This is a genomic window from Paucibacter sp. Y2R2-4, assembly GCF_025717535.1.
Lineage (GTDB): Bacteria > Pseudomonadota > Gammaproteobacteria > Burkholderiales > Burkholderiaceae_C > Paucibacter_A.
Genome location: NZ_JAJIRO010000001.1, coordinates 1,312,255 through 1,533,893, shown reverse-complemented (window position 1 = coordinate 1,533,893; position 221,639 = coordinate 1,312,255). Strand labels below are relative to the sequence as shown.

At 61.2% G+C, this 221,639-nt stretch carries 218 protein-coding genes and 3 tRNA genes (2 of these 221 only partly in view); 137 read left to right on the top strand and 84 right to left on the bottom strand.

The annotated features are described in order from the left end of the window. From LNV06_RS06755 to LNV06_RS06745, 3 genes are all read right to left on the bottom strand, one after another. Positions 1-537, bottom strand: partial view of a hypothetical protein gene (locus tag LNV06_RS06755; RefSeq protein ID WP_263537436.1) — the start only. 564 nt of this gene lie to the left of the window's left edge; only the first 537 of its 1,101 coding nucleotides appear in the window; its start codon is at positions 535-537; its stop codon lies beyond the left edge, outside the window. Positions 538-711: 174 nt separating this feature from the next. Continuing rightward, positions 712-2,490, bottom strand: coding sequence for an ABC transporter ATP-binding protein (locus LNV06_RS06750; protein ID WP_263537435.1), 1,779 nt, complete (start codon positions 2,488-2,490; stop codon positions 712-714). Continuing rightward, a complete protein-coding gene (locus tag LNV06_RS06745) occupies positions 2,477-4,234 on the bottom strand; it encodes an ABC transporter ATP-binding protein (protein ID WP_263537434.1) in 1,758 nt (585 codons plus the stop codon). Before LNV06_RS06745 ends, LNV06_RS06750 begins: the two co-directional genes overlap by 14 nt. Before the next feature lie 496 nt (positions 4,235-4,730). Between LNV06_RS06745 and LNV06_RS06740 the strand changes: the two genes are divergently transcribed. Next, positions 4,731-7,754, top strand: coding sequence for an ExeM/NucH family extracellular endonuclease (locus LNV06_RS06740; RefSeq protein ID WP_263537433.1), 3,024 nt, complete (start codon positions 4,731-4,733; stop codon positions 7,752-7,754). A gap of 17 nt (positions 7,755-7,771) precedes the next feature. Beyond that, positions 7,772-8,269 carry a PEP-CTERM sorting domain-containing protein gene (locus tag LNV06_RS06735; protein WP_263537432.1) on the top strand — a complete coding sequence of 166 codons (498 nt, stop codon included), beginning with the start codon at positions 7,772-7,774 and terminating at the stop codon, positions 8,267-8,269. A gap of 106 nt (positions 8,270-8,375) precedes the next feature. Here the strand turns inward: LNV06_RS06735 and LNV06_RS06730 are convergent, their stop codons facing one another. The 5 genes from LNV06_RS06730 to LNV06_RS06710 form a co-directional block, all read right to left on the bottom strand. Further along, positions 8,376-8,702 carry a DnaJ family domain-containing protein gene (locus LNV06_RS06730; protein ID WP_263537431.1) on the bottom strand — a complete coding sequence of 109 codons (327 nt, stop codon included), beginning with the start codon at positions 8,700-8,702 and terminating at the stop codon, positions 8,376-8,378. Between the two features lie 22 nt (positions 8,703-8,724). Continuing rightward, positions 8,725-9,273, bottom strand: coding sequence for a crossover junction endodeoxyribonuclease RuvC (gene ruvC, locus LNV06_RS06725; RefSeq protein WP_263537430.1), 549 nt, complete (start codon positions 9,271-9,273; stop codon positions 8,725-8,727). 174 nt (positions 9,274-9,447) lie between these two features. Beyond that, the gene (locus LNV06_RS06720) at positions 9,448-10,497 is read right to left on the bottom strand and encodes a phosphatidate cytidylyltransferase (RefSeq protein WP_411970065.1); all 1,050 of its coding nucleotides are present in this window, start codon (positions 10,495-10,497) and stop codon (positions 9,448-9,450) included. Continuing rightward, the gene (locus LNV06_RS06715) at positions 10,497-11,126 is read right to left on the bottom strand and encodes a lysophospholipid acyltransferase family protein (protein ID WP_263537429.1); all 630 of its coding nucleotides are present in this window, start codon (positions 11,124-11,126) and stop codon (positions 10,497-10,499) included. The genes LNV06_RS06720 and LNV06_RS06715 overlap by 1 nt, the downstream gene beginning before the upstream one ends. Positions 11,127-11,195: 69 nt before the next feature. Further along, entirely contained in the window at positions 11,196-12,857 is a 1,662-nt protein-coding gene (locus tag LNV06_RS06710) for a M28 family peptidase (protein ID WP_411970064.1), read from the bottom strand. Between the two features lie 734 nt (positions 12,858-13,591). On the opposite strand from LNV06_RS06710, the gene LNV06_RS06705 reads away from it, so the two are divergent. Next, the gene (locus LNV06_RS06705) at positions 13,592-13,870 is read left to right on the top strand and encodes a hypothetical protein (protein WP_263537428.1); all 279 of its coding nucleotides are present in this window, start codon (positions 13,592-13,594) and stop codon (positions 13,868-13,870) included. A gap of 51 nt (positions 13,871-13,921) precedes the next feature. Here LNV06_RS06705 and LNV06_RS06700 read toward each other — a convergent pair whose 3' ends face one another. After that, on the bottom strand, positions 13,922-14,743 hold the full coding sequence (locus LNV06_RS06700) for a substrate-binding periplasmic protein (RefSeq protein WP_263537427.1): 822 nt from the start codon (positions 14,741-14,743) through the stop codon (positions 13,922-13,924). 118 nt (positions 14,744-14,861) lie between these two features. Then, entirely contained in the window at positions 14,862-15,440 is a 579-nt protein-coding gene (locus LNV06_RS06695) for a TetR/AcrR family transcriptional regulator (protein ID WP_263537426.1), read from the bottom strand. 98 nt (positions 15,441-15,538) lie between these two features. Between LNV06_RS06695 and LNV06_RS06690 the strand changes: the two genes are divergently transcribed. After that, positions 15,539-16,288, top strand: coding sequence for an SDR family oxidoreductase (locus LNV06_RS06690; RefSeq protein WP_263537425.1), 750 nt, complete (start codon positions 15,539-15,541; stop codon positions 16,286-16,288). Positions 16,289-16,759: 471 nt separating this feature from the next. Here LNV06_RS06690 and LNV06_RS06685 read toward each other — a convergent pair whose 3' ends face one another. After that, positions 16,760-17,641: a LysR family transcriptional regulator gene (locus tag LNV06_RS06685; RefSeq protein WP_263537424.1), complete on the bottom strand. Its 882-nt coding sequence runs from the start codon at positions 17,639-17,641 to the stop codon at positions 16,760-16,762. A gap of 103 nt (positions 17,642-17,744) precedes the next feature. Here LNV06_RS06685 and LNV06_RS06680 point away from each other — a divergent pair, with 103 nt between their 5' ends. Continuing rightward, complete coding sequence (locus LNV06_RS06680) at positions 17,745-18,446, top strand: class I SAM-dependent methyltransferase (RefSeq protein WP_263537423.1); 702 nt, start codon at positions 17,745-17,747, stop codon at positions 18,444-18,446. A gap of 149 nt (positions 18,447-18,595) precedes the next feature. On the opposite strand, the gene LNV06_RS06675 is transcribed toward LNV06_RS06680, so the two are convergent. Together LNV06_RS06675 and LNV06_RS06670 are read right to left on the bottom strand one after the other, a co-directional pair. Then, a complete protein-coding gene (locus LNV06_RS06675) occupies positions 18,596-19,708 on the bottom strand; it encodes a serine hydrolase domain-containing protein (RefSeq protein WP_263537422.1) in 1,113 nt (370 codons plus the stop codon). A 160-nt stretch (positions 19,709-19,868) separates the two neighbouring features. Next, complete coding sequence (locus tag LNV06_RS06670; protein WP_263537421.1) at positions 19,869-22,085, bottom strand: prolyl oligopeptidase family serine peptidase; 2,217 nt, start codon at positions 22,083-22,085, stop codon at positions 19,869-19,871. A 523-nt stretch (positions 22,086-22,608) separates the two neighbouring features. Between LNV06_RS06670 and LNV06_RS06665 the strand changes: the two genes are divergently transcribed. The 5 genes from LNV06_RS06665 (at position 22,609) to LNV06_RS06650 (ending at position 28,500) form a co-directional block, all read left to right on the top strand. Beyond that, positions 22,609-23,397 carry a DNA adenine methylase gene (locus tag LNV06_RS06665; RefSeq protein ID WP_263537420.1) on the top strand — a complete coding sequence of 263 codons (789 nt, stop codon included), beginning with the start codon at positions 22,609-22,611 and terminating at the stop codon, positions 23,395-23,397. 6 nt (positions 23,398-23,403) lie between these two features. Beyond that, positions 23,404-24,597 carry a metallophosphoesterase family protein gene (locus LNV06_RS22640; RefSeq protein ID WP_411970063.1) on the top strand — a complete coding sequence of 398 codons (1,194 nt, stop codon included), beginning with the start codon at positions 23,404-23,406 and terminating at the stop codon, positions 24,595-24,597. Continuing rightward, positions 24,594-26,438 carry an ORC-CDC6 family AAA ATPase gene (locus tag LNV06_RS06660; protein WP_263537419.1) on the top strand — a complete coding sequence of 615 codons (1,845 nt, stop codon included), beginning with the start codon at positions 24,594-24,596 and terminating at the stop codon, positions 26,436-26,438. The genes LNV06_RS22640 and LNV06_RS06660 overlap by 4 nt, the downstream gene beginning before the upstream one ends. Before the next feature lie 4 nt (positions 26,439-26,442). Next, complete coding sequence (locus LNV06_RS06655; protein ID WP_263537418.1) at positions 26,443-27,414, top strand: hypothetical protein; 972 nt, start codon at positions 26,443-26,445, stop codon at positions 27,412-27,414. Positions 27,415-27,813: 399 nt separating this feature from the next. Next, positions 27,814-28,500 carry a DUF502 domain-containing protein gene (locus LNV06_RS06650; RefSeq protein ID WP_263537417.1) on the top strand — a complete coding sequence of 229 codons (687 nt, stop codon included), beginning with the start codon at positions 27,814-27,816 and terminating at the stop codon, positions 28,498-28,500. 24 nt (positions 28,501-28,524) lie between these two features. Here the strand turns inward: LNV06_RS06650 and LNV06_RS06645 are convergent, their stop codons facing one another. From LNV06_RS06645 to LNV06_RS06630, 4 genes are all read right to left on the bottom strand, one after another. Then, positions 28,525-29,007, bottom strand: coding sequence for a low molecular weight protein-tyrosine-phosphatase (locus tag LNV06_RS06645; protein ID WP_263537416.1), 483 nt, complete (start codon positions 29,005-29,007; stop codon positions 28,525-28,527). Positions 29,008-29,075: 68 nt separating this feature from the next. Beyond that, entirely contained in the window at positions 29,076-30,695 is a 1,620-nt protein-coding gene (locus tag LNV06_RS06640) for a GMC family oxidoreductase (RefSeq protein WP_263537415.1), read from the bottom strand. After that, entirely contained in the window at positions 30,692-31,210 is a 519-nt protein-coding gene (locus tag LNV06_RS06635) for a hypothetical protein (RefSeq protein WP_263537414.1), read from the bottom strand. Before LNV06_RS06635 ends, LNV06_RS06640 begins: the two co-directional genes overlap by 4 nt. Position 31,211: 1 nt before the next feature. Next, entirely contained in the window at positions 31,212-32,621 is a 1,410-nt protein-coding gene (locus LNV06_RS06630; protein ID WP_263537413.1) for a coniferyl aldehyde dehydrogenase, read from the bottom strand. Between the two features lie 231 nt (positions 32,622-32,852). On the opposite strand from LNV06_RS06630, the gene LNV06_RS06625 reads away from it, so the two are divergent. Further along, entirely contained in the window at positions 32,853-33,452 is a 600-nt protein-coding gene (locus LNV06_RS06625; RefSeq protein ID WP_263537412.1) for a superoxide dismutase family protein, read from the top strand. An 89-nt stretch (positions 33,453-33,541) separates the two neighbouring features. Here the strand turns inward: LNV06_RS06625 and purH are convergent, their stop codons facing one another. Genes purH through dusB form a run of 3 tightly spaced genes read right to left on the bottom strand, consistent with a single transcriptional unit; the run spans position 33,542 to position 36,498 of the window. After that, positions 33,542-35,122, bottom strand: coding sequence for a bifunctional phosphoribosylaminoimidazolecarboxamide formyltransferase/IMP cyclohydrolase (gene purH / locus LNV06_RS06620; RefSeq protein WP_263537411.1), 1,581 nt, complete (start codon positions 35,120-35,122; stop codon positions 33,542-33,544). 57 nt (positions 35,123-35,179) lie between these two features. Next, a complete protein-coding gene (locus LNV06_RS06615) occupies positions 35,180-35,413 on the bottom strand; it encodes a Fis family transcriptional regulator (protein ID WP_263537410.1) in 234 nt (77 codons plus the stop codon). Next, entirely contained in the window at positions 35,410-36,498 is a 1,089-nt protein-coding gene (dusB, locus tag LNV06_RS06610) for a tRNA dihydrouridine synthase DusB (protein WP_263537409.1), read from the bottom strand. The genes LNV06_RS06615 and dusB overlap by 4 nt, the downstream gene beginning before the upstream one ends. Positions 36,499-36,643: 145 nt before the next feature. Here dusB and LNV06_RS06605 point away from each other — a divergent pair, with 145 nt between their 5' ends. Next, positions 36,644-37,135, top strand: coding sequence for a YqaA family protein (locus tag LNV06_RS06605; protein ID WP_263537408.1), 492 nt, complete (start codon positions 36,644-36,646; stop codon positions 37,133-37,135). A 72-nt stretch (positions 37,136-37,207) separates the two neighbouring features. Next, positions 37,208-38,695, top strand: coding sequence for a carboxypeptidase M32 (locus tag LNV06_RS06600; protein ID WP_263537407.1), 1,488 nt, complete (start codon positions 37,208-37,210; stop codon positions 38,693-38,695). 137 nt (positions 38,696-38,832) lie between these two features. Here LNV06_RS06600 and LNV06_RS06595 read toward each other — a convergent pair whose 3' ends face one another. The 3 genes from LNV06_RS06595 to LNV06_RS06585 all read right to left on the bottom strand — a co-directional run bounded on the left by LNV06_RS06595 (position 38,833) and on the right by LNV06_RS06585 (position 41,759). After that, a complete protein-coding gene (locus LNV06_RS06595; protein ID WP_263537406.1) occupies positions 38,833-39,441 on the bottom strand; it encodes a DUF642 domain-containing protein in 609 nt (202 codons plus the stop codon). A 228-nt stretch (positions 39,442-39,669) separates the two neighbouring features. Next, the gene (locus tag LNV06_RS06590) at positions 39,670-40,923 is read right to left on the bottom strand and encodes a patatin-like phospholipase family protein (RefSeq protein WP_318013445.1); all 1,254 of its coding nucleotides are present in this window, start codon (positions 40,921-40,923) and stop codon (positions 39,670-39,672) included. Positions 40,924-40,940: 17 nt separating this feature from the next. Then, positions 40,941-41,759 carry a phasin family protein gene (locus LNV06_RS06585; protein ID WP_318013444.1) on the bottom strand — a complete coding sequence of 273 codons (819 nt, stop codon included), beginning with the start codon at positions 41,757-41,759 and terminating at the stop codon, positions 40,941-40,943. A 260-nt stretch (positions 41,760-42,019) separates the two neighbouring features. Here LNV06_RS06585 and LNV06_RS06580 point away from each other — a divergent pair, with 260 nt between their 5' ends. Continuing rightward, positions 42,020-44,017: an SDR family oxidoreductase gene (locus LNV06_RS06580; RefSeq protein WP_263537405.1), complete on the top strand. Its 1,998-nt coding sequence runs from the start codon at positions 42,020-42,022 to the stop codon at positions 44,015-44,017. Positions 44,018-44,025: 8 nt separating this feature from the next. Then, positions 44,026-44,541 (top strand): hypothetical protein, encoded by a 516-nt coding sequence (locus tag LNV06_RS06575; protein WP_263537404.1) that lies wholly within the window; start codon positions 44,026-44,028, stop codon positions 44,539-44,541. A gap of 39 nt (positions 44,542-44,580) precedes the next feature. Here LNV06_RS06575 and LNV06_RS06570 read toward each other — a convergent pair whose 3' ends face one another. Then, positions 44,581-45,057 (bottom strand): hypothetical protein, encoded by a 477-nt coding sequence (locus LNV06_RS06570; protein ID WP_263537403.1) that lies wholly within the window; start codon positions 45,055-45,057, stop codon positions 44,581-44,583. Between the two features lie 207 nt (positions 45,058-45,264). Beyond that, positions 45,265-45,792 carry a cysteine hydrolase family protein gene (locus LNV06_RS06565; protein ID WP_263537402.1) on the bottom strand — a complete coding sequence of 176 codons (528 nt, stop codon included), beginning with the start codon at positions 45,790-45,792 and terminating at the stop codon, positions 45,265-45,267. Positions 45,793-45,939: 147 nt separating this feature from the next. Here LNV06_RS06565 and LNV06_RS06560 point away from each other — a divergent pair, with 147 nt between their 5' ends. From LNV06_RS06560 to LNV06_RS06550, 3 genes are all read left to right on the top strand, one after another. Continuing rightward, on the top strand, positions 45,940-46,908 hold the full coding sequence (locus LNV06_RS06560) for a helix-turn-helix domain-containing protein (protein WP_263537401.1): 969 nt from the start codon (positions 45,940-45,942) through the stop codon (positions 46,906-46,908). Positions 46,909-47,058: 150 nt separating this feature from the next. Further along, the gene (locus LNV06_RS06555; RefSeq protein ID WP_263537400.1) at positions 47,059-48,099 is read left to right on the top strand and encodes an extracellular catalytic domain type 1 short-chain-length polyhydroxyalkanoate depolymerase; all 1,041 of its coding nucleotides are present in this window, start codon (positions 47,059-47,061) and stop codon (positions 48,097-48,099) included. Positions 48,100-48,214: 115 nt separating this feature from the next. After that, positions 48,215-48,871, top strand: coding sequence for a PEP-CTERM sorting domain-containing protein (locus tag LNV06_RS06550; RefSeq protein ID WP_263537399.1), 657 nt, complete (start codon positions 48,215-48,217; stop codon positions 48,869-48,871). On the opposite strand, the gene LNV06_RS06545 is transcribed toward LNV06_RS06550, so the two are convergent. Genes LNV06_RS06545 through LNV06_RS06535 form a run of 3 tightly spaced genes read right to left on the bottom strand, consistent with a single transcriptional unit; the run spans position 48,872 to position 54,322 of the window. Next, complete coding sequence (locus LNV06_RS06545) at positions 48,872-52,048, bottom strand: error-prone DNA polymerase (RefSeq protein ID WP_263537398.1); 3,177 nt, start codon at positions 52,046-52,048, stop codon at positions 48,872-48,874. It abuts the gene before it with no gap. Next, positions 52,045-53,421, bottom strand: coding sequence for a Y-family DNA polymerase (locus tag LNV06_RS06540; RefSeq protein WP_263537397.1), 1,377 nt, complete (start codon positions 53,419-53,421; stop codon positions 52,045-52,047). The genes LNV06_RS06545 and LNV06_RS06540 overlap by 4 nt, the downstream gene beginning before the upstream one ends. Continuing rightward, positions 53,378-54,322, bottom strand: coding sequence for an ImuA family protein (locus LNV06_RS06535; protein WP_263537396.1), 945 nt, complete (start codon positions 54,320-54,322; stop codon positions 53,378-53,380). Before LNV06_RS06535 ends, LNV06_RS06540 begins: the two co-directional genes overlap by 44 nt. Positions 54,323-54,566: 244 nt before the next feature. Between LNV06_RS06535 and LNV06_RS06530 the strand changes: the two genes are divergently transcribed. Then, positions 54,567-55,523 (top strand): hypothetical protein, encoded by a 957-nt coding sequence (locus tag LNV06_RS06530; RefSeq protein WP_263537395.1) that lies wholly within the window; start codon positions 54,567-54,569, stop codon positions 55,521-55,523. 25 nt (positions 55,524-55,548) lie between these two features. On the opposite strand, the gene LNV06_RS06525 is transcribed toward LNV06_RS06530, so the two are convergent. Then, the gene (locus tag LNV06_RS06525; protein WP_263537394.1) at positions 55,549-56,580 is read right to left on the bottom strand and encodes a PEP-CTERM sorting domain-containing protein; all 1,032 of its coding nucleotides are present in this window, start codon (positions 56,578-56,580) and stop codon (positions 55,549-55,551) included. Between the two features lie 213 nt (positions 56,581-56,793). On the opposite strand from LNV06_RS06525, the gene LNV06_RS06520 reads away from it, so the two are divergent. Then, a complete protein-coding gene (locus LNV06_RS06520) occupies positions 56,794-57,777 on the top strand; it encodes an aldo/keto reductase (protein WP_263537393.1) in 984 nt (327 codons plus the stop codon). A gap of 6 nt (positions 57,778-57,783) precedes the next feature. On the opposite strand, the gene LNV06_RS06515 is transcribed toward LNV06_RS06520, so the two are convergent. The 3 genes from LNV06_RS06515 to LNV06_RS06505 form a co-directional block, all read right to left on the bottom strand. Further along, positions 57,784-59,799 (bottom strand): sensor histidine kinase, encoded by a 2,016-nt coding sequence (locus LNV06_RS06515; RefSeq protein WP_263537392.1) that lies wholly within the window; start codon positions 59,797-59,799, stop codon positions 57,784-57,786. A gap of 197 nt (positions 59,800-59,996) precedes the next feature. Then, complete coding sequence (gene pepF / locus LNV06_RS06510; protein ID WP_263537391.1) at positions 59,997-61,895, bottom strand: oligoendopeptidase F; 1,899 nt, start codon at positions 61,893-61,895, stop codon at positions 59,997-59,999. 142 nt (positions 61,896-62,037) lie between these two features. Next, positions 62,038-64,989 (bottom strand): M16 family metallopeptidase, encoded by a 2,952-nt coding sequence (locus LNV06_RS06505; RefSeq protein WP_263537390.1) that lies wholly within the window; start codon positions 64,987-64,989, stop codon positions 62,038-62,040. Between the two features lie 139 nt (positions 64,990-65,128). On the opposite strand from LNV06_RS06505, the gene LNV06_RS06500 reads away from it, so the two are divergent. Beyond that, the gene (locus tag LNV06_RS06500; RefSeq protein ID WP_263537389.1) at positions 65,129-65,728 is read left to right on the top strand and encodes a GNAT family N-acetyltransferase; all 600 of its coding nucleotides are present in this window, start codon (positions 65,129-65,131) and stop codon (positions 65,726-65,728) included. A gap of 9 nt (positions 65,729-65,737) precedes the next feature. Here the strand turns inward: LNV06_RS06500 and LNV06_RS06495 are convergent, their stop codons facing one another. From LNV06_RS06495 to LNV06_RS06480, 4 genes are all read right to left on the bottom strand, one after another. After that, positions 65,738-67,261, bottom strand: a complete 1,524-nt coding sequence (locus LNV06_RS06495) for a DUF3999 family protein (RefSeq protein ID WP_263537388.1) — start codon at positions 67,259-67,261, stop codon at positions 65,738-65,740. Beyond that, positions 67,258-70,134, bottom strand: coding sequence for a DUF2339 domain-containing protein (locus tag LNV06_RS06490; RefSeq protein ID WP_263537387.1), 2,877 nt, complete (start codon positions 70,132-70,134; stop codon positions 67,258-67,260). Before LNV06_RS06490 ends, LNV06_RS06495 begins: the two co-directional genes overlap by 4 nt. A 115-nt stretch (positions 70,135-70,249) precedes the next feature. After that, on the bottom strand, positions 70,250-71,269 hold the full coding sequence (locus LNV06_RS06485) for an SGNH/GDSL hydrolase family protein (protein ID WP_263537386.1): 1,020 nt from the start codon (positions 71,267-71,269) through the stop codon (positions 70,250-70,252). Positions 71,270-71,373: 104 nt separating this feature from the next. Next, on the bottom strand, positions 71,374-72,129 hold the full coding sequence (locus LNV06_RS06480; RefSeq protein ID WP_263537385.1) for a Crp/Fnr family transcriptional regulator: 756 nt from the start codon (positions 72,127-72,129) through the stop codon (positions 71,374-71,376). A 228-nt stretch (positions 72,130-72,357) separates the two neighbouring features. Between LNV06_RS06480 and LNV06_RS06475 the strand changes: the two genes are divergently transcribed. The 9 genes from LNV06_RS06475 to LNV06_RS06435 all read left to right on the top strand — a co-directional run bounded on the left by LNV06_RS06475 (position 72,358) and on the right by LNV06_RS06435 (position 82,149). Continuing rightward, entirely contained in the window at positions 72,358-74,304 is a 1,947-nt protein-coding gene (locus tag LNV06_RS06475) for an AMP-dependent synthetase/ligase (RefSeq protein ID WP_263537384.1), read from the top strand. Continuing rightward, positions 74,304-75,101: an ABC transporter ATP-binding protein gene (locus tag LNV06_RS06470; protein WP_263537383.1), complete on the top strand. Its 798-nt coding sequence runs from the start codon at positions 74,304-74,306 to the stop codon at positions 75,099-75,101. Before LNV06_RS06475 ends, LNV06_RS06470 begins: the two co-directional genes overlap by 1 nt. Before the next feature lie 20 nt (positions 75,102-75,121). Further along, on the top strand, positions 75,122-76,051 hold the full coding sequence (locus tag LNV06_RS06465; RefSeq protein ID WP_263537382.1) for a branched-chain amino acid ABC transporter permease: 930 nt from the start codon (positions 75,122-75,124) through the stop codon (positions 76,049-76,051). Between the two features lie 20 nt (positions 76,052-76,071). Next, positions 76,072-77,136 (top strand): branched-chain amino acid ABC transporter permease, encoded by a 1,065-nt coding sequence (locus tag LNV06_RS06460; protein WP_263537381.1) that lies wholly within the window; start codon positions 76,072-76,074, stop codon positions 77,134-77,136. Positions 77,137-77,186: 50 nt separating this feature from the next. Further along, on the top strand, positions 77,187-78,512 hold the full coding sequence (locus LNV06_RS06455; protein WP_263537380.1) for an ABC transporter substrate-binding protein: 1,326 nt from the start codon (positions 77,187-77,189) through the stop codon (positions 78,510-78,512). 172 nt (positions 78,513-78,684) lie between these two features. Further along, positions 78,685-79,497 carry an ABC transporter ATP-binding protein gene (locus LNV06_RS06450; RefSeq protein WP_263537379.1) on the top strand — a complete coding sequence of 271 codons (813 nt, stop codon included), beginning with the start codon at positions 78,685-78,687 and terminating at the stop codon, positions 79,495-79,497. Positions 79,498-79,526: 29 nt separating this feature from the next. Then, entirely contained in the window at positions 79,527-79,823 is a 297-nt protein-coding gene (locus LNV06_RS06445) for a hypothetical protein (RefSeq protein WP_263537378.1), read from the top strand. Then, the gene (locus LNV06_RS06440) at positions 79,820-81,100 is read left to right on the top strand and encodes a phenylacetate--CoA ligase family protein (protein WP_263537377.1); all 1,281 of its coding nucleotides are present in this window, start codon (positions 79,820-79,822) and stop codon (positions 81,098-81,100) included. Before LNV06_RS06445 ends, LNV06_RS06440 begins: the two co-directional genes overlap by 4 nt. Before the next feature lie 80 nt (positions 81,101-81,180). Then, positions 81,181-82,149, top strand: a complete 969-nt coding sequence (locus tag LNV06_RS06435; protein ID WP_263537376.1) for a tripartite tricarboxylate transporter substrate-binding protein — start codon at positions 81,181-81,183, stop codon at positions 82,147-82,149. Positions 82,150-82,406: 257 nt separating this feature from the next. Here LNV06_RS06435 and LNV06_RS06430 read toward each other — a convergent pair whose 3' ends face one another. Genes LNV06_RS06430 through LNV06_RS06420 form a run of 3 tightly spaced genes read right to left on the bottom strand, consistent with a single transcriptional unit; the run spans position 82,407 to position 86,475 of the window. Beyond that, on the bottom strand, positions 82,407-84,686 hold the full coding sequence (locus LNV06_RS06430; RefSeq protein ID WP_263537375.1) for a xanthine dehydrogenase family protein molybdopterin-binding subunit: 2,280 nt from the start codon (positions 84,684-84,686) through the stop codon (positions 82,407-82,409). After that, the gene (locus LNV06_RS06425) at positions 84,683-85,150 is read right to left on the bottom strand and encodes a (2Fe-2S)-binding protein (protein WP_263537374.1); all 468 of its coding nucleotides are present in this window, start codon (positions 85,148-85,150) and stop codon (positions 84,683-84,685) included. The genes LNV06_RS06430 and LNV06_RS06425 overlap by 4 nt, the downstream gene beginning before the upstream one ends. Before the next feature lie 50 nt (positions 85,151-85,200). Next, entirely contained in the window at positions 85,201-86,475 is a 1,275-nt protein-coding gene (locus tag LNV06_RS06420) for an NADH:flavin oxidoreductase/NADH oxidase family protein (protein WP_411970061.1), read from the bottom strand. A 76-nt stretch (positions 86,476-86,551) separates the two neighbouring features. Here LNV06_RS06420 and LNV06_RS06415 point away from each other — a divergent pair, with 76 nt between their 5' ends. Next, entirely contained in the window at positions 86,552-86,977 is a 426-nt protein-coding gene (locus LNV06_RS06415) for a MerR family transcriptional regulator (RefSeq protein WP_263537373.1), read from the top strand. A gap of 110 nt (positions 86,978-87,087) precedes the next feature. Continuing rightward, on the top strand, positions 87,088-87,963 hold the full coding sequence (gene htpX / locus LNV06_RS06410; RefSeq protein WP_263537372.1) for a protease HtpX: 876 nt from the start codon (positions 87,088-87,090) through the stop codon (positions 87,961-87,963). A gap of 23 nt (positions 87,964-87,986) precedes the next feature. Here htpX and dtd read toward each other — a convergent pair whose 3' ends face one another. Further along, positions 87,987-88,427, bottom strand: a complete 441-nt coding sequence (dtd, locus tag LNV06_RS06405) for a D-aminoacyl-tRNA deacylase (RefSeq protein WP_263537371.1) — start codon at positions 88,425-88,427, stop codon at positions 87,987-87,989. Further along, on the bottom strand, positions 88,424-89,314 hold the full coding sequence (locus LNV06_RS06400) for a cation diffusion facilitator family transporter (protein WP_263537370.1): 891 nt from the start codon (positions 89,312-89,314) through the stop codon (positions 88,424-88,426). Before LNV06_RS06400 ends, dtd begins: the two co-directional genes overlap by 4 nt. A gap of 76 nt (positions 89,315-89,390) precedes the next feature. Here LNV06_RS06400 and argB point away from each other — a divergent pair, with 76 nt between their 5' ends. The 3 genes from argB to slmA all read left to right on the top strand — a co-directional run bounded on the left by argB (position 89,391) and on the right by slmA (position 91,809). Further along, complete coding sequence (gene argB, locus LNV06_RS06395) at positions 89,391-90,311, top strand: acetylglutamate kinase (RefSeq protein ID WP_263537369.1); 921 nt, start codon at positions 89,391-89,393, stop codon at positions 90,309-90,311. A 24-nt stretch (positions 90,312-90,335) separates the two neighbouring features. Then, a complete protein-coding gene (locus tag LNV06_RS06390; RefSeq protein ID WP_263537368.1) occupies positions 90,336-91,031 on the top strand; it encodes a pyrimidine 5'-nucleotidase in 696 nt (231 codons plus the stop codon). A gap of 115 nt (positions 91,032-91,146) precedes the next feature. Beyond that, positions 91,147-91,809, top strand: a complete 663-nt coding sequence (gene slmA / locus LNV06_RS06385) for a nucleoid occlusion factor SlmA (RefSeq protein ID WP_263537367.1) — start codon at positions 91,147-91,149, stop codon at positions 91,807-91,809. 6 nt (positions 91,810-91,815) lie between these two features. Here slmA and LNV06_RS06380 read toward each other — a convergent pair whose 3' ends face one another. The 3 genes from LNV06_RS06380 to LNV06_RS06370 are packed head-to-tail and all read right to left on the bottom strand — an operon-like array spanning position 91,816 to position 95,615. Then, a complete protein-coding gene (locus LNV06_RS06380) occupies positions 91,816-93,090 on the bottom strand; it encodes a hypothetical protein (RefSeq protein WP_263537366.1) in 1,275 nt (424 codons plus the stop codon). Further along, positions 93,090-95,009 (bottom strand): bifunctional metallophosphatase/5'-nucleotidase, encoded by a 1,920-nt coding sequence (locus tag LNV06_RS06375; protein ID WP_263537365.1) that lies wholly within the window; start codon positions 95,007-95,009, stop codon positions 93,090-93,092. The genes LNV06_RS06380 and LNV06_RS06375 overlap by 1 nt, the downstream gene beginning before the upstream one ends. A gap of 30 nt (positions 95,010-95,039) precedes the next feature. Further along, the gene (locus LNV06_RS06370; protein WP_263537364.1) at positions 95,040-95,615 is read right to left on the bottom strand and encodes a PEP-CTERM sorting domain-containing protein; all 576 of its coding nucleotides are present in this window, start codon (positions 95,613-95,615) and stop codon (positions 95,040-95,042) included. Between the two features lie 206 nt (positions 95,616-95,821). Between LNV06_RS06370 and LNV06_RS06365 the strand changes: the two genes are divergently transcribed. The 9 genes from LNV06_RS06365 to tatC all read left to right on the top strand — a co-directional run bounded on the left by LNV06_RS06365 (position 95,822) and on the right by tatC (position 100,405). Then, positions 95,822-96,748: an ATP-binding protein gene (locus LNV06_RS06365; RefSeq protein WP_263537530.1), complete on the top strand. Its 927-nt coding sequence runs from the start codon at positions 95,822-95,824 to the stop codon at positions 96,746-96,748. Beyond that, positions 96,741-97,193 (top strand): NUDIX domain-containing protein, encoded by a 453-nt coding sequence (locus LNV06_RS06360; RefSeq protein ID WP_263537363.1) that lies wholly within the window; start codon positions 96,741-96,743, stop codon positions 97,191-97,193. Before LNV06_RS06365 ends, LNV06_RS06360 begins: the two co-directional genes overlap by 8 nt. Before the next feature lie 19 nt (positions 97,194-97,212). After that, positions 97,213-97,602 carry a phosphoribosyl-AMP cyclohydrolase gene (hisI, locus tag LNV06_RS06355; RefSeq protein ID WP_411970060.1) on the top strand — a complete coding sequence of 130 codons (390 nt, stop codon included), beginning with the start codon at positions 97,213-97,215 and terminating at the stop codon, positions 97,600-97,602. Positions 97,603-97,623: 21 nt separating this feature from the next. After that, positions 97,624-97,983: a phosphoribosyl-ATP diphosphatase gene (locus LNV06_RS06350; protein WP_263537362.1), complete on the top strand. Its 360-nt coding sequence runs from the start codon at positions 97,624-97,626 to the stop codon at positions 97,981-97,983. 16 nt (positions 97,984-97,999) lie between these two features. Then, complete coding sequence (locus LNV06_RS06345; RefSeq protein WP_263537528.1) at positions 98,000-98,383, top strand: DUF4870 family protein; 384 nt, start codon at positions 98,000-98,002, stop codon at positions 98,381-98,383. A 30-nt stretch (positions 98,384-98,413) separates the two neighbouring features. After that, complete coding sequence (locus LNV06_RS06340) at positions 98,414-98,761, top strand: histidine triad nucleotide-binding protein (RefSeq protein ID WP_263537361.1); 348 nt, start codon at positions 98,414-98,416, stop codon at positions 98,759-98,761. An 89-nt stretch (positions 98,762-98,850) separates the two neighbouring features. After that, positions 98,851-99,081: a Sec-independent protein translocase subunit TatA gene (tatA, locus tag LNV06_RS06335; RefSeq protein WP_263537360.1), complete on the top strand. Its 231-nt coding sequence runs from the start codon at positions 98,851-98,853 to the stop codon at positions 99,079-99,081. A gap of 22 nt (positions 99,082-99,103) precedes the next feature. Further along, entirely contained in the window at positions 99,104-99,613 is a 510-nt protein-coding gene (tatB, locus tag LNV06_RS06330) for a Sec-independent protein translocase protein TatB (RefSeq protein ID WP_263537359.1), read from the top strand. Positions 99,614-99,619: 6 nt separating this feature from the next. Next, entirely contained in the window at positions 99,620-100,405 is a 786-nt protein-coding gene (tatC, locus tag LNV06_RS06325; RefSeq protein WP_263537358.1) for a twin-arginine translocase subunit TatC, read from the top strand. 85 nt (positions 100,406-100,490) lie between these two features. Here the strand turns inward: tatC and LNV06_RS06320 are convergent, their stop codons facing one another. Continuing rightward, the gene (locus LNV06_RS06320) at positions 100,491-101,672 is read right to left on the bottom strand and encodes a S1C family serine protease (RefSeq protein ID WP_263537527.1); all 1,182 of its coding nucleotides are present in this window, start codon (positions 101,670-101,672) and stop codon (positions 100,491-100,493) included. 40 nt (positions 101,673-101,712) lie between these two features. On the opposite strand from LNV06_RS06320, the gene LNV06_RS06315 reads away from it, so the two are divergent. After that, positions 101,713-102,462, top strand: a complete 750-nt coding sequence (locus LNV06_RS06315; RefSeq protein ID WP_263537357.1) for a Nif3-like dinuclear metal center hexameric protein — start codon at positions 101,713-101,715, stop codon at positions 102,460-102,462. Further along, positions 102,459-103,493, top strand: a complete 1,035-nt coding sequence (gene pdxA, locus LNV06_RS06310; protein ID WP_263537356.1) for a 4-hydroxythreonine-4-phosphate dehydrogenase PdxA — start codon at positions 102,459-102,461, stop codon at positions 103,491-103,493. Before LNV06_RS06315 ends, pdxA begins: the two co-directional genes overlap by 4 nt. On the opposite strand, the gene LNV06_RS06305 is transcribed toward pdxA, so the two are convergent. Both LNV06_RS06305 and mscL read right to left on the bottom strand, forming a co-directional pair. After that, a complete protein-coding gene (locus LNV06_RS06305; RefSeq protein ID WP_263537355.1) occupies positions 103,494-106,088 on the bottom strand; it encodes a DUF1631 family protein in 2,595 nt (864 codons plus the stop codon). Positions 106,089-106,291: 203 nt separating this feature from the next. Then, entirely contained in the window at positions 106,292-106,726 is a 435-nt protein-coding gene (gene mscL / locus LNV06_RS06300) for a large conductance mechanosensitive channel protein MscL (RefSeq protein WP_263537354.1), read from the bottom strand. A 213-nt stretch (positions 106,727-106,939) separates the two neighbouring features. Here mscL and petA point away from each other — a divergent pair, with 213 nt between their 5' ends. From petA to LNV06_RS06270, 6 genes are all read left to right on the top strand, one after another. Continuing rightward, a complete protein-coding gene (petA, locus tag LNV06_RS06295; protein ID WP_263537353.1) occupies positions 106,940-107,536 on the top strand; it encodes a ubiquinol-cytochrome c reductase iron-sulfur subunit in 597 nt (198 codons plus the stop codon). Positions 107,537-107,580: 44 nt separating this feature from the next. After that, positions 107,581-108,993 carry a cytochrome b gene (locus tag LNV06_RS06290; protein WP_263537352.1) on the top strand — a complete coding sequence of 471 codons (1,413 nt, stop codon included), beginning with the start codon at positions 107,581-107,583 and terminating at the stop codon, positions 108,991-108,993. 17 nt (positions 108,994-109,010) lie between these two features. Then, entirely contained in the window at positions 109,011-109,793 is a 783-nt protein-coding gene (locus tag LNV06_RS06285; RefSeq protein WP_263537351.1) for a cytochrome c1, read from the top strand. A gap of 138 nt (positions 109,794-109,931) precedes the next feature. Next, positions 109,932-110,549 carry a glutathione S-transferase N-terminal domain-containing protein gene (locus tag LNV06_RS06280; RefSeq protein ID WP_263537350.1) on the top strand — a complete coding sequence of 206 codons (618 nt, stop codon included), beginning with the start codon at positions 109,932-109,934 and terminating at the stop codon, positions 110,547-110,549. Between the two features lie 36 nt (positions 110,550-110,585). Next, positions 110,586-111,197, top strand: a complete 612-nt coding sequence (locus LNV06_RS06275; RefSeq protein WP_263537349.1) for a ClpXP protease specificity-enhancing factor — start codon at positions 110,586-110,588, stop codon at positions 111,195-111,197. Between the two features lie 43 nt (positions 111,198-111,240). Next, positions 111,241-111,316: transfer RNA gene (locus LNV06_RS06270), tRNA-Thr, on the top strand. Positions 111,317-111,431: 115 nt separating this feature from the next. Here LNV06_RS06270 and LNV06_RS06265 read toward each other — a convergent pair. Continuing rightward, the gene (locus LNV06_RS06265; RefSeq protein WP_263537348.1) at positions 111,432-111,773 is read right to left on the bottom strand and encodes a hypothetical protein; all 342 of its coding nucleotides are present in this window, start codon (positions 111,771-111,773) and stop codon (positions 111,432-111,434) included. A 304-nt stretch (positions 111,774-112,077) separates the two neighbouring features. Between LNV06_RS06265 and secA the strand changes: the two genes are divergently transcribed. The 3 genes from secA (at position 112,078) to LNV06_RS06250 (ending at position 116,445) form a co-directional block, all read left to right on the top strand. Next, positions 112,078-114,813 (top strand): preprotein translocase subunit SecA, encoded by a 2,736-nt coding sequence (gene secA, locus LNV06_RS06260; RefSeq protein WP_263537347.1) that lies wholly within the window; start codon positions 112,078-112,080, stop codon positions 114,811-114,813. A 325-nt stretch (positions 114,814-115,138) separates the two neighbouring features. Continuing rightward, the gene (locus LNV06_RS06255; RefSeq protein ID WP_263537346.1) at positions 115,139-115,708 is read left to right on the top strand and encodes an FxDxF family PEP-CTERM protein; all 570 of its coding nucleotides are present in this window, start codon (positions 115,139-115,141) and stop codon (positions 115,706-115,708) included. A gap of 65 nt (positions 115,709-115,773) precedes the next feature. Continuing rightward, entirely contained in the window at positions 115,774-116,445 is a 672-nt protein-coding gene (locus LNV06_RS06250; RefSeq protein WP_263537345.1) for a PEP-CTERM sorting domain-containing protein, read from the top strand. Between the two features lie 356 nt (positions 116,446-116,801). Here LNV06_RS06250 and LNV06_RS06245 read toward each other — a convergent pair whose 3' ends face one another. The 3 genes from LNV06_RS06245 to hemP form a co-directional block, all read right to left on the bottom strand. Continuing rightward, positions 116,802-117,758 carry a collagen-binding domain-containing protein gene (locus LNV06_RS06245; RefSeq protein WP_263537344.1) on the bottom strand — a complete coding sequence of 319 codons (957 nt, stop codon included), beginning with the start codon at positions 117,756-117,758 and terminating at the stop codon, positions 116,802-116,804. A gap of 254 nt (positions 117,759-118,012) precedes the next feature. Continuing rightward, a complete protein-coding gene (locus LNV06_RS06240; protein WP_263537343.1) occupies positions 118,013-119,251 on the bottom strand; it encodes a DUF2325 domain-containing protein in 1,239 nt (412 codons plus the stop codon). Positions 119,252-119,365: 114 nt separating this feature from the next. After that, positions 119,366-119,572 (bottom strand): hemin uptake protein HemP, encoded by a 207-nt coding sequence (hemP, locus tag LNV06_RS06235; protein ID WP_263537342.1) that lies wholly within the window; start codon positions 119,570-119,572, stop codon positions 119,366-119,368. Positions 119,573-119,737: 165 nt separating this feature from the next. On the opposite strand from hemP, the gene bfr reads away from it, so the two are divergent. Then, positions 119,738-120,217 (top strand): bacterioferritin, encoded by a 480-nt coding sequence (gene bfr / locus LNV06_RS06230; protein ID WP_263537526.1) that lies wholly within the window; start codon positions 119,738-119,740, stop codon positions 120,215-120,217. Between the two features lie 139 nt (positions 120,218-120,356). Next, positions 120,357-120,596: a (2Fe-2S)-binding protein gene (locus LNV06_RS06225; RefSeq protein ID WP_263537341.1), complete on the top strand. Its 240-nt coding sequence runs from the start codon at positions 120,357-120,359 to the stop codon at positions 120,594-120,596. Between the two features lie 128 nt (positions 120,597-120,724). Here LNV06_RS06225 and LNV06_RS06220 read toward each other — a convergent pair whose 3' ends face one another. Beyond that, a complete protein-coding gene (locus LNV06_RS06220; RefSeq protein ID WP_263537340.1) occupies positions 120,725-121,114 on the bottom strand; it encodes a glutaredoxin family protein in 390 nt (129 codons plus the stop codon). A 326-nt stretch (positions 121,115-121,440) separates the two neighbouring features. Here LNV06_RS06220 and LNV06_RS06215 point away from each other — a divergent pair, with 326 nt between their 5' ends. The 27 genes from LNV06_RS06215 to LNV06_RS06085 all read left to right on the top strand — a co-directional run bounded on the left by LNV06_RS06215 (position 121,441) and on the right by LNV06_RS06085 (position 145,176). After that, complete coding sequence (locus tag LNV06_RS06215) at positions 121,441-123,381, top strand: hypothetical protein (RefSeq protein WP_263537339.1); 1,941 nt, start codon at positions 121,441-121,443, stop codon at positions 123,379-123,381. 22 nt (positions 123,382-123,403) lie between these two features. Then, entirely contained in the window at positions 123,404-123,628 is a 225-nt protein-coding gene (locus LNV06_RS06210; protein ID WP_263537338.1) for a hypothetical protein, read from the top strand. 137 nt (positions 123,629-123,765) lie between these two features. Further along, positions 123,766-123,978, top strand: a complete 213-nt coding sequence (locus tag LNV06_RS06205) for a hypothetical protein (RefSeq protein WP_263537337.1) — start codon at positions 123,766-123,768, stop codon at positions 123,976-123,978. A 33-nt stretch (positions 123,979-124,011) separates the two neighbouring features. Continuing rightward, complete coding sequence (locus tag LNV06_RS06200; protein ID WP_263537336.1) at positions 124,012-124,323, top strand: hypothetical protein; 312 nt, start codon at positions 124,012-124,014, stop codon at positions 124,321-124,323. 5 nt (positions 124,324-124,328) lie between these two features. Then, on the top strand, positions 124,329-125,615 hold the full coding sequence (locus LNV06_RS06195; protein WP_263537335.1) for a glycoside hydrolase family 19 protein: 1,287 nt from the start codon (positions 124,329-124,331) through the stop codon (positions 125,613-125,615). A gap of 55 nt (positions 125,616-125,670) precedes the next feature. Continuing rightward, on the top strand, positions 125,671-128,301 hold the full coding sequence (locus tag LNV06_RS06190; protein ID WP_263537334.1) for a phage protease: 2,631 nt from the start codon (positions 125,671-125,673) through the stop codon (positions 128,299-128,301). A gap of 87 nt (positions 128,302-128,388) precedes the next feature. Beyond that, entirely contained in the window at positions 128,389-128,787 is a 399-nt protein-coding gene (locus LNV06_RS06185) for a hypothetical protein (RefSeq protein WP_263537333.1), read from the top strand. A gap of 18 nt (positions 128,788-128,805) precedes the next feature. After that, a complete protein-coding gene (locus LNV06_RS06180; RefSeq protein ID WP_263537332.1) occupies positions 128,806-129,405 on the top strand; it encodes a hypothetical protein in 600 nt (199 codons plus the stop codon). After that, entirely contained in the window at positions 129,405-129,965 is a 561-nt protein-coding gene (locus tag LNV06_RS06175) for a hypothetical protein (protein WP_263537331.1), read from the top strand. Before LNV06_RS06180 ends, LNV06_RS06175 begins: the two co-directional genes overlap by 1 nt. Further along, entirely contained in the window at positions 129,962-130,399 is a 438-nt protein-coding gene (locus tag LNV06_RS06170; protein ID WP_263537330.1) for a hypothetical protein, read from the top strand. Before LNV06_RS06175 ends, LNV06_RS06170 begins: the two co-directional genes overlap by 4 nt. Beyond that, a complete protein-coding gene (locus tag LNV06_RS06165; RefSeq protein ID WP_263537329.1) occupies positions 130,392-130,772 on the top strand; it encodes a hypothetical protein in 381 nt (126 codons plus the stop codon). Before LNV06_RS06170 ends, LNV06_RS06165 begins: the two co-directional genes overlap by 8 nt. Positions 130,773-130,775: 3 nt before the next feature. Beyond that, positions 130,776-130,988 carry a hypothetical protein gene (locus LNV06_RS06160; protein WP_263537328.1) on the top strand — a complete coding sequence of 71 codons (213 nt, stop codon included), beginning with the start codon at positions 130,776-130,778 and terminating at the stop codon, positions 130,986-130,988. A gap of 6 nt (positions 130,989-130,994) precedes the next feature. Then, entirely contained in the window at positions 130,995-131,924 is a 930-nt protein-coding gene (locus LNV06_RS06155; protein ID WP_263537327.1) for a phage tail tube protein, read from the top strand. A gap of 35 nt (positions 131,925-131,959) precedes the next feature. After that, a complete protein-coding gene (locus tag LNV06_RS06150; protein ID WP_263537326.1) occupies positions 131,960-132,343 on the top strand; it encodes a phage tail assembly chaperone in 384 nt (127 codons plus the stop codon). Positions 132,344-132,360: 17 nt separating this feature from the next. Then, entirely contained in the window at positions 132,361-132,759 is a 399-nt protein-coding gene (locus LNV06_RS06145) for a DUF1799 domain-containing protein (protein WP_263537325.1), read from the top strand. Beyond that, positions 132,740-135,718 carry a phage tail length tape measure family protein gene (locus LNV06_RS06140; protein ID WP_263537324.1) on the top strand — a complete coding sequence of 993 codons (2,979 nt, stop codon included), beginning with the start codon at positions 132,740-132,742 and terminating at the stop codon, positions 135,716-135,718. The genes LNV06_RS06145 and LNV06_RS06140 overlap by 20 nt, the downstream gene beginning before the upstream one ends. A gap of 42 nt (positions 135,719-135,760) precedes the next feature. Beyond that, entirely contained in the window at positions 135,761-136,552 is a 792-nt protein-coding gene (locus LNV06_RS06135; protein WP_263537323.1) for a hypothetical protein, read from the top strand. A gap of 289 nt (positions 136,553-136,841) precedes the next feature. Then, entirely contained in the window at positions 136,842-137,429 is a 588-nt protein-coding gene (locus LNV06_RS06130; protein ID WP_263537322.1) for a BRO-N domain-containing protein, read from the top strand. After that, positions 137,426-137,665 (top strand): hypothetical protein, encoded by a 240-nt coding sequence (locus LNV06_RS06125; protein ID WP_263537321.1) that lies wholly within the window; start codon positions 137,426-137,428, stop codon positions 137,663-137,665. Before LNV06_RS06130 ends, LNV06_RS06125 begins: the two co-directional genes overlap by 4 nt. Next, on the top strand, positions 137,665-138,021 hold the full coding sequence (locus tag LNV06_RS06120) for a hypothetical protein (protein ID WP_263537320.1): 357 nt from the start codon (positions 137,665-137,667) through the stop codon (positions 138,019-138,021). Before LNV06_RS06125 ends, LNV06_RS06120 begins: the two co-directional genes overlap by 1 nt. A gap of 97 nt (positions 138,022-138,118) precedes the next feature. Continuing rightward, positions 138,119-138,727, top strand: a complete 609-nt coding sequence (locus tag LNV06_RS06115; RefSeq protein WP_263537319.1) for a hypothetical protein — start codon at positions 138,119-138,121, stop codon at positions 138,725-138,727. Next, positions 138,724-139,299, top strand: a complete 576-nt coding sequence (locus LNV06_RS06110) for a hypothetical protein (RefSeq protein WP_263537318.1) — start codon at positions 138,724-138,726, stop codon at positions 139,297-139,299. The genes LNV06_RS06115 and LNV06_RS06110 overlap by 4 nt, the downstream gene beginning before the upstream one ends. 5 nt (positions 139,300-139,304) lie before the next feature. Then, positions 139,305-139,721: a DUF6950 family protein gene (locus tag LNV06_RS06105; RefSeq protein ID WP_263537317.1), complete on the top strand. Its 417-nt coding sequence runs from the start codon at positions 139,305-139,307 to the stop codon at positions 139,719-139,721. Then, the gene (locus LNV06_RS06100) at positions 139,709-144,097 is read left to right on the top strand and encodes a phage tail protein (protein ID WP_263537316.1); all 4,389 of its coding nucleotides are present in this window, start codon (positions 139,709-139,711) and stop codon (positions 144,095-144,097) included. The genes LNV06_RS06105 and LNV06_RS06100 overlap by 13 nt, the downstream gene beginning before the upstream one ends. Positions 144,098-144,102: 5 nt before the next feature. Then, on the top strand, positions 144,103-144,441 hold the full coding sequence (locus tag LNV06_RS06095; RefSeq protein ID WP_263537315.1) for a hypothetical protein: 339 nt from the start codon (positions 144,103-144,105) through the stop codon (positions 144,439-144,441). Between the two features lie 14 nt (positions 144,442-144,455). Continuing rightward, the gene (locus LNV06_RS06090) at positions 144,456-145,001 is read left to right on the top strand and encodes a hypothetical protein (RefSeq protein WP_263537314.1); all 546 of its coding nucleotides are present in this window, start codon (positions 144,456-144,458) and stop codon (positions 144,999-145,001) included. 13 nt (positions 145,002-145,014) lie between these two features. Then, positions 145,015-145,176, top strand: a complete 162-nt coding sequence (locus tag LNV06_RS06085; RefSeq protein WP_263537313.1) for a hypothetical protein — start codon at positions 145,015-145,017, stop codon at positions 145,174-145,176. An 87-nt stretch (positions 145,177-145,263) separates the two neighbouring features. On the opposite strand, the gene LNV06_RS06080 is transcribed toward LNV06_RS06085, so the two are convergent. Then, positions 145,264-145,605, bottom strand: a complete 342-nt coding sequence (locus tag LNV06_RS06080; protein WP_263537312.1) for an Arc family DNA-binding protein — start codon at positions 145,603-145,605, stop codon at positions 145,264-145,266. A gap of 89 nt (positions 145,606-145,694) precedes the next feature. Between LNV06_RS06080 and LNV06_RS06075 the strand changes: the two genes are divergently transcribed. The 19 genes from LNV06_RS06075 to LNV06_RS05985 all read left to right on the top strand — a co-directional run bounded on the left by LNV06_RS06075 (position 145,695) and on the right by LNV06_RS05985 (position 156,332). Then, positions 145,695-145,886: a TraY domain-containing protein gene (locus LNV06_RS06075; RefSeq protein WP_263537311.1), complete on the top strand. Its 192-nt coding sequence runs from the start codon at positions 145,695-145,697 to the stop codon at positions 145,884-145,886. An 88-nt stretch (positions 145,887-145,974) separates the two neighbouring features. Continuing rightward, positions 145,975-146,469 (top strand): phage regulatory CII family protein, encoded by a 495-nt coding sequence (locus LNV06_RS06070; protein ID WP_263537310.1) that lies wholly within the window; start codon positions 145,975-145,977, stop codon positions 146,467-146,469. A 128-nt stretch (positions 146,470-146,597) separates the two neighbouring features. Next, positions 146,598-146,843, top strand: coding sequence for a hypothetical protein (locus LNV06_RS06065; RefSeq protein WP_263537309.1), 246 nt, complete (start codon positions 146,598-146,600; stop codon positions 146,841-146,843). A gap of 113 nt (positions 146,844-146,956) precedes the next feature. Further along, a complete protein-coding gene (locus LNV06_RS06060; RefSeq protein WP_263537308.1) occupies positions 146,957-147,616 on the top strand; it encodes a tyrosine-type recombinase/integrase in 660 nt (219 codons plus the stop codon). Beyond that, positions 147,613-148,176 (top strand): hypothetical protein, encoded by a 564-nt coding sequence (locus LNV06_RS06055; RefSeq protein ID WP_263537307.1) that lies wholly within the window; start codon positions 147,613-147,615, stop codon positions 148,174-148,176. The genes LNV06_RS06060 and LNV06_RS06055 overlap by 4 nt, the downstream gene beginning before the upstream one ends. Further along, positions 148,173-148,328 carry a hypothetical protein gene (locus LNV06_RS06050; RefSeq protein WP_263537306.1) on the top strand — a complete coding sequence of 52 codons (156 nt, stop codon included), beginning with the start codon at positions 148,173-148,175 and terminating at the stop codon, positions 148,326-148,328. Before LNV06_RS06055 ends, LNV06_RS06050 begins: the two co-directional genes overlap by 4 nt. Positions 148,329-148,330: 2 nt before the next feature. Next, complete coding sequence (locus LNV06_RS06045; protein ID WP_263537305.1) at positions 148,331-148,630, top strand: hypothetical protein; 300 nt, start codon at positions 148,331-148,333, stop codon at positions 148,628-148,630. A gap of 65 nt (positions 148,631-148,695) precedes the next feature. After that, entirely contained in the window at positions 148,696-151,512 is a 2,817-nt protein-coding gene (locus LNV06_RS06040; protein WP_263537304.1) for a toprim domain-containing protein, read from the top strand. A 12-nt stretch (positions 151,513-151,524) separates the two neighbouring features. After that, positions 151,525-151,761: a hypothetical protein gene (locus tag LNV06_RS06035; RefSeq protein ID WP_263537303.1), complete on the top strand. Its 237-nt coding sequence runs from the start codon at positions 151,525-151,527 to the stop codon at positions 151,759-151,761. Between the two features lies 1 nt (position 151,762). Beyond that, a complete protein-coding gene (locus tag LNV06_RS06030) occupies positions 151,763-152,017 on the top strand; it encodes a hypothetical protein (protein ID WP_263537302.1) in 255 nt (84 codons plus the stop codon). Beyond that, the gene (locus LNV06_RS06025) at positions 152,014-152,643 is read left to right on the top strand and encodes a hypothetical protein (RefSeq protein ID WP_263537301.1); all 630 of its coding nucleotides are present in this window, start codon (positions 152,014-152,016) and stop codon (positions 152,641-152,643) included. The genes LNV06_RS06030 and LNV06_RS06025 overlap by 4 nt, the downstream gene beginning before the upstream one ends. Continuing rightward, positions 152,640-152,858, top strand: coding sequence for a hypothetical protein (locus LNV06_RS06020; RefSeq protein WP_263537300.1), 219 nt, complete (start codon positions 152,640-152,642; stop codon positions 152,856-152,858). The genes LNV06_RS06025 and LNV06_RS06020 overlap by 4 nt, the downstream gene beginning before the upstream one ends. Further along, positions 152,855-154,033: a hypothetical protein gene (locus LNV06_RS06015; RefSeq protein ID WP_263537299.1), complete on the top strand. Its 1,179-nt coding sequence runs from the start codon at positions 152,855-152,857 to the stop codon at positions 154,031-154,033. The genes LNV06_RS06020 and LNV06_RS06015 overlap by 4 nt, the downstream gene beginning before the upstream one ends. Before the next feature lie 4 nt (positions 154,034-154,037). Then, positions 154,038-154,412, top strand: coding sequence for a VVA0879 family protein (locus LNV06_RS06010; protein ID WP_263537298.1), 375 nt, complete (start codon positions 154,038-154,040; stop codon positions 154,410-154,412). Then, entirely contained in the window at positions 154,409-155,041 is a 633-nt protein-coding gene (locus tag LNV06_RS06005; protein ID WP_263537297.1) for an ASCH domain-containing protein, read from the top strand. The genes LNV06_RS06010 and LNV06_RS06005 overlap by 4 nt, the downstream gene beginning before the upstream one ends. Next, complete coding sequence (locus LNV06_RS06000) at positions 155,038-155,550, top strand: class I SAM-dependent methyltransferase (protein ID WP_263537296.1); 513 nt, start codon at positions 155,038-155,040, stop codon at positions 155,548-155,550. The genes LNV06_RS06005 and LNV06_RS06000 overlap by 4 nt, the downstream gene beginning before the upstream one ends. After that, positions 155,547-155,771, top strand: coding sequence for a hypothetical protein (locus LNV06_RS05995; protein WP_263537295.1), 225 nt, complete (start codon positions 155,547-155,549; stop codon positions 155,769-155,771). The genes LNV06_RS06000 and LNV06_RS05995 overlap by 4 nt, the downstream gene beginning before the upstream one ends. Before the next feature lie 24 nt (positions 155,772-155,795). Then, positions 155,796-156,122 (top strand): hypothetical protein, encoded by a 327-nt coding sequence (locus tag LNV06_RS05990; protein WP_263537294.1) that lies wholly within the window; start codon positions 155,796-155,798, stop codon positions 156,120-156,122. Positions 156,123-156,125: 3 nt separating this feature from the next. Next, complete coding sequence (locus tag LNV06_RS05985; RefSeq protein WP_263537293.1) at positions 156,126-156,332, top strand: DUF7696 family protein; 207 nt, start codon at positions 156,126-156,128, stop codon at positions 156,330-156,332. A gap of 245 nt (positions 156,333-156,577) precedes the next feature. Here LNV06_RS05985 and LNV06_RS05980 read toward each other — a convergent pair whose 3' ends face one another. Continuing rightward, a complete protein-coding gene (locus LNV06_RS05980; protein ID WP_263537292.1) occupies positions 156,578-156,778 on the bottom strand; it encodes an Arc family DNA-binding protein in 201 nt (66 codons plus the stop codon). Between the two features lie 394 nt (positions 156,779-157,172). Between LNV06_RS05980 and LNV06_RS05975 the strand changes: the two genes are divergently transcribed. From LNV06_RS05975 to LNV06_RS05955, 5 genes are all read left to right on the top strand, one after another. Continuing rightward, positions 157,173-157,553 (top strand): hypothetical protein, encoded by a 381-nt coding sequence (locus tag LNV06_RS05975; RefSeq protein WP_263537291.1) that lies wholly within the window; start codon positions 157,173-157,175, stop codon positions 157,551-157,553. A 107-nt stretch (positions 157,554-157,660) separates the two neighbouring features. Continuing rightward, positions 157,661-158,602, top strand: coding sequence for a hypothetical protein (locus LNV06_RS05970; protein WP_263537290.1), 942 nt, complete (start codon positions 157,661-157,663; stop codon positions 158,600-158,602). Further along, the gene (locus LNV06_RS05965; RefSeq protein ID WP_263537289.1) at positions 158,599-160,200 is read left to right on the top strand and encodes a hypothetical protein; all 1,602 of its coding nucleotides are present in this window, start codon (positions 158,599-158,601) and stop codon (positions 160,198-160,200) included. The genes LNV06_RS05970 and LNV06_RS05965 overlap by 4 nt, the downstream gene beginning before the upstream one ends. Positions 160,201-160,217: 17 nt before the next feature. Continuing rightward, positions 160,218-161,678, top strand: a complete 1,461-nt coding sequence (locus LNV06_RS05960; RefSeq protein WP_263537288.1) for a hypothetical protein — start codon at positions 160,218-160,220, stop codon at positions 161,676-161,678. 26 nt (positions 161,679-161,704) lie between these two features. Next, positions 161,705-162,811 carry a hypothetical protein gene (locus LNV06_RS05955; RefSeq protein WP_263537287.1) on the top strand — a complete coding sequence of 369 codons (1,107 nt, stop codon included), beginning with the start codon at positions 161,705-161,707 and terminating at the stop codon, positions 162,809-162,811. On the opposite strand, the gene LNV06_RS05950 is transcribed toward LNV06_RS05955, so the two are convergent. The 5 genes from LNV06_RS05950 to LNV06_RS05930 form a co-directional block, all read right to left on the bottom strand. Beyond that, on the bottom strand, positions 162,808-163,131 hold the full coding sequence (locus LNV06_RS05950; RefSeq protein ID WP_263537286.1) for a zinc ribbon domain-containing protein: 324 nt from the start codon (positions 163,129-163,131) through the stop codon (positions 162,808-162,810). The genes LNV06_RS05955 and LNV06_RS05950 overlap by 4 nt on opposite strands. 172 nt (positions 163,132-163,303) lie before the next feature. Beyond that, the gene (locus tag LNV06_RS05945; RefSeq protein ID WP_263537285.1) at positions 163,304-163,570 is read right to left on the bottom strand and encodes a hypothetical protein; all 267 of its coding nucleotides are present in this window, start codon (positions 163,568-163,570) and stop codon (positions 163,304-163,306) included. Continuing rightward, entirely contained in the window at positions 163,557-163,820 is a 264-nt protein-coding gene (locus LNV06_RS05940) for a hypothetical protein (protein WP_263537284.1), read from the bottom strand. Before LNV06_RS05940 ends, LNV06_RS05945 begins: the two co-directional genes overlap by 14 nt. Positions 163,821-163,916: 96 nt before the next feature. Beyond that, on the bottom strand, positions 163,917-164,162 hold the full coding sequence (locus LNV06_RS05935) for a hypothetical protein (protein WP_263537283.1): 246 nt from the start codon (positions 164,160-164,162) through the stop codon (positions 163,917-163,919). Between the two features lie 148 nt (positions 164,163-164,310). After that, positions 164,311-165,177, bottom strand: a complete 867-nt coding sequence (locus LNV06_RS05930; RefSeq protein ID WP_263537282.1) for a DUF932 domain-containing protein — start codon at positions 165,175-165,177, stop codon at positions 164,311-164,313. A gap of 814 nt (positions 165,178-165,991) precedes the next feature. Here LNV06_RS05930 and LNV06_RS05925 point away from each other — a divergent pair. From LNV06_RS05925 to LNV06_RS22635, 3 genes are all read left to right on the top strand, one after another. Beyond that, entirely contained in the window at positions 165,992-167,005 is a 1,014-nt protein-coding gene (locus LNV06_RS05925) for a tyrosine-type recombinase/integrase (protein ID WP_263537281.1), read from the top strand. Between the two features lie 478 nt (positions 167,006-167,483). Beyond that, on the top strand, positions 167,484-168,272 hold the full coding sequence (locus tag LNV06_RS05920) for a hypothetical protein (protein WP_263537280.1): 789 nt from the start codon (positions 167,484-167,486) through the stop codon (positions 168,270-168,272). Next, positions 168,269-169,846, top strand: a complete 1,578-nt coding sequence (locus tag LNV06_RS22635) for a recombinase family protein (RefSeq protein ID WP_411970076.1) — start codon at positions 168,269-168,271, stop codon at positions 169,844-169,846. Before LNV06_RS05920 ends, LNV06_RS22635 begins: the two co-directional genes overlap by 4 nt. Here LNV06_RS22635 and LNV06_RS05910 read toward each other — a convergent pair. The 12 genes from LNV06_RS05910 to LNV06_RS05855 form a co-directional block, all read right to left on the bottom strand. Further along, positions 169,805-169,880: transfer RNA gene (locus LNV06_RS05910), tRNA-Asn, on the bottom strand. The two genes, LNV06_RS22635 and LNV06_RS05910, sit on opposite strands and share 42 nt — an antisense overlap. Positions 169,881-169,976: 96 nt before the next feature. Next, positions 169,977-170,052 (bottom strand) — tRNA-Asn (locus tag LNV06_RS05905). A gap of 36 nt (positions 170,053-170,088) precedes the next feature. After that, positions 170,089-172,233 (bottom strand): TonB-dependent siderophore receptor, encoded by a 2,145-nt coding sequence (locus tag LNV06_RS05900; RefSeq protein ID WP_263537278.1) that lies wholly within the window; start codon positions 172,231-172,233, stop codon positions 170,089-170,091. Positions 172,234-172,581: 348 nt separating this feature from the next. Continuing rightward, on the bottom strand, positions 172,582-173,706 hold the full coding sequence (locus tag LNV06_RS05895; RefSeq protein ID WP_411970058.1) for an NAD(P)/FAD-dependent oxidoreductase: 1,125 nt from the start codon (positions 173,704-173,706) through the stop codon (positions 172,582-172,584). Between the two features lie 56 nt (positions 173,707-173,762). After that, the gene (gene fdxA / locus LNV06_RS05890) at positions 173,763-174,086 is read right to left on the bottom strand and encodes a ferredoxin FdxA (RefSeq protein WP_263537276.1); all 324 of its coding nucleotides are present in this window, start codon (positions 174,084-174,086) and stop codon (positions 173,763-173,765) included. A 77-nt stretch (positions 174,087-174,163) separates the two neighbouring features. Further along, the gene (cobA, locus tag LNV06_RS05885) at positions 174,164-174,952 is read right to left on the bottom strand and encodes a uroporphyrinogen-III C-methyltransferase (protein WP_263537275.1); all 789 of its coding nucleotides are present in this window, start codon (positions 174,950-174,952) and stop codon (positions 174,164-174,166) included. A gap of 2 nt (positions 174,953-174,954) precedes the next feature. Then, positions 174,955-176,307, bottom strand: a complete 1,353-nt coding sequence (locus LNV06_RS05880; RefSeq protein WP_263537274.1) for a sulfate adenylyltransferase subunit 1 — start codon at positions 176,305-176,307, stop codon at positions 174,955-174,957. Beyond that, a complete protein-coding gene (cysD, locus tag LNV06_RS05875; protein ID WP_263537273.1) occupies positions 176,307-177,266 on the bottom strand; it encodes a sulfate adenylyltransferase subunit CysD in 960 nt (319 codons plus the stop codon). The genes LNV06_RS05880 and cysD overlap by 1 nt, the downstream gene beginning before the upstream one ends. Further along, positions 177,263-178,075 (bottom strand): phosphoadenylyl-sulfate reductase, encoded by an 813-nt coding sequence (locus LNV06_RS05870; protein WP_263537272.1) that lies wholly within the window; start codon positions 178,073-178,075, stop codon positions 177,263-177,265. The genes cysD and LNV06_RS05870 overlap by 4 nt, the downstream gene beginning before the upstream one ends. Next, entirely contained in the window at positions 178,072-178,560 is a 489-nt protein-coding gene (locus tag LNV06_RS05865; RefSeq protein WP_263537271.1) for a DUF934 domain-containing protein, read from the bottom strand. The genes LNV06_RS05870 and LNV06_RS05865 overlap by 4 nt, the downstream gene beginning before the upstream one ends. A gap of 17 nt (positions 178,561-178,577) precedes the next feature. Further along, the gene (locus LNV06_RS05860) at positions 178,578-180,287 is read right to left on the bottom strand and encodes a nitrite/sulfite reductase (RefSeq protein WP_263537270.1); all 1,710 of its coding nucleotides are present in this window, start codon (positions 180,285-180,287) and stop codon (positions 178,578-178,580) included. 18 nt (positions 180,288-180,305) lie between these two features. Continuing rightward, entirely contained in the window at positions 180,306-181,073 is a 768-nt protein-coding gene (locus tag LNV06_RS05855) for a sulfite exporter TauE/SafE family protein (protein WP_263537269.1), read from the bottom strand. Between the two features lie 297 nt (positions 181,074-181,370). On the opposite strand from LNV06_RS05855, the gene LNV06_RS05850 reads away from it, so the two are divergent. Further along, a complete protein-coding gene (locus LNV06_RS05850) occupies positions 181,371-182,249 on the top strand; it encodes an NYN domain-containing protein (protein WP_263537268.1) in 879 nt (292 codons plus the stop codon). A gap of 23 nt (positions 182,250-182,272) precedes the next feature. Here LNV06_RS05850 and ybiB read toward each other — a convergent pair whose 3' ends face one another. Continuing rightward, positions 182,273-183,193, bottom strand: a complete 921-nt coding sequence (gene ybiB / locus LNV06_RS05845; protein WP_263537267.1) for a DNA-binding protein YbiB — start codon at positions 183,191-183,193, stop codon at positions 182,273-182,275. 120 nt (positions 183,194-183,313) lie between these two features. Here ybiB and LNV06_RS05840 point away from each other — a divergent pair, with 120 nt between their 5' ends. Together LNV06_RS05840 and LNV06_RS05835 are read left to right on the top strand one after the other, a co-directional pair. After that, complete coding sequence (locus LNV06_RS05840) at positions 183,314-183,823, top strand: DUF1993 domain-containing protein (protein ID WP_263537266.1); 510 nt, start codon at positions 183,314-183,316, stop codon at positions 183,821-183,823. Between the two features lie 102 nt (positions 183,824-183,925). Next, the gene (locus tag LNV06_RS05835; protein WP_263537265.1) at positions 183,926-184,066 is read left to right on the top strand and encodes a hypothetical protein; all 141 of its coding nucleotides are present in this window, start codon (positions 183,926-183,928) and stop codon (positions 184,064-184,066) included. 83 nt (positions 184,067-184,149) lie between these two features. Here LNV06_RS05835 and LNV06_RS05830 read toward each other — a convergent pair whose 3' ends face one another. Together LNV06_RS05830 and LNV06_RS22550 are read right to left on the bottom strand one after the other, a co-directional pair. Further along, the gene (locus LNV06_RS05830) at positions 184,150-184,830 is read right to left on the bottom strand and encodes a PEP-CTERM sorting domain-containing protein (protein ID WP_263537264.1); all 681 of its coding nucleotides are present in this window, start codon (positions 184,828-184,830) and stop codon (positions 184,150-184,152) included. Positions 184,831-185,071: 241 nt separating this feature from the next. Further along, entirely contained in the window at positions 185,072-186,616 is a 1,545-nt protein-coding gene (locus LNV06_RS22550) for a methyl-accepting chemotaxis protein (protein ID WP_318013441.1), read from the bottom strand. Positions 186,617-186,828: 212 nt separating this feature from the next. Between LNV06_RS22550 and LNV06_RS05815 the strand changes: the two genes are divergently transcribed. The 18 genes from LNV06_RS05815 to LNV06_RS05730 all read left to right on the top strand — a co-directional run bounded on the left by LNV06_RS05815 (position 186,829) and on the right by LNV06_RS05730 (position 207,349). Further along, positions 186,829-187,245: a gamma-butyrobetaine hydroxylase family protein gene (locus tag LNV06_RS05815; protein ID WP_263537263.1), complete on the top strand. Its 417-nt coding sequence runs from the start codon at positions 186,829-186,831 to the stop codon at positions 187,243-187,245. A gap of 51 nt (positions 187,246-187,296) precedes the next feature. Further along, the gene (ubiE, locus tag LNV06_RS05810) at positions 187,297-188,028 is read left to right on the top strand and encodes a bifunctional demethylmenaquinone methyltransferase/2-methoxy-6-polyprenyl-1,4-benzoquinol methylase UbiE (protein WP_263537262.1); all 732 of its coding nucleotides are present in this window, start codon (positions 187,297-187,299) and stop codon (positions 188,026-188,028) included. 435 nt (positions 188,029-188,463) lie between these two features. After that, complete coding sequence (locus LNV06_RS05805; RefSeq protein ID WP_263537261.1) at positions 188,464-189,486, top strand: EpsD family peptidyl-prolyl cis-trans isomerase; 1,023 nt, start codon at positions 188,464-188,466, stop codon at positions 189,484-189,486. A 29-nt stretch (positions 189,487-189,515) separates the two neighbouring features. Beyond that, the gene (gene epsE / locus LNV06_RS05800) at positions 189,516-190,370 is read left to right on the top strand and encodes a polysaccharide export protein EpsE (RefSeq protein ID WP_263537260.1); all 855 of its coding nucleotides are present in this window, start codon (positions 189,516-189,518) and stop codon (positions 190,368-190,370) included. 18 nt (positions 190,371-190,388) lie between these two features. Beyond that, positions 190,389-191,819, top strand: coding sequence for a chain length determinant protein EpsF (epsF, locus tag LNV06_RS05795; protein ID WP_263537259.1), 1,431 nt, complete (start codon positions 190,389-190,391; stop codon positions 191,817-191,819). 3 nt (positions 191,820-191,822) lie between these two features. Next, the gene (locus LNV06_RS05790; protein WP_263537258.1) at positions 191,823-192,722 is read left to right on the top strand and encodes a polysaccharide biosynthesis tyrosine autokinase; all 900 of its coding nucleotides are present in this window, start codon (positions 191,823-191,825) and stop codon (positions 192,720-192,722) included. Between the two features lie 10 nt (positions 192,723-192,732). After that, entirely contained in the window at positions 192,733-193,614 is an 882-nt protein-coding gene (xrtB, locus tag LNV06_RS05785) for an exosortase B (RefSeq protein WP_263537257.1), read from the top strand. After that, positions 193,611-194,321, top strand: a complete 711-nt coding sequence (gene epsI / locus LNV06_RS05780; RefSeq protein WP_263537256.1) for an exosortase-associated protein EpsI, B-type — start codon at positions 193,611-193,613, stop codon at positions 194,319-194,321. Before xrtB ends, epsI begins: the two co-directional genes overlap by 4 nt. Continuing rightward, positions 194,318-195,865 (top strand): hypothetical protein, encoded by a 1,548-nt coding sequence (locus LNV06_RS05775; protein ID WP_263537255.1) that lies wholly within the window; start codon positions 194,318-194,320, stop codon positions 195,863-195,865. Before epsI ends, LNV06_RS05775 begins: the two co-directional genes overlap by 4 nt. 10 nt (positions 195,866-195,875) lie before the next feature. Then, the gene (locus LNV06_RS05770; protein WP_263537254.1) at positions 195,876-196,547 is read left to right on the top strand and encodes a glycosyltransferase family 32 protein; all 672 of its coding nucleotides are present in this window, start codon (positions 195,876-195,878) and stop codon (positions 196,545-196,547) included. After that, positions 196,547-197,596, top strand: a complete 1,050-nt coding sequence (locus LNV06_RS05765) for a glycosyltransferase family 2 protein (RefSeq protein ID WP_318013450.1) — start codon at positions 196,547-196,549, stop codon at positions 197,594-197,596. Before LNV06_RS05770 ends, LNV06_RS05765 begins: the two co-directional genes overlap by 1 nt. Beyond that, complete coding sequence (locus tag LNV06_RS05760) at positions 197,593-198,915, top strand: flippase (RefSeq protein WP_263537253.1); 1,323 nt, start codon at positions 197,593-197,595, stop codon at positions 198,913-198,915. Before LNV06_RS05765 ends, LNV06_RS05760 begins: the two co-directional genes overlap by 4 nt. Positions 198,916-198,961: 46 nt before the next feature. Further along, a complete protein-coding gene (locus tag LNV06_RS05755; protein WP_263537252.1) occupies positions 198,962-199,978 on the top strand; it encodes an acyltransferase family protein in 1,017 nt (338 codons plus the stop codon). A 499-nt stretch (positions 199,979-200,477) separates the two neighbouring features. Then, entirely contained in the window at positions 200,478-200,912 is a 435-nt protein-coding gene (locus LNV06_RS05750; RefSeq protein WP_263537251.1) for a serine O-acetyltransferase, read from the top strand. 11 nt (positions 200,913-200,923) lie between these two features. Continuing rightward, positions 200,924-202,132, top strand: a complete 1,209-nt coding sequence (locus LNV06_RS05745) for a glycosyltransferase family 4 protein (RefSeq protein ID WP_263537250.1) — start codon at positions 200,924-200,926, stop codon at positions 202,130-202,132. A 75-nt stretch (positions 202,133-202,207) separates the two neighbouring features. Next, on the top strand, positions 202,208-204,073 hold the full coding sequence (gene asnB / locus LNV06_RS05740) for an asparagine synthase (glutamine-hydrolyzing) (protein WP_263537249.1): 1,866 nt from the start codon (positions 202,208-202,210) through the stop codon (positions 204,071-204,073). Between the two features lie 89 nt (positions 204,074-204,162). After that, positions 204,163-205,287, top strand: a complete 1,125-nt coding sequence (locus tag LNV06_RS05735) for a glycosyltransferase family 4 protein (protein WP_263537248.1) — start codon at positions 204,163-204,165, stop codon at positions 205,285-205,287. 37 nt (positions 205,288-205,324) lie between these two features. Next, on the top strand, positions 205,325-207,349 hold the full coding sequence (locus LNV06_RS05730; protein ID WP_263537247.1) for a heparinase II/III family protein: 2,025 nt from the start codon (positions 205,325-205,327) through the stop codon (positions 207,347-207,349). A 50-nt stretch (positions 207,350-207,399) separates the two neighbouring features. On the opposite strand, the gene LNV06_RS05725 is transcribed toward LNV06_RS05730, so the two are convergent. Next, on the bottom strand, positions 207,400-209,310 hold the full coding sequence (locus tag LNV06_RS05725; RefSeq protein ID WP_505190982.1) for a heparinase II/III domain-containing protein: 1,911 nt from the start codon (positions 209,308-209,310) through the stop codon (positions 207,400-207,402). 433 nt (positions 209,311-209,743) lie between these two features. On the opposite strand from LNV06_RS05725, the gene LNV06_RS05720 reads away from it, so the two are divergent. Further along, positions 209,744-210,625, top strand: a complete 882-nt coding sequence (locus tag LNV06_RS05720; RefSeq protein WP_263537245.1) for a hypothetical protein — start codon at positions 209,744-209,746, stop codon at positions 210,623-210,625. A gap of 44 nt (positions 210,626-210,669) precedes the next feature. Here the strand turns inward: LNV06_RS05720 and LNV06_RS05715 are convergent, their stop codons facing one another. Then, entirely contained in the window at positions 210,670-211,413 is a 744-nt protein-coding gene (locus tag LNV06_RS05715; protein ID WP_263537244.1) for a WecB/TagA/CpsF family glycosyltransferase, read from the bottom strand. Continuing rightward, positions 211,410-212,516 (bottom strand): non-hydrolyzing UDP-N-acetylglucosamine 2-epimerase, encoded by a 1,107-nt coding sequence (gene wecB / locus LNV06_RS05710; protein ID WP_263537243.1) that lies wholly within the window; start codon positions 212,514-212,516, stop codon positions 211,410-211,412. The genes LNV06_RS05715 and wecB overlap by 4 nt, the downstream gene beginning before the upstream one ends. 281 nt (positions 212,517-212,797) lie before the next feature. On the opposite strand from wecB, the gene LNV06_RS05705 reads away from it, so the two are divergent. After that, the gene (locus LNV06_RS05705) at positions 212,798-213,805 is read left to right on the top strand and encodes an NAD-dependent epimerase (protein ID WP_263537242.1); all 1,008 of its coding nucleotides are present in this window, start codon (positions 212,798-212,800) and stop codon (positions 213,803-213,805) included. A gap of 50 nt (positions 213,806-213,855) precedes the next feature. Here the strand turns inward: LNV06_RS05705 and LNV06_RS05700 are convergent, their stop codons facing one another. Then, positions 213,856-214,827: an MBL fold metallo-hydrolase gene (locus LNV06_RS05700; protein WP_263537241.1), complete on the bottom strand. Its 972-nt coding sequence runs from the start codon at positions 214,825-214,827 to the stop codon at positions 213,856-213,858. Between the two features lie 47 nt (positions 214,828-214,874). Between LNV06_RS05700 and def the strand changes: the two genes are divergently transcribed. Both def and LNV06_RS05690 read left to right on the top strand, forming a co-directional pair. Further along, positions 214,875-215,411, top strand: coding sequence for a peptide deformylase (def, locus tag LNV06_RS05695; RefSeq protein ID WP_263537524.1), 537 nt, complete (start codon positions 214,875-214,877; stop codon positions 215,409-215,411). Positions 215,412-215,513: 102 nt separating this feature from the next. Then, positions 215,514-217,451 carry a DUF6600 domain-containing protein gene (locus tag LNV06_RS05690; protein ID WP_263537240.1) on the top strand — a complete coding sequence of 646 codons (1,938 nt, stop codon included), beginning with the start codon at positions 215,514-215,516 and terminating at the stop codon, positions 217,449-217,451. Positions 217,452-217,460: 9 nt separating this feature from the next. Here the strand turns inward: LNV06_RS05690 and LNV06_RS05685 are convergent, their stop codons facing one another. Continuing rightward, positions 217,461-218,087 carry an arylesterase gene (locus LNV06_RS05685; RefSeq protein WP_263537239.1) on the bottom strand — a complete coding sequence of 209 codons (627 nt, stop codon included), beginning with the start codon at positions 218,085-218,087 and terminating at the stop codon, positions 217,461-217,463. Positions 218,088-218,147: 60 nt separating this feature from the next. On the opposite strand from LNV06_RS05685, the gene LNV06_RS05680 reads away from it, so the two are divergent. Continuing rightward, the gene (locus tag LNV06_RS05680; RefSeq protein ID WP_263537238.1) at positions 218,148-218,843 is read left to right on the top strand and encodes an ABC transporter ATP-binding protein; all 696 of its coding nucleotides are present in this window, start codon (positions 218,148-218,150) and stop codon (positions 218,841-218,843) included. A gap of 26 nt (positions 218,844-218,869) precedes the next feature. Here LNV06_RS05680 and LNV06_RS05675 read toward each other — a convergent pair whose 3' ends face one another. From LNV06_RS05675 to msrB, 5 genes are all read right to left on the bottom strand, one after another. Further along, positions 218,870-219,421, bottom strand: coding sequence for a DUF2062 domain-containing protein (locus LNV06_RS05675; RefSeq protein WP_263537237.1), 552 nt, complete (start codon positions 219,419-219,421; stop codon positions 218,870-218,872). A gap of 185 nt (positions 219,422-219,606) precedes the next feature. After that, the gene (locus LNV06_RS05670; RefSeq protein ID WP_263537236.1) at positions 219,607-220,404 is read right to left on the bottom strand and encodes a peptidylprolyl isomerase; all 798 of its coding nucleotides are present in this window, start codon (positions 220,402-220,404) and stop codon (positions 219,607-219,609) included. Between the two features lie 81 nt (positions 220,405-220,485). Then, positions 220,486-220,788: a BolA family protein gene (locus LNV06_RS05665; protein ID WP_263537235.1), complete on the bottom strand. Its 303-nt coding sequence runs from the start codon at positions 220,786-220,788 to the stop codon at positions 220,486-220,488. Beyond that, the gene (locus LNV06_RS05660; RefSeq protein WP_263537234.1) at positions 220,785-221,447 is read right to left on the bottom strand and encodes a septation protein A; all 663 of its coding nucleotides are present in this window, start codon (positions 221,445-221,447) and stop codon (positions 220,785-220,787) included. The genes LNV06_RS05665 and LNV06_RS05660 overlap by 4 nt, the downstream gene beginning before the upstream one ends. A gap of 82 nt (positions 221,448-221,529) precedes the next feature. Next, positions 221,530-221,639 carry the 3' portion of a peptide-methionine (R)-S-oxide reductase MsrB gene (gene msrB / locus LNV06_RS05655; protein ID WP_263537233.1) on the bottom strand. It continues 307 nt past the right edge of the window, so the window shows 110 of its 417 coding nt (coding positions 308-417); its start codon lies beyond the right edge, outside the window; the stop codon is at positions 221,530-221,532.

The following is a 221,639-nucleotide window of genomic DNA, read 5'->3' as shown; positions in this document are numbered from 1 at the left end:
CACGCCACCCTTTTGAGCGTCCACCAGCAGCTTCGCGACCTGCTCGGAGCTGAGCTGGTTGCCGCCATAGCCGTTCAGGGTGTGGAAGGCCCAAATCATTTGTCCCAGCGGATCCTTCAGTTTGGCCGCTTGCTCGGCATGCTTGGCGCTGACCATTTGTTCGCTATTGGCGCGGCCCTCACGCAGCATGCTGGCGACGGCCATGCTGGCATAGGCCTTGGCGGCGAGGCTCTCCACTTGCGTGAAGGTCTGGCACAACTCGAGGGCCTGCTCAAAACGACGTTCACGAACCGCCTTCTCGCACACATTGGCATAACGCTGCAGCGCTTCTTCGGGGCTTTCTGCGCGCGTGGCGCTGGCGGATGCTGGGGGTGCCAGCAGAGCCGTGCTGCTGGGCGAAGGCGTGGAAGAAGGCGTCGACGAGGCCTTGGCTTGCTTGACCCAAATCACCGCAGCCGCGATGCAAATCACGGTGCCGGTAGCGATTGCAATGGGCAAGGCCAACTTGCCGAATTGATGCCTTTGCTCTGGTCTCATGGCGCGATCCGTTCGAGTTTTGTCAGAGCCCGGACTTTCGCAGCGCATGGTGACGCAGCCATGAAGCGTGTCACTCTGACTCAGGCCATATGGACTATCGCGGGCATGAACCTCGCCGCCGCCTGGTCATGAGTGAGGGTTTCCTGCAGGGTCTTTGGGCGGTTCAACGCCGGCTCAAGCTTCCAGCGCCTGCAAGGCCACCAAGCGTTGATAGATGCCATGTTCCAAGGCCATCAGCTCCTCATGGCGGCCGCGCTCACTCAGATGACCGTGGTTCAAGACAATGATCTGATCGGCTTCGCGGATGGTGGAGAGTCGGTGCGCAATCGCCACCACCGTCACCTGGCCGTGCAGCGCTTGCAAGGCCTCGCTGACCAGTTGCTCGGTGGCGCTGTCGATATTGGCGGTGGCCTCGTCAAGGAACAAGATGCGCGGCGAACCGGCCAGTGCTCGGGCCATGGCGATCAGTTGCTTCTGACCGGTGGAGACGCGGGCGCCGCCTTCGCCCAGCAAGGTCTCATAGGCTTGCGGCAAGGCGGACAAGAAGTCATCGATGCGGGCCGCGCGTGCGGCTGCACGGATTTGCTCCATGCTGATCTTGCGGCCCATGGCGATGTTCTCGGCGGCGCTGGCCGCCATCAGATAGGGCTCTTGCGGCACCAGGCCGACGGCGGCGCGAAATGCCTCGTCTGGCAGGCTCGCCAGCGCATGGCCGTCCATGCGGATGCTGCCTTGCTGCGCGGAATAGAAGCGCAGCAAGAGCGAGAGCAGGGTGGACTTGCCGCTGCCGGTATGGCCGACGATGCCGACGAATTGGCCGGCCGGAATGTCCAGGCTCAGGTCTTTCAGCACCGGCTTGCCGGCGTCATAGGCAAAGTTCAGCGACTCGATCTGGATATGCCCGGCCGTCACGGCCAGGCCGGCCTCCGTCGAACTCACCGGCGCGGTCTCTTGCAAGAGGCTGCGCACGCGTGAGGCCGCCACCATCGATTGCTGCAATTGCCCGAACTGCATGGTGATCTGAATCAGCGGCTCCACCACGCGTGAGATATAGCTGAGGAAGGCGAACAGCAGCCCTACTTCCAGGCCCGACATTTCACGGCGTCCAAAGCCGTAAATCACCGTCACCAGCAGCAGCACATTGAGCAGGTCCAGCGCTGGCCGCAAGAGCCAGGCATTGGCGCTGAGCTCGGCCACGCGTGCCTTCAAGTGATCGCCATTGGTGCGCCCAAAGCGCTGAGCAAAACGAGGCGCCGCGCCGGCCGCTTGCAGCATCGCCATGCCGGCCATGCTCTCGGCCATCTGGGCATTGATCTCGCTGCGCAGCTGGCGGGCGCGGGCCACGGCGGGCGCGCTCAGGCGTTGATAGAGCGCAATGATCAAAAGCATGGCCGGCACCAACATCGCCACGATCAGCATCAAGCGCCAGTCCAGCCAAGCCATTGCGATCAGAGAGCCGATGACGACGATGCTGGAGTCCAGCATCACATACAGCACCTGGCGGTACAAGGTGTTCACCGCTTCGCTGTCATTGGTGACGCGGCTGACCAATTGGCCGGTGATGGCTTTGTCAAAAAAGGCCATGGGCAGGGCCAGCACATGGGCATAGACCTGCTCGCGCAGGCGCAGCACCGAGCGACGCGCCACGCCGGCCATGCGCGAGAGCTGCGCAAAGCGAATCCAGCTGGCGCTCCAGCCGCACAGCAGCAGGCCCAGCAAGAGTGCGCCCATGGCTTGCACATCAAACTGGCGTGGCTGCAAATAGGTGTCGATGAAGTGCTTGCTGATGATGGGCCCCAGCGCTTCAATGCCAGCGGCCAGCAGCAGCCAAAACACGCCGCGCAAGAGCGTAGGTTTCTCAGGCGCTGCCGCCGTCATCAAAAGGCCGACCGAGGCCCAGGGCCGCTCCACTGCTTGGGGCTGCGCTTGCGCCTTGTGTTCAGAGCTCGGCATCGATGCTGGCCTCCAGTTGTTGATAACGCCATTGGCTGGCGTACCAGCCGCCTTCCAGGGCCAGCAGCTCCGCGTGGCTGCCTTGCTCGGTGATGCGGCCGTTCTGCAAAACGATGATGTGATCGGCCTCCATCACCGCGCTGAGCCGGTGGCTGACGATCAGGCTGCTGCGCTCCGGTCGGCTGCGGCGCAGCTCGCGCAGGTGTTCAAGAATCTGCGTCTCGGTGCCGGTGTCCACGGCCGACAGCGCATCGTCCAGCAAGAGCAAAGGCGCATCAGACAAGAGCGCTCGAGCAATCGCCACACGCTGTCTTTGCCCGCCCGACAAGGTGACGCCGCGCTCGCCAATCTCGGTGGCGTAGCCCTGCGGCAGGCGCTCAATGTCCTCATGCACCGCGGCCATTTGGGCAGCGGCTTGAATTTCGGCTGCGCTGGCGTCGGGCTTGGCCAGCGCAATGTTCTCGGCGATCGAGGCGGAGAATAAGAAGGGCTCTTGGGGCACCCAGGCCAGGCCCAGGCGCAGCGCTTGCAGGCTCAGGTTGGGCAAGGCCTGCCCACCAATGGACACCTGCCCACTCAAGGGTTCGAACTGGCGCAACAAAAGCCGCAACACGGTCGACTTGCCTGCACCGGTTGGCCCCACCAGGCCCAGGGTCTGGCCGGGTGGCAGCTGCAGGCTGATCTCGTCCAGCGCTGGGCGCTCGGCCTCTGGGTACAGAAAGCTGACCTGCTCAAAGGCCACCCGCGCCTGATCCGGCAATGCTTGCTGACCGCTGTCCAGCAGCGTCAGCGGCGCATCCAGCACGGGCGCCAGCCGGTCCCAGGCCGCCCGGCCGCGCTCCAACAGCGAGAGCACCCAGCCGGCCGCAAACATCGGCCAAATCAACTGGCCCAGGTACATGGTGAAGGCGGTCAGTTGGCCGATGCTGAGTTCTTGGCGCGCCACCAGCCAGCCGCCCAGGCCCAAGGCAATCGTCATCGCCGCGCTCAGCGTCATGCCAACGGCGGGCTCAAAGGCCGCCTCCCAGCGCTGGGCGCGATAGCTGGCTTCGCCGGCGCTGTCCGCTAACTCGCTGAACTGACGGGTATTGCGTGGCACCAGACCCAAAGCGCGCAAGGTGCGCACGCCGGCCAAGCCTTCTTGCACATGCTGGTTCAGTGTGGAAAACCGCGACAGCGAACTCTGCCAAGCCAGGTGCACCTGATTGGAAATGCGCCAAAAAGCGAAGGCCATGAAGGGGAAGGGGATCAGCGCGGCCAGGCCGAGCCGCCAGTCGATGCCCAGCGTCATCATGCTGAGCACCAGGATCAGCGTGAGTGAGCCATCAAAAGCGGCCAGCAAGGCCTCGCCGGCCGCCATTTCCACCGCGTCAATGTCATTGGTGGCCAGCGCCATCAGGTCGCCGGTGCGCTTGCTTTGAAAGAACACCGGGCCTTGCAGGGTCAGGCCTTGATAGAGCCGGGTGCGCAGCTCTTGGCCCAGGCGATAAGCCGCGGCAAACAGCGCCAGTCGCCAGCCCACGCGCAGCAGGTAAATCGCCAGACCGCAGGCGACCAAGAGGCCCAGCTCTTTCAGCAAGGCGGGGCCGCGCAGCGAGCCGGCCACCAAACCGTCCACCACATGGCCCACTTGGCGCGGAATCCAGACGGTCAGCAGTGCAATGCTGGCCAACATGACGGCGGCGGAGGCATAGGCCGTCCAATGCCGGCGCACGAAGCCGACAAGCATTTGTTTCAGGGTCATGGGGGCAAGTCTCGAGGGCTGCGCAGGGCGAACCGGCCTAGGAATGGCGCTGATTCTATGTGGGGGCCAGTATTTGGCTCGGGCTCGAGTTGCCGTGGTGCGAGGGCCGAACTCACGCCGATCCGGTGTGCATTTTCGCGCTAGGTGTTTGCCCGTGGGCGGTGCCTGTTAGCGCGAGGGGGCGATGTCACTCGAAGCGGCTTTTGTTTCAGATTGAATCATTTGTTTGACATTGATCTGAAGGGATCATGGGTAAACCCCTTGAATATCGGTGACCGCAGGAGGTGGGTCTGCTAACCCCCCGCAAATGCGGTGGCTCAAGCTGTCACATTTTCTCGCTAGCATTCGTCGCAACGGGTCGCAGAGCAAGGCGATAGTGGGGAGGTGCAAACGTTTGCCACCCGCCAAACGCAGCTTGCTGAAAAGGTCCGGTATTTCGTGGAGCCCGTCCTGTTTCAGGATCTCAACAAACCCTTCCTTTCCTTTTGGAATCAGCATGAAATTGAAAACTCTCGCCGCCCTCGTGGCCGCGGCTTTTGCAGTCCCTGCGGTCATGGCTTCTGCCAGCGGCATCGTCATCAGCCAGGTTTATGGCGGTGGCGGCAATACCGGCGCCACGATCAAGAACGATTTCATTGAGATCTTCAATGCGGGTCAGAGCGCCGTGAACATCGGCGGCTGGTCGGTGCAATATGGCGCCAAGGCCGGCACCAGCTGGCAGGTCACCGCGATTCCTGCCAACACCGTGTTGGAGCCGGGCCGTTATTTCCTGATCGCCCAAGGCGCAGGCACGGGCGGCACGCTGCTGACCGGTGACGTGAACGCCGGCATCCTCATGTCCGGCACCGACGGCAAGGTCGCCCTGGCGTCTTCCATCACCCCCTTGAACGGTGCCAACCCCAGCGGTGGCAGCTTGGTGGATTTGGTGGGCTATGGCGCCGTCAATGGCAGCGAAGCCAGCGCGACGCCGGCACTGAGCAACACCACCGCCGCCCAGCGCAAGAACGCGGGTTGCCTGGATACCGACAACAACAGCGGCGACTTCAATGTCGCCGCCCCCACACCGCGCAGCCTGGCCACGCCGGCCAATGTCTGCGGCGGCGTGGTTCCGCCGTTGGACAAGCCCATCGTGCCGGTCTGCCCCGACACCAATGTCACCGCTGGCACCGCCACCCGCTTCAGCGTCAGCGCCAGCGATGCCGACAGCATCGTCAACTCGGCGGCCATCAGCGGCAGCTGGCCCGCAGCTTTCACTTTGGGCCGTTTCACGCCTGCCACCGCCGATGGCGGCACGGCCACTCAAGAAATTGAAGTCGCCAGCAGCGTGGCTGGTGGCAGCTACAGCCTGAACCTGAACTGGGCCAATAACGAAGCGCAAACCGCCAGCTGCGCCATCAAGGTGACGGCCGCCGGCTTCACACCCATCTACAGCATCCAAGGCAGCGGCGACAAGAGCCCGATGGACGGCGCGACCGTCAGCACCGGCGGCATCGTCACCTACCTCACCTCGACCGGCTTCTACATGCAAGACCGCCTCGGTGATGGTGACCCTGCCACTTCGGACGGCATCTTTGTCTACACCGTCAGCGCGCCCTCCGTCAGCGTCGGCCAAGAAGTTCGCTTGAGCGGCTTGGTGACCGAGTTCACTTCGGGCAAGAGCTCCATCACTCAGCTGAAAAACATCACCGGCTTGTCCGTGGCCAGCAGCGGCAATGCCGTGGCACCCATCGCCGTCAATTTGGCCACGCTGCCCAGCGGCGGCCTGGAAGCCTATGAAGGCATGCTGGTCAATCTGACCGGCCCGGTGATGGTTCAGCAGAACTACTTCCTGGGTCGCTATGGTCAGCTGACCTTGGCCGCCGGTGGTCGCTTGTTGAACCCCACCAATGTGATGCGCCCCGGACCGGATGCGCAGGCCCTGGCCAAGGCCAATCTGGACCGCGCCATCATCTTGGACGATAACAACGGCGCTCAGAACCCGAACCCGGTGCCTTTCATCGGCGAGGACATGACGGTGCGCGCTGGCGACACCATCGAGTCGCTGACCGGTGTGATCGACTACGGCCCAGCCACCAGCAACACCAGCACTGGCGCGTATATGTACCGCCTGCAGCCGGTCGGCAAGCCAGTGTTCGCACGCAGCAACCCGCGCTCGGCCACAGCCCCTGCGGTCGGCGGCAATGTGCGCATCGCCAGTGCCAATGTCTTGAACTACTTCACCACCTTCACCAACGGCCAAACTGCTGACGGCAAGACCGGCCAAGGTTGCAGCCTGGGCGGTGCGGTGTCGGCCGCCAACTGCCGCGGTGCCGACAACCTGAATGAGTTCAACCGTCAGCGCAACAAGCTGGTGGCTTCGATCAGCACCATGAACGCCGATGTGGTGGGTCTGATGGAGATCCAAAACAATGGCAATGTGGCGCTGCAGAACCTGGTCGATGGCCTGAACACGGCCATGGGTGCAGGCACTTACGCCGCAGCCCCATTGCCTGCAGACACCGGTGACGACGCCATCCGCGTGGCCATGATCTACAAGCCCGCCAAGCTCAAGCTGATTGGCTCGACCTTGTCGGACACCGACCCGGTCAACAACCGCCCGACCTATGCCCAAGGCTTCCAGGCGCCGAACGGTGAGCGCTTCGCGGTGGTGGTCAATCACCTCAAGTCCAAGAGCTGCAGCGGCGCTGCCGGCGTGGACGCTGACCAGGGCGATCTGCAAGGCTGCTACAACGCCCACCGCGTCGAGCAAGCCAAGCGCCTGCGGACCTTTGTGTCTCAAGTGCAAGTCACGGCTGGCACGCAAGACGTGGTCTTGCTGGGTGACTTCAATGCTTATGCGCAAGAAGATCCTATCCATCAACTGACCAGCGATGGCGCCATCGTCGATCTGGTCGGCCAGTTTGACCCGGCCGATTACTCCTATGTGTTCGACGGCTTCGCTGGCCGCTTGGACCACGGTTTCGGCACGCCGTCCATCGTCTCCAAGGTCAGCTACGCCACTTCTTGGCACATCAATGCGGATGAGCCGACGGTGATTGACTACAACACCGAGTTCAACCCCGCCGGCTACTACCAGCCGACAGCGTTCAAGTCCTCTGACCATGATCCGATGGTGCTGGGCTTGAATCTGGTCAAGAACATCAAGGGCACGAATGCCAATGATGTGATCGTCGGCACGCCCGGTGATGATGTGATCGAAGGCGGTCTGGGTCGTGACACCCTGACGGGCAACGGCGGTCGTGATCAGTTCGTCTACAACACCGGCGCCGATGGCCTAGACACCATTACTGACTTCAAACCGGGCGTCGATCTGCTGGTCTTCACGGGCTTGTTGCGCAACGTCGGCATCAACAGCAACGATCCATTGGCCCAGGGCTTTGTGACCTGCTCGACATCCGCCGGTGGCGCGCTGATCGGTTATGACCCCGATGGCTCGGCTGGATTTGCCAAGTCGCGTCCGGTGGTTACGCTCAAGGGTGTGGCATGCGCTGCCGTGCAAGCCAATAGCTTCAAGTTCTAATTCGAGGAGAACCCATCATGATGTTCCGCAAATCCACCATCGCCCTGGCCTTGGGCCTGGCCAGCCTGGCAAGCCACGCCGCCAGCTTCAACTTCAATGTCTCGCTTGACTCTGGACCCTTGCTGGGACAGAGCTTCAGCGGCGAGTACAGCTACGCCGAAGCCGCGCCAAGCGGCACAGGCTTTCAGAGCCTGCTGCTCACCAGCTTCAGCCTGAACTTTCTGGGCCACAACTATGGCTTGGCTGACGCCACTGCGGCGCCGACGGCTGACTTCCAGAATGGCGTGTTCCTGGGTCTGAGCTATCAGTACGATACGCCCGCTGCGGTGCTGACCTTGAACTCGGGCAGTGAAGACGTTAGCGATGCGTACTTCTTCTACAAGCCCGCACTTGGCGATGCGAGCGGAGGTAGCTTCGCCATCAGCGCCGTGCCCGAGCCCTCGACCTGGGCTCTGGGCCTGGCTGGTTTGGCCGTGGTGGGCAGCATCGCTCGCCGTCGTCGCCAGCAAGCCTGATGTGAGCGCCCGAGAGGGCGCTTTGCTGAACCACCGAACTAACGATCGGTCACGGCCGGAACGCTCTTGCAGCGCTCCGGCCGTTTTACTTTTCGCTGGGCCGAGTTCAGAGTCTGCTGCTGCTGCGCAAGGCATCCAGGCGCAAGGCGATGCGCTGCTGCAAATCGCTCAATTCGCGCATCAGCAGCTGTCGCTCGGCTTCGTCGCTGCACTGCGTGATCGAGTCTTGCAAGGCCGCACGGCGATGAAAGAGTTCGACCTCGGGCGGCGCCATGCCGGCGTTCTTCAAGACCTTGAAGGGCATGCGCAGGCCATCCGGCGTGGCCTCCCAGCCGGCGTCTTCCTGCAGCGGCTTGCCGAAACTCTCGGCCAGTTTCAACTCCCCAGACTTCAGCGCTTCTTGGAGATGGCGGGCAATCTCATCGTCTTGCATGGCGGGCTTTTGCGGTGACTCATCAATAGGTGCGTCCGCCCTTGAACTGCGCGTGCTGGCGGCGCTGCAAGGTGGTGCTGCGGCTCATGGCCGCGAAGCTGACGCTAGCGTGGGCGTGCATGATGGCCAGACCCAGGGCGTCGGCCGCGTCCTTGCCGGGCTCAGACGGCAAGTTCAAGAGCCTTTGCACCATGTGCTGCACCTGTTCTTTCTTGGCATGGCCGTTGCCGACGATGGCCTTCTTCATCTGCAAGGCGGTGTACTCCGACACCGGCAGATCCTTGGACACCAAGGCGGTGATCGCCGCGCCGCGCGCTTGGCCCAGCAATAGCGTCGACTGCGGGTTGACGTTGACGAAGACGATCTCCACCGCCGCGCACTGCGCCTGGTAGCGTTCGGTGACTTCCCGGACGCCGTCAAAAATGATCTTCAAACGGCCCGGCAGATCGCCAGTCGCCACCGCGCTGGTCTTGATGGTGCCACTGGCCACATAGCTCAGCCTCGGCCCATCAGCGTCGATGACGCCAAAACCCGTTGTTTGTAAGCCGGGGTCAATGCCGAGGATGCGCAAGGGAGTGAGTCCGAAAAAGGGTGAGACAGTGAAAGGGTTTCAGTGGCGGCTCATGTCCGCGCAGCGGACGTGAAGGCGCGCCAGCGCCGGGCCAAAGCTAAAACCCGTTGTTTGTAAGCCGGGGTCAATGCCAAGAATTCTCATGCCGCAAGTGTCGCAGGCTGCGGCCGTGAATCAGAGCGAGAGCTTGAAATACCAGCGCACCGAATGGAAGAACACCGGGGCGGCGAAGCAGAGCACGGCGATGCGGTCCAAGAGCCCCACGGCGCCGGTGATGGAGCTGAGGTTGCCCCAGCTGCGCACGCCCGCGTCGCGCTTCAGCGCCAGCATCACCAGGCCGCCAAAGCTGCCGGCGCCGGCGGCAATGAAGGCCATGGCCATGGCTTGCAGCGCGTCAAAAGGCGTGATCCAAAACAGCGCCGAGCCCATCAAGGCCGCACCCAGGCTGCCCAGCCACCAGGCTCGCATGGAGAACTCTCGGCTGATGTGCCGGGCCACTGGGCGGCGGCGCAGGCGCCGGCTCGCCGCCAACTGCACAAACTGGCCAAAGGCCACCACCGCCACCAAGAAGAACAGCAAAAAGGCGCCGCGCCCCAAATAGCCCGGAAACTCCAGCAACAAGAGCGCCGGCGCATGCGAAAGCCCGTAGACGCAGACCATGATGCCCCACTGGATCTTGGCGTTACGTTCCAGATAACGTGCTGGGTCACCGGCCAGCGCGCTGGCCACCGGAATCGCCAGAAAGCTGTAGACCGGAATCAGCACCGAGAACAAATCAAAGTGCCGCCCGCCGGTCAGCGCGTACTGCAGCGGCAAGATGAAGAAAAAAGCCAAGATCAGGCTGCGGTGGTCGCCGCGCCGGGTGTGCAGCAAAGTGATGAACTCGCGCAGCGCCAAAAAACTCAAGATGCCGAAGAGCAGCGTGGCACCCAGCGGCCCCGACACCCAGGCACCCCAGAACACCGTGGCGCCAAACCACACCAGCTTCAACTCGCGCGCAAAGCGTTGGCGGCGTAAGTGCCTGGCTTGGCTTGCGGCGTCATCATCGTCAAGCTCGGCCTGCGTTTGCTCGCGCAAGCCGTTGATGAAGCTGCCGATGCTGGTCAAGAGCAAGAGGCCGAACAGGGTCACAAAGAGCAGGCCGATTTGCTCGGTGGCCGTCCAGCGGCTCAAGGGGTTAGGGGCGGTCAGCCAGCCGGGCATGGTGAGCGAGGTAAACAACATCAGTCCCAGCCTCCGCCCGGTTGCTGGGCCAGCACGGCGGCGCGGGCGCGTTCCAGAAAGGCGCGCTTGTCTTCGCCGGGCTGCAAGTGCAGCGGCGCGCCGAAAGTGACGGTGCACAAAATCGGCACCGGCACCACCTCGCCCTTGGGCATGACGCGCTGCACATTGTCGATCCAGGTGGGGATCAGCTTGACCTGCGGGAACTGCTCGGCCAAGTGATAAAGCCCCGCTTTGAAGACCTGCGGCTCACCTTTGCTGGAGCGCGTGCCCTCGGGGAAGATCACCAGCGAGTCCCCCTGGCGCAAGGCCTCGACCAGCGGCTCCAGCGGGTCTTCATCGGGCGTGGAGCGGGTGCGCGACACATAAATGGCATTGAACACCGCCGAGGTGATCCAGGCTTTGAGTGGGCTGCTGGTCCAGTAGTCGCGGGCGGCGATGGGGCGGGTTTGCGCCCTCAGCTCGCTGGGCAAGGCGGCCCAGATCAGCACCCAGTCAAAGTGGCTTTGATGGTTGGCAAAGTAAATGCGCTGCTCCGCCATCGGCGGGCAGCCTTTCCAATGGCCTTGTGCGCCAGTGATCAGGCGGGCCAGGGCGGCCAGCAATTGGCCGGTGGCAGAGGCGAGTGACATGGCCCCATATTAGTCGAGTCCATGTGACCGTTGCCACCGACTTGCAGCATTAGGGCCAAGCCCCAAAGCTCAGCGCTTGACCGCGCCAAACGGGTCGCCTGGCTTCCAAGCCGGCAGGGCCTCGGTGTCCGCGATAGCGCGGCCCAGATTGAGGGTGTATTGGGCTTGCTCGCGCATACCTGAGAGGTCCCAAGTCGGGTCGTAGGTGTCGCTGGCCTGGTGGTAGCGCGCGCCATAAGCGCGGCGCTTGGCGGCCAGGCTCTCGGCGTCGCCGATGTACTGGCTGCCGCTGCTGACCGAGAAGGCCGGCACGCCGGCCTTGGCGAAGCTGAAATGGTCGCTGCGGAAGTAGTAGCCGCCGGTGTCGATGCGTGGCGGCGCCACACTCAAGCCCATGTCGCTCGCAACGCGGCGGGCCACATCGATCAGATCGCTGCGCTCGCTGCCGCTGGCACCGATGTCGCGGGTGCGGCCGACGAAGTTGAGCGTGTCCAGGTTCAGCGCCGCCGCGGTCTTGGCCAGCGGCCAAAGCGGGTGCGCCGCATACCAGGCGCTGCCCAGCAGGCCTTGCTCCTCGGCGGCCACCCACAAAAACAACTGGCTGCGCCGCGCCGGCTGGCGCACCGCCGCCTGGGCCATGGCCAAGAGTGCTGCGCTGCCTGAGGCGTTGTCCACAGCACCATTGAAGATCACGGTCTTGTCGCCCTGCACCTGCTTGCCCAAATGGTCCCAATGGGCGCTGTAGATCAGCAACTCGTCTTTCAGCTGCGGGTCGGTGCCGGGCACGAGGGCGGCGATATTGTCTTGCTGCAGCGTGCGGCTGCGGGCCGCCAGCTTGCCGCTGAGTTTGAGTGCTAGGACCTGGGGCTTGAAGTCGCGGCCTTCGGCGGCGGCGCGTTGCTGGGCCAGGTCCAGGCCAGCGGCGGCAAACAGCTTTTGTGCGGCGCCTTCGCTCAGCCAGCCTTGCAAGGCCAGGCCCGGTTCTTTGCCGGCCAGCTGGAACTGCTCGGCCAAAGCGCCCTGGCTCACCACCGGCCAGCTGGTTTGGGTGGAGGCTTCGCTGTGGATGACCAGCACACCCTTGGCGCCACGCCGCAGTGCTTCCTCATACTTGTAGCCGCGCCGGCCATAGATGGTCATGGCCTTGCCGCCAAAGCGGTTCGGCTCGGCCTCGGTGGGGTAGGGGTCGTTGGCCAGCACGATCAGAATCTTGCCGCGCACATCCAGGCCCTTGAAGTCGTCCCAATTGCCTTCTTCCGGCGCGCTGATGCCGTAGCCGGCGAAGACCAACTCCGCATCTTCAAACACATTCAGCGCCTGCCCATTGCCGGTGGAAAACACCCAGTCCGTACCAAAGCTCAGGGGAAGGGCCGGCTTTTGATGAGCTGTTCTGACGCTCAGCTGGCTCTGCTCCAACAAGGTGCTGACCCCGATCAGCTGCACCGGCTGGCGGTAGCTCTTGCTTTGGCGGTTGCCCGGCTGCAGGCCCAGCGCTTGCACCTGAGTTTCCAGATACGCCACGGTCAGATCGCCGCCGCGTTGCCCGGTGCCTCGGCCCTCGAACAGGTCCGAGGCCAGCAGCGCCAGATGCGCGCGCAGCGGAGCTTCCTCCACTTGTGGCTGCGGGGTTTGACTTTGCGCCCAGCTCGGCGCCAGGCTCATGCCGAGGCAAGAAGCCAGGCTCAGTGCCAGCGGCCATGAGCCAGAAAAGAAGCGAGAGGTGTGGTGCATGATCCGTGCAAGTTAGCCGCTAGGGATTTGAAACATATCAGCTTGGCATTAGAGCCTGTGAAGTTCTGCTGGGTCTTGCGGGCTATCCCCAGTTCTGGCTTTGAGCGCTGGCCCTGCATTCCTGCACCTGTTTGTGACGCCTTCAATGCCTGCGCAAGGGCAAGTTGTGCGCAACTGCCCACAAAAATGCCAGAAACGCAAGGACAGTGGTGTGATTGGCACGCATCGAGGCTTTCACTCGCGCGATCCAAATGACACCATGGTTTCCACCAGGTGCTCGGAGTGCGCGACGCGTCAAGCAGTTTCGACGGGCCTCCATGCCCTGGCTTTGGGTGTCTCGCTTTTGGCGGCTTCGGTCGCCCAGGCGGGCTAGGCCTAGCCCTGGATACGTCCTCCCGGCGACCTTTGTAGATGGCAGATCGTGGCCCACAAGGGCGTTAATCTGCAGTACCGGGGCACTCTGGGTGGCGTGTCGGTCTCGGCAAATGCCTGGGCTGGCACCGAGACCGACAAAGACAATTGCATGCCCGACCAGGTCTATTGCGGCGACAAGACCGAAGTGACCTGGCAAGGCATCATGGGTGCTTACCTTGAATTCTGCACCGACTGGGGCTCGCTGCGCCTGGTGGCCTTGTCGAACTTGCTGGCTTGCGCGGCACAGGCCGAGCCCGTGGTCGTTGTCAAACCGCAGTTGAACAACAAGGCCAAGGCGGAAGAGGCCAAAGCCTTGTTTCTTGGCCAGACCATTTCTTTGCTCGGAGGGGGCGGTCCAGGTCGGGCTGCCAAGAGAGGGCAAGCTGCGCGAGGATTTTGTGGCCGGCTATGTGGGCAAGAACGAAAAGCAATACAAGGCCATCTGGACTCAGCTGATCTTCACGGGCAGGGCTCAAGCCCCCCAGCAATTTGACAATGAAGACGAGCTGAAGAAATGGGGGGCCAGCACGCCCAATGGCATGGGCATCCTGGACAGCAGCAAGGTCGACTCGACGGTCAAGGTTATCGACACCCAATAGTCCGGGCTGATCGGCCCCGGTGTTCGAGAGAGGTGAGGCCTTGTCGTGGCCTCAGTACTGCACGTTGTAACGCGCCCGTATGGCGCGCAACGCGCCCCGTGTTTCCAGCCGCTCTTGCGCAGCGTTGAGGCGCTGCACGTCCTCTTCGCTGACAGTTTTTTTGCTGAACATCAGATGGACGGGCGCGTTGGATGGGTGATAGGGCAGAGGCGCTAACTCCATCTTCAAGCGGCTGGCTTCCAAGAGCAAGGTTGCGTGGTCGGCCATGATCAGCTCGCCGCGCTCGCGCATCAGCATCAACAGGCCTTTTTCAAAAGTTTCGAAAGTTGAACTCAGCCGGGCCTCTTGCAGCCGGCCGATGTACTGCTCGTACTCGGGGCCAAACCAGCCGGCGTTGAGGCTCAGCAGGGCGATGCGCCGGCTCAGCAGGTCTTGAAATCCTGTGATGTCGCGGTAGAGCGCGAGCTTGGCGGGCAGTGTGAAGAAGCTCACCGTTTCCATGCGATAGGCGCGGCCGAACCAGGCAAACTCGCGCCGCTCCGGCGTGTCTGAGGCGCCGGGAATGATGTCGAGTTCGCCCGCTTTGAACATGGCATAGCGGCGATTGCGCGGCACGATTTCTGCCAGTTCCAGGCTGCAGCCGGCCTCCTTGAACACGGCGCGTATCAGCTCGATATCGGCGCCAACCGCCTCGCCTTTTTCATTGGGGTAAAAGTAGGGCGGCCATTCCATCATGGCCATACGCAGCGGTCGCGCGCAGGGCGCGGCTTGCGCCGCCAACGCCCACTGACACAGCAGCAAGGTCATCACCCCAAGCCGCCGCCATTGCCCAGAGATGCTTCGCGGAATGCAGTTGCTCGTGAACCCTGGCATGTGCCGGCTCCTGAAAGGGTAGAGATCGACGGTCCGCCCTATTTTGCATGGCCGACCCACCGGGGTCCACGGCCTTTGGCGCTATGCCTTGAAGCTGCGGGTTTCTTGGCCCTGGGGTTCAGCGGTGAGCGTCAAGCAATTGCGCAGCGGCCCAGCGTGCGTCGCTGGCCCGCTCAGGGCCGTCTTGCTCTGCCGCGGCGAGAGCCCCGTCAAACAAAACGGCCAGGGCTCGGGCGGTTTGCTTCGCGTCGCTAAGCGCGGCTGCTCCGCACCAGAGTTCCAACTGCCCTTGCAGCCACTGGCGCTGCAGGTTTGCCTGCTGGCGGGCCGGATGCCCGGCCTCCGGGAACTCCGCGACCAGATGTTGCACCGGGCAGCCGCGAAAGGTGTCTTGATTGACCCAATCCACCAGAAAGTCAAACAGGCGCATTGGCCGTTGCTCGGGCTCAACCGCCTCGACATAGGCCAGGATTTGCGCTTTGGCGTCCAAAGTTCGCCGCTCTATGCAGGCGGCCACCAACTCATCTTTGCTGCCGAAATGGGCGTACAGCGAAGCCTTGGCGGCGCCGGCCTCGGCCAGCACACGGTCGATGCCAACCGCCCGGAAACCCTCTTGGTAGAAGAGCCGGTCGGCACTGTCGATCAGTCGCTGGCGAACGCTGGCGGCATCTTTGTCTGTAGTGTTTTTTGAAGCCATGTGTTGACAATACAGACAAGTCTGTCTAAAGTCAAAACCAGAAATAGACAGACCGGTCTGTTTTGAATTGAACTTGATCGTGACAGAGGACTGAAAACATGGGATTCCAAATTGAAGGGGCCGTGGCCCTGGTGACGGGTGCCAACCGCGGTATTGGCGAGGCCTTGGTGGACGCTTTGTTCGCCAAAGGCGCGGCCAAGGTTTACGCCGGCGCAAGGCAGGTGTCTGAATTGGCGGCCTTGCAAGCCCGGCATGGAGACAAGCTGGTGCCTCTGCGTCTGGATGTGACGCAAGCAGCCGAGATCCAGGCTGCCGCCGAGCGCGCGCAAGATGTGACGCTGCTGATCAACAACGCCGGAGTTGCTGCGCATATGAGCCAGGACTTCGCGGACCCCAGTTGGCTGAGCGCCGGCCGGGTCGAGATGGACGTCAACTACTTCGGCACTTTGCAGATGATGCAAGCCTTTGCTCCTATCCTGGGGCGCAATGGTGGGGGCGGCATTGCCAATGTGAGCTCGGTCGCGTCCTTGGTGAGCTTTCCGCCCTTCATGTCTTACAGCGCGTCCAAGTCGGCCACCCACTCGGTCACCCAGGCTACACGCCTGGTGTTGGCCGCCCAGCGGACCCAAGTGTTCGGCATCTACCCAGGCCCTGTGGATACCCGCATGGCTGAGCATGTGCCATTTGAAAAAGCAAGCCCAGCCCTCGTTGCACAAACCATGGTGCGCGAGATCGAAGCGGGCGTGCAAGACATCTTCCCGGACCCGATAGCTCAAGAGTTCGGCCGCATTTGGCGTGGCGAGCCCAAAGCCTTGGAAGCCCATGTGGCTCAAATGATGGCGGCTTGAGATTCGAGCTTTGAACTGGAGTCTGCAAGCGTAGCTGGCCCAAGCTTATTGAGTTTTGCATGCTTGCTGAACTCGGCGGGGTCCGAAGCGGCTTGGCTAAGCGCTGGCAGCTGAGGCTGTGAGGGGTCAGGTCTTGCCTTGAGATTTAAGGCCTGACCCCGGCTGTGTTTTTAAGGCCTGACCCCGGCTGTGTTTTCACCCCGGCTGTGTTTATGCGGGCGACCTTGGAATCGAAAAGGGCCGATGTTGGCCCCCGAATAGGTTAAAGCTGCTGCACTGTAGGCAAGGCGCGTTCCTTCCTCAAGCCACCGAAGACAGACTGCATTTGGGTGTGACAGGCTGCGCCAAAGACGGCGCAGAGGCGATGGCGAGGGAATTCAGGGACAGGTCTTGTTTTTGGATTTAAGACTTGCTCCCGAGTTCATAGCAATGGGGTTTGCGCCTTGACTGCCGAGACTTGGCCAGCCCGGTTCAGCGCGCCTCTGCCAAGCCTTCCGCCAGCGCCTCAAACACCGCCCGAATCCGCCGCGAGGTGCGCAACTCGCGGTGCGTCACCAGCCAGACGGGGAAGCGCACCGGCGGCACTTCATCCAACACGCGAACCAAGCCCGGCGTGCTTTGGGCAATCTCGTCCATCATGACGCCGATGCCCATGCCCTGCTGCACCAGGGCTAGGTGGGGGATGGAGTGATCGCAGTAGCAGCTGAAGTTGGCCTCGGTGAGCGGCAGGCCGTGCTGGCGCAGATAGCCCAAGAACTGGCCGCTGCGATCGGAGCCCACAAAGGGCAGGCGGGCGGCCTCTTCGGTGCTGCGCGGATGGCCGTTTGCCTGGACCCAGTCTTCGGAGGCGTAGAAACCGGCCGTCGCCTCGCGGATCAGGCGCGCGATCAGGTCGGGCTGATCGGGCTTGACGTGGCGAATCGCGATATCGGCCTCGCGGCGCAAGAGGTCGCTCAGCGCATTGGATGAGATCACCTCAATGGCAATGCCGGGCACCTGCTTGCGCAACTGCCGCACCAGTGGCGGCAGCAGGTGCGCGGCCACCGCGTCGCTGGCCGAGACTGACACCACGCCCTCAATGGCCTGAGCGCGGCCGGTGGCCGCCAAGCCCATGGCCTCGGCCGCAGCGCCCATGGCGCGGGCATGTTCGAGCAGTTCCATGCCGGTGGTGGAGAGCACCATGGCCTTGCCCACCCGTTCGAACAAGGTCACGCCCATGCGCTGCTCAATGGCCGCCACCTGGCGGCTCAGCGTCGGCTGGGTCAGGCCCAGCTTGCGCGCCGCTGCCGACAGCGAGCCGGTCTCCGCCGTCTCCAAAAAGGCCCTGAGCTGGTTCCAATCCAGTTTGTCCATACGCCAATGTATATGTCCTGTGCAGATTTCGGCGTTTTCAGCGAACTGATGCATAGATAGTATGCAGCGGTCTTCTCCATCCCGGATTCCGTCCGCAGCCTCTATGTCGTCTCCCACCCTTGCCCCGCGCGCCGAAACGGGTGCGACAGCGCCCGCCAATCCCGCCGCTGTCGCCCGCAAAGCGCGCTTTTGGGACCGCATCGCCCGCAAGTACGCGACCGACCCGATTGCCGATATGGCCGGCTACGAGGCCACGCTGGCCCGTGTTCAGGGCTTGCTCTCGGCCGAGCAAACGGTCTTGGAACTGGGCTGCGGCACCGGCAGCACCGCGCTGCGTTTGGCGCCCGGCACGCGGCACTTCCTGGCGACCGATGTGTCGAGCCGCATGATTGAGATTGCGCGAGAGAAGCTGGCCTCCAATCCTGTGCCGCAGCTGAACTTCGCGCTGGCCGATGCCGACGCGCCCGAGTTCGCGCCCGGCGCTTATGACGCGGTGCTGGCCTTCAATCTGCTGCACCTGGTGAGCGACCTCGACCAGGCGCTGAGCGTCGCGGTGCAAGCCCTGCGGCCGGGCGGCCTCTTGATCTCCAAGACGGCCTGCATCGGCGAGATGAACCCGCTCATCCCCTACCTTGCGTTGCCGCTGATGCGCGCCATCGGCAAAGCGCCGCATGTGCTGTGCTTCAAACAGCCACAGCTGCTGGCGGCCTTTGCGCGCCAGGGCTTGGAGGTCTTGAGTGTTGAGCGGCACGGCACGCGGGGCAAAGACATCCGCGCCTTCATCGTGGCGCGCAAGCCGAGCTGATACCGCCGGCGTGTTGCGGGCTTCAGCCCGCCTGTCTATCGGGGCAATGGCATGTCGAGCTGGTCCCAGCCGTAGGCCGCAGCCACTCGGCTGCGGATCTCACCGATCGCCGCGCCGCCTTGGTCGCCGTTGGTCATGATGACCACGCCTTAGCCCTTGAGCACATGGCCGGTCAGGTCGCACTGAAAGCCCCAGTTGGAGCCGCCGTGCATGAAGTACCAGCCCTGGCCGCGCATCTCCAGCTGCAATCCCACGGCAAACGGGCCGCTGCCCACGGGGCTGCTCATCTCGAGCGCGCCATGTTGCGTCAACACCTTGCCCTTGGGTCCGCGCCGCGCCTGCTGCACTTCGATCATGTAGCGCGCCAGATCCGAAGGCGTGGTCCACAGCCCCGCCGCCGCTTGCTCCGGGTAGACATGCCAGGGCGCACCCATGCGCTCACCTTTGTGGTTATGTGCATAGGCCAGGCGCGGCGCCCAATCGGCGCGCGGCGGCTGCTGAAAGCTGCTGCCCGTCATCCCCAAGGGCGCAAGCACCGTGCTTTGCATCAGCTCGGCAAAAGGCTGGCCCGACAAATCGGTGAGGGCCTGCTGCATGATGAGCGAGCCGCCGCCGGAATACTTCGCCGCTTGGTAGGGTGGGCGGCTGAAGCGCACACCGCTCACATTGGCGAGCTTGTTGTCCCCTTGAATGATTTGCACCACGCTGGGCAGGGGCGCATCGGGCGCATAGCCGGGGAAGCCAAAGCCATCGTCCGAGCCTGAGGTGTGGCTCAAGAGCGCGCGCGGCGTGACCGGCTGCGTGCGGGTCAGCTCTGTTTGCGGCACCTTCCAGGCGCGCAGCATCGTGTTGACATCGGCATCCAGCGATAAGCGGCCGTCTTGCGCCAGCTTCACTGCTGCCATGGCCATCACCGGTTTAGAGATCGACGCGGCCTGGAAGGCCGTGTTCACATCCACCGCCCGCCCCGTTTCCACATCGGCCACGCCATAAGCCTTGGCCCAGTGGATTTTGAAGTCCTTCACCACTGCGATGCTCAGGCCCGGCACGCCAAACTTCTTCATGACCTCTTGCAGCGTCAAGCCATCAAGCTTGCCGCGGTTCGAGGCTTGTGCGGATTCGATTTGGGCGATCAGCGGGGCGGCGGCAGCAGCAGTTGCTGATGCTTCTGACGCTTCAATAGCTGGCGCGGCCTGGGCTGTGGAAAGTGTTGCCGTCGCGGCCAGTGCGAGCAGAAGAGCCAGGGGCTTGTGTTGAGGCATGAAGGGCACTCCGAGTGATGGCGAAGTTAGATCGAAAGCAGCTCAAAAGGGCAGGGGCTGCGGCCCAGCGCGAGTCTATCGATTGAAGGGCTGGCCCGCGCCGAGCCTTGCCCCCCCTCAACAACAAATGAACGCTCGCAGCCAGGCACTCAGCGCGGCTTCACTTCGGCTGAAAGCCCGGCAGGCCTGCTTGCCAAAGGAAGAAGGCCCAACGGTCGGCCGTGCGTTGCTGGCCTTGGATGCGCGTGGAGCCCACGCCGTGGCCGGCGTCGTATTCCAGGCGCATCAGCACCGGCTTGCCTTCGGGGTTGGCGGCCGCAAAACGGCTGCCCACCTTGGTGCTCATCCACACATCCACGCGGGTGTCGTTCACTCCATGCTCAAACAACAGCGCCGGGTACTTGGCGCCTGGCTGGATGTGCTCATAGGTGCTGTTGTTGCGAAGGGCGTGGAACTCCTCTTCGATCTTCACCGTGCCGTATTCGGGGATGTTGCCCGCGCCATTGGCGCGTGTCTCGCTGCGAATCTGGTCGAGATTGCCCACGCCCAGGGCGGCGGATGCAAACAAATCGGGCCGTTCGGTGACGATGCGGCCCACAAAGATGCCGCCCGCGCTGCCGCCATACACCGACAGCCGCGCCGCCGAGGTGTAGCCCTGCTGAATCAGCCATTCCGCGGTGGCAATGCCATCGCGCCAGGTGTTGAACTTGCTGGTTTTGTGGCCGGCCTTGTGCCACTCATCGCCCAGGATGCCGCCGCCTCGCGCATGGCAGATCACCATCACCCCGCCTTGCTCCAGCCAAGCCAGGGTGCGCAGGTTGAAGCTCGGCTCTTCCACGGTGCCATAGGCGGCGTAGCCATAGAGCAGGGTGGGGTTGCGGCCGTCGAGCTTGATGTCGCTGCGCGAAATGATGGACACCGGCACTTCCACGCCATCGTGGCTCTTCACTTTGACCTCGCGCGCCATCACGCCGGGCGGCACGTCAAACTTGCCTTGGGGCGCCAGGCTCAGCGCTTTGGGCGCGCTGTCTTTGGCGGCTAGGAAGTAGTGCTGGGCGGTGCGCGTCCAACTGGAGAGTTGCAGCACCACGCCGGGCAGGTCGGCGTCGCCGTTGGTGTCGGTGTTGGCCAGGGTCACATTGCCTTCAAAGGGCAGCTTGATGGCTTGCGCTGCAGCAGCCGCGGCACCCACTTTCCCGCCGTGCGGCAGGCGGTACAGCTTCTTGGCCGCGCCATCACGGCGGGTGAAGTACAGGCCTTCTGGGGCCGAGGCCATGCTTGTGATCACTGCCGCGCCACCGGGCACCAGCAGCTCGGCACGGGCCATGTCCGCCTGCGGCAGCGCCAGGCGCAGCAGCTTGTAGCGCGGCGCCTCCTTGGCCGAGCGCAGGTACAGCCAACCCTGATGGGCGCTGACCTGGCCCACCTGCGCGGACTGGTCAAACACCTTGCGCCATTGCGGCTTGCCGGCCAGCAGCGCCGCAGTGTCCGTCATGTACAGCGATTGGTAGCGGCTCACGCCGTGTTGCACCACGGCCAGGGCCACGCCTTGCCCGCGCAGCAATTGAATGCTGGCGTTGTCGGAACGGTCCAGGCCCAACTCCGGGTGCACCGTGGGGCCAAACACCGCCACATCTTGGCCCGGCTCGGCCAAACGCCGCAGGTAGACCGTGTTGTCCATGAAGCGCTCGGCCCGCGGGCGCTTCTCCCAGTCTTGCGCCAAGCGGGAGTAGAAGAAGCCCGAGCCGTCATCCAGCCAGCTCGCAGCACCGCCGCGAATGCGGTCAATCGCAGGCATCACCTCTTGGCCGGTTTCGGTGTTGATCACATGCAGGGTGCCGATCTCGGCACCGCCGGCCGAGACGCTGTAGGCCACCAAGGCGCCATCGCGGCTGTTGCTATAGCCGCCAATGGCATGCGGCTTGCCCGTGGCCTTGGCTAGTGCTTCAGGGTCCACCAGCAGCTTCTCGGCGCCGTCAAAGCCTCGGCGCTTATAGAGCTTGAACTGGTTGTCGCTGGCCAAGCGCTTTTCGTAGAACAAATTGCCCTTGGCATCGCGGTTCACCTCGCTCACATTGGCCGGCACCTCGGCATCCAACTCCTGAATGCGCTTGAGCAGCTGCTCCCGGCCCGGCAGGCGCGCGAGCACCTTCTCTGTGGCCTCGGCCTGCGCCTTCATATAGGCCTGCACGCCGGGCTCGCCCAGGTTTTCCAGGCAGCGGTAGGGGTCTTCAATCTTCACGCCCCAGTAAGTGTCGGTCACAGGGCATGGGGCATGCACAGCGGGCATCTCCACGCCAGCCACCGTGGCTGCTTGAACAGCAGCAGGGAGTTGCGCGGCGCTCAGCGCCATGGCAAGGGCAAGGGTTCTATTCAAAAGGCTTCTCCAGCGAGGGGGCGTGGAATGTAAAGAAGGGCTGAAGCGTAACCCAGCGGTGGATTGGCGGTTGGTGTGGCTGGAGCCTAGGACGAGTAGGGCGCTTGCTTGCGCATACAACAACGGTCAGAGCGCGCCTGCCGTTGAGGTGCGGAGGAATGCCAGGTGGCAATACATCAGGGTCAGGTTTTGACTACAGATTAGAGACCTGACCCCGTCTGCTAACCTGACGTTGTAGAGATTGCAAATGGAAGGAGAACTCTGGTTACCAATTGTGCAAGTACTGACAAAGGACTGCGAGTACAAAGCCCACATCCCTTAAGTTCATAATTGCCAGACTTTACGGCTGCCCGCCAGTGAGGGCCCGAAGACAGATCGTATGCTCCAGAGTTGTACGTCACAGACACTCTGCGTCTTGTGTTTCCGTCCGATTGCAAAGTGTGCCGAATTTGAGAAGAGCTTATGGCGCGCTTTCCAATTTCGATTCGGTGCGAGCAGAGCACTTGACAAAAAATAACTATTTATGAATCCATTGTTGCGCTGGGCCGGAAGCAAGCGAAAGTTGCTCCATGAATTACGCGAGTTAGCTCCGCATTCATACAAACGATACATAGAACCCTTCGCCGGTTCAGCTGTACTTTTCTTCGACCTTCTTCCTTCAAAGGCTGTGCTTGGCGACCTAAATGCTGAAGTAATCGCCACATACCTAAGCGTACGCGATGACCCACTAGATGTAGCTCGGCATCTCTACTCGATCCCGCAAACAAGAGATGCGTACTACTTAATGCGTCAACTAGATCCAACTGGATTGAGTAACTCGCAGCGAGCGGCGCGCCTTATTTTTCTCATGAAAAGCTGCTTTAATGGCGTCTATCGCACTAATAGAAGCGGTGTATTCAATGTGCCTTTGGGGAATCGATTTTTTACCCTGCCATCAGTGAGCGCTCTTGAATCAGCATCCGAGGCTTTACAAAAAGTTGAATTGATCACTGGTGACTTTTCAGCATCAATAGCCACTGCATCAGACGGAGATTTCGTTTATCTCGATCCGCCATACAGTGACAGTACTCGGTTTCGCGGAGAGTACAGCTATCAAGGAGCATTCCAGTGCGCTGATTTAGAAAGATTGATAGACACATGCAAAATAATATCGGGAAAAGGTGCAAAAGTGCTCCTTTCTTTCAAGGAGTGCGATAGCGTATGTGATTCACTGCCCGACTGGAAAATAAAACGTCTAGATGTCAGTCGTAGTGTTGCAGGTTTCGCAGGCTCGCGCCGTAGCGCGCGGGAAGTTTTGGTATATAACTACTAATTGCGCATGGCCGAACGAAGAATTCGAATTGCCCTTCTAAGTGATTTGCATGCATTTCAGAAAGGGCACGGCAGTGCAATGGGCAGCTCGTACTTACCAGCGAGCCCTCGGCCTAGTGATCCAGATCCGTTCGGTGATCTTGATCAACTAATTTCACGTGAAAAGCTGACTTGCGACTTGGTTATGTGCCCGGGGGATATTTGCGACAAAGCTGATGTTGGAGGCTTTCAGTATGCATGGACAAAGTTGCATGCACTGAAGGAGGCACTAGCTGCGAGGCAACTTATTGCTACGTGCGGCAACCATGATCTCAATTCAAGGCTGCTCGAATCGGACGAGGACCCGGACCCTAAGGGCGCCCTACAAACCGTCCATCCTCAGTTTCCATTCGAGGACACCGAGTTAACTGACCATTTTTGGTCGAGAAATTTCGCACTATTCAAGCCAATGGATGGAATAGTGACGCTTGTTTTGAACACTAGCGCATACCATGGCGGAAATTCTGATGAAATTCACCATGGACGAATATCCCAGCGAACGATTTCTGCAATTGAAAAGAAGCTGGAGAGTTTTGGTGATGGGAATATAAACATACTCCTCTGTCACCACCACTTGCGCCCACTTCAAGGGCTATGGGGAAAAGCACCCGATGGGGAGTACATACGAAAAGGGCCTGAGCTTCTAAAGACTCTGACGAAATGCACTGCTTCGCCCTGGCTTATCTTGCACGGACACCGACATATACCTAACCTCGAACATTCTTATGACCCATCCTGCATTATTGTTGGGGCATCGAGTTTTTCTGCTCAAGTTCAAGGGAAGCACAATCAATTTCACATACTTGACCTCACCCAGGATGAAAGTCGTGCACAACCAGTAAAGGGGGTCATTGATACCTGGAGTTGGAGCGTCACGGGCGGCTGGCAACGGAGGCATATAGGGCAAGGCGAAGATGGATTTCCTCCGGAGTGCGGTTTTGGATCCGACTCCCACCCTCGACTAATGGCCAATGAGATATCCAAGTCTTTCGAGGGGGATCCAAAATACCTAGATTGGTCCGCTGTAATATCGCAAAATCCGGAGGTTCGATTTCTGACGCCTGAACATTTCAGTCAAGTCGAAGATCTATTATTAAAGCGTGGCATAAGCCTAAATCGAAGCCGTGATGGCCGAGTATCACAAGTCGGAAAATCAAAATGACTACCTCGCCCCCGGCATCTCCGTTTTTTGGAGCCTACAACGCTCGCCACATTAATTCAGAGGAAGTGGCTAGGCAGTTTGTCCCCTCTAGAAAATTTTGGGAATTAATTGCACTTAGAAACTCCTTGCTCATTGGGCCAAGAGGCAGTGGAAAAACTCATCTGTTGAAGATGCTTCAACCTAAGGCATTGGCTGCGTGGTCGGGGCCGGATGCATCGACAGCTCGTTCGAAGATCTCATTTTGGGCAGTATTCACCCCAGCCGATATCAATTGGAAAACACAAGTAGACCAGCGGGCGCGCTCATTAGACCCCGAGGTTAGAAAAGGTTTTGTTAATGCAGTATTTCTGTCTCATTTCCGAGAGGCATTCATCTCTTGCATACTTCAGCTGACTCGTGATCGCCCTGCGGTCGACCATGGAAACGGGGAAAGTCGAGTTGAACTTTCGAAAGAAGACGAAACCACGCTCTGCATAGCATTGGCAAATGCTTGGGATCTACCACTTGGTGTACCCTCTTTAGGCGGCCTTAGGGTTTCCTTGGTGCGAGAACTTGCCAACCTTGGATCTCCTGCTTTCCTTACTTCGCTAACGCCGTACATGACTCGTTTGACCTCCATGACCGTTTTGGGGGTTGCGAGAGAAATCGCCGAGCATTTTGCAAACGTTACGGGCCGGTATGACGGGCGGTGGGCACTTTGTTTCGACGAACTTGAGATTGCGCCGGTATCCATTCAGAATGATCTTTTCCAATATCTTCGCTCTACTGATCAGAGATTTGTATTCAAACTTGCTATTAGCCCGTCAAACGATGCCTCTGCCCTGTTAAATAATCAAGAGACTGCATCTGCGGGCAATGATTACGACCCTATTCCCTTATGGTTTGTAGACCAGGGCGAGCGCGACCAGTTCTGCCTACGGCTTTGGGAAAAGCACGCCGAAGGCACCTTGGCCGCACCTATATCACCCCAATCGATTTTGCAACGTTCGCGCTTTCAGTTTGCGAATGAAATAGCAACATCCGGCCCACGTCGCTATTCTGAAGCTAGCGGATGGAAAAGAGACTTCGAATATTTGGAATCAATCGATGCAAGTTTTGCAAGCTATCTTGCCGACAGAAGAATTTCCACGGCCGCACTCAATTCAACGCCTAGAGACTTTATGGACAAGGCTGTTCGCAAAGTTGCGCCTATTGTTGGATTCAGGGCGGCGTATCTTGAGAAATCAAAGGATGCAAAGACGCCTTGGCCAGTTCGCAGAAAGTTAAAGACGGCCTCGCCAGATATATTTTCAGGATGGGAGGCTGTCTGTACCGCCACAGAGGGTAATCCGCGTTGGTTTAGTGGAATTGCATCGCGCCTAATATTAAAGTGGTCCCAAAGCGTCAGTTCAAGGTCACTTACACGTGAACAACAAACAAACGAACTTCAGGCTTCTGCAAAAAAGTTCTTGGCGTGGATTAATGCAGTGCCCGTTGAACCGCAGGCTATGAGCATCAATCATCTAAGCCTGTATGACCTAATTACTTCCCTTGCTAGATATTTTGAGCAGAGCGTGCTTGGCAGAAAATTCACAGCGGACCCCGTTCTCGCATTTGTTGTAGACAAAGGTACGCCTATACATATTCAACGATTGGTTATGACGGCACTAAATATTGGTGCAATTGTAATTGTCGACGACGAAGATATAAATTTTACTGCTGCTACACCTGTGGGGCGTAGTTTTCGTCTTGTTCATTTGCTCGCTCCTCACTTCAACTTGCTTATGCGGAAGGGGAAGGCGGTGAATTTGTCTACAATACTAAAAGTTAACTTAGACAGGCAACTTGGTCTTTTCTCATAAGCATATGAAGAACGTTCGACCAATTTTTCGATCAATCGATTCGAGTGCCTTTCAGCAGTCAGACTACGATTTGTCGATTTTCGCTTTAGGTTTCGAGTCAAGAGCTACGAACCTATTGAGCGATGTAGCTGCGCGGTCCAAGAAAGTGGTGGCTCTCGGATTCGACCACGGTCATGAGCTTTTCTACGCCAAGAATACTGAGAATTTCGAGCGGTCCGGCGGGTTTGTTTTCAATAATTTGACTGACGAGCAATTTGAAGAGAAATTTCAAAACCTAGTCAGCGAACTTGACTGGAATGCTGGGAATACTGTTTTTATTGACATATCGTGCTTTAGCCGCTTCAGGCTCGCTGCTATTGTTCACGTTCTTTTCGAGAGCTTAGGTGCCCAGAATGGCGCACTCAACGTGGACTTTGGCTATTCCGTGGCCGAATTTTGCAAACCAAGCACAGATCGAAGCCCTAATACAGTTGTCGGCCCAACCCATGCAGCGTTTGCTGGGTGGTCACAAGATGGATATTCGACTACTGCTGCAGTGCTGGGATTGGGTTACGAGCAGGATCAAGCACTTGGTGTCGTGGAATACCTGCAGGCAGGTGAAGTTTGGGCCTTTACACCACACTCACCGGTTGTAGAGTACGAGAATGAAGTGGCTATGGCCAATGACCTCTTGATAAACGAAATTCCGGAGAACAGAGTTCTAAAATACGACGTCCAAAGCCCGGCCAGAGTTATATCTACAATAGAATCTGTCGTACGAGGATTATGCGAGGCTCACAGCGTAGTGCTTGTCCCGTTTGGACCCAAGATTTTTGTTTTGTGCGCTTTGCTCGTTGCCGCAATGCGCCAAGATGTGGCAGTTTGGCGAGTAAGTCAAGGGAGTAGATTGGTCCCTTCCGATAGGCGCCCGAGTTTAATAAAGATTGGGCTCCGGATGGAGTTCCACAGGAATTTCGACATGACTGATGCTGTGTAAATATATAGTCTTGAAAAAGGCTATTCCATCTCCATTGGAATCGATAAATCACTATTCTCGGACTCGTCGTGGTGCAGGGTAGGTAATCCGAAATGTCAAATATTGCGGTGCAGGGTTGCAGGCATTAGGTTTTAGGCCCAAATCTCCCCAACCTTTTTGAGTCGACTGTCCATAACGGATTAGTTCAGCTGTTTTCATTCGGTCGTGGAATGGAGATTCTTGTAGTCAAGACCTGACCCCAGGTATCTCCGCCACTAGTTTGTATCGCAGCAAGCCGTCGTGTAGATGTGGCTTAGCTAATAGGCTTAACGGTTGTGTCTATGCCAATGTGTGGGGTCCTGAGCAATTCATCTCTGCTGGCATGATGCCCCCAGTTTTCTTTCTACCCGCCTGCCACCCATGCTCACCCCCCAACCCTTCGCCACTCAAGCTCGCCGTCACGTCTTGCGCACCTTTGTCACCGGCTTTTTGACGGTGCTGCCCTTGGTGGCCACGCTGGTGCTGCTGGGCTGGGTGATGTCTTTGTTGATGGACTATCTGGGGCCCAAGAGTGTGTTGGGCCATACGCTGGGGCGCCTGGGGTTGCCGCTGACCGAGTCGCCGTTTGCTGCCTATCTGATCGGCCTGGGCGTGGTGCTGGTGTTTGTGTATCTGCTGGGCTTGCTGGTGGAGACGCAGTTGCAGCGGCGGGTGAAGGCACTGCTGGAGAGCCTGATTGCGCGCATTCCGGTGATCAGCACGGTTTACGACTTGCTCAAGCGCATGATCGAGATGATGTCCAAGCGCGACGAGGCCGGCGTGCGGGCAATGGCGCCGGTGTGGTGCCATTTCGGCGGCGTCAAACCCGAGGGCGGCGCGCTGGTGCTGGGCCTGTTGTCCAGCCCGGAGCCGGTGGACATTTGCGGTGTGGCTTACCTTGCGGTGCTGGTGCCCACCGCGCCGGTGCCAGTGGGCGGCGGCTTGTTCTATCTGCCGCAAGACTGGGTGCGCCCGGCCGAGATTGGCATGGAAGGGCTGACCAGCTTGTATGTGTCCATGGGCGTGACCACGCCCGAGGTCTTGGGCAGCGCTAAGAAGGCTCGCTGAGGCTGAGCAAGCAGCTAAAAAAGCTCAGGCCGGAAACAAGTGCTGCCGCAGGCCTTCGCAAGCGTCTTCAACAATGTCCAGCACCTGCTCAAAGCCCTCGGGGCCGCCGTAATAGGGGTCGGGCACGGCTTCGGCCGATGCGTGCAGGCAGAACTCGGTCAGCAGGCGCAGCTTGCTTTGCGTCTGATCGGCCGGGCAGCGCTGGCGCAGCAGGGCGAGGTTGTTGGCGTCCATGGCCAGCAGCAGGTCAAAGTGCCCAAAGTCGCTGGGCTGCACCTGGCGGGCGCGCAGGGCCGACATGTCGATGCCGCGTTGCCGCGCATGGGCTTGCGAGCGCGGGTCGGGCGGCTCGCCGATGTGATAACCGTGAGTACCGGCGGAGTCGACTTCGCAGCGATGCGACAGGCCGTGGGCGCGCAGTTGTTCGCGGAACACCGCTTCAGCACTGGGGCTGCGGCAGATATTGCCCATGCAGACAAACAAAACGCGGATCGGACCAGGGCTCATGGCAAGGCAAAACAGGAGGCTTGGGAACAGCCGGCATTGTGCCTAGCCGTTCCGCCCTTGTTCTCTGCTTAGCCTTCAGCCACCAAGCGCACGGCGCGGCCATTGAGTCGCTGGGCCAGCGCGGTCGCCATGCGGGCGGCCTGGCTGTATACCGTCATCTGCGGATTGGCGCCAATGCTGGTGGGGAAGATGGAGCCGTCGTGCACCGAGAGGTTGGTGATCTGCCAATGCTGGCCGTCCGGCCGCACCACGCCCAGCTCGGCAGAGCCGGCCATATTGCAGCCGCCCATCACATGGGCGCTGCCAATGGTGGTGATGTAGGGCCGGTAGGGCAGGGCTTGGATGGCGGCTTGGGCTTCCTTCCAACTGCCGTAGGCGCTGGCCATGTCGTGGGCCGGGCGCACGCTCTTGGCGCCGGCAGCGAACTGGATCTCGGCCATGGTCAGGTGGGCGCGGCGGGCGCCGTCGAGCAGGTAGTCGGTGATGGGGTAGTCCAGCACCGGGCTGCCGTCGCTCTTGAGCTTGACGGTGCCGCCAATGGCTTGCGGGTGGAAACCGTCACGCAGCAGGCCGATCAAGACGCTGGTGTGCGGGAAGTCTTTGGCCTTGTCCACCAAGGTCTGGCCCAGGCCACCGAGGTTGGTCATGGCAAAGCCGGGGTGCACCGGCGCGGTTTCCAGCTTGTAGCCAATGGGCCCATTCATTGCCTGGGTGTGCAAGAAATGGTCGGAGAAGACCGCCAACGGTGCGCCGGCCCAGCCGTTCACCGCCTCGGGCATGACGCCGCTGCTGGCCACGGTGGGGTGCAAAAAGGTGCGCTTGCCCAAGAGTTGATGCGGGTCAGGCAGCTTGGAGCGCATCAAGAGCGCGGGCGAGTTGATGGCGCCGCCCGCCACCACATAGTGCTTGGCCTTGACTTGCAGGGCCGGGCCAGCCGCGCTGCCATCCGTGTGAATGGGCAGGCAGCTCAGGCTTTCGATTTGTTCGCCGCTCCAGCTGAAGCGCTCGGCGCGGGTCTGCACCAGGAGGCGCGCGCCGAGGTCGAGCGCGGCTGGAATGGTGGTGACCAACATGGACTGCTTGGCATTGGTGGGGCAGCCCAGGCCGCAAGAGCCCAGGTTCCAACAGCCTTTGACATTGCGGTTGATGACGGGCGCCGGAATGCCCAGCTTCACCGCACCCCGCTGAAGCACGCTGTTATTGCCGTTCGGCTCGGTCAGCCAGGGGCTGATGTTGAGGCGCTTTTCGACTTGATCGAACCAGGGCGCCATGCTGGCGGCGCTGATGTCTTTGAGCCCGTAGTTTTGCGCCCAGTGGTCCAGCGTGTCGGCCGGGGTGCGGAAGGAGCCGGCCCAGTTCACCGTGGTGGAGCCGCCCACGCAGCGGCCTTGCAGCACCGGCATGGCCTGGTCAGCGGTCTTGCGGCCTCCGCCTTCTTGGTAGAGCTGCGAGTAGGCATCGGACTCGCGCTGACGAAAGTCGCTGCTGGACTTCAGCGGCCCTTCTTCAATGATCAGCACCTGCAAGCCGGCCTTGGCCAGCAGCTCGGCGGTGATGCCGGCACCGGCGCCGCTGCCGATGATGGCCACATCGCAGTCGATGCGCTCGGGCAGGGCTTTCTGTCCGGGGCCAAAGACTTGCCAGCCGCGCGCCAGGCCTTCTTTGATGGGGTCTGCAATCGAGCTCATGGAATGGTCCTCGGTCCGGGGTAGCCGACCAGCGCCCAACTGCTCGGGTCATTGAAAAAGATCAGCGTGTTGAGATCGCGCAGCGCGTGATAGACCTGCTGGCGCAGGCTCACGCTGGACTGGCTCATGCCCTGCAGCGCGGCTTGCACTTCGGCCACCGAGGCCTTGGCCCAGTCGCTGCTCAAGCCGGTCAGGCCCAGGCGCCCAGGGGCCGTGTCCAAGAGCATCAAGACCTGCGACAACTCGGCCCGCAAGGCTGGCGGAAAGCCTGCAATGCCGGCTTCGAGCTGGCTCAGATGCAGCGTCAAGCGGGCTTCGCGGGCGGCGGCCTCTTGCGGCAGCAGGCCGTCGAACAAGGCCACGGCCACGGCGCGCATCAGCTGGCGCGCCGGTTCGCCCAGTTTTTTGTTGTCATCATGCAGGCCGGGCTTCATCAGCAACGCGGCTGCGCCGCCGGCCACCGCCAGCACCACACCGGCGCCCAGGCCCAGTTTGAGAAGGCTGCGTCTTTGCATATCAGGCGACCTTTTTCAGCAGACCCAGCAAGCGGCTGAAGGTCTTGCCATACGGGGGGTAGAAGAGCTTTGTGCCGGCGAAGCGGGCTTGGCTGAAGATGGGCTTTTCTTTGCTGAAGGTGCGAAAGCCCCACTCGCCGTGATAACTGCCCATGCCGCTGGCACCGACGCCGCCAAAGGGTTGCTCTTCTTGGCCCAAATGCCAGATGCAGTCATTGATGGTGACGCCGCCGGCATGGCTTTGCTCCATCACGCGCTGCTGCATGGCGCGGTCTTGGCCGAACCAATACAGGGCCAGCGGGCGCTCGTGTCGGTTGATGTAGGCCAGCGCTTCGTCCACCCGGTCATAGGGCACGATGGGCAGCAGCGGGCCGAAGATTTCTTCGCGCATCACCGTCATCTCATCGTTCACATCCAGCAGCAAATGCGGCGTGAGCGCGCGGCCGCTCAGTGGCCCTTCATGCGAGGGCAGCAGGCGTGCGCCGCGTGCGCGGGCGTCGTCCAGCAGGCCTTGCAAGCGGGCGCGGTGGCGTTCGCTGGCGATATGGGTGTAGTCGGCATTGCCTTCCAGCGCGGGGAACATCTTGCGCATCGCTTGCAGGATGGCTTGCGCCAGCGGCTCCACCATCTCGCGCGGCACCAAGAGGTAATCGGGCGCGACGCAGGTTTGGCCGGCGTTCAAGAGCTTGCCGTAGGCCAGGCGCTCGGCCGTCATTTGCAGGTGGCAGCTGCGGTCCACCAGGGCGGGGCTCTTGCCGCCCAGCTCCAGCGTCACCGGGGTCAGGTGTTGCGCGGCGGCTTGCGCCACATGGCGGCCCACGGCGGTGGAGCCGGTGAAGAACAAATGGTCAAAGGGCAGCTGGCTGAAGGCGCGGCCGACATCGGCGTCGCCGGTGATGACTTGCATTTCTTCGGGGGCGAAGAACTCGGCCACCATCTTGGCCATCAGGGCCGAGGTCGCGGGCGTCAGTTCCGAAGGCTTGATCATCACCCGGTTGCCCGCCGCCAGCGCGGCCAGTGCTGGGGCCATGGCCAGGTAGAAGGGGTAGTTCCAAGGTGCGACGACACCGACCACGCCCAGTGGCTGCCGCAGCAGTTGGTTGCTGGCCGGCAAGAAATGCAGGGCGGTGCTGACGCGGCGCGGGCGCATCCAGCGGCGCAAGTGCTTTTGCGCATGCTTGGCGCCAGACTCGACGGTGAATACATCGGCCAGCAAGGTTTCTTGCCGGGCGCGGTTGCCAAAGTCTTGGGAGATGGCGTCGGCCAATTGATCGGCGTACTTGGCCGTCATATGGCGCACCCGCTGCAGGCGGTCATGCCGGATGGCGTAGCTGGGGTACATCTCGGCTTGATAAGCCGCACGCTGCAACTCCAGCGCCAAATGCAGACGCTCTTGCAAGGTCTGGTTCATCGCAGTCTCCTAGGTGTTCTTTCTTATGCCCCGAGGCTAAGCGCAAACCCGCCGCTGGCCAAGGGTGTTGGCCCTCGGCTAGAGGCAGCTGCCTAGGAATGGTTGGAGGAGGGCTGGCGTGGTCCGCGGCGGCAACTGTCACTTCTGCTCGCAGGGTGGCAGCAAATCGTGCGTGCACTTTGTGGCCGGTGGGGCTATCGTGCGGCTTTGCTCATCCGCCAAGGAGATCCCATGATGACCCAGACGATGACTCGAAGCCTTTGTGCCCTTGCCTTGCCCTTGTTTCTAGGCGCTTGTGCCGTTCATGTGCATGACCGTGGGGCTGGCAAGCCCATGGACGCCAAGGACGGTATGCATGAACACATGGCCGGGATGATGGGCAAGGTAGGCGCGGCGAGCTTGTCGCCTGCTGCCTCCGGCGCGCAGGTCTCGGGCTTGGTGGTCTTTCATCAGATGGACGGCCATTTGATGGCCAATGTACGGATTCGCGGCTTGGAGCCGATGAGCGTGCATGGCTTCCATGTGCATGAGAAATCATCTTGCGCCAGCGCCGACTTCAGCAGCGCCGGTGGCCACTTCAATCCCGATGGCAAATCGCATGGCGAGCAAAGCGGCGAGCGCCACGCCGGCGATATGCCCAACCTCACCGCCGATGCGCAAGGCATGGTCGACCAGAAAATCATGCTGCACGGCCTGACCCTGGCCGCCGGTGAACGCAGCATCGACGGCCGCACACTGATCTTGCACGCCAACCCCGATGACTTCAAATCGCAGCCCGCCGGTAACTCCGGACCGCGGATTGCATGCGGTTTGATTGCGCGTTATGGCTGATTGCTTGGATTAGGCGCAAAAAAGCCCGCAGCTGCGGGCTTTTTCTTTGATCGGTGGGGCCAAGCGGATGGCGCTTGGCGACCGAACGATCAGTGACGGAAGTGACGCACGCCGGTGAAGACCATGGCCACGCCGCGCTCGTTGGCGGCGGCGATCACTTCTTCATCGCGCATCGAGCCACCGGGCTGGATGACGCAAGTGGCGCCGGCATCGGCCAGCACGTCCAGGCCGTCGCGGAAGGGGAAGAAGGCGTCGCTGGCGACGACTGAGCCCTTCAGTTCCAGACCGGCGTTGGCGGCCTTGATGGCGGCGATCTTGGTGGAGTCGATGCGGCTCATCTGGCCAGCGCCCACGCCCAGAGTCATGCCGCCGCCGCAGAAGACGATGGCATTGCTCTTCACATACTGGGCCACGGTCCAGGCGAACATCAGGTCGTCAAGCTGCTGAGCGCTGGGCTGCAGGGTGGTGACGATCTTCAGGTCTTCGCGTTGAAGGAAGTGGTTGTCGGCGCTTTGCAGCAGGATGCCGGAACCGATGCGCTTGCTGTCGCCGAGGTTGCGGCCTTGCAGCCAAGGGGTTGCACCGCCGGGCGGCAGGTCGATCTGCAGCAGGCGCACATTGACCTTGGCCTTGAAGATCTCCAGCGCTTCGGCGCTGAAGCTCGGCGCCATCAGCACTTCGACGAATTGCTTGGAGACGTGGGCCGCAGCGGCGCCATCCACCTCGCGGTTGAAGGCGATGATGCCGCCGAAGGCGCTGGTCGGGTCGGTCTTCAGGGCCTTGGCATAGGCTTCGGCGGCGTTGGCGGCCACGGCCACGCCGCAGGGGTTGGCATGCTTGACGATCACGCAGGCGGGCACGTCGAAGCTCTTGACGCACTCCCAGGCGGCGTCGGAGTCAGCGATGTTGTTGTAGCTGAGTTCCTTGCCTTGCAGCTGTTTGCCAGTGACCAGCGAGCCGGGGGCGGGGTAGAGGTCGCGGTAGAGCGCGGCGGTCTGGTGGCTGTTTTCGCCGTAGCGCAGGTCTTGCACCTTGACGAAGCTGCTGTTCATCTGGCCGGGGTACTCGGACAGCGTGCCTTCTTCGGTGCGTGCGCTCAAGTAATTGCTGATTGCAGCGTCATATTGAGCGATGCGGTTGAAGGCAGCCACGGATGCCGCAAAGCGGGTCTTGTCGCTGGTCTTGCCGTTGGCCTTCAGCTCGGCCAGCACTTGGGCGTACTGGCTGGCGTCGGTCAACACGGTGACGTCTTTCCAGTTCTTAGCGGCGCTGCGCACCATGGCCGGGCCACCGATGTCGATGTTCTCGATCGCGTCTTCCAGCGTGCAACCGGGCTTGGCCACGGTGGCTTCAAAGGGGTAGAGGTTGACGGCCAGGATGTCGATCATGGTGATGCCGTGCTGAGCGGCGGCGGCCATGTGCTCGGGGAAGTCGCGACGCGCCAGCAGGCCGCCGTGCACCTTGGGGTGCAGGGTCTTGACGCGGCCGTCCAGCATCTCGGGGAAGCCGGTGTGGTCGGCCACCTCGGTCACGGGCAGGCCGGCATCCGCCAGCAGCTTGGCCGTGCCGCCGGTGGACAGCAGGCGCACGTTCAGGGCGTGCAGCTCTTTGGCGAATTCGAGGATGCCGGTCTTGTCGGACACGGAGATGAGTGCGGTCAGTTGGGACATGGTCTTCTATCGGATGGGGAAGGGGGAGGGCGCGCGCGAGCTCAGAGACTCAGAGACTCAGAGCAGCTTGTGCTCGGTCAGCTTGCGGCGCAGGGTGTTGCGGTTGATGCCCAGCCATTCGGCGGCCTTGCTTTGGTTGCCGGCGGCGCGTGCCATCACCACTTCCAGCAGGGGCTTCTCGACGACTTGAATCAGCATCTCGTGCATCGAGTGCGGTTCTTCGCCGTCCAGATCGCGGAAATAGACTTCCAGGTTTTCGCGCACGCAGGCATCGATCGGTTTCGGGGTCATGCCTGTAGCCTCAGTTCTTCTTCGTTGTCATTGGCAGTGATTGTTGAATCTTCTTGCCGCTTGGCAAGATAGGGCAAGCGCTCATATTGCGCCGCCAGCTCGTCAAACCAGGCGCCCAGGGCCTGGACTTGCGCCGCGCTGCTCTCCAGGCGGTTCATGGCTTGACGGAAATCTTCACCTCCGGGCAGGTCGACCACGGCCCAGCCGATGTGCTTGCGCGCGGTGCGCATGCCGGTCAACTCGCCGTAAAGGCTGTAGTGGTCGTGCAGGTGTTCGATCAGCCAGTCGCGGGCCTGCAGCACGGTGGGGGCGGGCAGGGTCTCGCCGGTGGCCAAAAAGTGTGCCATTTCGGCAAAGATCCAGGGCCGGCCCTGGGCGGCGCGGCCAATCATCACCGCGTCGGCGCCGGTCTCTGCCAGCACTTGCTGGGCTTTTTGCGGGGAGTCGATGTCGCCGTTGGCGACCACCGGAATCTGCAGCGCCGCTTTCACCGCCGCGATGGTGCGGTACTCGGCCGAGCCTTTGTAGCCCTGCTCGCGGGTGCGGCCATGCACCGTCACCAGGGCCACGCCGGCGCCTTGGGCGGCCAGGGCCAGGCGCAGCGCGTTCTTCTCGGTTTCACACCAGCCGGTGCGCATTTTCAGCGTGACTGGCACGCCATGCGGCGCGGCGGCTTCGACCACCGCTTCAATGATTTGCAAAGCCAGGGGCTCGTCTTGCATCAGGGCCGAGCCGGCCCATTTGTTGCAGACCTTCTTGGCCGGGCAGCCCATATTGATGTCGATGATCTGCGCGCCCCGGTCGATGTTGTACTGGGTGGCTTCGGCCATCATGGCGGCATCGGTGCCGGCGATCTGCACCGCGATGGGCCCGGCTTCGCCGTCGTGGTTGGCGCGGCGCGAGGTCTTCAGGCTGCTCCACAAGTCTTTGCGCGAGGTCACCATCTCGCTGACCGCATAGCCCGCCCCCATGCGCCGGCAGAGTTGCCGGAACGGCCGATCGGTGACGCCGGCCATGGGCGCCACAAACAAACGGTTCGGCAATAGATGAGGGCCAATCTGAAGGATTGGCGGCTGAGCTTGCATGGGTGGGGGAGACCCGGAGGAGGGTGGTCGTGCCTAAAAAAGAGGCAGAAGTATACCTTTCTTGCGCCGGCCGTCCTGGGTGGGTTCGGTTGGTGGACTTGCTGGCCCAGACCTAGCGGCCAGTTCGCTCGCCATAATCGCGCCAATGGAAAGTTATCTCGAAGCCGCGATTCACGGCCTGCTGGCCTTTCTGGCCCTGCCGAAAGTAGGCCTCGTCAGTGTCTTTCTGATCGCCCTGGTATCGGCAACGCTGCTGCCGCTGGGCTCGGAGCCGGCGGTGTTCTTGCTGATCAAGGCTGACCCGACGATGTTCTGGCCGGCGGTCGTGGTGGCCACCGTCGGCAATACTTTGGGCGGAGCCATCAGTTGGTGGATGGGTTATGGCGCCGAGCGTGCCTATGAGCGCGCGACGCACCGCAAGCCGCCGAATCCGCGGGCCTTGGCTTGGCTGAATCGTTTTGGCGCCAAGGCTTGTTTGCTCAGTTGGCTGCCACTGGTGGGCGACCCCTTGTGCGCCGTGGCCGGTTGGCTGCGCCTGCCTTTTTGGCCCTGTGTGGCCTATATGGCGGTCGGCAAATTCGCCCGCTATGTGCTGATGACGGCCGCCTTGCTGTGGGTATTCCCTGGGGGGCTTTAACCCCCCAAAAGGGCGGGGCCGCCGTGCTTGCGTGGACAATGGCCGCTTGCCCACCGCAAAACCATTTCACTCATGAGCACACCCGCTTACACCGAGCTTCATCAACGTCATCAACGTTTGCATCGTCTGGCGCATTTGCAGTCGATCGCGCAATGGGACCAGTCGGCCAATATGCCGTCCAAGGGCAACGAGGCCCGCTCGCTGGCGCTGGCCGAGATGGGCGGCCTGCTGCATCAGCTGGCCACCGAGCCGCAACTGAAGGGCTTGTTGGACGCCGCTGCGGCCGAGCCGCTGAGCGCCGACCAAGCCGCCAATCTGCGGGAGATGGGCCGCGCCTGGCGCGCTTCGAACGCCTTGCCGCAAAGCCTGGTGGAAGCCAAGTCGCTGGCCAACTCGCGCTGCGAACACGCGTGGCGCGCCCAGCGCCAAGCCAATGATTGGGCTGGCTATCTGCCTTTGTTGAAGGAATGCGTGCGCCTGGCGCGTGAAGAAGCGCGCTGCTTGTCTGAAAGCAGCGGTCTGGGCCTGTACGACGCCTTGATGGACCAATACGAGCCGGGCATGCGCTCGGCCGAGGTTGACCGCGTGTTTGGTGATCTGCGCAGCTGGTTGCCGCAGCTGATCAAAGAGGTGCAGGCCAAGCAAGCGAGCGAAACCGTGCTGCGCCCGCAAGGCCCTTTCACCAAGGCCGCACAACGTGCGCTGGGCCTGGACGCGATGCAGCTGATGGGCTTTGATTTCGAAGCTGGCCGCTTGGATGAAAGCGCTCACCCCTTCTGCGGCGGCGTGCCCGAGGATGTGCGCATCACCACCCGCTACCGTGAAGATGACTTCCTGCCCAGCCTGATGGGCACCATCCACGAAACCGGCCATGCGCGCTATGAGCAAAACCTGCCGCAGGACTGGCTGGGCCAGCCGCTGGCGCAAGCGCGTTCCATGGGCTTGCACGAGAGCCAAAGCCTGAGCTTCGAGATGCAATTGGGCTGCCACCCGGCCTTTGCCAAGCTGCTGAGCCCGCTGATCGCCAAGCACCTGGGCGCGCAAGAGGCTTTTGAGCCAGCCAATCTGAACCGTTTGTTGACCCGGGTGCACAGCGGCTATATCCGTGTGGATGCCGATGAGGTGACCTACCCCGCCCATGTGATCCTGCGTTACGAGATCGAGCGCGCCCTGATCGAAGGGCAGATCGAGTGCGAAGACATCCCCGCTCTGTGGGACGCCAAGATGATGGAGCTGCTGGGCGTGGACACGCGCGGCAACTTCAAAGACGGCTGCATGCAAGATGTGCACTGGAGCGGCGGCCTGTTCGGCTACTTCCCTTGCTATACCTTGGGCGCCATGTACGCGGCGCAGTGGTTTGCCACGATGCGCCGGGCCCGCCCGAATCTGGACGCCGACATCGCCGCCGGCAATCTGGCGCCGGTGTTCGACTGGCTGCGCGCCAATATTTGGCACCAAGGCAGCCGCCTGGAAACGCCCGATCTGGTCAAGGCCGCCAGCGGCGAAACGCTCAATCCGGCGCACTTCAAGGCGCATTTAATGAGCCGCTATCTGGGCTGATGCCTGGGTGCTCAAGGCAAAAGAAAAGGCAGCTCAATGAGCTGCCTTTTTGTTGTGACCCTCGTAGGAGGGCTTGCTGGCTGAGCGGCGTCGTCCGGTCTCTACCCCTTTCGTCGCCTCAGCCCGCGTCCGAGGCCTCAGCCTTGGTTCTTGCGGCGCTTGATCAGGCCCATGGCCAGCAAACCACCGGCCAAGAGTGCCAAGCTGCTGGGCTCAGGTACTGCGTTCAAAGCGACTTTGTCCAGCGAGGTGCCGTAGCCGTCAGAAACGCCGCGAGCGGCGAAGCTCAGGGTTTCGATCTTGCCGGTGCCCTGGAAGCGGGTGCTGAAGGTGTCCCACTTGGTCACCGTGCTGTTGCCCACCACACCGTTGTGGCCGGCAAAACTCCATTCGATGCCATTGCTGGCGGCGCCCTTGTTGCTGTCAGCGCGGTTGGCGAAGCTGAAGCTCAGCTCATACCACTGGCCGGCGATGGTGGCGATGGCTTGGCTGATGCTGGAGTTGCTGTAGACGTCCAACTCGGCGAAATTCTTGCCGTCGAAAGCGCTGCCGGCAGAGTTGTTGCGCAGTTCGATCTGGTTTGCGCCGACCGTCCAGCCAGAGAGGCTCTTGTAGGTGGTCCACTGACCCGCGGTCAGGCTGTTGGCTTCAAAGCTGCCGTTTTGCACCAGGTTCGGGCTCAGGCTGGGGCCGGCGGCGGCCAGCACTGGGGCGAGGGCCAAGGCCAGAGAGATGATTTTTTTCATTAGAGAAGTACTCGTGATTGCTTGATTCGCAATGCCTGGAACATTGCTGTCGACATCGCCATTGATTTTGCTTGGCTCGCGGTTTTCGGTCAGCCCCGCAGGCCGAGGGGGCTGGCACAGCGTTCGTGAATTTGTGCGCAGAAAAAACACCCAATGACTGGGCTTTTCTGGTTTTTGAGCGCGCGGGTGCGCTAGGGCAAATGAAGGCGCGTCGCCTCGTCGTGGCGCTTAAACTTTGCGCAAACGGCTTTCGATGCGGTCCAGCGCGCGCCGCAGGCGCTTCAAAGCGCCCGCCGTGCGGGCCTGGGCACCGATTTCGAGCTCGCCCAGCAGGCGGCTGTCGAGGTCGGCCAACACCTCTTGATTCAAGCTCAGGCCGTGGCGGGCCAATTGCGGGCCCAAGGTATCGGCGCGGGCCCGCAGGGCGGCGCGGGTGGTTTGGTAGGCATGCTCGGCCAGATGGTGGCGCTGTGAGTAGCTGAAGGTGTTGGCCATGAACATCTCGGCATCCCGGTGGTCCGGTTCGAATAAGGCGATGTCGGTGTTCGGGTGCGTGTGTTCGTAGCGCTTGATACCTAACTCCAAGCGCGAGTGGATCAGCGAGCGGAAGGTCTGGCTCATCACCAGCGGGAAGCCGCCGTCCACCAGGTGTGGAATGCGGGCGCGCTTGGCGCGGGTGGAATTGGCGGGGTCAGACTCGTAGGGCACCAAGGGGTTGAGGCAGATCAGCAGATCCAGGCCTTCCTTCAACAGCACTGAGGCATGCAGCGTCTTCTTCAGCGCGCCGTCTACATAATGCCGACCTTCGATGGCAACCGGCGGGAACAAGCCGGGCAGGGCGGCGCTGGCTTGCACGGCTTGGGAGATGGGAACGTGATCCCAGCCCGGCAGACCGAAAGGCGTGGCTTCGCCACTGTCCAGATCGGTGGCGACCAAGACCAGGCGTTTGTTCAGTTGTCGGAAATCATTGCTGCGACCGGGTTGGCTGAATTGCAGCTGCAACTGCGCAGCCAGGGCGTCGCCCGAGAGCAAGCCGGTCGGCAGGGCAGCGCCGAGCCGCTCGAAAGCGCCCAGCACCGAGCGGCCTTGCACCAGGGTGGCCCAGCTGGCTTTGGCCAGCAGGCTGGGCAAGAGCTGCAGTCGATCGAAGTATTCCTGCCAGGCAGGTTGCAGCAACTCCGCCGGGTCCACGCTGTCAGGAGCCGGGGCGCTGTTCTCGATAAAGGCCGCGCACAGCTCGCGCGGGCCTAAACCATTGGCCAGACCGGCGGCGATGAAGCCTCCGGCGCTGACGCCGATATAGCTGTCGCAGTCGGTGAAGGTCAGGCCATCGATGGCCTCTTCGAGGGCGCACAAAGCGCCAATTTCATAGATGGCGCCGAGCGGGCCGCCACCGGCCAAGGCCAAGCCGATGCGTGGGCTGACTTTGGCGGGGCGCCGCTTTGCGGGCGACGCCTTGGCGATGGCTTTTTGCAAACTCAATCAGCCTTGGTCTGGGCTCAAGCCTGCACTGCGGCCGTCACGGCCTCGTTCACCGCTGCCGTGGTGGCGGCGACACTGGCGCTGGCCTTCTTGACGGCCTTGGTGGCAGTCTTGGCCACGGTCTTGGCGGCGGGCTTGGCGGCCGCCTTCACGGCGGCGCCGGTCTTGGCTGCAACCTTCTTGAAGGGCGTAGCGATCGGGGCAGCGGCAGTCTTGGCAGCGGGCTTGGCCTTGGCGACCGTTTTTGCGGCGGCTTTGACAGCAGTTTTAGCCGCAGCCTTCACCTCAGGCTTGGCCTTGGCAGCCGGCTTGGCTGCTGCCTTCTTCACCACGGCAGCCGGCTTGGCCGCAGCCTTGGCGGTCTTGCTGGCCTTCTTGGCGGGCGGCTTGATGCCGACGGCGGCGCTCAAAGCGTCGATGCGTTCGATCAACTCGGCCACGTCCTTGGCCGAGGGTACGCCCAGGCGATTCAGGGCGCGGGCAACGCGGTCTTCAAAAATCGATTCCAGCTTGTCCCAGTGTTGGCCGGCCTTGCTGCCCACATCGCCGGCCATGCCGGTGACCTTGCTGGCCATGGCGCCGAGCTTTTCTTCGGCAGCTGATTGGGTTTTCTTTTGCAGGCTCATGCCTTCTTTCACCAGGGCTTCAAACACTTTGCCGCCTTCGCCTTGTGCCTTGGCAAAAGCGCCCAGACCAGCCGCCCAGATGTGCTGGGCCGAATCCTTGATGCCTTGCGCCAGATTGCCTTCCAGCAGGCCAGCCGGCAGCGCGCCGCCGAAGGCTCCATTGGAAGCGGTGTTCTTTTTGGCAGCCATCTTCTGAAGCTTCTTGACCATGTTGTCAGTCCTTTTGCGGTGGTTGGCGCACGGTTTGTGCGGAGAATGGTTTCACTATAGATCGCTCTGCAGCCGCTGTAACGGCCGAACCTAGACAGTGTCCCCTACCTAGGGAGGCCTCACCACCGGGGTTTCGAGCCCTTGGCGCGACTTTTTCAAGTGCCCATCCGCGTCGGATCTCTGCGGGTAATCGCGCAGCGATGGCCTTGCTAGGATGGACAAGAATCACAGACAAATCAGTTCTAACAGGAGACCTCAGCATGCAATATTTCGTCACCGGCGCGACGGGCTTTATTGGCAAGCGCTTGGTCAAGAAGTTGCTCTCTCGTCGCGGCAGCACGGTTCACTTTTTGCTGCGCGAAGAAAGCCGCGACAAATTGCCTGAGCTGCTGGCCTTCTGGGGGGTTAGCAAAACCCGGGCCTTGCCCGTGTTTGGTGACCTAACGGGCAAGAAGCTCGGTGTGGCGGCGGATGATATCAAGCGGCTGAAGGGGCAGATCGACCACGTGTATCACCTGGCAGCGGTCTATGACCTGAAGGCCGACGAGGCCAGCCAGATCGCCGCCAATGTGGATGGCACCCGCAGCTTGGTCGAGTTTGCGCAAGCGATTGATGCGGGCCATGTGCACCATGTGTCGTCGATCGCTGCGGCCGGCTTGTACGAAGGCGTGTTCCGTGAGGACATGTTTGACGAGGCCGAGGGTCTCGACCACCCCTACTTCATGACCAAGCACGAGAGTGAAAAAATCGTGCGCAAGGAGTGCAAAAAGCCTTGGACGGTTTACCGGCCGGCCATGGTGGTGGGTGACTCCAAGACCGGCGAGATGGACAAGGTTGACGGTCCTTACTATTTCTTCAAGCCCATCCAGCGCCTGCGTCAGATCTTGCCGCCTTGGATGCCCTCGATCGGCCTGGAGGGTGGGCGCGTCAACATCGTGCCGGTGGACTATGTGGTGGATGCGCTGGACCACATCAGCCATCTGAACAGCAAGGTGTCCGGGCGCTGCTTCCATTTGGTGGACCCGGTGGGCTACCGCGTCGGCGATGTGCTGGACATCTTCTCCAAAGCCGCGCATGCGCCGAAGATGAACCTCTTCATCAACGCCGCCTTGCTGGGCTTCATCCCGAAGAGTGTCAAAAAGGGCTTGATGGCGCTGGCACCGGTGCGGCGAATCCGGCACGCGGTGATGAAGGACTTGGGCCTGCCCGAGGACATGTTCACCTTCATCAATTACCCGACCCGTTTTGACTGCCGCGAGACCACGGCGGCGCTGAAGGGCTCGGGCATTGCCTGCCCGAATTTGCACGACTACGCCTGGCGGCTCTGGGACCATTGGGAGCGTCATCTCGACCCCGACCTCTTCATCGACCGCAGCCTGCGCGGCGCTTGCGGCGGCAAGGTGGTGTTGGTGACCGGCGGCTCCAGCGGCATCGGCTTGGCGGCCGCGATCAAGTTTGCTGAAGCCGGCGCGATCACGGTGATTTGCGCGCGTGATGAGATCAAGCTGGCCGAGGCGGTGACGGAGATCCGCAGCAAGGCCGGTGAGGGCGCGCAGGTGCACAGCTTCTCGGCCGACATCGCCAATGAAGAAAGCTGCAAGGCCATGATCGACTGGCTAACGCAGACCTTTGGCGGGGTGGACTTCCTGATCAACAACGCCGGCCGCTCGATTCGCCGCGCCATCGAAGGCAGCTACGACCGCTTCCATGACTACGAGCGCACCATGCAGCTGAACTACTTCGGCTGCTTGCGGGTGACCATGGGCTTGTTGCCCGGCATGGTGGCCAAGAAGAAGGGCCATGTGGTGAACATCTCCAGCATCGGCGTGCTGACCAATGCGCCGCGCTTCTCGGCCTATGTGGCCAGCAAGGCGGCGCTGGATGCCTGGACGCGCTGCGCGTCCAGCGAGTTTGCTGACCAGGGCATCACCTTCACCACCATCAATATGCCTTTGGTGCGCACGCCGATGATTGCGCCGACCAAGATCTACAACAATGTGCCGACCCTGGCGCCCGAAGAGGCCGCCGACATGGTGGCGCAGGCTTGCATCGCCAAGCCGGTGCGCATCGCCACGCGTTTGGGCATCACCGGCGAGCTGATCCATGCGCTGATGCCGCGAGTGGCGCAGATCGTCATGAACACCAGCTTCCGCATGTTCCCGGACAGCGATGCGGCCAAGGGCGAAAAGTCCGGCAAGTCGCAACTCTCGCCGGAAGCGATTGCGATGCAGCAGATGATGAAGGGGATTCATTTCTGAGGTCAGGCTTGAACTTCGCGCCACAAGCGCCCCGCTGGCAAGTTCAGCTGGGCGGCTTGTCTAAGCGAGCGCTCTTGGAGGAGCTTGCGGTTCAGCAGGTTCAGCTGAACCCCATGGCGCGTGAGCTGTTCGAGAGCACCGCCTTTCCAGAAGGCACGGCTGGCTCGGTGCTGAACTTGGTGGCGGTGACGGTGGCTGACTTGGGTTTTGCCGCTGGCGCGACCCTGCCTGAGTTGCTGGCGCAAGCAGAACGCTTGGGCCTGAGGCCCTGTCCTGTCGAGACGGCGCCTTTCTTCAGACTTCAGTATCTGGATCAGTCAGAAGACCCGACGGGCCAGACCCAAATCAAAGGCCAAGCGCCACCGGGGGCTCTGACTGTGATTTCCCAGCCCTTGGATTCCAGTCCGGATTTTCCAAAAGGCTTTTACCTTCGCAAGGCGGAGGGCTGCTTATGGCTGCGTGGCTATCGCTCCGACGATTTGCACCGTTGGAACGCGAGCGATTGCTTGGTGTTTGCTGAATAGTGGCAAGGGTGTCCGGCTAAGCGAGACCTGAGCACTCGATCAGTGATGCCACATCAGCAGGCGGGTGCCGGCGGTGTCGAGATTGCCGATGGCAATTGAACCCATGGAGGCGCTGCTGTTGAAGCTGCCGGCGCCGGCGGAAATTACATCCGAGAGCTTGAGCTGCGCATTCAGATTGCTAGCGCCCAAGGTGACCACAGTGCCGCCTTGGCCGTCGTAGCCCAGCTGCAGCGCGTTGCTGAAGCCGGCAGCCTTGACGGCGGCCGCGAATTCGGCGGGCGAGAGCTTGGACTTCTCGGCGTTCAAACGGTCCAGGCTCAGCAAGTCTTGCAGCAGCGGCAGGGGCAGTCCGGGCAGGCCGGCGCTCAGCAGGTTTTGTTGTTGGCCCCCGTTGACGCCGCGCATTTCATCGTCGGCGAGCGGCTGTGGTGCGGCCCAAGCTGCGCTGGCCATGACCAGGGCTGAAGCGCACAGCAGCAGAGTCCGGGTGAGGTTTGGGGCGTGCAGCATGAACATGGTGAGGACGTCCTTGGGCTTGAGTTTGCGAGGCCACAGTCGACCTCTGGATGCAATTCTCAAAGCCGAACCCCCGGCTGAACAGGGCTTGGCGGGCACGTAAGAGCCCGGTTCGTGACATCCTCAGCAGTCCGTTTGATTTGCTGCGAAGGCGCTGGCGGCGGGCTTGGGGCGCGCCTTCGCTCAATCGTGACGCAGTTCTCGAACTCAGAAGGCTTCGGCCATCGACAGCACCTGCAGTCGCGTCGCGACGGCGCTCAAAGCGATCTGGTGCAGCATCTCGCTGACGGTGCAGCAGCAGTCGCCCAAGATGCTGACCTTGGCGTAGCGATCGGCCGAGCGCGAGATCGCGGTGTGGGTGACGCAGTTGTGCGTCATCATGCCGGCCACAAAGAGTTCGCTCACACCCAGCTGGGAGAGCGTGGCCTCCAGCGTGGTGCCGACAAAAGCGTCCGCATGCCGCTTGATGACGATGGGGGCATCGGGGGCAGCGGCCAAGATGCGCGGGTGAATCGCCACGCCTTCGCTGTCGGCGTTGAAAAATGGCGCCGGGCCGCGTGCCGGGTCGACCACATGTTGGATGTGCACGATGGGCATACCGGCGGCGTGCGCTTTTTGGATGGCTTGCTCGATGCGGCTCAGCGTGCCCTCGGGGTCGTGCAGCGGGAACATGCCGCCGGCGAAATAGTCCATTTGGATGTCGATCAGCAAGAGGGCTTGGTGGGAATGGCTCATGGTGTGGGTCTCGGTGGCTTGAATGAAGTGAATCGATGCCTGCATTGTTCGCAGCCAGGGCCTGGGTGACGAGTGGCCTGAGTGACATTGAGCGATAGGATCGGGCCAAAGGTGGGCATCGTCCTGCTCAATGCCGAGGAAGCAGCTTTGAAATCCAAAAAACACTCGATTGCGGTGCTGGCCTTTGACCAGATCAGCCCATTCCATCTGTCCGTGCCTTGCGCGGTGTTTGGCGAGTCGCATCCAGAGGCCCCGGCCTTCGACTTGCGGGTCTGCGCTGCCGAGCCAGGCCTGTTGCGCACCACGGCCGGCTTTGATCTGAGCGTCAATGCTGGGCTGGAGGCGCTGAAAGGGGCGCAGACCATCATCGTGCCGAGTTGGCGTGATCCACTGGAGCGCCCTTCGGAGGCCTTGTTGCAGGCCTTGCAGCGAGCGCACCAGCGCGGCGCGCAACTGGTGGGGCTGTGTCTCGGCGCCTATGTGCTGGCGGAGGCCGGCTTGCTGGATGGCCGCAGCGCCACCACCCATTGGGCCTATGCCGAGGACTTTGCGGCCCGCTTCCCGCGCGTCAAGGTCGATGCGGATGTGCTGTACATCGACGAAGGGGATGTGCTGACCTCGGCCGGCACGGCCGCGGGCATTGATGCCTGCTTGCATCTGCTGCGCCGCCAGTATGGGGTGGCGCCGGCCAACCGGGTGGCGCGCCGTCTGGTGGTGCCGCCGCACCGGCAGGGCGGGCAAGCCCAGTTCATTGAGCAGCCCCTGCCGGCGCGCACCCGCGACAGCCGTTTGTCGGTGGTGATCGACCAAGTGCGCGCCAATTTAGAGCAGGCGCACAGCCTGGATAGTTTGGCTGACAGCGTTTTGATGAGCCGGCGTACTTTTACTCGACGCTTTCGCCAGATGACCGGCAGCACCGTGGGCGAATGGCTCTTGAGTGAGCGCTTGGCGCGCAGCCAGCAACTGCTGGAAGGCAGTGATGCCTCCATCGAGCAGATTGCCGAGGCAGCAGGCTTTGGCTCGGCGGTTTCGCTGCGGCAGCACTTTCGAGCGGCGTTTGGCGTCTCACCGAGCGCCTGGCGGCAGACCTTTCGTGGCGGAATTGGTGAGCGTTAGTAGCAAGTTAGGGGGACGGATCCTCCGCGATGTAGGACACACTGACGACATACCGATGCCGAGAATGAGGAGACATTCGCGATAGCCGGCTTTTGCAGTCCAGGTGGCTGTGAAGTCCGGCTGAGGGTGTCACTTCAAGGAGGCCTGGTAATGGCGAAACGAAGCGTGATGTCGGTCTGGGCCGGTGGCCTGCAGCGCAGCCTCCAACAGGCCGCACGGCGCCAGATGCAGTTGGGGGCAAAGGCCTTGAGTCGCTCGATCAAGAGCGCGTCAAAACCGAAGGTGGCAGCTGCGAGTGCTGCTCCGGCCCCAAAAGTGCTTGGTGATTGGCTTTCCGGTGTGGCCATGAGCACGGCCGGTGCCCGGCGTTTCAAGCTGTATCGCCCACCGTTGCTGCTGCCCGGGGAACGCTTGCCCTTGCTGCTGATGCTGCATGGCTGCGGCCAAACGGCCAATGCATTTGCGATCAGCACCCGCATGAACAGCTTGGCGGCACGCGAACGTTTTATGGTGCTCTACCCGGAACAAGACCGATTGGCCAACCCTCAGGCATGTTGGAACTGGTTCGATACGGCCTCGGGCAAAGCCTATGGCGAGGCGGGTTTGATCCTGCGCGCGCTGGACCAGGTTTGCGCACGCCATCCGGTCGACCGCAGCCGGGTGGCCGTGGCGGGCTTGTCGGCAGGTGCCAGCATGGCGGCCCTGCTGGCTATTCGTCACCCCGAGCGCTTCAAGGCGGTGGTGATGCATTCGGGTGTGCCGCCCGGTACCGCGCACTCGGGCATCACGGCTTTGGGTGCGATGAAGGGGAGGCGCGCAACCCGGTCTTTGGCGGTCTCGGCCGCCGCCATGGGTTTGACGCCCGGGCCGATATTGCCACCCTTGCTGGTGATTCATGGTGGGCGCGACTTGGTGGTGGCTGATGACAACGCCCATGCCGCCGTACAGGCCTGGGCCGAGGCCACTGGCGCGCGCGCAGGACTAGCCCGGCAACAAGGGCGCGGTAAGCGCTACCCCATGCAGGTGACGGACTTCAAGGCCGGTCCGCGCATCGCCGCGCGCTTGGTGGAGGTGGGCCTGCTGGCGCACGCCTGGAGCGGCGGCGCTAAAAGCCAGGCTTTTAGTGATCCGCAAGGGCCCGATGCCTCGCGTCTGCTGTGGCGGTTTGTGCTGCGGCAGTTTGCGTGCTGATCTGACCCCTAGCTTGAAGATTGAGTGTCCTCATCTGCGATGCAATACTGAGTTGGCCCTAATTGCAAGATTTAGCGCATTGCGGGGCGATCTGTTTTGGACACTGGAGATATCCATGCAAACTTTGCGACGCTTGCGGCAAGTGTTGAGTGCAGTGTTCTTTGCTGGCTGCTTGATGTCCGGCTCTCTGACTCAGGCTTCAGCGATTGTGACCTTTGATGATCTGATTCAAGGTCAAGTTAGCTATGGCTTCGATGGGGATGCCGATGGCATCAATGATGTGGTGTTCTCCACCTCAGACCCCGCGGGCTTCAACACGATCGGGCCTGGCGTAGAGCAAAGCTTTGTGCATGAGCCGGGCTTGGAGGGGACGTCTTTGTTGAACCCCGACTTGCGCGTTGATTTCCTTCGCGGTGCAACAGGGAACATCAAATTCGGTTTTGCCCTGCTTTCGACATCTGAAAGTCCAGACTGGTTTGCCAGCTTCAAGGTCTTTGATGCCAATCATGTGCTGCTTGGTAGTGTCAGCGCGGCTGGGGCTTTTTCAGTCATCGGGTCTGGGCAAAGCTCATTCCCTGAAGGGCAGATTTCGCTCAGTTTTGCCGGTGTTGCTGCGTATGGGCTTTTTGATTTCGCTTCACAAGGGGGTCGTTTCATCATGGACGACTTTGCCGGCGACTTTGGCAGCGTGGTTCCTGAGCCCTCGACCTGGGCTCTGCTTTTGTTGGGCTGCGGGATGCTGCTGCTCTTGAGGCGCCGCCCTCAGTTCTGACTAGCGGAAGTCCCGGCTCTTCTCCAGGCCCAGGCGCCCCAGCAGCGGCGTCAAGTCATCAAACGTGCGCGCGATCAAGTTGCGCACGCCGTTTTCAAACTGCCAGATACCGTGCACCGCCAAGAGCTTGGCGGCCAGCACGGTGCGGCGGTGTTCGGCGTAGACATCGGGCCAGACGATCACTTGCACGCTGCCGCTTTCGTCTTCCAGGCTGATGAAGAGCACGCCCTTGGCGGTTTGCGGCCGTTGCCGCACGGTGACGATGCCGCAGACATGGGCGCGCTTGCCATTCGGCCAGTCTTGCATTTGTTCGGCGCTTTTCAGCCCTAGGCGTGCCAGGCGAGGGCGCAGCAATTGCAGCGGGTGGCTGCGCAGGGTCAGGCCCAGCGAGGCGTAATCCCAGACGACTTCCTCGCCTTCGGGGGCCTCGGGCAGATCGAGATCGGCCTCGGCGCTGAAGGCGCTTTGCAAGAGCTTGGGTTGGCTGCGCAGGGCCGAGGCCTGCCAGACCTGTTGCCGGCGCTGGCCGGCCAGCGACATCAAGGCGTCGGCAGCGGCCAGTTGCTGCAAGTCTTGTTGGTCCAGGCCGGCGCGCAGGGCCAAGTCTTGCGTGTCGCGAAAGGGCGGGCCTTGGCGTCTTGCGTCTTCGATGCGCGTGGCCGCTGCGGTGCTCAGGCCCGAGATCAGATGCAGGCCCAGGCGCACGGCGGGTTGCTCACGGCCCTCTTGGCTGCCTGCTCGCGGCTCCAGCCGGCTCAAGCGTTCACTTTCATTCACATCGACGGCGCGCACTTCGATGCGGTGCCGACGTGCGTCTTGCACCAGCTGGCTGGGGGTGTAAAAGCCCAGCGGTTGCGAGTTCAGCAGGGCGCATAAAAAAGCCGCTGGCTCATGCCGCTTGACCCAGCAGCTGACGTAGGTGAGCAGGGCAAAGCTGGCCGCATGCGACTCCGGGAAACCGTAGGAGGCAAAGCCCTTGATCTGGCGAAAAATGGCCTCGGCGAACTCATCTTGGTAGCCGTTCTTGCGCATGCCGCTGAGGATTTTTTCGTGGAAGCGGGCCAGATCGCCGGGGCGCTTCCAGGCTGCCATGGCGCGGCGCAGCTGATCGGCCTCGCCGGCCGAGAAGCTGGCCGCAATCATGGCCACTTGCATCACCTGCTCTTGAAAAATCGGGATGCCGCAGGTGCGGGCTAGGGCCTCGCGCAGCTCGTCCTTGGGGTATTTGATTTGCTCGGGCGGCAGGGCGCGGTTTTTCAAATAAGGGTGGACCATGCCTCCGGCAATCGGCCCCGGCCGCACCAGCGCCACCTCGATCACCAGATCGTAAAAACAGCGCGGCTGCAGGCGCGGCAACATCGACATCTGCGCGCGCGATTCGATCTGGAACACGCCTACCGTGTCGGCCTGGCAGATCATGTCGTAGGTGGGCTTGTCGCCCTCGGGCACATCGGCCATGCCAAAGGGGCGGCTGCGCAGTGTGCTGATCAACTCAAAGCTGCGCCGCAGCGCGCTCAGCATGCCCAGGGCCAGCACATCGACCTTCATCAGGCCGAGCGCGTCGATATCGTCCTTGTCCCATTGGATGACGGTGCGGTCCGCCATGGCCGCGTTCTCGATCGGCACCAAGTGCGAGAGCGGCCCTTCGGTCAGCACAAAGCCGCCCGGGTGTTGGCTGAGGTGGCGCGGCATGCCCATCAGCTGGCGGGCCAGGCGCACCAGCTGGCGGATCTTGATATTGCCGGCGTCCAGGCCCAACTCGTCGAGCAGCTGCTGCAGGCGCTCATCGGGCAGCACTTCTTCGCTCCAGCCGCTGTGGTCTTTGGCGAGTTTTTCGACCAAGGCCTCGTCCATGCCCAGCGCGCGGCCGACGTCGCGGATCGCGCTGCGTGGGCGGTAGCTGATGACCACGGCAGTCAGCGCGGCGCGCTCGCGGCCGTATTTGCGGTAGAGGTACTGGATCACCTCTTCGCGCCGCTCATGCTCAAAGTCCACATCGATATCCGGCGGCTCATTGCGCTCGCGGCTGATGAAGCGCTCGAACAGCACGGCGCTGCGCGCTGGGTCCACCTCGGTGATGAACAAGCAAAAGCAAACGGTGCTGTTGGCGGCCGAGCCGCGCCCCTGGCAGAGGATTTTTTCGCTGCGCGCAAAGGCCACGATATCGGCCACGGTCAGAAAGTAATGCTCATAGCCGAGCTCATGGATCAGGCTCAGCTCATGCTCGATTTGGGCGCGCAGTTTGGCGGTGAGGCCGCCGGGCCAGCGCTTGGCTGCGCCGGCCTCGGTCAATTGGCGCAGATGGCGCGCCGGGGTGCTGCCGGGCGGAATCACCTCGCTGGGGTAGTGGTAACGGATCTCGTCCAGCGAGAACTGGCAGCGCGCCGCCAGCACCAGCGTTTGCTCCAGCAGATCGGGCGGATAGAGCTGGGCCAGGCGCAAGCGGCTGCGCAGATGTTGCTCGGCATTGACTTGCAGATCGATGCCGCACTGGGCGATGGGGCGGTTCAGCCGGGTGGCCGTCATCACGTCTTGCAGCGGCTTGCGCGAGCGGCGGTGCATCTGCACATCGCCACAGGCCAGCAGCGGCAGCGCGGTCTGTTCGGACAGCCGGCGCATGCGCAGCAGCCACATCTCATCGCTCAGCTCGCGCAACAGGGTCACGCCGATCCAGCTGCGGCCGGGGCAGTGGCGCAGCAGCCAGCGTGCCGGGGCCAGTAGAGAGTCTTCGTTCCCGCTCAGCGGCGCCTGCCGGGGCGGCAGCAGCACCATCAGGCATTCGCTCAAGGCCTCGGCGCGCAGGGCGGAGAAGCGCAGGCAGTAGCTGCCCTTGTCGGCGGCGCGGCGCAGATCGGTGATGAACTGGCAGAGCTGCTGGTAGGCGCGTAAATTCGGCGTCAGCACCAGCAACTTGAAGAGTGGGTCGCCCGTCTCATCGAGCACGCTGAACTCGGCTCCGATGATGAGCTTCAAGCTGCAGGCCTTGGCCGCCACATGGGCGCGCACCACGCCGGCCAGCGAGCATTCATCGGTCATGGCCAGGGCGCTATAGCCCAGCTCATGGGCGCGTTCGACCAGCTCGGCTGGGGTGGAGGCGCCGCGCAAAAAGGAATAGTTGCTCAGGCAGTGCAGCTCGGCGTAGGCGCAGCTGAATCCGGCGGTGGACCGTGGCGTCATGCAAACACCCCGTGCAAGAACCAGCCATGTTCGGCGTCGGAGAGGCGCTGCTGAAACACCCACAGCACGATGTGGCCAGCGCTCAGGGCCAGGAAATAGTCGCGCTGCATTTGCGCGGTTTCGGGCTGGCCCTGAGTCGCCTTGGTGGTTCGGGTGGATGGTTCGTCCAGGGTCTGCCACCAACCGCCTTCAATGCGCTGTGGCCCGGCCAGCAATTGCAGCGCCGCTTGTTGGTACTGCGGCTGGTCCTGGCGCACAGCCAGGCGCAGCGGCGGCTCCAGCAGCCAGGTGGGTTGCGGGTAGCTGGCGGCGCGCACCGCGGGCGCTGTGGCGTTTGCGCTCGCCTGGGTCCAGGGCAGCCAGTGCTGCATGGCCTCCAGCCGGTGGTCTTCTTGCAGTCGCCCGCAACGCACCCGGTCGGCGCCCAGACGCACCGACAGCCGCTCCAGCAGCTGCGGCAGCGGTTCATGGGCTTGCTCGGGTGCGGCCGGCAGCAGGCTGGCCGTGCTTTCTTGCAGCGGCAGCACCTCGCCCGCTTGCAGGCGGATCTCGCCGGCCGGCGCGTCCAGGGTCTGCAAGGCCAGATGCTCGCCCAGCAGGCGCGAGAGATGGCCGAAGTCGCGGGTGGTGCAGGCGGTGTGCAGGCTCAGGCTGCCGCCCCGGCCCGCGCTGCGGGCGCGCATCGCGTCATGTTCCCAGTGCAGGCTGAGTTGCTGGATGCCGGCATGGCGGGCTGCCAGCCAGGCGCAGAGTTGCCGCAGCAAATGCTGGGCATAGTGCAGCAGCAGTGGCGCATGTTCGACCCGGAAAGGCAACTCCAGCCGGGCCTCGAACTGCGCCGGCGCTTGCAGCCAGACATGGGCCTCGGCGCGTTGGCCATGGGCTTGGTCCAGGGCTTGCTGCGCCGCCGGCCCGAAGCGTCGCGACAGGCCGGCACGCGGCAGCCGCCGCACATCACCCAGCGTGCGGCAGCCCAGTCGGGCCAGCATCGGCGCCTGCGCTTGCACCGCGCTCAGGCTGTGCAGCGGCAGACCGTCCAGCAGCGGTGCCAGCGCCTGGCTCAGGCCGTCGCGCTGCCCCGCACGGGCCAGTGCCAGGGCGGCCAAGCTGTTCGGCGCCCAAGCCATGGCGGCGAGCCGCAAGCCACTCTCCGCGGCCTCGCGCTGGATGCGGCGATGCAGAGTGGCCGCGCCCCCAAACAGGCGCAGGCAGGCGGCCACTTCCAGCACCACGGCGTCTTCCAGCAGAGCCACCTTGGGCGTGAACTGCAGTGCCCACCAAGCCAGCGCCTGCTGGACCTGTTCGGGTGCTGCACTCCAGCCCTGGGCTTCATCCGGGGCTGCGGGCGGGCAGAGCAGGGCGAGCCAATGCATGGCGGGCCTCCGCGGTGGCGTGCAGGGTCGTTGCGACCGGCACTGGGATGGCGGTGGGCTGGCGTGACGCTGCTCGTGACTGCTGCGCCAGGTGCAGCATCTGCGGCGTCAGCACCCGGCCCAGATCGGCCGGCAGGGCGGGCAAACTCAACACGCCTTCATGCAGCGGCCCGCGCCGCTTGAGGATGTTCAACTGCAGGTTCCAGCCCGGCCCGGTGCTCAGGCTGACGCGCAGCGGCGCGGCCGAGGATTGCCCAGCCATGGCCAGCGGACGAAACAGAAACACCGGCGCTTGCATGGCCTGGGCGCAGCTTTGCAGGCGCCGGATCTGCTCGGGCCGCGCCTGCGGCAGCCAGGCCAGGATGGCGGCGCTGGCATTGGCCTTGATGGCCTGTTCCAGCGCCCAAAGCTGCTGAGCCGGTGTTTCTGGTGCCACCCAGATCAGGTGCTGGGCTGGCAGGCCGCAGGCGTGCAGGCCGGGCAAATGTGGGCTGAGAGGCGGGTTGATCAGCAGCAGGGGCTGTTGCGGGCTTGCTGTGGCATTTGCTGCGGCACTTGGCCGCTTGAGGGGCGGCGCGCCCGCCTGCATGCGTGCGCGGCTGCGGCGTGCGCCAGCCGCCGTGCGCAGGCCCGTGCCGGGCGCGTCGGCCAGCAGCAGGCGCAGCGCGGGGGCGAGCAGGCGCCATTCCAGCGTGGCCACGCTGTCGCAGAGGATTTCGCTCAGGCTTTGCAGGGGCCAGCCGCCGCCGGGCAACTCGGCATCCAGGGCTGCAAAACCGCTGCTGACTGCAGGCACTTGGCTGGCTGTGCTGCCTGCCCCTAAGCTGCTGGCGCGCCAGACCTGGGCTTGCAGGCGGGCGTCCAGCTGGGCTTCCGGGCGTTGGGGGAGGGGGCTTAACATGGTCATTTAACTGTATTTTTATACAGTATATGGGTGCGCCGTTTTCTTGCAAGCACCGGGTTTGCCGCGTCGCTGCCTTTGGCGGGTATGCGGGCATGTGGGCTTGGGGTGATGGGACTGATTTTTTGTACAGCCGCACTTTTTGAGGTTTAGCATCCCCCGTATCTGCGGGGCTGCTGCTCGCCAAGCCCCCCGCATAGAATGATGTGGCATTGATTTCGGATGGGTGGCGCAGATCGCAAGGGTGACGAACAAGCACGGACTTCAAGGTCTGCTGTGGCTGGCATGCCTGATTTCAGGCCCGGCCGCGTATGCCATGCCGGTGCTGATTTCATCAGGCCAAGAGTCGAGCGAGCTGAGCCCGCTGAGCGCCAGTCTCAGTGCCAGCGCCAACAGCCATGGCCACGGCCACGGCCACGCCCACGCCCACCGGGTTCAGCCTGCGGCTGCGAGCCACCTGTCTGCCAAGCTGCAAAACCTGGACGAGGCCAGTTCGGTGGCGCCGATGAATGAGCTGCTGGGCGATGTATCGAAGCATTCGCATGCGACTGCTGCCGCTGCAGAGTCAGTGTTGGGCGTAGGCGCAACACAGTTGCGGCGCGAGCAGGGGTCTGAACATGAGCTCATGCGCAGCGCCGTGAAGGAGCTGGAGATCGTCGCCGATGTCAAAAATGTCTTGCAAGGGGTGCGCGCTGAGTTGCATCAGGTCACCGGCGGGCATTTGGCGAGCATTCAAGACGACCATTCAGCCGAACTGGCGAGTCTGAGCCGGCGCATCGAAGAGGGCCAAAACAAGCGCTACGGGGATAGCTCTGCGAATGACCGCCCTCGCTCGGATGCAGAAATCAGGGCGGACTCCATGCGAGCCTCTCTGCTGGTGAGCCAGCTGATCGACGAGATCACACCCTGGGCGATTGGCGCGGGCGTGCTGCTGGCTCTGTTCCATGCGACCCGAGCGATGCTGCGCCTGCAGGCGGGGCGGCAATTGAAAGCGGTGCGGGCGGCCGGCGAGTCTCGGCGCGCTTCCAGTCGCTCTAGCTCTAGTTCCAGCTCCAGCAACTCGCTCACAGATACCGCCGCGCGGATCGGTGTGCGGCGGTCCGAGCGTTCCGGGACTCATTCCGGGATGCGCTCCAGCTCAAATTCAAGCTCGCGATCTAGCTCCCGCACAGGCAGCCGATCGCGGCGCAAATGGATCTAGGCGCTAGGCTTTAGCGCCTCTTGATTTACTGCGGTGTCGCGCGCTTGCGCCGCAGCCCCGCCAGCAAGCCCAGTCCACCCAGCAGCAAGGCGTAGCTTTGCGGCTCCGGCACAGCGGCGGCGAGCTGGTAGTGGTAGAGGTTGACGTGCAGATTCGGGTTGCTCAGCGATTGGTCGCTGCGATCTGGGTCGACGATCAACTCCACATACATGTCCAGCGAGCCATTGCTGTTCTGGCGTAGGGCAATGCCCTCAATCTCCAAGTCGCCCTCGGGCTTAGGAATGTTCAACACTTCTTCGACATGGCCGGTCAGCAGGTGGCTGCGGTAAATGGTTTGATTGGCGTTGTCCGAGGCCATATAGAGCCAGTCGCCCACCACCTTGGCCCCTTGGATGCGGCTCAGCGAGCTGTCCAGTTGGAGGGTGTGGCTGAAGCTCCAGTCGTTCAAGTTGTAGACATTGATCGTGTTGCCATTGCGCCATTCCTTGCCATAACCATAGCCTCGCGCGGCATCCACCGCGACCCAGCTGGCCAGATCATCATTCGGGTTGGCGGCCGTGCCGGCAAGCTGGTAGCTTTTGCCGGTGTAGCTCAGATCGGCGGCGTTGAAGAGGGCGACATGGGGCTGCTTGTAGCCGTGGGTGTTGTCCAGCGAGGCGTAGATGATGCCGTCGTGCACATCGATGTCGCCGATATGGTCCAGGCCTTGGGCCAGCAAGGGCATTGGGATGCCTGGGCTCAGCTGACCGGTGATCGACAGGTTGGAATTGCGCTGCAGCGAATTGAAATTGGCGTCGCTGCGTTCCAGCCCGTACTGCCAGGAGAACACAAACTCATTGCCATTCACCGCCATGCCCTGGCTGCGGTAGATGCCGGTGAATGAGCCCGGCGGTTGATGCAGATAGAAGGCCTGCACATCAGCAAGTTGCCAGTTTTGCGAGTCTTGGGCGGCCAAGGCCGGGCTCATGGCCGTGGCCAAGGCCAGGCCGACAACAGCGCCAAGCTGTTTGGCAGGGTTGAGTCGCGATGGGCAGGGGGAAGTCGAGCGGCTGTGCATGATGAAAAGGCCTCCGGTTGAGTGCTTAGGACAAAGTTGAACCCTAGGCCTTGGCGATGACAGGGTCGCGTCGCTTGAAGCGCCGGGCATGAGCCCGTCGGCTCAATGCGGGCTCAGTGAGCGCTCATTGCAGACTCACGCGGGCGATTAGCGAGTCAATGCATGTCTCGGCAAGCGATAGCATGTGCCTTTCATCGAGTGAGACCTGCTGTGATGCCTGAAACCTCATCCCCATCCACCTCCTCTTCATCTTCGTCGTCCTCCCGTTTGATCCTGGGCTGTATGGGCTTAGGGGGCGGCTGGGACTCGCAGCCGCTGAGTGAGGCCGATATCGCCAAGGCGCAGGCCGCCGTGGAGGCCGCCTTGTCCGTGGGCATCACCCGCTTCGACCATGCCGACATCTACACCTTGGGCAAGGCCGAGCAAAGCTTTGGCGAACTGTTCAAGCGTCAGCCCTCCTTGCGCGCCCGCCTGCAACTGCAAAGCAAGTGCAGCATCCGTTTTGCCGATGCTACAAGCCCGCAGCGTTATGACTTGTCGTGCGCGCACATCCTGGCCAGCGTCGAGGCCAGCCTGAAGCGCTTGCACACCGATCACCTCGAGGTCTTGCTGCTGCATCGGCCCGACCCCTTGATGGAGGCAGCCGAGTTGGCCGAAGCCTGGACGCGCCTGAAGGCTGCAGGCAAGGTCGGGCGGCTGGGGGTGTCGAATATGCATGCGGCGCAGATGCGCATGATCAGCGCCGCCATCGGTGAGCCCTTGGCGGCCAATCAGCTGGAGATGAGCTTGCTCAAGCGCGATTGGCTGGACTCTGGCACCTGCTTCAACGATGGGCAGGCTGTGCCTGCCGCCTCGGCGTGGGGCGACACGCTGGACTTCTGCCAGCGCGAAGGTGTGGAACTGCAAGCCTGGGGCGCCTTGGCGCGCGGGCTTTACAGCGGTGCCGCGCCGGCCGATGCGCCCGTCGCGGTGCAGGCCACGGCGCGCTTGGTGGCGGACTTGGCGGCGCAACAAGGTGTCTCCCGCGAGGCGCTGGTGCTGGCTTGGCTGCTGCGTCATCCGGCCGGCATTCAAGCGGTGATCGGCAGCAGCGATCCGGCCCGCATCCGCGCTTGCGCCGAGGCGCAGCAGCTTTCGCTCAGCCGGGAGCTCTGGTATCAGCTCTATTTGTCAGCACGAGGTCGTGCGCTGCCCTGAGTCGGCTCAGGCCGCATTCAGCGGCAAGCTCAGCTCCACCCGGCAGCCCGAGCCGGGCGCGCTGTGCAGTCGGATCTGGCCCTTCAGGCTCTGGGTCACCAAGCGATAGACCATGTGCAGGCCCAGACCTGAGGAACCCTGACCGAGGCGGGTGGTGAAAAAGGGATCGAAGACCCGCGCCAGATGTTCGGCTTCGATGCCTTTGCCATTGTCTTCCACGCACAGCACATAACCTTGCTGATCAACGGCGCCTGAGATCATCAAACGGCGCTGCGCTGCGCTGTTTTCAAAGCCGTGAACAAGGCTGTTCTCGATCAGCTGGGCCAAGACCTGACCCAGTGCGCCGGGGTCGCCGCGCAAGGTGAGCGTGGGCAGTTCCTGGCACTCAAGCTCGACTTGTTGGGCGCGCAGGGCGGGGGCCATCACGGCCAAGGTGTTGTCGATCACCTGCTGTGGTTTGAAGTCCAGCACCTGCGCGCTGGACTGTTCGATCGCCAGCGCCTTGAAACGGCCGACCAGATCGGCCGCCTTGACCAGGCTGCGGTCTGCAATGTCCAGGCCCAGGGCCAGTTCCTTGTGCAGTTGCGTCAGGTCTTGGCGGCGCAGTCGATTCTCTTCAAACGCTTGTCGATGACTGTGCAGGCTGTCGCTCATGGTGCTGGTGGCCAGCAGCGCGTTGCCGATGGGGGTGTTCAGTTCATGGGCCACACCGGCCACCAGATGCCCCAAGGCCAGTTGCTTCTCGCGTTCCAGCAGCAGGCGCATGGCGTGTTCGAGTTCCCGCCCGCGTTCCTCGACCTTGATCTCCAAGGCATCGCGGGCTTCTTGCAAATCGGCTTCAGCCCGGCGGCGCACTTCAATCTCACCCTGCAGGCGCAGCAAGCTGGCGTTGAGCTGGCGGTTGCGCTCGGCCAACTCCAGCTCCAGCTGATTGCCATGTTTGCGCAGGTATTCGTTCTGCGCCTGGGTGCGGGCGTGGTCCAGCATGCCCAGCATGCTGTTGCTGTTGTTGATGCGCATGGCGCGCAGCTGCGACTGCGTCAGCTCCAACTGTTCCTTGCGTGCGCTCAGGGCTTCTTCCAGAAAACCGGCCTCCTCGGCGCATTCGGCGCGGCGGCGCAGGGCTCGGCCCAGAATTGGCCATTGCGACTGGGCGCGAGCGTTGTCTCGGGCTTGGTGAAATAGCGCAATGGCCTCGCTGTACTGCTTGGCCTTCCAGGCGATCAAGGCCTTGTTCTGCAGCAAAAAGGTCTGCTGGTCTTTGCTGATGGGGTGAGCGCTGTGGGTGGCCTCGGCCACGGCCAGCAGGCGGCGGGCTTCGTCCAGATGCCCGGTCCACAAGCGTTGATTGGCGAGGTTGACCGCGTCACGAAAGAGTCGGGCCGGTTGCTCCAGCGTCAAGGCCTCGGCATAGAGAATTTCTTGCCAGTAAGTGGCCTCGGCGGCGCGATCCAGGAAGGAATACGCGGCCGCCAAATTGACCAGCAAGCTGTAGCGCTGCTCGGTACTGAGTCGAGCCAGTCTCTCTGCGTCGCGGGCCCAGGGCTCCAAGCGGTCCACCGCCTCTTGGTACATCTCAGCGTCATGCAGGATCTTGGCCGTCAGATTGAGGCAGCGAAACAGCTGCTCTTGGTCTTGCAGCGACTCGTACAGCGTTTCTGCTCGACCCAGCGAGGCCAGGGCCAAAGCGCTCAGATGCGATTTGCTTTGCAGGCGTGCCAGACAAGTCAAGACGTCGGCGAGCGGGTAGGGCGCATGCTCACGTTCATGCAATTGCTCGGCCCGGTCGACCAGTGCAAAAGCCTGGTCGACCATGGCTTGGTCGATGTCCTGGCTCAGCTTGTGGCGTAACTCGCGGGCCTCCAGGCGGATGAGATTGCCGGGGCTGCTGGGCGGGTGTTGCCGCAGGGCCTGCAAGGCGGCCAGAACCTGGGCCTGCTGGCCGCTATCAATATCGGCATCCAGACACCGGAGCGCGTCTGAAAAACTGTCTTGTGGATGGCCCGACGAGGGCTTGTCCATGGGGGCAGCCTGTTCTTCCATGCTTTTGCAAACGAGGCCCGTGTGATCGGTCGCTTGAATCGATCTGGTCGATCTTAATGTCCGCCCTGTCGGGAAGGATAGCAGCACTGCGCAGGCAAAAGCTGCGCGAACAGCCAGAACTGCGGCGCCGGCTCAGGCGACTGTGGCGTCGCTCGACCCGGCGCAGGACTGTGGCCTCAGGGCTTGCTGGCCAGCAGGGTTTCGAGCTGATCCATCGCCCGGTTCATGCGCCGCACCAGGGCGCGGTAGGGCTCGGGTGAGGCCAGGTCCAGACCGGCAGCGCGGGTCAGCGGATAGGGGTCGGCCGAGCTGCCGGCCTTGAGCATGGCGAAATAACGCTCACGTAGATTGGTGTCGCCCTTGGCGATGCCTTCGGCGAAGAAGGCCGCCGCGCTGACGCAGGTGGCGTACTGATAAACGTAGAAGTCGCGGTAGAAGTGCGGGATGTACGCCCACTCGATGCCGTAGAGCTCATCGATTTTGACCACGCCTTGGGCGTCACCGTGGTAACGCTTGAGCAGGTCCAGATAGATCTTGCTCAAGCCTTCGCCGGTGATGGGCTCGCCCTTCTCGGCGGCTTCATGCGAAGCCAGTTCGAACTCGGCAAACATGGCTTGGCGGAAGAAGGTGGAGCGCAGGTTCTCGAGCTGCTGGCTCAGCGCAAAGATCTTCTCGTCGCGAGTTTTTGCGTTCTCCACCATGTAGTCGGCCAGCAGCAGCTCATTGGCAGTGGACGGGATCTCGGCGATGAAGGTGGCGTAGCCCGAGGTCTCGAAGGGCTGCGAGTTCGAGTACACCGTGTGCATCGCGTGGCCCCACTCATGCGCCAGCGTCGAGACGCTGTTGTAGTCGCCGTTGTAGCTCATCAAGAGATAGGGGTGCACATCGTAGGCCGAGCCGTTCATATAGGCGCCCGAACGCTTGCCGCGCTGCGGCAGCGAGTGCATCCAGTTCTGCTTGAAGGCGGCGCCCAGCTGGCGGGTGTAGTCCTCGCCCAGCGGCTTCAGTGCGGCCAGCGTCAGGGCCTCGGCCTCGGCCTGGCTGTACTGCCCCGAGGGCTTGGCCAGCGGCACATACATGTCTTGGTAGCCCGCTTGCTTCAGCTTCAGCACCTTGCTGCGCAATTGCAGATAGCGGTGCAGGGCCGGCAGGCCGGCATTGGCTTCTTGCACCAGGGTGCGGTAGACCGCCTCGGGCACGTTGTATTCGGCCTGAGCCATCGCCACGCTGGAGGGGTAGTTGCGGGCCTTGGCGTTGAAAACGGTGCCGCGCAGATTGGCGGCATAAATGGCGCCCAGGGTGCGCTCATAGGATTTGTAGACCGGCCAGAAGGCGTTGAAGACTTGGCTGCGCACCTTGGCATCCGGGTCGGAACGGTAGGCGACGTATTGTTCTTGGTCCAGCACCACGGTCTTGCCGCGAATCTTCAGCTTGGGCCAGGGCAGGTCGGCATTGGTCAGCAGGTTGTAGATCTGGCCGGGCTGTTGCAGCGCTTCGCTGGAGGCGGCCAGCAGCGCTTCTTCCTTGGGGCTCAGCGTGTGCTCGGCCATGCGCAACATGGTCTGCAGCGACTGGCGGTGCTTGGTCAGGCCCGGCTCGGCGGCGATGAAGGCCTCCACCTTGGCGCGGCCGATGGCGGCGACTTCGGCGTTCACAAAGGAGCTGGCTTCACCGTACTGGTTGTAGGTGGAGTCGGCCATCTGGCGGCGCGACTGGTGCTCGGTGAGCTGGGTGTTCTCGTCCGCCTTCATGCTGGCGTAGGAGTGCAGACGGGCCAGGCGGCGCTGCAGACCGGACAGCAGGTCCAAGCCGGCCAGCATGGCCTTGGGGCTATTGCCCAGCGTGCCTTGCACCGCTTTGACCTTGGTGAACTCGGCCACCAAGGCTTGGCGCTCGGCTTCCCATTGCTGCTCGTTGGCATAGAGCTGGCTCAAGTCCCAGATCTGCGCGCTGGGGGCCGGGGTGGTGGCTGCGGCGGCCGGCGTGGTGGCAGCAGTGGATGCGGGGGCGGCACTAGCGCCAGCGGCGCTCAGCAGCGTCAGCGCTGCAGCAAGGGCAATTGCGGAAGGTTTCATCGGCGGTCTCTTCGCTTGTGGCTGAGGTGTCAGAGGTCTTCTTGTCTTGTGCCCTGAGCCTCGGCTTGAGGGCCTGCAGGGGCGTGTGATTGTGCCGCGTCCGCGCGCAGCCACCGTTGGTCATGCTGACGCGTTTTTTTGCCTACTGCGCGCTGCTGGGTGCGCCGGTGATCAGCGTGACCCAGCCCGGCGCGGCCAGCGCTTGGCGCAAGACCCGCAGCACTTGGGCGGGCGTGACTTGCAGCAGCTGTGCTTCCTCGGCGCCTTCTTCGCTGAGAAAGTTGCGCTGGGAGTCGAACTGCGCCAGCAGGCTGGCGGCGAGAAAACCGTCTTGACTGCGCTGCTGGCGCAGATCGGCAAGCAACTGGCGGCGCACACGTTCGAGCTCCGCAAGGCTCGGGCCCTCTTGCAAGAGCCGCTGGATCTCCTCATGCATGGCCGCTTCCAGCCGCCCCGCCATGGCCGGCGCGCCACTGGCCTGAATGCTGAAGCGCGCCCGGTCGCCTTGAGTGGGCACTTGCAGATGAGCGCTGACCGAGTAGCTGATGGCTTCTTGCTGGCGCAGGCGCTCGGCCAAGCGCGAGCCATTGGCCTCGCCTTTGCCGGCCAGCACTCGCGTGCCCAGCAGCAGTGCGCTGTAGTCCGGGTCATGGCGCTTCATGGCGAAGGCCTGCTGCATCAGAATCTGGGCCGAGCTTTCCTGCGGCGCCTGGCCGGCCGCCTGGGTGGCGATAAAGCGTGCGCCCATCACGGCCCGGTGCGCCGGGCGATGGGCTTCATAAGGCGTTGAATCAGCGGACTGCCAGTCCCCGAACAGGGTTTCAATTTGCGCCGCCAAGGCTTCAGTGAGAGGCTCAGGCAGAGCGCCCACCACCGCCACCTGGGCCTGCTTGGCGGACCAAAAACGGCGATGGAAGTCGCGCACCTGCTCGGGCTGCAGCTCACGCCAGATCTGCAGCAACTCGGCGGCTGAAGGCTGATAGTCCGGGGTGCTGGGCAGCAGACCTTGCTGTTCGTTCAGATAGCGGCGCAGCCGCTCTTGCACCGTGCCCACCGATTCGCGCGCCGCGGGCTCCAGCGAGGCCAAGGCCGTCTGCCGGGCGCGCTCAAAAGCGGCGTCATTCAAGCGCGGCTCGCGCAGCAAGTCGCGCACCAATTCCAGGGCCGACAGCAAATGGGCGCGGCGGGTGCTCAGGCGCAGTTGTAGACCCTGCGGCCCGCTTTGCACCCGGATGTCGGCCTGCAGTTGCTGGCGCAGCTGGCGGATCTCGGCCGCATTGCGGCGGCCCGCGCCATCTTCCAGCATCGCTGCCAGCGGCCGCCAAGCCTGCAGCCTGGCCATATCTTCGGCCCGGCCCCAGCGCAGTTGCAGCAGCAGCGTTACTTCGTCAAAAGGGTTGGCCTTGGGCAGCAGGGCCAAATGGATGCCGCTGGGCAGCTGCAGGCGCTTCACCCGCTGTTCAAGCGCCGCCGGGTCGGTGTCAAAGGGCTGAGCCTCGGCAGCGGTGGCAGGGCGGCTGTTGCTGGGCGAGAGCAGGGCGCCGCCGGACTTGATGCGCTCCATGCCTTGCGAGGGATCCTTTACCGTGGTCACTTCGGCGGGCTTGGCAAACAGGCTGGCGAAAAAGCCCTGCGGTGCGTCCCCGGTTTCGCTGCTGCGCAGGCTGGCATCGGTGACGGCACGCACCAGCATGCGGTTCTCCGGCCGCACATAGTGGGCGGCGACACGGCGCACGTCATAGGCGCGCAAGCCCGGCAAGGCATCCAGCAGCTTGAAGGGCAAGCGCCAGTCGCCCGCGCCAATCGCATGGCTGATCAGCTGGGCCGCCTGCTCCGGGTCTTGCAACTGGCGGCGCAGCTGGCTGGCCGTCTCCAGCGCGACGCGCTGCACCAGCGCGTCGCCCAGGCGCTGCGGGTCGGCGAACTGACCCAGGCTGAGCAGCCAGCGGTCCTCAATGCTCTCCAGCTCACGGCGGCTGGCGGCCGAGTCGCTGGCGCTGTTTGGCAGCAGCAGGGCCAAGCCCAGCAGATTCGGGTCGCGGCTCAGCGGCATGGCTTGCAGCAGGCGGGCTTGGCCGCTCAGCGGCGGCTCTTGCACCCAGCGCATGCTGGCAGCCTGCAGCAGCTGGCCCAAGACCATCAAGGCCGCTGCATCGGCGTGCGCCATGCCGGGGGTGCGAAAGCCCACGGCCAGTGCGGTTTGGCCGCTGCGCACGGTGCTCAGACGCGGCGCTTGCTGGGTGGGCTCGGCGGCGATTTCCTCGGGGTCATCGTCAGTGCGGGAGGTATCGGCGAGCGAACCAAAGGCCTGCCCCGCAGCCTCCAGCGCGGCGACCGGGTCAAACGCGCCGGAGATCATCACCACCGCTTGGCTCGGGCGGTAGTGGCGCGCGTAAAAGGCCTGCAAGCGTTGCAGCGACAAGGTCTCGATGTCGGCGCGAAAGCCAATCACCGGCCGGCCATAAGGGTGCTGGCGAAAGGCACTGGCCTGCAGCGCGTGGTTCAACTGCTGAGGTAGGGCGCTTGCGCGCAGCCCCATTTCGTTCAGCACGATGGGTTTTTCTTTCTCGAAGTCTGCCGCGTTGAGCAAGGCGTCTTGCATGCGGGCTGCTTCGAGCTGCAGCACCCGACGCAGCGTGGGCGTGTCGGGGCTGAAGCTGCTGAGGTAGTTGGTGCGGTCCAGGGTGGTGGTGCCATTCCAGCGCACTTGCATCTGCTGCAACTCCGCCGCCAGCTCGGGTGCCTGCCGGCTGCCGCGGAAAGTCAGGTGCTCCAGCAAATGGGCCATACCGGCCTCGCCCGGCCCTTCGTGGCGGCTGCCAACGCGGTAGGTGACCGTCACCCGCGTCAGGGCGTGTGCGCTGACTGGCATCAAAAGCAGGCGCAAGCCGTTGGCAAATTGGTACTCGCTGATGCCTCCGACTGTGCGCAGCTCGCGCGGCGTTGGGCTCGTGCTGATTTGCGCCTGCAACAGGCCCGGTACCGCGCCCAGGCACAGAGCAAAAAACAGGGTCAGCCCAGCAGTGGCGGGTCTGGCACGGCGCTCGCGGTGGGGGCCTGCCTTGGGCTGCATTGGCTGGGTTATCGGCGTCATGCCCTGCATTCTGGGGGTGAAGTGTTGCGCCAGAACCGCAGCCGCCCTTTGGATAGGGGGTAGATCAAGCCCGGCCTTCGGGACTACCCTTAACCTAGGGTTTTCACTAGATTTTCACAGTTCTGGGGGAGGAGTGTTCATGGTCTTGAACGAGTTGCGTGGGGCGAAGCTGTTTTCGCCGGACACCGAGCGTCTGGTCTTGCGCCCACCTCAAGACAGCGATCTGGAGGCCATGTTCGAGATTCAGGCCGATCCCACGGTCAATCGCTTCAACGCCGCCGCCATGCTGAGCACTCGCGAGGCCGCCCAAGAGCTCTTGCAGTGTTGGCAGCGCCATTGGCAGACCGAAGGCTTTGGCTACTGGGCGATTGCTTTGCGCACGCAGCCCGAGCAGGTCTTGGGCTTTGGCGGCCTGATGTCCAAGCGCATTGACGGCCAGCAAGGCCTGAGCCTTTACTTCCGTTTCCGTCCGCAGGCCTGGGGCCAGGGCTACGCTTCGGAGATGGCCTTGGCCGCGCTGGCCTTGGCCTTTGAGCATTTGCGGGCGCCGGCCGTGCTGGCCCTGGTGCAGCCGGCCAATATGCCCTCGCGCAAAACTTTGGAGCGCATCGGCCTGCATCTGAAAGCCTCTTTGGCCGATGTGCCGGGCCAAGCGCCCAATCTGCTTTATGAAATCACGGCCGCCGCCTTTGCCGCCGCGCCTAAGCTCAAGCCTGAGCCCACGCCTTTCGGCGCCTAAAGCAAAACATCAGCGCTGCCCGGACTCAGCGGAGGCCGTCTGCCGCAGCAGACGCCGCGCCATCCAGCCCAGTCCCACTACGCTGAGGATCAGCACCGCCCACAGCGCTCCGCGCCGCAGGGTTTCTGCCTCGGGCTTGGCGAGTTGCGCCAGCCGCTCCTTCATGCCGGGTTCCGGCTGTGGCTGCAGCGCGCCGTGCTGGGCTTCGGGCAGTTTGAATTCATCGCCGTCTTGATAGCCGGGAATCAGGCCGACCAGCGGCCGGGCCGCGGGCGCGGCAGCTTCGCGGCCGACGCTGAGCCGCAAGCCTGGCGCCGCATCGGCCGGCGTCTGAGCACCGCGGGCGAGCAAGACCAACTGCGGCGCTTGCCACTGCCATTGCAGGGTTAAAGGCTGGGCGGCCAGCGCGCCGGCTGAGGCATCGCCCATCAAGCGCCAGTAGCGCGCTGGCTCAGCCTGCAGCGTGTGGGCCGGAGCGCTGCTGTCCACCCCCGCGCGCAGCAAGCGCCAGGCGACGAACTGGCTCACTGGCCGCCAGGCTTCGTCTTCCCGATTGCGTTGCTCCAGGCGCAGGTTCAGCAAGCTGTTCACTTCCGGCAATGGCACGCTCAGGGCCAGCGGCGCCATTCGGCCCTGCAGATCGCTCGTCCATTGCGGGGCTTGGCCAGGCTTGGCCGCCACCGGATCGAAGCGAACCATGGCTTGCTGCGGCGCGGCCGCGGGGTGGCTTCGGCTCAGCGTGATGTCGCTGCGGCTCAAGCTGAGCGCGGTGTCGAACTGCAGACGCAGATAACGGGGCAGGGCGACGGCATTCGGCTGTAGCGGCCAGCTCAGGCTTTTGATGCTGAAGCCTGCATTTGTGCTGCTTTGTGGAATGCCTGGCGGTAAGTCCAGCAGCCGTGCCTCGGTGATAGCCTGCCACTGCTGCGCATCCGCGCTGGCTTCGACCCTCAGCTGCGTGCTCAGTCCGCCAGTGCGCGTCGGCCAGTCCAGGCTGAGGCGGCTGATGTGTTCATCGGCTCTTGCGCTGGACTGCAGGGCGCTCAAATCCAGCAACCAGGTCTTGGCCGTGGCGGGCTGACCGCTTGGGCTTTGCTGGGCGGTAGCAGGCACGCTGCTGGCGCCGGCTTGCACGCTCAGCAGCGTGCCTTCGGCATTCGAGTGCAGGCGAATTTGCAGCTCGCCCTGGCCCGAGCGGCTGGCCGGGCTTTCCGGCCAGGCAAAGCGTGGCAGGGGCAGCTCGCGCTGCAGTTCTGCGGCCGGCGCGGTCTTGGCCCAGGCCATGGGCAAGACCTGCCCCTGGGCATCAAAAATTCGCACATCGGCCAAGCCTGGGCTGCGCGAAGCCTGTAAGACGGCCCAGGGTAGGCTGAGCCTTTGCAAGCCTTCGGCCGGCGCCAAGCGGATGGCTGCATGCTGGGCGTACAGGCTCGGTTGATCGCTTGTGCTGGGGCCGACGGCCCCGGCCGTTGTCGCCACGAGAGCAAAAACCCCGGAAGAGAACTTCAGCAGAAATCGAGAAGCGGGCTTCATGGTGGGCTGGCTTTGGGTGCAGATTTGGGGGCAGGAGGCGCTGCGCTAGGTGGCAGCGGCGAGACATAGCCGATCACCAGCATCAAGCCCCCCACCGCCAGGAAGGAAATGATGCGCTGCAAGCTGCCCAGGTGGGACAAGTCGATCAGGAAGAGTTTCAGCACCACCACGCCCAACAAGACCGCCCCCGCCATCCAGACCGGGCGAGCCAGGCCGCTTGGCGCGCGGCGTGTGGCCCAGAGCATGGTGAGCAAGGCGCAGATCGTCCACAAAACGCTCAAACCGGTTTGCACCGGCGCGGATTCGAGTGCGCCGTAGAGCCACATCGGCGTGTCAGCCCAGTGATGCAGGCTGCGCACCAGCAGCGAGTTCAGCCACCAAAAGGCCGCGCCCAGGGCCAGCACTTGCATCAAGCGCGCGGGGCTAGGGCCTAGCTGTCGCCACAGCTTCAGCCCATAAATCAGCACCAAGCCATGGGCCAGGTCGAGCGGGTTCAAGAGCGGCAGATAGGGCAGCGGTGCCATGGCGGCATCACAAAAGACATTGACCAGCCAGACCCAGATCAAGAGCAGCAGCCAGCCCGGTTGCAGCAAGCCGCGCTGGTAGGCGGTTTGCAAGCCGTCTTGCGCGCGCATCGGCCAGCGCTGTGCATGCAGGCGCGCCAGCAGGCCCAGGCCGAGTAAGGTGGGCAGCACGATGGCGGCCGCCGGCGTCCAGCCCTCGTGGCGTTTGATCAGCTCCGAGGCCAGGGTGTAGAGGAAGAAGCCCCCTTGCAGCACGGCATACCAGGCCAGCAGCAGATGTTCCAAAGCCAAGCTGCGGCGTTCGATTTTGCTTTCAGAAGACGCTTGCGAAGCGGCAGCCAAGCGCCACAGGCCCAAGGCCAAGAGCAGCAGTGCTTCCAGCAGACCCCAGCCCTGGAAGTAGCGATTCCAAGCCATATGGGGCCCCGGCATATCCAGCAAGGCCGCGCCGGAGTAGAGCAGGGCGATGGTCATCAAGCTGCGTTCCACCCAGCGCAGCCCAGGCCAGCCGTGCAAGCGCTGGCTGAGCGCCAGGCCCAGCACCAGCAAGCCGCTCCACAGACAGGCCAAGGCTGGCGTATCCAAGCGCCCTTGATCCCAGGCCAACAAATCCGCCAGGCCGAAGCGCCACAGCGTTGCCGCGGCAATCGCCAGCATCAGGCCTTCGAGCATGGGGCTGCGCAGCCCATGCGCCAGGCCTTTGCTCTTGCTTTCGACGCCTTCTGCCGCGCTCTGTTGCCGTAAGCGATGCAAGCAAAAAGCACTGAAGCCGCAGGCTAGCGTCAGCAAGAGCGCGCCGAGGAATATGCTGTTGAAGAACACATGGCCGCCGGCCGCGCTGCCTGATTGCAGCTGGGCCAGACCCAAACTGAAGGCCGCGCCCACCTGCAGCAGCAGGCCCAGCACGGCCGCCCACCAGCGGCGCTGCCGCAAAGCGATCCAGAGCACCCCGGCGCCTTGCAGCGACCAGGCCGCGCTGCTCCAGCGTGCGTCCAAGGCCAGCGGCGTGACCAAGGCGAGGAAGATCAGGCCCAGAGCCACCATGCCTTCAATCAGCAACAAGAGCCGGCCGCCAGCGCGCTTCCACAAGGTCTGACCCACCAGGAGGTAAATAGCGGCCAAGGCGGCGGCGCTGAAGGCCAGGGCCATGGGCTGCCCGCGCAGCAAGGCCGCTTGCAGACCGAAGGCGACGATGGGCAGGCCGAAGAGCAAGCTGCCATCGACCAGCGCAAGCGCGGGCTTCTCGGGCGCAGCGTCCTGCGCTCGTGCCTCGGTCAAGCGCAGCGCGTACTGCACCGTGATGTAGAGGTAGAGCAGAAAGTGGGCCAGCAAAAAGGGCTCGGTGCTCCAGAACAGTTCGGGCTTGTAGGCCGAGTAGCCCCAGGCGGCGCCGATGCCAAAGGTGAACACAAAGCCTTCCAGATTCAACAGCTTCCAGGCCTTGTGGCGCGCCATCCAGGCGATCGCCAAATTCAGCAGCAGTTGGTAAGAGAACAAAGCGCTGTGGCTGCCCTGGCCGGTGGAGGTCAGTACCGGCGCCAGAAACGCGCCACCAAAGCCCAGGGCCGCCAGCACCAGCGCGTCCTGCCGCAGCGCCAGCACGGTGGTGACGGCCGCCAGCGCCGCCAAGAGGCCAAAGCTCAGCCCAACCGGCAAGACACCATAGATTCGGTAGGCGGCAAAGAGCAGCAGATAGGTGAGGCCAACGCCAGCGCCTTGCAGCGAGAGGCCATAGCCGCGCCGTTTGGGCGTTAGGCGCAGGCCCAAGCCCGTCAGCGCCAGGCCCGCTAGAGCCACTCCGACCAGGCGCAGCTCAATCGACAGCTGGCTGTGCTCGGCCGCATAGCGCAGCAAGAAGGCCACGCCGATGAAGAGGATCAGCACGCCGACGCGGACGATGGTGTTGCCGCCGCGGAACCAGGCGAGCAGCGAGGCGCCCAGGGAGCTGGTGATGCTTGCGCTTTGCTCTTCAACGGCCTCGGCTACGGCCGGCGCAGGCGCCATGGTGGGGGTAAGCACCCTGGGTTCGGGAAATTCGGGAATAGCTTCTGCGGGCAGGGCTTGCGGCGGGCTCGTGAGTGCAGTGAACGGTGCCTTACTGGGCTGAGGTGTTGCCGTGACGACGGGCGGCGCCAGAGGAATGTCCTGGGCTGAAGCGCTGGCTTGTGGCGAGGCAGACGCTTTCTTGAGCGCCGCCAACTCGGTCGCGAGGCGCTCCAAGCGCTTGTGAATCTGGCCGAGAAAAACACCGCCCAATCCGCCCAGAACCACCAAGCCACCCAGGGCGCCGAACAACTGCCCGACAAACCAAGCGACGGCCAGCCCCGCAATCAATGCAAACCAGTTCATCCGGCGGCCTCCCAGCTCTTTTGGATTGAAATGATTCTAGGGGTCTCGCCTGGGCAAGAAAAAGCCCCGCCGAAGCGGGGCCTGGAGGCATTTCTGCAGAAGCTAGAGTCGGCGATCAAGCGTCTGCGCGGCGACTGCGAGCCAAGCCGCCAAGCATCACCAGCCCCACGGCCATCAAGGCGTAGCTAGATGGCTCGGGTACGGCGGCGGTCAACATGGCGGCCGCGATCAATTGATGGCCTTTGGCGCTGGGGTGAAGGCCATCCCAAAACATGGCGGTGGCCGGGTCGCAATTGTTGATGGCTGCACCGCAGGCATCCGTCACGTTGACCAGCCCGTAGTTGGCAGGGGCAGCCTTGACCTGGGCGGAGAAGCTGTAGAAGTCAAAAGTCTTGACGCCGACCTCGTCCGCCAAACGGTAGGCCAGCGCTTCGTTCATGGTGGTGGCCAGCAAATCAAGCGTGTCTTGAGCGCCGTAGACCGAGGCGAAGGGGGCTAAGCCCACATTGGGCGAGTTCCAGACCACAAAATTCTTGGCGCCGGCTGCTTGCAAACTGTCCACCATGGCACCGATGTCGGTGGCGTAATTACTGGCGTTGCTGGAAATGATCTTGATGCGCTGGCTCGGCGTCAGCGTTGGGTCGCTCATGGCTTGCAGCGCGATCTGGGCGTTGATGCCTCCGCCGGCCACGATGTAGAGCGCATCGCTATCGGCCACATTGTGGGTGTCGTTCAGAAACAGGCCGATCTGCGTTTTCATGCTGATGGGGCCGGGCACGGTCAAGCTGGTGTGGGCGCCTCCATGGGCATAGTTGGTGCCGCCCGCCCAAGAGGGGGCAGCACTCAAACCCAAGCTTGCCGCAAAGGTGGTGGCCCAGACGGGGCCGTTCGAGTATGTGCCGAGCGGGTAGCCGCCGGCCGGAGCGTAGGTATTGCCCGGCAGGTAGCTGTTGCCGGTGACCACTTGGGTGGGATCAAAGGCGCCGAGGATGGAGTTGTTGCCACTGTCCGACAAACTATCGCCAAAAACATAGACCTTGCTGTAAGCCAAGGCCTGAGTGGGCAGGATGAGAATAAGACTGCCCAGCGCAAGCGCCGAGAGTCCAAGAACACGTGTGAGTAGATTGGATTTCATGGCGCTCCGATCAAAGACTTGGACAGCAAGGATGTAACGAGATGTGTAGTTCTCAAGTTAGCATAACTTGGTATCTGCGCCTACCGGTAAAACATGCAGACAGCTCACCCCCTCAGAGGGGATGGCTGCTTTGGCAAGGGTACGGCGGGGAAATTCCTGAGCCCATTCAGATCAAGTACCCGCACACCGCCATATTCCACACGGATCAGCTGCTGGCTGGCCAAATGGTTCAGGGCTTGGTTGACCCGTTGCCTTGACAGGCCGACCAGATAGCCGAGTTCTTGCTGGGTGATGCGCAAGTGGTCGCCCACCCGGGGGTAGAGCTGTGGATGGAACAAGGCGGCCAGGTGGCGGGCCACGCGGAGATCGGGGTCGGAGATGCGGTCCATCTCGCGGGCGGCGATGAATTGGCCGACTCGCTCGTTCAGCTGGTTCAGCATATAGCGATTGAAGCTGATGCTGGTTTCCAGCAGCTGATGAAAGGCTTCGATCGGCAGGCCGGCCACCACGCTGCGCCTCAATGCTTGGATGTTGTAGCGGTAGGCTTCGCGCTTGAGCAGGGTGCCTTCGCCAAACCAGCCGCCGGGCGGGATGCCGGTGAAGGTGATGGCCGGGCCGCTGGAGTCGTCGTTGCTCATCTTCAGCAGGCCGTCAATCACACCAAACCAGAAGTTAGCCGGTCGACCAATTTTGCAAACTCGCTCGCCCACCTCAGCGTCGGCCACTTGCAATTGGGCGATGGTGGCTTGGCGCTGCTCGGGCGTCAGCACCAGCAGCCAGGGAATGGCTTCCAACTCCTGTGCTGATGCGGCGCGTGCGCGTTGACGCAAAGGGGCTTGGCTGGAGTCTGGGGCGCTCATGCCTCAGTGTCGATGCCAAAACATGACGCCAGGCTTACGAGGCACCTTTTAGGGGCTAGGGGAAAGCACGGGGCGGGGAAGTCCCTTGGATTGTCATTGCAACGACAACATGGCGTCAAAGTCCAGCCTAGGATCGCAGCGTGTTGAGGCGGCGGGTGCACCGGTTTCGAGCAGAGTGCGCTGTCAGTGACGGCCCCAGCACCGATCACCGATCAGGAGACAAACAAGGTGGTGAGCACATTCCCCCGGCTCTTGTTAGAGCATGCGGCTCAGCGGCCCGACGCCGCGGCATTGCGTGAGAAGGAATACGGCATCTGGCAGGCGCTGAGCTGGAGCCAGCTGGCGGCCTTGGTTCGCGAGATGGCGCATGGCTTTGCGGCGGCCGGTCTGCGCCGGGGTGATCATTTGGTGGTGGTGGGCGAGAACCGGCCGCGCTTGTCGGCAGCCATGTTGGCGGCCCAGTCGCTGGGGGCGATCCCGGTGCCGCTCTACCAAGATGCGGTGGCGGCCGAGTTTGTCTTCCCCATCAATAACGCCGAGATTGCGTTTGCCGTGGTGGAAGACCAAGAGCAGGTCGACAAGATGCTGGAGTTGCGCGACTCTTGCCCGCAGCTCAAGACCATCTGGTTTGATGACCCGCGTGGTCTGCGCAACTATGCGGAGACGGGCCTCGCGTCTTTGGATGATTTGTGCGCCCGAGGCCGAGAGCATGCTTTGTCCGCCCCAGGCTTTTTCGCCGCCGAGGTGCAGGCTGGGCAAGCCGAAGATGTGGCCGCCATGTTCTTCACCTCCGGCACTACCGGCAACCCCAAAGGTGTGGTTCATACCCATCTGAGCCTGATCGACCGGGCCCAGGCCGGCGCCCGTTTTGACCATTTGACACCGCAAGAAGAGGTGCTGGCCTATCTGCCGCCGGCATGGATCGGCCAAAACATCTTCAGCTTTGCGCAGTGGCTGGTCTGCGGCTATGTGGTGAACTGCCCTGAGTCGGCCAGCACGGTCAGCATCGATCTGAAAGAAATCGGCCCCACTTATTACTTCGCGCCGCCGCGGGTGTTTGAGGCCTTGCTGACCAGCGTGATGATTCGCATGGAAGACGCCAGCGCGGCCAAGCGCTGGCTGTTTGGGCGCTGCATGGCCCTGGCCCGCCGCGTCGGCCCCGCGCTGATGGACGGCAAGCCGGTGAGCCCCATCGACCGCTGCAAATACGCATTAGGCAATCTGGCCATTTACGGCCCCTTGCGCAACACCCTGGGTCTCTCCAGGGTGCGGGTGGCTTACACGGCGGGTGAGGCCATAGGGCCAGACCTGTTCAGCTTCTATCGCAGCATCGGCATCAATTTGAAGCAGCTTTATGGGTCGACCGAGACAGCGGTTTTCGTCTGCTTGCAGCCCGACCATGAGGCCCGCGCCGACACCGTGGGTGTGCCGATCGAAGGGGTGGAGATCAAGCTGGCTGAGAGCGGCGAGATCCTGATCAAGTCGCCCGGCTTGCTCAAAGGCTATTACAAGAACGAGGCGGCCACGGCCGAGGTCTTGACGCCCGAGGGCTGGTACCACAGCGGTGACGCCGGTTTTATCGATGGCCATGGGCACCTGAAGATCATCGACCGCGCCAAAGACGTGGGCCGCATTCGCGGCGGCGCCCACGACGGCGCGATGTTTGCGCCCAAGTATGTGGAGAACAAGCTGAAGTTCTTCGCCCACATCAAGGAGGCGGTGGCTTTTGGCGATGGGCGCGAGAAGGTCTGCGCCTTCATCAATATCGACTTTGACGCGGTGGGCAATTGGGCCGAGCGCCGCAATCTGCCCTATGCCGGTTACACCGACCTGGCGCAAAAGCCCGAGGTGTATGAGTTGATTCGCGACTGCGTGGAAAAGGTCAACGCCGATCTGGCCGAAGACGCGATGTTGGCCGGCAGCCAGATCAGCCGTTTTCTGATCCTGCACAAAGAGCTGGACGCGGACGATGGCGAACTGACCCGCACCCGCAAGGTCCGGCGTGGCGCGATTGCAGAAAAGTATGGCGTGCTGATTGACGCGCTGTACGGCGGCAAGAACTCGCAGTTCATCGAGACCGCGGTGAAGTTCGAGGATGGGCGCAGCGGCTCGGTTTCGGCGGATTTGAAAATCACGGACACCCAGACCTTCCCAGCCGTTCGGAGGGCAGCCTGATGACCGAGCGAAAGATTGGCGAGGTCATTCTCGAGGTCGAGAACATCTCCTTGAGTTTTGGCGGGGTGAAGGCGCTGAGCGACATCAGCTTCAATGTGCGTGAGCATGAGATCCGCTCCATCATCGGCCCCAATGGCGCCGGCAAGAGCTCGATGCTGAACTGCATCAACGGGGTGTATCAGCCTCAGCAGGGCGAGATCACCTTTCGCGGCCAGCACTTCAAGCATATGAACTCACGGCAAGTGGCCGAGATGGGCGTGGCCCGGACCTTCCAGAACCTGGCCCTGTTCAAAGGCATGAGCGTGCTGGACAACATCATGACAGGCCGCAATCTGCACATGAAGTGCAATCTCTTCTGGCAAGCCCTGCGCGACCCCTTCGGCTGGGGCCCGGCCGAGCGTGAAGAGATCGCCCAGCGCGAAAAGGTCGAACGCATCATCGACTTTCTGGAGATTCAGGCCTACCGCAAGACGCCGGTGGGGCGCCTGCCCTATGGCTTGCAAAAGCGCGTCGATCTGGGCCGCGCCTTGGCCATGGAACCCAGCGTGCTGTTGCTGGACGAACCCATGGCCGGCATGAATGTGGAAGAGAAGCAGGACATGTGCCGCTTCATCTTGGACGTCAATGATGAGTTCGGTACCACCATCGTGCTGATCGAGCATGACATGGGCGTGGTGATGGACATCTCCGACCGGGTGGTGGTGCTGGACTACGGCAAGAAGATCGGCGACGGCACACCCGATGAGGTGCGGAGTAACGAAGACGTCATCCGTGCCTATTTGGGCACCAGCCACTGAACAGAGGCGATAGCGACGATATGGGATTCTTCCTCGAAACACTGATGGGTGGGCTAATGTCCGGCATGTTGTATTCGCTCATCGCCTTGGGCTTTGTGCTGATCTACAAGGCCTCGGGCGTGTTCAATTTCGCTCAAGGGGCCATGGTCTTGTTCGCCGCCTTGGCGATGGCGCGCTTTGCTGAGTGGATTCCGCAGTGGACCGGGGTGCAAAACCAGCTGATGGCCAATCTGCTGGCCTTTGTTGCGGCGTTTGCGGTGATGGTGTTGGTGGCCTGGGTGATTGAGCGACTGGTCTTGTCGCGTCTGGTGAACCAAGAAGGCATCACGCTTTTGATGGCCACTTTGGGCATTACTTATTTTCTCGACGGATTGGGTCAAACGCTTTTTGGCAACGACATTTACAAGATCGATGTGGGCATGCCCAAGGACCCCATCATCGTGGCCGAGTCGCTGTTCCAAGGCGGCATTCTGCTCAGCAAAGAAGACCTCTATGCCGCCTTGATCGCCGCTTCCTTGGTCGCGCTATTGGCCCTGTTCTTCCAGAAGACGGCCACCGGCCGTGCGCTGCGCGCGGTGGCCGATGATCATCAAGCGGCGCAGTCCATCGGCATCCCGCTGTCCACCATCTGGGTCATCGTCTGGAGCGTGGCTGGCTTTGTCGCTCTGGTGGCCGGCATCATCTGGGGCAGCAAACTGGGCGTGCAGTTCTCGCTCTCGCTGGTGGCGCTGAAGGCCTTGCCGGTGGTGATTTTGGGGGGGCTGACCTCGGTGCCCGGCGCCATCATCGGCGGGCTCATCATCGGCGTGGGCGAGAAGCTCTCCGAGATTTATGTCGGCCCGCATTTGGGCGGCGGCATTGAGATCTGGTTTGCCTATGTGCTGGCGCTGCTGTTCTTGCTGATCAGGCCTCAGGGCCTTTTCGGCGAGAAGATCATTGACCGCGTCTGAGCCGAGAGTCGGAGAACAAGATGCTCTATCGCGAAAACGGCCAGTTCAAATCCAGTTATCACGCCGACCAGCAAATCTTGCCGATTCGGCAGGACCGCATGGCGATGGCCATGCTGCTGCTCATCGCCTTTGTCGTGGTGCCTCTCACCGCGCCGGAATACTGGTTTCGAGCCATCCTCACGCCCTTCTTGATCCTCTCCTTGGCCGCGCTGGGCCTGAACATCCTGGTCGGCTATTGCGGCCAGATCTCGCTGGGCACCGGGGCCTTTATGGCGGTGGGGGCCTATGCGGCCTATAACTTCCAGGTCCGCATCGAGGGCATGCCGCTGATTGCTTCGCTGTTGCTGGGCGGCCTGTGCTCCACCGCGGTGGGTGTGATTTTTGGTGTGCCCTCATTGCGCATCAAGGGTCTCTATCTGGCGGTGGCCACGCTGGCGGCGCAGTTCTTTGTCGATTGGGCGGCGCTGCGCTTGAAGTGGGTGACCAATGGCTCGGACTCCGGTTCGGTCAGCGTGGCGGGCTTGCAGGTGCTGGGGGTGCCGATTGAAAGCCCGGTGGCCAAGTATTTGTTCTGTCTGAGCTTTGTGCTGGTGTTTGCGCTGCTGGCCAAGAACTTGGTGCGCTCGAATATTGGCCGCGAATGGATGGCCATGCGCGATATGGATGTGGCGGCGGCGGTGATCGGCATCCGCCCCATTTACGCCAAGCTCAGCGCTTTCGCCGTCAGTGCCTTCATCGTCGGCGTGGCCGGCGCTTTGTGGGGCTTTATCCACCTCGGCGCTTGGGAGCCGGCGGCCTTCAATATCGACCGCAGCTTCCAACTGCTCTTCATGGTCATCATCGGCGGCCTGGGCTCCATCATGGGTGGATTTTTGGGCGCGGCTTTCATTGTGCTCTTACCTTTGCTGCTGGAGCGGGCCCCGCATTGGCTGGGCATCCCGCTGTCTACGGCCGTGTCCTCGCATCTGACCAGCATGGTTTTCGGTGCGCTGATCGTCTTTTTTCTGATCGTTGAGCCGCACGGGCTGGCGCGCCTCTGGGCCACGGCCAAAGAGAAGCTGCGGCTGTGGCCCTTCCCGCACTGAGTTCCCTTTACTGTCTTTTGACCCCAAAACGTACAACACCGGAGACCGCCATGAAACTGAAGTCGCATGCCATCGCCGCCACCTTGCTGGCCGCCGGACTCTCCGGCTGGGCCAGTCAAACCCTGGCTCAAGCCAAGGAACAGTTCTTCCCGCTGCTGGTTTACCGCACCGGCGCCTATGCCCCCAACGGCACGCCCTGGGCCAACGGCAAGCAGGACTACCTCAAGCTGATCAATGCTCGCGACGGCGGCATCAATGGCGTGAAGTTGACCTTTGAAGAATGTGAAACCGGCTATGCCACCGACAAGGGCGTGGAATGCTATGAGCGCCTGAAAGGCAAGGGCGCAACCCTGGTGGACCCTCAGGCCACCGGCATCACCTTCGCGCTGACCGATAAAGCTCCTAACGACAAAATCCCGCTGATCACCTTGGGCTATGGCCTGTCGGCCGCGCAGGACGGCAATGTCTTCAAATGGAACTTCCCGCTGATGGGCAGTTACTGGACGGCGGCCGATATGTTGATCCAGCACATTGCCAAGAAGGAAGGCGGCTTCGACAAGCTCAAAGGCAAGAAGATCGCCATCGTTTATCACGACTCCCCCTTCGGCAAGGAGCCGATGCCGTTGCTGGATGAGCGGCAAAAGATGCACGGCTTTGAGCTGGTAAAGATCCCGGTCACCGCGCCCGGCGTTGAGCAAAAGTCGGCCTGGTTGCAGGTGCGCCAGCAGCGCCCCGACTATGTGCTGCTCTGGGGCTGGGGCGTGATGAATTCCACCGCGCTGAAAGAAGCGCAAGCCACTGGCTATCCGCGCGAAAAAATGTATGGCGTGTGGTGGTCGGGTGCCGAACCGGATGTCAAAGACGTGGGTGAGGGCGCCAAGGGCTATAACGCGCTGGCGCTGAACGGCTATGGCCAAAGCTCCAAGGTCGCGCAAGAGATCCTCAAGCATGTGCATGGCAAAGGCCAGGGCACCGGCCCCAAGGACGAAGTGGGTTCGGTGCTCTACACCCGAGGCATGATCATTCAGATGCTGGGTGTCGAGGCCGTGCGCCGCGCGCAGGAGCGTTTTGGCAAGGGCAAGGTCATGACCGGCGAGCAGGTGCGCTGGGGCTTGGAGAACTTGGCCCTGGACCAGAAGCGCCTGGATGCGCTGGGTTTCAATGGCTTGATGCGACCGATCAGCACCTCTTGCGCCGACCATATGGGCTCCAGCGCGGCGCGGGTGCACACCTGGGACGGCGCCAAGTGGAACTACAGCTCCGACTGGCTGCAGGCCGACGAGCAAATCATCAAACCCATGGTCAAGACGGGCGCGGACAAGTACGCGGCGGAGAAGAAGCTGACCCGTCGTAGCCCGGAGGATTGCCAGAGCTGATTCGGGTATGGGCGGGTGAGGCGCTTCGAAAGAGCGGGCCGGCGGCGCGTTCTGCTACGTGTCATTCCGGCGTGACCTGGGGTCACGCCTCCCTTCTTTACCTCCGCAGAACGCACCGCCGACCCGGTCCCCCGTGCGCAACAAGTCGGTTCGGTCAGGCACAGGAAGATTTATGAGTACCCCAAGCATTCTTCTCAACGTCAACGGCATCGAGGTCATTTACAACCATGTGATCTTGGTGCTCAAGGGCGTGTCGCTGCAGGTGCCTGAGGGCGGTGTGGTGGCGCTGCTGGGCGGCAATGGCGCGGGTAAGACGACAACGCTGCGGGCGGTGTCCAATCTGCTGGCTGGCGAGCGCGGCGAGGTCACCAAGGGCAGCATTGAGCTGCGTGGCGAGCGCATTGAAAAGCTCTCCACCGCCGAGATGGTGAACCGCGGCGTGATCCAGGTGATGGAAGGGCGGCATTGCTTTGCCCATCTCAGCATTGAAGACAACCTGCTGACCGGCGCCTACACCCGGCGCGATGGCAAGGCGGCCGTTGCCGCCACCTTGGAGAAGGTCTACAACTACTTTCCGCGCCTGAAAACGCGGCGTAGCTCGCAAGCCGCTTACACCTCGGGCGGCGAGCAGCAAATGTGCGCCATCGGCCGAGCGCTGATGGCCAACCCCAAAATGGTTTTGCTGGATGAGCCTTCTATGGGCCTGGCGCCGCAAATCGTTGAAGAGGTCTTCGAGATCGTCAAAGACCTCAATAGCAAAGAAGGCACCACCTTTTTGCTGGCCGAGCAAAACACCAATATGGCTTTGCGTTATGCCGACTATGGCTACATCTTGGAGAACGGCCGGGTGGTGATGGACGGCCAAGCGCAGGCACTGCGCGAGAACGAAGACGTCAAGGAGTTTTACCTCGGCATGGGTGGCGGCGATCGCAAGAGCTTCAAAGACGTGAAAAGCTATAAGCGCCGCAAGCGCTGGTTGGCTTGATTTGAGTCGCGTTGAGCAGGAGTGTTGCCATGAATGATGACTTTTTTGCCCCGCCCACCTTCAAGCCGGATGAAGCCCTGCTGCAGCTCAAGCGGGCGCTGCGCGACATTCGATCGCTCAGCGAGCGTGCCAATGCCTACAGCTTGCAGGGTCAGGTCGTGCTGGCCTTGAGCGTGGCGGACGGCAAGCTGTGCGCTCGTTTGGCCAAGCGCCCCGCGCACAGCCCGGAATGGGAGAGTCGCGAGTGCAAGTCCAGCGCCGAGGTGCGCAGCCTGCAAGATGAAATCAAGCGCCGCGTGGCGCGCTGGACGGATGAAACGCCATGAGCCTGAGCAGCAACAGCCCTTTCTATGACGCCTTGGAAGCCCGCGATCCGCAGGCGCGCGAGCAAGCCTTGATGTCGGCCTTGTCCACGCAGGTCGCCCATGCGCAAGCGAATGCCAGCGCTTATGGCGAAGTCTTGGCCGGTGTGGACGCACAGCAGGTGAACAGCCGCTCGGCCTTGGCGGCGCTGCCGGTGACGCGCAAGGCCGATGTGCTGGCGCGCCAGCAAGCCCTGCGCGGGACCGAGGCCTTTGGTGGTTATGCCACGGTGGGTTGGGGCAGCTTGTTGCGTCGTGGGCCGGTCAGGCGCGTGTTCCAGTCGCCCGGCCCCATCTATGAGCCCGAGGGCCAGGCCAGCGACTACTGGCGGGTCGCGCGCGCCCTATACGCCGCCGGCCTGCGCGCTGGCGATCTGGTGCACAACAGCTTCAGCTACCACCTCACACCAGCGGGCTCGATGATGGAAGGCGGCGCACATGCGCTGGGCTGCTCGGTGTTTCCTGGCGGTGTGGGCAATACCGAATTGCAGCTGCAAGCGATCTCGGACTTGCGCCCGCAAGCCTATGTGGGCACGCCCAGCTTTTTGAAGATACTGATGGACAAAGCAGCGGAGCAAGGCAGCGAAGCCATGCGCACGGTGAGCAAGGCCTTGCTCAGCGGCGAGGCTTTTCCGGCCGCGCTGCGCGACTGGTTGGCCGAGCGCGGGGTGAGCGCCTACCAGTGCTATGCCACCGCCGACATCGGCCTGATCGCCTATGAAACCATGGCCCGCGAAGGTCTGGTACTGGACGAAGGCGTGATTCTCGAAATCGTGCGGCCAGGCAGCGGCGAGCCGGTGCCGGAGGGTGAAGTGGGCGAAGTGGTGGTGACCACGCTGAACCCTGATTACCCGCTGATTCGTTTCGGCACCGGTGATCTTTCGGCGGTTTTGCCCGGCGCCTGCCCAAGCGGCCGCAGCAACACCCGTATCAAGGGCTGGATGGGCCGTGCCGATCAATCGGCCAAGGTGCGCGGCATGTTTGTGCATGCCAGCCAGGTGGCGCAGATCGTCAAGCAGTTTCCCGAAGTCGCCCGCGCTCGTTTGCTGATCGAGGGTGAGATGGCCCAGGATCAGATGCGCTTGCAGGTAGAAGTGGCGGCGCCGATTGAAGGGCTGGCCGATCGACTGGCCCAGGCCGTTCGAGATTTGACTAAGTTGCGCGCCCAAATTGAACTGCTGGCACCGGGCAGCTTGCCCAACGATGGGCGGGTGGTCGAAGATCGGCGCCGCATCGACTGAGCTACGTGTTTCCCGATATGGCGGGTCGTGGCGCAGGTTCTAGCATGGGGCATCAACACATCCCCTTTGCGAGGACGCCGATGAAAAAGCTTCTGACCCTCAGCCTGCTGGCGCTGGCCGCCGGAACCGCTTGTGCCGACTACCCGGAGAAACCCATCACCATCGTCGTGCCTTTCTCGGCAGGCGGCCCCACCGACAAGGTCGCGCGCGACCTGGCCGAGGCGTTGCGCAAGCCGCTGAACGCCACCCTGGTGATCGAGAACGTCGGCGGTGCCGGCGGCACCTTGGGCGCCACCAAGGTCGCCAAGGCCGCGCCGGACGGCTACACCCTGCTGCTGCACCACATCGGCATGGCCACTTCGCCGGCGCTGTACCGCAATATGCAGTACAAGACCTTGGAGGACTTTGAGTACCTGGGCCTGGTCAATGAAGTGCCGATGACGCTGATTGGCCGCTCCACACTGCCAGCCAACACCTATGCCGAACTGGCCAAGTGGATGGATGCCAACAAGGGCAAGATCAATCTTGGCAATGCCGGGCTGGGCTCGGCCTCGCATCTGTGCGGCTTGCTGTTCCAAAGCACCATCAAGCTCGACATGACCACGGTGCCCTACAAGGGCACTGGCCCGGCCATGACCGACCTCTTGGGCGGCCAGATCGATCTGATGTGTGACCAGACCACCAACACCACCCAGCAGATCGAAGGCGGCAAGGTCAAGGCCTACGGCGTGACCTCGGCCAAGCGCCTCACAGCACCGGCCCTGGCCAAGCTGCCGACGCTGGATGAGTCCGGCCTGAAGGGCTTCAGCGTCGGCATCTGGCACGGCGTCTACGCGCCCAAGGGCACGCCCAAGGTGGTGCAAGACAAGATCAGCGCCGCTTTGAAAGTCGCTTTGAAAGATGCGGACTTCCAAAAGCGCCAAGAAGCGCTGGGCGCCGTCATCGTGACCGATGCGCGCACCAATGGCGCCGAGCACAAGAAGTTTGTTGAGGCCGAGATCGCCAAGTGGGGCCCCATCATCAAGGCAGCGGGTCAGTACGCCGACTGAGGACAAAAAGGCTGCCTGCGCAGCCTTTTTCGCCTCAGGAGGGGCCGGAGCTCTGCGACGGCGCGCCCTGCAAGGGGACTGAGGACAAAAAGGCTGCCTGCGCAGCCTTTTTCGCCTCAGGAGGGGCAGGAGCTCTGCGACGGCGCGCCCTGCAAGGGGATTGATCGAAGTGTCTGAAGTCTCGCTCAACAAGATTTGAGCTTGAACGCAAAACGCCAGGGTGCCGCGAGGCCCCTGGCGTTTTGATTTTCAGATGATCAAGCCTGCTTCTTGGCAGGAAGGTTCGTCTTGGGGCGCAAAGGTAAATCACGCAGGCGTTCACCGCTCAGGGCAAACAGCGCATTGGCCACGGCTGGTGCAATCGGCGGCGTGCCCGGCTCACCGACGCCGCCCGGCGCGGCGCTGCTGGGCAGGATGTGAACTTCGATCTGCGGCATCTGTGCCATGCGGATGGCCTCATAGCTGGGAAAGTTGCTCTGCTCAACGCGGCCCTTCTTCAGCGTGATCTCACCAAACAGCGCGGCGGACAGCCCGTAAACGATGGCGCTTTGCATTTGGGCCTCCACCGTGTCGGGGTTGACCACCACCCCGCAGTCGATGGCACAGACCACCCGGTGCACCCGGACTTGGCCGCCTTCCAAAGACACTTCGGCCACCTGCGCACACCAAGAGCCAAAACTCTCATGCACTGCGATGCCGCGCGCGCGGCCGGCCGGCAAGGCCTGAGCCCAGCCTGCCTTGGCTGCCGCTAACTCCAAAACCTGGCGGTGGCGTGGCTTGTCGGCCAGCAGCGCGCGGCGGTATTCAAACGGGTCTTTGCCTGCCGCGTGAGCCAACTCGTCGATAAAACCTTCGGTGAAGAAGGCGTTGTAGGAGTGGCCGACGCTGCGCCAAGAGCCCACAGGCACCGGCGTCTTCACCCGCAACTGCCGCACGCTCAAGTTCGGCACGGCATAGGGCAGATCGAAGGCGCCCTCGATATGGTTTTTGTCTGGCGAATCGGCAGCGAAGGAGGGCAGCAGACGCTCGGTGGTCGACAAACCGATGGACGGTGCCGCCACCCGGTTCAGCCAGGCGGAGGGCTGGCCTTGCTCGTCCAGCGCGGCGGCAAAGCTGGCCAAAGCGGCCGGGCGGTACATATCGTGCTGCATGTCTTCTTCGCGCGACCAAACCAGTTTGACCGGGCGGCCCTGCGTCTGTTTAGCGATCAAGACGGCTTCCTCGATCATGTCCAGTTCCAGCCGGCGACCAAAGCCGCCGCCCAAGAGCGGCACATGCAGCGTCACTTGTTCGGTCTCCAGGCCTGCCACCTTGGCGGCTCGCCAGCGTGCCAGCGAGGCCACTTGAGTGCCGCACCAAACCGTCAGATGGCCGTCCTTGAACTGGGCCGTGCAATTGATGGGCTCCATGGCCGCGTGGGCCAGGAAGGGGGCTGAATAGGTGGCCTCCAGCTTGAGCTTGGCCTGGCTAAGCGCCTTGTCGGCGCCACCCTGGCTGCGAAAGCCGGTGCCGCTGTCGCTGCCTTGCAGCGCGGCCTGCAACTGGGCGCTGATCTGGGCCGAGTCCAATTGAGCATGAGGGCCGTCGGCCCACTCGATGTCCAGGCTCTCTATTGCGGTCTTGGCGCGCCAGTAGCGGTCAGCCAGCACCACCACCGCCTGCTCCTGGATCACAAAGGCATCGCTGACGCCGCGGCTGGCCTTGGCCTTTGCCGCATCAAAGCGCGCGACCTTGCCGCCAAACACGGGGCTGTGGCGAATCGCCGCATACAGCAGGCCATCTGGCCGCACATCAATGCCGAACTCGGCGCTGCCATTCACCTTGGCCGGAATGTCGGTACGGGGCGTGGGTTTGCCAATCAATTGATAGGCGCGGGGGTCTTTGAGCTTGACCTCGCTGCGCGGTGCGATCGTGGCCGTTGCCGCGGCCAACTCACCAAAGCTGGCTTTGCGGCCGCTGGCAGCATGGCTGACCACACCGGCTTGCACGCTGCAGCTCTCAGGGCTCACGCCCCAGCTTTGCGCGGCGGCGTCTACCAGCATGGCGCGGGCGGTGGCGCCGGCCAAGCGCATCGGCTCCCAGGCGTCTCGCACGCTGGAAGAGCCACCGGTGACCTGAAGGCTCAGCGCATAACCGACCTTTTGCACGGTGCGCCTCGCGAGGCGGGCCAGTGTGCTGTCGTCATCGGCGCTGAAGGGGATCACATTGATCAGCAGGGCGGTGTTGGCATAGATTTGCGCGACCGGTGCTTGCTCGGTGCTGACCTTGGCCCAGTCGGCATCCATCTCTTCCGCCACCAGCATGGCCAAGGCGGTGTGTACCCCCTGGCCCATTTCGGCGCGCGGCGAGGCGACGATGACGCGGCCGTCCGGCATGATCTTGACCCAGCCGTTCAGCGCCACTTGTTCGCCGCTGGCCGGGAAGATGGTTTTGTCACCCAGACGCGACTGAGCTGAGGGTGGGGTAGAGAGGCTCACGCCCAGCAGCGCGCCGCCACCGAGCAAACCGCCGGCAATCAGAAAACCACGGCGCTTCATGCGGCGCTCCCTTTGAGTTGCGCGGCGGCACTGTGAATACCCGCTCGGATTCGCTGGTAGGTGCCACAGCGGCAGATGTTGCTGATATGGGCGTCGATCTCGGCGTCGCTGGGCTGTGGGTTGCTGCGCAAGAGGCTGGCGGCGGCCATGATCATGCCGCTTTGGCAGTAGCCGCATTGCGGCACTTGGTGTTGGATCCAGGCCGCTTGCAAGGCGGCGACGATGCGGTCCGGCTCGGCCTCAATGGTGTGAATCTGCTTGCCCTCCAGCGCCATGATGGGCATCACGCAAGAGCGGGTGGCGACGCCGTCCACCGCCACGGTGCAAGCGCCGCAGCTGGCCACGCCGCAGCCAAACTTGGTGCCGGTCAGGCCCAGTTCATCGCGCAAGACCCATAGCAGCGGGGTTTCAGGCTCGATGTCCAGCGAGCGGCTTGTGCCGTTGATGTGCAGAGTGATGCTCATGGGGGTGGGCTTTCCTTCTTTGTTCTGTATGGCTTGCTTTGTAGCGGTGTTCAGGCGGCGACGCCAGTTTTCCAGCGGCGATAGCGTTTGATCATCTGCTTGCTGACCCACTGGTCGCAAAGCAGGGTGAAGAGCGGCGAGGCCGTGGGTTTGGGGCTCAGGCCCTTGGCCATGCGGTGCAGTTGTCGGCGCACCAAGGCCATGGTGGCAATGCCGACCAACACCTTGTCCTTCCAGGCGATAGCGGCCAAGGGCGCGTTGACCGCTACTCCGTGGGCCCATTGCTGGGGCAGGTCGGGGTCCATGGCCAGGGCGGTTCCCATGCCCACCACAGCAACGCCGCTGGCCAGCACCTGGCAGGCCACCTCAGGCCGGCTGATGCCGCCGGTGGTCATCAAAGGCATGCGGGCGTGAACCGCGAGGGCCTTGGCGAACTCCAGAAAGTAGGCTTCGCGCGCCAAGGTGCGGCCGTCAGCGGTGCGGCCCTGCATGGCCGGGCTCTCGTAGCTGCCGCCGGACAGCTCCAGCAGGTCCACACCCTCGTCATTCAGCATTTGGACGACGGCTTGCGCATCGCTTTCGCTGAAGCCGCCGCGTTGGAAGTCGGCCGAATTGAGTTTGACCGCGACACTGAAGCCCGGCGAGACCTTGCGTCGCACGGCGCGCAACACTTCGATCAACAGCCGGGCGCGGTTTTCAATACTGCCGCCCCAAGCGTCTTGGCGCTGATTGCTCAGCGGCGACAAGAACTGCGAGATCAAATAGCCATGCGCAGCGTGGATCTGCACGCCGTCAAAGCCTGCGTCTTCGGCGCGGCGGGCGGTGCTGGCGAAGCGCTCGATCACCTCGGCGATCTGCGCTTCGGTCATTGCGCTGGGTTGCCCAAACAACTTGGAATGTTTGCCCAGCTGCAGCGCTACCTCGGAGGGCGCCCAGACCGTGCCGCCCAAGGCCGCAAAGACTTGGCGGCCGGGGTGGCTGATCTGCATCCAGACTTTGGCACCCTTGGACTGTGCCGACGCAGCCCAGGGTTTGAAGCCGTCCAAGGGTGTGTTGGCTTCCAAGGCAATGCTGGCCGGGCCGGTCATGGCGCGGCTGTCCACCATCACATTGCCGGTGATCATCAGGCCGACGCCGCCTTCGGCCCAGCGTTGATAGAGGCGTGCGATGGCGGGGCCAGGCAACTGCCCATGCTCGGCCAGGCTTTCCTCCATGGCGGCCTTGGCCAGGCGATTCGGCAGCAGCTGTCCATGGGGCAGCTGCAGGGGCTGAAACAGGGCCGAAAAGGGTTTTGTGGTGTTTGGAGTGGCTTGCATGGTCGGCATGCTAAGCTTCAAGCCAACTTGAAGGTCAAGTGCTTTTGAGTCCTTTTGAGCCTGTTTGATTGACCCTGGAGCAGCGATGAAGATTGGAGACCTGGCTCAACGCACCGGCATGGCCGCCTCGGCCATTCGCTTTTACGAATCCAGCGGTCTGCTGCCCGCCGCCAAGCGGGGCGCCAATGGCTACCGGGTCTATGACGAGGAAACCTTGCAGCGCCTGTTGGTGATTCAAACCGCCCAGCGCCTGGGCTTCTCGCTCGACACCATGCGGCGCTTGCTGCCCCATGGTTCTGGCGACATGCCGCATGATTTGATTCTGCAAAGCCTGCAAGACCGGCTGAGCGAGATTGATGCCATGCAGGCAAGCTTGAGCCAGCAGCGCGAGGAGACGGTCGCTTTGATGAATAACTTGCAGACCCAGTGGCAGCTAGGACGATGCCTAGAGCTGGCGCCACCGCCGATCGCCGCTCAAAGCCGGCAGCGTGCCAATCAAGAAGCTTCGTAAAAACAAGAGCTTCTTTGATGATTTGCCTGCTTTATTGGAAGTAATTCTGCCGCCATCATGCGAGCGGATTCTTCTTTCCCGTGGTTTTTCTTGAGACTGAGAGGCTGTTCATGAAACGCATTGCCTTGTTTTTATTGACCAATTTGGGTGTGATGCTGGTGCTGGGCGTGGCCGTGCATTTGCTCGGCCTGAATCGCTTCCTGACTTCGAATGGACTTAACCTCACCAGCCTCTTGGGCTTTGCAATGGTGATGGGTTTTGGCGGCGCCTTTATTTCGCTGCTGATCAGCAAGCCCATGGCCAAGTGGACCACCGGTGTGCAGGTCGTCAACAACTCGGGCGACGCCACCCACATCTGGCTGGTGACCACGGTGGAGCGGTTTTCCGAGAAGGCCGGCATCAAGACGCCCGAGGTTGGCATCTATGAAGGCGCACCCAACGCCTTTGCCACCGGCGCCTTCAAGAACTCGGCCCTGGTGGCCGTGTCGACCGGGCTTTTGCAGTCCATGAGCCGAGAAGAGGTGGAGGCCGTCATCGGCCATGAAGTGGCCCACGTCGCCAACGGCGATATGGTCACCATGGCACTGATCCAGGGCGTGATGAACACCTTTGTGGTCTTCCTCTCGCGGGTGATTGGCTATGTGGTCGACAAGATCGTGCTGCGCAATCAAAACGATGGGCCAGGCATCGGCTACTACGTCACCACCATCGTCTTGGACATCGTCTTGGGTGTGGTGGCTGCCATCATCGTGGCCTGGTTCTCGCGTCAGCGTGAGTTCCGCGCCGATGCCGGTGCGGCGCAGCTGATGGGACGCAAGCAGCCCATGATGAACGCCTTGGCACGCCTGGGCGGTCTGGACCCCGGTGAGATGCCCAAGGCCATGCAAGCCATGGGCATCAGCGCTCGCCCGAATGGCTGGATGGCCTTGTTCTCTAGCCACCCACCGATGGAGCAGCGCATCGCGCGCTTGCAGCAGGGCAACTGATCCTTTTGCCCTTCAGCCGGTGATCAATTGATCCGCAGCGGGATGGTCACCGGCCCGTCGTTGAGCAGGCTCACCTGCATATCGGCGCCGAACTCGCCGGCTTCGACTTTGGGGTGCTGCGCGCGCGCCAGGCGCAAGCAGGCCTCGTAGAGCCGACGGCCTTGCTCGGCGCCGGCGGCGCCGGTGAAGCTGGGGCGCTTGCCGCTGCTGCAGTCGGCAGCCAGGGTGAACTGAGAGACGATCAAGAGGCCGCCGCCGATGTCTTGCACGCTGCGGTTCATCTTGCCGGCCTCGTCGCTGAAGATGCGCAGCTTCAAGACTTTGGCGATCAGCTTTTCGGCCTGCAACTCGGTGTCGCTGGGCTCGGCGCAAACCAGCATCAAAAGCCCTTGCTCAATGGCGCCAATGGTCTGGCCGGACACTTCCACTTTGGCGTGGCGAACTCTTTGCAGTACGGCAATCATTTTTGTTCGGCCACTTCGTCAAAATGCGCTTCCACATCACTGGGCAGCAATTGAATGCTGGCGCGCAGCCCCGGCACGGCCTTCATCAAGGCCTGCTCCAGCGCATTGCGCACCGCGGCGGCGCGGCCCAGGCTCCATTGCGCCGGCATGTGCATGTGCAGATCGATGTAGTGTCTTTGCCCGGCGCTGCGGGTCACCAGATGGTCAAAGCGGATGTGTTGATGCGAATACTCATCGAGTACCTTTTGCACCGCTTGCATGGAGTCGGCATCCAGAGCTTGGTCCATCAAGCCATCGCTGGACGCGCGCACCAGCTGCACGCCTTCGCGCAAGATGTTCAGGGCCACCAGCATCGCCAGCAGTGGGTCCAGCCACAGCCAGCCGGTGGCCATCACGCCGATCAGGCCCAGCACGACGCCGGCCGAGGTCCAGACATCGGTGAACATATGGCGGGCATTGGCCTCCAGCGCCATCGACTGGTGTTCGCGGGACTTGCGCAGCATGGCCCAGCCCAGCGCACCGTTCATGGCGGAGCTGATGACGGCCAAGGCGATGCCTATGCCTAAGGACTCCACCGGTTGCGGATCCAGCAGACGTTGAGCGGCCGCCCAGATGATGCCCATGCCGGCAGCGATGATCAGCACCCCTTCGAAACCGCTGGAGAAGTACTCGGCCTTGTGGTGGCCGTAAGGATGTTCCGCATCGGGCGGTTTGGCAGCGATGGTGACCATGGCCAGCGCAAACATAGAGCCAGCCAGATTGACCAGGGATTCCAGCGCATCGGCGGCCAAGCTGACCGAGTCGGTCCACCACCAGGCGCCGGTTTTCAAAACAATGGTGGCCAGGGCAACGGCGACGGATAACTTCAGGTAGGAGCTGACTTGCATCTGCTCATTGTCTCAGGGGCCGCACCTACAATGCGGCGCAAGACTTAGCCTCAGGCACAACCGGAAATTTCTCGTCATGAAAAACGACAGCAGCGCCGCTTCCAACACCACCGATGTTTCTCATATCGCTCCGCGCGAGAAGGCCGAGATCCTTTCGCAGGCGCTGCCCTATATCCGTAAGTTTCACGGCAAGACCATCGTCATCAAGTACGGCGGCAATGCCATGACCGACCCCGAGTTGCAAAAGGACTTTGCGGAAGACGTGGTGCTGCTCAAGTTGGTGGGCTTGAACCCGGTGGTGGTGCACGGCGGCGGCCCGCAAATCGAGGGCCTGCTGAGCAAGCTGGGCAAGAAGGGCGAGTTCATCCAAGGCATGCGCGTGACCGATGCCGAGACCATGGACGTGGTCGAGTGGGTGCTGGCCGGCGAGGTGCAGCAAGACGTGGTGGGCCTGATCAACGCCGCCGGCGGCAAGGCCGTGGGCCTGACCGGGCGTGACGGCGGCATGATCCGCGCCAAGAAGCTGATGGTGCAGGACAAGGACGACCCGAACAAAGAGCACGACATCGGCCAGGTGGGCGATATCGTCTCCATCGACCCCAGCGTGGTGAAGGCGCTGCAGGACGACCAATTCATCCCGGTGGTCAGCCCCATCGGCTTTGGCGAGCACAACGAAAGCTACAACATCAATGCCGATGTGGTGGCGGCCAAGCTGGCTACCGTGCTGAAGGCTGAAAAGCTCTTGATGCTGACGAACATCCGCGGCGTGCTGGACAAAGAAGGCCAGTTGCTGACCGAGCTGACTCCGCGTCGCATTGATGAATTGGTGGAAGACGGCACCATCAGCGGCGGCATGATCCCCAAGATTGCCGGCGCGATTGACGCGGCCAAGAGCGGCGTGAATGCGGTGCACATCATCGATGGCCGCGTGCCGCACGCGATGCTGCTGGAGATCTTGTCGGACCAAGCGTACGGAACCATGATCCGGTCGCACTGAGTCTGGGCTTTGGCGAAGCGGCTGATGGGCCCGTCTGCGAAGGACCGGGTCTGGTTCTTCGACCTGGACAACACCTTGCACAATGCTTCGGCCCATGTGTTTGGCGCTTTGCATCGGTCCATGGGCGATTACATCGAAGAGCACCTGGGCGTGCCCCAAGCCGAGGCCAGCCGTCTGCGGGCTCTGTACTGGCAGCGCTATGGCGCCACCTTGCTGGGCTTGGTGCGGCATCACGGCGTGCGGGCCGATCACTTTCTGCACCAAACCCACAAGCTCGACGGTATCGAGCCCTTGCTGCACACCCACGCGCATGACTTGGCGGCGCTCAAGCGCTTGCGCGGCCGCAAGTTCTTGTTGACCAATGCGCCGCAGGCTTATGCGCAGCGGGTGTTGGAAACGCTGGGCATGCAGCATTGCTTCGAGGCCATCATTCCCTGCGAGCAAATGCGCATGTTTGGCCATTGGCGGCTGAAACCCGATGCGCGCATGTTCCGCGCCTTGTTGGCTCGCTTGAAACTGCAGGCCCGTGACTGCGTCTTGGTGGAAGACACTTTGGTGCATCAAAAGTCGGCGCGCCGCGTCGGCATGCGCACCGTCTGGATGCAGCGTTGGGTGCACAAGGCCGCAGCAAAGCATGGCCCCGAGGCAGGCATCGGCCTGCGACGTCGGCCGGTGTATGTGGATCAACGCATTCGCGCCTTGAGCCAGCTGCGTTTTTGATTCGGGGCGGCAAAGTGCCCCCGCGCGGCTGTGCCAGAATCGGCCGCCGGTCCGGTAATGTGCTGTGGCAGTTTTCCGGCGCAGCTCCGCCTTAACCCTCCAAGCCGCTACCCCAATGCCAGCCCCAGAGACTGAACTGAACGTTGAAGCAGCCGTCGAAGTCAGCGCGCCAGAAGCTGTGGCCAGCACGCGCAAGCGACCTCGTCCGGGCGAGCGTCGGGTGCAGATCTTGCAGACCCTGGCCAGCATGTTGGAGCAGCCCGGCGCTGACCGTGTGACCACGGCGGCGTTGGCCGCCAAACTGTCGGTCAGCGAGGCGGCGCTTTATCGGCACTTCGCCAGCAAGGCGCAGATGTTCGAGGGCCTGATCGAGTTCATCGAAGGCAGCGTCTTCACCTTGCTGAACCAGATCATCGAGCGCGAGGGCAGCTCGGGCCTGCTGCAAGCGCAAAAAATCGTCTCGGTCTTGCTGCAGTTCGGCGAGCGCAACCCCGGCATGACGCGGGTGATGGTGGGCGATGCCTTGGTCTATGAGAACGAGCGTTTGGTGCTGCGCATGAACCAGTTTTTTGACCGGGTCGAGGGTGCTTTGCGCCAGGTCTTGCGCAAGGCTGCCGAGGCCAATGGCTCGACCACACCCACCGTCGAAGCGAACGCCCAGGCTTCGGTTTTGGTGAGCTTCATCATTGGCCGACTGCAGCGCTATGCGCGCTCGGGCTTCAAGCGCAGCCCCATCGAGCAGATGGAAGCGGCGCTGCGCATGTTGGTGGCACCCTAAGCCATCTCAAGGTTTCAGTGCGAAGAGCTGCAAGGTAAGCGGCAGCGCCTGTTCGTAAATTTGTTCCGAACCGAGCTTGGCGGTCAGAGGCTGAGTCGGCAACTGGGCCAGCGCCGGAATCTTTTCTGCCAACTGACGGCTGGGCAGCAAACTCGGCTCTGCCGCTGGCGTAGCGCCTAGCATGACCAGACCAATCCAACGCCCTGATTGATCAAACACCGGGCCTCCCGATGATGCTTGCGGCAAGGCGATGCCCAGGGCCTGCTTGGCGGGATCGGTCGCGAGGGTGCGGCCCAAGAAACCGCTGTGCATGGCGGGCCAGGCAGGCGCCGCTTGCGGGCTGCTCGGATGGCTGAAGGCGCTGGCCACGCTGCCGGCAAAAGCATCGCGTGGGGCTAAGCTCAAGGCCCGGCTGGTCTTGCCCAGGGGCAAGGCTTGCTCCAAGCTCAGCAGCGCCAGGCCGAGCTCGGGAAAGCGCTCGCGCAAGCGTGCCTTGCTGCCAAAGCCCAGGCCATTGCAAACCCAGAGCTGGGCGGATGGCTCTGCTGCAGCCAGCGCGCTCATAGGCACCAAGGCCAAGCGGCCTTCGTCGATCAGCAGGCCGCTTGCGAGCAGCTGCAGAGCCTCGACTTTGATGGGAGGCTCTTGGCCTGCTACAAGCCAGGGGCCGGGCCGGGCCGCAGCCAAGGCGCTGGAACTTTCGGCTTCGGCCTTGGCGTTCAAACGGCTGAGCTGGGTTTGCAGGGCCAGGAGGCTGGGCTCATCGGGCATGCGCCGCAGGCCTTCGCTCAGCAGGCGCTGGGCAAAGCTGCTTTGCTCACCCAGGGCCAGCAACCAAGCGTAGAGGCGCAGCGCTTGCGGCTCATACAAATGCGCACCGGCGGTGTGCGAGGCAAAGCTCAGGCCGGGCCGGAACTCGCCTTGCTGCAGCTGCGCCTGCACGATCAGCATTTCGGTGTCGGCCGCGTGGCTGAGCGCTGCCGCCGTGTCCAGATGAGCAAGCGCCTCGGCGCTGCGACCTTGATCCAGCGCCTGGCGAGCTTGCCGCAGCAAGGCCTGGCGCTGGGCCTCGGTCTCGGTCTCGGGCGTCATCGGCGTTGCGAGCGCGGCGCGTTCGCGCATTCGCTGCGCGGCCAAGGCCGTCAGCGATTGAACTTGCGGCGCCGCCTGCGTAGTCTGAGTTGCCTGCGTTTGGGGCTCGGCTGGGCTTGGCCCTTGCGCCCAAGCCGCCATGCCGCACGACAGGGCCGCTAGGCCCTGCACCCAGCGCTTCAGTCTCATCAAGGCAGCTTGTTGATGCGCGGCTTCTTCAATGCGGCTTGGCTCGGGTCATAGGCCGAAGCCGAGCCCTTGTAGCCAGCCAGATAAGCGATCAAGGCATCGATGTCTTGCGCGCCGCCCAGCACATTGCTGCCGCCCACGAGCGTGGTGTAGCCGTCGCCACCGGTGGCCATGAAGTTGTTGACCGTCACCCGGTAGGTCTTGTTCGGGTTTTGGACCACGCCGGCAATCACCAGCTTGTCAACCGCACCCGTGGCGACCGGGGGGTAGACCGTCACGTCCGTGGGCGTGAAGTTAACGTCAACAATCTTGGCGCAGGCCGGCGCGGCATCGCTCCAGCTGTATTGCAAACCATTGGAGATTTGCATGATGCGCGTCGTGCCCTGGCCCTTGCAGCCTTTGAACTGCTGTTCCAGCACGTCCTTGATCTGCTGGGCGGTCAGCGTCATGGTCACCAGGCTGTTGCCGAAGGGTTGGACCGTGAAGGCATTGCCGTAGCTGATGTCGAAGGGGGCAGTGGCGCCTGCGGGCTTGACGAAGCCGGGCGAGCGCACGCCACCGGCGTTCATGAAGGCCATCACAGCGCCGCCGAGTTGGGCGGGCTGGGTGGCTTGCAGCTGTGCGTCGGCAATCAGATCGCCGGCTGGCATTTCGCCAGCGGCATTGGCGGCGTTGCTCAGGTCGGCAGTCAAGGTGCCCACCACTTGGTTGGCCAGCGGCGACACCGCATTGAGGTAGCTGCTGACCAGATTCTTCACCGTTGGATTGCTGGCGATCAGCTGATTCGCCGTGGCGTTGTTGCGGTCCACCAAGCGATTGTTGACGCTGACATCCACCACGTCGCGGGTCTTGGGGTCGATGCTCAAGTCGATCTCCGACAACACGCGTCCAAAGGCGCTGGCGCTGGTCACCGGCACCAGGCGACCGGTCTTGTTCGGCAGGCCGGCGGTGCGGGGGCTGTTGCCGTTATCCACGGTGGTCTTCGAGCAGTTGTAGGCCGCATGGGTATGGCCGCTGACCACCAGGTCCACCGCGTTGTCCAGGCGGGCCACGATTTTGCCCAGATCGCTGTCGCTGCCGTCGCTGTTCTTCAGATTGTTCAAGCAACCATTGATGTCCTGGTTGTTGAAGCCGCCGGCCACCGCCGGGTTCTGGAAGGCACCCTGATGCACCAGCACCACGATGGACTCAATGCCCTGGGCGCGCAGCACCGGCACGATCGCGTTGACGGTGTCTGCCTCGTCCTTGAAGCTCAGGCCGGCCACGCCGGTGGGGGTGACGATGTCGGGCGTGCCTTTCAGCGTCATGCCGATGAAGGCAACTCGGACGCCGCCAAAGCTCTTCACGCCGTAGGGGGGCAGCAGGCTGCGGCCGGTGCCGGTGTCGATCACATTGGCCGACAGCCACTTGAACTTGGCGCCGTCAAAAGTGCCCGGTGCGGAGGAGCCGAAGCCCTTGCAGCTGTTCGGGTCCGGCTGGCCGGCCACCAGCTTGCAGCCGCCCATTTGCAGGCGGCGCAGCTCGTCCTTGCCCTTGTCGAACTCGTGGTTGCCGACCGAGCTGAAGTCCACACCGATCTTGTTCAGCGCTTCGACGGCCGGCTCGTCAAAAAACAGCGAGGAGATCAGCGGGGTGGCGCCGACAAAGTCGCCAGCGCCGACCACCACCGTGTTGGGGTTCTTTGACTTCATGTCCGCCACATAGGCGGCCAGGTATTCGGCGCCGCCGACGAGTGGCCGGTTGGCCGCAGGCACCGAAGTGTTGACGCCAAAGGTGCCGGGCGACTCCAGCGTGCCGTGGAAGTCATTGAAGCCAATGATCTTGACCTTGATGGCGGGTGCTGGCGTTTGGGCTGAGGCCGGGGTGCTCAGGCAGAAGGCGGCGCTCAGGGCCAGCAGGAGGGGATTGAGTTTCAACATGGGGATCATCCTGGAAGGGTTTGCTTCTTCTTACTTGCCGTCTTTGCCGTTTTTGCGGCGCAGCATCACGGTCAAGAGGCTCAGGCCGGCCAAGAGGGTGGCCACGCTGGCAGGCTCAGGTACGGCCGACACTTGCAGGCGCACCGCGCCGATGGTGCCTTCATCCGGCGATAGAAAAGAAGTGGACAAGAAGCCGCTAATGCTGTGCTGACCGGCGTTCAAGCTGTAGACGCCACGGCTGAAGTTGCTGTCGGCAAAAGCCTCGTCAAAGTCGACGATGGCCGGGGTGCCCTGATTGCCAAGGACGGCGACGCTGGTGGTGCCGATTTCTTGGCCCGAATTGGTGACGGTGAAGCGGTCACCCGACCAGCCGGCATCCACCACGCTCAAGGTGGCGACAAAACCTTCGGCGACGGTGAAGTCGAAGCTCAAGGCTTGTCCGTCAAAATTGGACCAGCCGAGATCGCCGGACATGAGCCTGGAGACGGTGAAATCAACCCACTGACCATCGGCATTCAGCGTGTCCGCGTGTGCGGCGCTCAGGCTGGCTGCGAGGGTCAGGGCGACGAAGGCCGCGCGAGAACTGAGGCGTTGGGGCAGATGCATGATGGATGGCTTCCAAGAATGAACAGCGGGTTGAAGGGGGCGGGCGGATCAAGGCATGTCGATGCGGCCGAAGCATGCAGGGCCGCAGTGACCCGGTGGTGACGCCAAATCCTTTGGCCTGGGTCGAATGGACCACCCGTTTGCAAGCGCGGGCGCGAGTCTTGGGTCGGCCGCTACACTGGCCAGCCCTGAATGGCAGTGAGACCATGAGCGACTCTTTGCAAGCATTTCTTCAACGCGCCGAGGGCTTGTTGGCCCGGGTGGAGGCCTTGCTGCCCCCGACCTTGACGGCCCCTGATTGGCAAGCCGCTGCGGCTTTTCGTTATCGCCGCCGCCGCGGTGTGCCGGTGCTGGAACCGGTGCGCCATGCAGCCTCGATCCGATTGAACGAATTGCTGGAGGTCGATGCGCAAAAGCAGCGTTTGCTACAAAACACCGAGCAGTTCGTCAGCGGCCGGCCCGCCAACAATGTCTTGTTGACCGGCGCACGCGGCACTGGCAAAAGCTCGCTGATCAAGGCCTGCTTGAATGAGTTTGCCGCTCGCGGCTTGCGCCTGATTGAGGTGGACAAGAGCGACTTGGTGGACTTGCCCGACTTGGTGGACTTGGTGGCCGAGCGCCCCGAACGCTTTGTGATCTTTTGCGATGACCTCAGCTTCGATGAGGGTGAGCTGGGCTACAAGGCTTTGAAGTCCATGTTGGACGGCTCGGTGGCCGCGGCCAGCGACAACGTCTTGGTCTATGCCACCAGCAACCGCCGCCACTTGCTGCCCGAGCAGATGAAGGACAACCTGGGCTACAAGCACCAGCCCGACGGCGAAGTGCATCCGGGCGAGGCAGTGGAAGAGAAGATTTCGCTCTCCGAACGCTTCGGCCTGTGGCTGAGTTTTTATCCCTTCAGCCAAGAAGAGTACTTGGCGATTGCCGCTCAATGGTTGCGTTACTTTGGCGTGGCCGACGAGTTGATTGCGGCTTCGCGGCAGCCGGCCTTGGTCTGGGCGCTGGAGCGCGGCTCGCGCTCGGGCCGTGTGGCCTACCAGTTTGCGCGGGACTTGGCGGGTCGCGGCGCGCTGGAGGCCATGCCCGTTGCGCTGAAGGACAGCTCTGCGCCTGAGGGGCTGGACCATGTCTGAGCACAGCAGGGAGCGGGTGCCGGTGGATGTGGCGGTGGGTGTCCTGGTGGAGCGCGATGCCCAAGGTCAAGAGGGGCGCTTTTTGCTGACCTCGCGCCCGGTGGGCAAGGTCTACGCGGGCTATTGGGAGTTCCCGGGCGGCAAGTTGGAGGCGGGCGAGAGCGTCGAGCAGGCGCTGCGCCGCGAACTGCAAGAAGAACTGGGCATCACGATTGAATCGGCCCATGCCTGGAAAGAGCTGGTGATGGACTACCCGCATGCCCGGGTGCGTTTGCACTTTTGCAAGGTCTACGCTTGGTCGGGCGAGTTCGAGATGCGCGAACAGCAGGCCATGGCTTGGCAGACTTTGCCGGTGCAAATGCAGCCGGTGCTGCCGGGAACGATTCCGGTGCTGGATTGGTTCGCCGCTGAGCGCGGCTTTGTGGGCCCGACCCATATCGCCTGAGCCCACTACACTGAAGCGCATGGACTGCTTGAATCAAATCAAATGGGATGCTGACGGCCTGTTGCCGGTGATCGCGCAAGAGCGTGACAGCGGTGATGTGGTGATGTTTGCCTGGATGAATCGCGAAGCCTTGGCGCGCACCATCGAACTGGGCCAGGCGGTCTATTGGAGCCGCTCGCGTGCGCGCTTGTGGCACAAGGGCGAAGAGTCAGGCCACACGCAGACCGTGCATGAGATGCGCCTGGATTGCGACAACGATGTGCTCTTGTTGAAGATCACCCAGAACGGGCACACGCCGGGCATTGCCTGCCATACCGGGCGGCATTCCTGCTTCTTCCAGCGTTTCGAAAACGGCGCTTGGGTGGCCGTTGACGCGGTCCTGAAGGACCCGGACCACATTTACAAATAAGCACTGATAGAGCAGACGAGCATGCCCAGCAAGGACATTTTGGCCCGTGTGGCCGCGGTGATTGAATCGCGCAAACCCGCCAATGGCGGCGACCCGGCCACCAGCTATGTGGCCAAGCTGTTCGACAAAGGCCTGGATTCGATCTTGAAAAAGGTCGGCGAAGAGGCCACCGAGACGGTGATGGCTGCCAAGGACGGCGATCCGCAAAAAGTGCTTTATGAGGTGGCCGATCTGTGGTTTCACAGCCTGATCGCACTCAGCCACTTCGGCTTGAAGCCGGAGCAGGTCTTGGCTGAACTGGCTCGGCGAGAAGGGCTGTCGGGCTTGCAAGAGTTTGCGCAGCGCAGCCCAGCCAAGGTGGAGGATGAGCCGAATGACTGATCAGCGTGGGGAAGTGATGGCGGCTGCTGAAGTGAGCATGGACCCCGAACGGCAGCAACAACTGCGTACCGTCGGCATGATCAGTTACATCCTGCATGCCGTGGTGGCCATCGGCGCCGTGCTGCCGGGGGTGCAAGCCAGTGTCTTTTTGCTGCTGGTCGCGGTGCTGATCGACTTGGTCAAGCGAGGCGATGCGGCGGGGACTTGGCAAGCCAGCCATTTCAGCTGGCGCCTGCGCAGCGTGGCCTGGGCCGGCGTGCTGTATCTGCTGACCAGCCCTCTGTGGCTCTTGTTGCTGGCGCCGGGCTGGATCGCCTGGGGCTTGATTTCGATTTGGTTCCTCTACCGCGTGCTGCGCGGCTGGGGCGCGATGAATGCCGGCCGTGCGATGCCGCTTTGAATGACTGACTTGCCTTGAGCTTTATTTGCTATGTCTCACGATCCCAACTGTCTGTTTTGCAAAATCGTTGCCGGCCAAATCCCCAGCCGCAAGGTCTATGAGGATGAGCAAGTGCTGGCTTTTCATGACATTCACCCTTGGGCGCCGGTGCATGTCTTGATCATCCCCAAGCTGCACATTGCCAGCATGGCCGATCTGGGCGCCGAGCATGCCGGCCTCATGGGCCATATGTCGGTGCTGGCGCCGCGCTTGATGCGCGAACTGGGTGTCACAAATGGTTTTCGCACTGTCATCAATACCGGGCAAGATGGCGGGCAGGAGGTCTATCACTTGCATATGCACGTGATGGGCGGCCCGCGCCCTTGGGCAAAGGGCTGAGGATAGGGCGTAGTGCCCGGGCGCCCTTTGTGACAGCGTTTGTCACATGGCGCCACTAGAATGACAGCTTCGATTCTTGGAGAGAAATTATGGGTTCGCTGAGCATTTGGCACTGGCTGATCGTGCTGGTGATTGTGGTGCTGGTCTTTGGCACGAAAAAGCTCAAGAACATTGGTAGTGATCTGGGCGGTGCCGTCAAAGGCTTCAAGGACGGCATGAAGGACGGCAGCGCTGCTGCCGACGCTGCGCCGGTGCAACAGGTCGCCAACAAGGCGAATGACGCCAACACGGTTGACGTTGAGGCCAAGACCAAGTCTTGATGGCTTGCCGGTCTGACGCTGCATGATTGATTTTGGTTTTGACAAACTCGCGCTGATCGGTGCGGTGGCTCTGGTCGTCATCGGCCCTGAGAAGCTGCCGCGCGTGGCGCGCACGGTCGGGCATTTGCTGGGCAAGGCGCAGCGCTATGTCTCGGATGTGAAGGCCGAGGTCAGCCGTTCGATCGAGCTGGAAGAGCTGCAGAAGATGAAGACCGAGATGGAATCGGCGGCGCAGAACATGGCGTCCACGGTTCAGCAAGAGGTAGCCAGCGCCAACAAGGCCTTTGATCAAACCTGGGCTGATGTCAGCAATGCCGCCAGCAGCGAAACCAGTTTGAGTGGCTACAGCTATGACAGCAGCGCGCTGCATCCGCCGGTCTACAAGCCGCCGAAGAAGAATTGGCGCTTGAAGCGTGGCGCCACCCCTCAGTGGTACAAGCAGCAGGCGGGTGTGCGTCGCCATGCGCAGTCTGGTGCGGCCCGTGTGGCGCGTTTTCGCCCTCCATCCCTTCGGCCTGGCCGAATGCTCTGAGTCACCATGAGTTCAACTCCCAAGCCCGACGATGAACTCGCCGGCACCGAACAACCTTTTGTCTCGCATCTGATTGAGTTGCGCGACCGCTTGGTGCGTGCCGCTATCGCGATCGGTATTTGCTTCGGCGTGCTGGCTATTTACCCCGGCCCTTCTGCTCTGTACGACTTGTTGGCCGCGCCTTTGGTGGCGCAACTGCCACAGGGCTCGACGCTGATCGCCACCAATGTGATCTCGCCCTTTATGGTGCCGCTGAAGATCACGCTGTTGGCGGGATTTTTGATTGCCTTGCCGGTGGTGCTGTATCAGGTGTGGGCCTTTGTGGCGCCGGGCCTGTATTCGCACGAGAAGCGTCTGGTCTTGCCGCTGGTGGTCTCCAGCACCTTGTTGTTCTTTGTCGGCGTGGCCTTTTGCTATTTCTTCGTTTTTGGCCAAGTCTTCAAGTTCATTCAGAGCTTTGCGCCCAAGAGCATCACGGCGGCGCCCGATATTGAGGCCTATCTGAGCTTTGTGATGTCGATGTTCATCGCTTTTGGTGCGGCTTTTGAGGTGCCGGTGGTGGTGGTGGTGCTGGCTCGCATGGGCTTGGTGACGGTCGAGAAGTTGCGTGAATTCCGTGGCTACTTCATCGTGGTGGCCTTCGTCATCGCCGCGGTAATCACGCCGCCTGATGTGGTGTCGCAACTGGCCTTGGCGATTCCGATGTGCATCTTGTATGAGTTGGGTGTTTTTGCGGCCGGCTACTTCATCCGTTATTCCAAGGCGCCTGACGAAGGCGCTGAGCCGAGCTGAGGTCCAAGTTCTTCGGAACTTGACTCTGCAATGAAAGACGGCGCTCTAAGAGCGCCGTTTCTTTTTTCCGAGCGGCTTGTTTGCCTCAGTTGCGTTCCGCCTGGGGCTTAGGCCTTTGCGCGACGGTGATGGGCAATTCGAGTTTTTGTGCGCCACGCAGAATCGCCACCGTGGTGGCAGTGTCCGGCTTGAGCGCGGCCACGGCACTGAGCAACTGGGCCGGCGATTGAATGGCGGTGGCACCGACCTGGGTCAAAACGTCGCCCGGTTTTACGCCTGCCTTGGCGGCCGGCGCATTCGCCAGCACACCGCTGATCAAGACCCCTTCGCTGACCGGCAATTTGAAAGCCTCGGCGAACTCGGGTGTGAGCTCACGGGTTTGCACCCCGATCCAGCCGCGCGCTACCTGACCGTTCTGAACCAAAGCTTCCATCACCTGGCGGGCCGAGCTGATGGGAATGGCAAAGCCAATCCCTAAGCTGCCGCCACTGCGCGAGTAAATGGCGGTGTTGATGCCAACCAGATTGCCCTCGGCATCGACCAGCGCCCCACCCGAGTTGCCGGGGTTGATGGCCGCGTCGGTCTGGATGAAGTTCTCGAAGGTATTGATGCCCAACTGGCTGCGGCCCATGGCGCTGACAATCCCTGAGGTGACGGTTTGGCCCACATTGAAAGGGTTGCCAATCGCCAGCACCACATCGCCCACCGCCAAGGTGTCGACATTGCCCAGACGTATGACGGGCAAGCGATCCAGGTCGATCTTGAGCACGGCCACATCGCTCTCGGGGTCGGTGCCCACCACGGTGGCGCGGGCTTGGCGGCCATCGCTGAGCATGACTTCGATGTCCGATGCCCCCTCCACCACATGGTTGTTGGTGAGCAGATAGCCATCCGGCGAGACGATCACGCCCGAGCCCAGGCCGGTTTGCGGGTTGGCGTCTTCTTGGCGGCCGCGTTTGCCGAAGTGGAATTTGTACCAAGGGTCTTGGCCGCCGGCATTGCGTGCTGGGGCTTTGCTGGCGGTGATGCTGACCACTGCGGGCGCGGCGCGTTTGGCGGCCAGGCTGTAGCCGGCGCGCGGTGAGCCAGTCACTGCGCTGCTGCCTGCCGGCAAGGGCTCAGCGGCTGCCAGGATGGGAATGCGGGCGACCGGGCCATGCTTCTCGCTTGAACTCTGCAGCCACTGCGGCTTGAGCGTGCTGATGACAAACAGCAGCGCCAGAATGACCGTCGTGGCCTGAGCGAAAATCAACCAAAGTCTGCGCACGTCCTCACCCTTTTTTGAATACATCTCTAAGTCAAAGCCCATGACTCACCGTCAAGACCTCCAAACCCACCTGAATCAATTGCTGCAGGTGGATCGGTTCAAGGATTATGGGCCGAACGGTTTGCAAGTGGAGGGGCGGGACGAGATCAAACACATCGTCTGCGGGGTGACCGCCAGCCTGGCTTTGATCGAGGCCGCGATTGCCGCTGGCGCCGACGCCATTCTGGTTCACCATGGCTTGTTCTGGCGCGGTCAGGATGGGCGTGTGACGGGTTGGATGAAGCAGCGCCTCGCGCGCCTTTTGCAGGCCGATGTCAATTTGTTTGCCTATCACCTGCCGCTGGATGCGCATGCCGAGCTGGGCAATAACGCTCAACTTGGGCGTATCCTTGATTGGCAGGCCGAGGCCCGCTTCGGGGAGCAAGACCTGGGTTTCATTGGTTCGCAGCCTTCGCCTTCAAGCCTGCAGTCCTTGGGTGAACAGATTGCCAACAAGCTGGGGCGCACGCCTATCTTGCTGCCAGGTGACGGTCGTCCGCTGAAGCGCCTGGCCTGGTGCACGGGCGGCGCTCAGGGGTATTTTGAAGCGGCCATTGCCGCGGGCGCTGATGTGTTCCTGACCGGGGAAGTCTCAGAGCCTCAGGCGCATCTGGCCGCCGAAACCGGCGTGGCCTTTGTGGCCGCTGGTCACCATGCGACAGAGCGTTACGGCGTCCAAGCCTTGGCGCAGGCGCTGGCGATGGACCTGGGCGTGACGCAGCAATTCATAGAGATAGAGAACCCCGCATGAGTACCCAGCCTGGCTCAGAGATCTTGTTACTCACCATGGGCGATGTTTGCGGCATCGGCCCCGAAGTCCTGGCGGCAGCCCTGGCTGAGGAGCACGACCCAGGGCTTTGTGTGGTGGGCGATGTCGGGGTGATGCGGCGAGCACTGCAACAGGTGGGTGTGCAGATGCCGGTCTTGCGGGTGGAGGCTCCCGCAGATTGGTCGGCAGATCGCAGCCTGCCGCCGCATTGTTTGCCCGTATGGCAGCCCGAAGGCCTGCCCGCGGACTTGCTGACTTGCCCGCTGGGCCAGATCGATGCGCGCGCTGGGGCGGCGGCGGCCCGCTGCATAGAGGCAGCGGTCGGCTTGATTCAGGCCGGCCATGCTGCCGGCGTGGTGACCGCGCCCATCCACAAAGAAGCGCTGCATGCTGCAGGGGTGGACTTCCCAGGGCATACCGAAATGCTGCAGGCCTTGGCTTCGGGCCAGGAGGGTCTGTTGCCTGTTCGCATGATGTTGGCCAATGAGGAGTTGCGCACCGTCTTGGTGACGATTCACTGCTCTTTGCGCCAGGCCATCGAGCAAATCAGCTGCGCCAATGTTCTGCAGACCGTGCGCATCGCCGAGGCCGCGATGCGGCGCTTTGGCATTGCCAAGCCGCGCATCGCGGTGGCGGGCTTGAATCCGCATGCGGGCGAGGGGGGCTTGTTCGGTGATGAGGAGATCTTGCATATCGCGCCGGCTATTGCCTTGGCGCGCGCTGAGGGCATTGACGCCAACGGTCCTTTTGCGCCAGACACCGTGTTCATGCGTGCACGCCATGCGCCGGGCCACCCGGGTGCCTTTGATTTGGTGGTGGCCATGACCCACGATCACGGTCTGATTCCGGTCAAGTATCTGGGCGTGGAGCAGGGCGTCAATGTGACCTTGGGCCTGCCTTTTGTGCGCACCAGCCCCGATCACGGTACGGCATTTGACTTGGCTGGCAGTGGCCGGGCGGACCCGTCCAGCATGCGTGCGGCGATTCGAATGGCGCGGCGCTTGCTGGCCTGATCAGTTGCTTTTGCTCGTACCCAAGGCGGCCAACTGCTTGCGGGCGCGGGCAATGGCCCGCTCCATCAAATAGGCGTTTTCAAAAGCGCGCATGCGCTTGGACTCGCACAGGCGTTTGAGCATGCGCGCCGTCATGGTGACGGTTTCTTGATGCTTGGCGCCTTGGGTGAAGATGAAGAAGCTGCGGCCGGCGCTGATATGGGCGAGGCGCACCTTGTGCCAAGCCTCTTCCCCCTTGTTGCCGGTGTACATCTGGTAAGCGAAGCCGAGTTGCAGATGCTCGATCAAGAGCTCGCCTTCGCTGGGCTCGGGCGCTTCTGTGGCTTCGGGCAGGCCTTCGATGCTGATGTCAACCGCCTGCAGCGGCGCTTCGGCGCTCAGGTCGATGTCGATCTCGCCAGTCCAGTTGACGCCCGATTCGCTGATCAAGCCCAGGCTCTTGGCTTCGGCCGCCGAGAGGCGCTCGCTCAGGTCGAGGTCTTGCGGCAGGCTGGAGGTGGCCTCGGCGCCCAAGTCCTGCTCGGTCGGAGGCGCGCTGCCGAACACGCTTTCGAGTTGCTTGATCAGCAGATTGGTTTCGAGCGCACTGAGGGCTTGGCCCTTCAGCGATTCGGCGTGCGCAGGCAGGAGCAGGGCAAAAAACTTCTTGCGAGCCGGCTCGGGCCAGGCGATCAAGTCCAGCCCTTCATTCAGCGTCTTCATCAGCGAAGGCAATTGGCCGAGGAAGGCTTGTCTTTGCGCGCTGCCGGCCTTGGGCTGCACGCTCATCACCAAGTCTTTGCCGAACTGCCGGATGCGCTGGGTGCGCTCGGGCGAGCTGCCGGCATCGCGCATCACCAACACAATCGCCTGGCTCCAGATCTGTGCCAAGAAGTCGCGGATGAAGTCTGGCATCGGCACCGGCGCCAGGGCCGATTGCATTTGCTGGGTGTAGCGCTGCTGCAGGCGCAGATCGGTCTCTTTGCGGGCCAAAAGGCTGGCGGCATCGACCCGGCTGGCTTGCGTGTGTTCACTCAGCGCGCGAGCGACCTGCTCGTTGATGAAGGCTTCGAGGGCATCCAATTTGCCTTCGTAGACATCCATGCGGTCGAAGTCGCCGTTGGCGACGTCTTGCACCAGGTCGCGCACATGGGACAAGAAGGCGCGGCCAGGGTCTTCGCTGAAATCTTCATAAGCGCAAGCCAGCGAGGCCATGCGGTTGATGAAGCGGCGCACCGGGTGGCGGCGCGAGGAAAAGAAGCTCGGGTCACCCAGGGCGGCTCGCAGCACCGGCAATTGCAGCCGCGCCAGCAAGCGCGCCATTTGTGGCGGCACTTTGGGGTCGGACAGCACCTGATCGAACAAGCTGCTGACCACGTCGATGACCATATGGTCCAGGCGCCCGGTGGCGGCCTGACGTAATTCTTCGCGATGCTGATGGATCAGATTGGGTGGCGCCACGCCCTGCCAATGGGGCGCATTGAAGTCTTCGGCCCACTCGGTGGCCGCTTGGGGGAAGGATCCGCCCAAGGTTCCGCCTAACGTCCCGCTCAAGGCGCCGCCGGAATTGCCGGTCAGCGATTGGGGGAGGGCGCCTGTCTGTGAATAGCCAAATTCGGCCGTTCCCTGGCCTGCGGGACCAAATCCGGCTGCGGGCATCGCAGGGGTGGCATGACCGGGGCTGGGCGCTTGATGCGCCAAGCGTCGCAGCAGGTCCATCAATTGCGCATCAACGGCCCCCATGCCGCCGCTGGAGGCTTGGCCTTGACCGCCAAACCCACGCGGCCCCTGGCTAGCTCCTTGCAGACCACCCCAATTGGACGATGCGCCGTGCGAACCTCCGTGTGAACTTCCATGAGGTCCGCCATAACGAGCGCCGCCTGCAGCACCTTCGGACAATTCGGCGGCCATGCTGTGGCCACTGTGGCTGCTGTTGCCGGACAGCGATTGCGAGCGGGTGGAGTAGCCGTGGCTGCCGGCTGCTGAGTCGTGAGCGCGCACCCGCAAGTCTTGCGGACGCAGGCCGCGATTGCGAAACAACTCGGCAATGTCGGCATAGCAGGCGCGCATCTCTTGGGCCAGCGCGCGTGTCAGCTCGTCGATCAGGATTTGCCTTGTCTCCGCTTCTTCGCTGACGGCATGGACCGCCGCCAGCAAGGCTTGGCCGATCAACTCTGGCCTCAGTGGGTTGCGTTCGCCGCTGCTGAGGCCAAAGATGTAGGACTCAACTTCGCGCAACTCCCACTCGCTTTGGTGGCCGATGGCAAGACCGATACGGTCGGCCACCACCAGGGCGTCGACCTGCTCGTCTTCCATCAGCGAGAGTTCGCCCCAATCCTTCTTTTTGGCGCCGGCGGTTTCAGGCGTTTTGCCGGCTTGTTCTTGCACCAGTTGCTCACGCAGATGCTGATGAAACTGCTGGCCAAACTGGGCTTGCTGCTTGCGGAACAAAAATTGCGCAGCCAACAAGGCATCTCGGCGTTTGGCTTGTCCGGCGGACAAGGCCGACAGGCCCAACCCTTCCGCGCAACGCTCGGCGGCCTGCTCGGCGGCCGTGCGAATGCGCTGGACGGCAGCGTCCAGGTGCGGGTTGAGTTTGGGTTCGGGCGAATTCATGGTCGCAAAACGCAGCGCTGTAGCTTGATTACCACAGTCTATACGGCCTCTAGTATCAGGCCAAAGACGCCGGGTCATTGCGTGGAAAACCGGGTATTGCCCTGTACGACTGTCAAATAGCTAACGAATCGTTGAGACGTAACTTTTGCTTACAGCAGAGCGGCTCGCACGGAGCGGCTCTGACTGCGGGGTGAGGCGGCGCCTCAGCGTTTCAAGGAGTCCCGAATTTCGCGCAGCAGCACGATGTCTTCGGGTGTGGCTGGCGCTGCCTCAACGGGTGTGGGCTCGATGCGCTTGAGTCGGTTGATCTGCTTGATCATCATGAAAATGATGAAGGCCAGAATGATGAAGTTCAGCAGCACGGTGAGGAAGCTGCCATAGGCAAACAAGGGCACGCCGGCCTTGGTCAGGGCCTCATAAGTCATCGGGCCTTTGAAATCTGCCGGTGGGTTGGACAGCAGCACGAAGTAGTTCGAGAAATCCAGTCCGCCCACCACTTTGCCCACCAGGGGCATGATCAGGTCTTTGACGACCGAATCAACGATCTTGCCAAAAGCGCCGCCAATGATGACGCCGACGGCCAAATCGACCACATTGCCCTTGACGGCAAATTCTTTGAATTCAGACAAAACAGACATTCAGTGCTCCCATGGATGGCCTGCGGCCGGTGGAATGTTTTCAAGCCAAGCATCAAAAGCTTGATTTGAGTGATGCTTGGCGCTTGAAGGAGAGTAAAACGCCGATATTGTGGTGTCAAAATGCGCCGGCAGGACCAAGCTCGTCTGAACAGCGGGTCTCGTCCGTTAGAATCCCGGGTTGCCCCCGATCAGAAGTCTCGTTTGAGGATGCTCATGAGTGACCAGCAAGTGGACCACGGCAAGCGTACCTGGCTCATCGCCACAGGATGCGCAGGCGCCGTAGGCGGCGTAGCCACCGCCGTACCTTTCGTCAGTACTTTTTCGCCATCCGAGCGCGCCAAAGCGGCCGGTGCAGCGGTGGAAGTCGATATCAGTGCCATCAAACCCGGCGAGAAATTGACCGTGGAATGGCGCGGCAAGCCGGTTTGGATCGTGCGCCGCACGCCCGAACAGCTGGCCGCCATGAAGGGCACGGAAGGCCAATTGGCTGACCCTATGTCCGACCGCAAGGCCTATCCAACGCCCGAGTACGCCAAGAACGAGAACCGTTCGATCAAGCCCGAGTACTTTGTGGGCGTGGGCATCTGTTCACACCTGGGCTGCTCGCCAAGCGACAAGTTCCAAGCTGGCCCGCAGCCATCGCTGCCGGATGACTGGCATGGCGGCTTCTTGTGCCCTTGCCACGGTTCGACCTTCGACTTGGCCGGACGTGTGTTCAAGAACAAGCCGGCGCCCGACAACCTGGAAGTGCCGCCGCACATGTATCTGTCCGACACCAAGCTCATCATTGGTGAAGACAAGAAGGCCTGATTTTCAACAATCAGACCCAACAAGGCTAAAGGACAGAGGTCAATATGGCTGCTGAATTCAAAGAAGCTCCCGCAGGCGCACCCTTGGGCGAAAAGCTCCTGACTTGGGTGGACAGTCGCTTCCCGGCGAGCAAGCTCTACAAAGAACATCTGTCGGAGTACTACGCTCCGAAGAACTTCAACTGGTGGTACATCTTCGGTTCGCTGGCACTGTTGGTGCTGGTGATCCAGATCGTCACTGGCATTTTCTTGGTGATGCACTACAAGCCGGACGCAGCACTGGCTTTTGCTTCGGTCGAGTACATCATGCGTGATGTGCCCTGGGGCTGGCTGATCCGCTACATGCACTCGACAGGCGCTTCGGCCTTCTTCGTGGTTGTGTATCTGCACATGTTCCGTGGTCTGCTCTACGGTTCTTATCGCAAGCCGCGTGAGCTGGTTTGGGTGTTTGGTTGCGGCATTTTCTTGTGCCTGATGGCCGAAGCCTTCATGGGCTATCTGCTGCCCTGGGGCCAGATGTCCTACTGGGGCGCTCAGGTGATCGTGAACCTGTTTGCTGCCGTGCCTTTCGTCGGTCCTGATCTGGCCTTGCTGATCCGTGGTGACTTCGTGGTGGGTGATGCCACGCTGAATCGCTTCTTCAGCTTCCACGTGATTGCTGTGCCTTTGGTGCTTTTGGGCCTGGTGGTGGCACACATCATCGCGCTGCACGAAGTGGGCTCGAACAACCCTGATGGCGTTGAAATCAAGGGCCCCAAAGCTCCGAAGGATGCAGCTGGCCATCCGCTGGACGGCGTGCCTTTCCACCCGTACTACACGGTGCACGACATCTACGGCGTCTCGTTGTTCTTGATGGTGTTCACCTCCATCATCTTCTTTGCCCCTGAGCTGGGTGGTTACTTCCTCGAGTACAACAACTTCATTCCGGCTGATCCGCTGAAGACGCCTGCGCACATTGCGCCGGTCTGGTACTTCACGCCTTTCTATTCGATGCTGCGTGCCACCACTGACACCATGGTGAACGTGCTGGTGGTCATCATCGGTCTGGGTGCTGTTTTGGCTGCCTTGAAGGGCAACTTCAATGGCAAAGCCAAGTTGGCGGTGCTGGTGATTGCTGCTGCAGCCTGCTTCATGCTGAAGATCTTCGATGCGAAGTTCTGGGGTGTGGTGGTGATGGGTGGCGCGGTTGTGATCCTGTTCTTCTTGCCATGGTTGGATCACAGCCCGGTCAAGTCGATCCGTTATCGCCCGGACTGGCACAAGTATGTGTACACCGTGTTCGTGGTGTTCTTCCTGGTGCTGGGCTATTTGGGCATTCAGCCGCCGACCGATGCAGGCACGCTGGTGTCGCAAGTGGGCACTCTGTTCTATTTCGGCTTCTTCTTGTTGATGCCTTGGTGGAGCAAGCTGGGTACGCCGAAGGCTGTGCCTGACCGTGTGACCTTTCACGCCCACTGAAGCCGGGAGTCAACAGAATGAAAAAACTGATCTCTAAGGTGCTGGCCAGCTTGCTGATCGGCTTGAGTCTGGCTTCCGGTGCGCAAGCTTCCGGTGGTGGCATCGAGTGGGACAAGTTCCCCAAGGAGAAGATGCAAGACATGGCCGCCCTGCAAAACGGCGCCAAGCTCTTCGTCAACTACTGCTTGAACTGCCACTCGGCGGCCTTTATGCGCTACAACCGTTTGCGCGACCTGGGTCTGACGGATGTGCAAATCAAGAGCAATCTGATGTTTGCCGCCGACAAGGTGGGCGACACCATGAAGGTGTCGCTGGACGCCAAGCAGGCCAAGGACTGGTTTGGTGCCACGCCGCCTGACCTGACCGTGATCGCTCGCTCGCGCGCCGATGGCGCCAAGGGTTCGGGTGCAGACTATCTGTACACCTATCTGCGCAGTTATTACCGCGACGAGACCAAGGCTACAGGCTGGAACAACCTGGCCTTCCCAAGCGTGGCAATGCCGCATGTGCTGTGGGAACTGCAAGGCCAGCGCGCAGCCAAGTTCGCTGAAGAAACCGATCCGCATGATCACAGCAAGAAGATTCACGTCTTCAAGGGCTATGAGCAGCTGACTCCGGGTTCGATGGATGCTCGCCAGTACGACAGCGCCGTGGCTGATTTGGTTGCGTATCTGCAGTGGATGGGTGAGCCGGCTCAGGCGCAGCGCTTCCGCCTCGGCGTGATGGTCCTGCTGTTCTTGCTGGTCTTCACCGTGTTTGCCTGGCGCTTGAATGCGTCTTATTGGAAAGACGTGAAGTAATCACTTCGGACCCGGCATGCGCCGGGCCCAGAACGCAGTGGGATGCTCAAAAAGCCTCCCGCTGCGTTTGCGTTTTGAGCGTTCCGACTCAGCTCGGGGCGCAATCGTTTTTTCTCACCCCTTCGGGAGCTTGCCGCCATGATGGTGCTTTATTCTGGAACCACCTGCCCTTACTCGCATCGCTGCCGCTTCGTGCTGTTCGAAAAGGGTATGGATTTCGAAATCCGCGATGTGGACTTGTTCGCCAAGCCCGAAGACATCGCCTTGATGAACCCGTACAACGAAGTGCCGATTCTGGTCGAACGCGACCTGATTCTGTATGAATCGCACATCATCAATGAGTACATCGACGAGCGCTTCCCGCATCCACAGTTGATGCCCGGCGACCCGGTGGCGCGTGCACGCGTGCGCCTGTTCCTGCTGAATTTCGAGAAGGAATTGTTTGCTCATGTGAACGTGCTTGAAGGTCGTAGCCAAAGCGTCAAGGCGACCGACAAGCAGCTGGAAAAGGCGCGTTCGCAGATTCGCGACCGTCTGACCCAGTTGGCGCCGATCTTCTTGAAGAACAAGTACATGTTGGGCGACGACTTCTCGATGTTGGACGTGGCGATTGCACCTTTGCTGTGGCGTCTGGACTACTACGGCATCGACATGTCGAAGAACGCCTTGCCGCTGCTGAAATACGCTGAGCGCATCTTCTCGCGCCCCGCCTATATCGAAGCGCTGACTCCGTCTGAAAAGGTCATGCGCAAGTAAGCAAGCGCTTGACTTGAGCAGTAGGCAGTCTCCAGCATGGAAAAAAGCAGTGACAAGACCGGGGCAGGGAGCCCCTCGACCCGGCCTTATCTGATTCGCGCTTTGCACGATTGGTGCACGGACAATGGCTTCACGCCTTACATCGCCGTCCACGTCGATCGTTTCGTTCAAGTGCCGATGGAATACGTCAGCAACAACGAAATTGTCCTGAACGTCGGCTTCGATGCGACCAGCAGCCTTGATCTGGGCAATGAATTCATTCAGTTCAAGGCCAGGTTTGGCGGTACAGCGCGTGAAATCATGGTGCCGGTCGACCATGTCGTGGCTATCTACGCCCGCGAAAATGGACAAGGCATGGCTTTCCCTGCGCCGGAACTTCAGTCCTCGGTGGATAAGACTGTGTCAGAAGTGCCAGTTGCTGCAGAGGCAGCTCCTGCTCCTGCTCCTGCTCCTAGCGAAGCTCGGGTGAATCCTTTGCGCGCGGTGCGTTTGGCGCCGACTTCAGAGGCAGGAGTTTCCCAAGAAGCGTCTGCAGCTGAACAGTCGTCGGATGTCGCGGATGCTGCGTCCGGGGGCCCGGCGCCTGATGACGAACCTGACAGCCCAGGGCCAGTTTCGGGTCGCCCCGCATTAAAACGCGTCAAATAGTCTGAGTCACTAAAAATTCAGGCTATACTAGCGGACTGGTGTCGCCGGCTTAGCTCAGTTGGTAGAGCAACCGCCTTGTAAGCGGTAGGTCATCAGTTCGAATCCGATAGCCGGCACCAAAGTTTGAAAATACCGCCTCCAGGCGGTATTTTTTTGCCCAAAATTTTCCTTGTTCGTACTCTTGCCATCGCTAAGTTCACATGATTCTGTGGAATCGATGGCAAATTGCACCGACTACGGCTGCTGAACTTTGATTCGCACTCTGTAGGGTTGCAGCCCAGACTCCTGCAGCAATTCCTCGAGCCGGGGGTGCAAGTGCCGCAACTTGGCGCCTACGGCAGCGTTGGACGCCAGCAGCGTCCAAGCCTCTTCATCGATCGGCCCCGGCTTTACAAATCGCACCAAAGCGCCGGGCAAGCAAGGCTTGACGAGTTCCATGCGACGGTTCGATTCCATCAACAAAATGCCGAGCCGAGCCAGGCCATCGTGCTGACTCAAGGCTTGCGCGATAGGCAAGGGGTCTGGGACTTGCCGCTTTGGCGCGGGAGCGGGTTTGTAGCGCGGGGCGGAACTCATGTGTGGCAGTGTAGTGGGGCGTTGCCAGCGGCTCTCGCTCAGTAAGTCGGGCGGTGCAAAGTAAGAGTGCAAACGAGCGGATGCTAAACTGCCAAGGTTTTGCGCTCGGGCGCACCAATGGCAGAAATTTAGGCGCTGGGCTCTTGCAGCCGGCCTTGCTCGCCCCACATGCACCGAACGCTAGAAAGTAGAAATTCATCGAGGGCCAAGCTTAAGGCAAGTCAATCTGCCGGCAGCAAACGCCGATTCAACGGTGCCAACCTGGGTTGACGCCGGACCTCCCAAGATAAAACCATCACGCTGCATGTTGCCCAAGCTTCTCACCCAGATTTTCGGTAGCCGTAATGAGCGCTTGCTTAAGGGCTATCGTCGCGTTGTCCAACAGATCAATGCGATGGAGCCTCAGTTTGAGCAGCTCGACGACGCAGCGCTGAAGGCCAAGACTGACGAGTTCAAGGCGCGTGTCGCCAATGGCGAATCGCTCGATGCATTGTTGCCCGAAGCTTTTGCGGTGGTGCGCGAAGCGGGCAAACGCGTCTTCAAGATGCGTCACTTTGATGTGCAGCTGATCGGTGGCATGGTTTTGCACGACGGCAAGATCCCCGAAATGGGCACAGGCGAGGGCAAGACTCTGACCGCTACATTGCCGGTCTACTTGAATGCGCTGACCGGCAAAGGCGTGCACTTGGTGACCGTCAATGATTACCTAGTGCAGCGTGACGCCGAGTGGATGTCTCAGCTCTATAACTTTCTCGGCCTGAGCGTCGGCGTGAACCTACCGCAGATGCCTCGTGAGCAAAAGCAAGCGGCCTATGCGGCAGACGTCACCTACGGTACCAACAACGAATACGGCTTTGACTACCTTCGTGACAATATGGTTCACGATGTGGCGGACCGCGTTCAGCGTCCGCTGGCTTATGCCATCGTCGACGAGGTGGACTCGATCCTGATCGACGAGGCGCGTACGCCGCTGATCATCTCGGGCCAAGCTGACGACCAAACCGACGTGTATCTGGCCATCAATAAAGTGGCCCCGTTGCTGAAGAAGCAAATCGGTGAATTGGACCTCCGCACCGGAGAAGGTGTCATCGAGCCGGGCGATTTCACCGTCGATGAAAAGTCGCATCAGATCTATCTGACCGAAGATGGCCACGACAATGCCGAGCGCTTGTTATCCGAAGCGGGCTTGCTGCTGGAAGGTGCCAGCCTCTACGACGCCGGCAATATCACGTTGATGCATCATTTGTACGCCGCCCTGCGTGCGCACCATGTGTATCACCGCGATCAGCATTACGTGGTGCAAAACGGCGAGGTCACCATCGTTGACGAGTTCACCGGACGTCTGATGACCGGTCGCCGTTGGAGCGACGGTCTGCATCAGGCCGTTGAAGCCAAAGAAGGCGTGGCCGTGCAGAGCGAGAACCAGACGCTGGCCTCGATCACCTTCCAGAACTATTTCCGTATGTACGGCAAGTTGGCCGGCATGACCGGTACCGCCGATACCGAAGCCTATGAGTTTCAGGAAATCTACGGCCTGGAAACTGTGGTGATCCCGCCGAATCGTCAGCGTCAGCGCAAGGATGAGCAGGATCTGGTCTACAAGACCACGCGCGAGAAGTTCCTCGCCGTGGTGGCCGACATCAAAGATTGCCACGAGCGTGGTCAACCGGTGTTGGTGGGCACGACCTCGATCGAGAACTCCGAATACATCTCCAAGCTGCTGGAAGCCGAGAAGCTGCCGCACGCTGTGCTGAACGCCAAGCAGCACGCCAAGGAAGCCGAGATCGTTGCGCAGGCCGGTCGACCTGGTGTGATCACCATCGCCACCAATATGGCCGGTCGCGGCACCGACATCGTGCTGGGCGGCAATGTCGAGAACCAGATCAAGCTCTTGGAGGCCGATGCCTCCATCGCGGATGCCGATCGCGCTGTGCGGATTCAAAAGCTGAAGGATGAATGGCAAGGTCTGCACGATGCCGTGAAGGCAGCAGGTGGATTGCGCATCATCGCCACTGAGCGTCATGAGAGCCGTCGCATCGACAACCAGTTGCGGGGTCGTGCCGGTCGTCAGGGTGACCCAGGTGCTTCACGCTTCTATTTGTCACTGGACGACCAGTTGATGCGCATTTTTGCGGGTGACCGTGTGCGCGCCATCATGGATCGCTTGAAGATGCCAGAAGGCGAGGCCATTGAGGCGGGCATCGTGTCGCGCTCCATCGAGAGCGCGCAGCGCAAGGTCGAAGCTCGCAACTTCGATGTGCGTAAACAACTGCTCGAGTACGACGACGTGTCCAATGACCAGCGCAAGGTCATCTATCAGCAGCGCAACGACATTCTTGAGGCGCAGAGCTTGGTGGCTCAGATCGCTAATCTGCGTTCTAGCACCATGGCTGATGTGGTTCGAACTTTTGTGCCGGCAGACAGCTTGGAAGAGCAGTGGGATTTGCCAGGGCTGGAACGTGTGTTGCGCGACGAATGGCAATTGGACATCTCGCTCTCAGCTTTGGTGGAGAAGAGTGACTCCATCACCGACGAAGAAGTCCTTGAAGCCGTCGTCAAGGCTGCGGATGCCGCATTTGAGGACAAGGTCGAGCGGGTTGGTCTGGAGCAGTTGACGCCGTTCATGCGCATGGTTTTGCTGCAGAGCATTGACCAACACTGGCGCGAGCATCTGGCTTCGCTGGACTATCTGCGCCAAGGCATCCATCTGCGCGGCTATGCGCAGAAGAACCCCAAGCAGGAATACAAGCGCGAAGCCTTTGAGTTGTTCTCGCAACTCTTGGATGTAGTGAAGATGGAAGTCACCCGCACCTTGATGAATGTGCGCATCCAGTCGCAAGATGAGGCCGATCGTGCGGCTCAGGCCATTGAGGCTCGCGCCGAACACGTCAGCAATGTGACTTACACCCACCCGAACGAAGACGGCTCGGTTTCTCAAGAAACAGACCCCGCCACTCAGTTTGGCCATGTGGGCCGCAACGACCCCTGCCCCTGCGGCAGTGGCAAGAAGTTCAAGGCCTGCCACGGCAAGCTGAGTTGACTTAGACAGGGTTGATGCCGTCGAACCGCTTGCTAGCAGGCGGTCGAGTGTCAAGACAAGGGTTGCATTCCTGGGTGTTTGCAACCCTTTTTTCTTGTCCCGACGTGTCTTGAGAATCCACTGGCTGCTCTCCCTAATAGCAACCCCTCGAACAGGGCGGTCTTTCTCGTGTTTTTCACACGTTTGGCCTTGGTGAGCCCCGGCTTGAGGGGGCTGCTTTGCAGGGGTACTGCCCTAGGATTCTCACTGTGTTCAAAGCCAATGGCCCCGCGCCGATTGCAGAGGCGATGGCTGGCGTAGGACTCTATCCAAACGAGGGTGAGCAATGAATAAATTGAAAACAACGGTGATGGGTCTGGGAGCGGTCGCGGTGCTTGCTGCGATGAGCTCGGCTGTGGCTGGGCCCGTCAAGTTTCAGTCCGGCGGTCAGTTCGTGGAAAGCGTGGGCGATGATCGCGCGATCAAGAATGAAGAATTCAGCGACAGCTACAAATTTCACTTGATTGCTGCACAAGTGATCTCGGGTACCTTGCAGACCCAAGGTCAGCAAAAAGGCGAGAGATTTCTTGACCCACTGTTGGACATTCGGAACGTCTATTTCAGCAATGAGCAAGGGGCCAAGGTCTTCCTGACCCCAGTGGCCGGGACTGAGCTTGCGGGCTCAAGGACCAAGGGCGTGGAGCAATGGGCAGTAGCCCCCGGACAGAAGCTTGAAGCTGGCGATTGGACCTTGAATATTGAAGGTAAGGGCGGAATCGCTGCAAATAAAAAGGACGCTGACCGCTACATCGTCCGCTTGGACGGCGTGAACGCTGTGCCTGAGCCGCAAAGCCTTGCCTTGAGTCTGTTGGGCCTGGGGGCCGTGCTGTATGTCCGCCGCGGCCGTCGCGTCTGACTTGATCAGAATTCATTGATCTGAATTAGAAGAAAACTGTCAAAGGACTTTCCATGAGTGTCAGTATGAAAAAGATTCTTGTCGCCACGGCCGGTGCCTTGTTGCTGAGCGCCAATGCTTCTGCTGCGATGGTTGATCTGGAATTTGTAGGCAATGGCCCAGGTGAATTGCTCACCACGACTTTCAGCAGCAACTATCTGACCGGTGCGATGGAGTTTCGCAACAGCCAGAGCGGCCAGAGTTTCTATGCCTATTGCGTCGATCTGATGCAAGACCATGCCGAGGCCTCAGATCTCACGCAAGCCTATTCCCTGGGTAGCTTTTCGGCTCGCGAGACAAGCTTGTTGCAAGGGCTGTTCAGCACCAGCTATGCCGGCTTGAAGACTTCCACCGATCAGGCCGCATTTCAAACCGCCATCTGGGAAATTACCCATGAGAGCGATTTGTCCGCTCTGAATGTGCAGAAGAATGCCGGCGTGTTTGCTGTCAGTGGTTCGAGTGGTTTGGCCAGTGACTCGGCCTTTGTCGAGCAAGTCAATTCCTACCTGGGCTTGGCCTCGCAGTACAAGGGCCCGGACCTTTACAGCCTGACCCGATTCAATCATGAAGAGTTTCAGGATCTGTTGACCGTGACTGCGGTCCCTGAGCCCAGCAGCGCTTTGTTGATGGGCCTGGGGCTGCTGGGTTTTGTTGCCTTCTGCGGCCGCCGCCGCAACGGAAAGGGCACGAGCCTGTAAAGGCTTGCCTTGGGCCGAGTGGCCTGAGCTTCGCCAAGAAGTCATTGATAAGGGCGCCTAAAGGGCGCCCTTTTTCGTTGGTGCTCGCGCGAGGCCTCCTTGTGATGGTGTGCTTGGCGTCGGTGGGTGCAGCGCTTCTCCTGGGTCAACGGTAGTTGGCAAACGGCGACTGAGCTTGCTGGGCACTCTGGTCCAGTTGCGCTTCTGTGGACCACCGGGCCTGAGTGATTTCAAGTCTTGAACAGCAAGACTCGAGAATCCCTTTCGCGGGTGGTGGTGAATCCGGCTCTGCAATGAGAAAGGGCTCCCGAAGGAGCCCATTGCTAGCTAGTGTGACTTGCGGTCGAGCGGAGCAATCAAGTCGATTTGCGGCGGCGCGCGACGAAGCTGATAGCGCCCAGGCCAGCCAGGAACATGGCGTAGGTTTCGGGTTCGGGGACGGGCGAAGTGGGCACGAAGGGCTCGTAGCCGATTTCGATCGTCGAGTAGTTGTTGTTGGCGATCACATTGCCTTCCCAGTGCCCGCTGCTCGCGCCCAGGATGTCAGCCTTGGGGGCCACCAAGCTGCCGTAGCCAGAGTGCAATTCAATGCTTTGCGCGTTGGTGACGTTGAACAGCAGACGGTCTTTGAACGAGTCGAGATTGCTGCCCAAGTAGTCGCTGCCAAACTTGATGGTGCCGCTGGCGGTCAGGTTCACAACGATCCAGTCCTTGGCGCCAAAGCTGGCCTTGTCCAGCGTGAGTGCCTTCAGGTTGTTGTCACCGATGTTGAAGACATGCACCTGCGGCGTGGCCGATTTGCTGCTTCCTGACAGCGTCATGTCCCAGCCTGTGCTGATCTTGCCGGTGCTGGCCTGGGTCGCGAGGCTTTGCTGGAAGCTGGTGAAGTAGCTAGCGCTGTCGGCAAACAGCTTGTTGATGGCAGCGGTGTCACCTTTGCTGAAACCCAGCGAGGTATTGCCCAGATTGCTGCCGCCGTAAATGCCGGTGCCAGCCACGGTGCCTGCGCCCACCCAAGGTGCGGTGGAGGGGCCCATCGACTGGTTGGTGTTGATGGAGGAGTCCTTGGGGCCGTTGTAAATGGCGCCGTCCTTGACGTTGACATTGCCGCCAACCACCACCGAGGGACCGGTGCTGCCGTAAGGGTTGCGGTAGCCGACTGAAATGCTGGCAATGCTCAGGTCACCCTTGACAGCCATGCGGCCTTCGATGTCCGAGTGCTGAGTCACGTTGCCGAAAAAGAAGCCGCTATAGGCGCTGGCGGCGCCGAGGTCGAGCACGGGAACCGCTTGGGCAAGGCTTGCTGCCAGCATGGCACTTGCGAATGAAACCAATTGAATACCATTCTTGCGACTGATCATCTTGTGCTTCACTTGAATCCCTTTTTTGAGCGAATTGATGCGGAGGTATCGCCACGAAAAGCTGTTTTTCCGTGTTGCAGTAATTCTTAGGGAAGCAGAAGCGGAAGGGAAGTCGGTAGGCAAGTGGTATCTATGGGGCTTGTGTGAAATACACGGATTCGCCGCAGTCCATCGTTGGAAGAGGGGTTCATTTCCCGTTCAGTCGTTCAGGACTGCTTGTTCTGGGCTTGGGCAGGCGGCTGGTCCGTCGCGTTCAGGCCGGTCAGGGCTCTTTGCAAGCTGCTGCGACTGGGTTTGTCCACAAACACGCAGCGCTTGCCCAGCCGCTTGCAATGTTCCTTGACGCGCCAGTAAGCATCATGGCTAATGCAGCCGGTCTGGCAAATGACAAGGTCGGCGGCCGCCAAGCTAGCGTCGAGCTTGCTGGTGGCGTCTTCTTCGCCGCCATCGTGGTGCAGAAAGCGTCCACCGATCTTCTCGATCAGCTGGCGATAGATGGGCACGGCGGCCTGCCTTCCGCCAACACAGAGTACCGCTTGGTTCATTTTCGGCAGCTCGGATTCGCTGGGCCGGATGGGTGGAGCTTCTGCCTTCGGCGCGGTGCTGGCCTGCGAGTGGTGGCTAAGAGGCTGCTTGCGTAGGCGTTCCTCAACTAGTTGCTCTTGGGTCTTGTGCAAGCGCTGTTCAAGGTCGGCGATACGCGCCAGATGTTGACGAATTTGTAGCGCTTGTTCCTGGCGTGATTTGAGTGCCGGCGAGGCAGCATGCAGTTCTTGAATCTCGGCCTGGAGGCTTTCGATCAAGGTCTCGCGGCCCAATAAAGCAGCGCGCAGGCGCAATAGCTCGGCGGCTTGTTGCTCAATCGTTAGGCTGCGCTCTTGCAACAGTCGGGTGCTGCGAAGCTGAACCTGTGCAAGTTCTCGAGCCAAGACGCTGTTTTCGTCGCTGAGTGCGCTGAGTTTTTGCAAGTCAGCTCGATTGGCGCTGCCGAGCTGATGCTGAAGCATGTGGATGTCTTGCAGCACTTGCTCTTGCAAGGGGGCATCACAGCGGGCATGCGTCAAAGTGGCCCAAAGGCCAGCGGCGACCTCATGACTCTCTCGCGCTTCAGACCACCAAAGCTCGAGCGCCTTGGTGGTCTTGTGTTGATTGGCCAGGCGAATGGTGCGAATGAAGCGCTGTTCGAGTTCGCGCTGCAAGCTTTCCGCGATCGGGCTGCGGCTTTGGCATTCCTTGATGGCGCCGCAATGCAGCTCATAGTCATTGGCTTGCAATGAGCCGCCCAACACTTTGCCCAGTCGGCGCCGCAGCAAGGGCATGGGCAAACAGACCCCGATGACGGGGCAAAGCGCTTGCGAGGGTAGATCCCAAAGGCGGCGGCGTCGTGAGCCGAGGGACTCAGCTGCGTTGGGCAGGCTGGAGTTTGAGACGGTATTGCTTTGCATCGTGTGCGCCTTCTTCTTGAAAGAACAGCTGAGGCACGGTGCTGGCAATCAGGCTGGCGGGTGCGAAGGATGGGTCGAGCCGCAGGGCTCCCCGAGTCTGGGCGGAGATTGGCCTTACTTGGTCAGGATCAATTTACCCAAGGCGGTGACGCGGAGACGGTAGATTTGACCGGCATGTTCAATTTCAACCTCTCGCTGGTCTTCCAGCAAAGAGCGGCTGCTGATTTGCTTGCGAGGCTGTAGCGCTGCAGCCGGGATGCCGGAGGCCAGCTTTTGCAGCGTGGCGTCGGGGCTTGTTGGGAGTTCGGTGATGCTGTGCATGCCTACATCTTAAATGAGAATGATTCGTAATGGCAATGATTTTGATGCAGGCCTTTGGCGTGCATGCGAACGCTTCCTATGCCGACTCAATATTTGCGGATTTGCGCCAGCGCCGCGCGGAGCCATTCACAATCGATGCTGTTGAATGACAAAAAGGAGAGCGAGATGAAGGGCGATGCCAAGGTTCTGGAATACCTGAATGCGCAACTAAAGATTGAATTGACGGCCATCAATCAGTACTTCCTGCATTACCGCATGTTGAAGAGCTGGGGCTTTGAGAAGTTGGCCAAGCATGAGCACGATGAGTCCATTGAAGAAATGAAGCATGCCGACAAGCTGATGGACCGCATCCTGATGCTTGAGGGCCTACCGAATCTGCAGGACCTGGGCAAGCTCTATATCGGCGAGTCCGCAGTGGAAGTGCTGCATTGCGATTTGAAGCTCGAGGCAGGCTCACAGCCGGGCTTGAAGGAGGCCATGGCCTATTGCGAAAGCGTGCGGGACTTTGTTTCTCGCGATGTGCTGGGCAGCATCCTGAAAGACACTGAAGACCATATCGACCACTTGGAAACGCAGATCGGCTTGGTCGCCCAGGTGGGTGAGCAGAACTGGTTGCAATCGCAGATGGGCGATTCGGCTTCTTGATCTGGTAGTGGGGCTTGCGGAGGCGCAAGGCAAGCCCCGCAGCCTCACAAGGGCTTGTTGCGAACAGTATTGAGAAACATTCTCGTTTGCGATAAAGTGAGAGCGTGCTCAAAAAGAGCGCGTTTCCATCTGTCCGAACATGATTGTTTGTCTTTGCCGCCGAGTTTCAGATCGCGACATCCGCCGCCAGGTTGAGGGTGGTATTCTCAATTTTGATTTGCTGCAAGATGAAACCGGCGTGGCCTCGGCCTGCGGTTGCTGCCATGACTGCGCCCGCGAAGTCTTTGAAGAGGCCATGCTGAAGCAGTCGGCTTGTTCGGCTTGCCCTGGGGCATGCGCCGCCCCAACGGTGAGCCCAATCGCCATTTTCGGAACTTGATGCGGCCGTAGTTGTTCCCGCGACGCTAGAAATGCAAATGCCCTGGTCGCAATCGGCGAGCAGGGCATTTTTGTTTGTACTTGCGCGGTGCTAGTGCCGACCGCAGTATCGACTTGACGCGATCAACTTCAATTGGCGAAGCGTCCTTGCAAGTAGGCATTGATGGCCTTGGATTCGCTCAACCACTGTGATTGACCGTTGGCATCGCGAATCCGCAAGCAAGGCACTTTGCTCGCGCCTGTGGCTTGCAGCAGCTCGGCGCGGTGTTGTGCGTTGTGTTGTGCGTCCAGCAATGGGATGGGCAATGACAGGCGATGGATTTCTTGCCTGACCCTGATACAAAACGGGCAAGTCTTGAATTGATACAAGACCAGGCCTTCGCACTCGCGATCAATACGGGCTTGTTCTGCAGGCTGACGTTGCAGGCCCTGAGGGCGCGTCAGGCGTTCTTTCAAAAGCATCACGGGGCCAAGCAGCAGGCGCAGCGTGCGAAAGAACAATCGAATGAGTGGCTTCATGGGTGAATGGAGGCAGGGCTAGGTGGACGCCATGAAAAAAGCCCCGATGCTTGCGCATCAGGGCTTCTTCATTTGGCTCCCCGTTTCGCGCTTGCTGCGAACCGCCACATTGACGATTACGCGGAGTGAATGGATGGAGCCAACCGGGCGGGTGGTTTTGCGTGCGGCCTAGATTTTACGGGCCTTTCGCGGGCGTCTTGAGCTAACTGCGAACCAAAACGGCGCTTTTCGGGGTTGCCCTGCCGGCTGCAAATGTCCGGGCATAACCTCTCCAATCTCTAGCAGCGGCGGCACTTTCGTGCCCTTTACTGTTGCTGGAGATTGTTATGGCCAAGGTCTGGGTGGAGAACAAGGCGAGCGGCCCTCGCGTCATTGGCGGTGAGTTGCTCCAGCCAGGTGAGGGCACATGGGTTGAAGACGGCGCCGCACCTGGGTTGCCACCTCTTCGGGTGGCCGTCAACTTTGACCCAGTAAGTGGATCGCTGAATGAGCCCCGTTTGCAATCTATCGTGGCAGGTTCTGGGAATCTGCTCAATATGTGGACTCCTGACCTAGCGCTGCAGACAGCAGCCCTAGTCACCAAAGAAATTCGGGCTGCCCACCTGGCATTCACAGCCGAGTACCCCTGCACCCATTTTTGCGATCCAAGTGCGATGGTGGATGGCAGCGGTACTTTCGGTTCGCCCTTTCAGATTCCACAGATCCCTACTTTTGCCAAAGGCCGCAAGAATAAAACCACCCTGGGCATGAAGCGCGGCTCTGTTTACCGTGGCATGTTGGACTTGCAGTCGAACGGCGGCGTGGGCGGCATGACATACGACGGCGGGTATTTCCGCATCGTGCCCTACGGCGACAACCCCCGCCTGCCGATCATTTCAGCCAATGCGGTGCGCAAAGACTGGAATTCGCTTGGCGACGGCACATACGGAATCGCCATCACAGGTCTTGCGAACCAGGGCTCCGGTGAGGTCGACGTTTTTCAGAATAATGCGCGCTTGCTGCGCCTACTGAGCGCCAATGCCGTAAAGGCCAGCAGCGGCGGAACCATGTTCACCAGCTACTCGGCTGGAACCCTGACGGTCATCATTCGACCATTCAGTAACGAAGACCCGAATTTGGGGCAGGTGGAAATCAACGCATACCTGCCCAATGCGCTGCGGTTAGGCGTGTTTGATGACGGCGGTGTGTCGGGCAACGTGCAGATCATGGGTCTGCACACCATTGGTGGACGCAACACTTCCTTCTCTGTTGTTGCGATGGGCAATGCTGCAGACGGCATAACCGTGTCGGGCTGCATCGCCGGGAACGCGGGCGTGGACAGCGCGGTCGAAAACCGGGCAAACGACGCTTTCCTGTTCTACGGGCGAGACGATGGTGCGCGAATGACCAACCTCACGGTCACCAATAACTACGCCTATAACTGCATCAACAACGCTTACGAGTTTTCGTACATCAACGGGGCCCTGCTTCAGAGCTGCAGGAGTCGCAATCCTGGCGGCGCCTCAATTGCAGAACTGTGGTCTTCGGTGTCGAACTTGAAGGCTCGGTACAACATCGGCTACAGCGACCCACAGGGCTCGATCCGGCAGATGGGTTCGGGTGTGGCGGGCTGCGCTTTCTGGAGTGCGGGCCTCGCCACGCAGTCGGAAACATTCGACAGCACCAACACAAAAAACATCAACAACGAGTTCGCGTTCAATCTGGGCGTGGACATGCCCGTGCGCGGCTGGGCGCTCGTCAGCGGCACGGGTCTGAAAGTGCATAACAACACATTCCGGTGGTTGCGTGACCTGAACGTTTCGGGCGGTATGCAAGGCGGGTACACAGCCAACAACTACGCGACTAACCCGACCATTGAGCACAGCAACAACTTGTACCTCGTGGACGGTCAAGAGGGGGCGTCTCAGACAGCGCTGTGCCTGCAGTCGTACACCGGTATCAGCGGCAATAGCAACTACTACATGATCGGTAGCGGCGCACTGTCATCGCTGAACCAAAGCAACCCCAAGTTTGATCTTGCATCTCATAAGGCGGCGATGGTTGGGGGCGCGGACTCGAACTGCCAAGCAGGACAAAACCACAACGGCATAAACATCAATAAGTGCGCTCTTGATGATGTTGGCCGCCCCCTGGTTGGATCGGCGCTGCGCGGCAAGGGAGTGCCTACGCTGACCTACGTCGAGAACGGTGTAACCATGCAATACACCCGAGACATTGAAGGCAAGCCGATGCTGCTCACAGCTCCGACAGTTGGCTGCTACGCCTGATTTCAAGACCCTGCCGGTGACTATGAAAGCGCTCCAAAAACAACAAAGCCAGCTTGTGCTGGCTCTGAGGTTGTGGCCGGTGCTGATCTCCGGCTTCGGTGTTTCTCGCGGCTGGGCGTTTTACGTCACCCTCGGACTGGCCACCTTTTCGTCGTCGCCCTCGGCTCTGGTGCTTTCATCCGCGATTGATATTTGCGCATCAGCACTGCGCGTTCACAAGCGTCCATTGTCCCTCGGACGAGCCTAACTTCCAAGACCCTGCCGGTGGGGCTAGAAAAACTCAATGGGACGGTCTGCCTGGTCGCGCGAATGCACCAAGGTGGCTAAGTGGATACACCTCCAACCCGCCCGCCTATTTCCAACTCGTAAAAACGAAGGCAAATCATGACCAAGCAAGTCCGCATCGAGAACGCCGACACCAGCAACTGGCCGGTGCGCGTCACCGTGCAACACAAGAACGCCGAGGGCCAGTGGATTGATCAGCCGGGCTCTGTGCAGATCAACAATCCCTGCCAGATCACCGAGCAGTACTTGACCAGCACGCGGCGCGTCGTGATTGAAGAAAAGGGCGCTGACGCTCCAGCAAGCCAAGCCTAACTCTCAGCATCACCACCCTCGCCGCCTCGCATCATGTGGCATCTACAGCCCGTGCTAACCCCGGTTGCCTACGTGGCTCGCCATCTAGGGCCAGGGCTTGTCTATGGCGATCCCTATGAAGCGATCGCCCTAATCAGCCCCAGCCATCCGGACTCGGTGCTGATCCACGGAACCTTGTCGAAGCGGGGCGATATCTCCCGTGATCAGTGGAGAGATCTGCTGCTCAAGGTGGTGCAGGAATGCGGCGTGACTCGCATAGAGGCTGATCGCAAGAAACAGCGCTGTGAGTTCACGATAGAAGGTGGCGTGGTCAAACTGCGCCACCTTGGCCCCTCTCGATTTTGATCGCTATGGACCTCTTCAAACTCCTGCGCCTGATTGGTATACCTGAGCCTCTAGCCAGCAAGTGGGTGCCGCTCCTTCAACCGGTATTGCAACTCTATGAGATCAATACTTCAGGCCGCCAGGCGGCGTTTCTTGCTCAGATCCTGCATGAGTCTGCCCGCCTGCAGTTCACCACTGAGATCTGGGGCCCGACCGTTGCGCAGCGCCGCTATGAGCGCGCCCCTAGCGCGCCTTGGCTCCGTGGGCACAAGATCAACAGCTTGGCTTACGACCTGGGCAACACCCAGCCCGGTGACGGGGCAAAGTTTCGGGGCCATGGGCTGATTCAAGTCACCGGCCGCTTCAATCATGCGCAGATGCGTGACTGGCTGCGCCTGCGCTGCCCAGGCCTGACTGTCCCCGACTTTGAGGCCGATCCTTTGCGCCTGGCCGAGCCAATCTGGGCGGCGTACTCGGCAGGGGAGTACTGGGCTCAACATGGATTGAATGCACTGGCTGACGCTTGCCAGTTTGACGCCATCACCCGGGCTATCAATGGCGGGCTGAATGGCCAAGACGATCGCCTGCGTTTGCTGCGACAGCTGACGGCGGTATTACTAGATTCCGAGCCCGAGGCCTTGGAGGCAAGTGATGCGCCATTGCCCACACCAGCCCCTGAGATGCTGACCCCATCACCCGCTCTTCCACCCCCTCAGCACCCTGACCCTGAGCCAGCGCCGCCGGCCGAGTCAACACCCTGGAGGCTACCCGCCATGTCCGCCTTTCTTCCGCTCGCCTTTGAGGCGGTGGCACAAGCCGTGCCCTCGCTGATCCGTTTGTTTGGCAGCTCAGCCGTGACCGAGCGCAATGCCCGCGCTGCCGAGCTGGTGGTGCAGGCCGCCAAAGACGCCACCGGCGCCCGCAATGAGCAAGACCTCATCGAGACACTCAAGACGGCCGATCCCGGCACGCTGCAGGCCGTCAACAACGCCGTGCAGTCGATTTGGTATGAGATCACCCCTGACAGCAGCGGCATCCTTGCCGCGCGCCAGGCCGCCGCCGAAGCTGCAGCTGCTGGCGCCAAACCATGGCTCAATCCAGCCCTGTGGGTGTCTGGCGCTCTGTTGCCTTTGGTGTACTTCACCGCCTGGGCTGTGCTCACCCAGCCGGGCTTTTCTGCTGAGGTGCGCTCCATGGTGGTGGCCAGCGTGATCACTGGCGTGCTCACTGGGCTGACGGGTTACTGGCTCGGCACCAGCTTCTCCAGCGCCCGCAAAACCGAGCTGCAAAACGGCAAACCGAGCCCCGCTTAGGGCTCTGTCTAGCGGCTGCAAATGTCAAGCGTGGCGCCTGAAGATGGGCGCCACTATGAAGCCATCTCCTTCTCCCTTCGCCGGGTTTCTGGCGCGCCAGCTGGCAAGGCCGGCGCGCCACTTCTTTTTGTCAGAAGGTGCGGCGCCTGAGCGCGTGCGCTTTCTCTCGGTACCGGTGGAACTATCAGAAGGGGCGCGGTCAAGCTGGGTCACTGTCACCCGCACGGGTACCTTCACAGATCCGCGCTATGGCACCTTTGATATCACCCCCTACATGCTGGCCCAGATGGTGGCCAACTTCAAAGCGGGTGTGCAAGGGCAAGATGTATTCATTGATGTAGACCACAAACCCTCCAACGGCGCCGCAGCCAAAGTGCTGCAGCTGGCGGTGGAGGGCAACAAGCTCAGAGCCCTGGTTGAGTGGACGGACTTCGGGATTGAAGCCGTTCGCAAGCGTGGATTCGCTTACCTCAGCGCAGAGTTTCATGAGGCCTGGAGTGACAACGAAGGCGGCCCGGTGCGTGGATGCGTGCTGTTAGGTGCTGGCCTCACCACCCGACCTGTCATCAAACACCTGGACCCGGTGCGCCTCAGTGAAGGCGAGACCACCAACCCGGCCACCAAGCTGGCCGTGCATCCCACCCTCATCAAATCCCTGGAGCTCGAATCCGCCATGAACTACCTCGAACAACTCAAGAGCAAGCTGCTCTCTCAAGGTCTGACTCTGGAGCAGATCGCCCCCATCCTCGCCGCCGCTCAGAAGCAACTTGCTGACGCCGGTACCGACGAAGCCAAGTGCCTCTCCGTGGTCGACTCGTTCGCCGCCGCCGGCGAAACCCTGGTGGCCCATCTGCGCACGCTCAGCGCCACTGGGCAAAGCGCCGGCCCCATCACCCTGACCGTGGGTGGCGGCCTGGATGCCACCGGCGTGGCCAACGAAGTGCAGCGTTTGCTGTCCGCCCAAGCTGCGGCCGCTGCTGCTGATGCCACCACGGTGGCCAACAAGGTCAAGCTGCTGAGCGACACCATCCAGGCTGACAAGGTATTGAGCGAAGACGAGAAGACCGCCCTGATCGGTCAGCTTTCGCCCCTGGTCACCAAAGAAGCCCCCGACGCTCAAATCACCAGCATGGCCACCGTCATGCTGAGCCAGGCGCACAAGACCAGCGCCGCTGTGCAGCTGGCTGGCTTGGGCTATCGCTTGCCCGAGGGCACGGTGCACATCAGCGTCGACAGCTCCAACCAGATCAAGTCCCTGCAAGAGCAGATGGACCGCCGCCTGGGCATCACCACATTGTCTGAGCGTGAGCGCTTTGCCCGTACCGGCGGCACTCTGCTGGCGGTGAACAAGGCCTTTGCCGAGAAGGCTTTGGCCCAGTTCGATGCTCAGCATGGCCACCGCCTGGCGCAAGAGCACAAGATGCTCTCGGGCGGCGTGGGCAGTATTGGCGATACCGCCGTGCCGGCTTCGGTCGAGCGCACCGTGCTGCGCGAGCAGCTCTACCAGGTGGTGGGCCTGAACTTCTGCGACGTGGGCACCTATGAATTCGCCAACGTGGTCACCATCCCGTATTCCTACCGCGACACCAGCGCGGCAGGCACGGCCCAGTTGCGCACCTATGAGCTGCAAGGCATCAAGCGCGCCGGCGTGATCCAGACCACGGAAGAGGCTCGCCCCATCCCGCAAAAGCTCGCTTTCCAGCTCAGCAATGAAATGCGCTACCTGCTGGGAGCCAGCCCCATCGACTTTGAGCCGGTCGCAGAGAACGTGCGCAATATCACCCGCATCGTCTCGGAAGACACCGACCGCACGATTCAAAACGAAATCCTGCGCGCCACCGATGAGGCCATGGTGACCCCTTTGAACGACACGCTCACCGGGCAAGTCAACGGCACCAACCGCATCTTTGTCACCTCGCAGTTCCCCATCGTCCGCCCCCGCCGCATCTTCGACATGAAGGGCAACCAGGTCGGCTCGACGCTGAATCCTCTCACCATCACGCTCAACGGCACGCAGCGTGCCGAATACACCGGCGGCACGCTATCTGCAGGCCTTTACTGGGTGATGGACTACAACCTGGGCGAGTTCCGCTTTGTGAACGAAGCAGGCGTGCTCCAGACCCCGACCAGTGGCTGGACTCTTACCGTTGTGGGCTCTTCCACCCTGAACGCGGCCAAGTTCAATCTGGATGTGGGCAACGCCCCTGACACCCTTGCCGATGTGTACGACCGTGGTCTAACTCTCATTGGTAGCCGCAAGGTCACTATTGAAAACGACCGCTACTACACCGCCAACATGATGCTGATGAGTGGTGCTGTGGACAACGCCTTCGGCCAAGCCAAGACCTTCCAAGCCAACAGCTCGCGCCCGGGTTACGGCTTGGCCCCTGACGGTAGCGTGGCCATCATCAAGAACATCCCTGCCTTCAACACCAAGGCGCCGGGCTTGGATATGGCTGATTCGCGCATCATCATTGGCGAATCGCGCAATACCCGCTTCCGCATGTTGCGTGCCTTCAGCATGAACGCCATCGAGCAGGCCCGCGACACCAACGGCCTCTTTATCGGTGCCGGTGAAAGCTACGGTGAGCAGTTCATTGCCTGCCACACGCCAACCATGCGCCGTAACGCTTGCACGTCCCTGGTGCTGTACAGCCTTGCCGGTCGCGTGCCTCGCGCCTCCTAACCATCGGACACCTCCCCGCGCGAAAGCAGCCCCCGCCAGGTCACGCCGACCTGGCGGGTTTGTGCAAAGCGACAGCAGGACACCACCATGCCACCGAACAAGCGCTATTTCCACAACGACTCCGACCAGCCCCGCATCATTGGCGGCGTGCTGGTACCGGCCCATGACGGCCGCGAAGTCGATGCCCAGTTCCACCCAGATCAAGAGGCTGAGTCCACCGGAGACGGCTGGCCTGAGCAAGACTTGCCGCTGCTGGAGCCCGACGAAGAGTCGGCCCTCTTGGCGGCCATCGAGGCCAATCTGCTCGACCTGCTCAAGGGCAACGTGAAGTCCATCGTGGCCACGCTGCCCGAGTCCAGCGACGAGACCCTGGCGCACCTGCTGCGCCTGGAGCAGATCAGCGACACCCCGCGCAAGAGTTTGCTGGCCGAGATCACCGAGCTGCAGCTGCAGCGCGCCCAGGCCAAAACCGGCGCACCGGAGTAATTGGCCATGGCCGGCGGCATGACTCAAGCTGATGTGCTGGACGATCTCCAGCGCTCGCTGCATGACGCCGCCTCCGTTTTCAGTGCACCCGACCAGGCCGACTGGAAGCGCCATCTGCAAACGGCGCTCGCCGCTTTCAGCCGGAAGCGCCGGCGCACCTTGCTGGGCACCATCACGCTGCAGGCAGAGCAAGACATTTACCCCTTGCCTGCTGAAGTGCAGGCCGAATTTATCGACTACAAAACCCATCTGTGGGGCAACAAGCCTTGCAAGCCTTGGTCAAAAGGCTATGCCGGCGCCTTGCCCCGCGTGAAAGAACAGGCCGGCGCGCTGGTCTTCGACCCAGCCCCCAGCGCCGCCCATCTGGCCGCTTTCGGAAGTAGCTTCCGCTTCTGGTACTTCGCTCAGCACCGTCTCGACGCCACTGGCAGCACCGTGCAGGCCGTCGACCGCCCCTTGCTGCTGCTGCGTGCCCAGGCCGAAGCCCTGCGCGAGCTCAGCATGCGCAACATCAACAAGCCGGTAACCGTCAGGGACGGTTTCAGTGGCACACCGCGCAACAGCACCCCCGCTGCGCTTTACGCCCAGCTGCTGGCCGAATTTGAGGGGGCGACCTGATGAGCGGCATTCAACACAACGCGGCCCAGGTGGCCTTTCGTGTCAAAGCAACCGGGCGCGCCATCCATGCCGAGCTCAGCGCCGCGCTGCCCACCTTGGCCCAGCAGGTGACCGCCACCATGCGGCAAAAGGCCCCCAAGGATCTCAGCCTATTGGGCAATACCATCAGGGCCACCCGCCGCAGCGCGCTCGAGTACTTCGTGGAGCCCACCCAAGACTATGCGGTGTATGAGGAGAAGGGCCGCAAGCCCGGCAAGGGCCTGCCGCGCTTTGCGCTGGGCCTGCCTGCTGTTGAGTGGCTGCGCCGCCGCCTGGTCAACGCCCAGCAGGCTTTGAACCCCAAGTACCGCAAGCCCAGAAAGGGGAGCCGGCGCGCCTCTGAGTTTGAGCAGGAGCTGGAGACTCGCTATCTCGCCTGGTCTCGCCATGTGCGAGCCTGGGGCATCAAGCCTCAGCCCTTCGTTAAACCCACCGCCGAGCATCACCGCCAAGACGTGCACACCACCTTGGTGGCCGCCGTGCAGCGTGGCATCGCCAGATCTCGGGGGGCTCAGCCATGACCGGCTCCAACCGTCGCGCGCTTTTCATGGCCGCCGCCGAGGCCTCGCTGCAGGCCCTGTACCCAGCGCGCCTGGTCGATCGCGGTATGCAAGACCCCGCCGAGGTGGGCGACCAGGCGCTGCGCCAAGGCCTGCACACCTTCATTGCCGAGGGCCGGGGCGACTTCAGCGGAGTCGTGGGCAGCGAGTCCGACGACAGCACGCTGCGCTTCGCCATCGTCAGTTATGGCCGCCTGTCGGATGAATCGGCCGCAGGCATCACCCGCCGCGTCGAGCAGCTGGAAGAGCAGCTCGAGCAAGAAATCATTGAATGGTGCCAAGCCCGCAAGAGCGCGCCGCTTGACACCGTCTACATCACCAAATCCACCTACAGCCGCGGCCTGGACGCACCGGTGGCCTGGGTGGTGATGGAACTGGAGGCGCTCTATGTCTGAACCCAATAGTCGCGCCTTGCAGAACCTGCAAAACGCCATCGATGACACCAGCCTGTGGCTGGTCTTTGCCCTGATGGGCGGCGCCGGGGCCTCCATGCTGGCCTTGGGCATGCTTCTGCGCAGCAACCAGGCGCTGACCTGGCGGGTGGTGCTGGGCTCGGTGCTGCACAGCCTGGCTTGGGGCTTCGCCGTGTTCCTGATGGCCTACAAAAAGCTCGACGGCGAGCTGCCCTTGCTGCTCGGCTTGAGCATCTTCAGCGGCCTGGGCACCGCCTCATTCATCGACCTGGTGCTGCTGCTGGTGAAACAGCGGCTGGGCATCAGCGTGACCATCAACCCGCCGGCGTCCGCCGATCTCAGTAAGGAACCGTGAGCCATGGCCTCCACCAAAAAAACCACCGCCGTAGCCTCCACCCAAAAAACCACCGCCGTAGCCGCCAGCAACAGCCAGCCGCAAGAGCCGCAAGAGCCGCAAGCCCAGGCACCGGCCGCGCTCGAAGTGCCTCGCACTGGTGGCTGCTTCGTCCGCAACTCTGACGGCAGTCTGTCCCCAGACCCGGATGAATCCACCCCCGCAACTCAGGAGTAAGCCCCCATGAAAGCCAAACTGCAGATGCTGCTGGCCAAGAACGAAGCGACCTATAACGTCGACCCGGTGCCCACCGCCGCGGCCAACTGGTTGGCGGTGCAAAACATCGATGTGAACCCGGTCGAGATGGAGACCGATGACCAGGCCACCGCCTCTAACACCTTCGGCCAGGATGAAAAGATCGTGGGCGCGGTGTGGAGCACCATCAGTTTTGAGATGCCGCTGCGCGGCGGCGGTATGCCCTTGGGCAGCGCGTCCACCGTGCCCAACTTCGACCCAGTGCTGCGCTGCTGCGGCATGGCCCGCGTGCTGACCAATGCCGTCAGCTGCGTGTACAGCCCCATCGATACCCTGGACGAAAGCGCCACCTTCTACTACTACCTCGACCAGGTCATGCAACGGATGACGGGTGTGCGCGGCAGCTGGGAGCTCAAGTTCAACGCCAAGAAGCAAGCGCTGCTGGCCTTCAAGGGCATGGGCCTGCGCAACCCCATGGTGGATGCCAGCATTCCGGTTCCCACAGAGCCCACGATGCCCCGCCCGATGGCCTGCAACAAAGCCAACACCCAGGTGACTTTTGGCGCACTCACGGCGCTGCTCAGCAGCTTCAGCATCAACCAAAACAACGATGTGCAGTACCGCAATCTCACGGGCCGTGAGGATGTGAGCATCATCGACCGCAATACCTCGGGCTCCATCTCCATCGAGCTGCCCACCGTGGCCCAGAAAAACTTCCTGGGCACCGGCGGTGTGATGAGCGAGGCACTGACCGACTCCCTCACCATCGTCCACGGCACCACCGCGGGCAACATCGTCACGGTGGCCGTGCCCAAGGCCCAGCTCTTCAAGCCCAAGCTCAGCAATGAGCAGGGCGCCGCCATGCTCAGCGGCGAGCTGCATGTGGTGCGGAACAAGCTCACGCTGACCTTCACCTGAGCCACGGCCGCGCAACCCCCCTGAAAGCACCCACCATGAACAAAGACCAAGCCCCGCCCATCGCCTTCATCCTGGGCGCTGCACTGATGAATTTCACCTGGACCGTGAACGTGCCGGTACCGGGCCAAGACCAGTACCAGTTTGCCAAATTGCCGCTGGAGTTTGTGCAGGTCGACCAGGCGCAGCTCGACAAGTTCCGTGGCATTGGCCTGGCTGAGGGCGAGGCCTTGCCGAGTGATGCCGATATCGTCCGCCGCGTGGTGGTGGGCTGGCCGGATCTGAAAAACGCCGCCGGCGAGCCCGTGCCCTTCAGCCCCGAGGCCCTGGAGCAGCTGATGCTGGCGCCCATTGTGCGCAGCGCCATCGTGGCCACCTATATGGCGGCCATGAGTGGAGGCGCAGCCCGAAAAAACGGCTAGACGCTGCTCGGCGCTGGGTGGCCGAGCAGCGCGGCCGGCAGCAAGCCCCGGCCGCCGAAGACCTGCGGCCACAAGAGCTGGCCCAGCTGGGCGCGAATCCACAAGCCATCGAGGCCTGGCTGGCGGCCCAAGAGGTAGACGGCGAAGAGCCCGAAGACTCAGACGCTCAAGACCTTGGGCCTAGTACCGGCCCTCTGGAGATCTGGCCCGAAAACTGGACCGTGCTGCAGCTCTTCTTGCGCCTGCAAACCCAATGGCGCTTCAAGCCCTGCGGCACGCTGCAAGGGTTGCGCTATGACGCCGTCGAGGCAGTCATGCGCTTGGGCCAAATGAAACGCAGGCGCCGCCTGTTTGAGCATTTGCAGGAAATGGAAACCGCAGCCCTGGAGGCCTGGGATGAGCAGCAGCAACATTGAAGAACTGGGCATCCGCCTCAGCGCCTTGGGCGTGCCTGAAACCACCGCTGGCGTGGCCTTGGCCGGCCAGGCGGTGGAGGACTACGGCAAGAAGGTCGAAGCCGCAGGCAAACCTATGGGTGGCACCACTGCCGCCATGGGCCAGATGGGCAAGAGCGCCAAAGAAGTGCAAGCCGCCTGGCGCTTGCTGCCGGCGCAGATCACCGATGTGGTCACCAGCTTGGCCAGCGGACAACCGGCCTGGCTGATCGCCATCCAGCAGGGCGGCCAAATCAAAGACAGCTTTGGCGGCGTGGGGCCCATGTTCCGCGAGATCACGGCAGCACTCGGCCCGGCCCGCTTGGCCGCCGGCGGTGCGGCTGCGGGCGTGCTGCTCTTGCTCATGGCTCATCAGCAAGGGGCTCATGAGGCCCAGGCCTACAACCAAGCGCTCATCATGACCGGCAACGCAGCCGGCACCAACGCAGGGCAAATGGCCGACATGGCCCGCAGCATTGCCCAGGCCGTGGGCACGCAGGGCAAGGCCGCGCAGGCCTTGGCCGCGATGGCTTCAACAGGCGAAGTGGCCCAGCGCAATCTGCAGGGCTTTGCAGATCTGGCCATCCGCATGGAGCGCACGCTGGACCAACCCTTGAGCGAAACCGCCCAGCGCTTCACCGACCTGGGCCGCGCGCCGCTGGAGGCTACGCTGCGACTCAATCGCGGGGTGAACTACCTCACCGCTGCGCTGTACGAAGAGATCCGCGCTCTGATGGCCGCCGGCCGGGAGGCTGATGCCGGCGCCTTGGCTCAAAAGGCCTATGCAGAGGCCATGAGTACACGCACAGCCAAGGTGGCATCGAACCTCGGGCTTCTCGAGCGTGCCTGGGTTGGCGTCAAAGATGCCGCCAAGAGTTCGTGGGATGAAATGCTTAGCTACGGCCGAGAAGACACCCTCAGCCAGCGGCTTGCTAAGGCAAAGAGTGATATCGAACGATTCCGCGCTCTACCCAACCAAGGCGGTGGCGGCTTGCTGGGCATGTGGGAAGAATCACGCTACGAAAAGGCACTGCAAGCCGTTGACCTCGCTAACAGAGACCTCATTAGGGTTCAAGAACGAGGCATGGAAGCATCTGGCGCTGTAGCCCAGGCTCAAGAGGCGCTTCGCCAGCTTGACCAGTCTCGCGTAGAAGCAGCCCTCGCTATCGAGTTGGCACAAGCCCGTGCAGCGGCCACGCAGCGCGAGGCCATCATCAATCGAGATCTGGCAGTCAGCCAAGCAGCTGCACGGCAGCGCGAGGCTCTACAGCAACGCCAAAGCGCCACTCTGGAAAGCCTGCGCGATCGGGATAGCGTAGGCACGGCGGACTACTTTGAGCGCCGTAAGACCCTGGAGCAGCAGGGCCTGCAGTCGCAGATCCAGGTGGTTGATGCGCAGATCAGCGCTGAGGCTCGCCTGGCCCAGAGCCGCGCGGCTGTCATTGATGCCGAGATCTCGGCCGAGGCGCGCCGCAAGCCTGAGAACGCCGCAGACGCGAGCCAGCAACAAGCTCGACTCATCGAGCTCGCCGCGCGCCGCGGCGAAGTCGAGATCCAGCAAGAAAGCAAGATCATCGAGCTCAAGGCTCAGCGCGGCAGTCTGGTCGCTCAGCAAGCTGCAGCCGAAGTTGCTGCCGACCGTGCGACCGAGAGTGCCGGCGCTGCTGCGCAAGATCGTTTCATTGATGATCTGAACCAGCGCCGCCAAGCGCTGAGCCAATTCAGCGAGCAGCTGCGCTATGGCAATGCGTCTGCGGCGGTGGACTTGATTGCCGACCCCTACAAGCGTGCGACCGAGCGGGCCAAGCTCGACATTGCCGAGCTCAACCGCTACTACACCGAGCAGGCGAAAGGCCTCAAGGCGCGGCTGGCCATAGCCGAGATCTTGCAGCCCGATGCGGTCGATGGCATCAAGACCGAGATGACCCAGGCCGAGCAGAGAAAGGCCGATGCCATCGATCTCATCAATCGCCGCATGGTGCAAGACCTCAAGCCTGAATGGCAGCAGATGCTGGAGGCATGGAAAGACAACACTCGCCTCATGCGCGAGGCCTACGACGACTTCCAAACCGGCTGGCTGCGCGCCGGTGAAAGTGGCTGGGTCGAGTTCATCAAGACCGGCAAGGTGAATATCGAAAGCCTCACTGACTTTGCGCTGGGCGAGTTTGCCAAGCTGACCTATCGGCAGCAGGTCGCGCCGATGATGCAGCAGGCCGGCGACACCGTGGCCGGCTGGATGGGAATCGCCAAACCTGCCGCTGAAGCCCTAGGTGATGGGGCCGGCAGCGCAGCCAAGAGCGCAGAGGCCGCAGCTGTCACCAGCAATACGGCGGCGGTTACTGCCGGCACTGCTGCCGTTACCGCCAACACAGCGGCTTTGGGTGCGGCAACATCCGGTATGGCGGCCCAGGCCACAAGCCTGACCCTCGGCACTGTGGCGCTGGACTCTCTGACCTCCGCCGCCACTTCTGCCGCTTTGGCGCTCAGCACCATGTCATCTTCAGGCAGTGGTGGCGGTGGTGGTGGAGGCGGGTTCGCGGGCATGTTGGCCAGCCTCTTCAGCAACGGCGGCGGTGAAGCTGCAGCCACGGTGGCCCACACCGGTGCCATCATGGGCGCAGGAGAAGGCCGCGCGGCTAGCTTCCCTGTCAACACCTGGGCAGGCGCTCGCCGCTATCACACGGGAGGCCTGGCGCACGACGAAGTGCCGGCCATCTTGCAGCGCGGCGAGGGCGTTTTCACCAAGGGTCAAATGCGGGCGCTGGCTCCAGTCGAAGCGGTGGCCAAGGCCGGCGGCAGCAGCCGCCCCAGCATCACCCAGCACGTCACCATCCACATCGACGCCCGCACCGACCAGGCGCAAGTGGCCAGTTTGGCCCTCATGGCGGTGCGCCAGGCCAAGGCTGAAATGCGGGATGAGATGGAGCGTGGAACGGCATGAAAGGCGCAGTACAGTGCCGAATCAAAAAATGCTGAGGGGCTCATGCAAAAGTTGTTTTTCACGCTGCTTGTTGGCTGTCACATAGCTATTTGTTTGGCCGCCGGTGAGCCTGAATGCACTCACTCAAATTGCGAAGGAGAAAGGCGTGCGCTTCAGGCGGAAGCCCGTGGGCAGACCTATATCCAAAAGCAGTACTGGATTCGTCCTGAGCAAGAAAGGAGCCTGGGTGCACCTGGCGACTCCCGCCATTCCGTGCTGGATAAATCTGACCCTCTTAGCCCTGGATTCAAGTTTTTGGTCGAGCCAAGAATTGCTCTTGGTACGGGTCGCATGTTTTCAGTAAAAGAGCCGCTTAGTTTTGTGGTTACAGCAATAGTTGTAGACCCTAGATTTGGCTATGCATTCGAAGAGAATCGTTTTCTTAAAGTTGCTCTGTCAAATGGGCAAATAGGCTTTCTTGCTCAAGATGACTTTGAGCGGAAACTTGAAAGAAGTAGAGATGAGAATTTTCTGATTGATAGCAATAGCCACATCTACGCAACTGATCCAGCAATCAAGATGCGAGAGGCAAGAGCGAAGGCAGCGAAAGCAAACGCTAACGCTGCAGCAAAGAGGAAGCAGTACGACGATGAGAAAGCACGGGAGAGGGCGCTGTTGGTGGCTAAGCCGGTGCCAAAAATTGGCATGACCCCCCAAGAAGTTTTGGCCTCGCAGTGGGGGCCACCAAAGGACTCAATTCGGACTCAAACCGAACGACAAACCAGCGAGGTTTGGATTTATTCCCGAGGGCGTATCCACTTTGCCCAGGGGCGTGTGACGATGATCCAGGATTGATTTTGGCCTTGCGCACTGCGCCTTTCCTGATGTAGAGTGATCGCACTGCAGAAATGCAGTTGGGTTTAGCAGCCCTTTGCGAATCGCGGCACAGAAGCCGCAGTACCATGCGGCTTTGCCGTTTCTGGACCTTGTTCGTCCCTATACGATCAATGGTGGCCCAGACGGGGAGCCGCAAGGCTCGCCGGTTACTCGCTCCGCGATTCGCCCGGTCTGCTAACCCGTCCTGGGCTGCCGCCCTTTAGCAGGGGTGGCAGCTTCATGTTCGATAGCGAATCTGGAGCAACAAATGGCTACTTACTCAGCAGGCGCAGCCGCGCTCGTCTTCCAAGATACCGAATTTGATATCGTTGACTTGCACGGCTCTCCGTGGCTAAGGGGTACGCAAATTGCGGACGCCTTGGGGTACTTAAATGGTCGCCAACGCGTCCAACAGGTCTACCAGTCCAACGCCGACGAATTTACTCCCGACATGACCCAGGTCTTGGAGCTGCCCACCGCTGGCGGCATCCAGCCGGTGCGCATCTTCAGCCTGCGCGGCGCTCACCTCTTGGGCATGCTCTCTCGCACCGAGCGGGCGGCGGCCTTCCGGCGCTGGGTCTTGGATGTGCTGGAGGGGCGCGAGGCCCCGCAGCAGAGCGGCACCATGACCTACCCCCAGCGCTTGGCCTTCTTGAAAGAGCGGCGCAGCCTGGTGCGCGAGCTGGGCGGCGCCACCCAGCGCGCCGCCGCTGAAGAGTTGTATGAAAACCTGCGCCAGGTCAGCCGGCTGCTGGGCATCCAGCCCCGCGCCTTGCGCAGCTTGGCCCCAGGCATGCAGCAAGAGCCTTTGCCGGGCGTTGGCGGGGAGGGTGGCGCAGCCGGTACAGCAGCATGAGCGCCGCGCTTGATCAAGCCATCTTGGCCACCGACATGATCACGGCCCTGTCCGACGCGCGAAGCGCGCGCGATGGCGTCGCCTTTTTGGTGAGCCTGCTGCAAGGCGCGCAGAGTGCAACGCTGGAAGGTGGTGGACTCGTGGCCTTGCTCGACGGTGTGCGTACGCGGCTTGACCTGGCGTGTGACGGCTTGACGGCGGCGGCGCTGCAGCTGGGCCTCGAGGTGGAGCCATGATGCCCGCCCCACCGTTGGCGCAGCCTTTGGCGGCTGTGCAGCGGGTGTACCGCGCTCGGGCTGAAGGCCTGCGGCGCTTGCAAGCGGAGCTGGAAGCGCTGCTGGACCTCAAGGCCCGGCTGGTTGCGGGCGATGACGCGGGCACCATGCTGGATCAGATCTTGGCGCTGTTTGCTGACTTGGGCGATGCCCAGGCGGTGGCTGACTATTGCGCCGAGCGGGGCTGGCAGGCGCTTCACGACGATGGGCAACAACACCCGTTTTCTGCCGAAGATGTGAAGCGCGTGGTGGAGTGGGATGAACTGCCCGGCTGCGGAGTGCTGCGCACTTTGGCTCAAGCGCGGCTGATGAACTGAGTCCGCTCAGAGCGGGGGGCGGGCTGGGCCATTTCGGCGCTGTCTTGGCCCCGCCTCGCCCCTGCAATCGTCCAAGCGCCCAGCCCACACTGAGGGCATGGCCGAGTACATCGACTTCCCCCTGTCCCTGCGCCCCGCTGAGGTGGAGTGGGGCCTGTACGTACCGCAAGAAGTGCAGCGCGGCATTGATGGCTCGCCGCAAATCGACATAGTGGGCGCGCCTCGCTGGATGGTGCAGGTCACTACCGGCCCGCTGCGCCGCGAGGAAGTACCCGAGTGGGAGGCCTTGCTGGGTCGGCTGAATGGCAGTGTGAACCGCCTGCGCTGCTGGGACTGGCGGCGCGAGACCCCGCTGGGCCCGGCCTCCGGCACACCCCAAACCCGACTGACGGCCCCGGCCGCCACGGGCAACACCCTGAACACCGATCTCTGGGCGGCTAATGTGCCCGGCGTGCTCAAGGCGGGCAGCTGGATCGGCGTGAACGGTGAGCTCAAGCGCCTGCTGCTCACAGCCAATAGCGCAGCCGATGGGCGCGCCGACCTGGTGGTGGAGCCGCCGCTGCGCGCGCCGGTACCGCCTGGCACGCCGCTACTGCTGTTCAAACCCACTGCCCTGTTCATCTTGAAGGGCCCTGTTCCACCCATGAAGCAGCAAGGGGCGCGCTTTCCTGGCGTGACCTTTGCGCTGGAAGAGGTGTTTTCGTGAGCACCCACAGCGAGCAAGTCGCCGCGCCCACGGCAGGCTTGGTCTACCTGGTGGAGATGCAGTTCACCACCGGTACCGTGCGCCTGTGCAGCTGGAGCCACAGCTTGGAGGCCTTGGGCCAAAGTTGGCAAGGCGCGGGCCGACTGATGAGCGTGAGTGGCTTGCAAGATGCGGAGGGCCTTCAATACCCCGCTGTTGACTTGGGCCTGGCAGTACAAGACCCCTCGCTGCTGGCCTTGTGCCGAGGCAGTGTGAACACCTACCGGCGCCGGCCGGTATTGATCTATTTGGGCGCCATGAACTCGGTGCTGCAGCTACAAGGCACACCCGAGCTGCTCTGGAGCGGGCTGATGGACCAGGTGCGGCTGCGCACCGGTGACGGCGCCGACCAGGCCGCGCAGGCCGTGATGCGCTGCGAGCTGCAGGGCCGCGACAAGCGGGCGCCGCAGTCACTGCGCCTCAACAACGCCCAGCACCAGGCTCGCTTTCCGGGTGACACGTTTTTCGCCCGGGTGGAAGAGTTTGGCTCCAAGCCCCAGCCCTGGCTGAGCATTCGATTCCAGCGCCGTTGATGATCATGAGCACCCTTCCCAAGCGCCTGCCCGATTGGCCCCACCGCCTCGATGCCCTGGTGCGCGAGCGCCTGACTGAGCCCTTTGCCTGGGGCCGCAATGATTGCTGCAACTGGGCGGCTGACGTGGTGCGGGCCCTGCGGGGCGACGACGCCTTGCAAGAGTTCCGTGACACACCACGCCGCAGCGCGGCCGCAGCACTGCGCCGGATCCGCCAGCGAGGCGGCATTGCAGCGGGTATGGCTCGCGCCGGCCTGGAGCCGGTTTTGGCGACTTTGGCCACCCGGGGCGACTTGGTGCTGCTGCCGCAGGGGCGCTGGCCTGTGCTGGCCTTGTGCGAGGGCGAATTTGCGCTGGCACCTGGCGCCGCAGGCTTGGTGCTGCTGCCGATGAACTACGAGGCCGAAGCATGGGCCGTATGAAGCCTTGGGTGAGCTGGGGCCTGACCCTGCTTGGCGTGCTTGCGCAGGCGGCATGGGTCTGGTTCTTCCCGCCGGTTCCTGATGGCCTTTGGCTGGCGATGCCGCAGGCGATCCCAATTCTGATCGTGGCGGCCATGCAGTACGGCGCCTATTACGTGGCAGCGGTCTTGATCGTGGCGCAGATCGCCTATGGCCAGGATCAGGCCCGCAAGGCCGCCAATGCCGCCAAAGATGCCTACAACGAAGGCTTGCGTGATCGCAATGTGACGGTGCAGGGCGCCAGCTCGCCCTGGCAGGTAATTTACGGAGAAACCTGGGTCACGCCGGTCTTGGTGGCCGCCGTGCTGACCTCGGGCGACAAGGACCAGTACAAGTACGTGGTCTACGTCTGGGCGGTGCATGAGTGCGAGGCCATTGTGGACTTCACGCTGGCCGGCAAGAGCGTTGGGGGCTTGGACACGGGCGGCTTCTCAAACGCCGAAGCCTGGATCTCGGCCAACCCCGACACCGTGACCGAAACGGTCAACCTCAACGCGCAGGGCGCCGGTGAAATGTCGCACCGGCCCACGCGGATGCTTGTCATCAGCGACAGCCAGGACCGCACCCGCACCTTGGCCCCCGGCCAGTTCAGCATCATGCCGCACGGCCCCGATGGCGGCGCCACCTTGCGGGTGAATTCGGAGTTTGTGACCGCTTGGGCGGGCAAGACGGTGCTGGCCAGCTATGACGAAGAGCTGCCGGCCTCCACCTGGTTGCAGGTGAGCCACCACTTGGGCGGCGCTGACCAGGTGGCCGACGCTGTCTTGATGGCCGCTTGCCCGGTTGACTGGAAGGCCAGCGACCGTGGGCGAGGCATTTGCTACAGCGTGGTGCGCTATGACCTGAACAATGAAGAATTCCAGGGCGGCCCGCTGCCGGCCCGAGCTCGCATTCGCGGCAAAAAGGTCTATGACTACCGCACTGGCGTCACGGCCTGGACCAATAACGCTGCGCTGTGCACCGCTGATTTCATCCGCGCCGAATTCGGCAAGAACGCAGCCGCCACGCAGATGCTCACCAGCTCGATGATCACCGCGGCGAATGACTGCGCCCAGGTCATCACCCCGGTGGTGACCCTGCCTGGTGGCCAAACTCAGACCCTGAGCGCGCCGCGTTACACCATCAATGGAGCCTTCCACACCGACACCGACCCAGATGCCACGCTCGAGCAGCTCTGCCTGGCCATGGCCGGCAACGCCATCCGATCGGGCGGCATGTGGTCGCTGCAGGCCGGGGTGTACAGCCCGCCGGTGATGGACCTGGTGGACGCCGACTGTCTGGGCAGCATCGAGACCTTGGCTGGCTCGCCGGGCCATGAGGTGGTGAATAGCATGCGCGGCCAGTTCTATGACCCGCTGCAGCTGGGCGAGCTCACCGACTACCCACCCTACCAAAACGCAGCCTTCAAGGCCGAGGACGGCGGCGATTTGCTTTGGGCCGATCGCAGCTACCCCTTCACCGACGAGATCTGGCGCTGCTGGCAACTGGCCCGCATCACCGTGGAGCAGAGCCGCGGGGAGGCGATGGTGTTTCCCGCCAAGCGCCGCGCGCTGCAGCTCAAACCTGGCCAACGGGTGCGGCTGAGCAATAGCAAGCTGGGCATCAACCAGGTGGTGTTTCGGGTGGTCAAGCGCGACTGGTCCGTGGGTAAGCCGGTGCTGCTGACGCTTCGCCAAGACGCGCCCAGCGTGTATGACCTGACCGACGCCCAAGCCAGCCTGCCGCCCACCAGTACCACGCTGGTGGATCCATGGAAGGTGGATCCGGTGGACTACTTGGTGGCCACCAGCGGAACCGCCACGTTGATCCGCCAGACCGATGGCAGCATTCTGAGCCGGGTCAAGCTCAGCTACCTCGACAGCTCAGACGCTTTGGTGCGCAGCAGTGGCGCATTGCAGATTGAGTACCGCCGTGACAGTGACTCTGTGTGGCAGCGTGCCCCTGATGCCGCAGGCACCAGCAACCATGCCTACATCCTGGGCCTGGAAGAGGGTTCGGTCTATTTGTTCCGCGCTCGCTGGATTAACGGCATGGGCGCAACGGGCGATTGGCGCAGCGCGGCTGTGCTGCACCTCGGCAAGCTGCAGCCCCCAGGGCCTGTGGTCTTCTTGACTGCCAGCATCAAGCCTGGCGTGCTGCGCGTGCGATATGACACCTGCCTTGATGCCGATTACAAAACGACTTACCTGCGCGTAGGGCCGAACTGGGCCACGGCGACCTCGCTGCCAGGCGAAGGCGATGCCACCGGCTACGACTGGGTATGGCCAGCACCCGGCACTTACACCGTGTGGGCGGTGCATGTGGACACCTCGGGCAATGGGAGCAACCCGGTCAGCACGCAAATCACGGTGAGCAATGCGATCAATGTGGGGGCTGGGTCGATCACGCCGGATCCAGGGTGGTTGAATAGCAATGTGGGCCTTCCGCGTGGCGGGGCATTAAATGCCGACCCTGAGTGCTCTAAGCCTTCAGCGTGGGAGGGCGGGGCTGGAACTCATTTTATTAAGGATGTGGTTGGAGTTCCGGGGGGTACTTGTGTTGGCTCTGCGGTCGGAACCGCGCCGCAAATCCAGAGTGCGGAAATGATCCCGTACACACCGGGCAGGACGTACAAAGTTTCGGCCAAGGTGTTCTCGACTGACGGCAATGGGCGAGCTTACCTGGGGGTAATGTGGATTCGTTCGGGCGGGGTAGTTGTCAACTCCAATGAAATTGGCGGTACGGCGACGGCGGGCAATGACCCTGCTGGATGGAGTAACGGTTCCTACTCTTACTTTGGGCTAGTCAACGGTATTCCGAACATCGCAGTCACTGACTATTCAAACGTATTCGGGGCCGCCGGAGCCGTTGTACCTGCCGGTGTCATTGGCATGAAGCTGGTGTTTTTGGCCAACTACGGAGGGGGCTCGCCTACCTCGCGCCACTATGTCAGCGACTTCAAAATTTCGGACATAACCGATGTGTCGGCGGCAAAGAAGGCAGCCGATGATGCTCAAACGAGCGCTGTCTCAGCGCTGAATATGCTCGCAGACATGCGCAGCAACGGAATCATCGATGCCGCCGAGAAACCCGCGCTGCTGAAGGAATGGCAACTCATCCGTGATGAGCGCTACACGCTCTACAACCGAGGCACGGCAACGCCCAATGCGGCGGCGACGCGAGACGCATACGAAGCGGCCTATGGTGCTTTGAACAGCTACATCGGGACGCTGGCTGACTTCTACGACACAACGAAGAACACATCGATCACACCCGCAACTGACGCGGCCAAATGGCAGGCTTACTACAACGCCCGCCGTGACTTGCTCGATTTGATCTATCAGGAGTCTGCGAAGACGGCGACCTGGGCTGGCACATCGGGAGCGGGCAAGCCCCGTTTCTTCACATTGAGCAGCTTTGGCTATCAGTCAACTAAGGCGCGTCTTGGCATCGGCTTGTGGGAAGGAGTAACGCAGCTAGATGGCTCGGGGGCATGGTGGAACTTCCGGTTCATCAACCGCAACACGGGCGCGCTTGACATTACGCGGACTTGGATGAACGGCGACCCTCAGAGCAAGGCCGACGAAATTGCAGGCGTTCTGAATGGCAACTCAAGCGATTGGATCGTCTGCGTTTGGACGAACGATCACCCGAGTGGCAACATGCTGCCGCCAAATTTGTTGGAGGCGATGTACGGGATCGGAGCAAGCCGGAACCGTCTGCCTACCCTTATCGGCAAATACCGCGCCTGCTACGCACTTGTCGGTATTTGCAGACAAGGCGAGGGCAAAGGTCTTGAAATGCTATCCACCACCCAGTCGGACGCAATTGAGCTTCCATGGATTTTGCAGAACGGGCAAGTGAGCGGAGGCGTTGGCTGGACAGGGTTCACTGGCGATTTGGACGCCACCAAAAACGAGGTGGTCTATTCCAGCTCTGCGCCCGGCTCGCCCGCGCTCCGCACCCTCTGGATCGACACCAGCGTCACGCCTCGCACCATCAAGATCTGGCTGGGTAGCAGTTGGGTGCTGGCGGGTACCTATGTCAATGGCACGGCCTCAATCACAGATGACGCCAATCTAGGGCTGACAGCACTCTGGACCGGTATCCCTGGCGGTACCGGCAAGCCGGAGGATTACGCCACAAGAAACCCGTACTACTTCCAAGATTCTGAGCCTAGCGGTGCGCCTGATGGTGCCATATGGATCAGTAGCACCAAGGCGTTCCAAAGGATCAGCGGCGCCTGGCGCCCCTATGTTGGCCAAGGTTCTGTTGGCACCTGGGAGCTGGAGAACGAAGCCGCCACCGGCGTGGCCACGGCGAGCTTCCCGGGCTTCACTTTCAGCAACATCACCTGACGGCCATGGCAGCGCAAACCATTGTTTATGCGAGGCCGCAGGCGGGGCGGCTTGAGGTCATTCTGTCCGGGGTTTACTCGGCCAACCTCAGCAACGATGCGGGCTTCCCGATGAGCGGAAATGCGACGATCACGCTCGAGTGTCAGGTGCTTAACGGCGGCGGCGGGCAGATGGCCCGAGTGTTCATCGACCGTATGGCCGCCACGGCGCATGTGTTTTTGGACTACCCCGGCGGCAACACACCTTGGACCGTGTCTGTGGATGTGGTCCGTTACACCTATGGGGGCGGGTTGGGCAGCATTGGCGTGACGCCCAAGGTGAGTTTCATCTTGATCAAGAAGTAGGGCGCGCCGTGACCATGCAGACTTCCTCCCATTCGCAATTTGCCCTGGCCACGGGCGAGCTCACCGGGCTTTGCATGAGCGCAGACTTGCTGGCGCTCAACACGCCGCCTGGCCATGCGTGGCTGCTCGGCGTCTATGACCCCAAGACCCATATCGTGCAGCTGATCACAGACGATTTTGGGGTGCAGCAAGCAGTGGCGGTGCGGCGCACGCCGACGCGCCCGGCCGATTCGGTTTATCAGACCTGGGTCTGGGATGAGTCCGCCTGGGACTGGCTGGCCAAGCCCACGCTGGCCTACCGCAAGCATGGCCGAAAAGCTCCTGTGCTGGAGGCTTTGGCGGCGCTGGACATTGAGGTGAGCCGACCCACCAGCGAGATCACGCAAGCGCAGCTGCTGGGCGAAGCGCCACCCGCTGCGGCGGTACTGCGCCTTACTGAGGTGCTGACAGAAAAGGCGGCCTGGCGTCATTTGTGGCGCCAGATCGAGGACGCTACAAACGAGGCCGAGCTGGCGGCCGTGCCTCTTGCTCCAGCGCCGCCCACCCCTTCAGCCCCTTGAAACGGAGCCTCGCATGTCTACCCCATTCATCACCGCCTGGCGTCTTTGGCTCTGCCTGGCCTTGGCTTTGCTGCTAAGTGCCTGTGGTGGCGGAGGATCTGATGCCGAGGACGAAGAGGCCCTGCGCAGCGTGCAGCCGGTGGTGTGCAAGACACAGCCGCAAGCCTGCATCTGATTCACACCAGGCTCCAACAAAAAAGCCCGCCGGTGCATAGCCGGGCGGGCTTTTTCTTTGGGGCGATGGTCAGGGCTGACTGATTGATCAGCGGCGCAAAAGGGTCAGAAGGCTGAGCTGCTTTTCTGGTGGCATGGTGGCGAAGAGCACCAGCAGCATCCGCTCTGAATCACTGAGTTTTTGAGTCGCAGGTGACTCAACACCATGCATCACTTGGTTGCGTAGATCACGCAACTCTTGCTGCATGGCCAGGGCCCCCGGGTCACCCGGGCCAGGGTCCGTGCTCAGCTTGAGCCGGATCATGATTTCCTGGTTCAAAGAGCGGCCGTTGATGGTGGCCTCGCGCAGCAATTGGTCGCGCAGGTCAGGCGGGAGCCGCAAGGTGGTGGGCGGAATGTCGCTCACCTTGATTTTGGAAATGGTGTTCACGCAGCAAATTTTACGCGTTAGGTATTGCGTGATTCAGATTCATGATGCATCATGATTCATATCTGATTCACACCCGGTAATACCAAAACATGCGAGCCACCAAAAAGCCCGACCCGCACAAAGCCATCGTAGCCAAGTTCCCTCTGGCCTTGGTGAAGAAGCTGGACGCTGCGGCAAAAAGTTCCGATCGCAGCCGCAGCGCAGAGCTGCGCGTGCGCCTGGAAGCCTCCCTGGCGCAGGACTTCCCGCCAGCCCTGGTGTCTGGCCGAGGTGCTCGGTGATGTGCGCGCTGATTGATTTGAGTGCATGGCTGGCAGTTTCGGCGCGCCAGCTGCTGGGCACCAATGAAAACAACTGGGGGAGCCGCTCATGAGCAACAAGAGCGCAATGCGGCGCAGCCTGGACCCCAATGTGTACGAGGCCTTCCGCCAGCTGGTCTATCTGGACGATGTGGCTGAGTTGGCCGCTTTCATGGGCATCAAGACCGGCACCCTCTACAACAAGGCCGATGCCGGCGAGGAAACCCACAACCAGCCCACGCTGCGCGAGCTGGTGCTGGCGACTCATTACCGGGGTGACCTGCGGGTGATCGAGGCCCTGAACCGCATGTTTGGCCGCGCCAGCTTTGACTGTGCGCAGTACGCGGGCACCTCGGATGAGGCCCTGCTGGAGCTGCTGGCCAACTTCGGCAAGGAAACCGGCGAATTCAACAGCGCACTGCTGCAGGGCCTGGCTGAAAAGCGCTTCAGCTTGGACGCGGCCCGCCGGGTTCGTGCTGAAGCCTTTGATGCCGTCAGCGCCCTGATGAGCCTGGTGAAGCGGATTGAGGACTACGTCGATGCCGACGATCAAGCCGCCCTTTGAAGGCGCCACCGTGCGCCATCAGCTGCCAGCAGGCCAGCTGCCCGGTGGGGCCGCCTTGGTCGAGCGAATGGTGTTTCTGTTTGGGCCGCAGCTCAAGAAGGCCCTGGATGCGCAAAGGAAAGTTCCCGATGCAAACAGCCAAGCGACCGTATCCGCTGATTCAACGCGGCCGACATGCGCAGCGCGCCCTGGCCCTGGACCCCGCCCCCGAGCAAGTGCTGGAAGAAGCCGAAGCGCTGCGCTGCCGCAGCAGCTACTGGCGCCAGCGCTACCGGAGCCTGGACGAAGTACTGGCCGACCCTCGGTCAGCCCAAAAGTTATTGATCTGCGCACGCGGCGCCCTTATTGCCCGCTGGCGACAGATCAAACCCTGACCTTGAGCACATGCACCCCATGAAGGCGTGGCTCAGTCGTGTGGCGCTGGCAGTGCTTTTCTTCACTGCGCAGGCCATTTCTTTCAACGGCGAAGACGAAGGAGAGGTGTTTGATGATCAAGTATTTGAGCGAATCCCAGCAGAAGGCTTTGCTGGATGCGGCCAAGAGCCGGCGCGACCCACTGGCGCAGCGCGACTATCACTGGATGGGCCTGATGCTGAGCACGGGTGCCCGCGTGACTGAGTTCAGCCTGTGGACCCTGACCCAGGCCGAGGCCGCGCTGGCCACTGGCTGGCTGGTGTCAACGCCCGACCAGCGCAAGGGCAAGAAAAAAGCTCATGAGTACCTGGTGACCGAGACGGTGCGCCTGCACCTGCAAGCGCTGATCATGATTTCGCGCCAAGAGCAGACCCCGGCCCTGGGCGAAGAAGCCCCGTTGATCTGGGGCCGCGAAGGCCAGCCGCTGGCCGTGCGCAGCTACCAGTCGCGCCTCAAGCTCTGGGTGAAAGAGGCGGGGCTGGATCCACGCTTCACCGTCCACAGCCTGCGCCACAGCCGGGCCATGAACATCATGCGCCGCAGCCGCGGTGCCAGCCCGCTGAAGACCACGCAGCGCGCTCTGGGCCACACCAGCCTGGCCAGCACTGGCATGTACACCGACTGCGCCCGAGAGGAATACGCGCAGGAGCTGCGCCAGGTCGACGGCCGCCGCATGCCCAAGGCCCAGGCGCGCAGCCTGGCGATGCAACAACAAGCAGGGGGGCGGCAATGAGCAAGGTCCTGATCAAACCCCGAGTGCTGGCTTACTTGGAATCTGACGGATCTGGCGTTAACCAGCTCTTCTACCTGGGCAAGGACTGCGTGAAGCCTACGAGCGAGACCCACGCCACCATCGAACTGACAGATGAGACACGGCCCAAAGAGGGCCCAGCAGCACGGGCCCAAGTGTTTCGATTCAAGGACTGGGACAGCGTGCAGCTGTCGCTGATTCTGAGGCAGAACCACTGGACTGAATCAGTGTTCAGTGTGAGCTTGGGTATCGACAGCATCAGCCAGTTGATTACCGCGCTGAATGATGCCCTCATCGATGCCAAAGAAGAGGCCGATCGCCAAGCGCTTAGCGCCTCGCTGGCCGAGATCCGCGAAGAGCTGCGCGATGCAGGTGATCGCGGCACCGGCGTGTATTACGGCCACCCCTGGGTGTTCTACGTTGCACCTGGCCAATCCGCGGCGAAGGCCAAAGAACTCAGCGCGCAGGGCATGGCCGAGTTCGTCGTGTTGGAGGATGAGAGCTTTGCCACGCCTGAGCCTGCGGAGGCCTCCGCATCATGACCTTCAAAGTCACCCATGTGGACCACTATCAGCGCCGGCGCCAGATGGTGGTGGAGGCCAAGGGCCGCAAGGCCGCAGAGGCCATCGTCTTGCTGAAGCTCGGCTCGGCCCGCTACTTGGCCGTGATCGCGCTCCGAGGAAGGGGCATCTGACCATGAGCCACCCCATCACCCGAGCCCGTGCGGCCGCAGCCAACTGCCTGCCCACTGCCGAATGTGCAACAGCCAATTGCCAGCACTTGGTGCAGCCCGGTTTTCTGATGTGCCTGCCGCATTGGCGGCAGGTGCCCCGGGTCATGCAGCGCGATGTGTGGACCTGGTACCGGCAGATCGGCCGCCGGTCTGACGCGGCCCGGTCCTACCAGGCGGCCGTGGCTGCTGCGGTGGAGGCGGTCTATCAAAAACAGCTTGCGGCTGAGGCCTCCCGCAGCAAGCGCAACGCGACCTTGTTCTAGGCCGCAACCCTCACCCAACACGCAAGCCCCTCACCAGCAGGCACAGCTGCTGCATTGACTGACCCATGAAAACAACAGACGCCAGCCCACCCTCTCTGTACGAGCTGATTGACCAGAAGATCGACTGTGAAGATCTGGCCATCCGGCTAAGCCTGCCCCGCCCCGGAGACAAGGGCAAGTTCTTCAACCCGCGCCGCAAGACGGCCACGCCCTGCATTCGCTGCTACGCCCGCACTGCTGAGAGCCTGAGCCGCTTTGAGGACGAGGACCACACCGACGATGAGGGGCGCTGCATTGGCGGCGGGCCGCTCGAGCTGGCGATGTATGTGCTGGACCTGAAGGCCATCGATGCGCTGATGAAGATCGTCGAGCTGTACGGGGAGCTGCTCGGCCCGGTGAGCCCAGACGCTGCCCAGCCTGAGCCCACCCGCATGGACTTTGCGGCCCAGCGCAGCCAAGACACCATGCTCAACGGCGAGCAGCGGCTGATTCTGCAGGGTTGGCTGGCCGATCGCGGCATCACTGAGCGCACCTCGATGGCTGCGATTGAAGCCGGCACGCTGGGCATGAACGACTACACCAGCCCGCGCCTGGCCAAGGGCGAGATGCACTATGGCGGCGAGGCCCTGGCCGCCATCGTGCGCAGCCCTGACGATGGCGCGGTGCTGGCGGTGGATCTGGAGTACTTGCACCCCGAGGACAACGGCGGCTTGTCTACGGCCAAATACGGCGGCCATGTGGGCGCGCTGTGGTGCAGCGATTGGAAGCGCTTTGCCAAGGCGCACAAAGTGGTGGTAGTGCTCAGCCCGCTGGATGCGCTGAGCATCGACGTTTGCAACCTGCCCAGCACCGTGGCTGTGGCCATTCGCAGCACCTGGACCGCCCACCAGGTGGATTGGCGGCTGATGCGCGGCAAGCAGGTGGTGATTTGCATCTGCCCAGGCAAGCCCATTGAGTCTGGATCGGGCAAGGGCTATTGCCCTGGCCAGCAGGCCGCGTGGGCAGTGCATGAGGCCTTGATTGGCTTGGACATTGCGGCCTTGATGGTCGACCAGGACGAGTGGCTTGACGATGACGAGCAGCCCATGGCCAGCGTCAACGCCTACCTGCAGGACGCCGGCGCGGAGAAGCTGGCCGGCTCGGTCAGGCGCTTGGAGCCGTGGCTGATACCCGGCATGCCGGGCAAAGACCAGCAGGGCAAGCCGCGCCTGTATTTGCCCTTTCACGACCAGCAGACCTATTGGCGCTATCGCGTCAAAGAGGACTTCACCAGCTGGATCAGCAAGTTTGAGAACGACGAAGACAACCCTGAACAGAAAAATATCCTGAGCATGGAGAACGTCTGCGGCTTTCGGGTCGCAGGCCTGAGCCGCGTCACCATCGCCAGCCCCACCAGCACCATGACCGGTGATGTGGACACCAGCCCGCGCACGATCTTTGCGCTCAGCGTGCAGGTGCCTCGCCATGGCTCCAAGCTGCTGCGCCGCGTGGTGACCGATGAGCAGCTGCACAACATCGAGGTTTGGAAGCGCCTGGGCCCCGTGTTTTCCGCGCCCAACTTTGGCCGCATGCTGAACATCATGGAGCGAGCCGCCGATATCGGCGCCCGTGATGCGGTCAACTTTGTGGGCCTGGCCTGGCGCAATGGCCAGGCGGTGGTGAACCAGGGGCCTGACTGCTATTTCAATGACCCGGCGCAGCAGTGCCCTTATGCGGATCTGGTGTTCCCCTCGGGCCCGGCCGCCAATGCGCGCAAGGTAATCGACGCCTACCAAAGCACCTTTGGCGGCAACTCAGCGGCGCAGATGCTGGTGTGGAGCCTGGGCGCGCACCTGAAGGCCTTTCTGGGCTTTTGGCCGCACTTTGTCATGCAGGCCGACAAGGGGGTGGGTAAAGACACGGTGATCAAGCGGCTGGAGCGCAGCATCGGCATGACGGTGTTCAGCCGCCAGACCATGCAAACCGAGTTCCGCATCATGACCTCGGTGAGCTACACCAGCCACCCCGTGGGCTGGGGCGAGCTCAGCGCCAACAAGCAAGACCTGATCACCAAGGCCGTGGCCAACTTGCAAGAGTGCTACCAGTACAGCCACACCCGCCGCGGCTCTGACCTCAAAGACTTCTTGCTCTGCGCGCCAGTGCTGCTGGCCGGTGAGGATGTGCCGGTGGACACGCTGGCCGGCAAGGTGGTCCGCAACATGATGACCAAGGCTCAGCGCGGCAAGCTGATGCCTGAAGACTTGCCGGTGTTTCCGGTGCGGCAGTGGATGGAATACCTCTGCACCATCCCCAAGGCGCGGGTGCAAGAGCTGCACACCCGCTGCATGGCCGAGCTGCGCCGCAGCTGCTCAGCCGCTGATGACGATGCCGGCGCCGCCCGCATGTTGACCAACTACGGCGCCGTGCGTGCAGCCTGGACGCTGCTGTGCGATTTTGCGGGCATCGATGTGTCTCAAGGTGATTTTCTGGGCGACCTGACGCGCCAGATGAACCTGCACATTGCCGACACCGAGGGCGATCGCCATCCGTGGGTTTGGATCGTCAAGAGCCTGTTGAGCGAGATCGCTCGCGGCAACTTCCGCTACCCCTTTGTGTTCAAGAAGGTGGAAGGCGTGGAGGTCTTGGCTGTTCGAACGGCCCATGTCATGGACCACCTGGCGCGCGAGCCCTCGCTTCGCGCTTTCTGGGATGACTTGCCCGTGAAGAGCGATCGCGTCTTCAAGCGAGCCCTGGCCAATGCCGGCGTGGTCTTTGTCGAGCAGATGGAGTGCACCCATGCGGGCAAGCGCGTGGGCCACATGGTGGGCTTGTCCCTCGAGGCCATGGAGCAGTACGGCCTGCATGCCACGCCACCGGTGGAACACCCCGAACCCGTGATCTGAAAGGAGCACCCCGTGAACCCACAAAGCACCCCAAGCAATTTCAAGAACCCGCTGTACGAGCTGGCCTCCCAGCTCGGCAGCGCGGAGCAGGCCTTGCGCCAGGCCGCTCATCAATGCCCCGGCGACCCGGCCTTGCAGGGCGAGCTGCTGGCTCGCGCGGCCTGGTGCAAAGACAAATTCAACACGGTCAGCGATCGCATCACCCACGGGTTGGCGCGGCGCCTGGCTGACAACCCAAGGAGAAGCTGAGATGGATACCCAAGAAGTGACGAAGAGCGCGCCCCTGCCTTTGAAAAGCACGCTCACCCCGGCCGAGGAATTGGGCCGCAACACCAGCCGCCTGAGCTGGCTGGCAGCACAAGGTGATGTGAGCATTCAGTGCTTTGAGCTGGTGTTTGGCGGCGGCCCGGTGGTGGAGCTGGTCGAAGAAGACGGCACGGTGATGGGCCGCGGCTCTGACCTCTACGCCGCCTTGGATGATGCGATGGGGAGCACCGGGCTATGAGCAGCACCAAGACCACCGCGCGCCAACTGGTGCTGGCCGCCGTGCAAGCCGCTGGCCCCTTGGGCCTTGGCCTCAACGACCTGGAGCGCCAGCTGGCCAACCCCGACACCGGCCTGACCCGCCACCAGCTCAACCTGACGGCCAACCGCCTGGTGAGCGGCGGTGTGGCCTACAAGGTGGGCGTGGGCGCCAAGAGCAGCGCCGAGCTGCGCTGGTTTGCCAACTTGGCCGACGCCCAAGCCTGGGTGGCCCGGCCCGATGTGCGCCCCGGCCTGCATGTGGGCCAGCGTGCGCAAAAGCCCGCCGTGACCCGCAACACGCGCCGCGCGCCGCGCGCTTCGCCCAGCACCTTGAGCCGAAACGACAAGACCTTGTCTGAAGTCTTGTTCAAGCGCCGCGAGACCGAGGCCCGAGACGCCGCCGGCCGCGCCGCCAAGCGGGCCGCCCTGGACGCGGTGGAGCCCATCATCACCCCTCACACCAAGCGCACGGTGCTGCCTTCGCCGCCGGCGCACCGCTATGCCGTGACCGGCCCCGTGGTGGGTGGCTTTGCCTCTGCACCGATCGGCTGTCATGAGCAGCCGGCGAGCAGCTGGGTGCTGGCGGTGACTGGGGGTCGGGTATGAGTACCGAATCAAAGCGCTACGGATGGTCTGTCAGCATCAATCGCAAGGACGGGAGTGGCTACCTGTGCGCATCGGATCGAGGAATTCTTCCTCCGGTCTGGACGCTTTCTCAGCGCAGATTTGCCGTCTCCCACAAGCGCGCCTTGATCGAGGCGGGATTCAAGGCCAAGGTCGTTCGCGTCGAGTTCACCGTTCCATTGGAGGTCCAACCATGAGCGAAGCAACGCGGATGCCCGCAAATCTTCAGGAAAACGCTTGGTGCTGGGTTCGCTTCGAACTCTCTGACGGCACTCCTTCAAACTGGATGCCAGCCCGCCGAAGCGGCACCTGCATGGAGACGCCCGGATGGCGCACTCCGAATGTGCTTCAGTATGGCGAACTGATCGAGAAGCCCCTTGGTGCGACTATCGCCCATGAGCATGCGGCTGAGCTTGCGGAGCTTTCTGTTAATGCTGAGGCTCTGTACCAAGCGTATCTGCGCGGCAAGTCTGAGCGAACGGCCCAGGAAATGCCCGCCAAACTCACCAAAGAACAGCATGTTGCTGCCTGTAAGGTCTTGCTGCGCGCTAGCGGGCTGGACGGCACGCCCCAGCGCATGGTTGACGCGATGCTCGCTGCCGCACCCCAGGCACAGCCCGTGCAGGCCCAGGTAGTGCCAAGCGTTGCCGAAAACGCAAAAGCATTTGCCAAATATTTAGCCGAGTGCGACGACTGCGCCATCGTCCCCGACATTGCCGGGTCGTTCAATGCGGGATGGACTTCCGCTGCCGCACCCCAGGCAGAGCCCCAGCAGGCCCAGGGAGTTCCGGCCGGGTGCGTCCAAGTTGACCGGCGCGATCTTTTTGATGCGGTGCGTGCCGCGTATGTGGAAGGCGGAACGACGGACGAGGCCGATGTAGCCGCCCTTTGGGGTGATGCGACCGACTACGCTAGACGTAATCCTGTTGTGCAGGCCATGCTCGATGCATCGAAACCACAGATGCCGACCGTCCGCCCCGATTGGTTGGATGAACTGGAAGATCGTGAGCGCCTACACGCGGCCAGCGACAGCGAAGAGGATCGTCAATACGCAGCCGGCATCCGCGATGCAATGACGGCATACACGCTCGCTGCCGCACCCCAGGCAGACCCCGCGCAGGCCGAGGGAGTGCCGCAGCAACCCGAGCATCAACCGATCCGGACCTGCGCAGCCGCCAAGGAGCTCCGCGCTCAAATTCAGACCACCTGCGGCGGCTTGCTGAACACTATGTCTGGGCTTGTCGAGTTCATTGATGGCGATGAACTGGATCAGGCCTTGACTGTCTTGAATGGGTTCCTGGGTGAACTTACGGCCTTGCTTCAAATGCTGCTGCGGGCGGAAGCCTCTGGCATTTCTTTGGTGGGGGAGTGAGGCCATGAGCAGCATGCACCAAATCAAGCCCGTCACCCGCATGACCGAGGACGCCTGGCGGGCCCAAGCTGTTGAGCGCTTTGGCGCTGACCCTTTGAAATGGCGATTCGTCTGCCCGAGCTGTGGCCATGTTGCAGCCGTGCAGGACTGGCGCGCAGCTGGAGCGCCCGAGGGTTCCGTGGCCTTCTCTTGCGTGGGCCGCTACACCGGTGACCGGGCCGCAGCTGCTGCGGCGGCCTTCAAGTACTCCGGCGGCCCTTGCAACTACACCAGCGGCGGGCTGTTCATCATCAACAAGGTGTTCGTTACCTTGAAGTCCGGGGAAGAGTGCCCGGTCTTTGAGGTGGCCGAGATTGAGCAGAAAGGCGGTGCGGCATGAAAGAGCGGCCCATGCTTTTCAGCGCGCCGATGGTGCGCGCAATCTTGGCCGGCACGAAGACACAGACGCGGCGGGTGGTGCCCACGATGCTCACGCTGGGTCGCTTGGAGTTTCCCGGTCGACGCGATCGCAAGGGGTTCAATCAGGTGAACTGGCTTGATACCGTAGAAGGCCAGAGCGAAGCAATCCGATGGTGCCGCTACGGCCAGCCGGGCGATCGGCTGTGGGTGAGAGAGGCCTTCGCCAGGATCGACGGGCAGACGCGCCCCTGGATCGAGACCGACTACAGGGCAACTTACACGCATGGCGATCGACTTGGTGACCTGCTTGGCGAGAAGAAGCGTTGGACGCCTTCAATCCACATGCCACGCCACGCCAGCCGCATCACCTTGGAGATCACCGGCGTGCGTCTGGAGCGGCTGCAGGAGATCAGCAACGATGACGCCCATGCCGAAGGTGCAGCCGATTGGGCGGCTGAGATTGTCAGCAACGGCAACAAGTTCCCCAGCACCCAGCGCGCATTCCAGGCGCTTTGGGAGTCCATCAACGGCGCCGAGGCCTGGGCACTGAACCCTTGGGTCTGGGTGGTCGAGTTCAAGCGGCTTGAACAGAACGGCGGTGCGGTATGAGCGCTCAGCAGATTCTGGATCCATGCTGCGGAAGCCGGATGATGTGGTTCGACCGGAAGAACCCCAATGTCATCTTCGGAGATCGCCGCAGCGAAACGCTGACCGTCACCGACCGAAGCCATGGGAATGAAAAAGGCACGCGCACGCTGCACATCCAGCCTGACGCTCTGATGGACTTCCGCCAGATGCCGTACCCAGACGGCGCCTTCAAGCTAGTGGCCTTCGATCCGCCGCACCTGGTGCGAGCTGGGCCACGCTCATGGCTCGCAGCCAAATACGGGAAGCTCGGCCCCGAATGGCGCGATGACTTGCGGCGAGGTTTCGCTGAATGCTTCCGCGTGCTGTCTACCGACGGCGTGCTGGTTTTCAAGTGGAACGAGACCCAGGTGAAGCTCAGCGAAGTGCTGGCTCTGACACCCCATCGGCCGCTCTTTGGCAATACATCGGGCAAGAAGGCGGGCACGCATTGGCTGGTGTTCATGAAGGCCACTGAAGGCGGTGCGGCATGAGCACATCCACAGAGCTCATCACCTGGAACCACTTGCCGGAAGCCGGTTTCCCAGACTCAGACACCACCGTGTTGGTTGCTCTTGAAGGCGCTGATGAGCCGACTTGGTTTGGCTACTGGGACACCGAATCGCTCTGCTGGCGAGACGCGGCCACCGGCGGCACGTTCACCAGCCGGGTGACCAAGTGGGCGGATATGCCCACGGCTGGATCAACCCTTTGACTTGAAGAGAAAGGCAGGACTTCAATGAGCACGATTCAAAGCGAACGGCGATACACCAGCCCGAGGTACACGGGCTCGATCAAGCAGCGGGTGCGATCGCAGCTGAACAAACCCCGCCGGATCCCGGAGCTGGTGGCGGCGTTGAATCTAAGCGCTAAAGCGATCGGCAACACCATCTACATGCTGGTGCGAGACGGCGAGGTGGTGAACCTGGGCGATCGGGTCGGGGGCCACGGCCGCGCGGGTTTGTTTGTGAACAAGAAGGCAGTGCCCGAGCAGCAGGTGCAAGAGGCCGAGGCAGCAGCTCAGCGCTTTGATGCTACGGCCTTGCTGCAGGCCTGGAGGCACTGAACCATGCCCCGCCTGATCGACGGCACCGAGGTGGACAGCGCCTCCGAGGCTTGGCGGCACCAGTGTGAGGCCCAGACCATTGCGGCCTTGCCGACGCTGGCTCAGCGCCGTGCCTGGCTGGAGTCGCTGGCGCATAAGCGTGGGCCTGAAGAAGTGGAGCGGCTGCGCCGCACGATGAAGGCGCTGTGGGAAGAGAAGAAGCATGCTTAAAACTTCAAAGCAGGCCGCAGCGCCTCGCCGCCACTGCCCGCAGGGGAAGCGGCCATTCCCTTCCTTGGACGCGGCCCAAGCTGCTGCAGCAGCCTTGACGCGTCAGCGCGAGCGGCAAGGCAATCGCATCGTGAGCTTTTTGCGGGCCTATGGCTGCGGCTGCGGTGCGTTTCACTTTGGCCGCACGCGAAGCATTGATTGGTCGAAAGTGAAATGAACCGTGCGTCAGCCGCACCGGCGTTTGATTACCGCTCGCCCAGACCTCGGCGCACCGCGTTTTCGATCAAGTCTTGCAGGGCCTCTTGGGCGGCAGGCGGGTCAAAGCTGGCTTGCAAGCGGGCCACCAATTCAGCGTTGACGCTGCGCTGGTTCAGGCGGGCAGCGTGCTGGAGCTTGTCGTGTAGATCGGTAGGCAACCGGTATTGGCTGCGGTGCTGGTCAGTCATGACACTACTCTGACACTATGGCGCACCGTCTGTATAGTGACACGGTGTCACTACGAACCTAGGGGGATGCCTTTTGAAAGACATCATTGGGCTGATGACCAGGCTGCCGCAGCCTCTCCATGCGCAGGTCAAAGAGCTTGCCGAAAAAGAGGACCGGAGCCTGAATTGGATGTTGGTGACTTTGGTGAGGTTAGGTGTGGAGTCTTGGCTTGAGCGGCGTGGAGAAATTGGTGGTCCCGAGAGAAATCTGAGGCGTGAACCGTGAACGAATCCCGCAAAAACGGTCTCCCCCCCCTGTTTAAGTGGGGGGAGGCTCATCTGGCGAGCGAGCGCGCCGTTCATTCTTGGTCCAGACTGGAAAAGATAGTTCGTAGTAGTAGCTGAAAGCCAAGAAATGCACACAGAGAACAAGCAGCCGGCGAAGGAAACGCACGGCTCTGACAATGGATGCAGCAAGGCTGGCCCTTTTTCACGCTTGGGCCAGTTTTCGCGCTGTTTTTGCTCGGGCTTGCCGCCGGGCTTTCCTGCCTACGGCAAGCCCGCCCGGGATGCCGAGGCGCTGCAGCTAAGGCATGAGCGCAGCCAAGAGACGCTGGCCGATCTGGAGGCTGGGCTGAATCAGGCCCATCAAAGCCTCCAGGCGGTATTGGATGTGTTGTCTGCAGCCGCGCCGGGAGGCGTGGTGTCTGTGGCGGCGGTGCGGCATTTGCTCGCACAGCCCGCCGATCAGGTGGAGCAGAGCCTGGCAGCGGCAAGAGCGGCGCAGATGCCTTGATCGGCTGGCCGCCCCTGAGCGGCCCCGTGCCCCCTCTGCAATTGACCTGAGCACGCCGGTAGTCTGCCGGCACGATGCGCAGAGGTACAAGAGATTGGTCGGCAGAAATGGACCGGGTGACTTTCCGTTGCCTGGTGTGTCGTCACGACTGGGCCGCCCAGCCCGACCTGGTGGAGCCTGACCCCGACCCGGCCGCGGCTCACCACCCCTTCCGCTACTACGGCAACTGCCCCGCCTGCGACGAAGAGCACCAGCCGCAGGCCCCGTGGGAGCGCGCCTTGCTGAAGGCGCACCAGATGAGCACCGGCCCCAAGACGCCAGCCGGCCAGGCCAACAGCGCCGCCAACCTGGAGGGCCACCCCACGCCGGAGGAAGCGCTGCGCACCCGCTTTAATGCCATGAAGCACGGGCTGAATGCCCGGGTGGCCCACTACTTCCCGGCCAAGCCGGATGGATACGCCTTCTGCTCGGGCTGCGAGGTGAACCGGTATTGGTGCGGCGAGCAGCCGGCCTGCGTGAAGCAAACCGAGCTTTTCATGCTGCACAGCGCGGCGTTTGAGCAGAAGAACCCCAAGGCCTTGGCCAAGATCCACGGCGACTTGCACGCGGCCTTGGTGGCTTCGCTGCAAATGTGTTTGCAGGCGGTGCTGGGTGATGGCGTGGTGCTGAAGGTGCCCAAGGTGCATGTGGACAAGGAGGGCAATTGCGTCACGCTCACCTATGTGGATGAGCATGGCCAGCTGCGCAATGTGATGGAGTACTCGGCCAACCCGGCCTTCAAGCCGATTGCCGACCTGGTCAGCCGGCTGGGCCTGAGCCTGAGCGACCTGGGCATGACCATCAAAGCGCAAGAGGACGAAGAGGCGCAGCTGCGCGGGCGCCTGGGGGCGGATGCCAAGCCGGTGGAGATGCTGCAAGACTTCAGCAACCGCATGGCGGCTGCGCTGGAGCGCATGCCGGCGCTGGTGGAGGCCTCGCGTAAGGCTGCGGCGCAAGACCCGGTGCTGCTCGAGCATGAAGCGCAGACGGGCAGGAGCAGCGCCAAATGAGGGTGACAGGCGCTGAGCGGGTGAAGCATGCCAGCGTGGCTGAAACCGAGATCATGCGTTATGCGCAGGTGGACCCGGCCACGGGCCTGCGGCCGCATGTGCTATGGCACAAGCATGTGCACAACGTCGAGCTCGATCCGGTGCAGGCGCTGAAGATGGTGGAGATGGACCAGCACCGCAACACGGCGGACTTCTCTTGCCGGCGCACGGGCAAGACGGCCGTAAAAGAGATGTACAACCTGGAGCGCCTGGCCACCGAGGGCTACCAGGAATGCGGCATCGTGGCGCCGCGGCTGCAGCAGAGCCAGAACAACCTGGACTACATGGTGGAGGCGATTCGTCGCAGCCCGATGCTGAGCGCTTATGTGGCCTACAAGCAGGGCCGGCCGCAGCTGAAGGACACCGGCTTTGAGTTGGCCAACCACAGCAAGGCGGGCGCGTACGGAATCATGAGCCAGATCGACGGTGACGCGATCACGATCGCCAGCATCGAAGAGGTGGACGATATGCCGCAGGATCGGCTGATGAGCCGTTTTCTGCCGATGCTGGGCGCGGCACGGCGCCTGGGCGTGGACGCCGGCGTGGCGAAGTTCAAGCCGGAGATTCGCATCTGCGGGGTGTTCAAGGGCGCGGGCGTGTTGCAAAGCCTGCTGAACACCGGCGAGTACAAAATTCTGACCACGGTCGATGTGCACCTGGGCCAGCTGCTGGGGGCGATCGACAAGGGCTGGGCCGAGAGCATGCGGATCCAGCTGCCGGCGGATGAGTGGATCCGGCAGTTTCTGTGCAAGAACATCCAGGCGCGCAACTGGATCTGGGAAGAGCACATCCGCCGCGCACTGGCCGTGGGCCTGGAAGCGGGCCTGACACGCGCCGGGCCGCTGCCGGGGGAGCGCTACAAGAAACGCGGCTTGCTCAGCTTTGGCTATGACCACACTGGCCACGGCGAGAACCCGGCCGCCTCCAAGAGCAGCTTGGTGGTGACCGAGACAGTGGGCAATTGGGTCACGGTGCCGTATGTGAAGCTGTGGGCGCCGGGCGTTAGCGACCAGACGCTGCGGCGCGACTTGGTGGCGGCGTGGGACTACTTCCGGCCGGATTACGCGATTGGTGACGCCTACGGCGTGGGCATGCTCACCGCGGTGAATGATGACTTGTTCAACCAGGGCCTGACGCACATCAACCGCGAGACGGTGGATGACGGCAACAGCACCGCCAGCGCGTGGAACAAGTGGGCCTTTGCGCCCATGCGCTTTGAGGGCATGACCAAGCATGTGATGGCCAGCGCGGTGCGCGAGCTGTTCCACCACGGCCGCATGGCTTTGCCCTATGTCGACACGGGCTGGGCTCAGGAAGACCCGGAGTGGCTGGCCTTTGTGCGGCAGGTCGGAAACATGAAGGCGCTGCCCACCAAGGCGAGCTACAGCAGCTTTCAGATGGCTGACCAGAAGATCGGGGATGACTTGTTCGATGGCCTCTGCGCCGCCGTGTATGCGCTGGTGACGCGGGGGCTGGAAGACGCGCCCGCTGTGGTGCAGAGCCGGCGCGTGGGGCGCGAGGATTTGCTGGGGCAGGGCGGGCGCCTGGCCCTGGGCTGACCAAAAAGGAGATGGCCATGGGCTACTGGAAAGAACTGGCCGGCACGGCCAAGACCGCAGGGGCAGACTTGCTGCGCCAGGCGCTGGCGCCGCTGTATTCACGCCCAGCGGGGGAGCGAGGCTCGCGCACGCCAGCGGATGTGGCGATGCAGCGCTTTTATCGGCAGTTTGCGGTCAGTACCGAGGTGCGCGAGAAGATCGTCATGCTGCGCGAGATGGAGGTGCGCGACGGCCGCGTGAAGCGGATCCACGGCCGCGTGGCCCGCGACACGATTCGCGGCGGCCTGCTGATGCAGTTCCAGGAATCCAGCAGCGCCGAAACCCTGCGGCGCGAGTGGATGGACTTTGCCGAGCGGCTGCAGCTGACGCGGGTGCAGAAGCTGCGCAGCGATGCGCGCGGCCTGGTGAGCGAGGGCAATTTGCCGCTGCAGCTGGTGTTGGATGAGCGCCAGCGGGTGGTGGCGGCGGTGCGGATGCCGGCCGAGACGATCGTGCCGATCGTGGATGCGAATGGCCGGTTCAAAGACCCTACGAGGGCCTATGAGCAGCGCGATGTGTTGACCGGCGAGGTGCTGGCCACCTTTGCGGCCTACCAGCTGCAGATGGCCCGCTTCGACCCGCTGAACTATGACGATATGGGCGAGATGGGCCGGCCCATGCTGGACTCGGTGGCCGAGACCTGGCGCAAGCTGGTGATGACCGAAGAGGACATGGTGATCCGCCGCCGCCAGCGCGCGCCAATGCGGCTGAGCCATGTGCTGGAGGGGGCCACGACAGAAGACCTGGAGATCTACCGCAAGAATGTGGAGGGCGAGAAAGGCGAGATCACCACGGACTTCTACAGCAACCGGCGCGGCGCCGTGAGCCCGGTGCAAGGGGACGCCAACCTGGACCAGATTGCCGACGTGGTGCACCTGCTCGACAGCTTCTTTGCTGGCACGCCGCTGCCCAAGGGCTTGATGGGCTACACCGAGGGGCTGAGCCGCGACATTCTGGAGGACTTGAAGCGCGACTATTACGACGAGATCGACAGCCTGCAGGACACGCTGGCCTGGGAGTATGAGTCGATCTTTCGGATCCACTTGCTGCTCAAGGGCATTGTGGCGGGGCCTGAAGAGTTCAGCCTGCGTTTCAGCGAGCGCCGAACCGAGACGCCGAACCAGATCGCGGACATGGGCCTCAAGCTGCAAGCGCTGGGCTTGCCCCCGCCGATGGTGTGGGCCGAGATCGGGCGTGACCCGGTGCAGGTGGCGGCGGCGGCTGATGAGTGGGCGCAGCGCAGCAACCCCTATCCGGGGGATGCCCCCACGCTGGAGGGGGGCCAGCCGGGCATGCCCCCTGTTGGGGGCGGTGCAGGCAGCGCAGCCCCCCAAGGTGGCGCCCGAGTCAGCATCACCCCCGGCAATGCCCCCAAGGGGGGTAGCGCCACCAGCATTGGGGTGAAGGGCAGCAATGGCGGCCGAGGCCGGGGCGGCTGATGCCGGCGGGGCTTTACTCGGATGCCGTGGGTGCAGCGATTCGCCGCGCCAGCTCAGCGGCGCAGGCGGGCATGCAGACGCTGGATGAGCGCATGGTGGAAGACTTGCGGCGGATCTACACCGATGCAGCGCAGCAGGTGCGGGCGGCCATCGAGGGCGCGGCCGCCGGCGCGGCCCGGGTGAAGCTGGACCAGCTGCGCGGCTTGCTCGAGCGCATTGACCATGTGCTGGATGCGCTGGCCTCGGCGCGCACCCAGCTGATCATTGACGCGCTGCGCGAGGCGGCCGGCCTGGGCGTGGAGCCTTTGACGGAAGAGGGGATGCGGGCGGCCGGCGGGCATGCGGGCCTCGATGCCATGGGCCATGCGCCACATGGCGTATTGAGCCGTATGCAGGCGCTGGAGCAGGTGGACGCGGCGGTGCTGTTCACTCGCAACTTCAGGGCGGCCGATGGCTTGAATCTGAGCGATCGGCTGTGGCGGGTGGACCGGGGCGCGCGGGAGGCGATTCACCGTGGCATTGAGCAAGCGGTGGTGCAGGGCTGGGGCGCTGACCAGGCGGCGCAAGAGCTGATGATGCGCGGCCAGGCCGTGCCACCTGACACGCAGCGCGCCCAAGGCGCGGCGGATGTGGGCAAGGTGGTGCAGGCCGGCGTGGCCACGCTGGAAAACGCGGATTCAGGCGCCCTGGCCAACAGCCTGCGCGTGGCGCGCACCGAGATCAATCGGGCGCATGGCGAGGCCTATATGAGCGGCGCCGCGGCTGCGCCTGGCGTGGTGGGCTTTCGCTTCCTCTTGAGCCCTCGCCACCCCAGGGTGGACATTTGCGACTTGTACGCCAAGCAGAACCTGTACGGCCTGGGGCCGGGTGTGTACCCCGATCGCGCCCGCTGCCCTTGGCCCCCGCACCCCAATGTGTTGAGCTTTGTGGTGGCGGTGTTTGCCCCGGAGATCTCGGCTGCCGACCAGGCCGGCAAGGAAACGACGATGCAGGCGCTGGAGCGCCTGGGGCCAGATCTGCGCGCCGGCGTGCTGGGCCCGACCAAGGCGACCTACTTCGACCAGGGCGTGTTGACGCGGGGCATGGTGCGGGCGACGGTGGGGGCGGTGAAGCGGCGACTCAAGCAGAGTTAGGGCTGAACGCCATACTTGCGAACAAAATCGTCGCGCAGTCGTTCACACATCCAGCGCGCAGCCTCTCTTGTTTGAGCTGGCTTCAGCGGGTCTTTCATGTCAGACATGCAGACGTCGATCACGGCCCTCGCCTGCCGCTTTGCGTCAGCATCAGGGCTGTTGCTGCCCACTATTGCGAAGAACACGAACAAGGCCAAAGGGGCGCCCAATACCCACATCCAAACTTTGCTCTTGGGTTTGGTTCGAGCGCCGCAATGCGGGCATTTAGAAGCATCAGTGCTGACTTGTGCCTTGCAATCTGGGCAAGTGATGAGCGCCATGGATTCCCCCTTTTGTTTGATTGCGCCTTTGCATGAAAGGCGCAGTAGGGTAACGCATAAGGTCAGCGGTGTTTTGCAGGGCTAAAGCCCACCACATTCCGGAGTAGTGCTCGGGGTGATTCCGGAATGGTGCTAGGGGTCAGATCGGCCCTTTTTGCCTCCCGGCAGGGGCTCAGATCGACCGGGCGAGGGCCTCGAGGGCTCGGCTCACGGCCTGGTCAATCGTCAGGCCTTGGGCCTTCAGCTGGGTCAGTGCGTTAGCGGCTGCGGGGCTGAGGGTCACACCGCTGATTTGCCGCTTGCCCTCTTCGGCCAGCTTGGCGCGCCGGAGTCGGGAGCGATCGGCGCCGCTGAGGGCTTTGCCGGTGACCGGGCGGCCGCGGGTTGCAGGGGCTGGGGATACTGCCGCGCTCTTCGCCATGGGCTTAGTGTCTGTCATTGAGGGCCTCTTTGTATATCTGCCCGGCCTCACGCATGAGGCGGGCCATCATTGGGCCGATATTGTGCGGGCCGTGCTTTGCGATCAGCGCTGCATGCACCGCAGGATCTGGCAGCAGCTCACCATCCCATGCAGCCGGGTCGGCGGGGTCTTGGGTGTATTCCACGATCAGGCCGCTTTCGTGCACGGCCTGGCGCGCGGCCAGATCCACGCGCCAGCGCTTCTGCCATCCGTAGTGTTTGCTTGTCATCACGACCTCATGAGTTAACAGGTCAAAAGCCCGCACGGGGCGGGCTTGTGGGGTGATGGTTTTTTGGGGGGGCTCAACTAGCAGCCGCAGTGGGATTCATGAGTTTGAGCCACTATCCACGACTCCCCAGAACCCACCATCAGCACGGCGGGACCGGCCAAACTGACGGAAGAGGCTCAAGTGACGCGCGGGAATTTCTGACGCCTTTACGGCCTTCGCTGAGTTCTTGTCGCACCATTCATCGCGCCCAGTCTTGGTGGGGAACTGGTGGAGTTGCAGTTCCTTGTAAACCGCGGCGCCAGATGAATCCGTTTCTTTCTTGTAAGCGTAAAAATTTGCCATGGTGATCTCCAGTTGGTTTGTGCTGCCTGTTCGGCAGTGGAGAGCCGGCTACCGGCCGGCGGCGGGTCGCGGTGGGCGACTGTGGGTTTATATCACTGCGCCTTTCTGATGCCTGACCAGGCCGGGAGGGCTTGGCCAGGCGGTGGGCTTAGGCCTTCAAGCGGCGCATTTCTTCGGCCAGGGTCCACAAAGCGCGATTCAATTTCACGTCCTGGTCAATGCCGTTGACTTCACGCGTGCGCCGCACTTGACGGCGGCCGTTCGCGTCGACCGTCGCCCCACGCAGCCCGCCCCGGATCACGTTTTCTTGCACGCGGTTGAACGTGGTCCAAAGGTCGCCGGCGCGGTCTTCGGTGCGGCGTGCTCGGTTGACTTGCTCAGGTGTGACGGGCAGCGCTTCGGTGCCTTCGGCGGGTTCAAATCGCAAGAGCGCCGCAGCCTGAGCGAATGCGCGCTGTTCGCCTTCGTTGAGTGTCAGCGCCCGCATTTCATCGCGGCTGCCGATGACTCGAGTGAGACCGTCGAGCACCTCATATGCGCCCTCCGTGACTCGGTCCAGAATCTTGCCAGAGTGCTGGACGCGCACGGTTTGGCAGACGCCATCGGGCACCATCAGGCCGTTATTGCAGGCCAAGCGGTACATGCCGCCCATCATCTGATAGGAGCTGCTGCCGTCGTGCGAGTTAATCAGCACGATTTCGGGGGCCGAATCACCCACGGCCAGGGCCTGCATGGAACGATGGCGCAGGCGGAGCATGTGTTTTGTATGGCCGGCCTTGTCGGCATTGCGGGCCGTGGCTTGCTTGGCGCTGTAGACCTCAAAGCCCTCGCGGGACAGGCCGCGCAGAATTTCCATTGTGGCCACGTAGGCGTAGCGCTCGCTGCGGCTGTCATGGGCCGACTCAGCAAACACAGACGGCGCGATTTTGCGCAGCATGTCCTCAGTCAGAGGCTGTTGTGCGCGGCGAAGTTGGGCGCCAATGGTGAAGTCGTGGGCGAGTGTAGAAACAAACATGAGGAAATCTCCGTAGAGAACCGGCATCCGGCCGGCGTCGGTGGGCTGCGTTCTTGCTGCCCATGGCCTGTATTATCGTTACGCGAAACGAAAAAGCAAGTGTTATTTTTACCGGAGTGCGCTTTTCTGTAGATCGCCCCGGATCTCGCGCGCTGGCCAGCTGCTGCCTGAGCCTCGCCCCTCTTGCTCCAGGCCCGCCGGCGGCCGCCTGGAGGCCTTGCCTCCCCTCTTGACCGCAGGCCTACAACTTGAGCGACCAGGCCGGCCGCACCCTTCGGCCCCTTTCCCCCGCACCCCCCAATGCGATTTAGAACGCGGGTCAGCCCCTGCGGGGAGGAAAACAAGGGCAAAGCCGGGCGCTGTGTTCAGTTTTACAAAATGGGAGCGGTGGCGGCTGCAAATATCCGTGGACCCGTGGATGGTTATAGCTTTTGCCTATGTTTCCTCTATGAGCGGGCCGAATTGGTATTACTTTTGCGTCCACGGGTTGTTATGTTTTTTCCACGGGTTGACCTGTTTTTTACTCGGGTCTTGGTTTTGATTGGTTTTTGATTTTTTGATCCTTCTATATCTCTATCTCTTTGATTTAATTAGAGAAAGAGAGAAAGAGAGGGAAAATAAAAGCAAAAGTAAATCCACGGGTTGGGGAATGCTGTAAGTTTTGTAACCACGGGTTGGGGCGGTCATCCACGGGTAACCCGTGGTTTGGGAAAAGCCCGCAAACCCGCATGAATACTGGGTTTGCATGGTTATAAAATGGGGTGTCCACGCATCCACGCGTGAAATACGCCACCCCTCCCGGGAGATTGATTAAATGGCCGAGAAAATGAGTGACCTGGAAGCGGTCGACGGGTTCTGCACGTATCTGCAAGGCTCACTCGGGCGCAGGCCTAGGACGGTCGAGGCCTATCGGATGAGCCTGGCCAAGCTGCAGGAATTCCAGCAGGGGGAACCCTTGCTCGAGATCACGCCGGAAGCGCTGGAGGCCTTTTGCGGCATTTGGCTGCATAAGCGCGGCGTGGTGGCGCGATCGCGTAAGCCGTATATCAGCGCCGTGAAGGGCTTCTATGACTGGGCCCAGCTGCGGGGCCAGCGCACCGATAACCCAGCGGCAGAGCTGCGGCACCCGAAGACGGCCAAGCCGCTACCGGAACAGCTCAGCTTGGCTAACGCGGAGCGGCTGATGTGGGCGCCAGATCTGAATACGCTGGCCGGGATCCGTGATGCGTCAATCTTGGCTCTTTTGATCGGCTGCGGGCTTCGGGTGTCGGGCCTGGTCAGTCTGAACGAGAGCGACTTGCGAAACGCTGAGATATCGGGCGCGGTGCGTTTGGTCGTGCGCGTGATCGAGAAGGGCGAGAAAGAGCGGCAATTGCCGGTGCCCAAAGAGGCCGAGATGCTGCTGCGGATCTATTTGGATCATGAGGGCCTGCGCGGATTTGATCGAGATATAGAGGCGGCCGGCAGGCCGGATAAGGTGCTTTTCGTCAATCTGCGCAACACCCGTGTACCGGCTGACGAGTACCGAGGCGAAGCGGTGCGGATCTCGCGCCAGGCGGTGTGGCGAATGATGCAGGCCTACGGGGAGGCGGCCGGCATCCCTGCGCATGAGCGGCACCCGCACGCCATCCGGCACTTGTTCGGTGTGGAGCTGAGCGAGGACGGCGTGGACGTGATCATGCGGCAAGAGCTGCTCGGGCACGCTGACCCCAAGTCGACAGGCATCTATGACTCGATGGTGATCAGGCGCAAGACCAAGGCGCTCGACCAGTCAGGCCCGCTGGGCAAGATCAAGTCGCCAGTTTCCGAAGTGCTGAAAAGGCTGTAGGAGCTCAAGACATGCGGCCGTCCATCGCCCCGACTGGATTACACAACGCCTATTCCGTGACCCTGCGCCTGCGAGCAATACACAGTGTTTATCGATGGCGTGAGACGTTCTCGCGTGTCGCCCAAAACTGTAACAAGAGCGGGCTAACTCGGGGAGGTTTACACATACTCCCCGCGCTTGCGCACTGCGTGGTCTATCAAAAGGCGCAGTCCATGGGGTGGTGCTGCTCTATGACAAGGGGGATGCAATGACACATCAAACACGCAGTGCTTTACCTGCTGGAGCAAATCTTGAGCTCTGGCCTGAGCTGCCTGGTGGCCCTGCCGCCACCCCCGCACCCCGGGTGGGGGCTCGGCAGGCCCGCCCCGTCCCCCCTGGTGGGGGAGGTGGGTACCAGGATGAATGCACCCCTCCAGAATTTTCGAAAATCGCGCCCGGTGCGCTTGAGCCGCGCCTGGTCGAGTTGACCGAGATCGGCTTGTCGGAAATTTGGCTGGCGGCCGCCCAGCTGCTCGGCTTTGACCGGTTCATGGCCTTGTGGCGGCACCTATCCGCCGACAAGAGCGTGCTGACCGAGGATGGCCAGATCCTTCTGCGCCTGCGCGACTTCTTTTGGTACGAGCGCATGCAGCGGGATCTGTACATCCGGCGGCTGGCCGGCATGGGGCTGACGCCGATCGAGATCCATGGCCTGGTGCGCTCACACCTGGGCGACCATGAAACGAGCTATACGGCCGTGAAAAAGGTGGCGAGCTCAGGCTGGTCAGACAAGCGCTTTGCGGCCTATGGCGACACAGGCTTGAGCCCTTATTTACAAGATCGGCTGCGCCGCACAGCCCACTCTCCAGACAAGCCTGACCTATTCCCAGGGCATCTGGAGCGAGCCATCGTCGCGCAGGCCTGCAAAACAGGCCCTGGCGCCCCTCAACGCGGCCAAGCTGACCCGAGGCATGCCGAACTGGTCGACATAGGCTTGAGCGCCTCTTGGCTGTCCGTGGCTCGCTTGGTTGGCTATGACGACTTTGTGGCGCTTTGGCGCGCCTGGTCCTCCGACCCATCGCTGCGCGATCGAAACCACCAGATCGAGCTGCGCCTGCGGTCTGTTCGCTCATTCGATCGATATCAACGAAACCGCTACATCGAGACACTGGTGGCCGCAGGCCTGAAGCCGCGCGAGATCTACGCCATGATCAAAACTGAACTGGGTGAAACCTTGAGCTATCGTCATCTGAAGCGCCTGGCCGCGGCCGGTAAAGTGCCCGCATGAAGCGCGCCGTCATTTACGCCCGAGTCAGCACTGACCGGCAGGCCGATGAGGGCCTATCCATCGACAGCCAAATCCAGGCCTGCAGGACAAAAGCGGAGGGCCTTGGCGCTGCCGTGCTGCATGTCTTTCGGGATGAGGGGATATCGGGCACCACAGATGCGCGGCCGGGCTTCCGGACAGCCATCAATCGGTGCGCGCTTGGTGATGTGGATTACCTCATCTGCTGGAGCTCCAGCCGTTTCGCGCGAGATCAGCATGACGCCATCAGCTACAAGCGCGAGCTGGTCAGCTACCGCACCAAGCTGATCTATGCCCAAGGCAACATTGACCTCGAGTCGCATGAGGGCTGGATGCTTGACAGCTTTCAGCAGGTGGTCGATGAGTCTTATAGCCGCCAGGTCAGCGCCGACACCAAGCGCAGCATGATGAAAGCAGCGCGAGAGGGGTATTGGATGGGTGGACACGTACCTTTTGGCTATCAGGCCGTGGCGGCCATAGACGGCAAGCGCCGAAAACTCATCCCGATCGAGCCAGATGCATCGATCGTTCGCAGCATCTTCGACAGCGCGCAGCGCGGCATTGGTGCCAAGCTGATCGCACTGGATCTCAACGCACAAGGCCTCAAGATGCGAGGCCGGCCCTGGTCCAAGGGCACCATCCTTTACATGCTCAAGAGCGAGGCCTATATGGGGACCGTCATTTACAACCGCATGCACAAGAAGACCCGCTCCCCCCGGCCCGAGGAAGAGTGGATCCGCGTGCAGGCCCATGAGGGCCTGGTGAGCGCGGAAATCTTCAACCTGGTGCAAGCCGGCCTGAGTGGACGCGCGCCAACACCCGAGACCGGCTCGCCGGCCAGCATGCACGTTTTCACAGGCCTGCTGCGCTGCGGCATCTGCAATTCATCGCTGCAAGTGCAAACCGGTACCGGCCGCGGCGCCAAGCTGTACAGCTACTACGCCTGCCGGGGCCATCTCCAGGGCAAGCGCTGCGAGTTCAAGAATGTCAGGGCTGACAAATTCGACCCCTGGCTGCTGGACCAGTTGCTGGACAAGCTGCTGAGCCGCCAGACCATCCAGGCCGTGCTCGACCAGCTGGACGATGCTGCCGGCCGCTGGGTCAAGGATCGGGCCGCCCGACGCACGGCGCTTGTCCTCGAGCTGCGCACAGCCGAGAACCGTCGCTCAAAGCTCTATGACGTGATCGAAACCGGCGGGGCTGACGCGCCTGGCGTCAATGAGCTGGGGCCACGCATCAAACAGCTCAATGAGCAAATCGCCAAGATCGAGGCGGCGCTGGTCTCAATTGAGAACGAAGAAGAACCTATGGTTGGCACGATTGAAGTCAGTGCAGAAGACGCGGCGGAAATCTTCCGCGCGACCGTGACTCAATGTGATGACCCCAAGATCCTGCGGGCTTTTGTGGCCTCGATCGCTGAAATGATCGTGGTGCAGGGGACTGAGGTGATAGTTCACTACAAGCCCGAATGCCTCATCCAGATGGACGGGAATTCGGTTCGCAGTGAGCATAGTTGGCTCCTCGACCTGGGCTCGAACCAGGGACCTACGGATTAACAGTCCGGCGCTCTACCGACTGAGCTATCGAGGAATTATTCGGTGTGTAGGGCTCTTCTCAAAAGAGTAGGCCTACATAAAAAGGGAAAAGCCGCTTGACCTTGCGATCAAGCGGCTTTCTCTTTTTCTGTGGCTCCTCGACCTGGGCTCGAACCAGGGACCTACGGATTAACAGTCCGGCGCTCTACCGACTGAGCTATCGAGGAACAGAGCCTCGCATTATAGACCGGATTTTGCGAGGCTTACAAGCTAATTTCCAAACTTGCTCTGAAAGTTCTTGGCGCCATCGGATAGAGGTAGACGTGGTCGAACTGGAAGGGTGATTCCTTCCAGGCGCGCCGGTTCGTCAGATTGTCCACGCCGACCCGCCAGATCAGCCATTGACGGCCCAGGCTTTGGTCAAAGCGAGCGCCAGCATCCAGCCGCGTCCAGCCAGGAATGCTGATGCTGTTGTCCGGCAAAACGGCGCGAGGGCCCTCATAGCTCAGGCCGGCTTGCAATTGCAGGCCAGGCAGGGCCGCGATGTTTTGGCGGCCTTGCAAGCGCAAAGTGGTTTCGGGCACATTCTCGGGCTTGAGTCCGTTGACGCTGGCTTCGGCGCTGCCGCTGCGACGGGCCTTCAGCTTCATGGCGCTGGCGATCACGCCGCCGCTGCCCCATTTCAAATCAGCCTGGGCCTCCAGGCCTTGATGATGCGCCTGCCCGTCGGCCCGCCTCACGCAGCTGCCGGGCCTGCTGTCTGAGCATTCGCCGAAATCGCGCCACTTGGGGCGATTCACATCAAACCAATTGACCGACCAATCGACGGTGTTCGAGCCGGCCTTCAGGCCGATCTCGTATTGCTGGCTCTTCAGCGCGTTCAATGCGCGGCCGGCTTGATCGCCATAGCGCTTGCGGTTGGGCGTCACCTCAGATTCCATGCCCTCGCCCCAGCTGGCATAGGCCATCAGTTGCGGGCTCAGGGCATAGCTCAGGCCCAACCAAGGCGTTGTGAGGTTTTGGCTGTAGCTGGTAGGGCGGGAGCCGTCGGTGCGTACGCTTTCGCGCTTCAGATGGGTGGCACGCAGGCCCACCCACGCTTGCCAATCGCTGCTGAGTTGGATGGCATCGCGCAGATACAGCTCGGTGCTGCTTTCGTCGCGATTGGTGTTCTCATCGGTCAAGCTGGGGTCGGCAGTGGTGATCGACTTGCCATCAATCGTGCCCGTGCCGGCCCAGTTGTAAGCCTGCTTTTGAAAACGGCTATTGAAGCGGGAGAACAAGACGCCGGTGCTGATCTGATGCTGCAGGCTGCCCGTTGCAAACTTGCCGGCCAGCGAAAGGTCCAAGGCGTCGCTGTTGCGTCGCTCGTTCTCGCTGCGGAAGTCGTACATATCAAAGCTGCCGTCCGGGCAGTAGCGGTCGGCGTAGTAAGTGCCGTCCGCTGCTGTACAGCCATAGGCATAAGCCAGCCGGTCATCGGTCTTCAGGCGCTGAATGCCCAGGTGCGCTTGCGCGCGCCAGTCGGCACTGAGCTTTTGCTGCAGTCGGATCGAAGCGTGGGTGTTGTCAAACACCACCGGCTGCGACCAGGGCTGGTTGTTCAGGTTGATGCGCGGATCAATCGCATTGGCGTCGGGCAGCTTGTTGCCCAAGAGGCTGAAGCCCGCTTGGCTAGGCTGGCTTTGCTTGTTCCATTCAAACTCGGCCTCGATCAAGGTGTCCGGGCTGAGGCGCCAATCGCCGGCCACGGCCAGCATAAAACGCTTGCCCTCAGCGTCACGCAGTTCGGGCTTGAGTTGGCTGGCGCCGGCGTTGACGCGCAAGCCAAAGGCTTCGCCTGCGCCGAAACGTTGGCTCCAATCCAGAGCGGCTTCGGTCGTGCCACGCTCGCTGATGCCAAGGCTGACGGACGTCAAATTAACCGTGGGGCGCTTCACCACGGTGTTGACCAAGCCGCCCGGCGAGCTGGTGCCGGCTTGAATGCCGCTGGTGCCTTTCAGCACTTCGATGCTGCTCTTGTTACCCAGGCTGATGGCGGTCTCGGCGTTGATGGGCAGGCCATCGCGGCGGTAGTTGAAGCGGTTGTCCAGATCGAAGCCGCGGATCTTCAGATAAGACACATAGCCCGTCGAGTTGTAGGCATCGCTCAGGCTGGCGTCCAAGCTGGTGATGCCGGCGAGCGAGTGCAGGCCCAGGTCCTGCAGCCGTTCGCTGTTCAGGATATTGGCTTGCATGGGCAGCTTGGCGATCGGCGTTTCGCCGAAGCCGCCGACCAAGACCGGCGTGTCGGCCGAACGGCCACTGACCGAAACGGTAGGCAAGGTTTGCGCGGCGGCGCTGATGCTGCAGAGCAGGCCAGCGGCGCTGGCGAGTAAAGAGATTTTCTTAGGAGCGTAGGTGGTCATCGTGGTTCAAGGCGATGACAGGGCTGCAAACAGCAAGGCCGAAACGTCAGGAGAAAGAGATCCAAAAATGACGTGGCCAATGAAGGCTTGCTTCCCTGCGCGAGCATTACCTCGGGACCGGACGGGCAATGACTCGCATTGCGCCGCTCGGCCTCAATCAGGTTCAAAGGGACTTTCTCAGCCGAACGGGTTTCCCCCATCCAGCACCCCTAGCGAATGCGGCAGATCCTGGGATCTGCCGCGCTTGGCATTGTATCGGCTCGGCCAATGAAAACAGCCCGCGAGCAGCGGGCTGTAAGGTCATTGCCGAGCGACAACGGCTGCGACAACTAATGCGTCGACTGGCAATCAGTCAAACACTGGCGACTCAACGCCCAGCACCTTGTGCAGCTTGGGGCTGGTGGTGGTGTATTGCAGATGGACGCGCTTTTCCGGGTTGATGTAAGGCATGGCGCCAAAGGCGGCCAAGGCGCATTCATGGAAGCCCGACAGAATCAGCTTCTTCTTGCCCGGATAGGTGTTCACATCGCCCACGGCGAAGATGCCGGGCACGCTGGTCTGGAACTTCTCGGTGTCCACCACGATCTGCTTGCGCTCGAGGGCCAGGCCCCATTCGGCGATTGGGCCCAGCTTCGGGCTCAGGCCGAAGAACACCAGCAACTGTTCGCAAGGCATCACGCGGGTGACGCCGTCACCGCCGGTCACCTTGATGTCGGTCAGCACGCCGTCCGATTCGACGATGTCGGTTACCTGACCGACCATGAACTGCATCTCGTAGGCGTCGCAAAGCTCGCGCATCTTGGCCACGCTGGCCGGTGCGGCCTTGAAGCCATCACGACGGTGCAAGAGGATCACGCTTTCGGCCTTGTTGGCGCTGCCATCGGCATTGCCGGCGCAGAAGTTCAAGGCCCAGTCCAGCGCCGAGTCACCGCCGCCGACGATCACCAGGTTCTTGCCGGCGAACTTCTCAGGGTTGCGCACACGGTAGTGCAGCTGCGAGCCTTCGTACTTGTCAATGCCGTCGACCTTCAGCGTACGCGGCTGGAAGGAGCCCACGCCGCCGGCGATGAAGATGGTCTTGGTCAGGAACTGGGTGCCCTTGGAAGTCTCGACGAAGAAGCGGCCATCTTCCTGCTTGAGGACGGTGGTGACTTCCTGGCCCAGATGGAAGGTCGCGCCGAACGGCTCGATCTGCTTGAGCAGGTTGTCGGTCAACTCTTTGCCGGTGCAGATCGGCACGGCCGGGATGTCATAGATCGGCTTGTCCGGATACAGCTCAATGCACTGGCCGCCAGGGTAGGCGAGCGAATCAATGATGTGGGCTTTGACTTCGAGCAAGCCGAGCTCGAACACCTGGAACAGGCCGACCGGACCGGCGCCGACGATGACGGCATCGGTTTCAATCGCGTCGGGTCCGGGGACGGGTAGGGCGCCGGCCGGCGTGGCAATCTCTGCGTTCAATTGATCTTCCATTCTCTTTCGGGCCTAGGCACTTGCGAGCCCAAGCGTCACTTCAATAATCCAGCACTTCAGCGGATCAGCTGATCGAGCTTGTCGGTGCGGTCTTTCCACTCGTCAGCGTCGGGCAGGGCTGCCTTGCGCTTGGTGATGCTGGGCCACTTCTTGGCCAAGTCAGCATTCAGCTTGATCATGTGCTGCATGTTTCCGGGTACATCTTCTTCCGGCACGATGGCGTTGACCGGGCACTCGGGGATGCAGACGGCGCAGTCGATGCACTCATCGGGGTCAATGGTCAGGAAGTTCTGGCCTTCGCGGAAGCAATCGACGGGGCAGACATCGACGCAGTCGGTGTACTTGCAGCGGATGCAGTTTTCGAGGACGACGTGGGTCATGGTGCAACTCTGTTGTTGTTGGGGCCGGAATCGCCAGCAATTACGCGGGTGCGCAAAATATCGGCAAAACGCGGATTTTAATCGTTCAAGGTCTCTAAACGTGTTTGATGCGAAGCAAGACCTGAATTGATGCTGGAAATTGTTGGCAATGCATCGCTGTGCGCAGGCTGGCTTTGCACCGGGCGGGCGCCTGCGCCCACCGTCACCACCGTCGGCCGTCCCTTGTGCAGCAGCGAGGCCGCGCCCAAGGTGTCCAATCGGTGGTCGCTGCACAAGGCATCAATGCAGCCTGCCTTGGAGACCACGCTGATCGGTGTTTCAGCGGGCCAGCCGGCCTCGGCGAGCTTGCGTGCCAGCGCTCCCAATTGACGACCGGCCATATAGAAGACCTCGGTGTCGGCCGAGCGTGCGGCTTGCAACTCACCGGCCTGGGTCATCGCGGTGGTCAGGCTGACGCTGCGGCCAATGCCACGGCGGGTCAGGGGGCGCTGGGTTTGCGCGGCGGCGGCAATGGCGGCGGTCACGCCGGGCACCACCTCGCTGGCAATGCCGGCCTCAGCCAAGGCCAGCAACTCTTCTTCCAAGCGGCCGAAGACGCTGGCGTCGCCGCCCTTCAGGCGCACCACCAGCTCATGCGCTAAAGCCTGTTTGACCAGGGCGGCATTGATGGCGGTTTGCTTGGTGCTGTGGCAAAAGCCGCGCTTGCCCACATCGATCCACACCGCATTCGGCGCCAAATCGCGCAGCGCCGGGTCGGTCAAGGCATCGAACAAAACCACATCAGCGGCGGCCAAGGCGCGGGCGCCGCGGATGGTGATCAAGTCGGCGGCGCCTGGGCCGGCGCTGACAAAGACAACGCGACCCATGATCAGCTCGCTTGCTCCGCAGCGGCGCGCACCAAGAGCGCGCCGCTGGTGCGGTTGCTGGTCGGGTCGACCACGATCAAGGCGCCACCAATGCGGTTGACCGCATAGGGCTCCACCGGCAGCGCGCTTTGCGTTTCGATGCGCACATGGCCGATCTCATTGACCTGCAGGGCCTCGGCGTCTTGCTCGGCCAGGCTGTGGATGTCCAGGCGGTGCTCAATCGCGCTGATGCGCGCTTGCACCCAGCGGTTGCCGTGGCGCAGCCAGTATTTGCGGCCGGGCACGGCCGGTTCGGTGTCCAGCCAAGCCAAGGTGGCTTCAAAGGATTGGGCCGAGGTGGCCGAGCCGGGGGTGACGATCCAGTCGCCGCGCGAGACGTCGAGCTGGCGGTCCAGCACCACGCCTGCCGATTCGCCGGCCACGCAATGCGCGACCGTTTCACCTGCGCGGCGCACTTCCGCCACGATGGCGGTCTGGCCGCTGGGCAGAATTTGCACTTCGTCGCCGGCCTTCACCTGACCATGGGCAATACGGCCCCACAGGGCGCGAGGTTGGTAACCCGTTCCTTCACCTTGCTCACCCGGGTCACGGGCCACGTACTGCACCGGAATCGAAAGCTGGCCTTCCACCTTCTCTTGCACGCCCGGCAGGCTTTCCAAAACCTGCAGCAGCGAAGGCCCTTGGTACCAAGTGGCCCATTCGCCATCGAGCGGCTGGGTGACGTTGTCGCCCCGCAGTGCCGACACCGGCACGATGGCGCTCACCTCAATACCCGCTTGCTCGGCGAAGGCGCGCAGCGCCTTGCTCACCGCGGCAAAAGCCGGGCCGGGTTGTGCCAGTGCGTCCAGCTTGTTGACGGCGAAGACGATGCTGGGCACGCGCAGCAAATGCGCTAACAAGCTGTGTCGACGGGTTTGCGGCAGCAGCACCACCTCGTCCACCGAGGTGTCCAGCTTGGTGATGTCCACCAGCACCACGGCGGCATCGCTGCCGGCGGCGGCGGTGACCATATTGCGGGTGTACTGCTCATGGCCGGGCGCGTCGGCAATGATGAATTTGCGCGTCTTGGTGGCGAAGTAGCGGTAGGCCACATCGATGGTGATGCCTTGTTCGCGCTCGGCCTCCAGGCCGTCGGTCAGCAGGCTCAGGTCGATGGGCTGACCGGCGGCACGCTTTTCCAGCGTGTCGAGTTGGTCAGCCAAGATGGCGCGGCTGTCGAACAACAGGCGGCCGATCAGGGTGCTCTTGCCATCGTCGACGCTGCCGGCGGTCAAGAAGCGCAGTGCGCGGTGATGGGTGTCGACATCGCTGTCGTGGATGACGGTGCTGTCATTGGAGTTCAAGGCGGTGCTCATCAGAAGTAGCCCTCTTTCTTGCGGCGCTCCATCGAAGCTTCCGAAGTTCTATCGTCCATGCGGGTGGCGCCGCGTTCGCTCACGGTCACGGTGAGCGTCTCAGCCACGATGTCGGCGGCCGATGCGGCCGTGCTTTCCACCGGGCAGGTGCAAGTCATATCGCCGACGGTGCGGAAGCGCACGGTGGCGGTTTCCACCGTCTCACCGGCTTCGGGTGGCGTCACCTCGGTCAGCGGCACCAGCAAGCCCTTGCGGCGAATCACCTGGCGCTCATGCTGGTAGTACAGGCTGGGCAGCGGGATGTTTTCGCGGGCAATGTAGAGCCACACATCCAGCTCGGTCCAGTTGCTGATGGGGAAGGCGCGGAAATGCTCACCCGGGCGGATGCGGGTGTTGAACAAGTTCCAGAGCTCGGGGCGCTGTTCTTTGGGCTGCCATTGGCCGAAGCTGTCGCGGTGGCTGAAGATGCGCTCCTTGGCGCGCGCCTTCTCTTCGTCGCGACGAGCGCCGCCAATCAGCACGTCAAAGCGGTGCTCCTCGATCGCTTCCAGCAGGGTCACGGTCTGGTGGCCGTTGCGCGATTCCAGCGGATGGGCCAGGCGGACGGTGCCTTTCTTGATCGACTCGTCCATGTGCGCGACGATCAGGCGCTCGCCCATCTCGGCCACGCGCTTTTCGCGGAATTCGATCACTTCGGGGAAGTTGTGGCCGGTGTCCACATGGACCAGCGGGAAAGGCAGCTTGCCCTTGAACTCATTGCCAGCCACGCGTTGTTTGAAGGCCTTCTCGGCCAGGCGCAACACCACGCAAGAGTCCTTGCCGCTGGAGAACAGCAGGCCCGGGCGCTCAAAGCCGGCGGCCACTTCACGCAGGATGAAGATGGCCTCTTCTTCCAGGTGATCCAGGTGGCGTTGGTCCACCGTGGCGGCCAGCGCTTGCAAATTGACGGGGGCGTTCATGCCGTGGCTCCTGACTTCAATTCTTCGTTCGAATGGGCTTTGTGCAGGCCGCATTCCTTGGCGTTTTCGTCCTCCCACCACCAGCGGCCGGCGCGGAAGTCCTCACCCACGGCGATGGCGCGGGTGCAGGGGGCGCAGCCGATGCTGGGCATGAACTGGTCATGCAAGGCGTTGAAGGGCACTTTGTAGGTGGAGATGTATTGCCAGACATCGGCCCAGCTCCACTCGGCCAGCGCGTTGATCTTGCTGCGGCCGTGGTTATCCAGCTCGGTGAAGGGCACATCGGCGCGGTTGCTGGACTGCTCTCGGCGCAGGCCGGTGATCCAGCCAGTGCGGCCATCCAACATGCGGCCGAGCGGTTCGAGTTTGCGGATGCTGCAGCATTCTTTGCGCAGGGCCAGGCTTTCGTACATGGCACGATCGCCGCGCACCCGCACGAAGTTGATCACGGCGTCGTGCACCGGGCTGAAAACTTCGACCTTACGCCCGTATTGGGTTTCGATCTGCGGCAGCAAGGCCAGGGTTTCGGCGTGCAGGCGGCCGGTGTCCAGCGTGGCGATGGCAATCGGCAGCTGGTGGCGAGCGATCAGATCGGTGATGACCATGTCTTCAGCGCCCAGGCTGCTGGACTGCACCAGGCTGGCGCCATGGGCATACACGGCTTCTTGCAGGATTTCGACCGTCTTGGCCACACGCTCCGCAAAGCCGGCGGTTTCGCGGGCGTAGAGCTGGATGGCCGAAGCTGAAGCAGCAGCCGCAGCGCCGGGCAAGGCCGACACCTCAGGCAAGCTGGAGACTTCTCCGCTCATGCCGCACCTCGGGCAAAGACCGGCTGGGTCGCGTCCACATCACCTTGGTAGTGGGCAGGGAAGAAGGCCAGCGCCCGCTCGGCGGAAGCGCGTGACTGGTCAGCGCCGAGCTGCACCGCGTCAAAGCCGGTGCGGGCCAGCAGCGGCAACATATCGACCAAGACTTCGCCAGTCGCGCGCACTTCACCGGCAAAGCGGTAGCGGGAGCGCAGCAGGCGGGCCTGGCTGTAGGCGCGGCCGTCCACCCACTTGGGGAAGTGCAGGGCGATCAAGCTCAGGCGCGGCAGGTCGGCGGCCAGGTCTTCGATGGCAAAGTCGTTCGGTACTTCCACTCCGGTGGCCAAGCCAGCCGGCCAGTGGTCGCGCACGGCATGCCACTGCTCAATCGTCAGCAGCAGGTTGGGAGCTGGATCAGGGTGCGGCATCGGGCCGTCTTCGCCGACCACGCGATGCCATTGCTGATGATGGGTGTCAATGAACTTCATGATGAGGGGGACCTGATTCAGTTGGCGTTGGCAGCGGGCGTGCCGGTCAGCGTGCGGACGGCGTTAGCCGGCGCCTTGAAGGGCTCCAGGCCAATGCGGCGCACGGTTTCGATGAAGCGCTCGGCGCTGCTGCTGCGCTGGCTGCGGTAGGTGTCGATGACCGACTCGATCACGTCCGCCACTTCGTCGGCGGCAAACGAGGGGCCGATCACGCGGCCGGCCACCGAGTTGCCCGACAGTGTCGAGCCGTCCGAGCCGCCCAGCGAGACCTGGTACCACTCCTTGCCGTCTTTGTCGACGCCGAGGATGCCGATATGGCCGCTGTGGTGGTGGCCGCAAGAGTTGATGCAGCCGCTGATGTGCAGGTCGATATCGCCGATGTCGTAGAGCTCGTCCAGGTCTTCAAAACGCTCGGTGATGGCCGCCGCCACCGGGATCGAGCGCGCATTGGCCAGGGCGCAGAAGTCGCCACCGGGGCAGGCGATCATGTCGGTCAAGAGGCCGATGTTCGGCGTGGCCAGGCCGAGGCCGCGAGCGGCTTCAAACACCGCCGGCAGATCGGCTTCACGCACCCAGGGCAAGACCAAATTCTGGTCATGGCTGACGCGCAACTCCGACGCGCTGTAGCGGTCGGCCAGGTCAGCCGCGGCGTCCATCTGTCCGTCGGTGGCGTCACCGGGTGCAATGCCGGCGCGCTTCAGCGACAGGGTCACCGCGCGATAGCCCGGCACATTGTGGCGATGCACATTGCGCTCCAACCAGCGCTTGTAGGCGCCGTCGGCCACGCCGGCCAGGATGTCGCTGCTCACGCCGGCCTGCACGCCATTCGGGCGCACAAAGCAAGCGGCCACGCGGTCCAACTCGGCTTGCGGAATCAGGTGCTCGCGGCCACCCTCGTCAAGTTCCAAGATCTGTTTGAACTCGGCGTTCACATCGTCAAAGAACTGCTGGCCTTCGGCCTTGACCAAGATCTTGATGCGGGCTTTGTACAGATTGTCGCGGCGGCCGTAGCGGTTGTAGACGCGCACGATGGCTTCGATGAAGACCAGGATTTGCTGCCAGGGCAGGAACTCATTGATCACCTGGCCGATGATGGGCGTGCGGCCCATGCCGCCACCGACCAGCACCTTGAAACCGACCTCGCCGGCCTCGTTCTTCAGCAACTGCAGGCCGATGTCGTGCCAGGCGATGGCGGCGCGGTCCTCCACCGTGCCCGAAATGGCGATCTTGAACTTGCGTGGCAAGAAGGCGAACTCCGGGTGCAGCGTGCTCCACTGGCGCAGCACTTCGGCATAGGGGCGGGGGTCGACGATCTCGTCATGCGCCACGCCGGCGAAGCAGTCGCTGGTGATGTTGCGGATGCAGTTGCCGCTGGTCTGGATGCCGTGCATGTCCACAGCGGCCAGGCGGTCCATCACATCGGCCGAGGCGGTCAGCGGAATCCAGTTGTATTGCAGATTTTGGCGGGTGGTGAAGTGGCCATAACCGCGGTCGAAGTCACGGGCGATGCCGGCCAAGGCGCGCAGCTGGCGGGCGCTCAAGGCGCCGTAGGGCACGGCCACGCGCAGCATGGGCGCATGGCGTTGCACATACCAGCCGTTTTGCAAGCGCAGCGGACGGAAGTGATCGTCGCTGAGCTCGCCGGCCAGGTTGCGCTCCAGCTGATCACGGTACTGCGCGGCACGCGCATGGACGAATTGGCGGTCGAAGTCGGTGTAGGCGTACATAGTTCTACGAGAGGGAATTCAGTGAATGACTTTCCAGCCAGCGAGCAGCAGCGAGCCACAGAGCAGGCCGCGTACCACGCCATCAGGGAGGCGACGGGTCAGTTGAGCGCCCAGCCAGATGCCGGGCATGGATCCGAGCAGCAGCGGAACCAGCAGGGACCAATTTACATTGCCCAGGGTGGCGTGACCAATACCCGCGACGAGCGTCAGGGGAACGGCATGGGCGATGTCACTGCCGACGATGTAGCGGGCTTCCAGGCGGGGGTAGAGCAGCAGGATCAGCGTTGCGCCGATGGCGCCCGCGCCAATCGAAGACAAAGACACCAAGACGCCCAGCAAGACGCCACAAGCCACCGTCAGCGCCGGCTTGCGTGATTCCGGGATGAAGCGCTCCAGACGCAGCCCCACCACCTGCCAAGACTTCTTGAAGGCGACCACCAGGGCAGTCAGGAAGAGGGCGATGCCCAGCGAGAAGGTCAGGGTGCTGGCCCAGCCCTTGGTGATGTCAGTGGCATGCATCAGCGCCACGGTGCCAATCGAGGCCGGAATGCTTCCCAAGAGCAAGAGCCCGGTCAGGCCCCATTTCACATGGCCATGGCGTGCATGGGCAACGGAGCCCGAAACCTTGGTCAGCGCGGCAAACCAGAGGTCGGTGCCAATGGCGACGGCGGGGCTCAGCTTGAACACCGACAGGAGCAAGGGCGTCATCAGCGAGCCGCCGCCCACGCCCGTGATGCCGACAATGATGCCGACACCCAAGCCACTTGCCACCGCGATCCAGTCCATGGAACTCCTCAGGGAGCAGCCACCATGACTACCCTAGGGGCCGGACTTTAGTGGGCCTCCATAGATATGCAAAACATAGATTTGTAAATTACATATGTGAAATTGCATATATGAAATTCGCCTGAGTCGGGCGAGGGGCAAGGACGCGGTAAGCTCAGGACGTCGCGGCAGCAGCGCGCGCCAGGTGTCCAGGGCCTAGGAATGCGTCGCACCTGCTGTGTTGCTAAGCGCCGTGGGCTTGGCTCGCGCTTTTACTGCCGCCTATTTCAGGCTTTTGTTCTTATCTCCCCGACTCCCATGCCCCAGTTCACCTCTTTCCGCGCCGAAGCCACCAAAGTAGCGATTTACTGGGATTTCGAGAATCTGCATGCCGTGCTGGCCAATGTGGCCCATGGCGACGGCGCCTACCGCGACAACCGGCTGAAGCTGCAGCCGGTCTTTGTCGACCTCAAACCCATCCTGGAGTACGCCGCCTCTCTGGGCGACATCATCATCAACCGCGCCTATGGCAACTGGCAGTTTTTTGCCAACTACCGCCATGCCTTGAATGAGGCGGGGGTGGACTTGATCCAGATGTTCCCGCGCGGCTCCAACATGAAGAACAGCGCCGACATCCGCATGGCACTGGATGCCTTGAGCGATGTGCACAACCACCCGCACCTGACCCATGTGGTGGTGATCTCCAGCGACAGCGACTTCATCAGCCTGGCGCAAAAGGTCAAGCAAGCGGGCCGTTTCATCGCCGGTGTGGGCGTGGCGGGCTATAGCAATCGTTTCTGGACCGCCAGTTGTAACGAGTTCAAGTTCTATCAAAACCTGCTCGGCCTGCCACTGGAGGCAGCACCGGCCGAGTTGGCGCCGGTGGTCGAGGACGCCGAAGCGGTGGGTTCGCCCTCGCTGGACGAAGCCCGTCAAGCGCTGCAGCGAGCACTCAAGCAGTTGGTGGACCGCAATGGCGAGAACTATGTGTCGCGCAGCGCCTTGAAGGTTTTCATCAAGCGCTTGCTGCCTTCATTCGACGAGCAGGCCCTGGGCTGCACCAACTTCTCGGAGTTCTTGCACCGCTTTCCAGAGTTGGTGGTCGAGGTGGATGCCATCAGTGGCGGCCATGTGGCTTTTGCCGGCCAGCCTGTTGGGCAGTCCAACTCTGAGACCGACGCGCCTGAGTCTGAGTAACCCTGGGCGAGGCTGGCCTCTGTTCAGTCGCGGGCCAGTTGGGCCAGTACGCTCACTTGTTCCTGAATGCGCGGCGGAATATCGCTTTCACCCGCCAACATGGCCTGAATCAAAGCCGCGTTGGCGCCCGCCTCGCAGGCCTCGGACAGCGGCCAGTCCAGATCTTCGCTGTCGGCGGCATGCAGTTCATGCCGCTCACCGTTGATAAAGCCGTAAAGCTGCGGTTTGCGTCGCAGATGGGCATAGGCCTCGCCTTCGCTGGCCTTCATCAGCAGCGCGCGGCCTTCAGGAGCGGTGGATCGCTGCAGGGCCTCGCCCATGCTGATCAGGTACTCCGGATGCGTGACGGCCACCACGCGCACCGAGCGGCCCGGTGCGGCGTCCAGCAATTTGGCGACGCTGTGCCCGCTGTTGCGCACCCCAAGCCGTGGGCGCAAGGCCATCAAAGCGTCTAAGCCCGGGTTCAAGCGGGCCAGTGGCAAGCAGGCCAGGCGACTTGAGGCCAGCTGCGCCGAGGCCTCTTGCACCGAGTCGGCCAGTGGCAGGCCCAAGGCTGCCAGCAGCTCAAACGGGCTTTCGCGGCTGTCGAAGTCATGCCGGCCGTGGATCAAGACAGGAATGCCTTCGCGCGCCAGCAGCAGCGCCACCAGCGGCATCAAATTGGCTTGTTTGCGGGCGCCGTTGAAGCTGGGCAGCAGCACGCAGCGTGGGCCGGCGGGCACATCAATTCGTGCAGTTCGGGCCTGCATGGCGCGCTCAAAGCCCGCCAACTCGGCCGCGCTTTCGCCCTTGATCCGCAGCGATAGCAACAGGGCGCCCAACTCCATATCGGGCACTTGACCGTCCAAGATGGCTCCGAACAAAGCCTCGGCCGTGGCCGCATCCATATCGCGCGCGCCTTTGGTGCCGCGGCCGACTTCTTTGATCAAGGGGGCAAATTGCATGGGCCGCAGTTTAGGGGGGCGTTGCCTTCCTGAGTTCTTTGCCTAGGCAAAGCCGGACTTCGGCAAAAGTCATGTCAGCCTGCCAGAATGGCGGCCTCTTAGAACTTTGGGAAATCAATCATGAGCCAAGTCATGTATCAAGCCTCGGTGCCGGTGTTCAAGCAAATGTTGGGAGGCTTGTCCGACGTGCTGGCCAAGGCGGAAGCGCATGCCAGTGCCCGCAATATCGAGGCCGCGGCCCTGCTGCAAGCGCGCTTGTTCCCCGATATGTTTGCACTGACCAAGCAGGTGCAAGTGGCTTGTGACTTTGCCAAGGGCGTTTGCGCCCGCCTGGCCGGTGTGGAAGTGCCCAGCGCGGAAGACACCGAGCAGAGCTTTGCTGACCTGCATGCCCGCATCCAGAAAACGCTGAGCTTTATTGAAGGCCTGGACGCCGGCCAATTTGAGAGCGCCGCCACGCGCGACATCGTCACCCGCCCCGGCACCCCCAAAGAGCGCCGCTTCAGCGGCCAAGACTATTTGCTGCACTACGGCCTGCCGCAGTTCTTCTTCCATGTGACCACCAGCTATGCCATCTTGCGGCACAACGGGGTGGAACTGGGCAAGAAGGACTATATGGGCGTGTATTGATCCCTGCCGTCAGCAGGCGCGGTTCATGTCAAACTTGCGCAGGCAAATAATTTCATATTTCAACAACAGGTGCTGACCCAGCACGCAGAACAGGAGAAGCTCATGGCCAAAGGACAGCAGAAAAGCAATAAGGAAGCCAAGAAGCCCAAGAAGGACAGCTCGCCTCCGAAGCCCATGTCCGGTGAGCCGGTGATGCCGACGCGGGTGACCGTGGTGCCTGACCGCAGCAAGAAGGCCAAGTAATCGGCTTCAGCAGCGCTAGGCGCAATGAATAAAAAAACGGGCCCCTCGGGCCCGTTTTTCTTGGTGTGACGTTCTTCGCTGAATCAGGCCGAGCGTGCGCGACGCTTGTTCATGAAGCCGATGGCACCCAGGCCGGCCAGCAGCAGAGCGTAGCTGCTTGGCTCGGGGACGGCCGTCACCGCATTGAAGCGCAACAGGTCTTGCTGGTAGTCGTTGCTGAGCTTCTCAATTTGGTAGAGGCTGCTGCCCTGGTAAGCGGCGCCAGCAGTCAAATAGCTATTGGCCAAGTCCTTCAGGGTGGTGTAGTTCGTGGTGCTGTTGTTGAGGTTGAAGTACTGGGCGTCGCCGTTGAGTTCGGTCACGCTGGCCGGGCCGCTCAGCTTCTCATGCGTCAGCTCCCACACGGCCAGCTGGAAGGCGGCGCGTTCGGTGTTGGTGTCCACGCTGGCGTAGTTCGCCGAGAACAGGTGTTGCAGATTGCTGGCTTGGGTGCCCGAGAAGCTGCCCACCGTGTAGGTGGTGTAGTTGGTGGAAGTGAACTGGCCCAGCTCGACGCAGTAGGCGCCGAAGCTGGCGCCATTCTTGATGTCGAAGTTCAGCAGACCGGCGGAGGTGTTGTCATTGATGCCGCGCTGCTCGATGTCCACGTTCACGCTGCTGCCGACAAAGCCGTTTTGGCGAATCGAGATGGTGTTGGCTGCTTGGGCGGCACCTGCCAGGCTGAAAACGGCGGCGGCGATCAGTGAGAAATGGCTGGTCTTCATGTCTGTTTTTCAGGAGCTTTGGGCTCCGTCCCTGTGTTAGCTGTTGCTGAGGATTTGGACTGTAGGGGTCAAACCCAGGGCACGCCTCCCCCCATGCACAGGGCGCAAGAGGGCTGGCGTGAAGCTATTCACAGACATGGCGCTAAAGAATCAGCGCGAACGGTTTTGCATGGGGTCAGGTGTTGCCCCAGCGCTGCAAAAGCTGCCTGCCGATGGCAGGTTTGCGGCTCAGCGCCTCTACTCAGGGCAGCTTGAAGGCTGACACCGAGTCCACCAATTGCGTGGCTTGATCGCGCAGGCTTTCGGCCGCTGCGGCGGACTCTTCCACCAGTGAGGCGTTTTGCTGCGTCATTTTGTCGAGTTGGTTGACGGCTTGGCTGATCTCGCCCAGGGTCAAGGCTTGCGCCGAGGTCGAGGTGGAAATCTCCGCCACGATGCGCGTCACGCGTTGCACGCTCTGCACCACCTCGCCAATGGTGCCGCCGGTGTCTTGCACCAGGCGCACGCCAACTTCCACCCGCTCGACCGAGGCTGAAATCAGCGTTTTGATCTCACGCGCTGCCTGTGCGCTGCGTTGGGCCAGGGAGCGCACCTCACTGGCCACCACCGCAAAGCCGCGCCCTTGTTCACCGGCACGCGCCGCTTCCACTGCGGCGTTCAGCGCCAAGATATTGGTTTGGAAGGCAATGCCGTCAATCACGCCGATGATGTCGGAGATCTTGTTGGACGACTGCTGAATCTCATTCATGGTCTCGACCACGCGACTGACCATGGCGCCGCCGCGGTCGGCCACCTCGGCGGCGGTTTGCGCCATGCTGTCGGCTTGGCGGGCGGCCTCGGCATTGCTGCGCACGCCTTCCCCGAGTTGCTGCATGGCGGCACCGGTTTCTTCCAGGCTGCTGGCGGCCTGCTCGGTGCGGTTGGACAGGTCCATATTGCCGGAGGCAATCTCAGTCGAGGCGATGCGAACCTGCTCGGCCGCGCTGCGAACTCCGGTGATGGTGCCGGCCAGTTGCTGCTGCATGCGCTGCAGCGATTGGGTCAGCTCGGCCAGCTCGTCACTGCCTTGACTGTGCACACGCAAGGTCAGGTCGCTGTCGGCAATGCTGTGTGAGAGCTCTTGGGCTTGTTCGACCGGCCCGGTTACGGAGCGGGTGATGGCGAAAGCGATCAGTATCCCCAGCGCTGTGGCGAGGGAGGACAAGACCAAGACAAGGTTGCGGGCAAAAATGGCTTGTTCACTGGCTTCCACGCGCGCCACTTGCAGGCGCTCGCGGCTGTGTTCGGCATAGGCGTTGATGGCGTCCAGATAGGTCTCCATCGCCGGAATCAGCTCCGCCACCACGCGGGGCTTAATGTCTTGGCCGTCTTTCTTGAGCTTGCCCAACTCGTCGCGCAGGGTTTGGTACTGCTTGCGGGTGCTGCCGATTTGGTCGCTCAGTCGGTCGGTCTCAGGCGTTTTGCTGAGCTTGTCGATTTCTTCTTGCACCTTGTCCACCCGCGCCGATGTCTCTTTGGATTTGCGGGTGAAGGCCTTCACGAAGTCGGCGTCATCGACCACCATAGTCACGATGCGGCGTTGGATATTCGCTTCGGTCAAGCCCGACCAGGCACGCGCCAAGTCCAGGGCCTGCATATCGGCCGAAACCAGGTGTTCGATGCGGGCATTGAGTTGCTGAACTCGCATCACGCCCACCAGCGAGGCCACCAACATCAAGCTCATTACCAGGGCAAAGCCCGCCAAGACGCGTGCACGCAGGCGCCAGTTTTGAATTGCAGCAATCATGCTTTGCGTCTCCCCGGACCGCGTCGGGCGCGGCAACTTGTCTAGAAAACAGGCATGCTAGGCGACCCTCGGTTTTACGCTGGGTGGATAAGCCGGGTGAATCCCTGGCTAGTCGGAGTCAGGGGCGGGTAGGGGCTTGGCACTGCCGCTGAGGCAGACAGCTACACTGACGGCCCAGCGCATTGCGCCCCACCAGGTTTTATTGCTTCCTCATGGCCGGACTCTCCGCAGCGACCTCCAGTCCCACCGAAATCACGGTGCACCAACAGTCACGCGTGCTGGAAGTGGCGTTCTCGGATGGCGCACGTTTTCGCATCCCTTTTGAATTGATGCGCATCTACAGCCCTTCGGCCGAGGTCAAGGGGCACGGCCCCGGGCAAGAAGTTCTGCAGACCGGTAAGCGCGAGGTGCTGATGACCGGGTTGGAGCCTGTCGGCCACTACGCCGTGCGACCGGTGTTTTCTGACGGCCACGACAGCGGTCTGTTTGACTGGGCCTATCTCTACGAGTTGGGCGCCAATGAGGCGCAGCTGTGGCGTGACTATGAAGCTCGCCTGGCAGCGGCCGGTGTCGGCCGCGACGACCCCATGCCCGGCAAGAGCAGCGGCGGCGCTTGTTCTAGCCACTGAGCATTCAAGATTGATCCGGGCGCAAGCCCAAACCAGATTTGTGAGACGACCATGAGCAGCACCCATTTCGGCTATCAAACGGTGGACGAGCGCGAGAAAGCCAGCCGCGTGCGCGGCGTGTTCGACTCGGTCGCCTCCAAGTACGACATCATGAATGACCTGATGTCCATGGGTATGCACCGCGCTTGGAAGGCCTACACCGTGGCAGTGGCCAACCTCAAGGCTGGTGATCGGGTGTTGGACATCGCGGGCGGCACCGGTGACCTCTCGCGTGCTTTCGCCAAGAAGGTGGGCGACAGCGGCATGGTGGTGCATACCGACATCAACGAAGCCATGCTGCGCCAGGGACGCAACCGCCTGCTGGATGAGGGCCTGATCCTGCCCACCAATCTGTGCGACGCGGAAAAGCTGCCCTACAAGGCAGGCAGTTTCGATCTGGTCAGCGTGGCCTTTGGTCTGCGCAATATGACCCACAAAGACCAAGCCCTGGCCGAAATGTGCCGGGTGCTCAAGCCGGGCGGCCGATTGCTGGTGCTGGAGTTCTCCAAAGTGGCGGCGCCGCTGCAAAAGCCCTACGACTGGTACTCCTTCAAGGTCTTGCCCAAGCTCGGGCAAATGATTGCCGGTGACGCGGAAAGTTACCGTTATCTTGCCGAATCGATCCGCATGCACCCAGGGCAGCAGGAATTGAAGGCGATGATGAAGACGGCAGGCTTTGGCCACGTCGACGTCCACAACCTCAGCGGCGGGGTCGTGGCCTTGCATGCCGGGATCAAGTGCTGAGGCGTCATTCGTCCACCAGGGCGCATGACTGCTAGTCGCACACTCGGTGTTTGATCTCCCCCTGATTCACGGGGGAAGCACTGTCACAAAGCCCGGCCCTTGCCGGGCTTTCGTCCAGAATGGGTTGAAATTTGAGGGGGATCAGTCACCTTCAACTGCTTCGCGCGCAGGCGGGTTCAGCCCTGCCAAGCGCTAGAAGAAGCAGCGGCTCCAAGGGCATTCCCTAGCCGGGGTGACATGTGTTCAAAAGAGGCACAGAAACCGCGGGTAAACCGTAGTCACACAGTGCCGGCGAGGGCGGTTTTGAAGGGGAGAATTGTCATTTTCCAAAGTTACACTCGCTCGTCCTGAAAGGGTGAGGATGCCTGCTGCATCGCAGCAATTGATCTGAGCCGCCAAGGTTGGTGACTCTCGAAGAAGAAGGAAAGACACGCCATGAATGTTGTGAAGAATCAGCAAGAATTCCTGTCCACCAGCTTGCGCGTTGCGGCCATCGCTGCCGCCGCCGTGACGGTGTTGTTGGCCGGTTGCGGAGGGGGCTCCAAGAGCGAAAAGGCCTCCCAAACTGCGGCCAAGGTCAACAAGGAAGAGATCACCGTTCACCAGATCAACTTCGTGCTGCAGCGTCAGCAGGGCCTCAAGCCCGAGCAAGCCGAAGCCGCCAGCAAGCAAGTGCTGGAGCGTTTGATCGAGCAAGAATTGGCCGTGCAAAAAGGCCAAGAGCTGAAGATCGACCGCGACCCCAAGGTGGTCCAACAGATCGAAGCCGCCAAGCGTGAAATTATCGCCCGCGCCTATGTGGAGCGCATTGGTGAGTCGGTGGCCAAGCCCACCGCCGAAGAAGTCAGTAAGTATTACAACGAGAAGCCGGCCCTGTTCAAGGACCGCCGCATCTTCAGCCTGCAAGAGCTGGCCATTGAAGCCAAGCCCGAGCAGTTCGCGGCCATCCGAGACAAGCTGCAATCCTCCAAGAACATGGCCGAATTTGCCGAGTTCCTGAAGGCCAATGAAATCCGCTTCCAAGGCAATCAAGCCGTGCGTGCCGCCGAGCAACTGCCGCTGGCTGGCCTGGACGCCATTGCTCGCATGAAGGACGGCGACTCCGCCGTGACTCAAACGCCTAACGGCCTGACTGTGCTGTTCCTGGTCGGCTCGCGCAGCCAGCCGGTGGACGAGGCGCGTGCTCGTCCGGCCATCGAAGCCTTCTTGGGCAATCAGCGCAAGGCTGAGCAAGTGCAAAAAGACATCAAGGCTTTGCGTGCTGCCGCCAAGATTGAATACGTTGGCAAGTTCGCCGAAGGCGCACCGGGCGCGGCTGCCTCCGCTCCGGCTGCTGCAGCCACGACCACTGCTCCGGCAGTGCCAGCTGTCACTGCGCCTGAAGCGCCGGCCGCCGTCGCACCTGCTGCCAGCGGTCTGGATGCCAGCGCCATCTCCAAGGGCATGGGCCTGAAGTAATGAGCAAATTGATCGGATTGAAGATGACGATGATGACGACTCGAAGCCCATCTTGGCTGAGCCTGGCTTCTTTGGCCTTGGCCTGTGCAACGGTCGGCCAAGCGGCAGTTGCCGCCAGCCCTGTGGCACCGGCCGCTGCAGCCGCATCGGCACCAACGGCGGAATACCGCCTTGGTTCCGGCGACGTGGTTCGCATCACCGTTTATCAAAATCAGGACTTGACGCTGGAAACCCGCGTTTCTGAAGTGGGCGTGGTGTCATACCCGCTGCTGGGCAATATCCGCATCGGCGGATTGAGCGTCACGCAGGCCGAGCAGTTCATTGCTGACGGCCTGAAGACCGGCAACTTCGTCAAGAACCCGCAAGTCACCATCGTCGTCTTGCAGGTCAAAGGCAACCAAGCCAATGTCCTGGGCCAGGTCAATCGTCCTGGCCGCTATCCGATCGAAACCGCAGACATGCGTCTGACCGACCTGATCTCCAACGCAGGGGGTGTTGCTCCTGGTGGTGCCGAGATTCTGGTCCTGACTGGCAAACGTGAAGGTAAGCCTTACCGCGTTGAAATTGACCTGCCCGCCATCTTTGCCCCCGGTGGCAGCGACAACGATGTCTTCATCCAGAACGGCGATGTCGTCTGGGTCGACCGTGGCCCCATGGTCTACATCTACGGCGAAGTGCAGCGCCCGGGCCCGATGCGCCTGGAGCGCGGCATGACCCTGATGCAAAGCTTGGCTACCGGCGGCGGCATCACCCAGCGAGGTACCGAGAAAGGCATCCGCGTGCATCGCAAGAACGCCGAGGGCAAGGTCGAGGTCATTCAACTCCCGATGGACGAGAGCTTGAAAGACGGCGATGTTGTGTATGTCAAAGAGAGCTTGTTCTGATTTGAGATCGAGAAAAACATGACCCTAAGCCAGTTCCTTTCGATCCTGCTCGCCCGACGTTGGATCTTTCTCGCTGTACTCCTTGGAGTGTTGATTCCGACCATCGTGGTCAGCATGTTGTTGCCAAAGAAGTACTCCTCATCGGCAAGCGTTGTGATTGATGTCAAGGCCGATCCTTTGTCCCCCATGGCCTTCCAGTCCATGATGACGCCGTCCCTGATGGCGACACAAATTGACATCATTCAGAGCGACCGTGTGGCGCGTCGCGTCGTCCGTACGCTGAAGTTGTCAGACAACCCGCAGATTCGTGCGCAGTGGCAAGCTGAAACACAAGGCTTGGCTGATATTGAAACTTGGCTGATCAAGAGATTTCAGAAGGAACTCAGCGTTGTGCCTTCGCGCGAATCTAGCGTGATCGAAATTGCCTATTCCGCGGTTGATCCTCGTTTCTCTGCCGGCTTGGCGAATGCATTTGCGCAGGCTTACATCGACACGGTGCTGGAGTTGCGGGTCGACCCTGCTAAGCAGTACAGCGCTTTTTTTGACACCCGTGCTAAAGAAGCGCGCGAGACACTCGAGCGCGCACAGGGCCGCTTGAGCGCCTTCCAGCGTGAGAAAGATGTGGTGATGACCGATGAACGTATGGACATCGAGACCCAACGCTTGAATGAGCTGAGCTCTCAGCTGGTGGCCATCCAGGCTATGAGTTCGGATGCCAACAGCCGCATCGCTCAGACTAACGCGGGTTCTGCAGACAAATTGCAGGAAATTTCCAACCACCCAGTGGTGGCGGGCCTGCGCTCGGATCTTTCTCGTCTCGAAGCCCGACTGCAGGAAATGAGTTCCAAGTTAGGAGACAGCCACCCTCAAGTGATCGAAGCGAAGGCCAACATCAAGGAACTGCGTATCAATCTGGATGCTGAAATCAAGCGCTTGTCGGCGGGCGTGGGTATCAGCGGCAACATCACGCGTCAGCGTGAAGCTCAGGCTCGTACCGAGCTTGAGGCTCAGCGTGCCAAGGTTCTGCGCATGAAGGAAGTGCGTGATGAAGGGGTCATGATTTTGCGAGACGTCGAGAACGCACAACGTGTGTATGACGGCATCATGCAACGCTTGAATCAGACCAGCCTGGAAAGCCAAGCCACCTCTAGCAATGTCAGCATCCTGAATGCTGCCGTTCCGCCGCTTGAACATTCGTCGCCGAAGATGCTTCTCAATACCGCGTTGGGTGTGTTTGTTGGTCTGCTGCTCGCGACGGGTACTGTGCTGGGAATCGAGTTGCGCAATCGCCGTGTGCGTGGCGTGCACGACATTGAAGAATTGTTGGGCTTGCCCGTGATTGGAACTTTGCCGGACCCAAGTGCGCGGCGAGGCTTTGGCAAAAAGCCTGCAACTGATATTCAATCGCGCCTGCTTGGGCATGCCCCCGCGACTTCTAAAGCCTCCTAAATCATGGCCAGCTTCGAAAACACAATGCAAGACGCGGACGACGTTTCCAAAGAGAGTGGAACTGCACCACAAGAGCGTTCCATTGGCCTGATCATCGCCGAGGCCAATAATCTGAGCGCTGAACAAGTGGAGCGTGTGCTGGCTCATCAGCGAACCAGCGGCCTCAAGTTCGGTGAAGCCGCCATAGCTTTGGGATTGGTCAAAGGTGAGGACGTGGTGTGGGCGCTGAGCCAACAATTCCACTACCCCTATTCGGCCTCGGGCAGCAAGCAGTCCAACGCTGAGTTGGTTATGGCTAACCAGCCATTCGGTGAACAGGCTGAGCGATTCCGGGTTCTGCGTCGTCAGATCATCATGCGCATGTTCAGTGGCGAAGCACCTAAGCGAGCGGTCGCCGTGGTGAGCCCTGACAGCGGCGATGGCAAGACATTCTTCGCTGCCAATTTGGCCATCGCCTTCAGTCAGTTAGGTGGTCGTACGCTGCTCGTTGATGCCGACATGCGCAGTCCGCGCTTGCATGAGATCTTCGGTATCAACAACAGCAGCGGTCTGTCTGGAATCTTGGCAGGACGGCCTGAGTCCAATGTGATTCATCCGCTAGCTGATCTGCCGAGCCTGTTTGTTATGCCAGTCGGTACGCAACCGCCGAATCCGACGGAATTGCTCGAACGCCCAGCCTTCGGACTTCTGATGCAGGAGCTGGTCAACAAGTTCGACTATGTGATCGTTGACACGCCGGCTGCGAGCTTTGGCGCAGACTTCGCCGTCATTGCTGCGCGCTGCGGTGCGGCTTTGGCCTTGGCACGCAAGGACAAGACCAGCGTTGATGCCTTGAAGGACATGTCAGCAGTTTTGAACAACACACCCGGAAGCCTGGTCGGTGTTGTGATGAACGAGCACTGAGGGGCGAACGGTGGCCTCCACAGCGGGTGAAGTAGTGCCCACGGCTAGGCGCGCATATCTGGAGTTCCTGGCGCTGGTCGGTTTGGGCTTGGCTCTGATGTACGTGCCAGTCATCTTGGGGCTGGCTCAGGGGCTTTGGAAGTCAGATGACCAGGGCCATGGCCCCATCATCCTTGCTCTGACGGCGTGGAGTTTCTATCGCCGCAAAGAGCAGCTTGCAGCTTGTTTCTCCCCGAGAGGGGGAAGCTGGCAGGCTTGGTGCTTGATTGGCTTCGCTTGCTTGATCTACGTCGTCGGTCGTTCACAGCATGTGACGATCTTCGCCGTGGGCTCGGCCATGCCTCTGTTGGCTGGGCTGATCTGGCTTGCCTTCGGGCGCGACGGCCTCAAGCTGTCTTGGTTCCCTATCTTGTTCCTGTTCTTCCTGGTGCCGCTGCCCGGGGCAGTCGTAGATGCCTTAACCCAACCCATGAAGATGGGCGTGTCATGGGCTGTTGAGGGACTTTTGTACCAATTGGGTTACCCCATTGCTCGAATCGGCGTCATGCTGCACATCGGGCAGTACCAACTCTTGGTTGCCGACGCGTGCGCTGGCTTGCACACCCTATTCACCGTTGAGGCTTTGGGTTTGCTTTACCTCAACCTCATGGGTTACACGGACCGTGGTCGCAATTTCTTGATGGCGGTGTTGATAGTGCCGATCAGCTTCTTTGCCAATGCAGTACGAGTCATCGTGCTGGTCTTGGTGACCTACTATTTTGGTGATGAGGCGGGGCAAGGTTTTGTGCATGGCTTCGCGGGGATGGTGCTTTTCATGGTTGCCCTGTTGTTGACAGTCTCAGTCGACGGCATCTTGGGACGCACTCTGTTTAAGAAGAAGGCCGCCAAATGAGCGAAGCGCCAAATAACGCCAACAGAAGAATCGCTCTTTTTGCATTGGCCGCCATGGCAGCGAGTGCCGCGCTTGGCGTTGCATTGAAACCTACCAGGTTGCTTGCCAAAGATCGCAAGCTTGGATCCTTGGAAGTTCTGATTCCAAAGGCTTTTAGTGATTGGCGCCTCGATCCCTACTCCATGCCTTTGCAAGTCAGCCCTGATCAATTGGCCTTCGTCAACACAATCTATGCTCAGACGCTGTCCCGCACCTACCTGAACTCAGCCGGAGCGCGGGTGATGCTCTCGCTTGCGTATGTCGAGCAGCAAAGTGATGAGTGGGGTGTGCATTTGCCTGAGGTCTGCTACCCGGCCCAAGGATTCAAGATGCGCGATGCTTCGATATCGCCCTTGCATGCAGCAGGAGTTGCAATGGAGGTGAATCGTGTGGTTGCCACATTGGGCGCACGAATTGAACCCATTACTTATTGGGTAACTGTTGGCGATCAAATCAGCACTCGAGGCAGCGAACGTAAATTGATGCAGATGCGATATGCATTGAAAGGTGTCATACCTGACGGCATGCTTGTTCGCATCTCGTCAATTGACACCGATGCTTCTCGAGCCTATGCGCTGCAGGCTAACTTTATAGAGGCTATGCACGGAGCTTTGAGCAGTGATATCGAAGCTCTTATGTTTGGGGTCGGCCAGAGGGCTAAGACATGACAGTGCTCGCTGCTCGGTCAAAAGCAGCGGACCTGATGGTCCGTTTTGCGTCTGGCATAAAGTTTCAGTACTACCAATTTAACTGGGGGCAGTTTTTTTGGTTACTGGCTGCAATGTTTGTCGCAGTTGTTTGCGGTATGGCTGTGCCGATATTCGGTGTGATAGTTCCAGCGCTGGTATCGGCAGTAGTGGTGAGTCTTGTTGTTTTGGCCGCGTCGCCACTGGTCATCGTTTGGATGATGATGATCCTGGTGTACTTGGTGGTGGGGCAGTTAACGTTTTTTGCAGGTATATCGCAAGCTGCCTGGTTGCCCTACTTGGCCTTGTTGCTGATCGCTCTCAAATACTTGATGGAGCAATTTGGTCGCAAGGCTGCAGTTTCAAATTCCCGGCAGAAAAGCGCTTTGCCAGTCTTGCTGCTGCTTTTTGTATTGTTTTTCTTTGCTTCAGCGTACCTGAATAAATCAGGGCTGAGTTCGACCGGAGTGGCCGCCAAAAACTATGTATTTCCATGGTTTTTAACTTTGCTTGTATGGCAGTGCATCAAATCTCCCGAGGATTTGCGCTCGATGTGGCGCTTCATGCTGTGGTTGGTCGTCATTCAAGTGCCGTTTGCTTTGGTTCAGCATTTCTATTTCGCCAAGCAGAGTGGCGCGAGTTGGGATGCGGTTGTGGGTACATTTGGCGGTAATTTCTTGCGCGGTGGTTCCAGTGGCGCAATGGCGATATTTATTGCATTTGCTTTGCTCTTGTCTGCTGCCATGTATCGGGCTAAGCAATTGAAATTTTCCAACTTAGCGGTCCTTTGGCTCGCTGGACTCGCCACGATTGCTTTGGCAGAAGTAAAAATATTTTTCCTTGTATTACCCTTGGGTATGGTTCTGTTGTTCCGACGAGAATTGATTGCTCGACCATTTGCTTCTTTGGTCGTGGCCAGTTTGCTCGCTAGCCTTTTGTCGGCTTTGGTCTGGATTTACCAGCAAGGCTACTCTGAGACAATTAGCGGTGTAAATACGACCAAAGGCCTCTTGGAATATTCTATTGGGGCAGAGAAAGACCCTTATTTCTTTAACCCAATCACCAAGGAAACTTCTCGAGCCAGTGCAATTTGGTTATGGAATCGCCATAACCGCCCGGACGACCATCAGTACTACATTGGCCATGGAGCGGCTGCCAGTCGGGCCAGTGCTACGCTTGGTCAAGGAGTAGCAGCCAAAAAGTACCCGTTCACATTGACGACATCGTCTGCTTCGACAATGTTGTGGGATGGCGGCTTGGTGACCTTGGCGTTGTTTGGCTGTAGCTTGCTGACGACAGGACTTGGAGCTTTTCGTTTGGCAAGGTGGCTCGCGCCTTTTGAACGTGCGGCTCTGGAAGCTGTGGGCGTGACATGTCTGTTGAGCATCCCTTTGCTTTTTTATAACCGTGACGCCATTGATGGCGCGTCAACGCAAACGCTGTTGGCATTCTTTTTTGGCTACTACTTGCTATGTTTGAAATCAGTCTCGAAGGCTTCGAATTTGAGTACCTTCGGGCATAGATGAAATTTCATATATGGCTATATTGATTCCTCGTGTTTTCCATCAAATTTGGATAAACAGCAAAAATCCAGAGCTGCCTTCTGAGTACGCCGCTTATCGAGACTCATGGCTGAGGCTTCATCCAGGTTGGGAGTACAAGCTTTGGAATCTAGATAATTTGGACTTTACGCCGCAGCGCCAGGAGCTTTTGCGAATGGCCGGGAGCTATGCCCAGATGGCGGATATTCTTCGATATGAGATACTTTTCAGGCATGGCGGTGTTTATCTGGATACCGACTTTGAATGCCGTAAGAATATAGACGGTATTATGAGTGGCGTGAAGAATTTCGCGTGTTCAGAAGATGGTAGCAGTGTTACAAATGCGATCATCGGTGCGATCCCAGGGTCTGTTTATATGCAAAGGTGCATTCAATCGATGCCAAAGCAAGTAGGCTTGACATCGCCCACGATCGAAACTGGGCCTGGTTTTTTGACGAAGGTATTGCTTGGCCAGGGAATAGCTTCTGATTTTACTTTGTATCCGACGGCTTGGTTTTATCCTTATGGGTGGAATGAAACCCATAGGAGCGCGCAGGAGTTCCCTGAGGCTTATGCCATTCACCGTTGGGCGCATTCTTGGGGGGACGGCGAGCGAGGCTTGTTGCTACGCATCAAGCGCAAGCTCAGGACTTTGTCGGGCAAGTGATGAATGGCCGCGCGATGGAGGCTCTGCCTACAGTCACTGTAGTCATGCCCGTCTTCAATGGTGCAGCCTATTTGGCGCAGGCCATTGACAGCATATTGGCCCAGACTTTCGAGCATTTCGAGCTCTTGGTCATTGACGATGGCTCGAGCGACAAATCGGCAGCCATCGCAGCAGCATATTTGGATCCCCGTCTTAAGCTGGTACGGAATGAAGGTAACAAGGGCCTCCCATATACACGCAATCGCGGTATCGAGTTGGCCCGTGGTGAGTTCGTTGCATTTTTGGACAGCGATGACGTTGCATTGCCGGCTAGATTGGAGCGCCAAGTCGAATTCTTGCGAGCAAATCCTTCAATTTCGGGGATCGGTGCCAGCGCGCAACCGATCAATGCAGACGGGACGGTAAGTGGGGCTGATTGGGTGTGCCCAGGAGACTCCGCCTATTGCAAGGCATCTTTGTTGTTCAAGGCCTATATCAACACATCGACTTTTTTTGTTAGGCGGCATATTCTCGAGCATTGCAAATTTGACCCTGAGATTTTATTGGCTGAAGACTACGATCTTTATATTCGCTTGAGTGAGCGATGTAATTTGCTGAATCTTCCAGATAGATTGGTGCAATGTCGAGTTCATACTTCAAATATTACGCGAACAAAAAAAGAACAACTTATCCGCTCCCAGTTGGTAATAAATCGACGACAGATTGAGCGGCTTGGAATAATTCCCACTGACGAGCAGGTTCTAATCCATCGCCATATTGAACGGCTGTATGCAGACCCTACGCCGCAGCTTTTTTCTGAAATATCGGACTGGATCAAGTTGGTGTTGGCTACCAATGATAAGCTTGGTATTTACGATCCTAACGCCCTACGACTTGTTGTGGGTGAGCGCTGGCATTCGCTTTGTGAAGATGCATTGAGGGCTGGAGCGACATGGGCTTGGAAAAAATACTATAGCGATAGTTTGAGTCAATTTCACCCGATGGGCATTAAAGAACATTTGAAGTTGGCAGTAAGACTGTTTAAACCAAGACGCTCTACGTCTATATGACTTCGCATATTGGCAAACTTGCGATACTCAGGAATATCGCATGGCATTCCAGCGAAAAAATACTGCGGCTATTCACCGGATTTTTTGTCGGTCTTTGGATGGCGCGCTATTTAGGACCTGAGGACTTTGGCAGCTTTAATTTCGTAATGGCGTGGCTGGGCTTGTTCAATGCGATTGCCTGGCTAGGCGTAGGCGAAACCATAATGCGAGACATGGTGCGCGACCGCGCAGACGAGGGCTATATTCTTGGAAGTGCCTTCATGATTCGCCTGAGCGGCTCGCTACTGGCATGTGGCTTGGCGCTGGGTGTTGGTGTGGTAGCCGGAAAACTCAGTCACGAGCAACTGCAATTGCTCGCCATTTTATGCATAGGTGTACCCTTTTCCGAATTGCCGGCGGGTGTTTGGATGTGGTTCGCCTCGCATACCAATATTAAACCTGCAGTACTTGGCAAGAACCTCGCAATGCTGCTTGGTGCTTTGTTGAAAGTAGCGGTTATCTTGGCATCGGCTGGCTTGTTGAGTCTCGCTGCTGCAACTGCTGCAGAATCAACGCTTCTGTGCATCTTTTTATTTGCCGCCTACCGATTTCAGGGGCAGACGTTTGCAAATTGGCGTTTCAATTTTAAACATGCCTGGCAGATGTTGAAGACCGGTTTGCCAATTGTTTTGAGTGCGCTAGTGATATCGCTGAACGCGCGAGTCGACCAATTGGTATTGGGCTCGATTAGTGGCATGTCTGAGGTCGGAATTTACAGTGCAGCCTTGCGTTTCTCAGAGATTTGGTGGGTGGTTCCCCCAATGATTGTGCAAACCTTAGCTGCAAGGTACATCTACCCCAAGGATCTACTTGGCTCGCAATTAAAACTTAACATGGCACGCATAGTGTCCGGCATGGCGCTTTTGGCAATTGTACCCTGTGCTGTGCTCGGCCTTGCTGGGCCAGAGTTGATCGCAAAGGTATTGGGAGACCGATATTTGGGCGCAGGTGCTGTGTTGGTCGTGCATATCTGGACTGCCGTCTTTGTCTTCATTGATGCGCCTGTAAGCCAATACCTATTAGCCACGGATAGGCAGCGTGCGCTGATTGTCAAAGCGGTGTTGATGCTGGGAATAAATTTTTGTTTGGCTATATTTCTCGTGCCGCGTCTCGGCGCAGTTGGTGCAGCGTATGCGACTTTGGTTGCTCAAGGTCTGGTACTGATTCTAATGCCTGTCGTATTTTCTTCAGTTCGGGACTTGAATGGAATCTACTTGACCGCATTAATGAATGTTCCGGACGCGCTATTGAAGTTTTTTGATGGCAGAAAATACAAATGAAGACCGCGCTACTTTTGGTATGGTTTTGAAATTTTAAGTTGATTTCATGCGAATTGTCTCACTCGATGGTTGTCGAGGTTTAGCAGCCATAGTTGTAGTGGTTTTCCATCTGCCATGGTTGTTTGGTCTAGGTGTGCCTCATGGGTATCTTGCTGTAGATTTCTTTTTCATTTTAAGTGGATGGGTTTTGGCGCTGGCATACGAGCAAAAAATTCTCGGAGGTCTTAGTTTTAAAAAATTCATCGTCGTGCGCTTGGCAAGGTTGTACCCACTTTACCTTATTGCTTTATTGCTTGGCGCCCTCGCATTGCTACTTAAGCAAGCCGCGGGAGAAAAACAGCCTGCACTTACATGTGTATTCCAAAACATGGCTTTGGCTCCGTGTTGGGCTATGAAAGAGGCGTTCCCCATCAATTCGCCGAGCTGGTCTATATTTTCAGAAATTTTTGTCAATATTGTTTGGTTTTTTGTAGTTTCATTTGGATTGACTAGATTTCGGCATAAATTGGCTGTGAATTTTTGCCTTATTGTTTTGATGTGGGTATTTGTGGGTTCAATAGGTAGATACCTTTATGGTTTTCAAAGTGAAACCATTTATGAGGGCTTTATACGGGCTATGGCCGGTTTTTCATCGGGGGTGGTGCTCTATTCTGCACGCGGGGATCGTCGTTTAGTTTGGTACTTTAGCTTTATGGCCTTGTTGATTTTGGCGGGGTTATCGTGGCTGGGCAATTTAGTTCAATCTGCCATTCTGATTGATGTGTTCTTTGTTGTTTTTCTATTCCCAACACTGTTATGGTTGATGGCAGGCATGGAGCTGCAAAGTAGGTTTTTTGAATGGTTGGGTGATATTTCATTTTCGGTGTACCTATTGCATGTCCCTTTGTCGGTTTGGAGTCAGCCTATATTGAAGAGGTTGATAGCACTGGGTGATTTTGGGCAGTTGACAGCTGTTTTACTCTATTTGGTTGTTTTGTTCGGTGTCTCCGCCCTATTTTTTTCGAAGTTCGAGTTGCCTGCTCGATCGTATTTTCTTGCTAGGTTTTCTGGAGCCAAGATCTAGTGATGGCTTGGCCTTGTTATTGTTTTGAAAGTTGTCAGTCTGTCGGTGTTGTGAGTTGTTCTATTGATGATTTCTGTTTTAATTATTGGTGCTTATATAGTGACGCTGATTCCGTGGTGGCCGAATATTGAGGTGGATCTCTGGTGGTCTTTCGTTGGTTGATGGTATTTCCTTCAATTTCTCTGTGAGTAAAATTTTTGCTGTTGATGTATGGCCTATTTGGTGATGCCCCAAAATTGCGAATGATGTTTTTTCGTTAGTCCGACGTCAGATTTTTTGAGGTTTGGATTGGTCCATAGGCGGTAGGTATAGGCAACGAAGCTGGTAGCCAATTTGGCGAGCTTGCTCGCTGCCGTCATTTGGCTTCGGAATTAGACCGTTGTCTGATTGGCGTTTGGTTCCGGTGTTTTGTAACAAAGAGTAGTTGCACTGTTGGTTTTGTGCTCAAAGGGAACGTTTAAACCGTCAGTCTTTGCTTGTTTAATGTTGGGAATATGTTGTGATTTCCTTGTTTCGCCTGGCGCATTGGCTTCTCTCCCATCGGGTACCAATTTTGCCGCGACTGCTTTATGTCTTAAACCGGATTGTTTTTTCTATTGCGTTGCCGCCCAGCGTAAAAGTCGGCAAAGATGCTTTGTTTGGCTATAGCGGATTGGGCGTCGTCGTGCACGCCCGTGCCGTCATCGGTGATAGGGTCAAAATTTCGCAGAATGTCACCATTGGCGGACGCTCTGGTTTTTTCGAAGTGCCAATCTTGGAGGACGACGTGGAAGTCGGTGCAGGTGCCTGCGTGTTAGGGCCTGTGCGAATTGGTCGGGGTGCCAAGATCGGCGCCAATGCCGTCGTGCTGATCGATGTGCCGGCTGGTGCTATCGCGGTTGGAGTGCCGGCCAAGCTCTTGCCTGGTGTCTCCAAGCCAAAAGAGCAGCCTTAGGCCACTTGGGCATGCGTTTGTTTTTTTTGATGTACGACTATTTGCCAGCGGGGCGTCCTGATGTGTCCGTGCTGTTTGGCAAGGAGTTGAAGCAACTCGGCATCGAATCTGATTTATTTGGCCAACTGAAAGCCGGAAAATCCTTGGCAGAGGGTAGGGCTTGGCCCGCTGGCGTTGCGCATGTCCATGGTGGCGAGGAAACTGAACTGGCCGGGCAATTGCGTCGCCCCCTGCACGACTTGGCGCTGTTGCGCCTGCTCGAGCCTGAACATCGCATCATTCAGGTCCGAGACAAGATTCGAACTGGCCTGCTCGCGCTTTGGATTGCCCGCCTGACGGGGCGTAAGATGACTTATTGGATGTCATTTCCCTTTGCCGAGGGTTTCAAGGTGAGGGCGGAACAGGTAGGGGCGAGTCAGGGTTTAGGCAAGCAGCTCTTTTATCGACTTCGTGCCGCCTGTGCGGGGCACATCTATTACAAATGGCTGGCTCCACGGGTTGACCACCTCTTTGTTCAAAGCGATGCCATGCTGGAGTTCATGGCGGTTAAGGGCGTGCCTCGCGGCAGAATGACTGCCGTGCCGATGGGGGTGGACCTCGCGTTGTTTGCGCAGGGGCAGAATTTGAAGCCCAGGCCCCCTCAAATGACAGACCGCAAAGTCTTGGCTTACCTGGGTACTTTGGGCCAGTCCCGGCATTCCCAGTTTTTGCTTGAAGTACTTCAGCAGGTCAGGCTGCATGAGCACAATGCAATGCTGCTCTTGGTCGGAGATGGGGCGAGCCCTGACGAGCAGCAGTGGATACGGCGTTCGATCGCTGACAGCGGCTTGAGCGAGCACGTATGGCTGACCGGTTGGCTGCCCCAGTCCGAAGGACTGGCTTTGCTCCGCCATGCGGACATTGGTTTGTCGCCTATTCCGCGTGGTGAATTGTTCGATGTGTCGTCACCGACAAAGGCGGCGGAGTATCTCGCGCTGGGTCTACCTTGCGTAGGCAATGACATTCCTGATCAACGCTTGGTGATCGATGCTAGTTCCGGTGGTATTTGCGTGCCCATGGATGTCGATGCGTTTGCGGCCGCTTGTTTGAGAATTTTCAATGACCCGGTATATGCCCGCGCGTGCGGCGAAGCCGGCAAGCGCTGGGTGGCCGAACACCGTTCGTACGAAACTTTGGCCAAGAATGTGGCCTCGGTCTATGAGGGTCTCTGTAGGCGCTGACTTCAGCGTCACAAGAGCCGGTCATGATCCAGAACTAAACAAGAGTGAGAAGTAAGGTAGGGGAGGACGTAGACGATGTGCGGCATAGTGGGAGTGATACAGGCTCGAGAGAAGCCGATAGTCGCCAATGAGGTGTTGCAGGCCTTGCGCCATCGCGGCCCCGATGGTTCGGGCGAAAAGGCGGTGACTGTTGGTGATAAAACAGTTTGGTTCGGTCATACCCGACTGGCGATTCAGGATCTCACAGAGGCCGGTGCTCAGCCCATGGCTAGCGCAGACGGGCGCTGGTTGCTGACCTTCAATGGTGAGATCTACAACCATCAAGAGATGCGCCAAGACTTGGATCGCCAATGGCGAGGGCACTCTGACACTGAGACCCTGGTCGAGGCCCTGAGCGCCTGGGGTGTCGACGCGACCATTCGCCGCTTGAATGGCATTTTTGCGTTCGCAGCATTGGACTTACTCGAACGCAAGTTGTATCTGGTCAGAGATCCTTTCGGTGTAAAGCCTTTGTACTTTGCCGATACGTCTTCAGGTTTTGGGTTCTCCTCAGAGATTCGGGCCTTAGCTGCAGTCACTGGCCAGCGTTTTGGCTTGGATAAAGAGTCATTGAGTACTTATCTGAGTCTGCGATTTGTGCCTTCGCCTCACACTTTGTTGAAGGGTGTGCAGCGCTTGCCAGCGGCGCATGTGCAATGCCGGCACTTGGACAGTGGTGAAGCCCATACGCACTGTTATGCCCAGGCTGGGCAATCGGTCTACGGTGGCAGCCTCGACGAAGCCACGCAGCTCTACCAGTCTGCTGTGAGTACGGCAGTGCGGCGGCAGTTGCTATCAGATGTGCCGGTGGGCATCTTGCTGTCGGGTGGCATTGATTCGGCCTTGGTGGCCGCCATGGCGGTCGATGCAGGGGTCAAGACGCCTTGCTTTACCGTCGGATATCAAGAGGCGGGGCCTGCTTGTGAGATCGATGATGCGGCGCACACCGCCAAGACTTTGGGCCTGCCTCACCACGTAGTACGCCTTGGGCACGAAGATCTCTGGGGCGCCTTGGAGTTGGCCGTTAGTTCCACTGAAGAGCCGTTGGTGACAACCTCGGCCTTGCCCATGTGGTTCTTGTGCAAACGGGCCCGTGAGGATGTCGCTGTTGTGTTGACGGGTCAAGGGAGCGATGAACTTTTGGGTGGCTACAAACGCTACCAGGGTGAATTGGTTCGCAAGCTGCCTTTGTTCAGTTCCGCCATTTCATTGTTGCGCCCATTGCTGGATAGCCTGCCGGGTGTGTCAGATGCTGTTTTGCGTAGTGCACATTCGGCATCCATTGCCGATGTAGCACAGCGTTTCGAGCGAGAGTACGGCGTGTTTTCTGCGGCCAGCAGGCTCGGCCTTACTGGTCGGGCGGATGCTGGGCGAGCCTTGCAGTCAATCCAGCACTGGCTGGACTGGGCGGCGAAAGGGCGGCCTTTGACCGATGCAGAACGGATGATGAGCATTGATATGCGAATGGGTCTGGCCGACGATTTGCTCCTCTATGGCGACAAAGTCAGCATGGCTCACAGTATTGAAGCTCGCGTGCCACTTTTGGACACTGACCTTGTGCGTTTGCTTGAATCTTTCCCTGCGCACTACAAGTTGTCACTTGGCAAGTCCAAAATTGTGCACAAACGCATGGCTGAGCGCTATTTGCCCGAGGCGATTGTCCATCGCCCCAAAAAGGGATTTCAGGTTCCGGTCGGAGAAATGGTGCGCGGCGCTTGGCGCGAACGATGTGAAGCCTTGCTGTTTGAGGGGGCGACCTTGGCTGAGCTTGGGGTCGAGTCCCGCGAGTTGAGGCGATTGTGGGATGAACATCAGCGACGATTCCGAGATCGTTCCCGCGAGATATTTGCCCTGCTTGGCTTGGTCGTATGGCGTCGGGGAATGGCAGATTTGATTGCCTAGTGTGCGGTCTAGTAACAATGCGAATTCTATTTCTTGAGATGTCCAGAGGGTTTGTGAAGAAGCCTTCTGCATATTGATAACAAAACAAGATGACTGAACGACAAATTTGGATGGTCGGGACGGCGCCTGATGGCAAAGGCGGCATTGCGACGGTTATTCGTCAGTATCAGCAGGCGGGCTTATTCGAAAACGGGGCCATGCGTTTTCTCGCAAGTCACCACGATCGTTCATCTTTGGGGCGAGTATTGCCCTTCATCCAAGCTTGTTGGTCGTTGTGGTTGGCAATGTGCATGCAGCGCGTCTCTTTGGTTCATGCGCACACCTCGCACAACGGCAGTTTCTGGCGTAAGTTGGTCTTGCTATGGCCAGCGCTCTTGCTGAAGGTGCCCGTAGTTGTTCATTTGCATGGCAGTGACTTTGAAACGTTTTATGCAGATGGGAGTCGTTGGCGGCAAGCATGCATTCGATATCTGTTTCGGCGTTCGTTTCGCGTACTGGCATTGTCAAAAGAATGGCGCTCTTGGGTACTCAAGGTTGAGCCCCAAGCGACGGTAGACATCGTTTTCAACTCACTGTCGGCCCAAAGAAATGGTAATTCGGCCACGACCTTGCCGATTCAACCCGCTGTTCTGTTTCTGGGTCGTATTGGTGATCGAAAAGGGACGTTCGACCTACTAAATGCTTTCGCGATTGTTTTTCAGCGTATTCCGGATGCCCGTCTCCTGGTCGGAGGAGACGGTGAAGTCGAGAAGTTACAGGCTGAAACACTCCGCCTTGGTCTAAGCCAGGCAGTCCATTACGTTGGTTGGGTAAACGCCGAACAAAAAGAAGAGCTTTTCAAACGAGCCTGGGTATTTGCGCTCCCTTCGTATTATGAAGGCTTACCAATGGCCATATTGGAGGCTATGGCTCGTTCTCGTGCAGTAGTGTCCTGCCCCGTTGGCGGTATCGCTGAAGCTGTTGAGCATGAAGTTTCTGGGCGATTAGTTCAGCCTGGCAATGTAAACGAATTGGCTGAGACACTAACACTAATGCTTAGCGATAGAGACTTGGCTCACCGCTTAGGCCAAAATGGTCGATTGGCATTCGAAGCCAAGTTCTCGAACGATGCTAATTTGCCTACGCTCCTGAACATATATCGCCAAGCGGGTGTCAAGAAATTACCTTTGTTGAAAACTGATTCAACGAGCTCGTTAAAAACTGGCCTCTCGTGAAATGGCGTCTTTGGGTTGATACTCTTCTATGGCACTCTTGAACAAGCAACGCCTGGTCTGGCTTTGTCGGCGCCTTAGTCGAATTAGTCCTGCCGAGATCCCTTACCGTATTCAAAGCCTGCTGCGAATAACTGCGCAGTCTCATGGCTTTTTTGATGCGCGCCGTTGCCCACCTTTGCTTTCAGCAAGCCCGGTAGCCTTAGCTTGGGTCAGGGTTCCGACTCTAGATTCGCATGAGCGAGAACAATTGATTGCTTCGGCAGAGAGCCTGCTCAGGGAGGGCGTTCCGATCTTTGATATCCGCGCCCCCTTGGGGCTTGCCGGACCGGAATGGAATTGCGACCCAAAAACCGGGAAGCAGATCCCTATGACGTTTGGTCTCGCAATTGACTTCCGCGCCATAGAGGGCGGGGTCGATATCAAATACCTTTGGGAGTTGAGTCGCCACTTATGGCTGGTTAGGCTCGCCCAAGCCTATGCCGTCAGTGATGACAAAGTGTATTTGCACGCGATTGGCCGTTTTTTGAAAAGCTGGTTGAATGCGTGCCTTTATCCGAATGGACCAAACTGGTCATCGCCAGTTGAGCACGGTATTCGCCTTATCAACTGGAGTTTGACGTGGCATCTGATTGGTGGGGAAAAGTCACCCTTGTTCGAAGGAGAAGCTGGGGCTGCACTGCTTGCAAGTTGGCGGACAAGTATCTATCAGCACATCAGATTTGCAAGCGACAACTATTCGCTGCACTCTTCCTCCAATAACCATTTGTTGGGGGAGGCAGCAGGAGTTTTTGTTGCTGGGCAAACGTGGGACTATTGGAGCGATGTTCGAGAACTACGGCAGCATGCTAAATCATTGTTGGAAAACGAAGCACTCAAGCAGTTTGCAACTGATGGGGTCAATTTAGAACAGGCTTTTGGTTACCATCATTTTGCCTTGCAGTTCTTGCTCGCGGCTGGCCTTTGCGGGCGAATGAATGCAAATGAATTCAGTTCTCACTTCTGGGGGCGAATAGAATCAGCTATGGTTTTTATGGCTGCCATGTTGGACTGTGCTGGCCATGCCCCTTCGATTGGTGATTCAGACGATGGTGAAATTTTCTGCCTGGGATATAGCCCTATGCGCAATAAGTACCACTCTATGCTGGCGCTTGGTGCAAAACTATTCGATCGGCCTGATTTGCAAGCTAAGGTGCAGCAAGTGGGGAAGGCAGTTGACTGCCAAAGCGCTTGGTTTTTAACCACTGCCGCCCCAAGTGCCACTTCGAGCGACTTACTCGAACTACCCTCGCAATTTAAGGCTGGTGGTTACGCTATCTTGGGTCATAGGCTACATACCCCTGATGAGTTCCGCATCACGGTAGATTGCGGCCCATTGGGGTACAACGGTATTGCCGGGCACGGTCATGCCGATGCACTTTCAATCTTGGTTAGTGCCCGTGGTGAGGAACTCTTGGTAGACCCCGGTACGTACTGCTACAACTCCTCACCGGAGTGGCGGCATTTTTTCAGGGGAACGAGAGCGCATAACACACTGACGGTTGACGGTCAGGATCAATCGATTTACGGCGGAAGTTTTTTGTGGCTGCAAGACATAAAAACGAAAATCTTTACAGATCAAAGTTCTGAGCAATTTCATGCCTGCCACGATGGGTATCGACGGCTTGCCGATTCCGTAATTCATCACCGACGTGTAACGCTTGCACGTGATGGTGATGCTGTTGAGGTTGAAGATTGGCTGGAATGTAAGGAGGCTCATTCGGTGGAACTGCATTGGCATGCAGCTGCAACGGCTAAATTTGTCGAATTGCCCGGAGTCGAAAATGTTTATATGTTGGAGGCGGTCAAGAATTCTCTGCGAGTAGAGATTGATCCGGGTGAGAAGAGTATTGGTACTTTCGAGTCGCTTATTAAGACTGGAGCGTGCAATCCAATACAGGGCTGGGTTTCTAGCGAATTTTACAAAAAAACGCCAGCGCCTGTGCTATGCATTCGAGCGTTACTGTTTCCAAATCAAGTGATAAGAACCCGTTTCATTTGTGAATGTAGGGAACCTAATTGCTAAGGATTTTCACGACATCGCAGGCGAATCTTTAAATTGACTGCTCGCTTCGCTCACGGAGTGATCGTTGTGGCCTTTTTATCAAATGCCAATGAGTTGGAGGTATTGTTGATTTGTATTGTTGCGGCTGTTCCAGAGAAGTTTACTTTTATTGGCATTTGATTGCAGTCTTCTCTCACTATCGTCAGGCTCGCAAACTCCTTGCTGGCTGATGCTACATTGAATCGCGCTTGATATTGGGTGGGTTGACTAACCTCAGGCGCTACCGGGAATCCTGAGCTCAATGTAAAGGATCCGGTCGGTCCAAAATTCTCAATGCACGCCGATGCCGGTGAATTCACAATTTTAATTGTATTGCCAACTTTGGTGAATTCAGTTGGTGCGTTAAAGTTGAGTTCCCATTTGCGGGCCGTTGCGCTGGTTGCCCAATCATAGATTAACAATAACTTAGCCTTGCTGTTGTAGCTTACCGTGCGAACACTCGCCGAAAGCAAAGGGCTCCAAGCCTGCGACGTCGGATTTTTCCCACGATAGGCTAGAGTAGCGTCGCCGGTGACGGTCGTCCAGTCGCCGAGGGTTTGGGAACTAATTAACTCACCGCGCGGGTCTGAGGAGAATACCGGATTGCCAGGTTTTACCGGATCATTCGTTGGCTCCGCTTGCCCAATTCCACCATCGAAAGTCAACGCGTTTTTAAATCGTGTAGCGCGTGTAACCGCCAAATGGTGAGGCGAGGCGAAGTACGGGTAATACCCGCCCGAGATAAGAATGTCTCGACCTTGTGAAACGAAGTTGAACGAATTTTGATCAGCGTGAGAGTGATTTAAACTTCCCATTCGACTGGATTTGAAATACAAACTTGAGCGATTTGAAGAAGTAGCTGATGAGTGGATTGCCACCAATCCAGCATCGCGAAATTCACTGACGAGTTGTGTTGGTGCTGCCGCAGTCGCTTTTGTCAGGCCTTCACCCAGAATGAAGAAGTGCAGTGGACTGATGGCTGACGACCGATTGATGTTGGAGGGTTTTGCCCGCCAATACCATTCGTATGATGCTTGTCCCATCATTGCTGCGTACAGTCGGAAGTTATCAAAGCTGTAGGCGTCGTACATCTGTGGTGTTTCTACACCGTCGCCAAAAGAATTTCGAAGATTTGTGTTGGCCGGAGTAAAGGCGACAAAGAATTCTCCTGCTCGCTTGACTGGTTCCCATTTGCTCAGATCAACTCCAGTAATTAACCTCGCCGTTGCCAAAGTTTGAGGTAGTACTGAGAAGTCATACCAAGCGTAGGTGTTCCCATTGCCATATCCCCCATCGCTTCCTGCCCAACTGCCTGTGGTTGTTACCCAAAGTTCCCAGACTGTTTCTAGCCAGGCGCGAGCTTCTGGTATTTCACTGCGCCCACTGCAAAGCATCAATGCTTGAACCAAATGGTGCAACGATGCAAGCTGATGTGAGTCGTAGGGCACGCCGTCAAGACTGTTTATATTGGCTATGACCTGAGATATGCGATCTTTAAGAGCATCGGCCACTGTCACCCGCTCAACAGGACTAAGCTTGGGGCCAAGGTAATCAAGGCCTTTGGCCAAAGCTACATAAATGATTCTGTTAGCTTGGTCGGCATTTGCTTCGCTTGAATCTCCCCGTGTAGGCACAGCTGCGAGAGCAAGTAGTCGCGCGATGGCGGCCTGCTCATACGCTGATTTACCAGTAAAGTTTGATGAAATTGCAAGTATTTCTAAAGCACTTGCATCGGCGCTGGCAGCATCTTGAAGTGCCCGAATGCTAGCTACGGATGCGGTAGTGTATTGACCGTTTACGGGTTGAATTGATCGGGGTAATTTGTTTAAAGACGGGCCTGCTGAACTAAATTCTCGGGCTGCTTGCGCGTTGTATTCCATATAGGCCGCAGCATATTCGCCGGATGAGGCTAATTTCCCAAGGCTTGCATATGTGCTGCCCACAGGAATTAGTCGGGGGCTAGGCTTTTGGGCAGCCTTCGTGGCAACAACTGCTCCGCTAGGTAGTAGGACGCCAGATGCCTGCGGAGTGATATTGAATCTCCGCCATCCGCTTGACTGGGGTTTCCCAAGGCTGTCTATGAAAGTCACTTGCCATTGGTAAGCGCCGGCACTCAAGGGCAGGTCGTGCAGGTAAATCCGCGGGATTGGAGTGCTGCGCGTAAGTACAGCTTCGCCTGAGGCTTTCTTGAGCACAAAAGACCAAGGCTTGTTGCGGTCGCGATTCTCAGGCTGTGGCCAAACAAATACCGGAGTTGAGACGTTGACAGCTTGGCAGTCTGCGGGGAGAAGTCGACGGTAAGTCCAAGAAATGGTGTCGACGAAGTCTGACTGTAGTGCGGCGGTGCAATTTGCGGCTGCCGCGGGTGTGGGCGAGATGGTGGCTTTGATCGGCGAGGTGACGACCGCGTTCACTACTGAAGGGGCGGGCGGGGTAGGTGCAGGCGTTGGCGGTGCAATCAAAGGCGGCAAGTTGGGTAGCACCTGTGAGGGCCCAGTCGCCACAATTCTGGGTGCCACTGCGGCTGTTGTGGTGGCTGTAGGAGCCGCACTTGGTGTTGGCGTTGCTGGCACTAATTTGCTAGTGACAGCTGCAGTCGGAGCGGCGGCGTTGATCGCTGGGATGGGCTCGGCTGTTTTTGTGGCCGCTGCTGCCGGATTGGGTGTGGCAGCTATCTTGGTGTTGGTGTCGAGCGTTTTCGCGGCTAGAGCTTGGGCGTTTGGTCCACTGGCCGCCCCGTTTGATCCCAATGCGGAGGCTGGTGCCTCTGGCACTGATGCGGCTGATTGGGCCGGCTCCGAGGCGCTTGGCGCTGCAGCTATTGCCCCCGATGCTTCACCACTCGGTGCGATTGCCGCTATGGACCTATCGGTACCGCTGTCACTTCCCGCTCCGCCGCCGCAGGCGCTGATAACCGTGCAGACAGTTAGAACATTGATCAAGGGTGTAACTCGACGGAGCTTGAAAGGGGGCTGGTACTTCATGATGCTGGACGACTCGCTGGCTACTACCTTGCACGGCGCAGTCCATGGTTGGGGCAGCGAGCTCATCTCATCCGCTCACCAAGGGTTAGGCCGTAAGGGCATTGTCGGCATTTGCTGCTTTGGCTTTAGTGATGGAAATCTCAGATCGCCACGTCAATATGCAAGCAATAGAAACAATGGTCGGCGTTGGGCAGGCCAGGCGGTTCATGCGAAGAGCGTGCAGGCAATCGAGCCGTTCGGACTCAAAAAAGGGCTACAGCAATACATGCTGTAGCCCATTCGGTGGTCTTTGAGCGTTGCCGGGGCCTGCGTTTGGCCCTAGCCTTTTTGACGCCACTCTTTCAGCATCAAACCAAAAAACGCCACGTCGTCGATAAAGTAGCGCTTGAACATGCGACGCGGTTCTTGCAGGAAGCGGTAGAACCACTCGAAGCCGGTTTTTTGCATCCAAACAGGCGCGCGTTTGACCTTGCCAGCCGCGACGTCAAAAGTACCGCCCACGCCCATGGCGAACGGGATCTTCATTTGTGACTGGTAGGCCCCCAGGAACTGCTCTTTCTTCGGCGAACTGATGGCGACAAAGAGCAGGTCCGCTTTGGCTGCGGTGATTTGCTCCACCACGGCCGCTTCTTCTTCGGGCTTCCAATAGCCATTGCGGTATCCCGCAAACACGAGCTTTGGATATTTGTGGCTGTAGATGTCTCGCACCCTGGAAACGATCTCCTCCTTGGCGCCCAGCAAATAGACTCGCCAGCCTTTTTCGGCAGCGCCCGCCATCAGGGCTTCGAACAAATCAACGCCTGCCACACGCTCTTTCAAGGGCTTGCCGAGCAGGCGCGAGGCCCAGACGACGGGCATGCCGTCGGCATTGATGAGCGCGCAATCGTTGATGATTTGCCGCAACTCTGGGTCATGTTGGGCTTTGACCAATTTATCGACATTGACGACCACATGCTGATGAGGCTTGCCGCTGGCGATGAAGCCTTCAATGGTCTTCACCGTTTCAGCCATGGTCAGGTTGTCGATGGTGCAACCCATCATCTGGATGCGTGGCCGGCTCATACCAGCTTCTCAGCCAAGATCTTCACGATCCGCTCCGCCGACTTGCCGTCCCACAGGGCGGGGCGACGACCACGTTTGCCGCCGTTTTTGATGGCGTCCATGGCCAGCGGGATGATGACATCGGGGTCGGTGCCGGCCAGCACATTGCTGCCTTCGTCGACGGTTATGGGGCGCTCGGTGTTCTCGCGCATGGTGATGCAGGCCACGCCCAGGGCGGTGGTTTCTTCTTGCAGGCCGCCGCTGTCGGTCAGCACCACGACGGCGTCTTTCCACAGGTGCAAGAAGGACATATACGCTTGCGGGCCCATCAGGGTGACGTTGGCGCCGAGGTCGACGCCGAACTTCTCAATATTGGCGCGAGTGCGTGGGTGTACCGGGAACACCAGTGGCAGCTCTGGCGAGACGGCGCGCAGCACGGTGGCGATGCGCTCCAACGCTTCGGCGCTGTCCACATTGCTGGGGCGGTGCAGGGTGACGACGCCGTAGCGGGCGTGCTGACGCTTGTAGGCGTCGGTTTCATAACTGCTGGTGTCGGCGGTTTTGCTGAGCTTGTCGGCTTGGTAGAGCACGTTGTCGGCCATCACATGGCCAACGTCGTACACCACATTCATATCGCGGCCTTCGCGCTTCAGGTGCTCGGTGGCGCTGGGCTCGGTGACGAAGAACCAGTCGGTGATGGCGTCGGTGACCAAACGGTTGATTTCCTCGGGCATGCTCATGTCGCCGCTGCGCAGGCCGGCCTCAACGTGGGCCACCGGAATGCAGGCCTTTTTAGCAACGATGGAGCAAGCGGCGGTGGAGTTGACATCACCAACCACCAAGCAAGCGGCGGGTTTGTCGGCGGCGACCAGGGCCTCGTAGGCCACCATGATCTTGCCGGTTTGCTCGGCGTGGCTGCCGCCACCGCAACCCAGGCGCACATCGGGGGCGGGGATGCCGAGTTCTTCAAAGAACACATCGTTCATATCCCGGTCGTAGTGTTGACCGGTGTGAATGATTTTCCAGGCCAGGCGCCCGTCGGCCTGCAGCGCTCGCACGATGGGCGCGATCTTCATGAAGTTGGGGCGTGCGCCGGCGATCAGGTGAATGCAAGGCTGGGTCATGGGCTGGTGTTCTCGCAAGGTGCGGATGCCTGCATGGGCATCAGGTTGTTGTATAGGTTGGTCTTTCCTCTTAGAGGTCCATTCTATGGGGGGCTTGTGTAGGCTTGATGGCAATGACAAACCTGCCTGCGTGATCGGCTTCACGGCGTAGGGGCGAGCTTGTGTGCCGACAGCGGGGTCGCAGTCATGCTTCTCGGCGAGAATGCCGGGCTGCGACACCCCATGGCGTTGCACAGGGCAGGCGGGCGAAAAAAGACAAAGCCCATGAACCAGGAGATTGCGTGAAAGTTCTCGTTACCGGCGCGGCCGGCTTTATCGGCATGCATGTCAGCCAGCTCTTGCTGGCCCGCGGCGACCAGGTGGTCGGCCTGGACAATCTCAATGATTACTACGACCCACAACTCAAGCATGACCGCCTGGCGCGCCTGACGCCGCTGCCGGGCTTTAGCTTTGTGAAGATGGACGTGGCCGATAAAGACGGCATTGCCCAGCTGTTTGCCTCCGAGAAGTTTGACCGCGTGGTGCACTTGGCGGCCCAGGCCGGGGTGCGCTACTCGATTGAGAACCCGCACGCTTACATCGAGAGCAATATCGTCGGCTTTACCAATATCTTGGAAGGCTGCCGCCACAACAAGGTGGAGCACTTGGCCTACGCCTCCAGCTCCAGCGTGTATGGCGGCAACACCTTGATGCCTTTCTCCGAGCATCACAGCGTGGACCATCCGGTGAGCTTGTACGCGGCCACCAAAAAGGCCAATGAGCTGATGGCGCACACCTACAGCCATTTGTTCCGCCTGCCGACCACCGGCCTGCGCTTCTTCACCGTCTACGGCCCCTGGGGTCGGCCGGACATGGCCTTGTTCTTGTTCACCAAGGCCATCATTGAGGGCAAGCCCATCAATGTGTTCAACCACGGCAAGATGATTCGTGACTTCACTTACATCGACGATATCGCCGAAGGTGTCGTGCGCGTCCTGGACCGTGTGGCCACGCCCGAGCCCGGCTATGACCCGGTGAAGAGCGACCCGGCGCATTCCGATGCGCCGTACCGCGTCTTCAACATTGGCAATCACGACCCGATCCAGCTGATGGGCTTCATCGAAGCCATTGAAAAGGCGGTGGGCCAAGAGGCGCAGAAGAACTTCATGCCGCTGCAAGACGGCGATGTGCCCGCCACCCATGCAGACGTGGAAGAGCTGGCCGCCTGGACCGGATTCCGCCCCGCCATGCCGGTGCCTGACGGCGTGGCCAAGTTTGTGGCCTGGTACCGCGAGTACTACAAGGTCTGATTTGCTTGGAGTGACACGCGGCAAACGCCGCGTCGTCGCTCAAGCCAAGTTCAAGCGGGCTGCTTGTCCAGCCACACCGCCAGCCCCTGGGCATTCAATTCGATGTCCATGGCCAATAGGTCTAGTTGCGCCTGCTCAGGCAGGGGGCAGCCATGGGCTCGCAGACTTTGCAGATAGATTTCTTGCAAGCCGAGCTTGAGTTGCGTATGGCGCTCGCTTGCGCTGCGCAGCGCAAGGCCTAGATCCTCCATCTGCTGCACCTGCCCCAGCAGCAGCGTGGCCAAACGCTGCACGTCTTCTGCGTTATGGCCAATGCGGCCGTAATGCGTCAACAACATGGACTGCGGTGCGTAGCTCAGCAGGCGCTGCACGGAGGCGCGCAAGGCCTCGGGCTCGAACTGCACCGGCGTGCTGGTGGGCAAGAGCCAGGCTCGACCGTCTTGATCAAACTCCCGGTAGCTCAGACCAAAGGTGTCGCCAGTGAACCAGGACTGGCTGCGAGCATCCCAAATGCAATGGTGATGGCGAGCGTGGCCGGGGGTGTCGATCAACAAGAGCGGCCGGCCGGCCAGGTGAATGGTTTGCTCATCAAAGCTGGCCTGCGCTCGCTCCGCCGGCACCGGCTGCAGCTCACCGTAAGAGCGCTGCATTTCCTCGGCGCCATAGACCGCCAAGGCGCCCTTGAACAAGGCCGAGGGGTCGATCATGTGCCGCAGGCCGCGCGGATGCACCAAGACTTGGGCATGGGGCAGAGACTGCATCAGCAAGCCGACGCCGCCGGCATGGTCCAGGTGCACATGGGTGGGGATGACCCAGTCGACACAGTCTGGCGTCAGGCCCAGCGAGGCCAGGGCCGCCAAGAGGCGCGGGACCGCGTGGTTGGTGCCGGTGTCGATGAAGGCGGCACGCCCTGCCTCAACGATCAGGTAGGCCGCATCAAAGCGCGGGCGCTGAAAACCGGTATCGATGGCGTAGATGCCTTCGCCCAGCGGTTGGAGAAAGTCCTCGGGAATATGGTGCACAGGGCGGCTCCTTAGAATCCCTCGCACGATAGCTCAGAGGGCAGATGATGGCCGTACATGAAATCCTGAAGATGGGCGATCCGCGCCTCTTGCGCGTGGCTCAGCCGGTGACTGAATTCGGCACGCCGGCCTTGAAGGCCTTGATCGCCGATATGTTTGAAACCATGAAGGCGGCCAACGGCGCCGGCTTGGCGGCACCTCAGATCGGCGTGGATTTGCAGCTGGTGATCTTTGGCTTTCAAAGCAATGAGCGCTACCCCGAGGCGCCGCCGGTGCCGCCGACGATTTTGATCAACCCGCTTGTCACGCCCTTGTCGGATCAGCAGGTCGAGGGCTGGGAGGGTTGCTTGTCGGTGCCGGGCTTGCGCGGCGTGGTCGATCGTTTTGAGCGCATCCGCTACAGCGGTTTCGATGAAATGGGCCAGCTCTTTGAGCGCGAGGCCGAGGGCTTTCATGCCCGCGTGGTGCAGCACGAATGCGATCACCTGCAGGGCCTGCTGTACCCGATGCGCATCAAGGACTTCAGCCGTTTTGGCTACACCTCGGTGCTGTTCCCGGCGCTGGACCCGAACGTCGACGACTGAGCCTCTCGGGATCCCTCTTTAGAGGGGAGCCGTGCAATAGTTTGTAAAGCTGGTCGGCGCGAACGAGGGCCTGGGCGTTGAACTCCACGGAAGGAGCTTGCCATGTTTGCTGCCGCTTGGAATCAACGAATCGCCTCTTGGGGCCGAGGCTTCGCGCTAGCTGTGGGCCTTATTGGCCTTGCGGGCCTGTTGGGCCTGGCTGCCCCCAGCGCTTGGGCCGACCCGCCGACGCGCGCGGGCCGTGTGGCCGAAGTCACTGGGGACGCTTGGCTGTTTGATGCCGAGACCAAGGAGTGGGTGCGTGTCACCCGCAACCAGACGGTGGCGGAGGGCGATCGCCTGCGCACCGATGAGCGATCTCGCATCAGCCTGCGTATTGGCTCCACCAGCTTGTGGTTGGACGAGCGCAGCGACTTGGAGTTCACCCAACTGGACGAAGGCCGCGTGTTGCTACAAGTGGCCAAAGGTGATTTAGGCCTGCGTTTGCGCTCGCAAGAAGCGGTGAATGAATACAAGGTTCTGACTCGTGAAGGCACGGTGTTTGCAGAGCGCGAAGGCCTGTACCGGGTTGAGCAACTCGATCGCGGCAGCCGTGTTTACGCGATGCAGGGCCGCAGCCGCTTCGAATTCAAGCGTGGTGAGCAAAGCCAGCCGGTTTGGCTGCAAGACGGTGAACAGGCCGAGTTCTGGTGGGCCGGCGGCCCGCGCACCGAGCGCCAAACCTTAAGGGGTGATGGCTTTGGCGACTGGGTGATGGCGCAAAGCCGTGCCGAAGGCGACATCTTTGCCTCCGGGGTCAGTCAACGCTATGTTTCGCCAGAGATGACCGGCGCTGAAGATCTTGATCGGCATGGCCGTTGGGAGCAGTCGCCTGAGTACGGCAATGTTTGGATCCCGACCGTGGTGGCGGTGGGCTGGGCGCCATACCGCCATGGTCGTTGGGCTTGGTCACGCCATTGGGGCTGGACCTGGGTGGACGACGCGCCCTGGGGCTTTGCGCCTTTTCACTATGGGCGTTGGGTCAGCTGGGGTGGCCGCTGGTGCTGGTCGCCAGGTGTGTATGTGAGCCGACCGGTGTATGCGCCGGCCCTGGTGGCCTGGGTGGGCGGGCCGTCGGTCAGCATTGGCGTCACGATTGGCGGAGCACGTCCCCCGCGCCCTCATTACGGCTGGTACCCCTTGGCGCCGCGTGAAGTCTATGTGCCGCACTATCAGCACAGCCCGGCCTACAAGCATCGCATCAATATCGACCCCGATCCGGTCACAGTGCGGCGGCCGCGCAGCAATTTCGAGGTGCCCGGTGCCGTCAGCTATTTGCCGGGGCAGGGCGGGGCTGTGCAAGCCATGCCGGCCAAGGAAATCGGTCCGGCACGGCCGCTGCCTGCGCCTCCCGCTCGGCAAGAGCTTGCTACCGCGCTGCCGGTTCGCCCGGTGACTGAAGCTGTCGCCCCGCAACGCCCTGCGCCCGATATGGCTTGGCGCAGCGAACAGCTGAGCCGACGTGAGCGTGAACGTGAGCGTGACCGCGATCAGCCTCGGCCGGGAGCCGGGGCGGTAGAGGCTGGGCCGCAGCGCCCTGGCGCTGTGAGCACTCAGGCTGCGCCAACGGCCCCGACGCCGCAGGGCCTGGCTGTGATGCGCGACGAGTCGCGGGAGCGCCAGGACCGAGTGGAGCGGCTGGAGCGTGCGCAGCGTGTTGAACGCGAAGAGCGTGAGGCGCTGGCAAGGCGCGCATCGGAGCGAACCTCGGATCGTGCAGCGGACACTGGCCCGGATCGCAATATGGGGCCGAGCCGTAACCCTGGATTTGAGCGGCCCATGGAACGATCGGCTGAACGGCAAGTGGAACGCCAAGTCGAGCGGCCCAGGGCGATGGAAATGCCCTCAGCGCCTCAGATGCCGCGACCCCAAGCCGAGCCGGCCCGCCCGCAAGCTCAGGCCCCTCAGCCACGCGCTGAGGATGCTGGCCCCAGGCGCGGTCGCGCCGAAGACTCCGCTCGTCCTAGCGGTGAGCGCCGTCGTGGCGAAGCTGAGCGCTGAGCTTGAGACTTAGTTCTTGAGCAGTGGCTGCAAGGCAGGCCAAACCTGATCCAGCATGATGGGATGGGCCTTGGCCAAGGGGTGGATGCGATCGGCCTGAAACCAGTCCATGGCATCTGGCCGGTCGGCCACGCCTTTCAGCAAGAAAGGCACCAGGGCCGTCTTTTCTGCCTTGGCCACTTGTTCGAACAGGCCGGCAAATTCGCGGCCGTAGCTGGCGCCATAGTTCGGCGGCACCTGCATGCCCGCAATCAAGACCTTGGCCCCGGCGGCCTTGGCGGCTTGGCTCATCGCCAGCAAGTTCTCGCGCGTTGAGGCGAGCGGCAAGCCGCGCAAGGCGTCATTGCCGCCCAGCTCGATGATGACGATGGCCGGCTTGTGCTGCTGCAGCAGCGCTCCCAGCCGAGCACGGCCGCCTGCCGTGGTATCGCCGCTGATGCTGGCGTTCAAGACCTGATGGGGATGCTTCTGCTCGCGCAGTCGCTGCTCCAGCAGAGCCACCCAGCCTTGACCGCGTGACAGCCCGTACTCGGCTGACAGGCTGTCGCCCACCACCACGAGCAAGGGCGCGGTTTTGGCCGCGGTGGCCTGGGCAAGACCTGACCCGGTGCTGGTGAATACGGCCGCTAGGGTCAAGGCGCTAAAGTAGGCGCCACAATCTCGTCGTCTCAGTGTCTTCACCAGGGTTCCCGTTCAATGGCAGTCAATATTGTTGAAGTCGATCAGGTCAGCAAACGCGTACAAGACGCGACCGGCGAGTTGACGATTCTCCACGACATCTCTTTTACCCTGGCGGCGCAGGAATCGGTGGCCATCGTCGGAGCTTCGGGTTCCGGCAAGAGCACCTTGCTGGCAATTCTGGCCGGCTTGGACACGCCCAGCAGCGGCACGGTCCGTCTGCGCGGCCAAGACCTGTTTGTGCTGGACGAAGACCAGCGTGCCGCCGTGCGCGGTGCCGAGCTGGGTTTTGTGTTCCAGAGTTTTCAGTTGCTGCCCAATTTGACGGCTTTGGAAAACGTGATGCTGCCGCTGGAATTGCGTGGTGACCGAGATGCGCGGGCCCTGGCCACGCAGATGTTGGGGCGCGTGGGGCTGTCGCAGCGTTTGAGCCACTACCCGCGGGTGTTGTCCGGCGGTGAGCAGCAGCGTGTGGCGCTGGCGCGCGCTTTTGTCATGCGGCCCGCTTTATTGCTGGCGGACGAGCCCACCGGCAGCTTGGACTTTGCCACCGGCGCAGCGGTGATGGAGTTGATGTTCGAGTTGAACCGCGAGGTGGGTACGACCTTGGTCTTGGTGACGCATGACATCGGCATCGCGCAGCGTTGCCAGCGGCAGTTGCGCATCGAGGCCGGCGGTTTGGCCGCCGAAGTTGTCGACGCTACCGGTGTCTGAACACCAGAAGGCGATATTGCGGGCGGCTATCGACGACGGCGCAGCCGCCGCCAGCGCTCGCCCTTGATGACGGCCCACCAGCCAAAGTAAACGAGCAGATAGGCCAGCGCGCCCAGCACCAGGCCCGCGAGCGGCAGGCCGATCAACAGCGGCTCCCCCAGCGACTGGATGCCGGCCCAAAGCGAGGGCCACCAACTGGCGGGTTGGGCCCAGTCAATCGCCAGCATCTCCGGCGTGGCGATCGGGCCGGTGTGGCCTGAGGCCATACGGCCCAGCGCTATCGCCAAGCTCCAGATCGGCACCAAGGTGAAGGGATTGGTCAGCCAGGTCGCTGCAATCGCCGCCGCCACATTGGCGCGGCAAACGATGGCCAGTAGGGCAGCCAGCACCATTTGCGTCGGCAGTGGGATCACGCCAGCAGCCAGCCCGACCGCAACGCCCAAGGCCACACGCCGGCGATGCGCCACCCACAGCCAAGGCCGCGGGGCCAGATAGTGCCCTAACCACTTCAAGCCCTTGGTTTGAGCCAAGGTGTCGGGGTGCGGCAGTATTCGACGAGCCAGGCGGGAAGCAGACACGCGAAATGTCCTTGGGCTATGCAATCAAAAAAGAAACCCGCGCCGCCATCAAAGGCGCTGCGCGGGTTGGCAGTACGAGCTAGTTGAGGGTGGCCTCGTGTTCGACAAGACGCGGCCCTCAAATAAACCGTCCAAAGGCTCGGAGCATCGAGCCAGCAATACGCCGGCTCGCTGCCCTCGAGGCTTTAGTTGGCGAACTTGTAATCGGTCTTGGCCTTGGACTTCAGCTCTTGCTGGAAGCTGCCGACCTTTTGTTGGTTCAGGCGCTGCACGATCTGCGCCTTGACATCGTCAAAAGCGGGGAACTGGGCTTCGCGGGTGTCTTCCAGCTTGATGATGTGATAGCCGAACTGCGACTTGACCGGCTCTTGGGTCATCTCGCCCTTTTGCAGCTTGCTCAGCGCCTCGGTGAATTCCTTCACATAGCTGTTGCCATTGGCCCAATCCAGATCGCCACCATTGGCGGCCGAGCCGGGGTCCTTGGAGTTTTTGGTGGCAAGGTCTTCAAACTTGGCGCCGCCCTTGATCTGAGCGATCAAGGCCTTGGCTTCGTCTTCCTTTTCCACCAGGATGTGGCGAGCACGGAATTCTTGGCCGCTGTTCTGGGCCTTGAACTTGTCGTACTCGGCCTTGGCATCGGCATCGCTCACCGGGTTCTTCTTGGCGAAATCGGCGAACAGCTCACGAATCAGAATGCTCTGACGGGCCATTTCCATTTGTGCCTTGTAGTCGGCGCTGGCAGGGATACCGCGCTTTTCGGCTTCTTGCAGGAAGATCTCGCGCAGCACGACTTCGTCCTTGACCTGGGCTTCCAGCTCAGGCGTGCGCTGCTGCTGGCCACTCTTGGTGACCTGGGCAATCAACTGCTCGGCGCGGGCCTTGGGCACCGGCTTGCCATTGACGATGGCGATGTTTTGCGCACTGGCCAAGACGGGCAGCAGGGCGGCGGACAAGGCCACAACGGCGAACAAATTCTTCTTCATGGAGATGGCGCTTTATTGGGCTAAAAAAATGGCGCCTGTGAGGGCGCTTAAGGGTAAGTACGTGGAGCGGATTTGCTGGGCTCAGGCTTCTTCCGGCGCGCGGGCATCAACCGCCAGCGCATGGATGCCTTGCTGCATCAACTCTGCCAAGCAATGATATACGAGCCGATGCCGTGCCACTCGGTTAAGCCCTGTAAAGCGGGCGCTGACGATGCTCAGGCTGTAGTGGCCGCCTTCTTTGGCGCCAGCATGGCCGGCGTGTTGATGGCTGTCGTCTTGCAGCTTCAGCAGCGTGGGTTCTAGGCTGGCGCGCAGCCGGGCTTCGATCTCAGCCAAGCTGGCCTTGGGTGTGCTTGTCGGTGTACTTGCGGGTGTGGTGCTCATGGCTTGCTGCCTTCTTCCTTGCCTGCGGCTTCGTCCTTGGCGGGCAGCTCGGGCAGGTGCCGGCTTAGGTAAACGCCTTGAGCTACGGTGAAAACCAAGATCAAGCCAGTGGTGCCGAAGGCTTTGAAGTTGGCCCAAGCCGACGTGGAGTAGCTGTAGGCCACATAGATGTTCAAAACCCCCATGAAGGCGAAGAACAGCACCCAAGCCCGGTTTAGGTTTTGCCAGACTTCGGTGGGCAACTCGAGCTCGGCGCCCAGCATGGTCTTGATCAAATTCTTGCCCCAGAAGGCTTGCGAGGCCCAGAAGGTCAAGGCCATGGCCCAGTACAGGCCGGTGGGCTTCCATTTGATGAAGGTCTCGTTGTGGAACCAGATGGTGGCGCCGCCCAGGGTGACCACCAGGCCCAGGCTGATCCACAGCATCAGATCGATCTTCTTGCCTTGCAGCTTGATGACCAGGGCCTGGGTCAGCGTGGCCAGCATGACGACCAAGGTGGCGAGCAGAACTGGGCCTTCTTCCAGGCCCACCACGCCGCCGGAGACCATGAAACCGAAGTGCTCGCTGGCGAAGGCTGAAGCCCATTCCTTGTGCGATTCCGCGTATTTGAAGGTGCCAAAGAACAGAATCAGCGGCAGGAAATCGAGAAAGAGCTTCATTCGGGGCGTCTAGAAAATGGGGTCGGCATGAGGTATGAACACGCGCAAATTCGCGCTTGGGCGATCTTGACCCACATAGCCCTCAGGGTTCGGAGCCGAAGTCTATCGCAGCCGAGTTAATGCAAAAGCGCTCGCCCGTGGGCTCGGGGCCGTCGGGGAAGACATGGCCCAAATGTGAGCCACATTGATTGC

What these genes read in the sequence shown, in the direction of transcription:
- LNV06_RS05945 (WP_263537285.1), bottom strand. Translation starts at nt 163,570, where the DNA reads ATGACAGACACTAAGCCCATGGCGAAGAGCGCGGCAGTATCCCCAGCC.
- mscL (WP_263537354.1), bottom strand. Translation starts at nt 106,726, where the DNA reads ATGTCTGTTTTGTCTGAATTCAAAGAATTTGCCGTCAAGGGCAATGTG.
- LNV06_RS06045 (WP_263537305.1), top strand. Translation starts at nt 148,331, where the DNA reads ATGAGCCACCCCATCACCCGAGCCCGTGCGGCCGCAGCCAACTGCCTG.
- LNV06_RS05760 (WP_263537253.1), top strand. Translation starts at nt 197,593, where the DNA reads ATGACTTCGCATATTGGCAAACTTGCGATACTCAGGAATATCGCATGG.
- LNV06_RS05765 (WP_318013450.1), top strand. Translation starts at nt 196,547, where the DNA reads ATGAATGGCCGCGCGATGGAGGCTCTGCCTACAGTCACTGTAGTCATG.
- LNV06_RS06450 (WP_263537379.1), top strand. Translation starts at nt 78,685, where the DNA reads ATGAGTACCCCAAGCATTCTTCTCAACGTCAACGGCATCGAGGTCATT.
- argB (WP_263537369.1), top strand. Translation starts at nt 89,391, where the DNA reads ATGAAAAACGACAGCAGCGCCGCTTCCAACACCACCGATGTTTCTCAT.
- purH (WP_263537411.1), bottom strand. Translation starts at nt 35,122, where the DNA reads ATGTCCCAACTGACCGCACTCATCTCCGTGTCCGACAAGACCGGCATC.
- LNV06_RS06570 (WP_263537403.1), bottom strand. Translation starts at nt 45,057, where the DNA reads ATGTTCATGCTGCACGCCCCAAACCTCACCCGGACTCTGCTGCTGTGC.
- LNV06_RS06455 (WP_263537380.1), top strand. Translation starts at nt 77,187, where the DNA reads ATGAAACTGAAGTCGCATGCCATCGCCGCCACCTTGCTGGCCGCCGGA.
- LNV06_RS06025 (WP_263537301.1), top strand. Translation starts at nt 152,014, where the DNA reads ATGAGCAGCACCAAGACCACCGCGCGCCAACTGGTGCTGGCCGCCGTG.
- slmA (WP_263537367.1), top strand. Translation starts at nt 91,147, where the DNA reads ATGCCAGCCCCAGAGACTGAACTGAACGTTGAAGCAGCCGTCGAAGTC.
- LNV06_RS05660 (WP_263537234.1), bottom strand. Translation starts at nt 221,447, where the DNA reads ATGAAGCTCTTTCTCGATTTCCTGCCGCTGATTCTGTTCTTTGGCACC.
- LNV06_RS06070 (WP_263537310.1), top strand. Translation starts at nt 145,975, where the DNA reads ATGAGCAACAAGAGCGCAATGCGGCGCAGCCTGGACCCCAATGTGTAC.
- LNV06_RS06155 (WP_263537327.1), top strand. Translation starts at nt 130,995, where the DNA reads ATGAAAGCCAAACTGCAGATGCTGCTGGCCAAGAACGAAGCGACCTAT.
- LNV06_RS06490 (WP_263537387.1), bottom strand. Translation starts at nt 70,134, where the DNA reads ATGAACTGGTTTGCATTGATTGCGGGGCTGGCCGTCGCTTGGTTTGTC.
- LNV06_RS06225 (WP_263537341.1), top strand. Translation starts at nt 120,357, where the DNA reads ATGATTGTTTGTCTTTGCCGCCGAGTTTCAGATCGCGACATCCGCCGC.
- LNV06_RS05950 (WP_263537286.1), bottom strand. Translation starts at nt 163,131, where the DNA reads ATGGCGCTCATCACTTGCCCAGATTGCAAGGCACAAGTCAGCACTGAT.
- cobA (WP_263537275.1), bottom strand. Translation starts at nt 174,952, where the DNA reads ATGGGTCGCGTTGTCTTTGTCAGCGCCGGCCCAGGCGCCGCCGACTTG.
- LNV06_RS06055 (WP_263537307.1), top strand. Translation starts at nt 147,613, where the DNA reads ATGAGCAAGGTCCTGATCAAACCCCGAGTGCTGGCTTACTTGGAATCT.
- LNV06_RS05830 (WP_263537264.1), bottom strand. Translation starts at nt 184,830, where the DNA reads ATGAAGACCAGCCATTTCTCACTGATCGCCGCCGCCGTTTTCAGCCTG.
- LNV06_RS06100 (WP_263537316.1), top strand. Translation starts at nt 139,709, where the DNA reads ATGGGCCGTATGAAGCCTTGGGTGAGCTGGGGCCTGACCCTGCTTGGC.
- LNV06_RS06740 (WP_263537433.1), top strand. Translation starts at nt 4,731, where the DNA reads ATGAAATTGAAAACTCTCGCCGCCCTCGTGGCCGCGGCTTTTGCAGTC.
- LNV06_RS06425 (WP_263537374.1), bottom strand. Translation starts at nt 85,150, where the DNA reads ATGAGCATCACTCTGCACATCAACGGCACAAGCCGCTCGCTGGACATC.
- LNV06_RS06305 (WP_263537355.1), bottom strand. Translation starts at nt 106,088, where the DNA reads ATGAATTCGCCCGAACCCAAACTCAACCCGCACCTGGACGCTGCCGTC.
- LNV06_RS06255 (WP_263537346.1), top strand. Translation starts at nt 115,139, where the DNA reads ATGAATAAATTGAAAACAACGGTGATGGGTCTGGGAGCGGTCGCGGTG.
- LNV06_RS06700 (WP_263537427.1), bottom strand. Translation starts at nt 14,743, where the DNA reads ATGCCAGGGTTCACGAGCAACTGCATTCCGCGAAGCATCTCTGGGCAA.
- LNV06_RS05865 (WP_263537271.1), bottom strand. Translation starts at nt 178,560, where the DNA reads ATGAAGTTCATTGACACCCATCATCAGCAATGGCATCGCGTGGTCGGC.
- LNV06_RS06440 (WP_263537377.1), top strand. Translation starts at nt 79,820, where the DNA reads ATGAGCCTGAGCAGCAACAGCCCTTTCTATGACGCCTTGGAAGCCCGC.
- LNV06_RS06060 (WP_263537308.1), top strand. Translation starts at nt 146,957, where the DNA reads ATGATCAAGTATTTGAGCGAATCCCAGCAGAAGGCTTTGCTGGATGCG.
- LNV06_RS06390 (WP_263537368.1), top strand. Translation starts at nt 90,336, where the DNA reads ATGGGCCCGTCTGCGAAGGACCGGGTCTGGTTCTTCGACCTGGACAAC.
- LNV06_RS06695 (WP_263537426.1), bottom strand. Translation starts at nt 15,440, where the DNA reads ATGGCTTCAAAAAACACTACAGACAAAGATGCCGCCAGCGTTCGCCAG.
- LNV06_RS06515 (WP_263537392.1), bottom strand. Translation starts at nt 59,799, where the DNA reads ATGGACAAGCCCTCGTCGGGCCATCCACAAGACAGTTTTTCAGACGCG.
- LNV06_RS06525 (WP_263537394.1), bottom strand. Translation starts at nt 56,580, where the DNA reads ATGCACAGCCGCTCGACTTCCCCCTGCCCATCGCGACTCAACCCTGCC.
- LNV06_RS06360 (WP_263537363.1), top strand. Translation starts at nt 96,741, where the DNA reads ATGTCTGAGCACAGCAGGGAGCGGGTGCCGGTGGATGTGGCGGTGGGT.
- LNV06_RS06655 (WP_263537418.1), top strand. Translation starts at nt 26,443, where the DNA reads ATGAAGAACGTTCGACCAATTTTTCGATCAATCGATTCGAGTGCCTTT.
- asnB (WP_263537249.1), top strand. Translation starts at nt 202,208, where the DNA reads ATGTGCGGCATAGTGGGAGTGATACAGGCTCGAGAGAAGCCGATAGTC.
- LNV06_RS06315 (WP_263537357.1), top strand. Translation starts at nt 101,713, where the DNA reads ATGACTCACCGTCAAGACCTCCAAACCCACCTGAATCAATTGCTGCAG.
- LNV06_RS06565 (WP_263537402.1), bottom strand. Translation starts at nt 45,792, where the DNA reads ATGAGCCATTCCCACCAAGCCCTCTTGCTGATCGACATCCAAATGGAC.
- LNV06_RS06370 (WP_263537364.1), bottom strand. Translation starts at nt 95,615, where the DNA reads ATGCATCTGCCCCAACGCCTCAGTTCTCGCGCGGCCTTCGTCGCCCTG.
- fdxA (WP_263537276.1), bottom strand. Translation starts at nt 174,086, where the DNA reads ATGACCCACGTCGTCCTCGAAAACTGCATCCGCTGCAAGTACACCGAC.
- LNV06_RS06635 (WP_263537414.1), bottom strand. Translation starts at nt 31,210, where the DNA reads ATGCAAAGACGCAGCCTTCTCAAACTGGGCCTGGGCGCCGGTGTGGTG.
- LNV06_RS06280 (WP_263537350.1), top strand. Translation starts at nt 109,932, where the DNA reads ATGATGGTGCTTTATTCTGGAACCACCTGCCCTTACTCGCATCGCTGC.
- LNV06_RS06380 (WP_263537366.1), bottom strand. Translation starts at nt 93,090, where the DNA reads ATGAGACTGAAGCGCTGGGTGCAGGGCCTAGCGGCCCTGTCGTGCGGC.
- LNV06_RS06245 (WP_263537344.1), bottom strand. Translation starts at nt 117,758, where the DNA reads ATGCTGGCAGCAAGCCTTGCCCAAGCGGTTCCCGTGCTCGACCTCGGC.
- ubiE (WP_263537262.1), top strand. Translation starts at nt 187,297, where the DNA reads ATGAGCAGCACCCATTTCGGCTATCAAACGGTGGACGAGCGCGAGAAA.
- LNV06_RS06600 (WP_263537407.1), top strand. Translation starts at nt 37,208, where the DNA reads ATGAGCACACCCGCTTACACCGAGCTTCATCAACGTCATCAACGTTTG.
- LNV06_RS06555 (WP_263537400.1), top strand. Translation starts at nt 47,059, where the DNA reads ATGGCGAAACGAAGCGTGATGTCGGTCTGGGCCGGTGGCCTGCAGCGC.
- LNV06_RS06175 (WP_263537331.1), top strand. Translation starts at nt 129,405, where the DNA reads ATGAGCGGCATTCAACACAACGCGGCCCAGGTGGCCTTTCGTGTCAAA.
- LNV06_RS06690 (WP_263537425.1), top strand. Translation starts at nt 15,539, where the DNA reads ATGGGATTCCAAATTGAAGGGGCCGTGGCCCTGGTGACGGGTGCCAAC.
- hemP (WP_263537342.1), bottom strand. Translation starts at nt 119,572, where the DNA reads ATGCACAGCATCACCGAACTCCCAACAAGCCCCGACGCCACGCTGCAA.
- LNV06_RS06005 (WP_263537297.1), top strand. Translation starts at nt 154,409, where the DNA reads ATGAAAGAGCGGCCCATGCTTTTCAGCGCGCCGATGGTGCGCGCAATC.
- LNV06_RS05985 (WP_263537293.1), top strand. Translation starts at nt 156,126, where the DNA reads ATGCCCCGCCTGATCGACGGCACCGAGGTGGACAGCGCCTCCGAGGCT.
- LNV06_RS22550 (WP_318013441.1), bottom strand. Translation starts at nt 186,616, where the DNA reads ATGATTGCTGCAATTCAAAACTGGCGCCTGCGTGCACGCGTCTTGGCG.
- LNV06_RS06185 (WP_263537333.1), top strand. Translation starts at nt 128,389, where the DNA reads ATGCCACCGAACAAGCGCTATTTCCACAACGACTCCGACCAGCCCCGC.
- LNV06_RS05720 (WP_263537245.1), top strand. Translation starts at nt 209,744, where the DNA reads ATGGTGGCTTTGATCGGCGAGGTGACGACCGCGTTCACTACTGAAGGG.
- LNV06_RS05745 (WP_263537250.1), top strand. Translation starts at nt 200,924, where the DNA reads ATGCGTTTGTTTTTTTTGATGTACGACTATTTGCCAGCGGGGCGTCCT.
- LNV06_RS05930 (WP_263537282.1), bottom strand. Translation starts at nt 165,177, where the DNA reads ATGTTTGTTTCTACACTCGCCCACGACTTCACCATTGGCGCCCAACTT.
- LNV06_RS06000 (WP_263537296.1), top strand. Translation starts at nt 155,038, where the DNA reads ATGAGCGCTCAGCAGATTCTGGATCCATGCTGCGGAAGCCGGATGATG.
- LNV06_RS06010 (WP_263537298.1), top strand. Translation starts at nt 154,038, where the DNA reads ATGAGCAGCATGCACCAAATCAAGCCCGTCACCCGCATGACCGAGGAC.
- LNV06_RS06605 (WP_263537408.1), top strand. Translation starts at nt 36,644, where the DNA reads ATGGAAAGTTATCTCGAAGCCGCGATTCACGGCCTGCTGGCCTTTCTG.
- LNV06_RS06050 (WP_263537306.1), top strand. Translation starts at nt 148,173, where the DNA reads ATGACCTTCAAAGTCACCCATGTGGACCACTATCAGCGCCGGCGCCAG.
- LNV06_RS06675 (WP_263537422.1), bottom strand. Translation starts at nt 19,708, where the DNA reads ATGCCTCAACACAAGCCCCTGGCTCTTCTGCTCGCACTGGCCGCGACG.
- LNV06_RS05715 (WP_263537244.1), bottom strand. Translation starts at nt 211,413, where the DNA reads ATGAGCCGGCCACGCATCCAGATGATGGGTTGCACCATCGACAACCTG.
- LNV06_RS06220 (WP_263537340.1), bottom strand. Translation starts at nt 121,114, where the DNA reads ATGAAGCCACTCATTCGATTGTTCTTTCGCACGCTGCGCCTGCTGCTT.
- LNV06_RS05860 (WP_263537270.1), bottom strand. Translation starts at nt 180,287, where the DNA reads ATGTACGCCTACACCGACTTCGACCGCCAATTCGTCCATGCGCGTGCC.
- LNV06_RS06085 (WP_263537313.1), top strand. Translation starts at nt 145,015, where the DNA reads ATGTCTACCCCATTCATCACCGCCTGGCGTCTTTGGCTCTGCCTGGCC.
- dusB (WP_263537409.1), bottom strand. Translation starts at nt 36,498, where the DNA reads ATGCAAGCTCAGCCGCCAATCCTTCAGATTGGCCCTCATCTATTGCCG.
- LNV06_RS06020 (WP_263537300.1), top strand. Translation starts at nt 152,640, where the DNA reads ATGAGTACCGAATCAAAGCGCTACGGATGGTCTGTCAGCATCAATCGC.
- LNV06_RS06535 (WP_263537396.1), bottom strand. Translation starts at nt 54,322, where the DNA reads ATGTTAAGCCCCCTCCCCCAACGCCCGGAAGCCCAGCTGGACGCCCGC.
- htpX (WP_263537372.1), top strand. Translation starts at nt 87,088, where the DNA reads ATGAAACGCATTGCCTTGTTTTTATTGACCAATTTGGGTGTGATGCTG.
- LNV06_RS06470 (WP_263537383.1), top strand. Translation starts at nt 74,304, where the DNA reads ATGACCGAGCGAAAGATTGGCGAGGTCATTCTCGAGGTCGAGAACATC.
- LNV06_RS06750 (WP_263537435.1), bottom strand. Translation starts at nt 2,490, where the DNA reads ATGCCGAGCTCTGAACACAAGGCGCAAGCGCAGCCCCAAGCAGTGGAG.
- LNV06_RS05665 (WP_263537235.1), bottom strand. Translation starts at nt 220,788, where the DNA reads ATGAGCACCACACCCGCAAGTACACCGACAAGCACACCCAAGGCCAGC.
- LNV06_RS06745 (WP_263537434.1), bottom strand. Translation starts at nt 4,234, where the DNA reads ATGACCCTGAAACAAATGCTTGTCGGCTTCGTGCGCCGGCATTGGACG.
- LNV06_RS06135 (WP_263537323.1), top strand. Translation starts at nt 135,761, where the DNA reads ATGCAAAAGTTGTTTTTCACGCTGCTTGTTGGCTGTCACATAGCTATT.
- LNV06_RS06730 (WP_263537431.1), bottom strand. Translation starts at nt 8,702, where the DNA reads ATGCAAGACGATGAGATTGCCCGCCATCTCCAAGAAGCGCTGAAGTCT.
- hisI (WP_411970060.1), top strand. Translation starts at nt 97,213, where the DNA reads ATGGACTGCTTGAATCAAATCAAATGGGATGCTGACGGCCTGTTGCCG.
- LNV06_RS05995 (WP_263537295.1), top strand. Translation starts at nt 155,547, where the DNA reads ATGAGCACATCCACAGAGCTCATCACCTGGAACCACTTGCCGGAAGCC.
- LNV06_RS06105 (WP_263537317.1), top strand. Translation starts at nt 139,305, where the DNA reads ATGAGCACCCTTCCCAAGCGCCTGCCCGATTGGCCCCACCGCCTCGAT.
- LNV06_RS06205 (WP_263537337.1), top strand. Translation starts at nt 123,766, where the DNA reads ATGACCAAGCAAGTCCGCATCGAGAACGCCGACACCAGCAACTGGCCG.
- LNV06_RS06480 (WP_263537385.1), bottom strand. Translation starts at nt 72,129, where the DNA reads ATGAGCGCCCCAGACTCCAGCCAAGCCCCTTTGCGTCAACGCGCACGC.
- LNV06_RS06580 (WP_263537405.1), top strand. Translation starts at nt 42,020, where the DNA reads ATGCAATATTTCGTCACCGGCGCGACGGGCTTTATTGGCAAGCGCTTG.
- LNV06_RS06625 (WP_263537412.1), top strand. Translation starts at nt 32,853, where the DNA reads ATGATGACCCAGACGATGACTCGAAGCCTTTGTGCCCTTGCCTTGCCC.
- LNV06_RS06040 (WP_263537304.1), top strand. Translation starts at nt 148,696, where the DNA reads ATGAAAACAACAGACGCCAGCCCACCCTCTCTGTACGAGCTGATTGAC.
- LNV06_RS05855 (WP_263537269.1), bottom strand. Translation starts at nt 181,073, where the DNA reads ATGGACTGGATCGCGGTGGCAAGTGGCTTGGGTGTCGGCATCATTGTC.
- ybiB (WP_263537267.1), bottom strand. Translation starts at nt 183,193, where the DNA reads ATGCAATTTGCCCCCTTGATCAAAGAAGTCGGCCGCGGCACCAAAGGC.
- LNV06_RS05690 (WP_263537240.1), top strand. Translation starts at nt 215,514, where the DNA reads ATGTTTGCTGCCGCTTGGAATCAACGAATCGCCTCTTGGGGCCGAGGC.
- LNV06_RS05755 (WP_263537252.1), top strand. Translation starts at nt 198,962, where the DNA reads ATGCGAATTGTCTCACTCGATGGTTGTCGAGGTTTAGCAGCCATAGTT.
- LNV06_RS06715 (WP_263537429.1), bottom strand. Translation starts at nt 11,126, where the DNA reads ATGTCACTCGCCTCTGCCACCGGCCAATTGCTGGCCGCCCTGGCCCGC.
- LNV06_RS06415 (WP_263537373.1), top strand. Translation starts at nt 86,552, where the DNA reads ATGAAGATTGGAGACCTGGCTCAACGCACCGGCATGGCCGCCTCGGCC.
- LNV06_RS06030 (WP_263537302.1), top strand. Translation starts at nt 151,763, where the DNA reads ATGGATACCCAAGAAGTGACGAAGAGCGCGCCCCTGCCTTTGAAAAGC.
- LNV06_RS06365 (WP_263537530.1), top strand. Translation starts at nt 95,822, where the DNA reads ATGAGCGACTCTTTGCAAGCATTTCTTCAACGCGCCGAGGGCTTGTTG.
- LNV06_RS05935 (WP_263537283.1), bottom strand. Translation starts at nt 164,162, where the DNA reads ATGGCAAATTTTTACGCTTACAAGAAAGAAACGGATTCATCTGGCGCC.
- LNV06_RS05670 (WP_263537236.1), bottom strand. Translation starts at nt 220,404, where the DNA reads ATGAAGAAGAATTTGTTCGCCGTTGTGGCCTTGTCCGCCGCCCTGCTG.
- LNV06_RS06345 (WP_263537528.1), top strand. Translation starts at nt 98,000, where the DNA reads ATGGCGGCTGCTGAAGTGAGCATGGACCCCGAACGGCAGCAACAACTG.
- LNV06_RS06550 (WP_263537399.1), top strand. Translation starts at nt 48,215, where the DNA reads ATGCAAACTTTGCGACGCTTGCGGCAAGTGTTGAGTGCAGTGTTCTTT.
- LNV06_RS06735 (WP_263537432.1), top strand. Translation starts at nt 7,772, where the DNA reads ATGATGTTCCGCAAATCCACCATCGCCCTGGCCTTGGGCCTGGCCAGC.
- LNV06_RS06115 (WP_263537319.1), top strand. Translation starts at nt 138,119, where the DNA reads ATGGCCGAGTACATCGACTTCCCCCTGTCCCTGCGCCCCGCTGAGGTG.
- epsF (WP_263537259.1), top strand. Translation starts at nt 190,389, where the DNA reads ATGACCCTAAGCCAGTTCCTTTCGATCCTGCTCGCCCGACGTTGGATC.
- LNV06_RS05970 (WP_263537290.1), top strand. Translation starts at nt 157,661, where the DNA reads ATGGACCGGGTGACTTTCCGTTGCCTGGTGTGTCGTCACGACTGGGCC.
- LNV06_RS06465 (WP_263537382.1), top strand. Translation starts at nt 75,122, where the DNA reads ATGGGATTCTTCCTCGAAACACTGATGGGTGGGCTAATGTCCGGCATG.
- LNV06_RS06195 (WP_263537335.1), top strand. Translation starts at nt 124,329, where the DNA reads ATGGACCTCTTCAAACTCCTGCGCCTGATTGGTATACCTGAGCCTCTA.
- LNV06_RS05790 (WP_263537258.1), top strand. Translation starts at nt 191,823, where the DNA reads ATGGCCAGCTTCGAAAACACAATGCAAGACGCGGACGACGTTTCCAAA.
- LNV06_RS06585 (WP_318013444.1), bottom strand. Translation starts at nt 41,759, where the DNA reads ATGGTCAAGAAGCTTCAGAAGATGGCTGCCAAAAAGAACACCGCTTCC.
- LNV06_RS06520 (WP_263537393.1), top strand. Translation starts at nt 56,794, where the DNA reads ATGCCTGAAACCTCATCCCCATCCACCTCCTCTTCATCTTCGTCGTCC.
- LNV06_RS06500 (WP_263537389.1), top strand. Translation starts at nt 65,129, where the DNA reads ATGGTCTTGAACGAGTTGCGTGGGGCGAAGCTGTTTTCGCCGGACACC.
- LNV06_RS05735 (WP_263537248.1), top strand. Translation starts at nt 204,163, where the DNA reads ATGACTGAACGACAAATTTGGATGGTCGGGACGGCGCCTGATGGCAAA.
- LNV06_RS06615 (WP_263537410.1), bottom strand. Translation starts at nt 35,413, where the DNA reads ATGACCCCGAAACCGATCGATGCCTGCGTGCGCGAAAACCTGGAAGTC.
- LNV06_RS06120 (WP_263537320.1), top strand. Translation starts at nt 137,665, where the DNA reads ATGCCCGCCCCACCGTTGGCGCAGCCTTTGGCGGCTGTGCAGCGGGTG.
- LNV06_RS06075 (WP_263537311.1), top strand. Translation starts at nt 145,695, where the DNA reads ATGCGAGCCACCAAAAAGCCCGACCCGCACAAAGCCATCGTAGCCAAG.
- LNV06_RS05840 (WP_263537266.1), top strand. Translation starts at nt 183,314, where the DNA reads ATGAGCCAAGTCATGTATCAAGCCTCGGTGCCGGTGTTCAAGCAAATG.
- LNV06_RS06090 (WP_263537314.1), top strand. Translation starts at nt 144,456, where the DNA reads ATGCAGACTTCCTCCCATTCGCAATTTGCCCTGGCCACGGGCGAGCTC.
- LNV06_RS06435 (WP_263537376.1), top strand. Translation starts at nt 81,181, where the DNA reads ATGAAAAAGCTTCTGACCCTCAGCCTGCTGGCGCTGGCCGCCGGAACC.
- LNV06_RS06150 (WP_263537326.1), top strand. Translation starts at nt 131,960, where the DNA reads ATGAACAAAGACCAAGCCCCGCCCATCGCCTTCATCCTGGGCGCTGCA.
- secA (WP_263537347.1), top strand. Translation starts at nt 112,078, where the DNA reads ATGTTGCCCAAGCTTCTCACCCAGATTTTCGGTAGCCGTAATGAGCGC.
- LNV06_RS06130 (WP_263537322.1), top strand. Translation starts at nt 136,842, where the DNA reads ATGGCTACTTACTCAGCAGGCGCAGCCGCGCTCGTCTTCCAAGATACC.
- LNV06_RS05770 (WP_263537254.1), top strand. Translation starts at nt 195,876, where the DNA reads ATGGCTATATTGATTCCTCGTGTTTTCCATCAAATTTGGATAAACAGC.
- LNV06_RS22635 (WP_411970076.1), top strand. Translation starts at nt 168,269, where the DNA reads ATGAAGCGCGCCGTCATTTACGCCCGAGTCAGCACTGACCGGCAGGCC.
- LNV06_RS06215 (WP_263537339.1), top strand. Translation starts at nt 121,441, where the DNA reads ATGGCCAAGGTCTGGGTGGAGAACAAGGCGAGCGGCCCTCGCGTCATT.
- LNV06_RS05870 (WP_263537272.1), bottom strand. Translation starts at nt 178,075, where the DNA reads ATGAGCGGAGAAGTCTCCAGCTTGCCTGAGGTGTCGGCCTTGCCCGGC.
- LNV06_RS06015 (WP_263537299.1), top strand. Translation starts at nt 152,855, where the DNA reads ATGAGCGAAGCAACGCGGATGCCCGCAAATCTTCAGGAAAACGCTTGG.
- epsI (WP_263537256.1), top strand. Translation starts at nt 193,611, where the DNA reads ATGAGCGAAGCGCCAAATAACGCCAACAGAAGAATCGCTCTTTTTGCA.
- def (WP_263537524.1), top strand. Translation starts at nt 214,875, where the DNA reads ATGGCCGTACATGAAATCCTGAAGATGGGCGATCCGCGCCTCTTGCGC.
- LNV06_RS05975 (WP_263537291.1), top strand. Translation starts at nt 157,173, where the DNA reads ATGCACACAGAGAACAAGCAGCCGGCGAAGGAAACGCACGGCTCTGAC.
- LNV06_RS05880 (WP_263537274.1), bottom strand. Translation starts at nt 176,307, where the DNA reads ATGAGCACCGCCTTGAACTCCAATGACAGCACCGTCATCCACGACAGC.
- LNV06_RS06275 (WP_263537349.1), top strand. Translation starts at nt 110,586, where the DNA reads ATGGAAAAAAGCAGTGACAAGACCGGGGCAGGGAGCCCCTCGACCCGG.
- LNV06_RS06290 (WP_263537352.1), top strand. Translation starts at nt 107,581, where the DNA reads ATGGCTGCTGAATTCAAAGAAGCTCCCGCAGGCGCACCCTTGGGCGAA.
- LNV06_RS05815 (WP_263537263.1), top strand. Translation starts at nt 186,829, where the DNA reads ATGGCCGGACTCTCCGCAGCGACCTCCAGTCCCACCGAAATCACGGTG.
- LNV06_RS05895 (WP_411970058.1), bottom strand. Translation starts at nt 173,706, where the DNA reads ATGGAAGATCAATTGAACGCAGAGATTGCCACGCCGGCCGGCGCCCTA.
- LNV06_RS06170 (WP_263537330.1), top strand. Translation starts at nt 129,962, where the DNA reads ATGACCGGCTCCAACCGTCGCGCGCTTTTCATGGCCGCCGCCGAGGCC.
- LNV06_RS06595 (WP_263537406.1), bottom strand. Translation starts at nt 39,441, where the DNA reads ATGAAAAAAATCATCTCTCTGGCCTTGGCCCTCGCCCCAGTGCTGGCC.
- LNV06_RS05850 (WP_263537268.1), top strand. Translation starts at nt 181,371, where the DNA reads ATGCCCCAGTTCACCTCTTTCCGCGCCGAAGCCACCAAAGTAGCGATT.
- LNV06_RS06630 (WP_263537413.1), bottom strand. Translation starts at nt 32,621, where the DNA reads ATGAACCAGACCTTGCAAGAGCGTCTGCATTTGGCGCTGGAGTTGCAG.
- LNV06_RS06210 (WP_263537338.1), top strand. Translation starts at nt 123,404, where the DNA reads ATGAAAGCGCTCCAAAAACAACAAAGCCAGCTTGTGCTGGCTCTGAGG.
- pdxA (WP_263537356.1), top strand. Translation starts at nt 102,459, where the DNA reads ATGAGTACCCAGCCTGGCTCAGAGATCTTGTTACTCACCATGGGCGAT.
- LNV06_RS06710 (WP_411970064.1), bottom strand. Translation starts at nt 12,857, where the DNA reads ATGCACCACACCTCTCGCTTCTTTTCTGGCTCATGGCCGCTGGCACTG.
- LNV06_RS05965 (WP_263537289.1), top strand. Translation starts at nt 158,599, where the DNA reads ATGAGGGTGACAGGCGCTGAGCGGGTGAAGCATGCCAGCGTGGCTGAA.
- wecB (WP_263537243.1), bottom strand. Translation starts at nt 212,516, where the DNA reads ATGACCCAGCCTTGCATTCACCTGATCGCCGGCGCACGCCCCAACTTC.
- LNV06_RS06160 (WP_263537328.1), top strand. Translation starts at nt 130,776, where the DNA reads ATGGCCTCCACCAAAAAAACCACCGCCGTAGCCTCCACCCAAAAAACC.
- LNV06_RS06665 (WP_263537420.1), top strand. Translation starts at nt 22,609, where the DNA reads ATGAATCCATTGTTGCGCTGGGCCGGAAGCAAGCGAAAGTTGCTCCAT.
- LNV06_RS06645 (WP_263537416.1), bottom strand. Translation starts at nt 29,007, where the DNA reads ATGAGCCCTGGTCCGATCCGCGTTTTGTTTGTCTGCATGGGCAATATC.
- LNV06_RS06420 (WP_411970061.1), bottom strand. Translation starts at nt 86,475, where the DNA reads ATGCCGACCATGCAAGCCACTCCAAACACCACAAAACCCTTTTCGGCC.
- LNV06_RS06505 (WP_263537390.1), bottom strand. Translation starts at nt 64,989, where the DNA reads ATGACGCCGATAACCCAGCCAATGCAGCCCAAGGCAGGCCCCCACCGC.
- LNV06_RS06065 (WP_263537309.1), top strand. Translation starts at nt 146,598, where the DNA reads ATGCAAACAGCCAAGCGACCGTATCCGCTGATTCAACGCGGCCGACAT.
- LNV06_RS06430 (WP_263537375.1), bottom strand. Translation starts at nt 84,686, where the DNA reads ATGAAGCGCCGTGGTTTTCTGATTGCCGGCGGTTTGCTCGGTGGCGGC.
- LNV06_RS06640 (WP_263537415.1), bottom strand. Translation starts at nt 30,695, where the DNA reads ATGAGCTCGATTGCAGACCCCATCAAAGAAGGCCTGGCGCGCGGCTGG.
- LNV06_RS06095 (WP_263537315.1), top strand. Translation starts at nt 144,103, where the DNA reads ATGGCAGCGCAAACCATTGTTTATGCGAGGCCGCAGGCGGGGCGGCTT.
- tatA (WP_263537360.1), top strand. Translation starts at nt 98,851, where the DNA reads ATGGGTTCGCTGAGCATTTGGCACTGGCTGATCGTGCTGGTGATTGTG.
- LNV06_RS06460 (WP_263537381.1), top strand. Translation starts at nt 76,072, where the DNA reads ATGCTCTATCGCGAAAACGGCCAGTTCAAATCCAGTTATCACGCCGAC.
- dtd (WP_263537371.1), bottom strand. Translation starts at nt 88,427, where the DNA reads ATGATTGCCGTACTGCAAAGAGTTCGCCACGCCAAAGTGGAAGTGTCC.
- LNV06_RS06495 (WP_263537388.1), bottom strand. Translation starts at nt 67,261, where the DNA reads ATGAAGCCCGCTTCTCGATTTCTGCTGAAGTTCTCTTCCGGGGTTTTT.
- LNV06_RS05835 (WP_263537265.1), top strand. Translation starts at nt 183,926, where the DNA reads ATGGCCAAAGGACAGCAGAAAAGCAATAAGGAAGCCAAGAAGCCCAAG.
- LNV06_RS05680 (WP_263537238.1), top strand. Translation starts at nt 218,148, where the DNA reads ATGGCAGTCAATATTGTTGAAGTCGATCAGGTCAGCAAACGCGTACAA.
- LNV06_RS06285 (WP_263537351.1), top strand. Translation starts at nt 109,011, where the DNA reads ATGAAAAAACTGATCTCTAAGGTGCTGGCCAGCTTGCTGATCGGCTTG.
- epsE (WP_263537260.1), top strand. Translation starts at nt 189,516, where the DNA reads ATGATGACGACTCGAAGCCCATCTTGGCTGAGCCTGGCTTCTTTGGCC.
- petA (WP_263537353.1), top strand. Translation starts at nt 106,940, where the DNA reads ATGAGTGACCAGCAAGTGGACCACGGCAAGCGTACCTGGCTCATCGCC.
- tatB (WP_263537359.1), top strand. Translation starts at nt 99,104, where the DNA reads ATGATTGATTTTGGTTTTGACAAACTCGCGCTGATCGGTGCGGTGGCT.
- LNV06_RS06400 (WP_263537370.1), bottom strand. Translation starts at nt 89,314, where the DNA reads ATGCAAGTCAGCTCCTACCTGAAGTTATCCGTCGCCGTTGCCCTGGCC.
- LNV06_RS06685 (WP_263537424.1), bottom strand. Translation starts at nt 17,641, where the DNA reads ATGGACAAACTGGATTGGAACCAGCTCAGGGCCTTTTTGGAGACGGCG.
- LNV06_RS06180 (WP_263537332.1), top strand. Translation starts at nt 128,806, where the DNA reads ATGACTCAAGCTGATGTGCTGGACGATCTCCAGCGCTCGCTGCATGAC.
- LNV06_RS06125 (WP_263537321.1), top strand. Translation starts at nt 137,426, where the DNA reads ATGAGCGCCGCGCTTGATCAAGCCATCTTGGCCACCGACATGATCACG.
- LNV06_RS22640 (WP_411970063.1), top strand. Translation starts at nt 23,404, where the DNA reads ATGGCCGAACGAAGAATTCGAATTGCCCTTCTAAGTGATTTGCATGCA.
- LNV06_RS06540 (WP_263537397.1), bottom strand. Translation starts at nt 53,421, where the DNA reads ATGCATTGGCTCGCCCTGCTCTGCCCGCCCGCAGCCCCGGATGAAGCC.
- LNV06_RS05960 (WP_263537288.1), top strand. Translation starts at nt 160,218, where the DNA reads ATGGGCTACTGGAAAGAACTGGCCGGCACGGCCAAGACCGCAGGGGCA.
- pepF (WP_263537391.1), bottom strand. Translation starts at nt 61,895, where the DNA reads ATGAAACCTTCCGCAATTGCCCTTGCTGCAGCGCTGACGCTGCTGAGC.
- bfr (WP_263537526.1), top strand. Translation starts at nt 119,738, where the DNA reads ATGAAGGGCGATGCCAAGGTTCTGGAATACCTGAATGCGCAACTAAAG.
- tatC (WP_263537358.1), top strand. Translation starts at nt 99,620, where the DNA reads ATGAGTTCAACTCCCAAGCCCGACGATGAACTCGCCGGCACCGAACAA.
- LNV06_RS06545 (WP_263537398.1), bottom strand. Translation starts at nt 52,048, where the DNA reads ATGACGCCACGGTCCACCGCCGGATTCAGCTGCGCCTACGCCGAGCTG.
- LNV06_RS05990 (WP_263537294.1), top strand. Translation starts at nt 155,796, where the DNA reads ATGAGCACGATTCAAAGCGAACGGCGATACACCAGCCCGAGGTACACG.
- LNV06_RS06190 (WP_263537334.1), top strand. Translation starts at nt 125,671, where the DNA reads ATGAAGCCATCTCCTTCTCCCTTCGCCGGGTTTCTGGCGCGCCAGCTG.
- LNV06_RS05775 (WP_263537255.1), top strand. Translation starts at nt 194,318, where the DNA reads ATGACAGTGCTCGCTGCTCGGTCAAAAGCAGCGGACCTGATGGTCCGT.
- LNV06_RS06240 (WP_263537343.1), bottom strand. Translation starts at nt 119,251, where the DNA reads ATGCAAAGCAATACCGTCTCAAACTCCAGCCTGCCCAACGCAGCTGAG.
- LNV06_RS05925 (WP_263537281.1), top strand. Translation starts at nt 165,992, where the DNA reads ATGGCCGAGAAAATGAGTGACCTGGAAGCGGTCGACGGGTTCTGCACG.
- LNV06_RS06250 (WP_263537345.1), top strand. Translation starts at nt 115,774, where the DNA reads ATGAAAAAGATTCTTGTCGCCACGGCCGGTGCCTTGTTGCTGAGCGCC.
- LNV06_RS06660 (WP_263537419.1), top strand. Translation starts at nt 24,594, where the DNA reads ATGACTACCTCGCCCCCGGCATCTCCGTTTTTTGGAGCCTACAACGCT.
- LNV06_RS05980 (WP_263537292.1), bottom strand. Translation starts at nt 156,778, where the DNA reads ATGACTGACCAGCACCGCAGCCAATACCGGTTGCCTACCGATCTACAC.
- LNV06_RS05900 (WP_263537278.1), bottom strand. Translation starts at nt 172,233, where the DNA reads ATGACCACCTACGCTCCTAAGAAAATCTCTTTACTCGCCAGCGCCGCT.
- LNV06_RS06350 (WP_263537362.1), top strand. Translation starts at nt 97,624, where the DNA reads ATGCCCAGCAAGGACATTTTGGCCCGTGTGGCCGCGGTGATTGAATCG.
- LNV06_RS06340 (WP_263537361.1), top strand. Translation starts at nt 98,414, where the DNA reads ATGTCTCACGATCCCAACTGTCTGTTTTGCAAAATCGTTGCCGGCCAA.
- LNV06_RS06265 (WP_263537348.1), bottom strand. Translation starts at nt 111,773, where the DNA reads ATGAGTTCCGCCCCGCGCTACAAACCCGCTCCCGCGCCAAAGCGGCAA.
- LNV06_RS06485 (WP_263537386.1), bottom strand. Translation starts at nt 71,269, where the DNA reads ATGAAATCCAATCTACTCACACGTGTTCTTGGACTCTCGGCGCTTGCG.
- LNV06_RS05805 (WP_263537261.1), top strand. Translation starts at nt 188,464, where the DNA reads ATGAATGTTGTGAAGAATCAGCAAGAATTCCTGTCCACCAGCTTGCGC.
- LNV06_RS06200 (WP_263537336.1), top strand. Translation starts at nt 124,012, where the DNA reads ATGTGGCATCTACAGCCCGTGCTAACCCCGGTTGCCTACGTGGCTCGC.
- LNV06_RS06375 (WP_263537365.1), bottom strand. Translation starts at nt 95,009, where the DNA reads ATGTTGAAACTCAATCCCCTCCTGCTGGCCCTGAGCGCCGCCTTCTGC.
- LNV06_RS06680 (WP_263537423.1), top strand. Translation starts at nt 17,745, where the DNA reads ATGTCGTCTCCCACCCTTGCCCCGCGCGCCGAAACGGGTGCGACAGCG.
- LNV06_RS06140 (WP_263537324.1), top strand. Translation starts at nt 132,740, where the DNA reads ATGAGCAGCAGCAACATTGAAGAACTGGGCATCCGCCTCAGCGCCTTG.
- LNV06_RS06720 (WP_411970065.1), bottom strand. Translation starts at nt 10,497, where the DNA reads ATGTTGTTTACCTCGCTCACCATGCCCGGCTGGCTGACCGCCCCTAAC.
- LNV06_RS06650 (WP_263537417.1), top strand. Translation starts at nt 27,814, where the DNA reads ATGCTCACCCCCCAACCCTTCGCCACTCAAGCTCGCCGTCACGTCTTG.
- LNV06_RS05940 (WP_263537284.1), bottom strand. Translation starts at nt 163,820, where the DNA reads ATGACAAGCAAACACTACGGATGGCAGAAGCGCTGGCGCGTGGATCTG.
- LNV06_RS06165 (WP_263537329.1), top strand. Translation starts at nt 130,392, where the DNA reads ATGTCTGAACCCAATAGTCGCGCCTTGCAGAACCTGCAAAACGCCATC.
- cysD (WP_263537273.1), bottom strand. Translation starts at nt 177,266, where the DNA reads ATGAACGCCCCCGTCAATTTGCAAGCGCTGGCCGCCACGGTGGACCAA.
- LNV06_RS06445 (WP_263537378.1), top strand. Translation starts at nt 79,527, where the DNA reads ATGAATGATGACTTTTTTGCCCCGCCCACCTTCAAGCCGGATGAAGCC.